A 230686-nucleotide genomic window follows, 5' to 3' on the forward strand; every position below is an offset into this window, starting at 1 on the left:
ACCGGTCAACGACGTTGCCAGGATAATCACCGACAGGCCAATCAAGCCAACCTCTGCCAGGTGCAGGGCGAGGGCAATGACCAGCCATACGCCGATAATCGCCTGAATAATCAGTTTGATTTTATCCTGGCGGGTACGCTGTTGGCGACTCTGATCGTCAAACTGTTGCAGGACTTCCCGCACCTTCTCTGGCAGCGTTTCGCCATAGCCAAACCAGCGTAATTTCTCGACCAGCACACAGGTTAACAGCCCGCAAATCAGCACCGGGACGGTGACCGGCGACATACGCAGGAAGAAGTCACCGAAATGCCAGCCCGCCGCTTTGGCGATGATCAGGTTTTGCGGTTCGCCAACCATCGTCATCACGCCACCTAACGCTGTTCCCACTCCCGCATGCATCATCAGACTGCGCAGAAACCCACGGAACTGCTCCAGCACGGCTTTATTGTGCTGATCGATATGGCTGTCATCGAGCATATTATTGTCTTCCCCACGGGAAGAGGCGACGCGATGATAAATGCCGTAAAAGCCTACCGCGACGCTTATCACCACGGCCACTACGGTCAAGGCATCAAGGAACGCGGATAAGAACGCCGCTGCAACACAGAAGGCCAGCGATAGCAGCATCTTGGAGCGAATGCTGAGCAGCAGTCGGGTAAAGATGAACAGCAGCAGCTGCTTCATAAAATAGATGCCCGCGACCATGAACATCAGCAGTAATAGCACCTCAAGGTTAGCGGCAATCTCTTCACGCACATGCGTCGCGCTGGTCATGCCGATGATAACCGCTTCAATAGCCAATAATCCGCCGGGCAAGAGTGGATAGCATTTAAGCGCCATGGCCAGCGTGAAAATGAATTCAGCAACCAGCAACCAGCCTGCGACGAATGGGTTGATGAAAAATATCAGTGGGTTAACGACTAAAAAGACGAGTAACGCGAGTTTATACCAGTCCGGTGACTGGCCTAAAAAATTGCGCCACATTGCGCGACCCCAGGAGAGCTCCATGGCAATTTCCCTTACCTTTAAAAATGAAATCGTGTTTTTATGTTTGACGGCAAAGCTTAACGGGACGAATGAATGCAGGCAAGCTCTTCACGTGACTGTCGTGCTGACGGGGCGTTGGTGTTGTCCGGAAATGAAGCCTTGATCCACTTTTTCTTCATTGTGTCAGCTATCAGCCAGGTAACCCGTCTGGTATGATAACTGTAACTATGTTTTGCTGTGTAATGGAATTATCACTATGGTCATTAAGGCGCAAAGCCCGGCGGGGTTCGCGGAAGAGTACATCATTGAAAGTATCTGGAATAACCGCTTCCCGCCTGGCACTATTTTGCCCGCTGAACGTGAACTCTCCGAACTCATCGGCGTTACTCGTACCACGTTACGCGAAGTATTACAGCGCCTGGCGCGAGATGGTTGGTTGACCATTCAACACGGCAAACCGACGAAGGTGAATAATTTCTGGGAAACGTCCGGGCTGAATATTCTCGAAACGCTGGCGCGTCTTGATCATGAAAGCGTCCCGCAACTGATCGATAACCTGCTGTCGGTACGTACGAATATCTCGACGATTTTTATTCGCACCGCATTCCGCCAGCACCCGGATAAAGCACAAGACGTTCTGGCAACGGCAAATGAAGTGGCGGACCATGCTGATGCCTTCGCTGATCTGGACTACAACATTTTCCGTGGTCTGGCATTTGCGTCGGGCAACCCAATTTACGGTCTGATCCTCAATGGTATGAAAGGGCTGTATACACGTATTGGCCGCCATTACTTCGCCAACCCGGAAGCCCGTAGTCTGGCACTGAGCTTCTACCGCAAGCTGTCATTACTCTGCGAGCAAGGTGCTCATGATCAGGTGTATGAAACGGTGCGCAGCTACGGTCACGAGAGTGGTGAGATTTGGCATCGTATGCAGAAGAATCTGCCGGGCGATTTAGCCATTCAGAGCCGCTAAGAAAAACCCCTCATCCGAGGGGTTTTGTTTTTTTACAGACCGTTCATTCTCGCGGGGCAACGCTCCAGCAGTTCAACGCTGCCATCCTCATTCTGTTGCTCCAGCAACACATCAAATCCCCACAGCCGATGAACATGTTTCAGTACCTCTTTGCGTCCCTTATCCAGTGGAGCACGGTTGTGCGGAATATAGCGTAAGGTGAGGGAACGATCGCCACGCAGATCCACATTCCAGATCTGAATATTCGGCTCCAGGTTGCTCAGATTATATTGCGACGACAGCCGGTTGCGGATCTCGCGGTATCCCTCCTCGTTGTGAATCGCGGAAATCTCCAGATAGTTATGTCGGTCATCATCCAGCACCGTAAACAAGCGGAAATCACGCATCACTTTGGGGGACAGGAACTGGCTGATAAAGCTCTCGTCTTTAAAATCGCGCATCGCGAAATGCAGCGTCTCCAGCCAGTCCGAACCCGCAATGTCCGGGAACCAGTATTTGTCCTCCTCGGTGGGGGACTGACAAATACGTTTGATGTCCTGGAACATCGCAAAGCCAAGCGCATAAGGGTTAATACCGCTGTACCACGGGCTGTTGTAAGGCGGCTGGAATACCACATTGGTATGGCTATGCAGAAACTCCAGCATAAAGCGCTCGGTGACTTTGCCTTCATCATAAAGGTGGTTGAGGATGGTGTAATGCCAGAAGGTTGCCCAGCCTTCGTTCATGACCTGCGTCTGTTTCTGCGGATAAAAATACTGGCTTACTTTGCGCACGATACGCAGGACCTCACGTTGCCAGGATTCCAGCAGAGGGGCGTTTTTCTCCATGAAATAAAGCAGGTTTTCCTGTGGCTCGGAAGGATAACGCCGCGCTTCGGAAACGGTCTTTTCTTCCTCTTTCTTCGGCAGCGTGCGCCACAACATATTCACCTGACTTTGCAGATACTCCTCGCGGCTTTTCTGCCGCGCTTTCTCTTCCTGCAACGATATTTTTTGCGGGCGTTTATAGCGGTCAACGCCGTAATTCATCAGCGCATGGCAGGAGTCGAGCAGTTTTTCGACTTCATCCACGCCGTAACGCTCTTCGCACTGGGTAATATAGTTTCGCGCGAAGATCAGATAATCGACAATGGAACTGGCATCCGTCCAGCTACGGAAAAGGTAGTTATTTTTGAAGAAGGAGTTATGCCCGTAGCAGGCATGCGCCATCACCAGTGCTTGCATGGTGATGGTGTTCTCTTCCATCAGGTAAGCGATACATGGATTGGAATTGATGACGATTTCATAGGCCAGTCCTTGCTGACCATGCTTATACAAGCGTTCGGTTTCAATAAACTTTTTGCCAAACGACCAGTGAGGATAGTTGATGGGCATCCCGACGCTGGAGTAGGCGTCCATCATCTGCTCGGAGGTGATCACCTCGATTTGATGCGGGTAGGTATCCAGCTTATAGAGTTTCGCCACGCGGTCTATTTCTGCCAGATAGACATCCAGCAGATCAAACGTCCAGTCGGGTCCATCGCTCAAACGTGTGGTGTCCTTGTTCATGGAATCAATCGTAGCCATTCGCGCACCCTCATTGTTGGCGGCACTCTCTGTCTGGAGTACCTCATTTCAAGCATAGAACACAGTGTTAAAAAGCGTGCTCAGGCAGAAAATTTTTCTTTGCGATATCTCGTTAGCGAGGAGTCGAAAAAGAGCATAACCACAAAATTTTATGCTGGATAAAAATAACGGGTAGCAGGAGATACCAAACCAGAGAGTTCCCTACAACCCCCGCTATGTGTGAGATACATCACCATAAAAAAGCCATATGTTGAATAATATTTTCAACTGAGTTATCAAGATGTAATTAGATGATTGTTCTTTTACTGTTAACGGAGTGGCTATGCGAGTTGTCATACTGGGAAGTGGTGTCGTTGGCGTGACCAGCGCCTGGTATTTAAGTCAGGCTGGACACGAAGTCACCGTCATTGATCGTGAACCCGGTCCGGCACTGGAAACCAGTGCGGCGAACGCGGGGCAAATCTCTCCAGGCTATGCAGCACCGTGGGCAGCGCCCGGCGTACCGCTAAAAGCCATTAAGTGGATGTTCCAGCGCCATGCTCCGTTGGCCGTTCGCCTCGACGGAACACAGTTCCAGTTGAAATGGATGTGGCAAATGTTGCGTAACTGCGATACCAGTCACTACATGGAAAACAAAGGGCGCATGGTGCGTCTGGCAGAGTACAGTCGTGACTGTCTGAAAACGCTGCGTGCCACCACTGGTATCGAATATGAAGGTCGTCAGGGCGGAACGTTACAGTTGTTCCGCACCGCTCAACAGTATGAGAATGCCACGCGCGATATCGCCGTTCTGGAAGACGCTGGCGTACCGTATCAACTTCTGGAGGCTAACCGTCTGGCCGAAGTCGAACCGGCACTGGCTGAAGTGACGCACAAGCTGACCGGCGGGCTGCGTTTACCCAATGACGAAACCGGCGACTGCCAGTTGTTTACTCAGCGGCTGGCGAAAATGGCCGAGCTGGCGGGAGTGAAATTCCGCTTTAATACGCCAGTGGATAAGTTGCTGAGCGAAGGCGAGCAGATTTATGGCGTGCAGTGTGGTGATGAAATCATTAAAGCCGACGCTTATGTGATGGCTTTTGGATCTTACTCGACGGCCATGCTGAAAGGGATTGTGGATATCCCGGTTTATCCGCTTAAAGGCTATTCGCTGACGATTCCGGTCGCGCAAGATGACGGGGCGCCCGTTTCCACTATTCTTGATGAAACCTACAAAATTGCGATTACCCGCTTCGACAACCGAATTCGCGTCGGCGGCATGGCCGAAATTGTGGGCTTCAATACGGAGTTATTACAGCCGCGTCGTGAAACGCTGGAGATGGTCGTGCGCGATCTCTTCCCGCGTGGTGGTCACGTGGAACAGGCTACCTTCTGGACCGGGCTGCGTCCGATGACGCCTGACGGTACGCCAGTGGTGGGAAGAACCCGCTTTAAGAATCTCCTGCTGAATACCGGTCACGGCACGCTGGGCTGGACTATGGCCTGTGGCTCAGGCCAGTTACTGAGCGATATTCTTTCTGGACGCACGCCGGCAATACCTTACGAAGACCTGAGCGTGGCGCGTTACAGCCCGGGATTTACCCCATCACGTCCACGGCATTTACATGGCGCACATAACTGATAAGGACGCGAGATGACCCGCCCGATACTGGCCAGCATTGACCTGCAGGCGTTGAAACAAAACTTAGGCATTGCGCGCCAGGCGGCACCCAACGCCCGCGTCTGGTCGGTGGTTAAAGCCAATGCGTACGGACACGGTATAGAACGCGTCTGGAATGCGCTGGGCACCACCGACGGTTTCGCCATGCTTAATCTTGAAGAGGCGATCACCCTGCGTGAGCGGGGATGGAAAGGCCCGATTTTAATGCTGGAGGGCTTTTTCCACGCCGAAGACCTGACCGTCTACGATACCTGGCGTCTGACCACCTGCGTGCACAGCAACTGGCAACTGAAAGCGCTGCAAAACGCGCGTCTGAAAGCGCCGCTCGATGTTTACCTGAAGGTGAACAGCGGCATGAACCGACTGGGTTTTTTACCGGAGCGGGTCTCGACGGTCTGGCAACAGTTGCGGGCGATGCCTAACGTCGGGCAAATGACGTTGATGTCGCATTTTGCCGATGCGGAACACCCGGATGGCATTCAGGAGGCGATGACGCGCATTGAACAGGCTGCGGAAGGGCTGGAGTGTAAACGTTCGTTATCAAATTCAGCCGCGACGCTCTGGCACCCTGAAGCGCATTTTGACTGGGTGCGCCCGGGCATTATTTTGTACGGCGCATCGCCATCGGGACAATGGCGTGATATCGCCAATACGGGGCTAAAACCGGTGATGTCGCTGAACAGCGAGATCATCGGCGTGCAAACGCTGAAAGCCGGTGACCGGGTCGGTTACGGTGGTCGCTATACTGCCCGTGGCGAGCAGCGGATTGGGATTGTGGCGACCGGTTATGCAGACGGTTATCCGCGCCATGCACCCAGCGGCACGCCCGTGCTGGTGGACGGTGTTCGAACCGGTACCGTCGGGACCGTATCAATGGACATGCTGGCCGTTGATCTGACGCCATGCCCGCAGGCCGGCATTGGCACCCCGGTGGAGCTGTGGGGGAAAGAGATTAAAATTGATGATGTGGCTGCAGCAGCCGGAACGGTGGGCTACGAATTAATGTGTTCGCTGGCACTGCGCGTGCCAGTCGTGACGGTGTAACTTTTACCGTATCCTATATCGCCGGGTAAGGCACAGCCGTTACCCGGCAACCCTCGCCGCGTTACTCATCCTCATCTTCGGCAACACGAACCCCGACCTTCAGCACCGCATTATCTTCTTTCTCGGCAACCGTCCAGATCATGCCGGCAAATTCCACCTGGTCGCCCACGACCGGCGCCGCGCCCAGCAATTGCTGAACGATTTCACCCAGCGTCTGCTGCTTATCGCGATATTCGGTGCCATCTTCCAGGCCATAAATCAGTGCGACGTCAGCATATTTGGCGCTGGCTTCGAGAATAAAATCACCGAAGAAACGCTGGTCCAGCGCTACCGGCGGCGACTGGCTGAACAGCTTGCCTAAGGCAGGGAGGTCACGCTCGCGGCCAATGACACAGAGCACGTCGCCTTCACGCAGGCGGGTACTGCCTGACGGGTGAAACAACACATTGTCGCGAAACAGTGCGGCAATACGGGTCTCTTCAGGCATATGCAGGTCACGTAGCGCCGCGCCAACACACCACTTGTCTGCGCTGAGCTGGTAAACAAACTGCTCCCAGGGATTATCAGGATGAATGTCCAGGCCAATACGGGAAACGGGCCAGCCAACAGGCGGCACGACCACTTTGGCTTTTTTCGCTGCCCAGGAAAGCGACGTGCCCTGAAACAGTAACGAGATTAACACCACGAAAAACGCGACGTTAAAGAACAGGCGCGCATTTTCCAGTCCAGCCATCATCGGGAAGACGGCGAGGATAATCGGTACTGCGCCGCGTAATCCCACCCAACTGATAAAAATACGTTCGCGCAGATTGAAGCCCCGGAAGGGTAACAGTCCGGCGAACACCGACAGCGGGCGGGCAAAGAAAATCATCCATGCCGATAAAATCAGCGCCGGTATGGCAATCGGTAGCAGGTCTGACGGTGTAACCAGCAGACCCAACACCAAAAACATGGCGATCTGCGCGAGCCAGGCCAGTCCGTCAAAGTTTTGCAGAATACCAAACCGGTTGCGAATAGGCCGATTCCCCAGCAGGAATCCGCACAGATAGACCGCCAGGATACCGCTGCCTTCAAGGGCGGTGGTCACGGCAAAGACGAGGATCCCGCCGCTTAAGGCCAGCAGCGGATACAGTCCGGCGGGCAGCGAAATCCGATTGATCATTTGTAAAAGCAGATAACCGCCGCCGAGGCCAAGTGCGATACCCAGACCAAACTGCTGAATAATATGCACGGCGAACATCCAGCTTAAACCGGTCTCATGATTCTGGATCATTTCGATAAGCGTGATGGTTAAAAAGACCGCCATCGGATCATTACTACCGGATTCGATCTCCAGCGTCGAGCCAACACGTTCGTTCAGTCCCTTCCCGCCAAGCAGGGAAAAGACCGCGGCGGCGTCAGTGGAACCGACAATCGCGCCAATCAACAACCCTTCGATAAGATCTAAATGAAACAGCCACGCGGCCATCATGCCGGTTAAACCGGACGTAATCAGCACTCCGACGGTTGCCAGCGATAACGCAGGCCCCAGGGCAACGCGAAAGGAGCTGGCCTGCGTGCGCATCCCGCCATCCAGCAGGATAATCGCCAGCGCCAGGTTACTCACCATGTAGGCAAAAGGGTAGTTATCGAAAGGAATTCCCCCGATGCCATCCACGCCCGCTAACATACCAATAGCGAGAAATATCACCAGAATAGGGATACCAAGACGTGATGAGAATGAACTGAGCAAGATACTGCAGGTGACGAGAACGGAACCCAAAATAAAAAGGCTAATAATTGCTGCGGCATCCAACGTTCGGTTACTCCTGAATTACGCTGTTTCGTATTAATAAACCCTAACATAATAACGACAGAAACAGCGTTTTACTTAGCCCTGATAACAGGTTTTTTTACGATTTCAGGACGGGATGGCCTGAGAGGGTGAGCTGAGTGCCATTTTTATCATTTTTCAGTACCGCATTTGCGCCTAAAGGCAGGGTAACGGTGCGTTGTTCATGGCCAAAATCGAGGCCGCTGATCACAGGAATCGCCAGTTTAGCGCGCAAAAATGTGCAGACGGAGTCCAGATCGTATCCGGCATCGTAATCATTCGGTGCACTGCCGCTAAAACTGCCGAGGATAATGGCGTTCTGGCGAGCTAAAATCCCCGCGTGATACAACTGCAGGAGCATACGCTCAACGCGGAATGGATGCTCATTGATGTCTTCCAGCACCAGAATACCGTTATCAATCGCGGGCATCCACGGCGTGCCCATCAGCGAAATAATCATCGCCAGATTCCCTCCCCACAGCGTGCCTTCTGTCGCACATGCCGGGCCTTGTCCCTGCCAGTCGATGGTGAAACGGGCATTGCGCAGCGCCCGCCAGAAATGCTCTTCGGTAAAGTCGTTCAGCGCTTCAGAGCCGAAGTTTGCCGCCAGCATCGGGCCGCTGAAGGTGACAACATTGCCCTGCGCCAGCAAACCGCACTGGATGGCCGTAAAATCGCTGTGTCCGCAGATTAGCAGCGGATTGTGTTGCTGGCGGGTGGCAAGCGCCTGCCAGTGAATATCTTCCAACAAACGGCTCGCACCGTAGCCGCCACGCACGGGCATCACTATGGTATCGGCTGTTTTCAGGTCAACGAGTGAATTGACATCCGCCAGACGCTCGGCTTCTGTTCCAGCAAAACGCTGGTGACGACGCGCTATCACCGTCGAATTTTCGACCTGATGACCCGCCTCGGTCAGCCGCTGGAGGCCGCGTAATGCGGCTTGTTGGTTGATGCAGTAACCCGAAGGGGCAATTAAGTGAAACCGGGACATGGCATTTCCTTGCTACAACTAAAACCAAATGTATATCATGCCGCGTAGGTATGTCGTTGTCACCTCAGCGACAGGTTCCGGCTATAAGGATAGATGACGTGAAATTGAGATGGTTTGCTTTTTTGGTTGTATTACTTGCGGGCTGTAGCTCAAAACAGGATTACAAAAATCCGCCATGGAATGCCGAAGTTCCGGTAAAACGCGCGATGCAATGGATGCCGATCAGTGAAAAAGCCGGTGCGGCCTGGGGCGTCAGCCCACAATTGATCACGGCGATTATCGCGATTGAATCAGGCGGTAACCCGAACGCGGTCAGTAAATCTAATGCGGTTGGGCTGATGCAGTTAAAAGCTTCCACGTCAGGACGGGATGTGTATCGTCGTATGGGATGGAGCGGTGAGCCTTCGACCAGCGAACTGAAAAATCCCGAGCGTAACATCTCAATGGGCGCTGCCTATCTGAGTATTCTGGAAACCGGACCGCTGGCCGGCATTGAAGATCCGCAGGTGATGCAATATGCCCTGGTAGTCTCTTACGCCAACGGCGCTGGTGCGCTTCTGCGGACATTCTCATCCGACAGGAAAAAAGCGATCAGCAAAATCAACGATCTCAGCGCGGATGAGTTCGTCGAACATGTTGCAGATAATCATCCTGCGCCACAGGCTCCGCGCTATATCTGGAAGCTTCAGCAAGCGCTGGATGCCATGTAGTTATCCTGAAATTATTCGCGCACCTTATTCGATTTTTCCCGGGCTTCGCGCTCGAGTGAAAAGATAATCCGCTGTAACTGCCGCTCCACTGCCGGGCTAACGTTGAGAAAACGTAAGCTCAGGCGGGGAGTGGTGATGGTTTCATTTTTCCCGTCGATAACCTTGCGCTCGCTGATTGAGATAAGCTGGGCATCAACGTGGTATACCCCCCATTGCTCCATGTTCAGTTCAATCTGCGAAAAACGCATCCCTTCCGTTAACCCCTCAGGCTTTGGCCCATCCAATAATGCTCCCATTCCACCGAGCGACAAATCGAAGAGGCGAAAACGCAAAAGGCTGTTGTCCGGCATTTTTGCCGAGCAGTGATAGGGCGGATGCAATGGCGCACCGATGCGGAAAAACTCTCTACGCTGGACGAACCACAGCGTAGGCGGGAGCGCTGAGACAAAGGCTGGCAACCGTTGATACTCGCCTTTCTTGAGCTGCGGCAGGGTGAATTCAACTTTGGCTCCCTGCGTTTCGGCGATAATCGAGATCTGGCTAGCTCGCTGCACGGCCTGGTTCTCATATTCCTGACTGCCAAAATCCATGATCAGTTCGTCCGGGTTAACCGCGAGGATCTTGCTGATGAACTGTCCTCCTGCCCATGAAATGCGCAGAGGAACCTGCTGGCTATTCAAGTCCCGGAGTATGCCTAACACCGCTAATGGATTTTGCTTCAGGAACTGCTCATTGTAGTTGCTCACACCTAATGACCCCTGGATGCTGGTTATCGTTGAATTATCGGCATCGCACGACGGAACTTAATACAAATGGATGAAATTTTTTTACCAAACCCAACGAATTAAGTCTGCCGACAAAAAGCACGACGCCCAGGCTTGCCTATACTTATATCTGCTGGCGCAGGAATGTCTTGCGTGTGCGTTCACTGGAAAGAGGGCCTGAAAATGGGAATTATTGCCTGGATTATTTTTGGTCTCATTGCAGGGGTTATTGCCAAACTGATTATGCCGGGACGTGATGGCGGTGGGTTTATCCTGACCTGCATTCTCGGGATTGTCGGGGCCGTCGTCGGTGGATGGCTGGCAACGATGTTTGGTATTGGCGGTGATATCAGCGGATTTAATCTCCACAGTTTCCTGGTGGCTGTCGTCGGCGCGATTCTCGTGCTGGGCATTTTCCGGCTTGTGCGCCGAGATTAACAGAACGGCCCCTACGGGGGCCGTTTACTTCTCTGAATAGCTGGTCGTTAGAACGTATACTCTACTCCCGCCCAGTAATTGCGGCCTTCTTCAATAAATCCTTCGCTATACGCGTAGTGTGTATCAAATACGTTATTCACCGACGCATTAATGCTGAACCCATGGCCGAGGGTGTAGTCCGCGCGTAAATGCGTAATGGCGAAGCCGCCCGCTTTTTGTGAACCATCGGTATTACTGTAGCTGGAGGAACGAGCCTCTTCAGAGAGTGTAATGCTGAGCGGATCCCACGGTTTGAGAGTCATCCAGGCGGTGAGCGTTTGCGTTGGCAGGTCGGTTATCTTGCCGATATCACTGCGTTTGGCATCAGCATGAATGAGGCCGTAACTTAATCCGACATCCAGCATATCAAAGACTTTACCTTTGACGCCCACATCCAGGCCGGTGTAATCCACCTGACCGCTGTTTTGGTTCTGGATAGTATCGGCATCAATATTGTGTGAAAGAATCGCGTCGGTAATGCGGTTGTAATATACGCTGGCTTCGAATCCCCACGCTTTGCTGAATGAACCGTTCCACGTAAGGTCTACGCTGCGGGCGCGTTCAGGTTTTAGCTGTGGATTGACCAGCGCAACCTGGTTATAGGCCGGTTTTGAGGTCGTGTAGCGCTCTTTCAGCGTGGGAAACCGCGTTCTGTCAGAGTAAGACAGCGCTAATGTGTCGGTATTTTCAAAGTGATATTTCGTCATTACCTGCCAGTTAAAGGCTGACTGGTTGTTATCGTCATAATGGGTAATGCTGCCATTTTTCTCGTGCTTCATCCCTTCCAGACTGTCACGCCAGTCGTAGCTTATTCCTGCTACCACATCGACATTGTCTGCTGCCGCCCACTGGTATTCACTGGCCGCAGACCAGGTGCGGTCTTCATAGCGATCGTAAGCCGCGTTTGGCGCGCCTTTTTCGCGATGAACATCATCTTTCCAGTTAACAGCAAAGGAAAGCAGATCGTTCTCGCGCATATCGGCGGAAAGCTGCAACCCTGCACCATCACTGTAATCAGAATAATGACTGTAGCTGCCTTTCTTATTTTTTAAATCAGCAAGGGAGTTGTACATCATCAGTGTATTTTCAAAAGTATCACGGTACAGACGGCTTTTTAGCGTAAAGCGATCGCCCAGATGGGTCGTGCCCTGATAGTAATAACTCTCTTTATCGTATTGCGGCCATTGCCAGTAACGTGATTTCTGGCTGCTGGTTCCGGCGTAGGGCGGATTATCTTTTTCGCCGTCCTGATTAATATACGTCAGGACATATTCATCATCGCCACGCGGGGTAAAACCCAGCTTCACGATGCCACGCTTATCATCGGCAGATGAATTGATCATCTTGCCGTTGCTGCCCGCTACGGGGTTATCCACGCCGTGGGGTAAACCAAGAAAATCTTGTTTCAGTTGACTACCGCTAAGCTGGATATATCCAAGATCGTTGCTGGCACCAAATGAAGCGTGCATATCGTGGGCGTTGTCTTTGCTGCGGCTCCAACCCTGACGATATCCCAGACCCCCTTCAATGGGTTTCATGGGCTTTTTCGTGGTGATATTGATTGCTCCGCCCATCTGGTTTGGACCCTGCAACAGCGAAGAATAACCTTTGGAAACTTCCACAGAAGCGATATCAGAGGTGAGAAAACGGCCTAAATCGAGGTTACCGTCGTAGGGGATATAGATCGGCACGCCGTCGAAAAATACCGGTACCTGACGGCTGTCAAAACCGCGTACTTTCACCTGTTGCTCATTGCGGTTACCCGATTTTTGCAGCACCACGCCGGGGACGACGCTCAGCGCTTGTGCCACATTCTGTTTATCCAGTTGCTGTATTGTTTCCTGGCCGAGAACCGTGGTTGTTGCGGCGGAAGCCGGGCTGGACCAGACGGTCATGGTTTCGCTTTCCTGCCCGGCAAAAGCACTCTGTGTGAAAGCAAGCGACAGCGCCGTGTAAAGACAACTCTTGTTGAAATTCATTATTTTCAGTCCATTTATGAATGTTGAATACCGCGTGCGTCCGGGCTCAGGGTAACTTTGATATCCGCGGGTGGGGCGTAGTAAGGCGCGGAAGTGATAAAGAGTCTGATGCCACAATCGAGGTAACTCGCCAGAGTGGCGAGGGTAATGCCGCCAGTCAGCGCCAGCGTGCAATGGGGGGCCAGAGAAGGTGCCTGACGTGCAATTTCTGCAGCCTGAACGGGGGTAAATTTGTCGAGCTGCAAAACATCAGGCGCGGCGTGTAGCGCAGCCAGCGCTTGCGCAGGCGTATCGGCTTCGACCACAATTTTCTTTTCCGGTGCCTGGCGGCGCAATTGCGTAATGGCCGCCGTCCAGTCGCTTTCATCACTCAGAAAACGGCGATGATTCGCGAACAGCAGTACGGTTTCGGCACATCCTCCGCGGTGGATAATGCCTCCAGCGGCGAGTACCGCTTGCGTGGCCAGCATTCGGGTGCCGGGAATGGCTTTGCGGGTACAGGCTATCTGTGCTTCGGGATAACGGCTGCGGGCAAGGGTCAACATCTTGTCGAGATAGTCTGATACGCCGCAACTCCATTCCAGCACATTCTGTACCGCCTTCCAGCCCTGATGCAGCGCCGCCGCGTTGCCACATGCGCGAACCAGTCGCTGTCCGGTGTTCGCCTGCTCGCCATCCACCAGAAGATCGGTGACGGTCAACCCTAATGAGATGAGCATTTGTCTGGCTACGGCGGTGCCACTGACGCACCCGCCTTTGCGATGATAAAACTCCATGACGCCTGGCTGTGTGCCAATACCCAACGCCCGGGTTGTCAGATCGCCACCCTGAATATCTTCCAACAGCAGTGCGTCGATTTGCGCCTGCGAAAAGTAGATCATCGCAGTGCCTCCCTGGGGACGCTGTCCCACCAGATAAGCGCCCAGTCACGACTGGCAGGGGCAATAGCGCGGGGATCCTGCTGCTGATACCAGTGGTCCAGGCGTTCGATCTCCTCAGCGCTGAGCTCCCCCATGCTCCAGCGTACGTTTTCCAGAAAACGTGACCAGGTGCTGTTGTCCTGCTGACAGTTAGGGCCGCGGATGAAATCCACATGTGCGTGGATGCCCATCTGATACAAGACATTTAACGCATAGATATAGTTGGGCAGTTCAATCACCTCACGCCCCAGGGCGCGCTGAACAGTGGGAGAGACAAAAGAGGAACTGACGAGATGGGTGGTGTAAACCCGCAGTCGTGCCTGATTATTCAGTTTGGTCATCGCCTGGCGCATATCTGCGACCAGCGTTGAACGGGAGGCCACGGCAATGTCGCATTGCGGTAAATCATCCCAGTGCTCTTCCCAGGAACGTTGTACCCATTGCACATAATGGGTTTTCATTTGTCCGGCGCGACGGGCGGCAACGCTCAACATTCCGGGACTGTAGTCCACGCCGTATATCGTCGGTATCTTGTCTGTCAATGCCAGTGAAACAGTGCCAGGGCCGCAGCCCATATCAAACAGTGACTCAACACCTGTGAGGTCGATTTTTTCTACCAGTTGTTGCAGATAACTGTCGGTTAATGAGGCGCAATTTTCTGCCATTTTTTCCGCACGCTTATCCCAGTGTTCTGGTTTTTTCTCGGTTCTGTTCGCCAGAAGCAGCTGCTTGCGGTAAAGGTCAGCAAAATCAATGTCGTCAATGAGCATTGTTATTCCTTAATGTTGAGACCCAAAGAGGTGGTGATGGATTTGTGAGGGCGTCACGCGGTACAGCGTTGCCAGGCGTTCGGCGGTGAGCTGTTGTTCGGGATGCCCTTGTGATACGAGACCATCGGGTTCGACGCGCAACACGCTGTCGGCAATGGCGCGCGCATGCAGTGGGTGGTGAGTGGACATCAGCAAGGCCATGCCGCTTTTTTTCAGCGTCATCAGCGTATCAAGCAGGCGGATCTGATGGCCAAAATCGAGGCTGGATGCCGGTTCATCCAGCAACAGAAGACGTGGCTGCTGTACCAGCGCACGGGCGATCAAGACTAACTGGCGTTCTCCTCCGCTCAGCGTGTTCCAGCGTCTCTCGGCCAGATGGGGAATGTCGAGCAGCGCCAGTTGTTGATGTGCAATTGCTCGTTCTTTGATGCCAGGGACTGCAAATGCCGCCAGTTGCGGGGCAAGTCCCATCATCACCATATCCAGAACGCGGAAAGCAAAAACGCCGTTGTGCGCCTGTGGAACCCAGGCAATAGTACCAGCGCGTTTTCGCTCGCTAAGCGTGTTCACCGCGACACCATCCAGCAAAATGCTGCCCTGGAGCGGTGGAATAACGCCCAGCAGGGTACGCATCAGCGTTGTTTTACCGCTCCCGTTAGCGCCGAGAAGGCAGCAAATTGAGCCCTCAGGCACGTTGAACGAAACATTGCGTAACACGGGGTGTTGGGGGGCGTATCCCAGTGAAGCACGGCGTACGATCAGCAGTGTCATGGACGGCCTCCTCGCAGGAGAAGCAACAAAAAGAAGGGGGCGCCAATAAACGCAGTCAGGATCCCAAGCGGAATTTCCGTGCTACTGAGGGTACGCGCGAGGGTGTCGGTGAGCAGCAGCAAAATAGCGCCAATGCCCATAGAGACGGGGAGTAACTGCTGGTGATTATTACCGGTGAGGAGCCTGCCGATATGCGGTACAACCAGGCCAATCCAGCCAATAATTCCGGCAATGGCGACGGTACAGGCGGTCATGAGCGTGGCGCAAACTATCAGTCCAAGGCGCAGACGAGAAACATTAATGCCCAACGAACGCGCTTCATCATCTGAGAGCGTAAGCAGATTCATTCGCCAGCGGAGCAGTAACAGAGGAACCGAACCCGCCAGGATCAACGGAGCAGAAAACCACAGGTCATGTAACGTAATGGTGGATAAACCACCGAGCAGCCAGAAGGTAATTGAGGGAAGCTGGGTATAGGGGTCAGCCAGCGTTTTGATAAGTGAGATACCCGCGCCACACGCCGTGCCCAACGCAATCCCGACCAGGACCAGCGTTAACACCGGATCGTGGCGGGTGACCCGGCGGGTGATGAGCCAGACGCCCGCCACGACCAGCAAGCCTCCTGCGAATGCATACAACTGAATATACAGGATTGGTAAACCCAGCAGGATGGCCGAACAGGCTCCTAAGCCCGCGCCCGCCGCAACGCCAAGAATATCCGGCGAGACCAGTGGATTACGGAACATACCTTGATAGGTTGTACCTGCTCCCGCCAGCGCCGCACCCAGCAGTAGGGCGGCCAGGATACGCGGCAGACGAATCTGCCAGAAGACGATTTTATCCTGAGCCGTGACGCTATCCTGGCTCATCACAAGGGCAATCACGTGCTGGGTATCCAGACGATATGCCCCAGAAACCGCAGCCACAGTAACGCAAAGCACGGCGGCCACAATCATCAGCATACTGAGGGTGGACGTTTTCATCAGGCCATCACCAGTCTTTGATACTGTGAGTCGATTAGCGTGGTATGCCAGAACAACTGTGAATAGCGTTGCATATCCTGTTTAAAGCGGGCATTCACGTGAGGATCCAGCCAGGCGTGGAGGCGGCGTAGCCCCAGCAAACGGTTGATGCCAGGAGGCGCATCCAGCCAGCCAAACGGCAGGCCGCTGAGGAACAGGATACGTTTGTCGGCAACGGCCTTAACCCCTTGCCAGACAGGATCTTCTTGCAGGTACTGCGCAGTCGTCGCATCCTGCACCAGGATAATATCAGGCTGCCAGCTCAGCAGATTTTCCATTGATACCTGCGTCAATCCTTGTCGTCCGGGGATCTTCGCGACATTGTGTAGCCCCAGGAGCTCTGCGGCTTCGGTATGCAATGAACCTTGTAATCCTGTTTCCAGTCCTCTGGCACCGCGTGCGGCATAAAAACGTCGCTTCGCGGCGGGCGTACGCGAAAAAGTATCGGCTTCTTCAATAAATTGACGGGCAAGCCTGGCTTGCGCGGCGGTACGTGTTTCTGTCCCCAGTGCTTTACCTACGGCATGCAGCTGTTCTGGGGTTTGTCGAAGCTCACCGTTAATCAGCAGCCACGGGATTTGCGTTTGTGCGTTAATTTGCCTTGCCTGAGAAAGCCAGGTTTCATCTGCATTCCCACAGTCAATGACCAGATCGGGTTTCAGCGTTAGCAATGTCTCAAGTGACAGGGTACTGGCGCGACCCGCCAGTCTCCCCAGCTTTGGCAATGTGCGGATATCGTCAACAAAAGGAATAGCTACCTGACGGGAGAAATCGAAGGAGGAAAACCCCACCAGTTTTTCAGGTGCGGCGGCCAGCAGTAACATATCGGCTGGCGCTCCGGCGCTGACAATATGTTGAATCGCATCAGGCTGCGGCAATGTGCCAATGGCAACGGTACGCGGAGGTTGGGCAAAGGCTGGAAGTTGGCGTAATAACAGCGCAGATGCCACGAGCTGGGCAAACATCCGTCTTGTGAGTGGCATGATATTCATCCTGAAAAGGGCTAAATTCGCTATATATTTACATATATAACGAAATAAAACATGTTCAGAATCAATTTCACACCGATGAAAACGCAAGGTAACCCGTAAGTACTATAGGCAATGGAGACAGTGCAAAGCGCAAAGGTGACAAAGAAAAATCCGCGTCGATACGCGGATTTATGGAAGCGGTAATGATGTTAGCGCGAGCATTAAGGGGTCGGCTGAGTCTGCTTTTGGGGTTCAGCAGGCGCTGAGTGGGCGGCAACCGGGCGCGTAGACGGCACGCTGTCACAAGGCTTTTCTTTGGGGCAAATCAGATCGAGCATTTTTAACGTCACGCCGTTGGTCCAGCCAAAACCGTCCTGCAGCGGATACTCACCGCCACCCCCACCGGTGCCTGTGGTGCTCACGTCATACTTCTCAACCAGCTTTTTCTCCCGGTCATACGTGTGCTGAACGTTCGTGAGGAACCGCCAGGTCACGTCCATGGCGACGTTATCCTGACCATAATTTTGCAACCCTTCCGTTGCGACCCACTGGAGTGGCGCCCAGCCATTTGGGGCATCCCACTGTTGGCCGCTTTTGACCGAGGTGGTTGCCAGACCGCCAGGCTGCAGCAGATGCGTCTGGGTTGCTCCTGCAACTTTAGTGGCGCGATCTTTGGCCGCAGCATTGACATACAGCGGGAACAGCGCAGCGGCCGTCAACTGATTACGTACTTTGTGACTCTTCAGGTCATAGTCGGCGTACCAGCCTTCTTTGTCGTTCCACAGCCAGGTTTCGATCCCTTTTTGGCGGGCTCTGGCGAAGCCTTCGTACTGAGTGGCTTTGGCATCGTCGCCTGCGGCTTTACTGGCAAGCGCGATCATTTTTTCCATTTTGTACAGCAGCGCATTGAGATCGACAGGCACAATGCTGGTGGTGCGAAGGGTGCTCAACTGGTTGGGGTTATCCATCCAGCGCGAACTGAAATCCCAGCCAGAGGCTGCGGCTGAGCGCAGGTCACGGTAGATCTCCGTCGCGGGGCGATTTGGGTTACTTTTGGCGGTAGCAATATCTTCAACCCAGGACTCCGGCCTTGGCGTATCGCGGTCATCCCAGTAGCGGTTCAAAATGGTACCGTCGTCGAGTTTGACGACGCGCTTATTCTGTTGACCCGGTTGCAGCACGTCGACACCTTCCATCCAGTAGGTGTACTCTTTGAGCATCTGCGGCAGGTATTTTTTCAGCGCGTCGTTGCCGTCATGCTGCGCCAGCAGTTCGACCATAAAGGCGAAGAACGGCGGTTGAGAACGGCTCAGATAGTAGGTTCGGTTACCGTTCGGAATGTGTCCCCAGGTGTCGATCTCGTAAGCGAAGTTCGCCACCATATCAGAGACCTTATCCCAGTGGTTGCTTTCGGCAAGCCCCAGCATGGTGAAATAGCTGTCCCAGTAATAAATTTCGCGAAAACGTCCACCGGGCACCACATACGGTTCAGGCAGCGGCAGCAACGAGTCCCATTTTTCGGCATCGGTTGTCGAGCGAGTTAACACCGGCCACAGCCCATCAATATGTTCACGCAGCGATTGCCCGGCAGGCGGTACATATTTCTCACCCGCTTTGGGCAGGGTAAAGTTTACGTCCACAAAATGGCGTAAATCGAAACCTGACTGATTTTTCTGCATCCGGTAATCGGCGAGGATCATCAATGGATCGCTGTTAGGCACGGCATCTGCAAACGTCTTCTGATCAGGGAACAGTTTTGCCGTTTGCACATCATTAAACAGAGGGCCAAGCAGAATATCCGGGGGCTGCGGTGTGTTGGCGGGGTATTCTTCAGCGTTGACGGCAAAAGAGGTAAAGGCGAAAAGGGTGCTTGCGAACGTCAGTTTTATTGCAACAGAGAGCAGGCCAGGATGGCGAATTGCTGGCGTTATCATCGGTTAATCTCCTTAGCGGCGTGCCGAAGCTGCGGCATTTACCATGAGAAAACCTTAGTTCAGGATCGGCCGTTGCGCGTGATCGAGACCCCATTTTGCGAACAAACAGACATTTCCGTCGGTCTGGTGGACCCTTGCACACCCTTTGCAACGAAAGGGTGTGCGGGAAAGATTAGCCCGTGCAAACCAACCGGTGCGCAACCCCGTCGAGGGTGAGCGTGTCACCGTTTTGGATGGTGTTGAGCGCCTCGCCTTGCTGGCAAATCCAGCAGATACCCATTTCGCGGGCAATGATGGCGGAATGTGACGCTTCGCTTCCGTGGCGCAGGCAAATCCCTTTGAGGGTTAGCGGATCAAGTTGCAGTACCGTTGACGGATAAATGACATCCGCAACCAGGATGGTCGGGCGTGTAAACGTCGGTATCTGCGCATGTTCTCCCGCCAAATGCCTGAGGGTGCGGGACAGCAAATCGTCAATATCGATATAACGCGCCTGCAAATAAGGGTCGTCGAGTTGCAGATACTGCTGGCTCAGTTCACTCAGAACGCTATGCCATGCATACGCGGCGCTGCACTGCTTTTCACGGATCAACTCGCAGGCCATATCATAGAGTTCAGGATCGTCTAACAGCGTGTGGTGACCTGAGAAGATGGCGGCGATATCGGCGGAATATTTCTCTTCCGCCAGCGCAGTCAAACCGTTCAGATCGTCCAGTGTGTGACGTATCGCGGCCTGTAACCGCTGTTGTTCATCCTGCTCATTTGTGGCTGACAGAGTGGTGATGTGTGGCGAGACAGGGGTATAGCAAAAGGCTTCGCCTGTCGCCTGAGCGGGCGCCTGGCTTGCGTTGTTATCCGTGTGCGGCACTTCTACAGACTCGCCAAAATTCTCTGCGGCAAGCTGTTTGAACGCGGTCAGCGCTTCGTCGGCCTGCTCACCTTTGGCAATTAATCGCAGCGTGTCATTACAGCGCACCTGCAACAAGGCGATTTGATTAAGGCTGTCCGGGACGACGCATTTGCCGTTTTTCTCAAGCAGCATGTCGGCGTTGAAGCCAGACAGGGTGGAGACCAGCTTTGAGGCCGGACGAACGTGTATGCCGTTGTGATTTTTCACCACCACGGCAACCGAACGGGCATCCGCATCGGGTGATAATGACGCGGGTGCGTTTTCCCCCGGGGATGAAGAAGGTAAACCCAGTTGCTCATACTTCGCGTTGAGGGCATTCATGGCATCATTGATGACCCGATCGATATCAGCACCTGCGGCAGCGCTGACTGTCGCCGCCAGCGTACCTTCAACCAGTGGTGCTGCGCACAGGCGGACTTTGGCGGCAATCGCAGGATCGAGCAATTCCAGCGCGGTTTCCGCACTCAGTAACGCACTGCCAATATCCATCATCACCAGCACATGATCCGTATCCGCGACTGACTCAATGGCTTCCATCACCTTAATTGGATCGGTACCAATGGGGTTTTCGGGATCGTCAATGCCTGCGGCAATCGCCAGCTTACAGCCATCGCCCATTAACATCTGTCGGGCTAATACGCCGACACCTTCGCCCAACTGAGCGCTATGAGACACAATAACCAGGTTTACCATTGCCTTATCCTTACTCTCTGGATGCCAGAGCCAGCATTTGCACCATAAACATCACCGATGTTGCGCCGGGATCCTGATGCCCAATACTGCGTTCGCCAAGATAACTGGCGCGACCTTTGCGGGCCTGCATCGTAATGGTGCTTTGCGCGGCAGCTTCCGCTTGCGCACTGGCGGCCTCCAGCGCGGCCTGGACGGTCAGCTTTTGCTCGCAGGACTGGCGTAACGACTCCACAACTGGCACCCAGACATCACACATGGTTTTGTCACCCGGTTCGGCTTTACCACGGCTAATGACCCCTTCAGCGCCATCACGTATCATTTGATAAAGTTCTTCAAGGGTCAGGCTCTGATGCGCCTGGGTGACCTGTGCGGCGCGGATGAAAAAGGTGCCGAACAGCGGGCCGCTGGCTCCCCCGACGCTTGAGAGCAGCACCATCCCGGTATTTTTCAAAATAAAGCCGATATCTTTATCCGCAATGGACGGCAGTTTTTCGACCACTTTGCTGAAGCCACGATGCATATTCAGACCGTGATCGGCATCGCCAATTTCCCGATCCAGACCCGTGAGAAAATCACTCTCAGTGGTGAAGATTTCACCGCAACGGTAGAGCCAGTTAACTATTTGTGTTCTGTTGAGGGACATCATGAATCTCCTTATTTACCCCAATTGAGCGCAGGGGTGTGAACCGGTGCATCCCATAAGTTCAGCGTTTCGTCATCCACTTGTAACAGGGTGATTGAGAAGCCAGCCATATCCAGAGAGGTACAGTAAGAGCCGATCAGATTGCGTTCGATAATGATGCCTGCATCCTGACAGCGGCTCTCAAGGCGGTTATACACGCCAAAGAGTTCGGACAGCGGTGTTGCGCCGAGATTATTGACCAGCGCAATGACGCGGTCCCCGCTTTGTAACGCCCGTTTGGTCTCTTTGCCTTCCTGCCATGCGCCCTGGACGTTATCCCAATGACGTAGCGTGCGGCTGTAGTTGCCGTTTTCCAGCAGGGTGTCAAACATCTCATCCACGGTCTGATCCAGCGAGGAGAAAGCACGGCGATCGATTCCCGGTTCCCCGTGAATCCCCACGCCGAACTCCATTTCATTGTCCTGCAATGTGAAGGAAGGCTGGCCAGCGGCAGGTACGGTGCATGCACTGATGGCGATGCCAATGGAATGCCCCTGATTATTCAGTTTGCGACCGAGTGCCGCACACGCTGCCAGTGAATCTCCGCGTTCTGCGGCCGCGCCAACCAGTTTTTCGATCAACACGGTATTGGCGACACCCCGGCGGCCAGCGGTATACAGACTGTCTTTCACCGCGACATCATCATCCACCACCATGGTGGTGACTTTTATGCCGCTTTCATGCAACAGCTCGGTTGCTGTTTCGAAGTTAAGAATGTCACCAGTGTAGTTTTTGATGATCAGCAGGACGCCTTCACCACCGTCAATTTGCATGGCGCATTCGAACATTTTGTCAGGTGTCGGTGAGGTGAATATCTCACCCGGGCAGGCACCGGAGAGCATGCCCTGACCGATATACCCGCAGTGCATAGGTTCGTGCCCGCTGCCGCCACCGGAAAGCAGGGCGACTTTGCCCATCACCGGCGCATCTGCGCGAGTGACGTACACCGGGTCCTGATGCAGTGCAAGGGAAGGGTAAGCTTTCGCCAGACCGGCGAGTTGTTCATTCAGTACGTCTTCAACACGGTTGATCAATTTTTTCATTTGTTATGCTCCGCAGACAGTCCTGAGATGACTGCAAAAGATCCGGCAGACATCTGATGTAGGGTATCGGTTTGTACAGCGCCACGGCGACCTCTCGCTGCCGATAAGGTTTATTGTGCACGAGGGTAGTCAAAAGAAAATTGACTGAGTGAGCGTTCCAATATGGAACATTCATGGTATGTAATGTTCCATATTGGAACGCTGTGGTGCATTAATCAGCGGAAATGAGAGGTTGGGCAAGATTTTGCGAAGAATGCTGACGTCTGAGGCTGACAACAATAGTTTGGGAAGAGAAATATGGATGCGTTTAGGCGGTGGTTACTTATGCTAGTATTTCGATGTTAATTACAAGGAGTTGTTATGGAACAAGAATCTAAAATAAAAGTCGTAAGAGAAATTTATTTCAGCTTAAATACCTCTCAAAAGATGTATATTAATGTTTTGCTATTTGTTTGCTTGTATAAGTTTTCTCATCTTATTTCTGGCTATAGCGATATAACACGCGGATTTTTCTTTATTACGATAATGTTGTGGGCATTGGCAATATTCCATGATTTTTTGGCGATATATAAGAAAGTTTATGCAACATTGCTGGGAAAAGGTGTGATACTTCTCATGTTTAGCCTGTGTACCGCACTGGCATTTTCTATTTCTGGTCAGGTGATCAATGATGTTATTGGTGTTGAACCTACACGATTTACTAATAGTATAATCATATTATCAATACTCACCATTCCCTTTATTTTTTCGCTTATCATGGGCGTTTTATTTGGGGTATGGTTAGTGGTGTTACCTTTATCGATGTTCTATTACTTCATATTTAATCACGAGATGAAGCGATTTTTACTGCCGGATATGATAGATAATCAAGAAACCATGCGGTTTATGGTTGTAACGCGTTTGGTTCAGTTTATCAGTTTTGCTATTTTTTGCGGATTCATCTATAGCGTGTCTCACCATGCGCTGAATGCTTACTCCGCTTTTATGCGCGATGCGGCGACGAAGATTGTTTTTAATCTGGAAATGTATGAGAAATCACCTTGTACATTAGCGAAGCAAACGCGTGGGGCGCTTATTGATGATGACCATGTATTAGTGGCACGCATTATCGGTAAACAACATTATTTTGAGCTTGAAACATGTAATTACCGCGTAAAAGAGACGGCAAAAAAAGAGGAATAAGAATAAACCACCTGCAGAGCAGGTGGTTTATTGACAAGGCAGATGACGCTCTTACCCCGGATAAATACCGCGGTCTTTACGTGCCAGCAGAATACGCTCACAAGCCACGATATAGGCTGCGGTACGCAGGGAGCAGGATTTCTCTGCCGCTTTCTCCCACACGTGCACCATGGCATCGGTCATGATTTTATCCATGCGATTGTTAATCTCTTCTTCGCTCCAGAAGAAGCTCGCCATGTCCTGAACCCATTCGAAGTAACTGACGGTTACACCACCGGCGTTACAAATAACGTCAGGGACGACGATGATGCCACGGCTTGCCAGCACGTCGTCTGCATCCGGGTACGTCGGGCCGTTTGCGCCTTCGAGAACCAGCTTACAGGTCAGTATTTCTGCACGATGGCGGGTAATTTGGCCTTCGAGCGCGGCAGGGATCAGAATATCCATCTCCAGGCTCCAGAAGGATTCGCTGGCGATGGTTTCTGCACCCGGGAAGCCAGCAATTTGTTTGTGCTCCAGCTGCCAGGCGGTGAGTGCGGCCATGTCGATACCGGTGGAGTTAAACAGCGTCGCGGTATGATCCTGGATCGCCACAACGCGAGCGCCAGCGCTGGCGAACAGGCGAGCGGCTTCACTTCCCACGTTACCAAAACCTTGTACCGCCACGCGAGCGCCTTCAACGGTGATATTGGCACGGCGGGCAACTTCCAGACCGCTGACGAACACACCGCGACCGGTCGCTTTATCACGGCCTAACGAACCGCCGAGGTGGATAGGTTTACCGGTGACCACACTGGTCACGGTGGTGCCGTGGTTCATGGAGTAAGTATCCATCATCCACGCCATGACTTTGCCGTTGGTACCGACATCTGGCGCAGGAATATCTTTCTGTGGCCCGATGATAATGCCGATTTCGCTGGTATAGCGGCGGGTTAAACGCTCCAGTTCACCTTCAGACAGCGAGAACGGATCAACGCGAACGCCACCTTTAGCACCGCCGTACGGCAGGTTCAGTGCTGCGCATTTGACGGTCATCCATGCAGACAGGGCCATCACTTCATTAAGATCAACATCAGGATGATAACGCACACCGCCTTTGCCTGGGCCTCGGGAGAGGTTGTGCTGCACGCGATATCCTTCGAAATGGCGGATACTACCGTCATCCATTTGAACCGGAATATCGACAATCAGGGCGCGTTTTGGGTGACGCAGGGTATCCACCCAATGGGAAAGTTCGCCCAGGTAAGGGGCCACACGCTCGATTTGTTGCAGGTAGGTATTCCAGGCAGATGTGCTGCTATCTGAAGCGTAAGATAACTTATCCATGATAAACCTTAGTTATAAAAGTAATATGTTCTTAATTTAGCCGTGGTATACAGTGAATCTCACCATATACACTTAAATTTAACATTTTTTCAAAGAACTGGCTCGCCGGGAAACGGGTGATTCGGGACGGACTGATATCGAAAATAAAACCGAAATGAATAATTATCTCGTCATTAAGCGTTTATTTGCGCTTTTTGATGGATTGGCGCACTGAATATGCATTTACCCTTAAATTACCTATTTGTCAGATTTATGACACACCTCTAAAAGTAAAAAATATGATAATACTTTGTTCATTATCTTGTTGTTTTTTAGTAATGAGGTGAAGTGTCAGTAGGTGACGGCGATCGTGACGGTGTCGGCGTAGTTATCCGGGGTATAGTTTGCGCTGGGAACGGTGGCATAAACCGAATAAGCCGCGGTGGAACCGGTGCCGGTTCCGGGCACATTATTGAGCGAGGTATTGCCCCATACCGTCCCGGATGGTCCAGGCGTCGAGCTGAGCTGATAAGGGATTTTATCGGTGTTGGATCCCGTACCGCTCATCACCCCGCTGCCCGCCGTATTCCCATTGGATGGCTGAAGCCCGATGGTATAAGGGGTGTTATTGGTGCACGCGACGCCGACGGTGTTCGATGCCGTTGCATTGCGCTGGTTTGCGGTCACCTGGGCAAAATTAATGTTCGTGGCGGAGCTGATACTGCATTGCTTCGTGACCGTTGCGGAGACCGTAAAGGGAAGTCTGGCAGCGACGGTATCGCCGCAGGTAGTCGGTGGAAAGAGGAGTCCGGGATTGAGGGTGACAAACGCAGTTGCCGTGGTATAGCTGTCCTGGTAGGCTCCGGGAACAGCGGCAGTTTGTGGGGTAGTGATTCTGGCGAATACGGTCAGCGTTCCGGTCACTGGCGTCAGGTTCAACAGGTTTAACTGGATCATCGGGAAGGTGGTGCCCGACTGATACTGACTGCCCCATATTTTGCTGTAACCAGCGTCCTGGTAAAGTTGGTAGTTCAGCGTCCTGGCGGGTGTTCCACTTAATGACATATTTCGTGTGGCAATCTGTCCGCTGACGTTTGAGGCGCCAATATTAAAACAGAGGTTGATCCCCGCAAGGGCGTCGCCAAGCTCCTTCGCACAACTGTAGGCAAACGTCATGGATGACGTTGCGCCCGTAGCCGTCAACGGATTTACCGCACCGAAATTGACGGGCTGAACGTTGCTCACCGAACAGGTCACCGCATAGCTTATCACGGGGCAGCCGAGTAAACCGGCGGTGAGTAACAGATATCTTATCCTCACAAAACGCCTCCCGTTCTTATTACTGACACACCAGTGGACCTATCTGGACAATGCCTTTCGCATTGGTCGGGTAGTCAAACTGCACGATGCAGCTACCGTTTTCGGTCTCAACGCGCAGGCGGTTGTGGGGTTCCAGCGTGTCAAACCAGGTCATACCGTCAAAACCGACAATGGATGACTGACCCGAACCGGTGGTGGCATTCGCCATACTGCCTTCCGGGATAGCTTTACCCCGGGAATCAACCAGAATGACCTGCGCCGCGCGTACGGGGGTGATATCAAAACTGACCAGTGTGCCGGAGCGATCCGCAGGGGTTGCATTGGCATCGACGCGCGCGATCCGCATGTTGGCGGGAAGATCCATCGGGTCGATACTGATCTGGTTATTCTGGTAGCTGTTCAGCGAGGTAACCAATAGCAGCCCCTGATCATCGCTGTGCCCGACAAGGTTATTTTGCAGTTTGACCGGAACGTCAGGAATCCCGTTTGTCGATACCACGGCAAAACCATTGTTGATTTCACGGGCTGCGAATACGCCGCCGCCCATGGTGACCAGCGAGCCTGTCGCCCCCGCGTAGCCATAGTGGTTATCAGGCAAGCGGCTAAAGCCGGTGTAGGCTTTCCCGTAACGCCCCAAATACCCTATCTCGGCCTGACCACTTTGTTGCGATGCCTGCTGGCTGGCCGCCACATTCCAGCCCCATCCGCCGTCAGCCGGCGGTGTCTGACTGGCATTGAGCTGGTAGCCGGTTTCATCATTGGTGCGTTGTAGCGTGCTGCTGACGCTGAGGTTGTTGCTAGCGGTGACGGTTACCATCAGATAGAGGCTACGATCGCGTTCATCATCGATATTCTGGTTGAAGCCCGCATTCAGGGAGACTGTATCAGAAATGGATTTGTACCAACTGGCGTTGGCGTAGCGTACTGCGCTTTCGTGGGGATACCGAAACTGCAGATAGCTCAGGCTGATGTTACCGGCGGACGCCATCGAATAGCCAATCACCGTGTTACTGCTGAGCGTCGGTGGCGGTTCACCATAATGGGTTGCGACATCCCGATAATCCCCAATGGTCGCGGTGGTACTGGTGCTGAAATTAAAGGCATCCCCGGACCAGCGGTAACCCACACTGTATAAATAGCCGTTTTTCCCGGCGTCAACGCTGGCGACCAGGGCGGTGGAAAGCGTTCCGCTGCGGCTACCGGGTACCCAGTCGTTGCTGAATCCAGCGTTGATCAACCCATCACTGGTTTCAGCATGCGCACCTGTGGTGAACGTATTGCTCAATCCCCGACGCCAGATGCCGCTGACGACAGGGGCGCTGGCATAATGAAAAGAGTCATAACCATAGTTCTCGCGTACGACACCAAGCTCTGCGGACCAGGATGTCAGTCCCTCCCGTAAGAGCTGTTGATCGTTATAAAACGAGAAATTTTGCACCGTTGTTCTGCCCAGCGCGTCCGTCATCATCACCTGGCCGGTACCCGCGCCGCTGATGTTGGGCATGGTGTTAATCTGAAAACTCCCGGCCGGGACTTCACCGTTGTAGTACTTGACGCCGTTGACATACAGTTCAACGTTTGAGGGCAACGTCGCTGAGCCGAGATAGGCGGGGAGCGGGGTGGTCGGCATATAAGGCTGCAAACCAAAATCGGTGCCTATCTGGATCCCGCCGATGCGGGTAGGCCGCGACCATGTAAGGGCGCTGGTCAGGGTATCGCCAACGGTAACGGCCAGCATATTTTGCGGAAACGAGGCGCGCCATTGGGTATCCAGTCGGTCAAATGTGTTATCCGCATTGGCATCAGTCGAGTATTGCGTAAGCTGGGTGGTACTGAATACCCCGGAACCATTGAAAGCGCGCAACTCGCTAAAAGTATTGAGGCTGCTTTCTTCTCCCTGCTGCGCGTAAATATCATAATTGAGCAACGCGCCGCGCGATGTCGATACGCTCGGCGCGGCTTCTGCAATCGGGTTAAGTTGTGTCGTCGCAAGGTCAAGGGCGCTCAGTGGTGCAGTGAGCGCCAGTGTTTGCTGCTGGACATTGTAGTCAATCGTCAACTGAGCGATATCGCTCAGACTGACGACTCCCCTGGTTTCTGGTGGTAAACGAAAACCTAATTGCCGCAGCGTTTCTGCGCCAGCGTAGAGTTTCTCGCGATCATAACCAAAGTGAACCAGCCCGACTGAATTACCATTTACTGTCACATCGAGATATAAATTAGCGCCCACCAGTGGGGTGGCGTCACTGATAACGCCATTTTTAGTCGGGTTATTATTGAGCGCTTGTGCAGAAACCATACCGGATATTAATGCTCCGTTGAGTAAGCAAAATTTCACCAGAAAGCCGGGCCAGTCAGAGCTCTTGTACAGTTTTTTGACCATTTACTGTTACTTCAACTTTACCGCCATCATGCTTATCACTGGCGGACGGGGATAATATCCACCGCATCGTTGAGCCTGGAAGAACATAGCCTAATAGCCCTGGGGTAATCACTTTTTTAGCACCCTGATGAGTGATAAACGTCGCTGCCGAGAGTTGAGCATGCGCATTACCCTGATTACTGACTTCAAGAAATTTTTTGCCATCCTGTTGTTGCACTTTCCATTGTAATTTCGCCACGCTTTCCGTCTGTGTGGCCGGTTGAATAAATACGGGTACGGAATAATGCAGAATAAACTGGAGCTTATTTTTCTCTAATTTTGCCGGGGGTAATTCATCGATGGATAACCGATAAGCGTCTTCTGTATTGAGAGATGACGGACCGGTGCGAATAACACGAATTAACTGACGCTCACCCGGTGCTAAGGCAAGCATTGGCGGGCTGATGACGAGTCCCTGAGAAGGTGACAACCTGTCACCGTATGCACTCTGACTCCAGCGAAAAACCCGGACCTGGGCATTAAGCACGCTATCACCGGCATTGCTTAACCAGATACCCTCGGCGTTTTGCGTCGCCTGTAGCGTTAACGTTACGGGCGCTATCTGCAACCCGCTTGCGGCGGCGACATTGACGTTCATCGCTATCCCCAGCAGGCATGCGCAGGCACACTGCTGTAAAGGCAGTTTATCGATCATCTGTCTTCCTGAGGTTAATAGTTAACGGTAACCGTTACGACGTCGGCGTAATCGTCAGGTGTGAAGTTGGCGCTCGGCGCAGTAGCGTAAACGGTGAAGTTTTGCCCCTGTCCTGTCCCGATAGAGGCCACTCCATTTCCCACAGACGTTGCGGTTGCGGTATTGCCCCAGACAGGGCCGGTTGCGGACGTTTGATTCAATTGATAAGGCACTTTATCGGTATTCGTCGCTGAATTAGCAACCGAGGACATCGCGCCGCCGCCCGTTGTATTTCCACCGTTGGTTGTGGAAGGTGCCAGACCAATAAAATAAGGCGTAGTTTTAGAGCAGTTAATGGAAATGGTGTTGCTGCCATTGGTATTTGTCGCGGTGGTATTCACTGGCCCAAGCGTAATATTTGAGGCAGAACCCGCAGTAACAGTACAGGCTTTTTGGATAGTCATAAGCACCTGAAATGTGCCATTCGCTGTTGCTGCATTTGCCAATGACGTCATGGAAAACACGGTGCAAAAAAGAATTAAGCGTGTGCTGATGACTGGAGTCATATCCTATACCTCTTTCAAATAACCACATTTTTTGCTTTAAAAAAACAACAATGTGATACAGGAAGCCATGATTAAACCCTAGGATAAGTATTAGTCTTGTGCCAGTTAAGCTAATGAATTTTACTTAGGAAAAAGGTGATGTGGTCTACAAAAAATAATACCCAAGTGTGATTGCAATGTTTCGTTTTAAATACTACTTAAGCCGGTGTTTGGGCGTTTTTTAGTGCGGTCTGAACACCGCTTATCTCACTGATTACCCGTTCATGAAAGGAGGGCGGTGACTTATCCTGAGCTGCGTATGCCCACGAGGACGTCGCGTCATTTCATCTCGCAATACGAATTATTTCGCTCACACGATGTTATTGGCTTTTTATCTGGTAATAGAAATGCATATTAACGAAATATTTTATTACATGTTTTTGGTGATGCTGGGTTTTTCTTTAATTGCATTTTGCCCACGTCTGATTCAGGGTGTTTATAGAACAAAAGGATGTAATTCATTGTGTTTATAGGTTTTTTCATGGTTGTGAATTAAATGTTGTCGCATTAGAACAAATGATGAGGAAATGATAATGAGTGAACGTATAGATGTGGAAAGTATTATAAAGACATTTCTTGAGTGTACGAAAATAAACACCACTTCAGTTCCAGATAATTCAGCACTTCCCAGCAGCCAAAATCAATATAAACTTGCCCAGCAGGTTGCAGGATATTTCGAAAATTATAAGGGCATTAATGTTGTTATCAATGACAATGCCATCACCACTATCACGCTCCCGGCCAATCATGCAGGCCTTCCCTCCATCGTCTTTTTTGCCCACCTCGATACGGCGCCAGACCATGCCGGTGATACGCACGCCGTACGCGTTAAGCATTATGACGGCAAAGCGATTACGCTTGCCGGTACTCAAGAGAGACTGTCGCCAGAGCAGCATCCAGAATTATTAGACTATATCGGGCAGGATCTCATCACGACGGACGGTACCAGCCTGCTGGGTGCGGATGACAAAGCGGCGATTGCAGCGGGCGTCGAAGCGCTGCGCTACCTGGCCACTCACCCTGAGTGTCGTCATGGGGATGTACGCCTGGTGTTGTTGCCTGATGAAGAGATCGGCATACGCGGCGCGAAAGCGCTGGATGTTGCCAGCCTACAGGCGGATTACGGGATTTGTCTGGATTGCTGCGGCGTCGGCGAATATGTGGTGGAAAACTGGTACGCCGGAAGCGCGCGGCTGACCATTAAAGGGGTAACCGCACACCCGATGAGCGCGAAGGGCAAGCTGGTGAATGCGCTATGCCTGGCCACAGATGTTATTGCAGCGCTGCCGGCTAAAGAGCGCCCGGAGCACACTGAAGGACGCGAAGGTTATTATTGGCCCCATAAGCTGACCGGGGATACAGCAAGCGCCACGCTCGATATTGCGATTCGCGATTTTGAAATAACCGGATACCAGGCCAGGAAAGCGACGCTGCTGTCGATTGTCGAACAACTGAAAGCGCAGTGGGGCGACGATAAAGTGAATATCGACATCAGCGATATCTACGACAATGTCAAACCAGGCCTTGATAAAAACCCCGCTATTATCGCCAACGTGCAACAGGCGATGCGTAATCTGAACATTGTAGAGAAACCGCTCATTATGCGCGGTGGCTATGATGGCAGCGTTATTACTCCGAAAGGGTTGCCAACGGTGAATATCTTCACCGGGGCGCATAACTTCCATTCAACGAAAGAATTTTTGCCGGTTGAATCCCTGCGTCTGGCCGGTGAAATGCTGCTGGAAATGGTCGAACTCAGTGCACAAGAGGTTGTCGCGTGAATAAGTGGATCATTGAAATTGTCCTGTATGCCGTATACATGGTGTTCGGCGCGGTATGGGCGACCACCGGCTCCGTCATGCCACAAATTATGGCCGATTTTCATGTGGATGTGTCGCATGCCGCGTTGATGTCCAACGTGATATTGTGGGCCAAGATCGTCGGCTCGGTGTGCACGGCGATTCTTGTTTCCCGCCTCGGAACGCGTAAATCCTATTTGTTAGGTTGTGTGATGATTGGGCTCTCTGTTTTCATCCCGCTGACTCACGACTTTACCGTTTTGCTGATTATCCGTTTCCTTGGCGGCTTAGGCGGCGCAATTTGTCTGGTGTCTCTGGTGCCTACCGTGGCACGTTATTTTGATAATAAAACCAGCGCCACGCTCAACAGCATAAACTGCACCTCCAACATTATCGGCACGATCATAGCTCTGACTCTGGCAGCCTGGCTGTCAACGCTTCTGGGGGGATGGCGCAATTTACTCGCCGCTTACGGTGTCATTACGCTGGTATTGGGCGTGGTCTGGATGCTGTGCTTTAAAGACGAAGAGCGCAATGTGAAAATGGCGGCTCAAATCACGCGGGCGGAAAAATGGCAGGCGTTGAAAGCAGTGATCTTCAGCCGTATTGTCTGGGGAATGATTGCGCAATATGCCGGTGCGATGATCATGATGGTCTTCATGTTTACCTTTTTGCCGCTCTACTACGCCAAATATGCCCATCTCCCGGCGGATTCACATGCCCATTTAAGCGGCACCGTCAACCAGGTGGGCATTATGCTGGGGGCCATTGTCGGACCGATGTGTAAGGCGAAAGGCTACCATTATAAATCCTGGTTATTCGTCACCAGTATCATTATGGCGATCACAACCTTCGCGATGCTGTTCGCTACCAATGATATGGTTATTCTGGTCTGCTCGTTCCTGACAGGATTCGTGTTTGCCACATGGTTTGCCTTCATTTTCTCCATCCCTAAAGAGGGACTGAAAAATGCGACAACGCAAACCGTGACGTATGCGATGTCCACGTTCTGGTTTGTCACCTTTATTATTGTGACGATCAATAGCCAGATAATCGGCTGGTCTATCGACCTGACACATGGCTTCACGGTTGGATTTACCTGGGTGTTTGCGCTGATGGTGATCTCGCCAGTGGTGGCATGGTTAATTTTCCCTAAACGCCAGAAGACTGTATTCAGCCCGGCATGATGCAATACGATTCGTATAAGGGTTAATGTCGTTATCTCCTGAGAAAATGCCGGATTATCTATCCGGCATTTTTTACTGTGAGGGCATGGCGATTATTTGGCTTGCACCACGCTTATTCATTCAGTTAAGCTCAAACGCTTAACATTGAGTTAAAATCATCACCATGAAATCTGCTGATCACTATATTTTAAAATGTGATACACCGATCACGTTTTATCCCAAAAGAAATAAAATTGTCATTGGGAATGATGACTTTCGTTTGGAACCCTTGCAAACACATTTGCTGCTCTATTTTATCGACCATCGGTCGCAGGTCGTTAACACTCAGCAGATTGCTGCTCATGTATGGCAGCGCAGTCATGTTTCAGATAATTTAGTCCGCCAGGTGATCAGCACGCTACGTAGCCAACTTCAGGACAAATCCAGACCTTATAAATTTATACAAACTATCCCGAAGCAAGGGTATTTATTTGAGGCTGAGGTCGAAGAGGTCTGCGAAGCGGACCATCTCGTTTCGGATGACACTCTCACACCGAATGAACAGGTTCAGACCCCGTCATGTGTTCCGAAGGCAAGGGGCGTGAATACTGTCAAGCCTGTTTCTGTGGCGATCTTTTTGCTTATTATTGCCGTCGGGCTGTTTGTTACCGCTGATTATCTTATCAACTGCCCCGAAGATTCTGTTGTCACGCAAGAGAGTATTATCCCTGTCTATATTCATAATATCGAGCCGGACTCAACCCAGGATGAGGTCGCTGCGAAGAATGTCTATAACGCTATCTTTTATGGCATTAACTCCGCGAAGCGATTGACGGGTTATCAGTATTCATATTTATCCTCTGCAACTAAAAAAGTGTTACCGGAATATGGGTTTGAGTTGCGAGGAACAATAAAAAGAGCGGGCGCAGCTTACGCTCTGAATGTGATTGTTAAAAATAAGAAAACATCGCAAAGCATGACCATCAGTCAAACCTTCGATCATGATAGCTTCTTCTCTTCAATGGGGGATGTTGTGCAGAAAATTAACGCGATCATTGCTCCTGCCAGTTCCGATAATGAAACGGCGAACTATCAGGTGGCATCGGTCAAACGTTATGAAGACTGGCATATGATTTCTGAAGGCATATCGCTTTTTTATCATGGCGAGGGAGGAAAGGCGTTTTATGACGTTGCCGTTCAATTGCAGAATATGAAAGCGCAGGGGCGGGAAAATTATCTGGTCAATGCGTTACTGTCGTACTCGGCATCGCTGAAATATTTACAGTCCGGCGGCGAGGATAACCGCAAACAGTCATTGCAACTGGCCTTGCGCGGGTTCGAAATGAGTCCGCGTTGTGATATCGCGAACCTTGCATTAGGTCTGGCGTTGATTCTGAATCAGCGTGCCGATGAAGCCTATCCTTATCTGGCCTATGCAACGGAAAACGCCACCAGTCCAATTGGCTTTTTTCTCCTCAGTGTTGCAGATAATCAGTCAGGGAATCCAAACGATGCGATGCATAACTACAAGCGTTTTATGGAGATCCAAAAAGAGAGCAATGGCCAACTTTATGGGCTTATCAACGATTCTCAAAACATCACCCTCAGGTCACTGAGCGCGCCATAATCACGTGCGGGGGAGAGAGGTACATTGACTACGGTAAATGTGTCTTTGTAGCCAGCAAATTTGTTTGATTTTTGTTTGGATTAATTTCACATTGCCTTGCATCAACGGATTCAGGCCGTTTTATCAGATACTTACCGGGAATTCTATTTTCCTGGAGATGTGATGGTATGTCCGCGCTATTCAAAAAATTTGCTTTTCAAATCATTCCTGTGCAGATCTTTATCTTTATTTTTTGGTTTAAGAATGGCTTTATTGATAAGGTCATGGGGGTTCTTCTTGGTATTATCACCCCGGATACGGCATATGCAGGCGATACATGGGCTGGCTGGAAAGGATATATCGTAGGGACCTGGGATAAGAGCCAGGTCGCACATTATTTCTTAAGCCCGGTATTTGACTATGTGTTCCCGGTGTTGATTATTCTGCAGTGTTTACCCTTTGTGCTGATCATTATTTCTGTATTGAAAGGTGAGTTTCTGGCAAACAAAGAACGCCCATGGTTAATCTACGCCGCGTTTGCTTCGCTCTTTGTGGCGGGGTGTATGGTGTTTACCCAAACATTATCCGGTGCCAGCGATGGTCAATATCTTTGGCAATTTATCGGCTTTAGCATGGTTGCCATTATGTTTATCCGAAATGAGCAAAAAAGATAATCAGTTTCCGCTCAGGGATTTTGATTAAGGCAATATACCAGACAGGCTATCGGTAATAGATAGCCTGTCTGGCGTTTTAAGCTGAATCACCGGATTAGTTAAGTCTGACAGGCATGCCCGAGCGCATCACCAGCGCTTGCTTCAGTGTTTCTTTTTGCACCTGCGGATCATTAACGACCGGTAAAAGCGATGTCGGTATCAATGCGGGTGTTGATGGATTTACCGTTGCATCCTTTTCCGACTCGGATAACTGATGATGCACTTCAATATAACGCGCACCATTTTTTTCGACAGTTGCTTTAACCGGTTGATTCACAAATTCTACGCGTGTGCCGACGGGCACTTCACTGAACAGCGTTTTTAGATCATCTGCACGTAATCGCACGCAGCCATGACTGACGCGTAAACCAATACCAAAATTCGCGTTCGTGCCATGTATTGCAAACTGGTTGCCAATATACATGGCATACAACCCCATTGGATTATCAGGCCCGGCAGGCACTACGGCGGGTAAAATATCTCCCTCAGCGGCAAATTCACTGCGCTCATTTGGGGTTGGCGTCCAGGTGGGACCGACTTTCTTTTGCCGGACAGACGTCACCCAGTTTTCCGGCGTATCGTGGCCAATTTGTCCGATCCCAACCGGGTAAATCTCGACGGTATTCTGGCCTTTGGGATAGTAATAAAGTCGCATTTCAGCGGTATTGATGACAATACCTTCATGCACGGTGTCCGGCAGAATACTCTGCAAAGGAAAGGTTAATACTGTCCCGGGCGTGGGAAGATAAACATCGACGCCGGGATTGGCATCCATCATGTTGCTCATTCCAACATGGTGCTTTGCCGCGAACATTTCCAGAGGCTGCTTACTGCCTGCGGGGATTTGTTCATATTCGGTGGTGCCGACGACTCTGTTGCCTGTCTCTGGAAGGGGGAAGGTAACGGCTGATGCGGTATTTATACCGGTTCCTGCAACGAAAAATAACAGTAATGCCTTAATATTCATATACATTTGATTTGTATGACAAATTACTTAGGGCTTCATTCTACGTATATCTGCCACTCTGATCCATCATTTTTAAATGTAACAAATGACGTCATTTTTGCCGGTTTTCTTTATCTCTGGCAGGGCTGCGGTTGCCTGTAAATGCCTACAGAGTACGCAGTGAAAGGGCGTTTAAAATGCAAATCATCATACAAATAATGCAACTCATGCCCAAATAAGTGCATTTCATTCCGTGATTAGTGCACTTCATTCCGTTTAACTCTTTTCGTCAAAAAGAAAGAATAAGGTAGCGCGTAGAAACCGACTATCGAGGAACGTCCTATGCAGTCTCAACCGCAACAACGTAAATATCCGCCACGTACCCGTTGGCTGACATTTATCGGCACCCTGTTATCCCAATTCGCGCTGGGTTCCGTATATACTTGGTCTTTATTCAATGCACCCTTTGCGGGCAAACTGCATTCCACTATTCCGAACGTAGCGTTTACGTTCGGTATTCTTTGTCTGGGGCTGGCGATAGCCTCTTCCTTCGCCGGGAAACTGCAGGATCGCTTTGGTGTTAAGAGCGTGACGACAGCCTCTGGCGTATTGCTGCTAATTGGTCTCGCGGCGACGGGCTATTCAAGCAATCTGATGTTTTTGTGGGTCACTGGCGGTGTGCTGGTGGGAATTGCTGATGGGGCAGGTTACCTGCTGACACTGACGAACTGTGTTCGCTGGTTCCCTGAAAAACGCGGTCTGATTTCGGCGTTTTCCATCGGCTGCTATGGTTTAGGTTCTCTGGCGTTTAAATTCATCAACATGGATCTGCTGGCATCCTTTAGTCTCCAGTCTGCCATGTTATGGTGGGGGGTTATCGCTTGTGTGATTTGTGTCATCGGGGCGCTGATGATGACCGATGCGCCGCATCAGAACGTGAAAGTGGCCGGCGGGGCGATTCAGAAAGATTACACACTGGGTGAAGCCATGCGCAAACCGCAGTACTGGCTGCTGGCATTGATGTTCACGACGGCGATGATGGGCGGGTTGTATGTGGTCGGTGTGGCGAAAGACATTGCGCAGTCTATCGTTCATCTGGACGCAATGACCGCCGCTAACGCAGTGACCGTCGTGGCTGTGGCGAACCTGTTAGGACGTCTGGTCATGGGGATTATGTCGGATAAAGTCCGTATCATCCGCGTTGTCACCTTCGGACAGATCATCTGCCTGGTGGGTATGGTGCTGCTGAATTTCGTCCATCTGCACGAAATGTCATTCTTCTTTGCGCTGGCTTGTGTGGCGTTTAACTTCGGTGGACACCTGACCACATACCCGTCGCTGGTGGCAGAGTTCTTCGGTTTAAACAATGTGACCAAAAACTATGGTGTGATTTATCTGGGATTCGGCATCGGTTCATTCCTGGGATCGGTCATCGCTTCTCTGTTCGGCGGGTTTCAGGCCACATTTTGGGTTATCTTCATCCTGCTGATTGTCTCCGTGGTGCTTTCGCTGACGATTCGCCGTCCTGCTGCGACTGCGGCACGGAACAATGAATTTGCGCGTTCGCTGTAAGTGATGTGCTTGTCCTGTGTTGACCAAAGGTCTCGTAAGAGGCCTTTTTAATGGAGTGATTTTATGCCGACTTATTTTTGCCGGGTGCCGCGTGACCTTCTCACACATGAGCAGAAATCGCGTGTGGCTAATGCGATTACTGCGCGTCATAGCGAAGCGACGGGAGCACCGACCTTTTTTGTCCAGGTCATCATTGATGAAGACAAAGGCTATGATCGCTATGTTGGCGGTTCTGCTGCCGGTGATCACATCTGGATTAATGGCGATTTGCGGGAAGGGCGCTCCCGTGAGCAGATTGAAAGCCTGATGCTGAATATTGTGCAGGATGTGGCGGATATTTCCGGGATAAGCCGGGAAGATATCTGGATTTACATCAATACGCTGTATTGCGATCACATGGTTGAGTTTGGCAAAGTTCTGCCACTGGCCGGGTGTGAAGCGCAATGGTTCTCCGGGTTGCCAGAGGCGTTAAAAAAACGTCTGCAAGCGCTGGATTCGACACATAAAGAGATGCTCTAAATCCAGACAGCCCGTTTGAATCGAGTGTTGTCGCCCAGGGTCACGAGGGTTATCAAGGTCTTACAGAGTGAAAATCGTAAGACCCTGACAGCTCGTTTGTCGCCCCATCTGTAGGTCAATCATTTCTACTCTCTTGATGTGCTCACTCACCCGCAGGCTGAGCGCAACCGATACCCTTTCCAATTACGTAAATATTCATTTCTACGCAAAAAATAGTCACTCAGATTAATTCCCGTCATGTTAGTATCAGCAATGAAATCAGCGAACTTGTTTTTTATAAAACATAAAATTTCATTAACACTTCAGTTTTAAATATTACGTTTTAAATACATCGCGGGTGCGTTATACGACCTGGTTTCAGATGGTAAGGTTTAATGTTTTAATGCAAACATTAAAATTAAGTCAATTATATTTATTACGCTTTAACATTACATTTTCAATCTACGTCGATCATGTGGCATGGCAAATAACAGAGTAAATGCTGGATGTTAATGACTCGTGAAGGGAGTGCTGACATCTTATGTCAAACAGTGTGAAAACAAACACAGAATCATTCAGTGGTATTACCAGGCTTGAGAGGAAAGTATTTCCGCTATCGCTGTTAAATACCGTGATAATTTTTCTGGTTATTGCTTTTGCCGGTACTTTCTTTACCGTTTATAACTACATCAGCCATGAAACCGATGCCATTCTCGATATCATGATTGATAAATTGATTCATTCCAAAGGACAATCCGTCAAGAATGCCATCAATTATTATGTCAACATTCCGCGCCAGGCTAACTTAATTATTGCCCACGGACTTCAGGAAAGTGGTGAAGCGATACCCTCCCTGTCCCTGGTACAATCGGAATTACAGAACATCGTTGATAATGTGTTTAATGAAAACAATTATCTGAGCTCGGTTGCCTTTGGCAATATACATGGTGACTATGTCGGCATTGCCCGTAAAAAAAACTCGTTGTCTGAAGAGTACCTTACCCTCAAATCACCCGAAACGAATAACGAGTTAACCTTTTTCAACGGTACCACCCTGACGTCCGGGGTTGAGGATGTTTTGTATGGTTATGACATGTCGATCAGGCCATGGTACGCCATCGCCAGTAAAACACGCCGTTCAACATGGACACCGGCATACCGGGATATGAACTCCACGAATGGTGTCAGTATTTCATACAGCTCGCCGACCTATAACAAAAATGGACAATTCACCGGTGTCGTCTCAAGTGACTTGCATCTTACTGAATTAAATACTTTTTTGGATACGGTTAAACCGTTCCCGAACAGTTTGCTGCTGGTTTTAAACAATAATAACCAAATTGTGGCGTCGAACGATGCCAGCCTGACTACCGGTAAATCGCAAGGTCGCCTGGTGGATCAGAAAGGGCTGACGCTGCCGCTGATCTCCTCATCCTCTTCGATGTCCGCACGGGCAGCGGGTGGGCTAATGAATACGGTCGAGAAAAACAGCCTGGCAGAATTTCATCTTAACGGTGAGCGTAATTTTGTCCTGTTCATGCCAATCGGTCAGGAGCTGGAGTTACTCGACTGGAAAGTGGTCATTATTGTGCCTGAAGTGGCGCTAATGCAGGAAATGAGCCACGCCCGTCATCTGGCATTGATCATCTGTCTGGCGATTTTTACCCTCGGATTAGCGTTGATTCTTGTGGTGGTCTCCCGGGTGATTTCACCGCTAAAACTCATTACGCAGAAAGCAGACAAGCTGGTCGATCAGCCCTGGATATTATCTTCAAATAAATGGCGTTTTCCGGAAATCGCCTACCTCGATCTTGCCTTTTTCCGTTTATCCCAGAAGGTGAGCCGGAGTTTCTTCGCCCTTGAGAAGCAAATTAATGAAGATGCCTCAACGGGGCTCATGTCGCGCGCGGGTTTGTTGCAATCACTGCGCCGCGCACCGGACAGACACTATAATCTTCTGGCGGTGGTTTATACCGCCAGCCTGAGTTCCATTACCAACCTGTTAGGTAGTGAATACGCGGAACAGTATCTCAGCGACTTTATCGAAGTCATGAAGAAAAACCTTCCGGCCGGGACATTATTATGCCGTGACTGCGTCGATAAATTTATCATTATTTACCCAGGCCATTTCAGCCAGCAGATATGCGCCTATTACCAGCACCGGCTTGATGTGTTATTTGGCGGAGCGAATACGTACACCACCCATAATGTCAATAAGTATACATTTACCGGTTATGTCGGCATGGTGTATGAGGATATTACGGCTGATACCGTGCACAGCAGTATTATGAATGCCTATATTGCGTTGAAAAAGGCTCAGCAGGATGAGCAGTCGCGGGTCAAGCTTTACGAGCAATATATGCGTGAACAAGAGCTGCGTAATATTCGTCTGCATGAAAGTCTGCGAGATGCGCTTATCAATAATGAGTTTTATCTGGTTATGCAGCCGATTGTGGATCTACAAACCACAGAGAGCGTAGAAGGGGAATGCCTGATTCGCTGGCAATCGCCGCAATGGGGGCATGTCTCACCGGACTGCTTTATTACGCTGGCAGAGGAAACCGGTCTGATGCTGCCTTTAGGCAACTGGATTATTGAGAAGGCATGCGCTGAACTCGCCACCCTGATAAGTCGGGGCGCGTCGCCGGACTTCAAGCTGCACATTAATGTCTCCGCCAACCAGTTGCTCCAGCACAATTTTTCAACCCATTTGCTGAAAACCATCCAGCAACAGGGTCTGGTCAATCAGAACATTTGCATTGAAATTACGGAAACGGTGCTGCTGCGTGAAATTGCCTATATCAATGAAACGCTTTGCTCTTTGCGTCAGAAGGGTATCAGCGTGGCGATTGACGATTTTGGCTCCGGTTTTTCCAGTCTTTCTTATCTGCACAAACTGCCTTTTGATGCCATTAAAATCGATCGCCAGTTTGTCGCTGATGTCCTTAACGATAAGAAGAACGCGTCAATTATCTCCTCGGTCATTACCCTGGCTGAAGGTTTTGGCGTCCCGTTGATTGCCGAAGGGATCGAAACGGAAGAGGTCCGTCAACGCTTGCTGGCGTTAGGCTGCCCGAAAGCGCAGGGCTATCATTTCTGCCGCCCCGCGCCGTTCAATACCTACACATTCAGCGACGGAAAACTGATTTACCGTTAAGTGACTGCTCCGTGCAGGGGATTAGAGTGCGATTTCCGAGAGTCGGTTACGACCACTCTGTTTCGACTGGTACAGGGCGATGTCGGTCATTTTTATCGCGTATTCGAGGGTTGTCCGTTCGCTCATAAAACAGGAGACCCCAAGCGACAGCGTGATATTCGCGGCATAGTCATCAGTGAATAAATCGCACGTATTCAACAGGCAACGACCGCGCTGTACCGCTTCCTGTAAGGTCGAGTCCGGCAGCAGAATGAGGAACTCATCGCCCCCGATACGAAAAATAACATCGCTGCTGCGGGTGCATTTTCGTAAATGCCCGGCCATCCGTTTTAATACGACATCACCAAAATCATGGCCTTTCGTGTCATTGATAAACTTAAAGCGGTCGATATCGATCAGAATGAGTGAAACGATTTTTGCCGAGCCCGCCAGATTCTCATGATAGGGTTTGAGCGCGCGCCGGTTATACAGCCCCGTTAACGGATCGGTCAGCGTTTCCGCATGCAGTTCGCCGATTCTGTCATGCATACTGCCAATACCGGTTTTCATCATTTTACGCAGGCGCTGCGCTTCAAAATAGAAGGCGCGAATGCTATCGATCTGTTGGGTAATGGTCGGTGCGCCCATACGGTCCGCACATTCCGCCAGTTTATTTAACGGGCGAGAGATTTTGCGCGCCGCAATGGCAATGAACACCAGCGTAATGAGCAGTACCGGAATGGTGGTCTTCAGGACTTCCAGCATAACCTGCCGAATGGCCTGGGTGATCGTCTGTCCTGTCGTCAGGGTAATGACGGTCCAGTCTACCGCCGACATTTTGGCAAAACCGACAATCACTCTCTTACCATCGGTCTGATTGACCTCGCTGACACCTTCTGAATGATTGCCGATGGCCGAAAGAATCGTCCCGGCAAGCTTACTGCCAATTTTATCCTCTTCTTCATGATAGAGGATGGTGCCGTCGTTGCTGACCACTACGGTGTTGGTATTGATACGGTGAAAATGGTTGCGCATCATATCGGAGAGCATATTCCTGCTTTTAAGATAGACAGTTCCCGCAACATAGCCCTGGTATTCGCCCGTCGCATTTTTCAGTGGCGCAGTGACCATGACGATAAGATTGCCCATTACAGAATAGAGGGGCTGACTGATATTGGTTTTATCCAGCTGATAATTTTTAACATTGATTTGAGTATTTTTACCTATTGCATTGAGTCGCGTTGGTGCCACGGCGATCACGATATTCTGTCGGTTAACGATACCAACCGAATTAAAAAAGTTATTTTGCTCAAATACCAGTTGTGTCAAGCGTTCCAGTTGTTGTGGCTTATCCATGCCAGCGCTGGCTGCCAGTGCGGTGTGTTCAAGCTCTCTTTTCGCTGAATTGAAAAAACCATCCAGCGTAGAGGCCAGTTTCGATGAATACGCCAGATCATCTTTTTCTGCGAACTCGGTTAATAGCCTTTTTTGCACAAAATAGACTGAAGCTAAGTTATTAAGGAAAGTTATTGCCACGCTGACAATAACCAGCAAAACAATTACAGTCTGCAATTTAATAGTTAATGCTGACTTTATGGAATTATTCTTAATTGTTTTCCACATTGTTAATGAAATTACCCCAGAATCTCGCTAGTGCGAAATTAATTAACTTGGTAGGCGATTATTAGTTTCTCATCATAACAGCAACGGCACGCTTTGTATTGTGTGGTAAGTCTTTTTATCTGTGCTTTTTATTCCCGTGCTGAAGTTATAGTATTTGACTTTTTATCAAAACCCTATTTCATTTTGTTTGTAATTGGCTAAAAATAATGTACTTAAAGCCGCCAAAAGACGCATCAACAGTACAAAATGTCCTGGTTATCAGTTTCTGGAATAATCTGCATGGCAATGAGCGAAAATGTGGCAAATGCTGGCAGAGGACAATGGGGCTTTAGTTGGGCATTGTTGACAAAGAAGGGCCATCACGGGGGGATTACCGTAAGGCCCTGATGCGGCGTGTGATCAATAAGTCATGTGCGTTTTCAGCGGCGATGTTTATCTCATCACCTTTTTCAACCAGCCGAAAGGATGCCCGTGCGATACGGGATACCTCATGACAGGGTGACGGTCAGGTCTCGTTGGGCATATCTCTATGACACTTCGTGTTTTTAGCGATACACATACAACCCACCAGAAACTCCCCGGCTGAACAACACTTGCCAGAGTTGAATATCCCGTGCACGAAAGGCACCGGCGCATGAGGTCAGGTAGTAATTAAACATACGTTTAAACGATACAGTGTAATGATCACTGATCTGTGGCCAGCTGCGATTAAAACGCGTATGCCAGGCCATTAATGTCAGGTCGTAATCTGCGCCAAAGTTATGCCAGTCTTCGATGACAAAATGAGGCTCAGAGGCGGTAGCAATTTGCCTGACTGAAGGCAGACAACCATTGGGGAAGATGTATTTGTTGATCCACGGGTCAACATTATTGTCGCTTTTGTTTGCCCCTATTGTATGGAGCAGGAACATGCCTCCGGGTTTGAGGCAGCGGTCAACGACATTAAAATAGGTCGCATAATTTTTCGGCCCGACGTGCTCAAACATTCCCACGGAAACAATGCGATCAAACTGCGTGTCCAGATCACGGTAGTCCATCAACTCGATGGAGACATCAAGCCCGCGACAACGTGTGCTGGCCATTTTCTGTTGTTCCGCTGAAATGGTAACGCCGGTCACCTGGACATTGTAATTTTTTGCTGCAAATTCGGCTAATCCACCCCAACCACAACCGATATCCAGTAATGTCATGCCTGGCTGAAGTTGTAACTTCTCACACAGCATGCGTAATTTTTCTTGTTGTGCTGAATATAAGTCAGTGGCATTTTTCCAGTAGCCACAGGAATATTGCATATAGGGGTCTAACATTCTGAAAAAGAGATCGTTGCCAATATCGTAATGCTCTTTACCGACAATCCACGCACGCTTACGTGATTGCAGATTAAAAAGTCGCGCACCGGCGATACGTGCTAAGTCGTGCAGGTTTTTAGGGGCTTTTTCATCCAGTTTGGCGAGCAGGATTTTTTCAAATAAAACGTCCAGAGCGTCGCATTCCCACCAGCCTTCCATATAAGATTCACCTAAACCGATGGAACCTTCCTGGAGAATACGCTTATAAAAATCGGTATTTCGTACCTTGATATCCCACGGGCGCGATCCATTAATCCGAATATCTGCCTGGCTGACAAGATCCTCCACGATCCGAAACCAGTTATCTTTTTTGATCGCTGGCAAACGTTCAACTTCAATACTCATACCCAATCCTCAAAAAAATAACGTAATAAGCCATTTCATATTAAACACGATGGCTGAACGGGTGATGTTAATAGTAGTTACTTAGGCGCAACGTTATATTCAGAATATCAACAGGTGATTTTCTGTTTATTCATCAATATTGCGGAGTAAAATCATTTACTGAAGTTATGTGTGAAGTATCGCACCATACCAGGACGGTGTATCATGAACACGTGCCATGTTGTGTCGAACAGGCGTCAATTTAGTGGGGGGCATCATGCCCAAAACCAAAAAAATTCTGCGCAGTTTTAACCCAGAAAGCCTTGCCAAAGGCGGAAAGATGGCGCGACCTGTCTACTTTCGCACCTATATGTTGGCTGAATACGCGTTGTCAGGTTATCACTACCACCCGTTTATCCAGTTTCACTATGCCCGGGAAGGGTGGTTGTATGTTTCCGTCGAGGACCATTCCTACATTATTCCGGCTTGTTATGGGCTTTGGGTCCCGGCTTATACCCCACATCAGATTCAAACCACCAGTGATGTACTGCTGGAGAACCTGGATATTGACCCCGATTATTTCGCATCGATTGGCGGGAAAGCGGAACTGAAGCTGGTCACAGTTTCGGATTTCGCGCGCAGTTTTATCCATCACGCCAGCCAGAACATACCTGAACTGTACGATGTCAGCGGCAGTGACGGCCGTATGATTACCACATTGCTGGATGTATTGAACGCGCTGCCGGTTTCCGGTATTTCAACAACGTGGCCGACATCACCTGCGCTACTGGCGATGTGTAAGCAAATTACCACCACGCTTGACCAACCGCATTTACTGGAAGAGTGGGCAAAACAGGTCGGTATGTCGCCACGCACGTTTTCCCGGCATTTTCTCAAGGAAACCGGCGTTACGTTCGCCAACTGGAAACAGCAGCAGCGTCTGTTGCATTCCATCCAGTTATTGCGTGAATCCCGAAGCGTGACGGAAATTGCCCTGATGCTTGGTTACAGCAGTACCTCCGCCTATTCCTATGCATTTCGCCAGCTGTTTGGCGTTTCTCCCTCCCGGTATGAAGCGGCGCTGTTGCCCCCTGAAGTGGCGTTAGATGATTTCCCTTCTGCAGCCTCGGAAGCGTAAGAGACGATACACTCAGGCTTTCACGCCCAGGCTTCGGCGAGATTCCGTCTGCCGGATGCGTTCACGGATTAATGCCATGACGCGTTCGCAAACGGGCGGTAATTCGCGCTCCGCCAGGCGTAGAATGCCCAGCGTCAGGGTGAGCGCCAGAGCCGGGTTGGTATGCAGTTTCACCACTTTTGCGGTGTTCAGCATGGCGATGTCAGTGGCGGCAAGAATGGCGTTGCTGGAATCCATCAGATGACGCACTACGCGAAAATCGTTGCTCAGGACTGCAAAATGGTCATAGAGACCCGCGTTCAGCCCATAGAGCGTTTCCATATGCTCGACCGCCGCAGGATCAAAATAGCCGGCTGCAATCACCATCGGCCATGTTTTCATCGTGACAAAATCAATATCGCGGGTTTGCGCCAGCGGATGCTGGTGACTGACATACCACCCGAAACCGCAGGTAAAAAGACTTTCGACAACCAGATCCTGTTGATAGCGCGCAATACTTGCATCGCCGACGAAGAAGTCAATTTGTCGATTGCGTAGCAAATTCAGCAGCGGAGCGGAGGTATCCACGCTGACTTTAACCCGCACTTCCGGCAGGTCATGCAGCAGAGTATCCAGCAACGGGCAGAGGATCTCATCCATCAGCGAGGAGCCCATCCCCAACGCAACGCGCCCCGACTCACCGGATTGCATCATCTGTAAAAGACGTTTCCCTTCATTCTCATTCATCAACATCCGTCGGGCGGTCGCCTCCCAGGCCAGCGCATAGGGGGTCGGGCGCAGGCGGCGATCGGTGCGGGTAAACAACGGCACATTCAACTGCTCTTCCAGCGCGCGAATACTGCGTGACAGGGCCGGCTGGCTGAGATGGACCGCTTCTGCCGCGGCACTGAGCGATGTGTTCTCCAGCAGGGCAATAAAGTGCTGTAACTGACGCGTGTTCATTTTGGCCTCACTTGCACACTTTGCATGAAAATCGGCATTAATCTGCATTTCACGAAAAATAAACAAACAATTAACATTTAGCGAATTGTTGTTCAACGGGAAATGATGATGCGAAACGTAAATTCCGTTTTACCCCGGCCTGTGGTGGCCGTGATATGCGACCGGATCCGCTATTTCGAACATCCGGTGCATGCGGCACCGGAGACCTATCTTCGTGCACTGCATGAGGCCGCAGGGGTGATGCCGTTACTGCTGCCTGTCAGCCCTGAGATGCTGGATCTGCCCACGCTGCTTTCGACGGTTGATGGCGTGCTGCTGCCGGGCAGTCCCTCAAATGTGGCGGCGGAGCGTTACTGTGCTGAACCGCTGCCTGCACACACGCTTACGGATGAGTATCGGGATGAAACGGTCTTTTCATTGCTGCCGCAGGTGATTGCCCGCGGGATCCCGCTGTTAGCGATCTGTCGGGGATTTCAGGAACTGAATGTCTTTTTTGGTGGCACCTTGCACCGCGCGGTCCATGAACGCCCCGACGCGCTGGATCATCGGGAAGGGGACCACGATCGTCCACTGACATGTTGGTACGAGGATCGCCATCGCGTTGCGTTGTCAACAGACGGATTGCTGGCCTCGCTGGTTGGCGAGCAACAGGTATCGGTGAATTCGTTACATCACCAGGGCGTGGACCGATTAGGGGCGGGACTCAGAATTGAAGCGCTCGCGCCTGATGGCCTGGTTGAGGCCTTTACCGCCCCGGCGTCATCCGGGCTGGTGTTGGGGCTGCAGTGGCATCCCGAAATGTCACTGGGTCATAGCCCGCTGGCACAGCAGATCTTTTCCCACTTTGGTGATGCCTGTCGGCAACATCAGCAATCCCGCACTTCACTGAATCTTTCCGGAGAAAATGACAATGCGTCGATCCGCGCCATCGCTGTTTAGTCGTAATTATGCTGAAGCCCGACAGGCTTTTCTGGCGGCCGCAGAGGCTCGTGGCTTACCCATTGATAGCTATATTCTTGATCTGCCCGGAAGTGAGGGCGAAACCCTGGCCACGGATGTGGTGCTGGATGGCCTGAAAGATGCGGCTAACCTGATCATTACGATCAGCGGAGTGCATGGCGTCGAAGGGTATCCCGGTTCGGCCATACAGCGTGGATTGCTTGAGATGGGGCCACTGGTAGAAGCCGACACGGCTGTGCTTCATGTCCATGCGATTAACCCATGGGGGTTTTCCTGGTCCCATCGTACAACCCAGGAAAATGTGGATCTTAACCGAAATTTTGTCGATTTTTCAGCACCGTTGCCGGTTAACGACCGCTACAGTGATATTCACAATTTGTTGCTACCCGCCGACTGGCCGCCCTCGATGGAGAGTGAAGATAAACTGCGGGCACTGGCGAAAGCATGGGGTGATAAAGGCTATCAGTGCGCGGTGAGTCTGGGGCAATACCGCTTCCCGGATGGATTGCACTACGGCGGTGAAAAACCGACATGGAGCAATGACACCTTTCGTACCATTCTGCGTCGTTATGCGACGCGCTGTCAGCGTATCGGTTCACTGGATATTCACACCGGGCTGGGTCCCTATGGTTATGGTGAACGCATTTTGGGGTGTGAAGATGAAAGTGCTTCCCTGCAACGGGCTCGCGACTGGTGGGGAGATACCATTACCTCTGTTAATACAGGCAGCTCTACCAGTGTGCCGCTGACCGGACCGATTCAGGCGGCGCTGTTTCGCGAATGCGAGCAGGCTGAACAAACCAATATCTGCCTTGAATATGGCACTTATCCGCAGTTACAGACCGTACTGGCAATGCGCGGCGCCCACTGGCTTACCCGATATGGCAGCGATGACCCGCGGCAATGCGCGGCTATTCGTCAAAGCCTGAAGGATGCGTTCAATCCTCAGGACCCATGGTGGCAGAACGAGATATGGACGCAGGGGAGAGCGCTGTTCCTGCAGGCCGTTGCGGGCATTAATCGTCATTCCTCATAAACCATTGCTGGAGAGTTGCATGAGCCACATTACTGAACATCATGTTACGCAGCCTGTTCACTGGCGGGTGATTGCTGCCGCTGTTGCCGGCAACGTCTTTGAGGTTTATGACTTTGTCATATATGCCTATTTTGCCGTGTATATCGGTCAGGCATTTTTCCCGGTCAGCGGCGATTACGGCAGCCTGTTGGTGGCGACAGCCACCTTTGGGGTGGGATTTTTTACCCGACCGCTGGGGGCGCTGTTTATCGGCAGCTATGCCGACCGGGTAGGGCGCAAGCCTGCGATGATCCTGACGGTGACGCTCATTACCCTGGGAACGCTCGGGATTGCGCTTACCCCCACCTACGCCACCATTGGTATGGCCGCGCCGGTGATTATTGTGTTGTGCCGTTTGATCCAGGGCGTAGCTTTAGGCGGAGAGGTTGGGCCTGCGGCATCGCTGCTGATTGAGTCTGCACCGGCAAACAAGCGTGGTCGTTATGCCTGCTGGCAAATTGCCAGTCAGGGGATTGCGGTTTTCTTCGGCGGTCTGTTCGGGGTGATCATCACATCGTCTTTATCCGCTGAAGATGTGCAAAGCTGGGGATGGCGTTTGCCCTTTATTGTCAGCCTGCTGATGGTGCCGCTGACGATCTATATTCGGCGTCATCTGCCGGAAACGCTGCAGGAAACGGTGAAACAGGAGAAAAATACGCGGCATCACGTGAAGGGCATGTGGCGTGAGCATCGCAGCATACTCATTATTGGGCTGGGGATCATGATGGTCGCGAGTATCGCCTCGCAACTGATTAACTACATGACCTCCTATGCCATCAAGACCTTACATCTGTCGCCAGGTATTGCGCAGACCAGCATTCTGATGGCCGGGCTGATCACTTTTTTCGGTGCGCTGTTCGCCGGACGGTTATGCGACAAATATGGCCGTAAAAAAGTCCTGATATTGCCGGTTCTGGCATTGAGTGTGGCGATTATTCCTCTGTTTTCATGGTTACATGACGCTCCGGATGCCATGCGGTTACTGACGGTGACCTTTTTTATCTCAACGTTGATTACGTTCCCAACGACGGCGGTGCTGGTCATCGTGCCGGAGATGCTTCCCGCCCACTATCGCAGTACGGGCACGTCGCTGATTTATGCGATTGGCTCAGCAATGTTTGGCGGCAGTACCCATTTCATTTTAACGGCGTTGTTGGCCTGGACGAATCATCCGGTGGCGCCGGCATACTATGTGCTGTTTGCGGCGGCAGTGAGTTTGTGCGCGATGTCGGTGTTACCTGAAACTCGCGGTGAAGCGGCCAAATCCCGTGCCCGCCCCGTCGTTGATTGATGTCTTGAATCGCATAACCGCGCAGATGCCGGTTATGCGTATTTCAACCGGTGCCTGAGACTCAACAGGTGGTCATAACGCTATTTCTGCAGCCAGTTAACCCGCACAAGAGGGGGTTGTGTTTTGGTATCCAGACGGCCGTTTATACTGATCATATTATCGGGTTTAACGGTTCTGCCATCAAAGACGGAACGCGGGATCACGGTATCAATACTGCCGGTTTTATCGCGGAACACATATTTATCGTCCCCCCGATCATCAATGAGATTACCCCGTAGAGAGATGGTCGCACCGTCATGCATCGCTTTAGCTTGTTGAGCCGTCATTATTCGCGCATTTTCGGTGCCACGATACCCATCATCCAGAGCGTGAGGTGGTGGTGGTGCGGTATCTTTTTTTAGTCCGCCGCCACTCTCTTCAGCAAAAGCGGCCGGGATTAAAAAACACCATAAGAATGGTGCCACGGATAATTTCATTTTGCCCCCATTGGGTGGTCAGCTTGACTTATTAAGCCTGGTTGCTATTTCTTAATCTGGCAAACAATACATATAAACCCCATTTCGTCAGGAAAATAACTGCGAGTCTTTAACAGACCCGCAGGACACTCTATTAATTAAAAGATGAGTTCATCGTTAACAGTCAGGAATTATCGGACTTACGGCCACCGCCGTGGCTGCTTTGCCCGCCTTTTTTACCCGCTTCAGATGCGCGTTGCGGATCGTTTTTAAAATTCCCACCGCTGTGCTGACCACCTTTACGGCCTGCTTCAGATGCTTTTTCCCGGTCTTCAGCGAAATTACCGGAACCACCACGATGCTCTGCCATATATCACCTCTATATCGGTTATGTCAGTCAGATACAAAATGCGTTTTGTATCTGTCGTTGCTCAGGGCTTAACGTTAGCGGCTATTTGTGTTAAGTCAAATTTAACTCGGTTATATGGAATTGATTCGTTGTGTTTATTTTCAGTACCTTAAATATTAATCCGCTTCGTTTGTTAGATGTATTTGTTGTGCTCAAAGGGGCGCTAACATACTGAGCTATGGGAGAATTAAAAATAGACGGCCTGAACCAGGATTAATCTTGTTATTTATTTTTGAAAGTGCTCCGGGAAGCGGTAAGGGGGATTATTCGGTACGGTATCGTTTATTTTGTTCTACGCTTACTCATTCGTGTGAAACATAATGTGAGGTGATTAAATGGCTGACCTGAAAAGTGAAAAAAAGTCTGGCAATAATACCCATGCAACGCAATTTCCGGCTCCGCCTTTTGCGCACCAAAAACAACCATTTCCGGGGCTTGCCGGAAAAATGCAACCCCGACCCGATCACGGTGAAGAAAGCTATAAGGGAAGCGGCAAGCTTAATGGTCGAAAAGTATTAATTACCGGCGGCGATTCTGGTATTGGCCGTGCGGTGGCAATTGCCTATGCACGCGAAGGCGCTGATGTGGCAATCAATTATCTTCCCGAGGAAGAAGATGACGCCTGTGAGGTGATTGCGCTGATTAAAAAAGCGGGAAGAAAAGCCGCGGCGATTCCCGGAGATATACGGGATGAAGCATTTTGCGAGCAACTGGTGAGTCAGGCGGTGGATGCCCTGGGCGGGCTTGATATTCTGGTCAACAATGCGGGACGCCAGCAATTTTGTGAGTCTATTGAAGCGCTCACGACAGAAGCGTTTGATGCTACCTTCAAGACCAACGTCTACGCGATGTTCTGGATCACCAAAGCGGCTATCCCCCACCTGCCGCAGGGCAGTGTGATCATTAACACCTCCTCGGTGCAGGCTTACGAACCCAGCGAGATCCTGCTGGATTATGCCCAGACCAAAGCGGCGATTGTCGTTTTTACAAAATCGCTGGCGAAGCAACTGGCGCCAAAAGGGATCCGAGTGAACGCCGTTGCACCGGGTCCTTACTGGACAGTACTGCAGTGCTCTGGCGGGCAACCCCAGGAAAAAATTGAGCAGTTTGGCGCTAATGCGCCGCTAGGAAGACCGGGACAGCCTGTCGAGATCGCACTGTTGTACGTCACACTGGCCGCGCCAGAGAACAGCTATTCCTCCGGCCAGGTCTGGTGTTCTGACGGAGGAACCGGGACTTTATAACCTCGCTGAACAGGCAGATCGTTGACATCCTCGTCTGACGAGCAAAACCGAATGGAGCAGGGATTGCTCACCCCGGGAAATTGATTAAGGCGATTCAACAGTCATTTCCTCTGTGACAAGCTCTTCGCGGCAACGTCAGTTCCTGAGCATACGGGTCAGTTTCCTGGTTTCCAACGCACCCGGTCCGCATAGAATGCAGAACCGGTATTCATACATACAATGAATAGTTAAAGCATTGGCGAAGGAGGAAAATGAGTACAAAAGCGATGTGCAAAAATGATTTACGGTGCGAAAAAAACAGGCCTGTTTTTATCCCTCTGCCTGTGGGTTCTGAGCGTAAAAGGCAGTTAAATAATCTGTAACTAACACAAATTATGTGTGTTTATCTCTTGAAGTGAGTAACAAAATATAAGTTAATTACCGAAAATAAATAAGTGCGGTGAATGTATTAAATGATAATTACTCACATGCACTGAATTGTGTGTTCTTGATGAGCGATAAACTAAAGTAACCAGAATACCCCTCGCGCACCGGCACGTAAAAATATTGTGAATGATAAATGCTATTTTTTTTACATATGCTGAATAACGCATAATACAATTTTATTCTACAAGTGAATTTATTTATTAACATATACCACTAAACTGGGTTTCAAATGAAAATTTATATAGATGCTATCCTTGCAATCATGCCGAGGAGGGGCGAATACACATCCAATAATTGTTAGCTTAACGCGAATAAATACAGCCAGTCATATCGCAATACATCTCTTCGATTTGGGATGACGACTGCCAGTGTTTATCACGCGGGTAATAGTTGCACTTCTAATTATTTTGTTGTGATGTTGAATATTTGATGGCGAGAGCCAAACGAATAAACAAGTGTCTGATATTTAATTATTAACGAAGCATCGTGTTTTGATTAACAAATGGCGTGATTTGTTGCGCCCCGACCCGACGGATTCGGGCACAGGAAATATATTTTATTATGAGATTTATCCAATCAACTCTGGCTATTATTATCGTGTCTTCTTTTGCTTCCAGCGTGAGTGCAACAAGCTTTAATGGAATGAGCAAAACGGACAAAGCAAAGGCTCGCAATACCAGTGTTTCGGTTCAGAATACAGCCAGTCGCGCCGCAGCGGCACAGAGTTCTGGTACAGGAGGCGCATCTGCCGCAGTTCAGGCTCGGAATGCAGCCATTACCGCAGACCACAATGCCAAAATAGGCGCTCAGCTGATCAAGGCAAACCTGACCCGTACGCAGCAGCAGATTGACGCAAATAAAGCGGCAAGACTTGCCGCGCAGAGGACAACGAAACGACAGACACCTGTACCTGGGACGGCTCAACCCTCTGACTACCAAAACCCTCACGCGTTTAACCCGCAAGCGGTATCTCAGGTAAATGTACCGGTGGGGACTAGCCTGAAAAATATTACGCTTGCGAAGAGCGCTGCAGCGGCGAAGAAACCGGCGAACAGCATTATCAACATGTCTGTTTCCCGTATTCCTACCAATACGCCCGTTACGGTGACAATCAACGGAAACAGTATCACGACCACTGCCGGTGTATTAGCGAAGATTGACCCCCAGGCCCAGGTAGCGATGCCGGTGATTTCGGTATTTAGCCCGACACCACGAAAAGGGGGGCAAGACCAACGCTCCAGCTCGAATACACACGGCGAGACTGGGAATGGCAGTCAAAATGCGGCTAATTCCCGCTCAGGAGTAGCGCATGGTTTTGGGGGAAACCACGTTGGTGGTGGCAGCGCGCAAAGCGGTTCACGCAGTGTCGGAAAATGGTAAGTCAGAACAGAGCCTGAGCTGACCGTCTTAAGAGTCCGTGTCAGTACATTGCTGAACAAAAAAGATAAATCTGTAGGGCTCTACAAAATAACGTTATGAGATAGCAAGTAATGAAAAAAATTATCCTTTCCACGGTAGCACTCGCCGCCCTGACGCTTAGCGCACATGAGGCTATGGCCGACAGTGTGAATGATCAGGTCGCAACATTTCGGGCAGAGCGTCATTTTATTGACCGTGCTTATATCCGCTGTAATGAGCGAGTGGCAGAGAAATATCGGAGCCAGCTTTATGGCCTTAACGCAGTAAACGGCAACGCACGAAAACCTGTCGAAGCCGCGGCTGATGCAGAACGTGAAGTCTGTAAGGTGAATCATACACGCAAGGCTACAGCCCTTTTTGAGAAGCAGTCACCCGAAGTCCACGCATTCTATAAACAACGTTCTGCTGAGCTGAAAGCAGAAGCCAATAAAATTGACGAAGAGGCCGCACGCTAATGAAAAAACTGATTCTGAGCACCCTGACACTGGCTATCCTGGTAACGGCACCGGCACATGCTATCAACGCGAAATATCGCGCACAGTTGGAGCGTTCTGGCTGTACACAGATAACGGAAGCTGATGGCACATGTGATATCCATAAAACGAAGGCGCAGAATGCGGCAACTGCCAAACCTAAAACTAATGACGCACATGCAGGTCAGATACGCGCAATGGGCGAGGATATGTTAGGCACCAAAGCCGGTGATGCAGCCGCAGTCATGAAAACTCACGGTTTCCAGCAAACAGACCCTGGCATTTGGTATAACCCGAAAACCAATGATGTGATTAAAACTACAATCCGTGATGGCGTGATTAGCACCATCACTATCAACAAGTAACAAGGCTGGCCACCTGCGGGTGGCCAGGTTGTTTTCAGGGGAGCAAAAAAAATCACAGCAGCCTGGCAATTAAGGTATGGGGTGTCTGGAGCATAACATTGCTCAGGACTATTATGGTGACGTTGTGGATGCATTCCTGCGCGCTAATGCCTTGCGCGAGGCGCTTGGCATTACGGATCCCCTGGCGATCTTTGAATAATTGACAGGACACGTTCGCCGCAGGTGGGCACAATGCAAAGTTTAGCGTTTCGCTTGTTTTCTCTTTTTTGCCAGGCGGGTTACTGTATAGTCCTGGCCAGGATTTAGTGACCCCAAAACAGTTTTGTATCAGTAAAAATCATTGAGCTCTGTAACGAGATAAAATAATGGCATTCGATAAAATTAAAGCCGACACTTATCGTAAATTTGGCGTTTTTTCATGGGGTAAACTATTTACTGGTGCACTAACCAGCAGAACATTTCGCATCATTGTACTTATGCGTTTATCGCAATATTGTGCTGCTTCTCGAACACCACTTCGTTTTATGCAATACCCGTTTAAAATATTGCACCGCTGTGCTGCCCACATGGGGTCAATGGACTTTCCATCGAGTACGCAGGTTGGTGCCGGGCTGGCTATCACTCACGGTTGGGGAATAGTGGTTTCTCAGGGTGCCAAAATTGGCCAAAATGTGACTCTGCTTCATGGTGTAACCATCGGCCAACGCGATGAGGTTTCAGACGGTGGAAGTCGCAGGGCTCATTACCCCGTTATTGAAGATGAGGTATGGATTGGTCCAAATGCTGTCATTGTCGGAGGGGTGGTTATCGGTCAAGGAAGTAAAATTGCGGCAGGGGCATTTGTGACCGCAAGTATTCCTCCTTATTCCGTTGTCGTGGGTAATCCAGGCGTTATTGTTAAAACCGGCTGCATTCCAGACGTGATGAATAAAGCGCCGTTTTTGCAGAAAACAGAAATCGAACCGTCTGAAGTCTCTCACATTCGTTAACATCCCCGGGATCATGTCACGCGATCCCAGGGTGTTTATAACCTACAGGAAGGGAAATCAGCGCTGTGTTTTAAACCGCGCTAACAGGTTTTCAACCAGTACAAAGAAGACCGGAACGAAATAAATGGCCAGCACCGTTGCTGCCAGCATCCCGCCGATAACCCCCGTACCCACCGCATTTTGTGCGCCGGAACCAGCACCGTCGCTTATCGCCAGTGGAATAACCCCTAATATGAATGCCAGTGATGTCATCAAGATAGGGCGCAAGCGCATTTGCGCCGCGTCCACTGCAGCTTCCAGCGGTGTTTTTCCTTCTTTTTGCATAATCTCGACAGCAAACTCAACAATCAGAATGGCGTTTTTAGCCGAGAGGCCCATCGTGGTGAGCAGGCCGACCTGAAAATAAACATCATTGCTCAAACCGCGCAGATCGGTGGCCAGCAAAGCGCCAACAACGCCGATGGGCACCACGAGCATTACTGAAAAGGGTATCGACCAGCTTTCATACAATGCCGCCAGGGCAAGAAAGACGACAATAAGCGAAATGGCGTACAGCATGGGAGCCTGGTTTGTAGACAGTGCTTCCTGGTAAGACAAACCGGTCCAGGCGTAACCCACTCCCGCTGGGAGTTTATTCACTAGGGAGGCCATAAATTTCATCGCATCGCCGCTGCTTTTCCCTTCGACCGGTTGTCCCAGAATCTCCATCGCAGGCTGACCATTGTAGCGTTCCAGGCGAGGGGAGCCGTAGGTCCATTCGGTTGATGAGTAAGCGGAAAGCGGTGTCATGGAACCGGAAGCGTTACGCACGTACCAGTGATTGATATTGTCAGGCAACATGCGAAACGGCGTATCGGCCTGTACATACACTTTTTTAACGCGTCCCTGATTAAGGAAATCATTGACATAGCGACTACCAAACGCTGTGGAGATGGTCTGATTGATGTCCGATAATGCGACCCCCATGGCTTCAGCCTTGGTGGCGTTGACATGAATGCGGAACATTGGCGTATCGTCCAACCCATTCGGACGAACCCCGTTAACCTCTCCGGGTGACTGACTGGCCAGCGCCAGAAGTTCGTTCCGGGCCTGCATCATCTTTTCATGTCCAAGGTTGCCGTTATCCAGTAACTCCATATCAAAACCAGAAGCGGTTCCCAGTTCGGCGACTGCGGGTAAGTTGAATGGATAAACGACAGCATTATTGATGGCGCTCAGGGCTCTCATCGCCCGATGAATAATGGCGGTAACCGAGTTTTCTTCCCCAACACGCTCTGACCACGGTTTCAGGCTGATAAAGGCCAGACCGTTATTTTGCCCTTGTCCGCTGAAACCGAATCCACCCACGGTAAAAACAGACGCGACATTTTTCTGTTCTTTCGTCAGATAATAATCCGTAATTTCGCCGAGGACTTTGCTGGTATTCACCATCGTTGAACCCGAAGGTAATTGCGCGGTGGTCATGAAGACGCCCTGATCTTCTTCGGGCAAAAAAGAGGTTGGGGTACGGAGAAACAGCACAATCATCCCCAACCCAATTACGACATAAACGACCATATAACGGCCCGTACAACGCAAGAGTTTACGGGTGCTGTCCGTGTAATGCTGGGTGCATCGCTCCATAAAGTGATTGAAGCGGGTAAACAGAAAATGCGTTTTTGTCTTTTCGCCCTCGGGAACTGCTTTCAACAGCATTGCGCACAGTGCGGGCGTCAGGCTCATCGCCACAAATACCGACAGCAGCATGGAGGAGATCAACGTAATGGAGAACTGACGGAAGATCTCACCCGTCGCGCCGCTCATAAAGGCCATCGGCATAAACACGGCGGATAACACGACGGCAATACCGATCAGCGCTCTCTGGAGCTGACCCATCGCTTTATGCGTCGCCGCTTTAGGCGGTAAGTGTTCTTCGGCAATGATGCGTTCGACATTTTCAACCACCACGATGGCGTCATCGACCAGCAGTCCTATCGCCAGCACCATGCCAAACATCGTCAGCGTATTAATTGAAAAACCCGCGACAGACAGGATTGCAAATGTACCGAGGATAACAACGGGTACGGCGATCGTGGGGATAAGCGTCGCGCGGAAACTTTGCAGAAAAAGATACATGACGAGGAATACCAGGATGATTGCCTCGATCAATGTCTGGAACACACCCTGAATCGATATTTCGATGAAGGGGGTTGTGTCATACGGGTAAACGGTTTTCATGCTGGCAGGAAACCAGGCCGATAATCTGTTCAGCTCTTTTTTGACGGCCCGGGATGTTTCCAGAGCATTTGCACCGGCGGCAAGCTTAATGGCGATCCCGGCCGCAGGTTTGCCGTTATAGCGAGCGACCGTAGCATAATTTTCCGCGCCCAGCTCAATGCGTGCCACATCACGCAACAGAACCTGGGAGCCATCCTGCTGGACTTTGAGAAAAATTTTGCCAAATTCATCGGTGCTTTGCAGGCGCGTCTGGACAATGATCGACGCATTTAATTGCTGGTCGGGCGACTGAGGCATTCCTCCCAGTTGTCCGCCCGATATCTGATTGTTCTGTATCTTGAGCTGGTTAATAACGTCTTGTGGCGTGAGGTTATATTTGTCGAGTTTTTGTGGGTCCAGCCAGATACGCATGGCGTACTGAGAGCCGAATAATTGCACGCTCCCCACCCCGGCAGTACGACTCAGCGGATCTTTAATATTCGACGCAACATAGTCCGCAATATCATATTGGCTCAGGCTGTTATTATCAGAGATAAAGCCGGCGACCATTAAGATATTGCTGCTGGATTTATCAACGCTGATCCCTTGCTGCTGTACCTCCTGTGGCAACGAAGGCATCGCCAGCTGCAGTTTGTTCTGTACCTGAACCTGCGCAATATCGGGTGATGTCCCCGTCTTGAAGGTCAGGATAATCGACGCATTACCTGCAGCATCGCTGGTGGATGACATATACATCAGGCCATCAAGACCATTCATATTCTGTTCAATCACCTGCGTGACGGAGTCTTCAACGGTTTTGGCATCTGCACCTGGGTAGGCTGCGCTGATAGTGATTGTCGGCGGGGCAATTTGTGGATACTGGGCGATCGGCAGGTTCATTATTGCGATACCGCCCGTTAGCATCATGATAATAGCGAGTACCCATGCGAAAACCGGGCGCTCAATAAAAAAGTTGGCCATGAAGAAGGTGTCCTTAATGCCTGAAATATTACTGTTCAGTTACCGTGTCGGGTTTGTTCAGCGCTGAAGTGCGGACCCGGGCTTTGACGCCTGGACGAACTCTTTGTAATCCGGAAACAATGACCCGATCGCCAGGACGTAATCCCGCAGTCACTAACCACTGATTGCCAACAGCCTTCACCGAGTTTATTTCGCGCAGTTGCACCACGTTGTTTTGATCAAGGATTAGCGCGGTGGCTTTTCCCTGTTCGTTATGTGTCACGCCCTCCTGGGGGACCATCAAAACGTTCTGCTGGGTACCTTCATCCAGTAATGCTGTGACATACATCCCCGGTAAAATTTCACTTTCAGGATTGGGAAACACGGCGCGCAGGGTCACGGAGCCGGTGGCTTCATCGACGGCAGGATCGGAAAACTCAAGCGTACCGGTATAGCGGTAGGGTTTGCCGTTTTCGAGCATCAACTCAACCGGAATTTTGCGTGTTCCCTGTTCAAGTTTGCCGCTGGATTTCTCTTCTTTCAGGCGTAAAAAGTCCTGTACTGACTGCGTCAAATCAATATATATGGGGTCCAGTCGCTGAACGGTGACGAGGGCGTTTTGCTGATTGGCGGTGACGAGAGCGCCAACGGTCACTGAGGATTTGCCGCTAATGCCATCAATGGGCGAGGTGACATTGGCGTAATGAAGGTTGATGGTGGCCTGCTCGAGCTCCGCTCTGGCAACGGCGACATTGGCTTCAGCTTCATTAAGCTGCGAACGCGTTGTGTCATAATCCTGGCGGCTGACATAATTGGATTTTAATAAGGCTGACTGACGGTTTGCCATTAAACGCACATTATTGGCCGTTGAGACTGCCTTTGCCAGCGCGCCTTTGGCTGAATCCAGTTTTGCCTGAAGTGGGGCGGGATCAATTTGGTAGAGGGACGCGCCTTTGCTGACTTTATCCCCCTCTGCAAAGTTACGTTTAATAATTATCCCGCCGACCTGAGGTCTTATTTCAGCTATTTCGAACGCAACGGCTCTGCCTGGAAGCTCGCTTTTAATATTCACTGAAGACGGCGCTAAGGTAATAACGCCTACCTCTGGCGTCATGGTTGTCGGTTTTTCTGACGGTTTATTATCGCAGGCGGTGATAATTGCAGTACTAAAAAATAATGGTATCAACAGTAAGCATTTTCTGTTCATAGTAATCCCTGAAGAATTCGTAAGCACAAATGTTCTTTTATTGCATGCAGGGTGGGAGAGTTATCGGTGAATAACAAAAGATGCTCAAACATGAGAAGGGTCATGCCTATTCGTCGCTAAGGTTTAGCGGATAAAATTACAGATAACAGGAATAATGCATGTTAGCCGAAAGATCTCATGAAGCAGGATGACGCAATAAGGTCTATGCGGACGATGATAAGGATGTGTTGCCGATATCCCGGTCCGATATAGCGTTGCGTCATCTTACCACTGGGATTATTTTACGAGTTCCGGCGTGACTTGAGTCACGGCGTTGGTGTAGTAGGGTGCGCCCCACATCGGTTCAGGCCAGAACGCGCCATAGCCGTAATCCCACAGGTTATAGGTGGTATTGACGGACTCTGTTAAGTGCCACACCTGAATGCCTTGTAAATCGACTTTCACAAAGTCGTACGGGACTTTATTGATGAATCCTTGTTCATCGCCTTGAATTGTCCCTAAAATCGTCACGAAATGATTTCTGTAGTTCACCGGGTCCAGAAACCCTTGTTGTCTGGCAAGAATACGCCCTTGATAGCTCGCTTCTATTTGCGGTTTGGCGTAGCTGTTCAGTGGTAGAACGGCAATTTCCAGCAAGGTATCCTTTTTGGTGTTGATCACATTGATGACTTTACCACCAAAACGGGCTTGCTGACCGGTATATAAACCCGGTTGATTATGTACGGAGATAAAGTTTTTTTGTATATCTGGTTGATTATTGCCTTTTATATTTTCAGGAATTGAAGCGCACGATGCCAGAAAAAATGTAATGGCAATAACTATCACACCTTTTGTTTTGTTCATTTCATTGTCCTGCTAAAAAAGAGAAAACTATCATAACCCTTTGCTTTTTGTTGTCATCCAGGGTTTGGATGAATGTCTAAAAGCATTATTATTGTGGCTTATGGTTATAGTCATCTGTCTGGCAGGAAAAGAAGGGGAGTGTATTAATATTGCCTTTTTATAACGGAGATGAAAAATAGCGCAACTTTTATCAGCGTGAGAGAGGAAAAGTGTCATGACATGTTGTGAATAAATGGTTTCTGCTTTATGTATATAAACAGGTTTTGTTTGTTATCAACTGGAATAAGCTTGCGACTTATTTCCGGGGATTTACGGGGGTGTAGTCACGTTTACTCTCAATATTGACGGCATCCTTGCAGTGCTCACTGAGATACATACAAAAAAATCCACGCAATTGCGTGGATTTTATGGTTTTTTGTTATTCTCATGAGATATGTTGGGATCCCATGAGATAACAAATTTTATTAGACGTTGAACAGGAAGTTCATGACATCGCCATCTTTAACGATGTAGTCTTTACCTTCAGCGCGCATCTTACCGGCTTCTTTCGCACCTTGTTCACCCTTATAGGTGATGAAGTCTTCAAACGCGATGGTCTGCGCGCGGATAAAGCCTTTTTCGAAGTCGGTGTGGATTTTACCGGCTGCCTGCGGAGCGGTGGCACCGACAGGAATAGTCCAGGCGCGAACTTCTTTCACGCCAGCGGTGAAGTAGGTCTGCAGGTTCAGCAACTGGTAGCCAGCGCGGATAACGCGGTTCAGTCCCGGCTCTTCCAGACCCAGCTCAGCCATAAACTCATCACGATCGGCATCATCAAGTTCAGCAATATCGGATTCAACAGCGGCACAAACGGCGACCACAACAGAACCTTCGGCTTCGGCGATTTCACGCACTTTATCGAGGTATGGGTTGTTCTCAAAACCATCTTCGTTGACGTTAGCAATATACATCGTTGGCTTGAGCGTCAGGAAGCTCAGGTATTTGATGGCCGCTTTGTCTTCGTCAGTCAGGTTTTTCAGCGCACGCAGCATGCCGGCGTTTTCCAGCTGTGGCAGACATTTTTCCAGCGCAGCCAGTTCTGCTTTAGCATCTTTATCACCGCCCTTGGCTTTCTTCTGCACGCGGTGGATAGCACGCTCACAGGTATCAAGGTCGGAAAGGGCCAGTTCAGTGTTGATAACATCGATATCGTCAGCCGGATCCACTTTGTTATTAACGTGGATAATGTTGTCGTTTTCGAAGCAACGCACCACGTGACCGATAGCTTCGGTTTCACGGATATTGGTCAGGAACTGGTTACCCAGACCTTCACCTTTAGACGCGCCTTTTACCAGGCCCGCGATATCCACGAATTCCATTGTAGTAGGCAGAATACGCTGTGGCTTGACGATTTCCGCCAGCTGATCCAGACGCGGATCGGGCATCGGGACAACACCTGTGTTCGGCTCAATAGTACAGAACGGGAAGTTTGCCGCTTCGATACCCGCTTTTGTGAGCGCGTTGAACAGGGTGGATTTGCCTACGTTTGGCAAACCGACGATACCGCATTTGAATCCCATGTTTAAATCACCTTAATCTTTTGATATTCAACCTGTTACAGAAAACAGATTGTAGAAAAGTAAATAACTCTGCCTATTATACACAGCACGCGAAAAAAATGCCGCACATCGCTGCTTATTGCGCTTTAAAGGTGTGTAACCGGCTCGTTGCTTTGGTCAGGCCATCTTTGAACAAAATCTCGGTACAACGCGCCGCTTCGTCAATGGCTTCATCAATTAACTTCTGTTCTGAAACAGGCGGTTTGCCTAAAACAAAACCGACAACTTTGTTTTTATCGCCGGGATGACCAATTCCGACGCGTAAACGATGAAAGTTTGGGTTATTGCCTAACTTGCTGATGATGTCTTTCAGACCATTGTGTCCGCCGTGACCCCCACCAAGTTTAAATTTGGCGACACCCGGAGGCAGATCCAATTCGTCGTGAGCGACCAAAATTTCATCGGGATTGATACGATAAAAACTGGCCATCGCGCCGACGGCCTTGCCGCTCAGATTCATAAATGTGGTCGGCACCAGCAGGCGGACATCTTCGCCTTCAAGCGTTACTCTGGAGGTATAACCGAAGAATTTCGGCTCTTCACGCAGGGGGGCGCGTAATCTTTCAGCCAGTAAATCGACATACCATGCGCCAGCATTATGTCGTGTTGCCGCATATTCTGCGCCAGGGTTTGCCAGACCGACAATCAATTTAATCGTCACGTGTTTTGTCCTGAGTGTGTCCATAAACGGCGTGTAGTTTACTGTCTGGCGACGCGGTTGACAAAAAACTGCGTGCGTATGATCAAAAACTGAATAATTGCTCTGCTGGACTATTGGAAATTGAGACTGTTCAGTAGCTTATTTGTAAAGTTTTGTTGCATGGGTGTTTGTAATTGTGATCGCTCCCGCACATGCGAAGGGCAGTGTTGTCTATACTTTACACATAAGGATTAGGGGTATTCCCTGTAGCAACCCAAAGTTCCGGAGGTGACACATGAAACGCAAAAACGCTTCGTTACTCGGTAACGTGCTCATGGCTTTAGGGTTGGTGGTGATGGTTGTGGGTGTTGGCTATTCAATTTTAAATCAGCTGCCGCAATTTAACCTGCCACAGTTTTTCGCACATGGTGCTGTGCTCAGTATTTTTGTCGGCGGTATTCTCTGGCTGGCGGGGGCCCGCGTCGGTGGGCATGAGCAAATCAGCGATCGTTACTGGTGGGTGCGACATTACGATAAACGCTGTCGTCGTGGTGGCGATTCATCCCATCGCCATAGCTAAGTAATGGCTCCAGCGGGAGCCATTAAGATGATGAAGAAAGTCCTGGCCTAAAGACCGGGACTTTTTGTTTTTGAGACAGGCAAAAACGGATTATTCAAACAACTGGAGATGCAGTGCTTTTATAGCGCTATCGGCTTCGTCTGCGGGGAGCAGGAAGCAAAGATTATTACGAGATGCGCCATGACAGACCATACGTACTGCATGTTCTTCAAGCCAGGCAAATACATCTTTAACAACGCCAGATGCCTGAGTCAGTTGATTACCCACCAGTGTCACCAGCGCCAGGCCGGTTTCCACTTCAACGTGACAGTGAGAAGAGAGCTCGGTAAACAATGAGGTGGTCAACGTAGGATCTTCACCGGAAGTGGCATGGGTGGAGTCCAGCGCCAGCGCAATGCTGTTTTCTGACGTGGTGACCAGATCGGCGGCAACAGAGTGACGAGCCAACAGGGCAAACATGCGCGCTAAAAACTGACAAGATGGTTGTTCATCCAGGCTATGTAAGCGCAACAGCGTCTGTTTGCGGCGCACCGCAACGGCACGATAACGCGGTGGATTATCCGTCGTGCTGCACACCAGCGTGCCGCCGGCAGCGGTATTTTTGCTGGAGCCGACAAACACCGGAATGTTTTTGCGCATTGCAGGCATCAACGTCGCCGGATGGAGAACCTTGGCACCGTATGCAGCCATATCGCTGGCCTCGGAAAACGAGATGTGGTCGATACGTTTGGCATTGGGCACGACGCGCGGGTCGGTGGTGTAGATCCCGGCAACATCGGTCCAGATATCGACCCGCGCCGCGTGGAGCGCTTCACCGAGTAACGATGCGGTGTAATCACTACCACCACGCCCCAGCGTTGTGGTGTGTCCTGCGCTATCGCGACCGATAAATCCCTGCGTAATCACCAGCGCTTGTTCAATGCGCGGACGCAGGTGAGTTTCCGCCAGCTCAGCCAGCGTGCGGATTTCCGGCTCTGCACAACCGTAAGTCGCGTTGGTGCGGATAACGCTTCGGGCATCAAACCAACTGGCTTCCACGTCCCGTTCACGGAGTACTTCAGTAAACAGTAAAGAGGACATCAACTCGCCGTGGCTGACCAGTTCATCGCTGAGCGCGGTAGACGGCGCAGTTGCCGCCGTTTGCGCCAGGCGACTGATATTTTCAAGGAGATTATCGATTTCCTTGCTGATCACGGAGGGCTGCTTGAGGCAGGAAATAATATTGTGCTGGATAGTACGTAGAGTCTCGATCTTGTCCATACGCTGATGGCTTTCCAGACCTTCAGCAAGTTCAACAAGCAGGTTGGTAACGCCTGCCGAAGCAGAGAGAACAACTAAACGAACATTGGGATCAGCAAGAACAATGCTGGCGCTGCGGTTCATCGCGTCAAAGTCAGCGACGCTGGTGCCGCCAAATTTGGCAACGATGAAATGTGGGTAAATGCGAGTCATAACAATCTCATATCAGGGCGCCATTAATTTATGGCTAGAAAATTTTTCATTCTCGGCATAAGGGAAGGTCGCTTCGCCTTACGAAATGTCCGCCCGCGAACATTTCTGATGACAACCCAGGAGGCACTCCTGTTGTCGATAACGTGTTTCGCCTGTACGCGTTACCGGGTGATGCGCATTAGTTCTTTATTTACAGAGCGTGTAAATAAGCGCGACATAATAAGTGATTTATCTGAAGGGATCGACTTTTTTATTTTAATTATCGATAAGTAAGTTTAAATGTATACATTAACGCTCTGACGCTGACTCTATTAATGGTGAGTTTTCGTAATGAATTCAATAACACCATGAAAAATTTAAGGATTTATGTTTGCTGTCTCCATTGCGGTGAGTTGTAGATTTTTATACTAAAGAGTAACAACTTATGATGGGTTTGCCCCTGAGGAGTTGTTGTTACTTTTTGTATTTTAAGTTAAAAATCAGCGTTAACTCAGGGGCGAAATAAATGATTGAGTCCTTAGCTAAAACAACATATATTAGCCGCGTTTTTTTACAGGCAATCCTTTTAACCATTTATTCAATCAGGCGTTAATCTACACCTGGTTGTAGGAGTGATATGATGACGGATAAAGTCCGTATTGATACTTTGAATGCTAATTCATTACCGCAGAGCAATGAAACTTTTTTAGCAAGACAGGCTGAGTTTGAATCTAATGTCCGCAGCTATCCTCGTAAACTGCCACTGGCTATTGCCAAAGCGCAGGGTGTCTGGATTACCGACGTAGAAAATAATCAATATCTTGATTGCCTGGCAGGTGCCGGAACCCTGGCGCTTGGTCATAATCATCCTGAAATGCTTAAGAGCATTCAAAGTGTCATCACGAGCGGATTACCGTTACATACGCTTGACCTTACTACTCCATTAAAAGATGAATTCTCATCTTATTTGCTTTCTTTACTGCCAGGTCAGGGTAAAGAGTACTGCCTGCAGTTCACCGGCCCGTCCGGCGCGGATGCTGTAGAAGCGGCGCTGAAACTGGCGAAGAAAGTCACCGGGCGCTCCAGTGTGATCAGCTTCTCCGGCGGCTACCACGGGATGACCCATGGCGCGCTGTCCGTGACTGGCAACCTGTCCCCGAAAGAAGCCGTTAGCAACATGATGGCAGAAGTACAGTTTATGCCGTATCCGCACGAGTACCGTTGCCCGCTGGGTATCGGTGGTGAGGCGGGTGTGAAAGCCTTAACGTATTACTTCGAAAACCTGATTAACGACGTTGAAAGCGGCGTACGTAAACCGGCTGCGGTGATCCTGGAAGCGGTGCAGGGTGAGGGCGGCGTGAATCCGGCGCCGATCGAGTGGCTGCAACGCATTCGTAAAGTGACTCAGGAACACGGCATTCTGCTGATCCTTGACGAAGTTCAGGCTGGCTTTGCACGTACCGGCAAACTGTTCGCCTTCGAACATGCGGGTATTGAGCCGGACATCATCGTGATGTCTAAAGCAGTTGGTGGCGGTCTGCCGCTGGCCGTGCTGGGTATTAAGAAACAGTTCGACGCCTGGTCACCGGGTCATCACACCGGTACCTTCCGTGGTAACCAGCTGGCGATGGCGACTGGCCTGACTACGCTGAAAATCCTGAAAGATGACAACATTGCCGACAAAGTTGCCGCCCAGGGCGAGTGGCTGAAAGGCAAACTGGCTGAGCTGCAGAAACGTTACCCGGTTATCGGTCACATTCGTGGTCTGGGTCTGATGATCGGTCTTGAAATCGTTAAACCAAACGAAGCGAAAGATCACATGGGTTGCTACCCGGCGGATGGCGAGCTTTCTGCACTGTTGCAGAAAAAATGCTTTGAATCCGGTCTGATCCTGGAGCGTGGTGGTCGTAACGGTAGCGTGCTGCGTCTGCTGCCTTCTCTGCTGATCACCAATGCTGAGCTGGAAATTTTCCTCGATAAATTTGAGAACGCCCTGTTGGGCGCTGGCGTTAAGCCGGTTTAATCGGAGTTAATGAACGTGTCAGATAACAACCCGATTCTGTCCGGTTCGGCGCAAAGCATCGCAGCCTACCAGGACGCCATCGAGCAGAGCAGCAAAGCTGTCGTTGAATGGTTAAAACAACCTGAGATGTATCAGGGTAAAACCGTTGAGCAGCTGCGCGAGCGCATCAATCTGAACTTCACCGCTGAGGGCCTGGGTAACCAGGCCACTATTGAGCGGGCAGTTGAGTACTTCCTGAAGGACAGCCTGTCTGTGCACCATGCACAATGCGTGGCGCATCTGCACTGCCCGAGCCTGGTGATTAGCCAGGCCGCTGAAGTGCTGATCAACGCCACCAACCAGAGTATGGACTCCTGGGATCAGAGCCCGTCAGCGACCATCGTTGAGATCAAGCTGATCGAATGGCTGCGTGAGCAGGTCGGTTATCAGGCTGGCGATGCGGGCGTATTCACCAGCGGAGGCACTCAGAGCAATCTGATGGGACTGATGCTGGCACGTGACGCTTTCTTTGCACGTCAGGGGCACTCTATCCAGCAGGATGGTTTAACCGGCGATCTGAGCAAAATTAAAGTATTCTGCTCTGAAAGCGCGCACTTTTCTGTTCAGAAAAACATGGCGTTGATGGGACTGGGTTACCGTTCCGTCACCCAGGTTAAGACCGATGTGTTTTCTCGCATGGATGCTGCAGACCTGAAAGCCAAACTGGCGCAGGCGCAAGCCAATGGTGAGCAGGTGATGGCGATTGTCGCCACTGCCGGTACGACCGATGCGGGCGCTATCGATCCGTTAACAGAGATTGCTGCGTTGGCGGCTGAGCACCAGATCTGGATGCATGTGGATGCGGCATGGGGCGGTGCGTTACTGCTATCTGAGAAGTATCGCCACTTCCTCAACGGTCTTGAACTGGCGGATTCTGTCACTCTGGACTTCCACAAGCAGTTCTTCCAGACCATCAGCTGCGGTGCATTCCTGCTGAAAGATGCGCGTCATTATGAACTGATGCGTTATCAGGCGGCGTACCTGAACTCTGATTTCGATGAAGAGCACGGTGTGCCGAACCTGGTATCCAAGTCCCTGCAAACGACGCGTCGTTTTGATGCGCTGAAACTGTGGATGGGTCTCGAAGCGCTGGGTAAAAAACAGTACGCTGAAATCATTGATAACGGTGTCACTCTGGCGCGGCAGGTGGCGGAGTTTGTTTCTGCTCAACCGGATCTGGAACTGGTGATGCAGCCGCAACTGGCAAGCGTACTGTTCCGTTTCCGTCCGCAGAGCGATGACGTTGCGTTTGTTGCACTGTTGAACCAGCGTATCGGTGACGTTCTGCTGGCCTCCGGTGCTGCAAACGTGGGCGTAACAGAAGCGGATGGCGTGACTTGCCTGAAGCTGACACTACTGAACCCAACGGTTTGCCTGAAAGATGTGAAAGTGCTGCTGGAAAGCGTTAAACAGACAGCTGAACAACTGCTGAACGCATAATCACTTTCCGTTGCGCATAAATAAAAATGGCTCCCTTTCGGAGCCATTTTTTTATTGAACAGTTATTGAATATCTGCCAGAGCGGCGGTGCGGTTCGGGAAGAACGTCAAACGACCCGGGATCGGTTGGATACCCGCGCGCGCCATAGTACGTAGCGGCTGGAACTCCAGGTTACTGATGCGTAACTCGCAACCTTCCGGCAGGCGTTTTACAAAACGCTGGAAAGCATCCAGTCCACCGGCATCCAGCACCGGTACGGCGTCCCACTTCAACACCACGATACGTTTGCCTTCAATACGTGATTCAAGATCGGTAAATAATCCTTCTGCCGCCGCAAAGAACAGCGGACCAATCACGCGCAGAACCAGAACATCGTCTGGTACGTCTACGTTTACCGGAGCCAGGCGTGTCATACGCGCAATGCGGCGCATAAACAGCAGGGAGGCGAGTACGATCCCGACACTGATGGCGATAACCATATCGAACAGTACCGTCAGCGACATACACATCAGCATGACGATGATGTCGTCTTTCGGCGCGTGGCGCAGCAGATCCACCACTTTATGGGCTTCACTCATGTTCCACGCCACCATCAACAGCAGCGCGGCCATGGCAGAAAGCGGCAACCAGGAGAGCAGCGGCGCTAACACCAGCAGGGCGAGGATCACCAGAATAGCGTGGATGACCGCTGAAATCGGTGACGTTGCGCCAGCACGTACGTTTGCGGCAGAACGGGCAATGGCGGCTGTTGCAGTAATACCGCCAAAGAACGGCGCAACGATGTTTCCCAGACCCTGACCAATCAGCTCGCTGTTAGCTTTGTGTTTGGTACCGGTCATTCCGTCGAGCACCACGGCGCAGAGCAGGGATTCAATCGCGCCCAGCATCGCCATGGAGAAAGCGGCCGGTAATAGTGCCTGTAATGAACTCCAGCTCAACGTAAAGTTGGAATCCGGCATATTCCACGGTAATACCAGTTGTGGCAGCAGCTGCGGGATGCCGTTGCCCTGAGAGCCGTCAGCCAGAATGTAGTGGAACTGAGAACCAATGGTTGCGACATGCCCCCCCATGACATTCACGATGCCCATCACCGCACAACCGGCCAGCAGCGCAGGAAGGTGGCCCGGCAGACGAACGCCCAGTCGCGGCCAGAAAATGAGGATCCCCAGCGTGACCACACCAATGGCGGCATCGCCGAGATTAATGGTCGGTAATGCCATAAACAGTGCACCGACTTTTTGCAGGTAGTGCTCAGGAACATGGGCCATTTGCAGACCAAGAAAGTCTTTAATCTGCATAGTACCAATGGTGATACCAATACCTGAGGTAAAGCCTAATGTGACTGACACGGGAATATATTCGATCAGGCGGCCAAAACGGGCGAGGCCGAAAAGGATCAGAAATATCCCGGACATCAGCGTGGCAACCAGCAGGCCTGCCAGCCCAAACTGTTGCGACACCGGATACAAGATCACCACGAACGCAGCGGTCGGGCCAGAGACGCTAAAGCGTGAACCCCCGGTCAGGGCAATAACAATCCCGGCTACGGCTGACGTATACAGCCCGTACTGCGGCGCAACGCCACTGCCAATTGCCAGTGCCATCGCCAGCGGAATAGCAATGATCCCAACGGTTATCCCGGCAATCAGGTCACGGGTAAAGCGTGAGGCGGTATATTTTTCTTTCCAACAAGCGTCGATGAGGGCGCGGAAAGGCATCACATGTGAGGAAAATAATTTATTCACAATAATGTTTCATCCATGAGCGCATCATCTGTCAACTAAATGGCAGGTGAAGGAGGCATAAGTCATACAAATAAGTGTTACAGATAAAAAAACCCGCCGCAGCGGGTTTTTGAGCCGGGCTCGATTAATGCTCGAACATGGCAGAGATGGATTCTTCGTTGCTGATACGACGAATCGCTTCGGCCAGCATACCCGACAGGGTCAACGTACGCACGTTCGGCAGTGCTTTGATTTCGTCGGTCAGTGGAATGGTGTCACAGACAACGACTTCATCAATGACCGAGTTGCGCAGGTTGTTCGCCGCATTGCCTGAGAAGATCGGGTGAGTGGCGTAAGCAAATACGCGTTTTGCACCACGTTCTTTCAGCGCTTCTGCTGCTTTGCACAGCGTACCGCCGGTATCGATCATGTCGTCAACCAGCACGCAGTCACGACTTGCTACGTCACCAATGATGTGCATCACCTGAGAAACGTTCGCACGCGGGCGGCGTTTATCGATGATAGCCATATCGGTATCGTTCAGCAGTTTAGCGATAGCACGGGCACGCACAACGCCACCAATATCCGGGGAAACCACAATCGGGTTATCCAGATTCAGTTGCAGCATGTCTTCTAACAGAATTGGGCTACCGAATACGTTGTCAACCGGTACATCAAAGAAGCCCTGGATCTGTTCAGCATGCAGGTCAACGGTGAGGACGCGGTCAACGCCAACGCTGGACAGGAAGTCAGCGACGACTTTTGCGGTAATCGGTACACGAGCGGAACGTACGCGACGATCCTGACGTGCATAGCCGAAGTAAGGGATAACGGCGGTGATACGGCCTGCGGAAGCACGGCGCAGAGCATCGACCATAACGACCAATTCCATCAGGTTGTCGTTAGTAGGGGCACAAGTGGACTGGATGATGAAAATATCACCACCGCGTACATTTTCATTAATTTGTACGCTGACTTCGCCGTCGCTAAAGCGACCTACAGCGGCGTCGCCGAGTGAAGTGTACAGGCGGTTGGCAATACGTTGTGCTAGTTCCGGGGTGGCGTTACCAGCAAAAAGCTTCATATCAGGCACGAGAAGAACCTCAGGCATGCGTCCATTGGTGGAAAGAATCTGCCGAAAACTGTGCGGGCCAGGCAGTATCCTTTCCAGGCGGTGTATTAAAGAGCGCGATGCAACGTCTGGAACAGGGTGACGTTGTCACCGCAACTCAGCTTGCCCGGCTTAAAGCATAGCTCTGTGCAATGGGGAGAGGTTGACACCTTTCGCCACAAAGCCTTCGAGCCATTCCGGGGCTTGCTCAAGCACCTGGCGAGCACGAGACTCAGTGTCAAATTCAGCAAAGACACAAGCCCCTGTACCAGTCAGGCGCGACGGCGCGTATTCTAACAGCCAGGAAAGCGCCGCATCAACCTCGCGAAAACGTTTTCTTGCGATAACCTCGCAATCATTGCCGAATTCACATTTTAGTAACGTTTCTATTGACCTTTTTGGCGTGTTACGGGGGAGTTCGGGATCCTGAAAAATAACCGGTGTTGGAATACTGACACCCGGATGGGCGACCAGATACCATTTTTCCGCCGGATTGACCGGCGTGAGGATTTCACCCACGCCTTCCGCAAAGGCGGCATGTCCGCGCACAAATACCGGTACATCGGCGCCGAGCGTCAGACCTATATCCGCCAGATCATCAATACTCAGTCCGCACTGCCAGAGATGATTCAGCGCCACCAATACCGTCGCGGCATTGGAGGAACCGCCTCCCAGACCACCGCCCATCGGCAGACGTTTCTCAATACTGATGTCAGCACCGCTTCCGGCGGGCAGTTGTCCACGATCGGAGGCTGTTTTCATCAGCAAGCGCGCCGCGCGCACGATCAGGTTATCTTCATGCGCAACGCCATCAACCGCGGTGAGCAGATGAATTTCACCGTCATTACGCAGCGCAATAGTAATATCGTCGCCATAATCGAGAAACTGGAACAGCGTTTGTAATGTGTGATAGCCGTCCGCACGTTGCCCGGTGATATATAAAAACAGATTCAGTTTTGCCGGAGAGGGCCAGTGGGTCATCATTTCACAATCCAGTTATCCATTTTCAGCTTAATACGCTGGTCGCCGTCGGAAAGCTCCATATTTGCGGGCATGGCCGGTTGCGTTTTACTGTCGTACCCGCCGTAAACCACTTTCCAGTTTTTACCGCCCTGACTGTAGTTCACTTCGCTCAGACGGTATTGTTCGTCGAGTTTGTAATCAGTGGCATCGCCTGGCAGGCCCAGGATCCACTGACGCAGGCTGTTTAACGGAATCGGCATTCCGGTCAACTTCCCAATCATCTCTTCGGCGTCGTCAGCGGTATAATGCTTGCCCTTGTTATCGACGAGTTCCACGTTGCCCGGCTGTGCGTTCAGTTCCAGTTCGGTACTGCCCAGCGGGTTTGTCAGCAGCAGACGATAGCGATCCTGGCCGGTTTGCTGCCAGAAAAAGCGAGCATAGACCTTCTGTTGATCGGAAATATACGCAAACGCACCGCGCGTCTGATATTGGTTTAGCGCGCGTACTTCCTGCTGGTGCTGGCGCCACTGCTGGGAGTCAGGGCTTTTACCTGGACCTTTAGGGGCGTTGAGCGTACAGGCGGTAAGAACCAGGGCCGCCAGCGGCAGCAGGCGAATCAGGCGAAAATCAGGCAGGGTCATAATGATGACAAATCCTTGAGATACGTTGCAGTTATAACCCTTAATGCTAGCGCCGACCGGGTACATCGTCTACGTTCACGTTATCTTAATTTAAACCGTAAGCTATTACTCCAAAAGGGGGCTGTCTCTTTTATTGACCGCAGGCATCCTGTATGATGCACCCAGTCTAACCTTATCAACGCTGGTACTATTCCCGCACACATGACCCTTTTAGCGCTTGGTATTAACCATAAAACGGCACCTGTATCGCTGCGAGAACGCGTAACGTTTTCGCCGGACACGCTCGATCAGGCGCTGGACAGCCTGCTTGCGCAGCCAATGGTGCAGGGCGGGGTGGTGTTGTCAACGTGTAACCGCACGGAGTTGTATCTCAGCGTCGAGGAGCAGGACAACCTGCAAGAGGCGCTGATTCGTTGGTTGTGCGAGTACCACAACCTGAACGAAGAGGATCTGCGTAGCAGCCTTTACTGGCACCAGGACAACGACGCCGTCAGCCATCTGATGCGCGTAGCCAGCGGTCTGGATTCGCTGGTGCTGGGCGAGCCCCAAATTCTCGGACAGGTCAAAAAAGCGTTCGCGGATTCGCAAAAAGGTCACCTCAACGCCAGCGCGCTGGAGCGCATGTTCCAGAAATCCTTCTCGGTCGCCAAACGTGTAAGAACTGAAACCGACATCGGCGCGAGCGCGGTGTCCGTTGCATTTGCCGCCTGTACGCTGGCGCGTCAGATTTTTGAATCACTTTCCACGGTCACCGTCTTGCTGGTTGGCGCAGGTGAAACCATCGAACTGGTGGCGCGGCATCTGCGTGAACACAAAGTGAAGAAGATGATCATCGCCAACCGTACGCGTGAGCGCGCACAGGTTCTGGCTGATGAAGTCGGCGCCGAGGTGATTTCACTCAGTGATATCGACGCGCGATTACAGGACGCCGATATTATTATCAGCTCGACGGCCAGCCCACTGCCGATTATCGGTAAAGGGATGGTTGAGCGCGCGCTTAAAAACCGTCGCAATCAGCCTATGCTGTTGGTCGATATCGCCGTACCGCGCGATGTTGAACCGGAAGTCGGCAAACTGTCCAACGCGTATCTGTACAGCGTTGATGACCTGCAAAGCATCATTTCGCATAACCTGGCGCAGCGCAAAGCCGCGGCAGTCGAAGCCGAGACCATTGTTGCGCAGGAAACCAGCGAGTTTATGGCCTGGTTACGCGCCCAAAGCGCGACGGAAACCATCCGCGAGTACCGCAGTCAGTCAGAACAGATTCGTGATGAACTGACCGCTAAAGCGTTGGCTGCTCTGGATCAGGGCGGTGATGCGCAAGCCATTATGCAGGATCTGGCCTGGAAGCTGACGAACCGCCTGATCCATGCACCAACCAAATCACTTCAACAGGCCGCCCGTGACGGGGATAGTGAACGCCTGAATATTCTGCGCGACAGCCTCGGGCTGGAGTAGCAGCACACCAATCTTATTTTTTACAGGGTGCATTTACGCCTATGAAGCCTTCTATCGTTGCCAAACTGGAAGCCCTGCATGAACGCCATGAAGAAGTTCAGGCGCTGCTCGGTGATGCGGGAACCATCGCAGACCAGGAACGCTTTCGTGCGCTGTCGCGCGAGTATGCCCAATTAAGCGATGTCTCTCGCTGTTTTACGGACTGGCAACAGATTCAGGATGATATCGAAACAGCACAGATGATGCTCGACGATCCTGAAATGCGTGAGATGGCGCAGGATGAACTGCGCGAAGCAAAAGAAAAAGGTGAGCAGCTGGAACAGCATCTGCAGGTTCTGCTGCTGCCAAAAGATCCGGATGACGAACGTAACGCGTTCCTGGAAGTTCGCGCGGGAACCGGCGGTGATGAAGCCGCGCTGTTTGCCGGCGATCTGTTCCGTATGTACAGCCGTTACGCTGAATCGCGTCGCTGGCGTGTGGAGATCATAAGCGCCAACGAAGGTGAGCATGGCGGTTATAAAGAGATTATTGCCAAAGTGAGCGGCGATGGCGTGTACGGCCGACTGAAATTTGAGTCCGGTGGCCACCGCGTACAGCGCGTTCCGGCGACGGAATCACAGGGGCGTATTCACACTTCCGCCTGTACGGTCGCGGTCATGCCGGAACTGCCGGAAGCGGAACTGCCGGATATCAACCCGGCCGATCTGCGTATTGATACCTTCCGTTCCTCTGGTGCGGGCGGTCAGCACGTTAACACCACCGACTCGGCAATCCGTATTACCCACTTGCCAACCGGTATTGTGGTGGAGTGTCAGGACGAACGTTCGCAGCATAAAAACAAAGCGAAAGCGATGTCGGTGCTGGGGGCGCGTATTCGTGCCGCCGAAGTGGCAAGACGCCAACAGGCCGAAGCTTCTGAGCGTCGCAACCTGTTGGGCAGCGGCGATCGTAGCGATCGCAACCGTACCTATAACTTCCCGCAGGGTCGTGTAACCGATCATCGCATTAACCTGACGCTTTACCGTCTGGATGAAGCGATGGAGGGCAAGCTGGATATGCTCATTGAGCCAATTGTCCAGGAATATCAGGCCGACCAATTAGCGGCGCTGTCCGAGCAGGATTAATGGACTATCAGCACTGGTTGCGTCAGGCAATAAGCCAATTGCAGAATAGCGAAAGCCCGCGCCGGGATGCCGAGATCATCCTTGAGCATGTTACCGGCAAGGGGCGAACCTTTATTCTGGCATTTGGCGAAACGGAGTTAACCGCAGAGCAGCACGAGCAGCTGGACGCACTGGTGGCACGTCGCCAGTTGGGCGAACCCGTTGCGCACTTAACCGGCGTTCGTGAGTTCTGGTCGCTGCCGTTATTCGTTTCGCCGGCAACGCTGATTCCGCGCCCGGATACCGAATGTCTGGTTGAACAAGCGCTGGCACGCCTGCCTGCTTGTGCGTGCCGCATCCTTGATCTGGGCACCGGAACGGGGGCCATTGCGCTGGCGCTGGCCTCTGAACGCCCGGATTGCGTGGTGACCGCGGTTGATCGCATGCCGGATGCCGTGGCTCTGGCGACCCGCAACACGCAGCATCTGGCCATCAGCAATGTGCGTGTACTGCAAAGCGACTGGTTTAGCGCTCTGCAGGGGCAGCAGTTTGACATGATTGTCAGCAATCCGCCGTATATCGATGAGCAAGACCCGCATCTGGCCCAGGGCGATGTGCGCTTTGAGCCGCTATCGGCGTTGGTGGCGAGCGATCACGGTCTGGCGGATATCGTCCATATCATCGACCAGTCTCGCAACGTACTCACCCCCGGCGGCTATCTGCTACTGGAACATGGCTGGCAGCAGGGTAGCGAAGTGAGAACCGCCTTTTTGCAGGCGGGCTATCTCGACGTTGAAACCTGTCGCGACTATGGCGGCAACGAGCGCATTACGCTCGGACGCTACGCATGATGAATACGTTCAGTGTGCTGTTTAGCATTCATCTTATTAGCATTGCGCTTTCTGTCGGCATGCTGACGCTACGTTTTTGGTGGCGCTATACCGACGCCAGACTGGCATCAGCACGCTGGACGCGGATTGTGCCACCGATTATTGACACCATTTTGTTATTCAGCGGCATGGCGTTGATCGTTAAAACGCACATCCTGCCATTCACTGAACAGGGTACATGGCTGACTGAAAAGCTGTTTGGGGTTATCATTTACATCGTTTTGGGTTTTATTGCGCTCGATTACCGTCGGGCGCGCAGTCAGCAGGCGCGCTTAATCGCTTTCCCGCTGGCGCTGGTGGTGCTGTACATCATCATTAAACTCGCCACCACAAAAATACCGTTACTGGGGTAAGTCATGAGGTCGTTAGCTGATTTCGAATTTAACAAAGCGCCATTGTGCGAAGGAATGATCCTGGCATCGGAGTCTATCCGCCTGGATTTCCCGACACAGTCTGTCTATGACGAGCTTGAGCGTCTGGTCAGCCTGGCGCATGAAGAAATTAGCCAGCTCCTGTCTCAGGATGAGCAACTGGAAAAACTGCTGGCACTTTTTTACGGCGAATGGGGGTTTACGGATACCCGCGGCGTCTACCGTCTTTCTGATGCTCTCTGGCTTGACCAGGTTTTAAAAAACCGTCAGGGCAGCGCGGTGTCGTTAGGGGCAATTTTATTATGGATTGCCAATCGACTGAATCTGCCGTTAGTTCCGGTGATTTTCCCGACGCAGCTTATTCTGCGTATTGAATCACTGGAAGGCGAAATGTGGTTGATCAATCCGTTCAACGGCGAAACGTTAAATGAACACACGCTGGAAGTGTGGCTGAAGGGGAATATCAGCCCGGTTGCCGAACTGTTTAACGAAGACCTGGATGAAGCGGATAATGCGGAAGTGATCCGCAAACTGCTCGACACGTTGAAGTCTTCGCTGATGGAAGAACGACAAATGGAACTGGCACTGCGCGCCAGCGAAGCATTATTGCAGTTTAATCCTGAAGATCCGTATGAAATACGCGACCGTGGATTGATTTACGCGCAACTGGAATGTGAACATGTTGCGTTGACCGATTTAAGTTATTTCGTTGAACAGTGTCCGGAAGACCCGATCAGCGAAATGATCCGTGCGCAGATTAATACTATTTCGCACAAGCAAATTGTATTGCATTAATTAATGACAATTTACCTACCGTTTAAGGCGATCCTATGAAACAAAAAGTGGTTAGCATTGGCGACATCAACGTGGCAAATGACCTGCCGTTCGTGCTGTTTGGCGGAATGAACGTGCTGGAATCCCGCGATCTGGCGATGCGCATTTGTGAGCACTACGTAACGGTGACTCAAAAGCTGGGTATCCCTTACGTGTTCAAAGCCTCCTTTGATAAAGCCAACCGTTCTTCCATCCACTCTTACCGTGGACCGGGCCTTGAAGAAGGGATGAAAATCTTCCAGGAACTGAAGCAAACCTTTGGCGTAAAAGTGATCACCGACGTTCACGAAGCCAGCCAGGCGCAGCCTGTTGCTGACGTGGTGGATGTGATTCAGCTTCCGGCATTCCTTGCTCGCCAGACCGATCTGGTCGAAGCAATGGCAAAAACCGGTGCTGTTATTAACGTGAAAAAACCGCAGTTCGTCAGCCCGGGCCAGATGGGTAATATCGTGGATAAATTCCATGAAGGCGGCAACGACAAGGTTATTCTTTGCGACCGTGGCACCAACTTTGGTTATGACAACCTGGTTGTCGATATGCTGGGCTTTAGCGTGATGAAGAAAGTTTCTGGCAATGCGCCGGTGATTTTTGACGTTACCCATGCGCTGCAGTGCCGTGACCCGTTTGGCGCAGCAAGCGGCGGACGTCGTGCGCAGGTTACCGAACTGGCTCGCGCCGGTATGGCGGTCGGCCTGGCCGGTCTGTTTATTGAAGCGCATCCGGATCCAGCGAATGCAAAATGTGACGGTCCGTCTGCACTGCCGCTGGCGAAACTGGAACAGTTCCTCACGCAGATTAAAGCGATTGACTCCCTGGTGAAAAGCTTCGACGAGCTGGATACTGAGAACTAAGAGCGTGTCGCAGGCCAGAGGGAGACCTCTGGCCTGTTGTTTAAAAGGGTGTTGAGGGCGACCGTCAGGCGCCAAACGCACCATCAATGGTATGCATTGCCCCCGTCACAAACCCTGCCTCAGGGCCTGCAAGCCAGGCAACCATGCCCGCAACTTCTTCGGGTCGGCCGTGTCGTTTTAGTGCCATAAAACTGTGCATCACCTCTTTCAGTGGACCATCCGCCGGGTTGGCGTCGGTATCAATCGGGCCGGGTTGAACCACATTTACCGTAATGCCGCGCGGACCGAAATCACGTGCCAGTCCTCTGGCCAGCCCTTGCAACGCTGATTTGCTCACCGCGTAAGCGGCAAGGCCGGCAAGGGGCATCCGGTCACCATTCACGGATCCAATAATGATAATTCGCCCGCCGTCAGGCATCTGTCGTGCCGCTTCCACAGCCGCGTAGTAGGGGGCGTGGATGTTAATCCGGAACAGGCGATCAACATCGTCAGGATCCTGCTCCAGTGCGTCACCAAACAGAATAATCCCTGCATTAACGACCAGCACATCTAACGGGCCGCTCTCCCGCACCCGGTCGATGACCGCGTTGCGATCGGCGCTATCGGTTTGCGCCGCCTGGGTACCTGTCTCATCAACAAGCGCTTTGGCAGCGTCTGGGGAGCCTGAATACGTAAAGGTCACTGATGCGCCATCGGTGGCAAAACGGCGCACGATCGCCGCGCCAATCCCACGACTGCCGCCAAGTACCAGAACTGACTTGCCGTTAAATGAGGACATGAGAGACTCCTTGGATAATTATGTAGTGATCGATATATAATGTCCGCACTGTTTTCTGTCAATGGATTTGTAATGAGCACTACAGAATGTCCTCGCGCGCCGGGTCGACCACGCAATTTTGATCCAGAGCTGGCCGTTGCCAAAGTACAGCCCTTATTTCACGCACATGGATACGACGCCGTCAGCGTAGCGGATGTTACCGAGGCGTTGTCGATCAAGCCGCCGAGTTTCTATGCTGCCTTCGGGAATAAAATCGGTCTTTATGAGCGTGTACTTGGTCGCTATGTACAAACCGATGCGATCCCTTTTGATGACATTTTGCGTTCCGATAAACCGGTTGCTGAGTGTCTCGCTGCTCTGCTTGAGGAGGCGGCGCGACGCTACGCCGCAGATCCGCACGCGGCAGGGTGTCTGGTTCTGGAGGGAATGCACAGCAACGATCCGCAGGCGCGGAAGGTCGCACGGGATTTCTATTCGCTCGCCGAACATAAAATTCATGATTTCATCGCACAGCGACACCCCAATGAAGCTGACAGACTGACCGATTACGTCAGTACCACGATGCTGGGTCTATCGGGAAAAGCGCGTTGCGGGCACTCGCTTGAACGCCTGCTGGCCAGCGCGCGGATCGCAAGCCTGGGGCTGCGTCACCCGCTTTCCTGATGTTCGCCGCACTCAATAAGAAGGGGAAAGCGGTGAGTTCATGGCTATCCATGCTGCAGGGCGTAAAAGAAAACGGCCCTGAGAAGGGCCGTGGATTTCACCTGAAATAATCATCAGGCAAATATTGTCATCAGATAGGCGATGAAGAGCGCCAGGTGTGCCGCGCCGTTAAGCACGTTGGTGCGTCCGGTGGAGAAGGAGATATGGCACAGAACTAACGATGAAACCATCACAATCATCTCCGGTGCGCCCAGAGCAAACACGAGGTCGTTGCCTGTCGCCCATGCAATCAGCGTCACAACCGGTACCGTCAGTGAAATCGTGGCTAATACCGAGCCGAAGAACAAATTCATCGCCCGCTGCACCTGATTGTTCAGCACTGCTTTTAGTGCGCCCAGACCTTCCGGGGAGAGGATCAGCAGGGCAACCAGGAAACCGGTAAAGGCGACCGGCGCATTCAGTTCGGTTAACAGCGTCTCCAGCGGGCTGGCGTTCATTTTGGTGACCGCGATGACCGCGATCAAATGGATAATCAGCCAGGTTGCGTGCCAAAAGTTACTGTGCGCGGATGGCTTTCCATGATGTGGGTCGTCGTCGTCACCCTCATCTTCATGCTCATAAATGAACAGGCTCTGGTGCGTTTTGGTCTGAATGAGCAGAAATACGCCGTACATCGCCGCGGAAATTAATGCCACCAGCAACGCCTGTGCGGTGGTGAAATTCGCGCCCGGTAATGCCATCGGAAACACCAGCACAATAATGGCCAGCGGAAATAAGGCGATTAAATACTGTTTAATGCCAAACAGGTTCATATATTGGGTGGCAAATTTACGCCCACCTAACAGCAATGAAAAACCGACCAGTCCGCCGGTAACGATCATAATGATGGAATAGAGCGTATCGCGCATCAGCGTAGGCGCGGCATCGCCGGTCGCCATGAGTGCGGAGATTAAGCTGACTTCCAGAATAACTACCGACAGGCTGAGGATCAGCGATCCATAAGGTTCGCCAAGTCGGTGTGCTAATACGTCTGCATGACGGACAACGCTAAATGCGCTGCTTAAAATACCAACAAGGGCAAGCGCATTAATGCCGATGACCACTGGTAGTGACTGACTGCTTCCCCATAAGAACAGGACTACCAGCGCCAAAATCGGGAAGACGAGCGAGGTCTCCTTGTGGCGGGTTTTTACCGCCTCATGTACATGTGTCATTTAAATTACTCTCCATCTCTGCAGGTATTTATAATTATAAAAGTATTAAAGAATGTAAAAAATAACAGAAAACGTGAATTGACAGGTGATTTTTTACGAAATTTTACGGCATCACTTATTTTCATTATCAAGTCGGTGAAAAGAGCGATCTTGTTTATAGAGTATTTAATTAACAGTAAGTTAGATTGCGACAAGATCAATAATAGTTCTCTGTTGGCGTATCGCCATATTGTTAGCCACACTTAAGGTTTAGCCCAAAAAGTGGAGTTCACAATGCCCTATAAATCCAAAAGCGATCTGCCGGAGAGCGTACAGCATGTCCTGCCAGCTCATGCGCAGGATATTTATAAAGAAGCATTCAACAGTGCTTGGGCACAGTATAAAGATAAATCTGACCGTCGCGATGATGCCAGCCGGGAAGAGACCGCGCATAAGGTGGCGTGGGCTGCGGTCAAAAATGATTATCAAAAAGGCGATGATGATAAATGGCATAAAAAGACGTAACAGCATCAATTATAATGTCTTTATTAATTGACCCGGATCGGGCGTTAGCGAATCGTGCTGCGCCGTGTCGTTGTTGCCTTGCAAGCAACCGGTGAATTGCCTATTGTCCTGCTATTGGTTTCAAAATGAGCAGTAAAAAAGCCCGGAAGGCGTCAAAAAAGTTGTCGCAAGGAAGCTGCAGTGGCGGAGGTGTAAGGTGTTAACGCGTGATTTTTTATTGAATGCCGATTGTAAGACGGCATTTGGTGCTATTGAAGAATCACTACTCTGGTCAGCGGAACAACGGGCAGCCTCACTGGCCGCTACGCTCGCTTGCCGACCAGATGATGGACCGGTGTGGATCTTTGGTTATGGATCGTTGATGTGGAACCCGGCCTTAGAGTTTGAAGAGTCCTGTACCGGGACGTTAGTCGGCTGGCACAGGGCATTTTGTCTGCGTCTGACCGCAGGTCGCGGAACGGCGTGTCAGCCTGGACGTATGCTGGCCCTGAAAGAAGGTGGGCGTACGACCGGCGTAGCCTATCGTTTACCCCAGGCGTCGCTGGAGCAGGAACTCTCTTTGCTGTGGAAGCGAGAAATGATCACCGGGTGCTATCTTCCTACCTGGTGTCAACTGGCGCTGGATGATGGACGCACGGTGAATGCGCTGGTCTTTATTATGGATCCACGACATCCGCTCTTTGAGTCTGATACTCGCGCGCAGGTTATCGCGCCGCTCATTGCCGCTGCCAGTGGGCCACTGGGCACCAACGCACAGTATCTGTTCTCGCTGGAACAAGAGCTGATCAAGCTGGGTATGCAGGATGATTGTCTCAACGATCTGGTGGTCACGGTCAAAAGACTGTTGGGAGAGAACCTGCCGGAAGGCGTTATGCGGCCAGGGTTTGCCTGAGAAGTGCCCGATAGCGCGTACGCGTATCGGGCATGTTAACATCAGGCTGCAATATAACTGATTGAGTGCTCCAGCGACTGGCTGTGGCTGTCGATCAGCACATTCCAGACGCCGGTATACGGTACGGTCAACCACGCGTTATCACGATCCTGCACGCTTAAAATATCAGACTGCGTGTCTTTGACGTGATTTTTTTCGCTCATCAGGTGGATATGACAACGCTCAGAACACCGCACAACCACCGTATCGCCACCAAATAACTTTAAACTTGCCTTCACTAATGCCATTTTTTACCCCGTTCTTGAAAACAACGTACTTTCTGTCGAAAGTGCTGCGTGATGTTGTTCACATTTCACTCATTGCATAACACCAAAGGGGGAGTAACGGGATGCTGATTTTGATCAAAAAACGGCATAACGATTAAACAAAAATGACAAAATACCTCAAACGGGTTGAAAGGGCGTGCTAACGTTCAATAAAAGTACGCCCGGGTAAGATTAAATCGGGAAATTTTTGACTCTTTCAGTGTGCTTGCCTGAAATCTGGTCGATCAGAAGGTCAGAACCTTATCAGCCGCCAGCGTCCATTGCGCCAGCTCTACCAGTGTGCCGACTTCCACACCGTCAATTAAAGGTAGTGCGGTGATCCCACGACCATCGGTGCAGGTTTTGCACAGTTTTACCGGAACATGTTGTGCGGTCAGGATCTCCAGCATTTGCTGAATATTGTAACCTTCTGCCGGTTTCTGCCCACGAATCCCCGCGGTCACCGCGTCAGACATCAAAAACAGACGCAGGTCGAGGTCGCCCTCCTGTTCGCGCAGGGCAATAGCCAGACGCAGACTATTAAATAACGATTCGCTTCCATAGGCCGCACCGTTCGCGACGATCACTATTTTTTGCATGTTGACTCCTGTTATCGGGGGATAGGCTCATTGTCGTCATCATGTTACTCCGTGTTGCCGCGGATGGAAAAGAAAGCGGGGCGGAAGAGATACTTTCCAGCCAGGGATAATCCTGAAAAGGGAAAACAGGGCTGCAAAGCGTGCGTGAAAACGTTATGGTTTAAGTTATGTAAGGTGCTGTGAATGATTGATGTAAGAAACCACTGACGATTTGAGCCGTTTTGTTTGTTGTCTGCTATTTCTTCTCCTACTCTTGCCGCAGGCAGGGGGTATTGCCAGTGCGCACACTTCCTTTATCCAACAGGCTGAAAACCCTTTCGACAACAATCATGATGGTCTGCCTGACCTCGGCATGGCGCCGGAGTCGCGTGCCGGAGAAAAGCATCTGGCTGAAATGGCTAAAGCGTTTGGCGAAGCCAGTATGACCGATAACGGCCTGGACACCGGTGAACAGGCGAAGCAATTCGCGTTTGGGCAGGTTCGGGACACGGTAAGCGAACAGGTGAATCAGCAACTTGAATCCTGGCTTTCACCCTGGGGAAATGCCAGCGTCGGGCTACAGCTCGATGATGAAGGCAGTTTGACCGGGAGTCGTGGAAGCTGGTTTGTACCCTGGCAGGATAATCAGCGTTACCTTACCTGGAGCCAGTTGGGGCTGACCCAACAGGATGAGGGGCTGGTCAGCAATGTGGGTATCGGACAACGCTGGGTTCGGGACGGTTGGTTGTTAGGCTACAACACGTTTTATGACAACCTGCTGGATGAAAATCTGCCCCGGGGTGGGTTCGGCGCGGAAGCATGGGGGGAGAATTTGCGTCTGTCCGCCAATTATTATCAACCGTTGTCCGCCTGGCAGGATCGGTCAGCGACGCAGGCGCAGCGAATGGCGCGCGGATACGATCTCACGGCACGAATGCGCGTGCCGTTTTATGCGCATCTCAATACCAGCGTCAGTGTCGAACAATATTTTGGCGAGCAGGTCGATCTGTTTCATTCAGGAACCGGATACCATAACCCGGTGGCGGTAAACCTGGGACTGAGCTATACGCCCGTTCCGTTGATTACGGTGACCGCTCAGCACAAGCAAGGGGAAAGCGGGGTGAGCCAGAATAACCTTGGTTTAACGCTCAACTATCGCTTTGGCGTACCGCTGAAAAAGCAGCTGATGTCCAGTGAGGTGGCCAGCAGTCAGTCATTACGTGGCAGCCGCTATGATGATCCGCAGCGCAATCAGTTACCCACCCTGGAATATCGCCAGCGCAAATCACTTTCCGTCTTTTTGGCAACACCACCCTGGGATCTCAAACCGGGTGAAACGGTTTCGCTGAAGCTACAGGTACGGAGTCGGTATGGTATTCGCCATCTGACGTGGCAAGGTGACATTCAGGCGCTGAGTCTGACGGCGGGGACGAACAACAACAGTGCACAAGGATGGACGATTATTATGCCGAAGTGGAACAGCAGCGAAGGGGCAACCAACCGCTGGCGGCTGTCGGTAGTGGTGGAAGACGGGCAAGGCCAGCGTGTCTCTTCCAATGAGATCACGCTCTCACTGACCGAACCGTTTATTAGCGTGTCGGGAAATGATCCTCATTAAACTGACGTATCAGAAAATGCGTTCCTGATGCACCCATACCGCCGCTTCAACGCGCGATTTGAGCTTCATTTTCTTCAGCATATGTTTCACATGGACTTTAACCGTACTTTCAGTGATGTCCAGACGACGGGCAATCATCTTGTTCGGCAGACCCTGAGCGATCAGCTTCAGAATGTCACGTTCGCGCGGCGTAAGTTGCGTAACATCACGGTCAGACGTGGCACGGTTGGCACGCAGACTGGCTGCCAGAACAGGCGTTAAGGCTTCGCTCAGCACCATTTCACCTGCTGCCGCTTGTTGCAACGCTTTCAGCAGATCTTCCGGCTCCATGTCTTTTAACAGATAACCGTCGGCACCGCGTTTCAGTGCAGTCACCACGTCTTCCTCATGGTTTGACACGCTGAATACGACAATGCGACCAGATAACGATTTCTCACGCAGCTTATCGAGTGTTTCCAGACCGTTCATACCTGGCATGTTCAGATCCAGTAAGATCAGATCAGGATCCAGAGATTCCGCCAACTCGATACCCTGCTCGCCATTGCTGGCTTCGCCGACCACGGTAATATCGGATGCCATGCTGACAAGCTGTTTAACACCGGTTCGCAGCATGGGATGATCGTCGATCAACAGGATGGTTGCCGGTTCCAGATTACTCATGGGTATCTCCTTGGACTTCTGTGAAGTTTGTTTCGGGAATAAAAGTGACAGCAACTTCGGTACCGCCTGTCTCTCGACGGCGTACACGGCAATCGCCGCGCAAGCTTTGCGCACGATCGCGCATAATAATCATGCCGTAATGGTTACTGCGTTCGGCGTTTTCCGGTACGCCGCAGCCGTTATCTTGCACGGTCAGTTTGACCTGTTTGCCATTTTGCACCACCGTGACGGTAACGTCATTGGCACGGGAGTGTTTAAGGGCATTACTCAGGGCCTCACGAGCAATTTGTAACAGGTGAATGGCCTGATGCGAAGGCACCAGACGTGGCGGCAACTGATAATCCAGCTTAACCGCAAAGCCAAAACGGGCGCTGTATTCCTGACAGCTGGCTTCCAGCGCAGGCCGCAAGCCGGGTTCCGTCAACTGCAAACGGAAGGTGGTTAACAGTTCACGCAACTGCGCCCATGAGGCATTCAGCTCGTTACGAATCTGGCTAAGCAGCTCGCGGCTCGTTTCCGGGAGCGCATCGCCTTGCATCTGCAAACAGCTGACCTGCATCTTCATGCATGAGAGCGATTGTGCAATAGAATCATGGAGTTCACGTGCAATGGTGGCACGCTCTTCCATGACAATCAACTGCTGCTGGCGCTCCTGGTGTCTGTCCAGTGCCAGCGTAGCGGTCAGTTGTTCCACCAGAGTGTCCACCAGTTGCTGTTGGTCATGGCTGAGATGACGGCCATAAGGCAAGGTGGCGAGCAGAATTCCGTACTGGGTGTGGGCATCAGTCAGCCGCCATTTCAGCGTGCTTCCTCCCTCAATCGCGGGTAGCGTACCGCGTGGGCACAGATGACACCCTTTTTCATCGCAGCTGAGACTGGACTGGCAGGTGAATTCCTGATGGTTATCTTCATCCTCCAGGTCATAAACCCGCAGCTCAATATCATGCAACTGCGTCAAATTTTGCAGACCGTTGAGCACCGGAGAGAGCCGCTCACACAACGGTACCTGAGAGTGCAGACGCCGATTGGCTTGCCACAGGAACGAGAGGATCTGGTTTTTATGTTCCAGGCCTGCTGTTTTCTCCTGCACCCGTTGTTCCAGCACGGCGTAACTTTCGGCCAGTTCCTCTGACATGTTGTTCAGTGCGGATCCCAGCGCGGCCATCTCATTACGCCCGCTGATATGCGCACGTTGGGTAAAGTCACGCTGACTGACCGCACGCGCCATCGCCAGCAGTTGTTTCCATGGCTGCAGCAGGCGTACGCGTAGCCAGATAATGGTGAAGACCAGCAGTAATGCCATCAATATCGCCATCAGGCGATGCAGCAGAACGACGCGTTCAATACGCAGTTCAGTGGTATGGTCAAAAGCCGTCACCAGCCGATCCAGTCCTGCGACAAAGCGCGAAACATCTGCCGCGACCGCATCGCCATTTTTCGCGTGCGCAAGTCCTGGCGCCAGTTCGGTGTGCCAGTAATCCTGTAATGCTTTTAACTGAGCTTGTTGCCCGTCACGCTGCGCGGCACGCGTTAACTCCGGGCTAAACGCCGTTTTTTCCATCTCATCCAGCAGGGGTTGATCCCGAGCATCCAGCGGCACAGCGGCCAGCAGGCGATAACTCTGCATACGCAGTGAACCTGCTTTGTTGATGGCATGAGCGCTACCCTGAACTCCTTGAACCAGCCAACCGGAGACAGCCATACCGGCCACACCGATAGCGGTGGAGAGCAAAACAATGAGCGCCACCTGGTTGACCAGCGTAAGCGGGGAGAGACAACGTTTAAACATGGTGACTTCTTCCTTCCGGTTTTCGTTGAGCAGAAAACCTTATTGAATGACGATTCAGCCGTAAGCAGTGGCGTTATTCTCGGCGATACACCGGAGTATACCCATACCTCAAATGGGCTACCCCTTAATTGCCGCGGGTAGGGGAGATTCCGGACGCAGGGGAGTAGGGGACGACAGAGGCGTGAAAAACCACATCTTTTTTATCGATGTCAGCTACTCATTAAGGGTGATGACAATTTTTAGGCATCAATAATGACGGCTTTTCCTTTGATTTATATCAACTTACCCCCGGCAGTAAACCCTAATGTTGCAGGCATCGAAACAAGTATCAGAGGTGTCTATGAGTCACTCATCTGCCCCGGAAAGGGCATCTGGAGCTGTAATTACAGAATGGCGGCCGGAAGATCCCGCCTTCTGGCAACAGCGTGGTCAGCGTGTCGCCAGCCGTAACCTGTGGATTTCCGTCCCTTGTCTGCTGCTGGCGTTTTGTGTATGGATGTTATTCAGTGCCGTTGCGGTGAATCTCCCGAAGGTGGGTTTCAACTTCACAACCGAACAGCTGTTTATGCTGACAGCATTACCGTCGGTCTCCGGAGCACTGCTGCGCGTACCTTACTCCTTTATGGTTCCACTATTCGGTGGACGTCGTTGGACGGCCTTCAGCACCGGCATTTTGATCATTCCCTGCGTGTGGTTAGGCTTTGCGGTGCAGGATACCTCCACGCCGTTTAGTACGTTTATTGTGATCTCTTTGCTGTGCGGCTTTGCAGGGGCAAACTTTGCTTCCAGCATGGCAAACATCAGCTTCTTCTTTCCTAAACAGAAGCAGGGTGGCGCGCTGGGTTTGAACGGTGGTCTGGGCAATATGGGCGTCAGCGTGATGCAGCTGGTTGCTCCGCTGGTGGTTTCGCTCTCCATCTTTGCTGCATTTGGTAGCCACGGCGTTGAACAACCGGATGGTACGCAGCTGTATCTGGCCAACGCGGCGTGGATTTGGGTTCCGTTCCTCGCTATTTTCACGCTGGCTGCATGGTTCGGTATGAACGAACTGGCTACCTCAAAAGCGTCACTCAAAGAGCAATTGCCGGTACTGAAACGCGGACATCTGTGGATCATGAGTCTGCTGTATCTGGCGACCTTTGGCTCTTTCATTGGGTTCTCCGCCGGTTTCGCGATGCTGTCAAAAACGCAATTCCCGGATGTGCAGATCCTGCATTATGCCTTCTTTGGTCCGTTGATTGGCGCTCTGGCACGTTCTGCAGGCGGTGCAATCTCTGACCGACTCGGTGGGACGCGCGTGACGCTGGTGAACTTTGTTCTGATGGCCGTTTTCAGCGCCTTGCTGTTCCTGACCTTACCAACAAACGGTGTGGGCGGTAGCTTTATTGCCTTCTTTGCGGTGTTCCTGGCGTTGTTCCTGACGGCCGGTCTGGGGAGTGGTTCAACCTTCCAGATGATCTCCGTTATCTTCCGTAAGCTGACGATGGACAGGGTCAAAGCGGAAGGGGGCTCAGAAGAGAAAGCCATGCGTGAAGCGGCAACCGACACGGCGGCAGCGCTGGGCTTTATCTCAGCCATCGGCGCAATCGGCGGCTTCTTTATTCCGAAAGCATTTGGTACCTCTCTGGCGTTAACCGGTTCACCGGTGGGCGCGATGAAACTCTTTCTGATTTTCTATGTTGCCTGCGTGGTTATCACCTGGGTGGTATACGGACGGCATTCTAAAAAATAAAAAAGTAACTGTTGATTATCCATTGCGCGGTGTTAGACCGCGCTTTTTTTTATCTTACTTTAGTTACAACATACTTAATTGTGAATTCAACGCTCAGGTCTGCCAAAACGGAGCGCGTAATATGCCTGGCAGGGGGCATACCCCTTAATACCCACTTCTAAAGAATTTAACATTTTCATGAGAATCGATTTTTAAAATTCCTTTTTAAATCAATGGATTATTTGTCATTAAAATATCCCACTTAGGAGGTATATAAAAATTAACCTCCCTTTTTCATCCCTGTCTGCCTTGATCGTTATCAATTCCCACGCGCTTTCAGAGCGTTACCTTCGCCACAACGTTAAGCAATGTCGATTTATCAGAGGGCCGACAGGCTCCTACAGGAGACAACCGATGAGTAAATTCCTGGACCGGTTTCGCTACTTCAAGCAGAAGGGTGAAACCTTTGCCGATGGGCACGGCCAGCTTCTCGAAACTAACCGGGACTGGGAGGATGGATACCGCCAGCGTTGGCAGCACGACAAAATTGTGCGTTCAACCCATGGGGTAAACTGCACCGGTTCATGCAGCTGGAAAATCTACGTGAAAAATGGTCTGGTCACCTGGGAAACCCAGCAAACCGACTATCCCCGCACCCGTCCGGATATGCCTAATCACGAACCTCGCGGCTGCCCGCGTGGCGCGAGCTATTCCTGGTATCTCTACAGCGCTAACCGCCTGAAATATCCGCTGATGCGCAAACGTCTGATGAAGATGTGGCGTGAAGCGAAAAAGTTGCACAGCGATCCGGTAGAAGCCTGGGCATCCATCATTGAAGACGCTGACAAAGCAAAAAGCTTCAAACAAGCGCGTGGTCGTGGTGGATTTGTGCGTTCCTCCTGGCAGGAAGTGAATGAACTGATTGCCGCGTCTAACGTATACACCGTCAAAACCTATGGTCCTGACCGCGTCGCGGGCTTCTCTCCGATCCCGGCGATGTCAATGGTCTCCTACGCGTCCGGTGCTCGTTACCTGTCCCTGATCGGGGGAACCTGCCTGAGCTTTTACGACTGGTACTGCGACTTGCCGCCGGCTTCCCCGCAAACCTGGGGTGAACAGACTGACGTGCCTGAGTCTGCTGACTGGTACAACTCCAGCTATATCATCGCCTGGGGCTCTAACGTTCCGCAGACCCGTACGCCAGACGCCCACTTCTTTACTGAAGTCCGCTACAAAGGCACGAAAACCGTAGCGATCACCCCAGACTACGCCGAAATCGCCAAACTGTGCGATCTGTGGCTGGCACCGAAACAGGGTACCGATGCCGCAATGGCGCTGGCGATGGGACACGTAATGCTGCGTGAATTCCATCTCGATAATCCGAGCCAGTACTTCACCGACTACGTGCGCCGTTACACCGATATGCCGATGCTGGTGATGCTGGAAGAGCGCGACGGCTACTATGCGGCAGGTCGTATGCTGCGTGCTGCAGATCTTGTTGATGCGCTGGGTCAGGAAAATAATCCGGAGTGGAAAACCGTCGCCATGAATACAAACGGCGATATGGTTGCACCTAACGGTTCAATCGGTTTCCGCTGGGGCGAAAAAGGCAAGTGGAACCTCGAACAACGCGACGGTACATCAGGCGCAGAAACTGAGTTGCAACTCAGCCTGCTCGGTAGCCAGGATGAGATCGCTGAAGTGGGCTTCCCGTACTTTGGCGGCGAAGGCACCGAACACTTCAATAAAGTCGAACTGGAAAACATCCTGCTGCACAAACTTCCGGTTAAGCGTCTGCAACTGGCGGATGGCTCTACCGCGCTGGTCACCACCGTCTATGACCTGACGCTGGCCAACTACGGCCTGGAACGTGGTCTGAACGATGAAAACTGCGCGACCAGCTACGATGACATGAAAGCATACACCCCGGCCTGGGCCGAGAAGGTGACCGGCGTTTCCCGTGCGAACATCATCCGCATTGCACGTGAATTTGCTGATAACGCGGATAAAACCCACGGCCGTTCGATGATTATTGTCGGTGCCGGTCTGAACCACTGGTATCACCTGGACATGAACTACCGCGGCCTGATCAATATGCTGATCTTCTGCGGTTGTGTGGGGCAGAGCGGTGGTGGTTGGGCACACTATGTCGGCCAGGAAAAACTGCGTCCGCAGACCGGCTGGCAGCCGCTGGCGTTTGCTCTTGACTGGCAGCGCCCGGCACGTCATATGAACAGCACCTCTTACTTCTATAACCACTCCAGTCAGTGGCGTTATGAAACGGTCACTGCGGAAGAGTTGTTGTCACCGCTGGCGGATAAATCCCGCTATACCGGTCATATGATCGACTTTAACGTCCGTGCTGAACGTATGGGCTGGTTACCGTCTGCGCCGCAGTTGGGGACTAACCCGCTGCGTATCGCCGAAGAGGCGGAAAAAGCAGGGATGAATCCGGTGGATTACACCGTGAAATCTCTGAAAGAAGGCTCTATTCGCTTTGCGGCTGAGCAGCCGGAAAACGGTAAAAACCATCCGCGCAACCTGTTCATCTGGCGTTCTAACCTGCTGGGTTCCTCCGGTAAAGGCCATGAGTTCATGCTGAAGTACCTGCTGGGTACTGAGCATGGTATTCAGGGCAAAGATCTCGGTAAACAGGGCGGCGTGAAGCCAGAAGAAGTGGAATGGCAGGACAATGGCCTCGACGGCAAACTGGATCTGGTGGTGACGCTGGACTTCCGTCTGTCGAGCACCTGTCTCTACTCTGACATCGTACTGCCAACCGCGACCTGGTATGAAAAAGACGACATGAATACCTCGGATATGCATCCGTTTATTCATCCGCTGTCTGCTGCAGTTGATCCCGCCTGGGAATCGAAAAGCGATTGGGAAATCTACAAAGGGATCGCGAAGAAATTCTCCGAAGTGTGCGTCGGCCACCTCGGTAAAGAAACCGACGTCGTGACGTTGCCAATCCAGCACGATTCCGCTGCTGAGCTGGCGCAACCGCTGGATGTGAAAGACTGGAAAAAAGGCGAATGTGATCTGATCCCGGGTAAAACCGCGCCGCATATTCTGACGGTTGAGCGTGATTATCCGGCGACTTACGAGCGCTTCACCTCTATCGGCCCGCTGATGGAAAAAATCGGCAACGGCGGTAAAGGTATCGCCTGGAACACCCAGAGCGAAATGGATCTGCTGCGTAAGCTCAATTACACCAAGGCAGAAGGTCCGGCGAAAGGCCAGCCGATGCTGAATACCGCAATTGATGCGGCAGAAATGATCCTGACCCTCGCACCGGAAACCAACGGCCAGGTGGCAGTGAAAGCCTGGGCGGCGCTGAGTGAGTTCACCGGACGCGACCATACGCATCTGGCGCTGAATAAAGAGGACGAGAAGATCCGTTTCCGCGATATTCAGGCGCAGCCGCGCAAAATTATCTCCAGCCCGACCTGGTCTGGTCTTGAAGATGAGCATGTCTCTTACAATGCCGGTTACACCAACGTTCATGAGTTGATCCCATGGCGTACGTTGTCTGGTCGTCAGCAGCTGTATCAGGATCACCAGTGGATGCGTGATTTCGGGGAAAGCCTGCTGGTCTATCGTCCGCCAATCGACACCCGTTCAGTAAAAGAAGTGATGGGGCAGAAATCGAATGGTAACCCGGAAAAAGCGCTCAACTTCCTGACGCCGCACCAGAAGTGGGGTATCCACTCCACCTACAGTGACAACCTGCTGATGCTGACGTTGGGTCGCGGTGGCCCGGTAGTGTGGATGAGCGAAGCGGATGCGAAAGCGTTAGGCATCGCGGACAACGACTGGATTGAAGTCTTCAACACCAACGGTGCGCTGACAGCCCGTGCAATCGTAAGCCAGCGTGTGCCGGAAGGGATGACCATGATGTACCACGCGCAGGAACGTATCGTGAACCTGCCGGGTTCAGAAATCACCAGCCAGCGCGGCGGTATTCATAACTCGGTGACGCGCATTACGCCGAAACCGACGCATATGATCGGTGGCTATGCCCAACTGGCATACGGGTTTAACTACTACGGCACCGTCGGCTCTAACCGCGATGAGTTCGTCGTTGTCCGTAAGATGAAGAATATTGACTGGTTGGATGGCGAAGGTAATGACCAGGTACAGGAGAGCGTAAAATGAAAATTCGTTCACAAGTCGGCATGGTGCTGAATCTGGATAAGTGCATCGGTTGCCACACCTGTTCAGTCACCTGTAAAAACGTCTGGACCAGCCGTGAAGGGGTGGAATACGCGTGGTTTAACAACGTGGAAACCAAACCGGGCCAGGGCTTCCCGACAGACTGGGAAAACCAGGAAAAATATAAAGGCGGCTGGATCCGCAAGATCAATGGCAAAATCCAGCCGCGCATGGGTAACCGTGCGCTGCTGCTGGGTAAAATCTTCGCCAACCCGCATCTGCCGGGGCTTGATGATTATTACGAGCCATTTGATTTTGATTATCAGAACCTGCACACCGCGCCGGAAGGCACTAAAGTGCAGCCGATTGCGCGTCCGCGCTCGCTGATCACCGGCGAGCGTATGGCGAAAATCGAGAAAGGCCCGAACTGGGAAGATGACCTGGGCGGTGAGTTTGAGAAGCTGTCGAAAGACAAAAACTTCGAAAACATGCAGAAGGCGATGTACGGCCAGTTCGAAAATACGTTCATGATGTACCTGCCACGTCTGTGCGAGCACTGCCTGAACCCGGCCTGTGCGGCGACTTGCCCGAGCGGTGCAATCTATAAGCGTGAAGAAGATGGCATTGTGCTGATCGATCAGGACAAATGCCGCGGCTGGCGTATGTGCATCACCGGCTGCCCGTACAAAAAAATCTACTTCAACTGGAAGAGCGGAAAGTCTGAGAAGTGCATCTTCTGTTATCCGCGTATTGAAGCGGGTCAGCCGACCATCTGTTCAGAAACCTGCGTAGGGCGCATTCGTTACCTCGGTGTGTTGTTGTACGACGCCGATGCGATTGAGCGTGCTGCCAGCACTGAGAACGAGAAAGATCTCTATCAGCGTCAACTGGACGTGTTCCTTGATCCAAACGATCCCGCGGTGATTGAGCAGGCGCTGCAAGACGGTATTCCACAGAGCGTGATTGATGCTGCGCAGCAGTCTCCGGTATACAAAATGGCCGTGGACTGGAAGCTGGCGCTGCCGCTGCATCCTGAATATCGCACGCTGCCGATGGTCTGGTATGTGCCGCCGTTGTCACCGATTCAGTCTGCGGCTGACGCGGGGGAAGTGGGTAGCAACGGGATTCTGCCGGACGTGGATAGCCTGCGTATTCCGGTTCAGTATTTGGCTAATCTGCTGACGGCAGGGGACACCCAGCCGGTGCTGCTTGCACTGAAACGTATGCTGGCAATGCGTCATTACAAACGCGCAGAAACCGTTGATGGCAAAGTGGATACTCGTGCGCTGGAAGAAGTCGGTCTGACCGAAGCTCAGGCGCAGGAAATGTACCGCTATCTGGCGATTGCTAACTACGAGGATCGTTTCGTGGTCCCAAGTAGCCACCGTGAGCTGGCACGTGAAGCCTTCCCGGAAAAAAGCGGTTGCGGTTTCACCTTCGGCGATGGTTGCCATGGCTCAGACAGCAAATTCAACCTGTTCAACAGCCGCCGCATCGATGCTATCGATGTGACCAGCAAAACGGAGCCGCACCAATGATTGAACTCGTCATTGTTTCGCGTCTGCTCGAGTACCCGGATGCTGCCTTGTGGCAGCATCAACAGGAACTTTTCGATGCACTCGCGTCATCTGAAAACCTGGACAAAGAGGATGCCCAGACGCTGGGCGTTTTCCTGCGCGATTTAACGGCACAGGACATGCTGGATGTCCAGGCAAGCTACAGCGAACTGTTCGACCGTGGTCGCGCGACCTCGCTGCTGCTGTTTGAACATGTACATGGTGAATCTCGCGATCGCGGTCAGGCCATGGTTGATCTTATGGCGCAGTACGAGCAGCACGGTTTACTGCTCGACAGCCGTGAGCTGCCGGACCATCTGCCGCTGTATCTGGAATACCTGGCGCAGCTACCGAAGAACGAAGCGTTGGGCGGACTGCAGGATATCGCACCGATTCTGGCGCTGCTCAGCGCACGTCTGCAACAGCGTGAAAGTCGCTACGCTGTGCTGTTCGATCTGCTGTTGAAACTGGCGAATACCGCTATCGACAGCAACAAAGTGGCTGAAAAAATTGCGGATGAAGTGCGTGATGACACTCCGCAGGCACTGGATGCGGTCTGGGAGGAGGAGCAGGTTAAATTCTTCGCTGACCAGGGTTGCGGCGAATCTGAAATCTCTGCGCATCAGCGTCGTTTTGCCGGGGCCGTTGCGCCGCAGTATTTGAATATCACCACCGGAGGACAGCACTAATGCACTTCCTGAATATGTTCTTCTTTGATATCTACCCCTACATTGCCGGGGCGGTGTTTTTGATCGGTAGCTGGCTGCGTTATGACTACGGGCAATATACCTGGCGTGCGGCCTCCAGCCAGATGCTGGATCGTAAAGGGATGAACCTGGCGTCAAACCTGTTCCATATCGGGATTCTGGGCATCTTTGCGGGTCACTTCCTGGGGATGCTGACGCCGCACTGGATGTATGAAGCATGGCTGCCGATCGAAGTGAAACAGAAGATGGCAATGTTCGCGGGGGGCGCCAGCGGTGTAATGTGCTTGATTGGCGGCGTGCTGCTGTTGAAGCGTCGTTTGTTCAGCCCTCGAGTCCGTGCTACCACGACGGGGGCGGACATTCTGATCCTCACCCTGCTGGTGGTTCAGTGTGCACTGGGGCTGCTGACCATTCCGTTCTCCGCGCAGCATATGGACGGTAGCGAAATGATGAAACTGGTTGGTTGGGCGCAGTCTGTGGTGACTTTCCACGGTGGTGCATCCGAATACCTGGACGGTGTGGCATTTATTTTCCGTATGCACCTGGTGCTGGGGATGACATTGTTCCTGCTGTTCCCGTTCTCGCGTCTGGTGCACATCTGGAGCGTACCGGTGGAATATCTGACCCGTAAGTACCAGGTGGTGCGTGCGCGTCGCTGAGATACGTTAGCGTTGACGATAAACCCTGCTTCGGCGGGGTTTTTTTATGGCTGCGGCATAGTCTGTATTGTGGGAGGGTGGAACTGTTGTCGATCCGGTATGGGCATGAACATGTTTGACTCGAAGCTTCTCATACTTCCACGCATGGGCAGAATATAGAGTGATGTCGCTGGATTTGGTGTCGGTAGTTTCAGGATAAGATGGTGGTGGGGGAAGGATTACTCAGCGCTACGCGCTTCGCCCTTCGGGTCGTTGCCTGCGGCAACGCTTTCTCGCTACGCTCGAACCGAACCCTGGTCGAAGCTTCTCGTCCTTCCCCGCATGGGCAGAATATAGGGTGATGTCGCTGGATTTGGTGTCGGTAGTTTCAGGAGAAGATGGTGGTGGGGGAAGGATTCGAACCTTCGAAGTCGATGACGGCAGATTTACAGTCTGCTCCCTTTGGCCGCTCGGGAACCCCACCAGGGGTAATTCAAATTTTGAGGTAATGCTTGAGATGATTGTGGGGGAAGGATTATTCGTCGCTTCGCTCCTCACCCTTCGGGCCGTTGCCTGCGGCAACGTTCTCTCGCTTTCGCTCGAGTCGAACCTTAGTCGAAGGTTCTCACCCTTCCCCGATGAGTGCAAACATTAACAATCTCACCGAAGTTACCACATCGCTGTGGTGAATAATGGTGGTGGGGGAAGGATTCGAACCTTCGAAGTCGATGACGGCAGATTTACAGTCTGCTCCCTTTGGCCGCTCGGGAACCCCACCACGGGGCAATGCTTTTACTGGCCTGCTTCCGGTTGGAAGCGGGGCGCATCATATCAAATGATGCGCCGCTGTAAAGCCTTCAATTGATAAAAAAGAACTGGTTGCCTGATTTTCACGCGTAAAGACGTAAAGGTAACCAATTCAATTATCAATTGATTACAGAATAATCGTTCTGTTGCCGTAAACAAAAACGCGCTGAGCCAGAACCTGATACAGGGCACGGCTTAATACATTTTTTTCTACGTCGCGACCTGCACGCATCATATCTTCTGCGGTATAGGTGTGATCCACATGGATTACGTCCTGCATAATGATAGGGCCCTCGTCGAGATTATCGTTGACGTAGTGAGCCGTGGCGCCAATGATTTTAACACCACGCTCATACGCCTGATGGTACGGACGTGCGCCAATAAATGCGGGCAGGAATGAATGGTGAATATTAATGATCTTATTCGGGAAGCGTGAAACAAATGACGGAGTCAGGACACGCATATATTTCGCCAGCACCACATAGTCCGGCTGGTGTGCGTCGATCGCATCGGCCATTTTTTGATCGTGCTCTTCGCGCGTTAATCCTTCGTGGCTGACCAGCTCAAAAGGAATATCGAAGCGTTCAACCAGAGAGCGCAGTGTTTCGTGATTGCCGATAACGGCTGCAATCTCGACATCGAGCCCGCCATAATTGGCTTTCATTAACAGGTCACCCAGACAATGCGCTTCTTTGGTGACGAGAATAACGATGCGGCGACGTCCTGCTGGTGTGAGTTCGCGAATGGAACCTTCTGGTAAGGCGCTATCCAGATCCGTCAGCAACGTGACGTCATTAAAAATACCTTCCAGTTCGGTACGCATAAAAAAGCGCCCGGTACGGTGATCAACAAACTCATTGTTTTGCACGATGTTCAGCTCATGCTTGTAACAAATATTGGTGATCCGTGCGATCAAACCTTTTTGGTCGGGGCAGATAGTGCGAAGAACTTTACGTTGTTGTGAATGCATTGCCGGGGTAATCCTGTTGATAATGTTTGCATCATTGATGCTGTCGGGCATTTTGGTTAGCCGCAGCACTTTTTAAATTTTTTACCTGACCCACAAGGGCAGGGATCGTTTCGTCCTGGTTGAGGGCGCGTTCCGTCAATATAGTACCACTGACCGTTTTCCTTTAAAAAACGAGAACGCTCGATAATGGCGCCTGTTTTGCCCTGCTCAGAAAAACGTGCCACAAAGCTGACATACCCGACATCATCTGAATCTGACGTTGCTTGTTCAAAAACGGTCAGACCGAGCCATTCGGTATGCGCAAATCCTGCGACAATATCATCCCGAAAGGCAGCTGCATTGCAGTCCGGGTGCCAGGTTTTGATCAGGTAATCTGCGTCTTTCATCACAAAAGCACAGTAACGAGAACGCATGAGGTGTGACGGCGTAGGTGCTACTTGCGCACCGGACACATAACGGTAGCAACATAGGCTATACTCGACAGCGCTACCACAGGGACAAAGCTGAGACACAAATTATCTCCCTGGAATAAAAAAACGGCGTAAAAACGCCAGGGTGGCACTATGTTAACTGAGCGGTGGCGATGTTGCTACGTCTGCAATCCAGGGGAAGTCTGTAGGTACAATGAGAAAAATTAAAATAGGGCTGGCGCTAGGTTCCGGCGCAGCGCGAGGCTGGTCGCATATTGGTGTGATAAAAGCCCTTAAACATATGGGCATTGATGTTGATATCGTTGCAGGGTGTTCTATCGGTTCGCTGGTTGGCGCTGCCTATGCCTGCAATAAATTACCCGCTCTTGAACAGTGGGTTTGCTCCTTTAGTTATTGGGACGTTTTACGTCTGATGGATCTCTCGTGGCGTCGTGGAGGATTGCTGCGCGGCGAACGGGTATTCAATCAGTACCGCACTGTTATGCCGGTGGAAGCAATCGAGCAATGTTCACGCCGTTTTGCTACCGTCGCAACCAACCTGAGTACGGGGCGGGAGCTATGGTTTACCGAAGGTGATTTGCACCTTGCTGTCCGCGCCTCCTGCAGTATTCCTGGTTTGATGTCTCCCGTTGCACACAACGGTTACTGGTTGGTGGATGGCGCGGTTGTTAACCCTGTCCCTGTCTCTCTGACGCGTGCGCTGGGAGCCGATATCGTTATTGCGGTTGACCTGCAGCATGACGCTCACCTCATGCAACAAGACCTGCTCTCCTTCAACGTCAGTAATGATACCGAATCGAGCGATGATGAACTTTCATGGCATGCGCGACTGAAAGAGCGTTTGAGCAATATTACGGCCAGGCGCACCGTCACCGCGCCCACGGCGATGGAGATCATGACGACCTCAATACAGGTTCTGGAAAACCGTCTTAAGCGCAACCGAATGGCGGGTGACCCTCCAGATATTCTGATTCAGCCATTTTGCCCACAAATCTCTACGCTGGACTTCCACCGTGCAAGTGCCGCAATTGCAGCCGGGCAGTTAGCCGTCGAGAAGAAAATGGATGAGCTTCTGCCCTTAGTGAAGACCAACATTTAACGCATTTTTTATCAACACTTAAGTAAATTCTGACAGGCGTGAGTAGCAATAGCATGCCACTATTTATTAAAGCCAGTCAGGGGGGAGAATATGACGCAGCCATTGGTCGGAAAACAGATTCTTATTGTTGAAGATGAGCCGGTATTTCGGTCTCTTCTGGACTCATGGTTTTCCTCTTTGGGAGCGACAACGGCGGTAGCTGGCGATGGGCTTGATGCGCTGGAGTTACTGGGTAGCTTCACACCCGATCTGATGATTTGCGATCTGGCTATGCCGAGGATGAACGGCCTCAAACTGGTTGAGTACCTGCGTAATCGTGGCGATCAGACGCCGATTCTGGTTATCTCTGCGACCGAAAATATGTCCGATATTGCCAAAGCACTACGACTGGGCGTGGACGATGTATTATTGAAACCTGTGAAGGACCTAAACCGCCTGCGGGAAACGGTCTTTGCGTGCCTCTATCCCAATATGTTTAATTCCCGAGTTGAAGAAGAAGAGCGGCTGTTTCGTGACTGGGATGCCATGGTTGGTGATCCTGCTGCCGCGGCGAAACTACTGCAGGAGCTTCAACCTCCGGTTCAGCAAATTATTTCTCAATGCCGAATTAACTATCGGCAACTGGTTGCAGCCGACCAGCCGGGGCTGGTGCTGGATATCGCGCCGCTCTCTGACCACGATCTCGCTTTCTATTGTCTCGATGTGACGCGGGCAGGGGACAATGGCGTTCTGGCCGCACTGTTACTCCGGGCGCTATTTAATGGTTTGTTGCAGGAACAGTTAGCTCATCAAAATCAACGCTTGCCAGAGTTAGGCGCATTATTGAAACAGGTCAATCATTTGTTGAGACAGGCCAATTTACCTGGACAGTTTCCACTGCTGGTGGGGTATTACCACAGTGGATTAAAAAATCTGATACTGGTATCCGCGGGGCTGAATGCGACATTAAATACCGGTACCCATAATGTGCAAATCAGTAATGGTGTTCCGCTGGGCACGTTAGGGAATACTTATCTTAATCAGCTAAGCCAACGTTGTGAGTCCTGGCAGTGCCAAATATGGGGGGCAGGTGGTCGCCTGCGGCTGATGCTGTCTGCGGAATGAACAAACGGGAGGGTGGAGAATGAAATTGCTTCACCTCTCTGGCGTTGTGAATGCTACTATCAGCGCCAGATTTATTCGTATTTATCTTAATTATACCGACGCGCGTCCTTTTCAGACCAGAAGCTTGTCGCGGTACTGATATACTCGGATGCGATACAGATTGATGAACACGTTCAATACATGAACAGTCCAGGAGAGTTTTAAATGGCTGCCCTTAATTCAAAAGTCAAAAAGGCCGTTATCCCGGTTGCGGGATTAGGAACCAGGATGTTACCGGCTACGAAAGCAATCCCGAAAGAGATGCTACCGTTGGTTGATAAGCCATTAATTCAGTACGTCGTAAACGAATGTATTGCTGCGGGCATCACTGAAATTGTTCTCGTGACGCACTCGTCTAAAAATTCTATTGAAAACCACTTCGATACCAGCTTTGAACTTGAAGCGATGCTGGAAAAACGTGTAAAACGCCAGCTGCTGGAAGAAGTACAATCTATTTGCCCGCCGCACGTCACTATTATGCAGGTACGTCAGGGGCTGGCAAAAGGCCTGGGCCATGCGGTATTGTGCGCACATCCGGTTGTAGGCGATGAACCTGTTGCGGTCATTCTGCCTGACGTTATTCTTGACGAATATGAATCTGATTTATCCCGCGATAACCTCGCCGAAATGATCCACCGTTTTGATGAAACGGGCAGCAGCCAGATAATGGTAGAGCCTGTTGAAGACGTAACGGCTTACGGCGTTGTGGATTGCAAAGGCGTTGAATTAGCACCGGGCGAAAGCGTACCGATGGTTGGCGTTGTTGAAAAGCCGAAAGCCGATGTTGCACCATCTAATCTTGCTGTTGTTGGTCGTTATGTCCTTAGCGCAGATATCTGGCCACTGCTGGCAAAAACGCCTCCGGGAGCCGGTGACGAAATTCAGCTGACTGATGCCATCGATATGCTGATCGAAAAAGAAACCGTTGAAGCTTATCACATGAAGGGTAAAAGCCATGACTGTGGTAATAAGCTGGGTTATATGCAGGCTTTCGTTGAATACGGTATTCGCCACAATACTCTCGGCGCTGAATTTAAAGCGTGGCTTGAAGACGAGATGGGTATTAAAAAGTAACACAACGGTATTAATCAGAAACGAACGGCGCTTTAATCCAGCGCCGTTTTTTTATACATAATCCTGACAGATACTGCGCGAAGTACAGGTAAAAAAAATCCCGCCAGTGGCGGGATTTTAAGCAAACTAATTCTGAATTATTCCTTGATCAGGAAGTCGTCCAGTTGTTTACCTTGTTCTTCCATTGCTTTTTTGATCACAGCCGGTGTACGACCCTGGCCAGTCCAGGTTTTAGTTTCACCGTTTTCATCAACGTAGCTATATTTAGCCGGACGTGCTGCGCGTTTAGCTTTAGTGCCGGATTTAACAGCAGCCATGCTATTCAGCAGTTCGTTCGGGTCAATACCGTCAGCAATCAGCATTTCACGATATTGTTGCAGTTTACGAGTACGCTCTTCAACTTCAGCGGCAGCAGCGCTTTCTTCTTCGCGACGCTCGCTAACAACAACTTCTAATTTTTCCAGCATTTCTTCAAGCGTTTCCAGAGTGCATTCTCTTGCCTGCGCACGAAGAGTACGGATGTTGTTCAGAATTTTAAGTGCTTCGCTCATTGTAGTAATCTCAAACTTATATTGGGGGTGGTTTGTTGAGCTAATAATAGAGCGATAATTTCAGTTGTGCAATAGCCAGGAATGTAAGGAATTCAAAATTGCACTTTATTTAGTGTCTGTATTAATTCTTCTGGCTTAAATTCTCCATGGAAGTGGGCACAAAAAAGGCTTATTGCGGAGGGGGACTCTCTTCTGTCGAGAGTAAAAATTCAAGATTCAGGTCACATTTTATGATGTTGGAATAGTATCTCTTTGCAGTAATTTCAACCTTTTGTATTAGTTTTGCTTACTGAAATTCGCTATTACGCGGTTGCGGCGGCGGGATTCAATAACAATAAGGGCAGGGTTTCTTTATTGATGCGTGATGATAAGCGGTATTGATGAATTTCTAGCGCACTATTTGTGAAAGAATGTGTATATACCCGCCCGGCTTCAGGCTGTTAGCGCTTTGCTTGCGTACAATCGTGCTGTCAGATACTAAAGTTAGCTACCGGGCGTTCATCCTGTCACTCACATTATATAGGGGCTATGGATGATGTTTGCTCAGTCTTTTATACATGCTGGGTAGCAACGCCACCCCGACATGTTTGTGAATTATGATACAATCCTGCCCATATTTATTTACCCAGGTGAGGGCCTCGGTCAATGGCACAGCTATATTTTTACTATTCTGCAATGAATGCGGGTAAGTCAACTGCATTGCTGCAATCTTCGTACAATTATCAGGAACGTGGGATGCGTGCCGTTGTATATACGGCGGAAATTGACGACCGCTTTGGTGCAGGAAAAGTAAGTTCACGTATAGGACTGTCGTCACCTGCAAAATTGTTTAACCAAAATTCATCATTGTTCGAGGAGATTCGTGCGGAGAATGCCCAGCAAAGAATACATTGTGTGCTGGTGGATGAGTCTCAGTTTTTGACGCGGCAACAGGTTTATGAATTATCCGAGGTTGTCGATCAGCTGGATATTCCGGTGTTGTGCTATGGCTTACGTACCGACTTTCGTGGAGAGTTATTTGGCGGCAGCGAATACCTGCTTGCCTGGTCAGATAAGCTGGTTGAATTAAAGACCATATGTTTCTGTGGCCGTAAAGCCAGCATGGTATTACGTCTTGATCAGGCCGGACGACCTTATAACGAAGGTGAACAGGTGGTTATAGGCGGGAATGAGCGTTATGTATCGGTCTGTCGTAAGCACTATAAAGAGGCGCAGTCCGAAGGCTCTCTGACGGCTATTCAGGAACGTCACAGCCACGATTAATCCCTCCCTTCCCGGATACGCTAATACACGCAGAGTAGGGCGCAGAGCCCTGCTCTGTCGCTTCTTCTGACATCATTCTCGTCTCTTCTCTCTACGGAGTTCTGCAGGGCCATTCATCGGCTCTGGCAGGTCTCGGTGTGTCCTGAGTTTATATAGCTCAAGGCGAAAAAAAACGGCCCCAAAGGGCCGTTTTGTGATGCGAGAACTTATTCGACTGAATTAAGCGGATTTCTTCGCTTTTTTCTCAGCTTTTGGCGCTGCAGCAGTTTCAGTTTTCGCGGCAGTTTCACCTTCGTTATACTCACGTCCGTAGAAGGTATCCAGCAGGATTTGCTTCAGTTCGGAGATCAGTGGGTAACGCGGGTTAGCACCGGTACACTGGTCGTCAAACGCGTCTTCAGACAGTTTGTCAACGTGTGCCAGGAAGTCAGCTTCCTGAACGCCAGCTTCACGGATAGACTTAGGAATACCCAGTTCAGCTTTGATTTCTTCCAGCCATGCCAGCAGTTTCTGGATTTTAGCCGCAGTACGGTCGCCCGGTGCGCTCAGACCCAGATGATCTGCGATTTCAGCGTAGCGACGACGTGCCTGCGGACGGTCGTACTGGCTAAATGCAGTCTGTTTGGTCGGGTTGTCGTTCGCGTTATAACGAATAACGTTGCTGATCAGCAGGGCGTTCGCCAGACCGTGAGGAATGTGGAACTGTGAACCCAGTTTGTGCGCCATTGAGTGACATACACCTAGGAAGGCGTTAGCGAACGCGATACCCGCGATGGTCGCTGCACTGTGAACACGCTCACGCGCTACCGGGTTCTTAGAACCTTCACGGTAGGACGCTGGCAGGTTTTCTTTCAGCAGTTTCAGCGCTTGCAGCGCCTGGCCGTCAGAGAATTCAGATGCCAGTACAGAAACGTAAGCTTCCAGAGCGTGAGTCACCGCATCCAGACCACCGAAAGCACACAGTGACTTCGGCATGTCCATGACCAGGTTAGCATCAACAATCGCCATATCTGGAGTCAGTGCGTAGTCTGCCAGCGGATATTTCTGACCAGTTGCATCGTCGGTAACAACGGCGAACGGAGTGACTTCAGAACCGGTACCGGAAGTCGTGGTGACAGCGATCATTTTCGCTTTCACGCCCATTTTCGGGAACTTGTAGATACGTTTACGGATGTCCATAAAGCGCAGCGCCAGTTCTTCGAAGTGGGTTTCCGGGTGTTCGTACATTACCCACATGATTTTCGCGGCGTCCATCGGGGAACCACCACCCAGTGCGATGATAACGTCTGGTTTGAAGGAGTTAGCCAGCTCAGCACCTTTGCGAACAACGCTCAGAGTCGGGTCAGCTTCAACTTCAAAGAACACTTCAGTTTCAACGCCAGCGGCTTTCAGAACAGAGGTGATCTGGTCAGCATAACCGTTGTTAAACAGGAAGCGGTCGGTCACGATCAGAGCACGTTTGTGACCATCGGTAATCACTTCATCCAGTGCGATTGGCAGTGAGCCACGACGGAAGTAGATAGATTTCGGAAGTTTGTGCCACAACATGTTTTCAGCTCGCTTAGCAACGGTTTTCTTGTTGATCAGGTGCTTAGGACCAACGTTTTCAGAGATGGAGTTACCACCCCAGGAACCACAACCCAGAGTCAGGGAAGGTGCGAGTTTAAAGTTGTACAGGTCACCGATACCACCCTGAGATGCCGGGGTGTTGATCAGGATACGCGCAGTTTTCATCATTTGACCGAAGTAAGCGACGCGCTCTGGCTGGTTGTCCTGGTCGGTGTACAGGCAAGAGGTGTGACCGATACCGCCCATAGCAACCAGTTTTTCAGCTTTCTGCACAGCGTCTTCGAAATCTTTAGCACGATACATTGCCAGAGTCGGAGACAGTTTTTCGTGTGCAAACGGCTCGCTTTCGTCAACCACTTTAACTTCACCAATCAGAATCTTGGTGTTAGTCGGTACGGAGAAGCCTGCCAGTTCAGCGATTTTGTATGCCGGCTGACCGACGATTGCTGCGTTCAGTGCACCATTTTTCAGGATGATATCCTGAACGGCTTTCAGCTCTTTACCTTGCAGCATGTAGCCGCCGTGGCTAGCGAAACGTTCGCGAACGGCGTCATACACGGAATCAACCACAACAACAGACTGCTCAGAAGCACAGATTACGCCGTTATCGAAGGTTTTAGACATCAGTACGGATGCAACAGCACGTTTAATATCAGCCGTTTCGTCGATAACAACTGGAGTGTTACCTGCGCCTACGCCGATTGCTGGTTTACCGGAGCTGTATGCTGCTTTAACCATACCTGGACCACCGGTCGCAAGGATCAGGTTGATGTCCGGGTGATGCATCAGCGCGTTGGACAGTTCAACGGAAGGTTGATCGATCCAGCCAATCAGGTCTTTCGGTGCACCAGCAGCGATAGCAGCTTGCAGAACGATGTCAGCCGCTTTGTTGGTTGCATCTTTAGCACGCGGATGTGGAGAGAAGATGATGGCGTTACGCGTCTTCAGGCTAATCAGTGACTTAAATATAGCAGTTGACGTCGGGTTGGTCGTCGGGACGATACCACAAATAATACCAATCGGTTCAGCGATGGTGATGGTACCGAAAGTGTGGTCTTCAGCTAAGACACCACAGGTTTTTTCATCTTTATACGCGTTATAGATGTATTCAGAAGCAAAGTGGTTTTTGATCACTTTATCTTCAACAATACCCATGCCGGATTCGGCAACAGCCATTTTTGCGAGAGGAATTCGAGCATCTGCGGCAGCCAGAGCGGCGGCGCGGAAGATTTTGTCGACTTGTTCTTGAGTGAAACTGGCATATTCACGCTGGGCTTTTTTTACGCGCTCTACGAGTGCGTTAAGTTCAGCGACATTAGTAACAGCCATAATGCTCTCCTGATAATGTTAAACTTTTTTAGTAAATCATCTGCTCGATACGAGAGTATAGACAGATCGACGAAAATTTGTATAACGTTTTGAAAATCAAACGGTTAATTAACGCCCACTTTACTTTGATTTACTAAAAGAGCTTATACGCTAGCGCCAGTTAACTCTAACGCGTTACTTCCAGGTGGCGTAAGCAAGATTACTCACTTCTGAGTAGTAATTGCGTGATCCAGATCAAATTTACGCAAAGCTGACACCTTTCAGCAGGCCCTTTTAGCGTTTATTGGTAAGTGTTAATAAATTGAGGTGGTGAATAAGGATAACATTAGCATATTTAATACATATTGATAACACCGAGAAAGGGTAGAGAGTTTATACACATATATGCAGATAGAAGGTGAACTATGCTGCCAAAAGGCGTATCTTCAGCGCGGTTTTAATCACTTTTTATGACTCATTTTTATCCGGCTAACGCTTCGGAGCTAACCGTGATCCAAACGCTATTTGATTTTCCTGTTTATTTTAAGTTTTTCATTGGGTTATTTGCATTAGTCAACCCGGTGGGGATCATCCCCGTCTTTATTAGCATGACCAGCTACCAAACGGCTGCGGCGCGCAATAAAACAAACCTTACAGCCAACCTGTCAGTCGCGATCATTTTGTGGACATCATTGTTCCTTGGTGACGGTATTCTGCAACTCTTTGGTATCTCAATCGATTCATTCCGTATTGCCGGCGGTATTCTGGTGGTGACGATTGCGATGTCGATGATCAGCGGAAAACTTGGGGAAGATAAGCAGAACAAACAGGAAAAATCAGAAACTGCCATACGTGAAAGTATTGGTGTTGTTCCGCTGGCATTACCGCTGATGGCGGGGCCAGGGGCGATCAGTTCGACTATCGTCTGGGGAACGCGCTATCACAGTGCGATAAACCTGTTCGGTTTCTTTGTTGCGATTGCGCTGTTTGCCTTATGTTGTTGGGGGCTGTTTCGCATGGCGCCCTGGTTGGTTCGTCTGTTGGGGCAAACCGGTATCAACGTCATTACGCGTATTATGGGGTTATTGCTGATGGCATTAGGTATCGAATTCATTGTTACCGGGATCAAATCCATTTTCCCAGGTCTGCTGACCTAACAAACAGGTTTACCGCACACGGAGCTGGGAACAGCTCCGTTTTTTTTCATTATCAGTAAAACTTCTCACGAAAGTTGAAAATTGTCATTGAAATACGAAAAGCTTCTGAACGTCATATCACATATTATCCGTTGATTTAAAAGATAATTGTTTTTTCATCTGCATGCGCTAACACAGAAGACACTGTTATTTTATTAACATCATACTCTGGGGCTTGCTGAAGGATTATCGAAATGTTATTAGTTATTTCAACGTCGATTTTAGATGAATGTGCTAATTAATAATCAATTGTTAAATTTATGTGCACTTTGACGCAGTGTGGGTATCGGACAGGGTAACCACCGTCGGTGTTGACATAGCTTGTTGATTTTAATGGTTTTAATATAAAAATAGCTCTGTTCTCGCCTCTTCTTTGTGAGATTTTTTTTCGATAAAAGAGAATTGGTTAACAAATTTGCAAAATGTATTGGCGGTTAAGAAACGCATTTGATACTTTCCGGCCAGGTATTTTGCAGAAGATTTCACGCTGATGAGAATCGTTTTCAATTAGCTTCTCTCCGCAGAATAATAGCGTGCTTCCGGCAGGGGAGGTACGTAGAGAATCGACGCAAGGCGGTCATACGAATCGCCAGAATAAATAAAGTCGGTGATAGCAAGCAGTAAACAATAACGACCTGACAGCAGAAAATCTCCGGTGCTGGACAGGAATCCGAACAGGATTAACAGTCTGGTTAAAAAGCCAGCTAATAATAATGAGGGAGTACAAACACAATGACTAACATCACTAAAAAAAGTTTGGTAGCTGCGGGGATCCTAACTGCGCTCGTTGCGGGTAATGTTGCAACGGCGGCTGTTGTACCTGCAGGCGTGCAGCTTGCTGAGAAGCAGACGCTGGTGCGTAATAATGGTTCGGAAGTTCAGTCACTCGATCCGCATAAAATCGAAGGCGTACCAGAATCCAACATTAACCGCGATTTGTTTGAAGGATTATTAATCAGTGACGTTGACGGCAAACCATCGCCTGGCGTCGCTGAAAAATGGGAAAATAAAGATTTTAAAGTCTGGACATTCCATCTGCGTAAAGACGCAAAATGGTCTGACGGCACGCCGGTTACCGCTGAAGATTTCGTTTACAGCTGGCAACGTCTGGCTAATCCGAATACCGCTTCACCGTACGCCAGTTATTTGCAGTACGGTCATATTGTCAATATTGATGATATTATCGCCGGTAAAAAGCCAGTCACCGATCTCGGTGTAAAAGCGATTGATGACCATACTTTTGAAGTTACCCTCAGCGAACCGGTTCCTTATTTCTATAAACTGCTTGTTCACTCCTCCGTTTCCCCGGTACCTAAAGCCGTTGTTGAAAAATTTGGCGATAAATGGACTCAGCCAGCAAACATCGTTTCTAATGGTTCATACAAACTGAAAGACTGGGTTGTCAACGAGCGTATCGTGCTTGAGCGTAATACCAATTACTGGGACAACGCTAAAACCGTGATTAACCAGGTAACCTACCTGCCAATTTCCTCTGAAGTGACTGACGTTAACCGCTATCGCAGTGGTGAAATCGACATGACCTATAACAACATGCCGATTGAGTTATTCCAGAAGCTTAAGAAAGAGATCCCGAACGAAGTTCACGTTGATCCGTATCTGTGTACCTACTATTACGAAATTAATAACCAGAAAGCACCGTTCAACGATGTGCGTGTTCGTACTGCCCTGAAGCTGGCGCTGGATCGTGACATTATCGTCAACAAAGTGAAAAACCAGGGCGATCTGCCGGCATACAGCTTTACGCCTCCGTATACCGATGGCGCGAAACTGGTAGAGCCAGAGTGGTTCAAGTGGTCACAGGAAAAACGTAACGAAGAAGCGAAAAAACTGCTGGCTGAAGCGGGTTATACCGCTGAAAAACCGTTAACCTTCGATTTGCTGTATAACACTTCCGATCTGCATAAAAAGCTGGCTATCGCTGCGGCCTCTATCTGGAAGAAAAACCTGGGCGCAAATGTGAAGCTGGAAAACCAGGAATGGAAAACATTCCTCGATACGCGTCACCAGGGGAATTATGATGTTTCGCGTGCGGGTTGGTGTGCAGATTACAACGAACCGACTTCCTTCCTGAACATGGTGCTGTCAGACAGCTCCAACAACACCGTTCACTATAAGAGCCCTGCATTTGACAAGCTGATTGCAGATACCCTGAAAGTGACCGACGAAGCGCAGCGCAGCGAGCTGTATTCGAAGGCAGAGCAGCAGTTGGATAAAGACTCTGCGATTGTGCCGGTTTATTACTACGTCAACGCCCGTCTGGTGAAACCATGGGTCGGCGGATATTCCGGTAAAGACCCGATGGATAATATCCACGTGAAAGACTTGTATATTATCAAGCATTAATGGCAAGACGTGGGGCAATTCATTTTGCCCCACAGTGTCTTTTTCATCGAACTATAAAACCTCTTTGACAGCACATCTGGTGAAAGAGGTATAAAGGCACACGCCAGAAGGTACGGGCAATGTTAAAATTCATATTACGCCGCTGTCTGGAAGCGATTCCGACGCTGTTTATTCTTATTACAATTTCATTCTTTATGATGCGCCTTGCGCCGGGAAGTCCTTTCACCGGTGAGCGTGCGTTACCGCCAGAGGTTCTGGCGAATATTGAAGCGAAATACCATCTTAATGATCCTATCTCGACGCAGTACTTCAGCTATCTGAAGCAGTTGGCGCACGGTGATTTTGGTCCTTCATTTAAATATAAAGACTACACGGTTAACGACCTGGTTGCCTCCAGCTTTCCCGTTTCTGCGAAACTGGGTGCTGCGGCCTTTCTCCTGGCGGTTGTTATCGGTGTGAGTGCCGGCGTGATTGCCGCGTTGAAGCAAAATACACGCTGGGATTACACGGTAATGGGGGTGGCAATGACCGGGGTGGTGATACCCAGTTTTGTTGTCGCGCCCTTATTGGTCATGATATTTGCAATAACGTTGAAATGGCTACCCGGTGGTGGCTGGAACGGCGGGGCGCTGAAATTTATGATCCTGCCGATGGTGGCATTATCACTCGCGTATATCGCCAGTATCGCCCGTATCACCCGCGGGTCGATGATTGAGGTGCTGCACTCTAACTTTATTCGTACCGCACGTGCGAAAGGGTTGCCGATGCGGCGGATCATTTTCCGCCATGCGCTGAAGCCTGCATTGCTGCCTGTGCTGTCCTATATGGGTCCGGCGTTCGTCGGCATTATTACCGGTTCAATGGTTATTGAAACCATCTATGGATTACCGGGTATTGGGCAGTTGTTCGTCAATGGCGCATTGAACCGTGACTACTCGTTGGTGTTGAGTCTGACCATTCTGGTGGGGACGCTGACCATCGTGTTTAATGCGATTGTCGATGTGCTGTACGCCGTTATCGACCCGAAAATTCGTTACTGATACTGGAGCTCGCTATGATGTTAAGTAAGAAAAACAGCGAGGCACTGGAGAATTTCAGTGAAAAGCTGGAGGTTGAAGGTCGTAGCCTTTGGCAGGATGCTCGTCGACGCTTTATGCATAACCGTGCGGCGGTAGCAAGCCTGGTGGTACTGGTCATCATCGCACTATTTGTGACGCTGGCCCCCATGCTGTCGCAATTTACCTACTTCGATACCGACTGGGGAATGATGTCCAGCGCGCCGGATACGGAATCCGGGCACTATTTCGGTACTGACTCATCCGGGCGTGACCTGCTGGTGCGTGTCGCGATTGGCGGGCGAATTTCGCTGATGGTCGGGATTGCGGCAGCGCTGGTGGCGGTGATTGTCGGGACGCTGTACGGATCGCTGTCGGGTTATCTGGGCGGTAAAATCGACTCGGTGATGATGCGCCTGCTGGAAATTCTTAACTCCTTCCCGTTCATGTTCTTCGTGATTTTGCTGGTGACCTTCTTTGGGCAAAACATCCTGCTGATTTTCGTGGCGATCGGCATGGTTTCCTGGCTGGACATGGCGCGTATCGTACGTGGTCAAACCCTTAGCCTGAAGCGTAAAGAGTTTATCGAAGCAGCACAGGTTGGCGGGGTGTCTACGGTGCGTATCGTTATCCGTCACATTGTGCCAAACGTGCTCGGCGTGGTGGTGGTGTATGCGTCTCTGTTAGTGCCAAGCATGATTCTGTTTGAATCCTTCCTGAGCTTCCTTGGTTTAGGTACCCAGGAGCCGTTAAGCAGTTGGGGCGCGCTATTGAGCGATGGTGCCAACTCGATGGAAGTATCGCCGTGGTTGCTGCTGTTCCCGGCAGGTTTCCTGGTGGTCACTTTGTTCTGTTTTAACTTTATTGGCGATGGCCTGCGTGATGCCCTCGACCCGAAAGACCGTTAAGGAGTGCAGCCATGAGCGTAATTGAAACCTCAACCGCGCCGCTCGCGCAACAACAGGCTAACGCACTGCTGAACGTTAAAGATCTTCGCGTGACCTTTGAAACCCCTGATGGCGATGTCACTGCGGTAAACGATCTGAACTTTTCGCTGCGTGCCGGTGAAACGCTGGGTATTGTGGGTGAATCCGGTTCAGGAAAATCGCAAACTGCGTTTGCCCTGATGGGGCTGCTGGCGGCCAATGGCCGTATCGGTGGATCTGCGACGTTTAACGGACGTGAAATTCTGAATTTACCTGAGCGCGAGCTGAACAAGCTGCGTGCTGAGCAAATTTCGATGATCTTTCAGGACCCCATGACCTCACTAAACCCGTATATGCGGGTTGGAGAGCAGTTAATGGAAGTGCTGATGTTGCATAAAGGCATGAGTAAAGCCGAAGCGTTTGAAGAGTCGGTCAAAATGCTGGACGCAGTCAAAATGCCGGAAGCGCGTAAGCGCATGAAGATGTACCCGCATGAGTTTTCCGGCGGTATGCGTCAGCGTGTCATGATTGCAATGGCGCTACTTTGTCGTCCGAAACTTCTGATCGCCGATGAGCCTACAACCGCACTGGATGTGACGGTTCAGGCGCAAATTATGACGCTGTTGAATGAACTGAAAAGTGAATTCAATACCGCGATTATTATGATTACGCATGATTTGGGTGTGGTCGCCGGGATTTGCGACAAAGTTCTGGTGATGTATGCCGGTCGCACCATGGAATACGGCAGCGCGCGCGATGTCTTTTATAAGCCTGTTCATCCGTATTCTATCGGTTTGCTCAGTGCGGTACCTCGTCTGGATGCCGAAGGCGAAGAGATGCTGACTATCCCGGGTAATCCGCCAAACCTGTTGCGTTTGCCGAAAGGATGTCCGTTCCAGCCTCGTTGCCCGCATGCGATGGAAATCTGTAGCAGTGCTCCGCCACTGGAAGAGTTTAGCCCGGGCCGACTGCGCGCCTGCTTTAAACCGGTGGAGGAACTGTTATGACAGCGGTGACTGAACAACGTAAAGTACTTCTCGAAATCGCTGACCTTAAAGTCCATTTCGATATCAAAGACGGCAAGCAGTGGTTTTGGCAGCCGTCGAAAACCCTGAAAGCGGTTGATGGCGTAACGCTGCGACTGTATGAAGGTGAAACGTTAGGCGTGGTGGGCGAGTCGGGCTGCGGTAAATCGACCTTTGCGCGGGCGATTATCGGTCTGGTGAAAGCCACCGACGGTAAGGTTGCCTGGCTGGGCAAAGATCTGTTGGGAATGAAACCGGATGAATGGCGGGACGTTCGCAGCGATATTCAGATGATTTTCCAGGACCCGCTGGCATCGTTAAACCCGCGTATGACCATCGGTGAAATTATTGCCGAGCCGTTGCGTACCTATCATCCTGGTCTGCCAGGTCAGGAAGTGCGTGACCGTGTGAAGGCGATGATGATGAAAGTGGGGTTGCTGCCAAACCTGATTAACCGCTATCCGCATGAGTTTTCAGGTGGACAGTGCCAGCGTATCGGTATTGCTCGCGCACTGATTCTTGAACCGAAGCTGATCATTTGCGATGAACCGGTTTCCGCACTGGATGTGTCGATCCAGGCGCAGGTGGTTAACCTGTTGCAACAACTACAGCGTGAAATGGGATTATCGTTAATCTTTATTGCGCACGATTTGGCGGTGGTTAAACATATCTCCGATCGCGTGCTGGTGATGTATCTGGGGCATGCGGTGGAGTTGGGGACGTACGATGAGGTGTATCATCATCCTCTGCATCCTTACACCAAAGCCCTGATGTCCGCGGTGCCGATCCCCGATCCTGATCTGGAAAAGAATAAAACAATCCAGTTGCTGGAAGGTGAACTGCCGTCCCCCATTAACCCTCCGTCTGGCTGTGTGTTCCGTACACGCTGTCCGATAGCCGGGCCGGAATGCGCGAAAACGCGGCCGGTTCTTGAGGGAAGTTTCCGACATGCTGTTTCCTGCCTGAAAGTAGACCCGCTATAATCGTGAGGGCTGACATTCGTCAGCCCTTCTTTCTGGTGAGGTTAATGTGTCTGGCTTAGTGTCTTCTGTCCGCCGTACGCTCTATCGTAAATTGTTCGATTTAAACACGCGTTCAGGCCGTCGTTTTGAAGGCATGTGTGCGCTGTTTGCGTTACTTAGCGTCATTGTTATCTTCGTTGAGTCAGGTGTTGGGACGCAATACCATTTTACTTATGATGAGTGGCGCTCTTTTGTCTGGCTCGAGATATTTATTACGCTGGTCTTCACCATCGAATATCTGCTTCGATTGTGTTGTTGGGCTAATCCGGCTAAATACGTTTTTAGCTTTTGGGGGATTATCGATTTAGCCACCATCTTACCGCTGTATGTGATGTGGCTATGGCCAGAAATCAGTCTTAACTATGTTTTTGCCTGGCGCGCGATGCGTGCTATCCGCGTGTTACGTATTCTCAAACTGCTGCGTTTTATGCCCTCGCTGCGCATCTTCTGGAGCGCAATTAAAAGCGCGAAGCATCAGTTGATTCTGTTCTATTCCTTTATCGGCATTCTGATGATTATTTTTGGTACGTTGATGTACCTTATTGAAGGGCCGAACTATGGGTTTTCAACGCTGAATTCGTCGGTCTATTGGGCAATAGTGACCGTCACGACGGTGGGATATGGTGATATCGCTCCGCATACCCCATTGGGGCGTATCGTGGCGTCGGTGCTTATCCTTATCGGTTATTCGGTGATTGCCATCCCGACAGGATTGATTACCACGCACATGAGCAGTGCGTTTCAGCAGCGCCAGAATCAGCGTAAGTGTCCTCAGTGCCAACAGAGTCAGCATGAATACAGTGCGCAATTTTGTAACCGTTGCGGGAGTAAGCTACCGGATTAAATGAAAAAAGCTGCGAAAGCAGCTTTTTTGTTTGATTACTCGCGCCAGAGAATGTGGCAGAGTTTGTGATCTTTTTCGCGACATAACAGCACGCGAGCAAAAATATCGTTAATCTCGCCATCTTCTGTATCGGCCAGACCAATCACTACTTCGGCAAAAAAGTCAGGGTTCAGGTCAAAATCAACGTGTTCCTGCCAGTCTTCAGCAAGGTCAAATAACTCTGCGCCGCCACGTTCCTCAAACTGCAAATTGAACAGAATGATGTCTGCCGGATCGAGGTTGTCCGCAGCCAGTTCGAGAAAAATATCATAAGCCTGCTCAAGCGTTTCATCTTCAGTCAGGCGATTGTTCAAATCCATATCCATAATGACTACCTGTATACCGTCTGGTGAGCACGTTTTACAGCAACGGGCTAAAGAAGTAAAACAGTCGCTCTGCAATCCGCTGCCAGACGGGACGTTTCATCCACTGGCGTGCATCAAGTAAGCGGGAACGCGAAATATAATCGTCCTGCACCGCGGCAAGGTCACCGCCAAATCCGGCATCGTCAATCACCAATGTGATTTCAAAGTTTAACCACAGACTGCGCATGTCCAGGTTAACGGTACCGACCAGGCTCAGTTCGCCATCGACCAGTACGCTTTTAGTGTGTAACAAACCACCTTCGAACTGATAGATTTTGACGCCAGCGGCAAGCAGTTCGGTGAAGAAGGCCCGGCTGGCCCAGCCGACCAGTACAGAATCATTCTTGCGGGGAAGAATAATGCTGACATCCACGCCCCGCTGCGCCGCCGTACAGATGGCATGCAGCAGATCGTCACTGGGGACGAAGTAGGGGGTGGTCATGATTAAATATTCGCGTGCCGAATATGTAGCAGTCAACAGAGCCTGATGAATCAGATCTTCTGGGAACCCCGGACCTGACGCAATCGTATGGATAGTGTGCCCGCTGGCTTGCTCGAAAGGCATGATGTTGACATCAGGCGGCGGCGGTAAAATACGCTTACCGGTCTCAATTTCCCAGTCACAGGAATAGACGATACCCATGGCGGTGGCTACCGGTCCTTCCATTCGCGCCATCAGATCAATCCATTGCCCAACGCCCGCATCCTGTTTGAAGAAACGCGGGTCTACCATGTTCATACTGCCGGTATAGGCAATGTAATTGTCGATCATGATCATTTTACGGTGCTGGCGCAGATCCATTCGACGTAAAAAGACACGCATCAGGTTAACCTTCAGCGCTTCGACGACCTCAATGCCCGCATTACGCATCATGGCAGCCCACGGGCTACGGAAGAATGCCACGCTGCCTGCAGAATCCAGCATCAGGCGACAGTGAATACCTCGCCGTGCGGCCGCCATTAAGGATTCTGCGACCTGATCGGCCATGCCGCCGGGTTGCCAGATGTAAAACACCATCTCAATATTATGTCGCGCCAACTGGATGTCGCGAATAAGCGCCTGCATGACATCATCAGAGCTGGTGAGTAGCTGGAGCTGATTCCCCTTAACGCCAGCAATCCCCTGACGCCGTTCACAAAGCTTAAATAAGGAGGAGGCGACGCTGCTGTTTTCCTGCGCAAAGATATGTTTGCAGGCTTTGAGGTCGTTCAGCCACTTGGCTGTGGATGGCCACATCGCCCTGGCGCGTTCGGCACGGCGCTTGCCAAGATGCAGTTCACCAAAGGACAAATAAGCAATGATCCCTACCAATGGCAGAATATAGATGATCAAAAGCCAGGCCATTGCGGAGGGCACTGCGCGTCGCTTCATCAGAATGCGTAACGTTACGCCAGCAATGAGTACCCAGTATCCCAGAATGACCAGCCAACTCACCACGGTGTAGAAGGTTGTCATAAATTTAAAAATCCTTTTGAAAGCGTATTCTTATGAGTTTACGCATCAGGATTCATCTGGCAAATAAAAACACGGGAAAACCGCTGGTCTGCATTCGGTCTGGCGGTATAATGTTCGCTCTGTAACTGGAAGAGTCGTTAACATGAAGCGTAGTAGAACGGAAGTGGGGCGCTGGCGGATGCTGCGTCAGGCTAGCCGCCGTAAAGCACGTTGGCTTGAAGGACAATCGCGTCGTAACATGCGTATCCATACCATCAGAAAGTGCATTCTCAATCACCAGCGTAATTCGTTGTTGTTTGCGATCCACGGTATCTGAGTCCAAAAGGGCACCGCTGGCGGTGCCCAATGAAGTCTGAATCGTATTTCGCCATATCCCTTTGTTATTTTTCCTTTCAGCCATTTTCTTCAACGCTGTTCACGATTCGTTTATTGTTTACCTGGATAACATTTGTGACAATGTAACGATAATAGCCATATTATTATAAATACTTATTGTTTTTTGCAGCGATTAAATAATGGAGTTAGGATGAAGCGTATCGTGGCACTCATGTTGAGTTTTACATTATCCGGGTGCACAGCAAGTGACTGGATTGAAGCCGCTGGTGGAATTATGCAGGCTACAGATCAAAATCAAAAAGACGCCAGAATAGAGCGTATTAACGCCGCTAACAAAGCTGCTGGTTATTAAATTTCCCCCTAAATATCTCCACTTCATAAGCGACATAAACGGGCGATGAAGTGGTGTTCTTTCTACGTGTTAAATAAAAAATAATTTATTAAATTTAATGTGTTACGTGTAATCTTGTCGTTATGGCATGTCGCCCAAACGAGGGGTTCTTATCAAACCGCACAACACTAACACTGCAAACCTGATAGTCGTACGAAAAGCAGACTACAATATCGTTGAGTTTGAGAGTAATAAAAAGAGATTTTATCTATAAGTCGGCTTTATCCACACCGCTTACATGATTCTGGCTTTAGCTAATCAACGAGTATTAATCTAATGGGGTTATAATAAAGGTGCATCGCTTATTGGGTATGCAAATGCACCTTCGGGATTATTATAAGCGGATAAATAGTCAACCGGCTTATTAATATTAATATGGCTATTTTGCTAAAATACTTTTTTAAAATGTCATTTAGACCATTTCGAAGAATTTCGCATAAAAACGTTCTGTTACGTTGAACCCTTACGCCATCTGCCTTTCAGCCCCTGAGCCATCACTCTTCGAGTACAAGTGTTACATTGCGGGTATCTTTGAGCAACGAGTTTTGTGTACACTTTTGCGTACTCGCAAGCCAGATGTGTACACATTCAATGATTACCGACACAAAGCTCAGGAAGTCCCTGGGCAAGAAACGAGATGATATCGAAACCATTTCAGATTCTCATGGGCTGAATGCAAGGATCAGTCAGGCTGGTAAAGTTTCTTTTTTCTACCGTTACAGATGGGAAGGTAAAGCTGTAAATCTTAATGTCGGTGATTATCCTGCAATGAGTATTGCTCAGGCAAGAGAAAGGCGTCAGCAGTTCAGGACATGGCTTACCGAAGGCTTAGATCCGCGGGAGCAAGTAAAACTGGAAAAGCTCTCGCGTGAAGGTTCTATGACAGTGGCTGAAGCATTCAATTATTGGATCGAAAAACACTGCATCGCGAATCAGCTAACAAGGACTGATTATTATCAGTTGGTATTCAGCAAGCATGTCGATGAACCGATGCGAAACGTGAAAGTCGATAACTCGACAAAAATGCACTGGATAGAAGTCTTTGGCCGGTGCGTTTCTTGCTGGTAGTGAGTGGACGAACCGCAGCTGGGAAACAAAATGGGCTGATCGTGATAGTGAGGAATCTTCGCAGACTGCGAACGCACAGACCGCCGCCCGCATGATTGAACAAGGGCGCATTATTGCCCGTGATGAGGCTGTAAAAAATGCACAAGCGAAAGCCGCTAAATCAGCTGCCACTGCTGCTGGTCTGTCTGCCACTGTTAACCAGCTGCAGCAACAAGCCAAAAAACTTGCCACCCGCCTGGACGCCGCAAAGCACACCGCAGATCTTGCCGCTGCCATCAGAAGCAAAACAACCGACACAACCACCGGAATGCTCGCCAACATGCTCGGAGATATTGCAGCAGAAGCTAAGCGATATGCTGGAATCGCTGACGAACGCTATGCCGCCGGGATGACGTGTGAACGCATTTATGACTTGGTGAGAGAATCCAATAACAATCCGGTGTCCACGCTTTAGCATTACACAAGCTCTTCTCTGAAGGGCTTCGATAATGCTAAATTCCCACACTTATAAATGGGGGATGTATGGAAACAAATACGGCGGAAGTGGTTACTCAAATACCATGGGCAGCGGTGATAACTGGATTAGCAGGATTGGCAGGTGCACTTGGCGGCTCCTTTCTTACGAACCTTTTTGCTGAGAAACGGTGGGATAAGCAAGTTAAAAGTGAGTCAGAAAAAGAGTCCAGAAAGCTAATGCGTGAGAAGAGTGAGCAAACGTTCTTCGCGATGACAAAATGGAGTAAAGAAATTTATTTCTTTTATTCCGCGAGATTAGGTTATTTGCAAGGCAGCATTTCCGAAGAGTTATTGGATAAAGTCATAAGAGAAAAAATTAATACGTCCACTCATGGAGAGGTAGATGTATTAGTAAAACTCTACTTTCCAGACTTCAAAAGCGAGGTTGAAGCAATCTTTGAAAAGCTGGATAAATGTAACAAAACTTTTGGATTATCGGAGTCCGGGAAGCTTACAAAAGCTAATGCGCTGGAAAAGATGATTCCGTTAGTAACAGACGTTGAGAAGTCTATGGAACAGCTTTCAGATAAATTCTGTGAATGGATAACGACTAACATTAGATAACCGCCTCTGGGCGGTCTTTTATTGCCATCACAAAGGGCTTTACAGCAGGCATTCACTGAGTGCCTGCTGTAATGCTACATTATCCTCTGAAATCAGGAGGGTGTATGGGGACTTATGAAGAAGCTGCATTACTTGCCCATCGAATAATTGTTGATAAACATAAAGATCCGGCAGATGCGTGGACTGATGCGATTTTTGCACTGAGTGAAAGTCCTGCTGTAAGAAACAAAGTATGCCTAAAGGTAACGTTCATAGCTTTAGCTGAGAGTGGGTTCTTACAAGGAGTTGATTCCAGGGAACCGACAAGAAAAGTGGGTATTCTTTGGAAAAGAGTCCAAGAGGCTGCACAATATATTCTACTACATCCTGATGCGACTCATGACGAGCTATGTGAATCACTCGGCTATTGGGACAGGCAAGGCTCATTTAAGCTAATTATGACGCTATCTAAGTATGAAGTTCTTCAACAACCAGCGTAATAGTATTGCAGTAAACTTCCATCGAGTGCATGAACTCGTGATTCTAAGGGGAAAAAAAGCCCTGGAGAGAGCCAGGGCAAAGGGTTCTCAGTGGATATTCTCTAAGTTTGTTACTTGGAGTGGCGGTATAAGAACATATGCTGATTTGTATGACAAATGAAATCATGGCATAGCACCCATGCCTTGTATCTATTCGGCTATGGCATGTTCTACAGCTAGGATGTGTTGTCTAAACAGACGAAGAAAGACATCCAAGCACACAATAAAGTGTGGCAGGCGAAATGCCGGAAGTAACAATTCCAACGCTCACCTGCGGGTGGGCTTGATAATGTCGAGGCGAGGACAAAATTATGACAATACCGGGTAGTTGAGCTCCCTGCAGCAGTACGTCAGGGAGCGGTGTCAAAATTAGGTTAGAGCGGTAACCTCAGAATTGAATTCTAAGACTGGTTATTATCAGTAATTCGTGACGCATCGCTTTGAGCAAGCATTTCCTGAGCTTGAGAGCTAAAGCCTTTAAATTTGATGACTCGTTTAGTAATTCTGCGACCGCTACCGTGAGCCCCTAAAGAGAGGCCATCACCTTCTTCCTGTTTTAAACCTACGCCACCCTTGCCAGACGTATCATAGAATTCTTCAATTTCTACTTCTTCAGCAATAAGTATTCTTCTTGCTATTGAAAGTTCTTGCTCAACTTTAGCTTGCTCCTGAAGCACTGAAGATTGAATATTTGCCTTCGTTGCGTCTTCATTCAGTTCTTCAGCAGAAATATCGCTGTTTGTCGCCGAGGAGCTAAAAGCATCCATTGTTTTTCTCACAGCCAATTCAATGAGATATCCCGTCGGATTCCAGATTGGAGAAGTAAGCACTATGACTCCTTTTTTTGCTTAGGTATGTAGTTAAGTTTACGACATGCTGTCCAGATACTTTAGATAAAAGCGAAAACTTATGGCACTCACCGACAAGCAAGAAATGTTCTGTCGCGAGTACCTCATCGATTTAAACGCCACGCAGGCGGCTATTCGGGCGGGGTACAGCGCTAAAACTGCAAACCGTATCGCCGCTCAGAACTTGTCAAAAATTGACATCCAGAACAGGATCGCCGAACTCAAAGCGTGAAGTGGTCAACTAAAACTGGCCACAGCTTTAGAGTTTTTCCAGTATCGGTTTTCCGATTCGTTTGGGGGTAACCCACCGTTATAGTCATGCGGCCTTAGCGAGCTGTAATAACCGACGATATAGTCTGTGATCGCATGAGCAGCTTCGCTAAAGTTTATATAACCTGTCACTGGCACCCACTCGTTTTTCAGACTTCTGAAGAAGCGTTCCATCGGGCTGTTGTCCCAACAGTTTCCACGTCGGCTCATACTCTGCCTGATCCGGCAACGCCACAGTAACTGCCGGAACTGCCTGCTTGTATAGTGGCTACCCTGGTCACTGTGGAACATCACTCCGGCTGGTTTACCGCGAGTTTCCCACGCCATTTCCAGCGCTTTGATGGTCAGCCTGCTGTCTGGTGAGAATGACATTGCCCAGCCCACCGGTTTCCTTGCGAACAGATCGAGAACAACAGCGAGGTAAGCCCAACGCTTGCCTGTCCAGATATACGTCACATCGCCGCACCACACCTGATTAGGCTCTGTCACTGCGAACTGTCGCTCAAGGCGATTCGGGATAACGATGTGTTCATGACCACCGCGTTTATACCGGTGGGTAGGTTGCTGACAACTCACCAGCCCCAGTTCTTTCATGAGCCTGCCGGCAAGCCAGCGTCCCATTCTGAAGCCTCTCAGGGTTGCCATAATCGCTATACTTCTTGCGCCAGCAGAGCCATGGCTGATGTTATGCAGCTCCAGAACCTGACTGCGTAACACCGCTCGCCTGCCGTCTGGCTTTTCGGGGCTTTTTTCCCAGTATTTGTAGCTGCTGCGATGAACCCCGAACACGTGGCAGAGTGTGACCACAGGATACTGCGCTCTGAGTTTCCCGATTAACGAGAACTGTTCAGGGAGTCTGACATCAAGAGCGCGGTTGTAGATTCAATCTGTCAATGCAACACCCCTTTCAATTATCTCTTTCGGTGTTTTGAACTTCAGTGTCTTTCTCGGTCTGTTGTTTAGCTGAGCAGCAACCAGATCTAGTTCATGTTGAGTATATTGGGCAAGACATGTCTTTTTAGGAAAGTACTGCCGAATTAGCCCATTTGTGTTCTCATTTGTTCCCCGCTGCCAAGGACTCTGAGGATCGCAGAAGTAAACTTTAACGCCGGTGCTGACAGTAAATTCTAGATGTCTGGCCAGTTCCATTCCTCTGTCCCATGTCAGTGATTTTCTGAGTTCTGACGGTAAACTCAGGAATTTGTCGGTAAGAGCCTGATTTACTGAGACAGAATCTTTGCCCCTGAGTCTAAGGATGATCGTATAACGTGATTTTCGGTCTACAAGTGTGGCTATATGAGAGTTTTTTGTACCTGAGACTAAATCGCCCTCCCAATGCCCCAGAGAGCGTCTGTTATCGATATTTCGGGAACGTTCGTGAATTGGTGTTCCGTTCACTATGTTAATCGTACCTCTTTCGCCTTTGCGGGTATGACGCCTGCCATGGCGAAGGCTATGCGACCGTCGCAGATGCTGTATATTCAGGTGGTGTAGCGCTTCACGGCTACGAAAGTACAGCGTTTTATAAATTGTCTCAGGTGATATTCGCAGCGTTTTTTGACGTGGTTTTGTTCGCCTTAACCATCCTGATATTTGCTCTGGAGACCATTTCATCTCCAGCTTTTCCAGAACAAGCTTTCGCAATGGTAAATTTTGATCCAGTAAGCACGGTTTTGGCCTTTTCGCCATTCTGTTGGCTCGGTTATTAGCATCAACAGCTTTGTAATAGCGTCTGCCCCGATTACGCTGAACTTCACGTGAGATCGTCGAAGGACTGCGATTCAGCGCAGTAGCTATCGCACGAATGCTCATTTTGGCTGACAAACCAGCTCGTATCTCCTCGCGCTCAGACAGTGTCAGGTGAGCTACAGCCCGCTTACGCTCATGGGGTTTTATGCCGCCAGTATCCCTTAACATAGTGAAGATCGTTCCGGGTTTTGAACCCAGGATATTCGCTATTTCACTGAAGCCTGTTCCGTTCTTCCATAGTTCAAAAACAGAGGCTTTTTCCTCTGCTGTAAATGTTCGTCTCATTCAAAAAACCTCCGCAACCCCATGTTTTCACATAACTGTTGCGTTGACCAATTGAATCTACAGTAGCCTTTTTTAATATGTCGTTTTCCATTTCAATGCGTTGTAGCTTTTTCTTCAGCTCACGTATTTCAATCTGTTCCGGGGTTATAGGGGAGGCTTTAGGTATTTTGCCCTGTCGTTCATCCCGCAACTGCTTTACCCATCGCGTCATGGTAGAAAGACCCACATTCATAGCACTGGCCGCAGCTGCAACGGTGTAGTTCTGATCAAGGACCAGTTGAGCGGATTCGCGTTTAAACTCTGCGCTGAAATTTCTTTTTTTCATTGGGACACCTGTATTGTTCTGAGATGAGCATATCACCTCTGTTCAGGTGGCCAAATTCAGTAAACCACTTCATTACCACGGAACTGGCCGCAGGGGACTTTATTGTTGCCACCGTTGGCGGTGTGCCATATACCCTCCCGGTTAAAACGGTCACCAACAATACAGCCCTGACGCTGGTCAGCAACTTCACCGGACCAACACAATCAGGTTCAGCCTGGTCAGCCGTTCCTCGTTTGGCGCTTAATATGGTTACCGCCGCGCTGGTGGCTCAAAGTGCAGAAGCACTGCGCGGGCTAAACTATGACAAACAGAACTGGCAGCAGGTATTCAGTGGTACGGGAAATATCACGGTAAGGCTGCCTGACCAGTCGGAGTTTAGCGGACCATCATGGAAATATCTGTCCGATAATATGGCGACAAAATCTGGTGGTGCGGTGCCAGTCAACCAGGGCGGGACAGGAGCTACAGATGCGGCCGGGTCACGTAAAAATTTAGGACTTGGTAGCGCAGCCATTCTTGATGCAGGTCCGGATATCGGAAAAGTCATGACCGTAGGGTTTAATTCAGTTGGTATTGGGAGTGTTAATGATGCCGGGGTACCACCTCTTGGCAACTACAATCGGACTGATATACCACGGGGAATATATACTGGAGCTCCGACAGCCCCCGGAGCTCCTGGTTCGAATGGTGGCGCAATTGCATTAATCATGAATGGTTCGTATGGTTTTCAACTTGCAAAACAAAACCTGTATTCAGCGCTGCAGTACAGGGAATGCAGGGCGGGCGCATTTGGTGACTGGTGGACGCTATATTCAAGTGGCAATACGACAAGGGCTTCGGACGGCACATTAAAAGCCGCATCACCCATAGTTAAGCTATTTGCCGACGGTAGCGTGGAAACTAATGAAGAATCGCAAGGCGTAACAGTAACGCGGCAAGCTGTTGGTGAATATCTGATTGAAGGATGCATTGGGCTAAATGCAGATGCTGCGTGGGGCGGCATAGATGGTGGTTTCGATATCCCGACCGACAGGAATAAACAACCTCGTATCTGGCTTGACTACAAAGTAAATGCGGATGGTTCAATTGTGATTAAAACATATCACCGTATGCATGCCTCCGCACCGGAATTTGCCCGGAACAGAATAGGGCACACAGATGCAAACCGGACATTTACTGAAATTGTGGCTGACGGAGAGCCTGTAGACATTCCGGCTGATTCTTTTGTTTCAGTTCGTGTGGAAATGCCGGTGAACAGCATCTGGAATCAGAAACAGAAGGATATACTGGAGGCGATGGAAAAAGCTGAATATGAGCGCCAGCAAGAGACCCAACCGTGAAAATCGATAGTTGCCGCAACCACACCGTATGCAAGAACGGGTTGCGGCTGGCTGGCGAACGTTCGATAGTGCGAGTATTGAATGATTGCCAGTCGTGGCTACAGGGGGGCTGTGGTAAAAATGTATACCCGATCTTCAAAAAAACTTGTTCTAATAGCCCAACTGCTTGGGCTATTAATATTTGTTTTATTTATGCACTTTAAGCAATCATCCGTTAACACGAAATTCAATATTCGTGCTTATATTAATAATGGGTTTTATCTAAAATTGTTTTCTTTGAGGTACATGATAGCCTGATCAGGATGATCACTAAATAAGCCATCTACACCTTCTACTTTGTACATTAGATCATATAAAGCATTAACAGATTCTATATAACTTGGTAGTGCGTCAGATGAAACTGTAAATGGTATAACTTTAAGTCCATTTTTGTGGGCGTACTTGGTTAAATGTGAAACAGTGATTTTGCCATCGCCCTTGTTAATTAGTATTTGAAAATCTGGTGAGATAGCATCAGCGTATTTTGCGATCTCCGCCAATTCTTGGGGGGTAAACGTTAAATTGTCATCATGATTACTCTTCTCGCCATCTTTAATATTTTTTTTAGCATTCAATTTGTTGTAGGCGATAAGTTGTGTTAGTTTAACATTGACACCTGTTTCTGGCCCTATACTAAATTTTATACGTTTCAGCTCATTTGGATCAATACATTGAATGTATATGTTATCTGTTTTAGAAGTGTAACCATATTCTTTTAAAATACTTAGAAGAGATTTGGATATATCCTTACCTTCTTTCATGTGAAATGCTGGGTTCTTTATTTCAATAAATAGTCCTCTATTTTGTTTTGTTGATTTATTGAGCCCTTGGATAAATTCAATTTCATCTTCAAGAGTGTGTAGTCTAAAATTTGAGGTAAATATAGGAAATCTATTCGGGTAGATAGGGGTAGGTTTATTATTAATATTCCTGAAGCGGCTTGTGGCATGCAGTTGCAAGATTTCATCTAGTGTAAAATCTATTGCATAAAATCTACCATCAGGTCGTGATCTGCCTGGGAATTTTATAGCTACATCAGTTACGTCGTCTAGAAAAAGATCATGGAGAATTACTAATCTATTATCCTTTGTTAAAACTACGTCTTGTTCAAGATAGTCTGCTCCTTGGGCGTAAGCAAAAGCTTTAGCTTCAAGGGTATGTTCAGGGAGGTAACCGCTTGCCCCCCGGTGCGCAATAACAACTTTTTGAGAGGGAAATACTGAAAACGAAAGTGTTAAAAGCATTATTAGTGTGGATTTTTTAACAAACATAATCTTTCCTATGAATTAACTTACTCGTAGAATAATGTAAGTAAATGTCAATCTCAACACAAATACGCCACATTTGCAAAGCAAGGTAATACGGCACAACTGTATTCGAATTAGAACGATCAACTTGATAGCGGACTGGTTGTATATCACAAAGATGGCAGCGAAAGTCTTTACTATACTTGTGTTCATTTGTGGATTAATCACGCAGGTTTTATCAAGTTTGCTCCCTGATTCTTTGATCCTACCCACGTAATATGGACACAGGCCTAAGCGAGGTTCTGGTTTTCAAATTGTTCCGGACTGAGGCCGCCACACCAACTGTGCCGTCGCCAGCGATTGTAATCACATTCGATATAATTAAACACCGTTGCCCGCATTATTTCCCGGCTGATAAAGTGTTCTCCATGGATACATTCCACTTTCAGCAAATGAAAGAAGCTTTCCACACAGGCATTATCGTAGCAGCAACCTTTTGCGCTCACGCTTCCACGTAGATTATGCCGCTTCAGTTGCGCCTGATAATCTGCTGAACAGTACTGGCCTCCACGGTCCGTGTGAACGATAACGTTCCGGGGCCTCTTACGCCGCCACAGCGCTATCTGCAGGGCATCGCAGGCCAGTTGCGCCGTCATGCGTGGCGACATTGACCAGCCAATAACGGCACGTGACCACAGATCAATGACCACTGCCAGATACAGCCAGCCTTCATCTGTACGTAAGTACGTGATGTCTCCCGCCCACTTCTGGTTCGGGCCACTGGCGTAAAAATCCTGCTCCAGCAGATTTTCTGACACAGGCAGGCCGTGTGCGCGGTAACTGACCGGGCTGAACTTCCGGGAGGCCTTTGCCCTCAGCCCCTGACGGCGCAGGCTTGCCGCCACGGTTTTTACGTTAAAGTGGTAACCCTGAGCACGCAGTTCATCCGTCAGGCGTGGTGCACCGTAACGCTGTTTTGACCGGGTAAAAGCCGCGAGGACAACGCTGTCGCAGTATTGGCGGAACTGCTGACGCGTGCTTATCCTTGTCCGCCGCTGACACCACGTATACCAGCCGCTGCGGGCCACCCGGAGCACGCGGCACATTGCTTTGATGCTGAACTCAGCCTGAAGTTTTTCAATAAAGACATACTTCATTTCAGGCGCTTCGCGAAGTATGTCGCGGTCTTTTGGAGGATAGCCAGCTCTTCATCCCGTTCTGCCAGCTGGCGTTTGAGACGTGCAATCTCGGTAGACATCTCCAGTTCACGTTCAGAAGACGTCTGCTGATTTTGCTGTTTACTGCGCCAGCTGTAGAGCTGTGATTCATACAGGCTGAGTTCACGGGCTGCGGCAGCAACACCGATGCGTTCAGCAAGCTTCAGGGCTTCACTGCGAAATTCAGGCGAATGCTGTTTACGGGGTTTTTTACTGGTTGATACTGTTTTTGTCATGTGAGTCACCTCTGACTGAGAGTTTACTCACTTAGCCGCGTGTCCACTATTGCTGGGTAAGATCACTTCACATTCCCCACGGTGCGTGATACCGCGTGCCAGATAAATTTATCAGCCGGCACTGAACCGTCGGCTGCTATTTCCTCCGCTTCTTTTCCTCCAACATCCTGCCTCATCCATTCGCGAGCAGCTTCTGGCGACAATACCAGCGGTCGCCTGTCGTGAATATCCACCAGTCCTTTGTCGGCTGCAGACGTCACTATGAGAAAACCTTCAGCTTCATCCCCGCGTTCGAAGGGGATGCTGCCGATCGCTGCCATGAATATCGGATTGCCGTCGGCGCGATGAATGAAGTAGGGTTGCTTCTTATCTCCTTCCTTTTTCCATTCAAACCATCCGTCAGCAAAGCAGATTGCGCGGCCATGTTGCCACAGAGACTTAAACATTCTGCTGGTGGCCGCCGTTTCAACGCGGGCGTTAATGAGAGGCGGCTTATCCCACCAACCTGGAGCGTAACCCCATAGCACGGGATCAAGATGCAACTGCTCATCTCGTTCGCTCAACAGTAGAACTTTTGTGCCTGGCGCAACGTTGAATCGACCGATCGGTTCCGGGTCATAGGGGATATCACGGTCAGTTTCGTTAGCGAGAAGGGCGAGATAGTCTTCACGCGTCATTGACTGTGAAAAGCGTCCGCACATAGAAACCTCCAGCCAGATGTCAGACTGAAAGTATAAGTCGTAGCGAAAAAAAAGGGGGCGCTTAGATTAATGTGTACTTAAATGCGCCCTTTATTATTGATTGTGTTGACTGTCTTTCGTTATTGCTTTGAATTTAAATAATATTTAATTTATTCAAAACACTTTTTTAAACGGCTTTACTGAAACGTGCGCATAAACGCCAGCGGCCACATAAGGGTCGGCTTCAGCCCATGCCTGTGCGGCTTCTAATGATTCAAATTCAGCAATGACTGTCGAACCGGTAAAGCCCGCAACGCCTGGATCGTTACTGTCTACTGCAGGCATGGGGCCAGCAGTGAGCAATCGTCCTTCATCATGGAGCAGTTGCAGGCGTGCCAGATGGGCCGGACGCACGGAAAGGCGTTTTTCGAGAGAGTCTGCGATATCTTGAGCATAAATAACGTACAGCACGGGAAAAGCTCCTTGAACGGTAAAAGTCGTTAATTACGTTATTGGAAAGGTCTGGTAACTGCAACGTAAAGATAGCCAATTTGTTAAGACCACATGATAAAGAGGGTTTATTTGCATGAAATTGCGTTTTAAATGCCGCTTACCGTGTCGGTCTTGTTGAATATGATTGCTATTTGCATTTAAAATCAGGGCCTGGTTTTTTAACTGATACGATTATGACTTCAATGACCCTTGATTTACCTCGTCGCTTTCCCTGGCCGACGTTACTTTCTGTCGGCATTCACGGTGCTGTAGTGGCGGGTCTGCTGTATACCTCGGTACATCAGGTTATTGAACTGCCTGCGCCAGCGCAGCCGATCTCTATCACGATGGTCGCGCCTGCTGACCTCGAACCCCCTCAGGCAGTTCAGCCGCCACCAGAACCTGTCGTCGAGCCTGAACCGGAACCTGAGCCGATACCGGAGCCGCCAAAAGAGGCGCCTGTGGTCATTGAGAAACCGAAGCCCAAGCCAAAACCGAAGCCGAAACCGGTGAAAAAGGTCGAAGAACAACCGAAACGTGACGTTAAACCGGCTGAGCCACGTCCGGCCTCGCCATTCGAGAATATTGCGCCAGCGCGTCCTGCGACCAGCACCACTGCAGCGACAACCAGTAAACCTGCAGTCAGCGTACCGGCAGGCCCACGTGCGTTGAGCCGTAACCAGCCACAGTATCCGGCGCGTGCGCAGGCTCTGCGTATTGAAGGTCGTGTAAAAGTTAAGTTTGATGTGACGTCAGATGGGCGAGTTGAGAATGTCGAAGTACTTTCCGCGCAGCCTGCCAATATGTTTGAGCGTGAAGTGAAGAATGCGATGCGTCGGTGGCGTTATGAAGCCGGAAAACCCGGTTCTGGCCTGGTGGTGAACATCGTCTTCCGCCTGAACGGGGCGACACAAATCGAATAAGCGTGATAAACAAGAAAGCCTCCATTTGGAGGCTTTCTTGTTTTATGGCTGAGCTGGTATCGGACGGGGTTTTCCGTCTTTATCAACCGCAACATAAATGAATAATGCTTCGGTGGCTTTATAGCGCTGACCAATAGGCTCTGACGCCACTTTCTTTACCCACACTTCAATATTAATACTGATCGAGGTTGTGCCGCGTTTCACACAACGCGCGTAGCAGCAGACGACATCACCCACGGCGACAGGGCGTAAAAAGCTCATACCTTCCACACGCACCGTTACCACTCGACCGTGTGCGATCTCTTTGGCCTGAATAGCGCCACCAATATCCATCTGTGACATCAGCCAGCCGCCAAAAATATCGCCGTTAGCATTGGTATCGGCAGGCATGGCCAGAGTGCGTAAAACCAGTTCACCCTGGGGGGTGTTATTCGTTGTTGTCATTGTAGAACCGACTGTAGAGAAAGATTACAGGCGCGATGCTACTATGATTTGCGGGCTGAGAACAGAGGGGAGGCGGTGTGTGGAGCGGATGCAGACCGTACTCGTCGGTAACGAGGGAAGTTACCGGATAATAATTCGCCAGATCCACAGACGCAGATCTGGCGAACGCGTATTACGATTTATCTTCCTGCGGCAGATGGCGGTAAATATAGACTCCGCTCAGCAGGGTGAAGAATAACGTCAGCGCGGTTAACCCGAATACTTTGAAATTAACCCAAATGTTTTGCGGCAGCCAAAACGCGATGTAGATATTCGCCAGCCCACACAGAATGAAAAACACAGCCCAAGCCAGATTAAGCTTCGACCATACCGGCTGCGGTAGCGTTAACTCTTTACCTAACATGCGCTGGATCAGCGGCTTTTTCATCACCCACTGGCTTACCAACAGGGCGCCGGCAAACAGTCCATAAATAACCGTTACCTTCCACTTAATGAATTCGTCGTTGTGGAAGAAAATGGTCAGGCCGCCAAATACGGCAACCAGCACAAAGGTGATCAACGCCATCTTCTCGACTTTGCGATAGCGAACCCAGCTGTAAATTAAAACCACGGCCGTCGCGACGATAAGCGCCGACGTTGCTGCGTAGATGTCATAGAGCTTATAAAAAGCGAAAAAGACAACCAGCGGTAAAAAATCAAGAAACTGCTTCATTCTTCGATTCCATCATCAAAAAGCATCGGATTTCAGGGCCGGATGCATTCAGGGTTTATTGGCGAATCAACATGTACAGGCGAAACAAGTAGATCAGCAACACGGCAGAAATCATATTGCTCAACGTATTCGCCAATACCGCGCCGACGTTCGGCGTAAGTACTGCAAAGTTTGGTGCAAACAGCAACAGCACTGTTTTTGCCAGCAACCAACCGATCACGGCGGGTGCAACCAGTCGCATATTAGACCATGCCAGACGCATGCTGTTGCGCATGGCCGCAAATACGCCCATTTTGTCCTGAACCATCATGACGGGGGCCAGTGCGAGCAGGATCGCCAGCAGAATGCCCGGTACAACGACCAGCATAATACCGACTTGAACCAACAGGGTAGTCAGAAAAATCAGAATAAACAATTTGGGTAATACGGGGGCACTGGCACCAATGGCGCGTAATGCGCTGACCCGATGACCGGCTGAAATCAACTGAATCATCAGGATCACCCCTCCTGCGAGGATTGCATTCCCAATCAGTCCAGAAAACGTCGATGCTGCGGATGCGCGTAACAGGATTTGCTGCTGTTCCGGCGTCATGTTTTGTACCAGATCAAACAGTCCCACGCTGTTGGTTAATTGATCCCCTTCACTGAGCTGCGCAATTTGTGCGTCGCTGGGAGAAAAGGCATGCCCTAACACCACTGTGATAAACGCACACAATAACGATACCAGCAAGATGGTAATAAATTGATTACGGAAAAAGTTTCCCGTGTCACGGTAAACGGACTTCGCCGTGATAGACATGCACTCTCCTTGAGTTTTGCAGGTGTTCATTTGCGGGCAATTGTACCCTGGATAACTCTACAGTGGCAGCATCGCGAGATGTATTGAAAAGCATATCTTTGTAAAGAGATCGTCATCTTCGACGGATAAGCCAGGCCTTTTTTCTTTGCGCTGACCCGGTGATTTGGCGTTGCGTTGTCACGCTTTTTAATAATGAAAATGAATACTTATAGTAAAAATATACAGAATTTGATTTAAAACATATTAACCAGGATTTCTAATGCACGTTCTAAATTGATGTGGATCAGTAAATGTTAATTTTTCGTTCCTAAAGTGAGCATTGATCGCGCACTTATTACTCCGATGTAGGTATATTCTTCACGTTTTTATAACCATAACGATGGAGCGGATATGAAAAAATTAACAGTGGCAGCATTGGCATTAAGTACTCTTCTCTCTGGGAGCGTGTATGCGCATGAGGCGGGAGAATTCTTTATTCGTGCAGGTTCTGCGACGGTCAGACCGACGGAAGGCGCGGGTGGGACGTTAGGCAGTTTGGGTGGATTTAACGTCAGTAACAATACACAGCTTGGTCTGACATTCACCTATATGGCAACCGACAATATTGGTATTGAGTTATTAGGCGCAACACCGTTTCGCCACAAAATAGGCACTGCGCCGACAGGTGATGTGGCGACCGTTCACCATTTGCCGCCAACGTTAATGGCGCAGTGGTATTTCGGTGATTCCAGCAGCAAACTGCGCCCTTATGTTGGGGTGGGTGTTAACTACACGACATTCTTCGATGAAGATTTTAACAGTAATGGGAAGGATCAAGGGTTATCCGACCTGAGCCTGAAAGATTCCTGGGGTGCGGCAGGCCAGGTAGGTATGGATTACCTGATTAACCGTGACTGGTTAATTAACATGTCAGTGTGGTACATGGATATCGACACTACCGCGAGCTACAAACTGGCCGGCGCGCAGCAGCATGACAGCGTACGCCTCGATCCGTGGGTATTTATGTTCTCTGCGGGTTATCGCTTCTAATCTCTTCAGCAAAACCTCAGCAACATTTTCTGCAAAACTGGTCATCAAATGGCCAGTTTTTTTTATTTTCTGCCTGTATAACTGTCGTTACTCACGATGACTTTGCGGCTATATCCCGGAAAACCTGCGTGACCATCCCCGCCTTGATCTGTCCTTAATAAAATACTACTGTATATAAATACAGTTATCATAAAGGCAGATCATCATGTTGTTTTTCCAGCCTACGCAACGCCGGGAAATTGAAACCATCCCGCTCTTCAGTGACCGGGTTCCCTGCGGTTTTCCCTCGCCAGCTCAGGACTATGTTGAGAAACGAATCGACCTGAATGAGTTATTAATCCGGCATCCCTGTGCAACGTATTTTGTAAAATCGTCTGGCGATTCCATGATTGGCGCAGGGATAAGCGATGGCGATCTGTTGGTTGTCGACAGTTCCAGAAAAGCCGTCCATGGGGATATTGTGATTGCTGCCGTTGACGGCGAATTCACGGTTAAACGTCTGCAGCTCCACCCGACGGTAATGCTGAAACCGGAGAACAGGGCCTGTTCGCCCATCATGCTGAGTTCTGAGGACACACTGGATATATTTGGTGTGGTGACATTTATCGTAAAAGCGACGACCTGATTATGTTTGCACTGGTTGATGTGAACTCGTTTTATGCCAGCTGTGAATTGATATTCCGTCCCGACCTGAAGGGAAGGCCGGTTGTTGTGCTTTCAAACAACGATGGCTGCGTCATCTCCCGAAACGATGAGGCTAAAGCCGTCGGGGTTAAGATGGGCGCACCGTATTTTAAACAAAAGGATGTGTTTCGCCGCTACAGTGTGGTGTGTTTCAGCAGTAACTATGAGCTCTACGCGGACATGAGTCACCGGGTGATGACGACGCTGGAAGCATTGTCTCCCCGCGTGGAGATGTACAGCATTGATGAGGCATTCTGCGACCTGACAGGTGTAAGAAATTGCCGTGATCTGACCGACTTTGGCAGGGAAATTCGAGAAACGCTACGACAACGTACTCATCTGCTGGTGGGAGTGGGTATTGCACAGACCAAAACGCTGGCAAAACTGGCTAATCATGCGGCAAAAAAATGGCCCCAGCAGACGGGCGGTGTGGTGAATTTATCGAATATTGAGCGCCAGCGTAAACTCATGGCGGCATTTCCGGTTGAAGAGGTCTGGGGGGTGGGACGCCGTCTCAGCAAAAAGCTGGAGGCTATGGGAATCAATACTGTATTGGATCTGGCGGATACTGATATCCGTTTTATCCGCAAGCACTTCAATGTGGTACTCGAAAGAACGGTGCGTGAATTGCGTGGTGAACCTTGTCTGGCGCTGGAAGAGTTCGCACCTGACAAACAGGAGATTCTCTGCTCCCGCTCGTTTGGGGAAAGAATTACCCGGTATGAGGATATGCGGCAGGCCATCTGCAGTTATGCGTCAAGGGCAGCGGAAAGACTGCGCGTAGAGCATCAGTATTGCCGGTTCATACTGGCTTTTGTCAAAACATCTCCGTTTGTACCCAATGAACCGTATTACGGTAACAGTGCGTCGGTGAAGTTGCTCACGCCAACTCAGGACAGCCGGGATATCATTGCTGCGGCAACCCGAAGCCTGGACGCCATCTGGAAAGAGGGGCATCGCTATCAGAAAGCGGGCGTCATGTTGGGTGATTTTTTCAGTCAGGGTGTGGCTCAGCTCAATCTGTTTGATGATAATGCACCGCGTCCGGGCAGTGAGAAGCTGATGGATGTGCTGGATCGTCTGAATGCTAAAGATGGCAGGGGAACGCTGTATTTCGCCGGGCAGGGCATCCAGCAGCCGTGGCAGATGAAGCGTGAAATGCTCTCCCCACGCTACACCACCCGATACACCGATCTGCTTCGAGTCCGTTAAGGGCGAGAGAAAAGTCCGGTGAATCATAACCAGACAGCTACGCTTATAGAGGTATCCAATATCGGGAGGGGTTATGCTAACTCATTCTGAAGCAAAACGATGGGCCAGCGTCATGCTTAAAGCCGCATTATGTGATGGCATGAAACACGAAGAAATTTCCCGGCAAGTGCATCTTGTGTGTGATCATCATGGAAAGGAGTGCCTTGAAGCGCTCATAGAGGAAATTCTGGTCGAGGCGGGTCGAATAGGGCCTAAACATAGCGACGGACAACTGAGACAGCATTGAGTCTGTGCAGGGGGAACAGAGCAAGAGGAAATCGACGCGGTATTAACAGAGCTCCCACTCTGGCCCCTGAATTTTCACCTCCCCAATGCCTTGCATAACGGGGGAATGTGAACGTATCAGCGGATGCCGCGCCGCTCACGGTGATCGTCTTCGCCTCTTTTATGTTCTGTTCTTCCCATCCTGCCTTTTCACTCCTTGAGGTAATGCTACGCTTTAAGCAAACCGGCATTGAGGGCATTGACGATGGAGTTGACCCGCCAGCTATTGCAACAAAAAATTTCACATCTGGAAGCATCCACTGGCGATGATACGGCAGAATTTGCCCTGTGCGTTTCGCGTGCTTTGCTGGATTACATGAGCAAGATGGAAACACTGGAGAAAACCATCGCCACGCCGATTAGATTACCTTTCTGTAATGCCAGCCCGGTTTGTGAAATCGAAGCGGGTTACGCCGCAGGCGTTAACGACTGCCGGGAGGCAATCCGTCGGACGGGTTATCCCCTCGATGGTGATGACTAGCGCATTCATTTGTTAACAAAAAGTATTCTTTTTTTGAATAATTCTGTAACTTTAGCGATCGGGAGAGCGTGTGGTTTCAACGTATTATCACGAACAGAATAATGGGTGTTTTTTATAAGCGTTTAGGGCTGTTATGCAACAATGTAAGCGGGTAATGGGTTTGGCAATACGGTTAACTATCAGGGTGGACTCGTGAAGATTGTGCAGGATAAGCTCAGAAACAGGCAGGCGCTGCTGGTCTCGGGTCTGATTACTCTGATATTTACCTCGTTGTTCCTGTTTATCATTTACGAACAGCGGATGGCGACGGCAAACGAAGGGATTAACCGCCTGCAATCTCGCATGATGGACATTTTTAATGATAATGAACTTCTTTCCGATGCCATAGGTGAACGATACCACCACATCAGAAATGCCGGGCAATGTGGTGACATGTCGCAATTTGTTCCACGAAATGCGGAAGAATGGGGGATCAATGCCGATCGGGCCCGGATTCATTCGGCATCAGGAACCATTATCGCGAAACAAACCAGTCTCAAAGCGCTGTGTATGTACGCGGCGGCGGAGTTTATTCGAGGTCGGGTTAATGAACTGAATCCGGGCACCTTCGATGCGCACCGTTACATCATTGCCAAAGATGCTGATTATTTTTACTGGTTTATGCCTGCGGATGCGCGCAACTTTAATTTTTCTGATTCTGAGATGGCGAAGGATATATCCAGTTTTTTCTATCCACCGGTCGATTTTTATACCCGTCTGCTGCAAAAAAATGTCAAAAACAAAGCCCTCAGCTCAACGAATTTCTATGTTGATAAAATTACCGGAGAGAAGGCGTTTAGCGTAGTGAGTTATATCTACGATCTCTCGGGTAAAGAGGTCACAGACCATATCGTGGCGTATCTGGTCTATGATCATGCGAAACCAGAGCTTATAGAAGCGCTGGCAAACGCGTTTGAATATCAGATCCCACCGGGGCTTAACGTGGCGTTGGTGAACTTACTCGACCAGGAGAGCCTCTGCTTATCGGGGAAGTGTGATGGCGCCAAATACGCGGTCAGATATTTGTCAGAAAAGTATGCGCTGCATTATTCGATCTCACTGAGCCGTTTCATGGTGCGTGATACGCATGCCGGAATTGTTATTCTGCTGGCTCCCTTCTTCTTTATTATCATCAGCTTTTCGTTAAAGACATGGCTAAATGAGAGTGACCTCAAGGTGTATATCGACTCCCTGACCGGTTGTTTTAATCGCAAAATCCTCGACATTATCAGGCGGCGGGATTTATCACACTGCTCGGTCGTATTGCTGGATTGCAATAAATTTAAGGCCGTTAACGATACCTGGGGGCATGCCGCGGGCGATCGTGCCCTGCAAACTATTGCCAACCGAATGCTGTCTAACACCCGAACCAGTCACGATATTGTGATCCGCACCGGTGGGGACGAGTTTATGATCCTGCTGTTTCGCTCTCAGGCGAGTGACGCGGTTGCCATTGCTGAGCGGATTAGCGGGCAGGTTAATAACCACGTATTTGTGGTGGAGGGGCATACGGTGCCACTGTCAGTGTCATGGGGGATTGCAGAGGTGAAGGGCGAACTGGATACCGCAATCCAGAATGCGGATAACGAAATGTATAAAATGAAGCAGGCAAAAGGATAACCACCGCCAGAAGCGCTCTGGCGGTGGTTACAGATTACTGACGGGTAGCGGCTTTCATCGCGCTGACAAAGGTTTTCAGCTCCGACAGCATTTGCTCGGGGGCCGCAACGTTTTTCTCAATGATTTTGACAATTGCCGAGCCGGAAATTGCTCCGGCAGCGCCGGCCTCGAGTGCGCCCGTGACCTGTTCCGGCGCGGAGATGCCGAAGCCCTGTAAAGCAGGCGGTGCATTGTACTCTTTCAGTTTTTCCACCAGATGATGCAGCGGTAGCGCCGCACGGTTTTCTGCACCGGTGACGCCAGCACGTGACAGCAGATAGGTATAACCTCGACCATTGGCGGCAATCTGGCGCAACAGTTCGTCGTCGGCATTTGGCGGACAGATGAAAATAGGCGCAATGTTGTGACGCAATGCGGCCGCTCTGAACGGGGCGGACTCCTCAACCGGCACATCAGCCACTAATACAGAATCGACACCCACTTTTTCACACTGCGCGTAGAATTCGTCAATGCCCTTGTTGAACACCAGGTTGGCGTACATCAGCAGTCCAATAGGGATGGTGGGGTGTTTCTGGCGGATCAGCGCCAGCATTTCAAAACATTGTGACGGTGTCACGCCTGCGGCAAACGCACGTAAGGTCGCTTCCTGAATCGTCGGGCCGTCAGCCAGCGGGTCAGAGAACGGAATACCAAGCTCAAGCGCGTCAGCACCGGCCTCGATCAGCGTATCAATAATGTTCAGTGACTGCTCAACAGAAGGATCGCCGAGGGTGACGAAAGGGACAAAAGCGCCTTCCTTGCGGTCATTCAACTGGGTAAACAGGCTTGCATAACGTTCCATCAGATTTCCCCTCGCGCTTTCAGAATATCGTGTACGGTGAAAATGTCTTTGTCGCCGCGACCGGAGAGATTGACCACCAGTAACTGCTCTTTTTCCGGATCTTCACGCATCATTTTCAACGCGTGCGCCAGGGCATGAGATGACTCCAGCGCCGGGATAATTCCCTCATGGAGACAGAGTGTTTTAAAGGCTTCCAGCGCTTCATCATCGGTGATTGAGACATAGTCCGCGCGGCCAATACTGTTCAGGTAAGCATGCTGCGGCCCGACTGACGGGAAATCCAGCCCTGCAGAAACGGAATACGATTCTTCAATCTGCCCCTCTGCGGTTTGCATCATGGGGGATTTCATGCCGAAGTAAATGCCGACGCGACCATGCTTCAACGGCGCGCCGTGTTCACCGGATTCAATGCCGTGGCCTCCCGGCTCAACACCAATCAGTCCGACGCTGGTGTCGTTAATAAAATCAGCAAACATACCGATCGCGTTAGAACCTCCACCGACGCAGGCGATAACGGCATCCGGCAGGCGACCCTCTTTTTCCAGGATCTGCGCTTTAGTTTCTTCGCCGATCATACGCTGGAATTCGCGCACAATGGTGGGGTATGGATGCGGGCCGGCCGCCGTACCGAGCATATAGTGCGCGGTATCGTAGCTGCCAGACCAGTCACGCAGCGCTTCGTTGCAGGCATCTTTCAGCGTGGCGGAGCCGCTGTGTACCGGGATCACTTCGGCTCCCATCAGACGCATACGGAAAACGTTGGGTGACTGGCGTTCAACGTCTTTTGCACCCATATAAATGCGGCACTTCAGACCCAGCAGGGCGCTGGCAAGCGCTGACGCAACGCCGTGCTGTCCTGCACCGGTTTCAGCGATGATTTCTGTTTTCCCCATGCGTTTTGCCAGTAACGCCTGGCCCAGCACCTGGTTGGTTTTGTGCGCGCCGCCGTGCAGCAGATCTTCACGCTTGAGATACAGCGTGGTGTTGGTGCCAGCAGTAATGTTCTGGCATTTCGTCAGCGCAGTCGGGCGACCCGCATAGTTTTTCAGCAGATCGGTAAATTGCGCCTGAAACTCGGGATCTTTCTGCGCACTGACGAAGGCTTCTTCCAGTTGACGCAGCGCAGGCATCAGAATCTGTGGCACATACATGCCGCCAAATTCACCAAAATAGGGGTTGAGTAATGTTGTCATGTCCTTTTCCTTAATATGCGCGCAGTGTTTGAAAGACCGAAGCCAGAAGACGTGCATCTTTAATGCCCGGCTGCGACTCTACGCCAGAATTGAAATCGAGACCGGCACAGCCGGTTTTTGCCGCCTCAACGCAGTTATCTGCACCGAGTCCGCCAGCCAGTAGAACGTTATCCAGCACTTGTCCACCCAAAAGTGACCAGTCAAAACGTTGACCGCTACCGCCCAGGCCGTTGTCGAAAACGTATTTATCGATATGTTGATAATCACGAGCCGGCAGCGATTCGCCAACGCTCAACGCTTTCCAGATTTGCACCTGTTCCGGCAACGCAGCACGCAGCGTATCGACATAGTGCTGATCTTCGCTACCGTGAAGTTGCACCGCCGTCAGCGCCAGATTTTTAGCCGTGGCGCACACCGCATCGATTGCACTGTCACGAAACACGCCGATATACTGTAGCGGAGCGCCAGAGATGACTTCACGAGCTTGTTCAATACTGACGACGCGCGCAGACGTGGGGACAAAGATTAATCCGCCATAGATTGCGCCAGCTTCGTGTGCCGCTTTTGCATCTTGTGCGCGAGTCAGGCCGCACACTTTATTCTCGCCGAGCAGAACGCGACGTACTGCGGCATGCAGGTCGTCATGGGACATCAGCGCAGAGCCAATCAAAAAGCCATTGGCGAAGTGGCTAAGTTCACGGACCTGACCGTAGGTATTGATCCCGGATTCACTGATAACGGTCACGCCATGGCCCAGTCGCGGCGCCAGCTGGCGAGTGCGGTTCAGATCAATCGACAAGTCACGCAAATCACGGTTGTTGATGCCAACGACTTTTGCGCCAAGCGCGATCGCGCGTTCCAATTCCTCTTCGTTACTGACCTCGGTCAGTACGCCCATTTTCAGGCTATGCGCAACGGCAGAGAGCTGGCGATATTGTTCATCGTCTAATACCGACAGCATTAACAAACAGGCGTCGGCCTGGTAATAACGCGCCAGGTAAATCTGGTAAGGATCGATAATAAAGTCCTTACACAGAATCGGCTGTGGCGCGATGCGGCTCACGATAGGCAGGAAATCAAAGCTGCCCTGAAAATATTTTTCGTCGGTGAGCACGGAAATCGCGGAAGCATAATGTTTATAGACCCCTGCAATGTGCGCCGGATCGAAGTCATCGCGGATCACCCCTTTTGACGGGGAGGCTTTTTTACACTCCAGGATAAACGCGGTACGCGCACCCTGCAGGGCATCGTAGAAATGACGCGTGCTTGGCTGAACGTCATTCTGAAAGCTGGCCAGCGGTTGTTGCTGCTTGCGGGCTTCTACCCAAATCGCCTTGTCTGCGACAATTTTCGCTAAAACGGTTTGCATCATTTACCCTCTTGCTGCCAGTGCAGTGACACGGTCATAGGCCGCACCGCTGCGCAGTACATTAATCACAGTTTGCGCATTGGCTTTTAAATCTTCTTCACCGTGCAGACGCATTAACATGGCGACATTCGCGGCCACAGCAGCCTCGTGAGCGGCTTCACCTTTACCTTGTAGCAAGCGGCTGAGAATGTCACGGTTTTCTTCTGGCGTGCCGCCCGCCAGCTGTTCCTGGTGGTATGGCGTCAGGCCAAAGTCTTCTGCCGTCAACTGATAGCTCTTGATTTCACCGTCATGCAGCTCTGCCACAATGGTGGGCGCATGCAGCGAAACTTCATCCATTCCACCGCTGTGTACGACGGCGGCACGCTGGTACCCCAGCACGCGTAGCGTCTCGGCAATCGGCAATACCAGTTCCGGGCTGTAGACGCCGATGAGCGCCAACGGCGGATGCGCCGGGTTAATCAGCGGCCCAAGCACGTTAAACAGGGTGCGGGTTTTTAGCTGCTGGCGAACCGGCATCGCGTGACGAAAACCGGTGTGGTATTTCGGCGCAAACAGGAAGCAAACGCCCAGTTCATCAAGCGCCAGTCTGGATTTATCGGCATTCATATCCAGATTGATACCAAAGGCCGCCAACAGATCCGAAGAGCCCGATTTACTGGACACGCTGCGGTTGCCGTGTTTTGCCACTTTTAACCCACAGGCGGCGGCGACGAATGCGCTGGCCGTGGAAATATTGATACTATTGCTGCCGTCACCACCGGTGCCCACAATATCGGCGAACAGGTAGTCCGGGCGCGGGAACGGCGCGGCATTTTCCAGTAAAGCGGTAGCGGCACCGGCAATCTCATTCGGATGCTCGCCACGCACTTTCATACTCACCAGCGCGGCGGCCAGTTGTTCCGGCTTCAGTTCACCGCGTACCACCGCGGAGAACAACTGGTGACTCTCCTGCTGCGAGAGCGTTTGAGCCTGGTACAGTTTCTCCAGAATGGGCTGCAGGGTGTTGGTTTGCTCGAGTTTCTGTTGCGCCCAGGCCAGCGTTTGCTCCAGTAAACGCGCGCCCTGGGTGGTGAGAATTGACTCAGGGTGGAACTGGAAACCGCACACGCGGTCGGTGTCATGACGTACCGCCATCACCATGCCGTTAAAGTGGGCGTTAATGGTCAGCCCGGCCGGGACATTGCTGCCGACCAGTGAATGATAGCGCGCTACCGGCAGCGGATTTGCCAGACCGGCAAACATCGCCTGACCATCGTGTTCAATGCTGGAGGCTTTGCCGTGCAGGATTTCACCTGCCTGACCCACATAACCGCCATAGGCTTCAACAATCGCCTGGTGTCCAAGACAGATCCCAATGATGGGCAGTTTGCCGCGCAGACGGGTTAACAATTCCGGCATGCAGCCCGCTTCGCTCGGCGCACCGGGGCCAGGGGAGAGCATCAGTACTGGGTTTTTCATCGTCGCTAAGCGGTCAATTAACGTCTGTGCCGGAAGATGATTACGGTAAATGACGACGTTGTGACCGTTAGTCCGCAGCTGATCTGCCAGGTTATAGGTGAAAGAGTCGATGTTATCGAGCAGCAGAATGTCAGCCATTAGAAAGTCTCCTGTGCATGGTGCGCGGTAGCGATAGCACGCAGAACCGCACGTGCTTTATTACGGGTTTCATCGGCTTCAGACTGCGGAACAGAATCCAGCACAATCCCGGCACCAGCCTGCACGGTGGCAATACCGTCTTCCACCAGCGCGGAGCGGATCACAATGCAGGTGTCCAGATCGCCATGGGCGGTGAAGTAGCCTACTGCGCCGCCATAACTGCCACGGCGACGACCTTCAGCTTCTGCTATAAGCTGCATCGCACGCACTTTTGGCGCACCGCTCAGCGTGCCCATGTTCATGCAGGCGCGGTAAGCATGCAGTACGTCCAGATCGTTACGCAGTTCACCCACGACGCGGGAAACCAGGTGCATAACAAAGGAGTAGCGATCTACTTTGGTCAGGTCAGCAACGTAGCGACTGCCCGGCGTACAGATACGCGCCAGGTCGTTACGTGCCAGGTCAACCAACATCAGATGCTCAGACAGCTCTTTGTGATCGGTGCGCATTTCCAGTTCGATGCGGCTGTCGAGGTCACGATCCAGTGATCCGTCAGCACGACGACCACGCGGGCGGGTTCCGGCAATGGGGTAGATTTCAATCTGGCGGCTGGTGGCATCGTATTTCAGCGAACTTTCAGGGGACGCGCCGAACAGCGTGAAATCGTCATCCTGCATGAAAAACATGTACGGGCTGGGGTTGCTCTTCTTCAGCACGTAATAAGCCGCCAGCGGTGACGGGCAGGGAAGCGAAAAACGACGGGAAGGCACAACCTGAAAAATTTCACCGGCGCGAATGGCTTTTTGCAACCCACGGACAACGTGACCAAACTCTTCATCGCTCTGATTGCACTCGCAGCGCATATCCGGTACGTCAGTGACCGGCAGCGGCGGCGCAGGTTCGGTTAACTGTTGGGTCAGTTGCGCCAGACGCGCGTTCAGACGCTGTTTTTCGTCTGCGCTGGGCGTAAATACGCTGGCCTGGATACGGGTACTTTTTTTCTGATGGTCGATGACCATCAGCGTTTCTGCCAGATAAAAGCAGTAGTCAGGACAACGGTTACCCGCTTCAAGCTGGGGTAAATCCTCAAACCCGGCGACCAAATCGTAGGAGAACAACCCGCCAAAGAACATGGCTTCACGCTCTTGTGCCGGTACGTTGACCAGGTCCTGCAATAAACGGAACGCGTCAAACACGGACAGTGAACATAAGCGGGCATCTTCATCCAGCAGCGGGCTGACGGCAGGGAAACGCAGCTGACGGACGTTCGGTTGTTTCTCGTTCTCAACGCCTGCGGGAAGGACTGCGTCCAGCAGAGGTAGCAATGACGCACCGTTAGCCGATAACGCCTTAATTGTGACGGTGTCACCCAGTGCAGTAATGCGCAATGCGCTATCAACCAGCAGCAGGCTTTTCAGATCATCTTTGCTGTCGATATCGGCGGACTCCAGCAACAACGTTGCCGGGCGGGCGCCACAAACCTGGTGGAACAGCGCTGTCGGATTCTCACGATAGGCGGCATCGCAGGCCAGCAGTTCAAGTGTCGGTTTTTGTGTTTGCATCGTTATTCTCATTAATTTTGTTCAAAAAAAAGCCCGCTCATTTGGCGGGCCGGGTATCTGGTTGCATATTGCAGACGTAAGACACTGCCCGAAATCAGGAAGTGCGCCACCAACCGTGCAGTACAAATGTTGCTTTCATCTCAGATACCTTCTTCATGTGAACTTGCGTACTAGTTAACTAGTTCGGTGGAATAAAGTCAACACCTGATTTCAGTAAATTTGTCGAAACCGCTATGATGGGCGTGATACGACATTTATTGAAACGGGAGCCGCCTTGAGCGACACGAATTACGCAGTCATTTACGACCTGCACAGTCATACAACGGCGTCCGATGGACGATTGACGCCAGAAGCGTTGGTACACCGTGCGGTAGAGATGCGAGTCGGTACATTGGCGATCACCGATCATGACACCACGGCAGGCATTGCGGCGGCAAGAGAAGAAATTTCACGTTCGGGGTTGGCGCTAAACCTGATCTCTGGCGTTGAAATTTCAACGGTCTGGGAAAATCACGAGATCCATATTGTGGGTCTGAACATTGATATCGAACACCCATTAATGCGCGAATTTCTGGCAGAACAAACGGAACGTCGTCAGCAGCGTGCCCGGTTGATAGCTGAACGACTGGACAAAGCGCATATCCCGGGGGCGTGGGAAGGGGCTTTACGTCTGGCTGACGGCGGTGCCGTCACGCGTGGTCATTTTGCGCGCTTTCTGGTTGAAAGCGGAAAAGCCACCACGATAGCGGATGTCTTTAAAAAATACCTTGCCCGTGGGAAAACCGGTTACGTTCCGCCGCAGTGGTGTACAATAGAACAAGCTATTGATGTCATTCATCATTCTGGCGGTAAGGCGGTGCTGGCTCATCCTGGTCGGTACGATCTTAGCGCTAAGTGGCTGAAAAGACTGGTTGCACATTTTGCCGAACATCACGGCGACGCGATGGAAGTGGCGCAGTGTCAGCAGTCTCCCAATGAACGCACCCATCTGGCAACGCTTGCGCGTCAGCATCAGTTATGGGCATCACAAGGGTCTGATTTTCATCAGCCGTGCCCGTGGATTGAATTGGGTCGCAAACTCTGGTTGCCCGCAGGCGTTGAAGGCGTCTGGCAGCTTTGGGAACAGCCCGAGACTACAGAGAGGAAAGTATGAGCCAGTTTTTTTATATTCATCCTGATAACCCGCAGCAACGGCTAATCAATCAGGCCGTTGAAATTGTGCGTAAAGGTGGGGTGATCGTGTATCCAACCGACTCCGGCTATGCGCTTGGCTGCAAAATTGAAGATAAAGGCGCGATGGAGCGCATTTGTCGTATTCGTCATCTGCCGGATGGTCACAACTTTACGCTGATGTGCCGCGATCTTTCCGAGCTGTCTACCTATTCCTTCGTCGATAACGTTGCCTTTCGTTTAATTAAGAACAACACGCCGGGGAACTACACGTTCATCCTGAAAGGGACGAAAGAAGTGCCGCGCCGACTGCTGCAGGAAAAACGGAAAACCATCGGCCTGCGTGTACCGTCGAACCCGATTGCGCTGGCGTTGCTGGAGGCACTGGGCGAGCCAATGCTCTCCACCTCGCTGATGCTGCCTGGCAGTGAGTTTACCGAGTCCGACCCGGAAGAGATCAAAGATCGTCTGGAGAAGCAGGTTGATTTGATTATCCACGGCGGTTATCTCGGCCAGCAGCCGACTACGGTTATCGATTTGACCGATGATTCTCCGGTGGTCTTGCGTGAAGGCGTTGGCGACGTTAAACCTTTCTTATAAGGGCGCAACTCGTTATACTACGCGGCCTTAAAATGGCGCTGACTGGCGCCGTTGATTCTCCTGTTCGACGCCTGTGAAGGCGACACCTAAAGGAAGCTCTATGAGCGAAAAGTTACAAAAAGTGCTGGCACGCGCTGGCCACGGTTCTCGCCGTGAAATTGAATCGATTATTGCAGCAGGTCGCGTGAGCGTTGACGGCAAAATTGCCACGCTCGGCGATCGCGTTGACGTTACGCCGGGTCTGAAAATCCGTATCGACGGCCATCTGATTTCGGTAAAAGAATCTGCAGAGCAAATCTGTCGCGTTCTGGCGTATTACAAGCCGGAAGGTGAATTATGTACCCGTAACGACCCGGAAGGTCGTCCAACCGTCTTTGACCGCCTGCCAAAACTGCGTGATGCGCGCTGGATTGCTGTGGGGCGTCTGGACGTGAATACCTGTGGTTTACTGTTATTCACCACGGATGGCGAACTGGCAAACCGTCTGATGCACCCGAGCCGTGAAGTTGAACGTGAATATGCGGTACGCGTGTTTGGTCAGGTTGATGAAGCGAAATTGCGCGATCTGAGCCGCGGTGTTCAACTGGAAGATGGCCCGGCTGCGTTTAAAACGATCAAGTTCAGCGGTGGTGAAGGGATTAACCAGTGGTATAACGTCACGCTGACAGAAGGGCGCAATCGTGAAGTGCGTCGTTTATGGGAAGCGGTTGGCGTACAGGTTAGTCGCCTGATCCGTGTTCGCTACGGTGATATCCCGTTGCCGAAAGGCCTGCCACGTGGCGGCTGGACGGAACTTGACCTTGCGCAGACCAACTACCTGCGTGAACTGGTCGGGCTGCAGCCGGAAACGACATCGAAAGTGGCTGTTGAGAAAGACAGACGTCGTATGAAAGCGAATCAGATCCGTCGTGCGGTGAAACGTCATGCTCAGGTAGGCGGTAGCCGTCGTCCTGGCGGCCGTAATAACAACGGTTAATCTTGTTTGCAGGCCTGATAAGCGTAACGCTATCAGGCCATTGCGCGGTGCCTTATGGCGCCGCAGCGCCATCTCCCGGCTTTTTATCAGTAATCAATGCCCATCTGCGCTTTCACGCCTGCTTCAAAGGCATGCTTGACCGGACGCAGTTCACTGACCGTATCCGCTAATTCCAGAATATCGCGATGACATCCGCGGCCGGTAATAATGACCGTCTGATGCTCCGGGCGGGCGTTTAACGTGTTGATGACTTCTTCGAGTGGCAGATAGTCATACGCCACCATATACGTCAGTTCATCCAGCACCACCATATCCAGCGCTGCGTCGGCCAGCATCCGCTTTCCATGTTCCCAGACGGCCAGACAGGCTGCCGTATCTGCTTCACGGTTTTGCGTCTCCCAGGTAAACCCGGTCGCCATTACCTGAAACTCCACACCATGGGGTTCCAGTAGATTTCGCTCGCCATTTGGCCAGGTGCCTTTAATAAATTGCACTACACCCACTTTTTTACCGTGACCGACGGCGCGTGTCGCTGTGCCGAACGCAGCGGTGGTTTTCCCCTTACCATTACCGGTAAAGACGATGATAATGCCACGCTCGTCCTTTGCCGCGGCAACGCGTGCGTCAACCCGGTCTTTTACACGCTGCTGGCGCTGTTGATAGCGTTCTTCACTCATGAGGCAATTCCTGGTTTGCGGCCCGGTTGGGCATCGAAGGTCATACCGGTTTTCCGGCGACTGTCATCGCCCATCAGCCACAGATAAAGCGGCATAATGTCGGCGGGCGTTTTTAATTTCTGCGGATCTTCTGTCGGGAATGCGTTGGCACGCATACTGGTACGTGTACCGCCCGGGTTGATACAGTTTACGCGCAGATGACGGTTCTGATACTCATCTGCCAGTACCTGCATCATCCCCTCGGTCGCAAATTTTGAGGCCGCATAGGCGCCCCAATTGGCCCGACCCTGGCGGCCCACGCTGGAGGAGGTGAAGACCAGCGAGCCGGAATCAGACTTAAGTAGTAAAGGAAGCAGCGCCTGGGTCAACATAAAGGTGGCATTCACATTAACCTGCATCACGTCCTGCCAGACCTGCGGGTTTTGCTCACTCATGGGACCGATATCACCCAGCAATCCGGCATTATGCAGAACGCCATCCAGACGCGGGTAATGGGCGTCGATACGCTGCGCCAGGTGGTGGCATTCTTCAGAGGTGCAGGTGAGCAGATCCAGCGTAAACCACTGTGGCTGTGTACCCCTTTCATCGTTGATGGTCCGGGCAACCTGACGAAGTTTCTCTTCATTACGACCCAGCAGAATCACGGTTGCGCCGTAGCGCGCATAGGTAAGTGCGGCTTCACGTCCGATGCCATCACTGGCACCGGTGACCAGAATAATACGATCCTGCAACAGGTCTTGTTTAGGTTGGTAATGCACGGCTACTCCTCGGTAACGCTCTGACCATTCCGTTCGCGATAACTTTCGGCTTTATGCCTTAAAGCCTGCTCTTTTTCAATCAGCCAAAGGTAATAACACCGCAAAATGAACGCTTTGTCATGCTTTTTGCTGATTCTATTCCAGAATGGATCAAGCAAGACGGGCACACACGCCTGTTGTACACTGAGCGAAAGTAGCGTTGTTTAACCAAGGTGGGTCTCGTGGAATTGTTGTCTGAATATGGGTTGTTTTTGGCAAAAATTGTCACTGTGGTGGTCGCGATTGCGGTCATTGTCATGCTGATTGTGAATGCGACTCAACGCAAGCGTCAGCGCGGGGAGTTACGGGTCATTAATCTCAGTGACCAATATAAAGAAATGAAGGAAGACCTGTCGATAGCCCTGCTGGATGGACATCAACAAAAGCTGTGGCATAAAGCACAGAAAAAAAAGCACAAGCAGGAAGCGAAGGCTGCCAAAGCAAAAGCGAAGCTGGGAGAAAGTGCATCATCGGATAAGCCTCGCGTCTGGGTGCTTGATTTTAAAGGCAGTATGGATGCCCATGAGGTCAGCGCATTACGTGAAGAGGTGACTGCCGTTCTGGCGGTCGTCAAACCGCAGGATCAGGTTGTTGTGCGTCTGGAAAGCCCTGGCGGCGTGGTGCATGGTTATGGACTGGCGGCATCGCAATTGCAGCGTTTGCGCGATAAGCAAATCCCGTTGACGGTTACTGTGGACAAAGTCGCCGCGAGTGGTGGATATATGATGGCCTGTGTGGCAGATAAAATTGTCTCCGCACCGTTTGCTATTGTTGGCTCGATCGGCGTGGTTGCCCAGATCCCCAACTTTAACCGTTTCCTGAAAGACAAACATATTGATATCGAACTGCACACCGCCGGACAGTACAAACGTACGCTGACGTTACTCGGAGAGAACACCGAAGAAGGCCGGCAGAAGTTCCGTGAAGATCTGAACGAAACCCATCATCTGTTTAAAGATTTTGTTCATCGCATGCGTCCGACGCTGGACATAGAACAGGTTGCTACCGGTGAACACTGGTTCGGCCAACAGGCGCTGGAAAATGGCCTGGTCGATGAGATCAATACCAGCGATGAAGTGATTCTGGGACTGATGGAAGGGCGTGAAGTACTTAACGTACGCTATATGCAGCGCAAAAAACTGATGGACCGATTCACTGGCAGTGCGGCTGAAAGCGCCGATCGCTTACTGCTGCGCTGGTGGCAAAGAGGGCAAAAGCCGCTGATGTAATCCATTGCGCGGCAAAGGATAAGACAAAAACGCGAGGCCTGAGCCTCGCGTTTTGTTTTTAATCGATCAGGTGATACTTCTCAGAGAGTACATGCGCTAAATGTTTAAACATATTAAACACCGCAGTACTTTTGGGCGTCGGCAGCCCTTGTTCGTCTAAAAAGTAATCTCCGCTGAAAACCAGCACGCCATTTCGCTGCGTAACGCCGGTGGCGACAATCCCCGCCAGCGTGTCCTCATGCTCACGAATGATTTTGTTGGCTTCAATCAGCAGTGTTTCGCGATCGATGGGTTGAGTGTCTTTATGCATTATTTACTCCTTAAACAAGGACATTAGTCTACGCTGAGCCCGGCTTATGGGCAAATATTCCCTGATAAAAACGAAGGTCTTACGACAGCGTTGCCACTGGCGAGATTTGTTTTTGCATGCTAATAAAGTTGCGTAACGCATTTTATCAGGTACAGTGTGACGCTTTCGTCAATCTGGCAACAGATTTGCTTGACATTCGACCAACACTCCGTCGTGCCATAGCATTTGCGTGCAGAAAAGCCTGTTAACTCAGCGACATGAGAGTTACAGTACGAGCGCGCAATCCGTTTAAGGTGTTGATATCCACCGACACAGAGACCCAATCGATGTCTCGTCGCCAGTGGAAGGTGAACAACGTGCGACGCATTCCTGGAAGAATCAAATTAGGTAAAGGTGAATATGGGTAAAGCTCTTGTCATCGTTGAGTCCCCGGCAAAAGCCAAAACGATCAACAAGTATCTGGGTAGTGACTACGTGGTGAAATCCAGCGTCGGTCATATCCGTGATTTGCCGACCAGTGGCTCAGCAACTAAAAAGAGCGCCGACTCAACCTCCACCAAAACGGCTAAAAAGCCCAAAAAGGATGAACGTGGCGCTCTCGTCAACCGTATGGGGGTTGACCCGTGGCACAACTGGGACGCGCGTTATGAAGTGCTGCCCGGTAAAGAGAAGGTTGTCTCTGAACTGAAACAGTTGGCTGAAAAAGCCGACCACATCTATCTCGCAACTGACCTTGACCGCGAAGGGGAAGCCATTGCATGGCACCTGCGGGAAGTGATCGGGGGCGATGACACCCGCTACAGTCGCGTGGTGTTTAACGAAATTACTAAAAACGCGATTCGCCAGGCGTTTGAAAAGCCAGGCGAGCTGAATATCGACCGCGTTAATGCGCAACAGGCGCGCCGCTTTATGGACCGCGTAGTGGGCTATATGGTGTCCCCGCTGTTGTGGAAAAAAATTGCGCGTGGTCTTTCTGCGGGGCGTGTACAGTCGGTTGCTGTGCGTCTGGTCGTTGAGCGTGAGCGTGAAATCAAGGCATTCGTGCCTGAAGAGTTCTGGGAAGTTAATGCCAGCACCACGACGCCATCCGGTGATGCGTTGCCGCTGGAAGTGACGCATCAGAACGATAAACCGTTCCGTCCGGTCAACCGCGAACAAACGCTTGCCGCAGTAAGCTTGTTGGAGAAAGCGCGTTATAGCGTGCTGGAACGTGAAGATAAGCCCACCAGTAGCAAACCGGGTGCGCCGTTCATCACTTCCACGCTGCAACAGGCTGCCAGCACGCGTCTGGGCTTCGGTGTGAAGAAAACCATGATGATGGCGCAGCGCTTGTATGAAGCGGGCTACATCACCTATATGCGTACTGACTCAACGAATCTGAGCCAGGATGCGGTTTCGATGGTTCGTGATTACATCAGCGATAATTTTGGCAAAAAATACTTGCCGGAAAACGCAAACCAGTACGCCAGCAAAGAGAACTCACAGGAAGCGCACGAAGCCATCCGTCCTTCAGATGTCTCCGTTCAGGCAGAATCACTGAAAGATATGGAAGCTGATGCGCAAAAACTGTATCAGCTGATCTGGCGTCAGTTTGTGGCCTGCCAGATGACCCCGGCTAAATATGACTCCACCACGCTGACCGTGGGTGCAGGTGAGTTCCGCCTGAAAGCGCGTGGTCGTATTCTGCGCTTTGATGGTTGGACGAAAGTGATGCCAGCCCTGCGTAAGGGCGATGAAGATCGTATTTTACCGGTTGTGGATAAAGGTGATGCACTGACGTTAGTCGAACTGACGCCTGCACAGCACTTTACCAAGCCGCCGGCGCGTTTCAGTGAAGCCTCGCTGGTAAAAGAGCTTGAAAAACGTGGGATTGGTCGTCCGTCCACGTATGCATCGATCATTTCTACGATTCAGGATCGTGGCTATGTCCGTGTTGAGAACCGTCGTTTCTACGCTGAAAAAATGGGCGAGATCGTCACCGATCGTCTGGAAGAAAACTTCCGCGAATTGATGAATTACGATTTCACCGCGCAGATGGAAAACAGTCTCGACCAGGTGGCGAATCACGAAGCCGAGTGGAAAGGCGTACTCGACAACTTCTTCAGTGATTTTACTCAGCAACTGGATAAAGCCGAGAAAGATCCTGAAGAGGGCGGCATGCGTCCGAACCAGATGGTGCTGACCAGCATCGATTGCCCGACATGCGGTCGTAAGATGGGTATTCGTACTGCCAGTACCGGCGTTTTCCTGGGATGTTCCGGTTATGCGCTTTCACCGAAAGAGCGCTGCAAAACCACCATTAATCTGGTGCCGGAAAACGAAGTGCTGAACGTGCTGGAAGGCGACGATGCGGAAACCAACGCGTTGCGTGCTAAGCGTCGCTGCCAGAAGTGTGGCACGGCGATGGACAGCTACCTCATCGATCCTAAACGTAAACTGCATGTCTGTGGTAACAACCCGACCTGCGATGGTTACGAAATCGAAGAGGGCGAGTTCCGCATCAAAGGTTACGATGGTCCTATCGTAGAGTGTGAGAAATGTGGTTCAGAAATGCACCTGAAAATGGGGCGTTTCGGTAAGTACATGGCTTGTACGAACGACGAGTGTAAAAACACCCGTAAGATCCTGCGTAACGGTGAAGTCGCGCCGCCGAAAGAAGATCCGGTTCCGTTACCGGAGCTGCCATGCGAGAAATCGGATGCGTATTTTGTGTTACGTGATGGCGCAGCAGGTATCTTCCTGGCCGCTAACACGTTCCCGAAATCACGTGAGACCCGTGCGCCGTTAGTGGAAGAGTTATATCGCTTCCGCGATCGTCTGCCGGAAAAACTGCGTTACCTGGCTGACGCACCGCAGACCGATCCCGATGGCAATAAATCAATGGTTCGCTTTAGCCGTAAAACTAAGCAGCAGTATGTTGCTGCGGAGAAAGACGGTAAAGCGACCGGATGGTCTGCCTTTTTCGTGGATGGTAAATGGGTAGAAGGTAAGAAATAACAGCCTGTCAGCTGTATTTCACCTGAAAGGGTCGCGCAAGCGGCCCTTTTTTATTGTCGGGCTATTATTTTTTGTCATCTCTATACAGCTCAGATTTAAATGATATAGTGGTTATAGTTAACAGGGTTTTTATTATTAAATCGTATTAGCAGCGCGTGAGAGCCTGCGCATTAAACGATGATCTGATGGCGCTAATCTGGATGGTTTAACATGAAATTACAGCAGCTTCGCTATATTGTTGAGGTGGTTAATCACAACCTTAATGTCTCCTCAACGGCCGAAGGGCTTTATACCTCTCAGCCTGGTATCAGTAAGCAAGTTCGTATGCTGGAAGATGAGCTTGGCATCCAGATTTTTGCCCGTAGTGGTAAGCACCTGACGCAGGTGACTCCGGCAGGGCAGGAAGTCATCCGTATCGCGCGTGAAGTTTTGTCTAAAGTGGATGCCATTAAGTCTGTTGCCGGTGAACATACCTGGCCGGATAAAGGCTCGTTATACATTGCCACAACGCACACCCAGGCACGTTATGCATTGCCAAATGTGATTAAAGGTTTTATTGAACGCTATCCTCGGGTGTCTTTACATATGCATCAGGGGTCGCCGACGCAAATTGCCGAAGCCGTTTCTAAAGGAAATGCGGATTTCGCCATTGCTACTGAAGCACTGCATCTGTACGACGATCTGGTCATGTTGCCGTGCTACCACTGGAATCGTTCGATCGTCGTCACGCCGGATCATCCGCTGGCGGGCAAATCCTCCGTGTCGATTGAAGAGCTGGCACAATACCCCCTTGTGACCTACACCTTTGGTTTTACCGGCCGTTCAGAACTGGATACGGCATTTAACCGGGCGGGTCTGGAGCCACGAATTGTCTTTACCGCGACCGATGCGGATGTGATCAAAACCTATGTCAGACTGGGGCTGGGCGTGGGCGTGATTGCCAGCATGGCTGTCGATCCGATTTCTGACCCGGACCTGGTGCGTGTCGATGCGCATGATATCTTCAGCCATAGCACCACCAAAATCGGTTTCCGTCGTAGCACCTTCTTACGCAGTTACATGTATGATTTTATTCAACGTTTTGCGCCGCATTTGACACGTGATGTGGTTGATACGGCGGTCGCGTTACGCTCTAACGATGACATTGAAGCAATGTTTAAAGACATTAAATTGCCAGAGAAATAATAACGAAGATTATCTCGCCAGTATTGCTACAGATATAGCGGTACTGGTGGGTGAGTCTGAATTTATTATCATTTCCCATAGCGGCCATTAACCGCAGATTATTTATGGGAATATTCGCTAAAGTAGTTTTAAATTAACGGACCCGCCAAAAAACCTTTCAAATATTGATATTCGATCAAACAATTGCGTTATTTATAAGTCCAGGTCAGAAAATTATCTGGCTTTTTTCCACGGCTTTAATTAGGATTCCTCTTATCTGGTGATTAATTGTACCGATTGTTTGGTGCCTAAATGATAAGTGATTTCGATAGTATGAGGTTAGCGATGCCTTCAGGAAACCCGCCGCCACGCCGGGATCCCGCGTTGAAACGTAAAGCCTGGTTCACCGTTTTTCTCGGCTCAGCAGTATTCTGGATTGTGGTTGCGCTCGTGATTTGGCAAGTGTGGGGGTAAACCATGACCGCACAAGAACAACACGCTTCCTCTGAGCCTGCTCAATGCAACAAAGAACAAGAACATGAGAAGGCGACGACCACGGAATGCGGGGAAGATATTCCTGCTTCGTGGCAGTTGTCACCGCAACAGCGGGCATTCATTGATTTATTCGCAGAGGATGACCCGCAAGAATAATCTCCACGTTTTTGATCATTATTATTTGCAGCAAGAATGAAATCCAGTATCGCGTATTACGTCATCCTCGCTGACGTCGTACAGGGTTAATGACTGTGTTAAACCCGCCATTCAGATTCTCCCTCACTATGCGTTGCTTCATGATTTTATCGCTCTCCCTTTTATCAATTTGAGTTGTTATCAAAGCGTTACATTTTGTTTGTGTTATCTTTAATACTAACCCTGAGGAGAGTCCGGGGATCCAACCCTGTCATTTAAGGAGGAGCTATGTCGTCGATACTACGAGAAGCCAGTAAGGACACATTGCAGGTTAAAGATAAAACCTACCGCTACTACAGTTTGCCTCTGGCTGCAAAATCACTGGGTGATATCACCCGCTTACCCAAATCATTAAAAGTCCTGTTGGAAAACCTGCTGCGCTGGCAGGACGGTGACTCTGTAACCGAAGATGATATCCATTCTCTGGCCAAATGGCTAAACGACGCCCATGCCGATCGTGAGATTGCTTATCGTCCCGCCCGTGTACTGATGCAGGACTTTACCGGCGTACCGGCGGTGGTCGATCTGGCAGCCATGCGCGAAGCCGTCAAGCGCCTGGGAGGGGACACGGCAAAAGTGAACCCGCTTTCCCCCGTTGATCTGGTGATTGACCACTCGGTGACGGTGGATCGCTTCGGTGATGATGATGCTTTCGAAGAGAACGTCCGGCTGGAAATGGAGCGTAACCATGAACGCTATGTGTTTCTGAAATGGGGACAACAGGCGTTCAGCCGTTTTAGTGTCGTCCCGCCGGGGACGGGGATCTGTCATCAGGTTAATCTCGAATATCTTGGGAAAGCGGTATGGAGTGAATTGCAGGATGGCGAGTGGGTGGCGTATCCGGACACACTGGTCGGCACGGATTCGCATACCACGATGATCAACGGCCTTGGCGTGCTGGGCTGGGGGGTTGGGGGGATTGAAGCCGAAGCGGCCATGCTCGGCCAGCCGGTTTCGATGCTGATCCCTGACGTTGTGGGTTTCAAACTTGTTGGAAAACTGCGTGAAGGGATCACCGCCACCGATCTGGTATTGACAGTGACCCAGATGCTGCGTAAGCACGGCGTGGTCGGAAAATTTGTTGAATTTTATGGCGATGGTCTGGATACCTTACCGTTGGCCGATCGGGCGACCATTGCGAACATGGCGCCAGAGTATGGCGCAACCTGTGGCTTCTTCCCGATTGATGGCGTGACCCTCGAATACATGCGACTGAGCGGACGCAGCGAAGAGCAGGTTGAGCTGGTGGGCGCCTACGCTAAAGCGCAAGGGATGTGGCGCAACCCGGGTGATGAACCTGTCTTTACCAGCTCGCTGGTGCTGGATATGGCCGATGTGGAAGCCAGCCTGGCCGGACCGAAGCGTCCGCAGGATCGGGTCGCGTTAGGCGATGTTCCGAAAGCCTTTGCCGCAAGTAATGAGCTTGAGGTCAATAGCTCGCACAAAGACCGACAGCCCGTGGATTATGTTCTGAACGGTCATCAATATCAGCTACCGGATGGCGCGGTGGTCATTGCGGCGATCACCTCCTGTACAAACACCTCAAACCCGAGCGTATTGATGGCGGCGGGCCTGCTGGCGAAAAAAGCGGTCACTCTTGGCCTCAAACGCCAGCCCTGGGTGAAAGCCTCGCTGGCGCCTGGTTCAAAAGTGGTTTCTGATTATCTGGCGCAAGCGAGACTCACACCGTATCTCGATGAACTGGGATTCAATCTTGTCGGCTATGGCTGTACAACCTGTATTGGTAACTCTGGCCCGTTACCTGACCCCATTGAAACGGCAATTAAAAAAGGGGATCTGACGGTCGGGGCGGTACTTTCCGGTAACCGTAACTTCGAGGGGCGTATTCATCCGTTAGTCAAAACAAACTGGCTGGCATCGCCGCCGCTGGTGGTCGCTTACGCGCTGGCGGGAAATATGAATGTAAACCTGACCAAAGATCCGCTGGGCCATGACAGAAAAGGCGATCCCGTTTACCTGAAAGATATCTGGCCTTCAGCCCGCGAGATTGCTCGTGCCGTTGAACAGGTCTCTACCGCAATGTTCCATAAAGAGTATGCCGAAGTGTTTGAAGGCACACCGGAATGGAAAGCCATCAATGTTGATCGCGCAGACACCTACGGCTGGCAGTCTGACTCGACCTATATTCGTTTGTCGCCGTTCTTCGACGGAATGCAGGCTACACCGGACCCGGTACAGGATATTCATGGGGCGCGGATTCTGGCGATGCTGGGCGACTCTGTGACAACAGACCATATTTCACCGGCGGGCAGCATTAAGCCAGATAGCCCGGCAGGACGCTATCTTCAGGGCCACGGAGTTGAACGTAAGGATTTTAACTCCTACGGGTCGCGTCGCGGAAACCACGAAGTGATGATGCGCGGCACATTTGCCAATATTCGCATTCGCAATGAGATGGTGCCGGGTATTGAAGGCGGGATGACTCGCCATTTACCGGGAACGGAAGTGATGGCTATCTACGACGCCGCTATGCGCTACCAGCAAGAGCAGGTTCCGCTCGCGGTGATTGCCGGCAAAGAGTACGGTTCTGGCTCCAGCCGTGACTGGGCCGCGAAAGGCCCGCGTTTGTTGGGGATTCGTGTGGTTATCGCGGAATCCTTTGAGCGAATTCACCGTTCCAACCTGATTGGGATGGGGATACTGCCGCTGGAGTTCCCACAAGCCGTCACGCGCAAAACGCTTGGTTTAACCGGTGAGGAAGTGATTGATATTACGGATTTGCAAAACATTAAACCGGGAGCCGTTATTCCGGTGAATATGGTGCGTGCAGATGGACGTAAAGAGGTGATTTTGTGCCGCTGCAGAATTGATACCGCAACGGAGTTAACCTACTACCAAAACGACGGCATCTTGCACTATGTTATTCGTAATATGCTGAGTTAAATGTGAAAAAAGCCTGCATCAGCAGGCTTTTTATCGCGGATGCGTAGGCATCACTCGCTCAGGAGATGGCCCATCTTGGCGGCTTTGGTATCCAGATAATGGGCATTATTCGGGTTACGACCAACAATCAGCGGGACACGTTCAACGATATTGATACCGGCTTCTGTCAGAATTTCCACTTTCTTCGGGTTATTGGTCAACAGACGCACTTCGTCTACACCCAACAGCTTAAACATATCCGCACACAGGGTGAAGTCACGTTCGTCTGCGGCAAACCCTAACTGATGGTTGGCTTCGACAGTATCATAGCCTTGATCCTGCAACGCATAGGCGCGAATCTTGTTAAGCAGACCGATGTTGCGTCCTTCCTGGCGATGATAGAGCAGAATGCCGCGTCCTTCTTCAGCAATATGCGCGAGCGCCGCTTCCAGCTGGAAACCGCAATCACAACGCAGGCTGAACAGCGCGTCGCCGGTCAGACATTCGGAATGGACGCGTGCCAGAACCGGTGTTTGGCCTGATATATCGCCAAAGACCAGCGCGACATGATCGTGTCCGGTTGCCAGTTCTTCAAATCCCACCATCAGGAAATCACCCCAGGGGGTTGGCAGTTTGGCTTCTGCCACACGTTTAAGCTGCATGTAATTCTCCAGATTATGCTGGCACTCGTCGTGCCGTCGCCTGTTGGCTTCTGTATTGCACTATTTTGCCATAAGGCAGCGGTGTTCACCTAATTGCGACAACGCATTCGCTTTTTGAATGGCACAAAATTGTCAATTTTCCCGACCTGAACATTTTTCAGTTATGATTGTGAGACTTATCGACGAAAGGAGAGGCAATGCTGTCTATTGCAAAGCGCACCGCAGTGGGTGCCGCACTGTTGTTGGTCATGCCCATGGTTGTATGGGTATCCGGCTGGAGCTGGCAACCCGGACACAATGTCTGGTGGCTAAAAACCTTATACTGGATAACCGAAACGGTGACCCAGCCCTGGGGGATCATTACGCATGTTGCGCTTTGTGCGTGGTTTCTGTGGTGTCTGCGATTTCGTCTGAAAGCGGCATTGATGCTGTTTGCGATCCTTGCGGGCGCAATATTACTCGGCCAGGGTGTGAAATCGTGGGTTAAAGAGAGGGTGCAAGAGCCGCGGCCCTTTGTTATCTGGCTGGAAAAAACGCACCATATTCCTGTCGATGAGTTCTACACTTTAAAACGTAAAGAACGCGGGCACCTGGTCAAAGAACAATTGGCCGGGCAGCAGGATATTCCCACTTTTTTACGTAAGCACTGGCAAAAAGAAACGGGGTTTGCATTTCCCTCCGGGCATACGATGTTTGCCGCAAGTTGGGCATTGCTTGCCGTGGGATTGCTATGGCCGCGCAGGCGTACGCTGACGATTGTCTTCCTGCTCATCTGGGCAACGGGTGTGATGGGGAGTCGCTTACTTCTGGGCATGCACTGGCCACGCGATTTGGTCGTCGCGACATTGATCTCCTGGCTGCTGGTCACGCTGGCAACATGGCTTGCACAGCGGGTATGCGGGCCATTGACACCGCCACCACAAGAGAAGCAAGAAATCGCACAGCGTGAGCAAGAAAGCTGACTACGATTGATTTTTTGAATTTTGCCCTTAAATCATAACGGCTATGGCGCTTTTCCGTTTCGCACTCGTCGTGAAAATGGTAATTTAAAAGGCTTAACGCGGTAAGTTGTACACGATTTATTCGCTCCAACCACATAACGGGAAGTAATGTGAAATATTTACTCATTTTCTTACTGGTGTTGGCGATTTTTGTTATTTCGGTGACATTAGGTGCGCAAAACGATCAACAGGTCACGTTTAACTACCTGCTGGCTCAGGGTGAGTATCGCATCTCAACTCTGCTTGCCGTGTTGTTTGCCGCAGGCTTTGCGATTGGCTGGTTGATTTGTGGACTGTTCTGGCTGAAGGTTCGCGTGTCTCTTGCGCGTGCTGAACGTAAAATCAAACGACTGGAAAACCAGCTTGCACCTGCGACCGACGTTGCGGTAACTGCCGATTCGTCGGTTGTGAAGGAATAATTATTTATGCTGGAGTTGTTGTTTCTGCTTTTACCTGTAGCCGCTGCCTATGGGTGGTATATGGGTCGCAGAAGTGCGCAACAAACAAAACAGGATGAAGCTAACCGTTTGTCACGCGACTACGTCGCCGGGGTAAACTTCCTCCTGAGCAACCAACAAGATAAAGCGGTGGATCTGTTCCTCGATATGTTGAAAGAGGATACCGGCACCGTTGAGGCTCACCTCACCCTCGGAAACCTGTTCCGCTCGCGCGGTGAAGTCGATCGCGCTATTCGTATCCATCAAACGCTGATGGAAAGTGCATCTCTGACCTATGAACAACGTTTGCTGGCAGTTCAGCAACTGGGCCGTGACTATATGGCCGCAGGGCTGTACGACCGTGCGGAAGACATGTTCAATCAGCTGACTGATGAAACAGACTTTCGCGTGGGGGCGTTGCAGCAATTATTGCAAATCTATCAGGCGACCAGCGAGTGGCAGAAAGCCATCGATGTCGCTGAGCGTCTGGTTAAACTCGGTAAAGATAAGCAGCGCATTGAGATCGCGCATTTTTACTGTGAACTGGCCTTACAGCAAATGGGCAACGACGATATGGATCGCGCCATGACGTTGTTGAAAAAAGGCGCGGCCGCCGATAAAAACAGTGCGCGCGTTTCCATCATGATGGGGCGCGTGTATATGGTGAAAGGGGAGTATGCGAAGGCTGTCGAAAGCCTGCAGCGTGTGATCTCCCAGGACAAAGAACTGGTCAGCGAAACGCTGGAGATGCTGCAGAGTTGCTATCAGCATCTGGGCAAAAATGACGAGTGGGCAGAGTTTTTGCGTCGCGCGGTCGAGGAAAATACCGGTGCTGCTGCTGAGTTGATGCTGGCAGATATCCTGGAAGCGCGCGAAGGAAATGAGACTGCACAGGTCTATATTACCCGCCAGTTGCAGCGTCATCCAACGATGCGTGTTTTCCATAAATTAATGGATTATCACCTCAATGAAGCAGAAGAAGGGCGTGCAAAAGAGAGCCTGATGGTTCTGCGTGATATGGTTGGGGAGCAGGTACGCAGTAAGCCGCGCTACCGTTGCCAGAAATGTGGATTTACCGCCTATACGTTGTACTGGCATTGTCCGTCTTGCCGTTCATGGTCAACCATTAAACCGATCCGCGGCCTCGACGGCCTGTAATTTAAAAAAACGCCCACTTTAGTTACAACATACTTAGTAAGTTTTCATCCCTCCACGGTCCAACTCCGCTGCCACATCGCCTGGCAGAAATGTAATCGCGCCTGTTAATTTTCTATTACCACAGGTAGAATGCACGCCGTTTACCCATTTTGCGCCGCTTACGGTGCCCATCATCAAGAAGGTCTGGTCATGACGTTTACTGCTTCATCTTCTTCCCGTGCTGTTACTGATTCTCCTGTCGTTGTCGCGCTGGATTACCATAATCGTGATAAAGCATTAGCTTTTGTTGACAGAATTGATCCCCGTGATTGCCGTTTGAAAGTGGGCAAAGAGATGTTCACGCTTTTTGGACCTCAGTTAGTTCGCGATCTGCAACAGCGTGGCTTCGACGTCTTTCTGGATTTAAAATTTCATGATATTCCCAACACCACGGCGCATGCTGTTGCAGCGGCAGCAGACCTTGGCGTATGGATGGTAAACGTCCATGCCTCCGGTGGGGCACGTATGATGACAGCCGCGCGTGAAGCATTAGTGCCGTTTGGCAAAGATGCGCCGCTGCTTATTGCCGTGACCGTTCTGACCAGCATGGAAGCCAGCGATCTTGCCGATCTCGGCGTGACGTTGTCACCTGCAGAGCATGCTGAAAGACTGGCGCGCTTAACCCAACAGTGCGGACTGGACGGCGTGGTATGTTCAGCTCAGGAAGCCGTGCGGTTCAAACAAGAGCTTGGTCAGGCGTTTAAGCTGGTCACGCCAGGGATTCGCCCTGAAGGCAGCGCAGCAGGTGATCAGCGCCGTATCATGACACCAGAGCAGGCATTGGCCGCAGGGGTGGATTACATGGTGATTGGCCGCCCGGTCACGCAGTCGGAAGACCCGGCGCAGACGCTGAAGATGATTAATGCCTCACTGAAACGAGGTGCGTAAATGAACGATACCCATTCCCGCCTGGTTTACTCAACGGAGACCGGACGTATTGATGAACCCAAGGTTGCGCCAGAACGCCCGAAAGGGGACGGCATTGTCCGTATTCAGCGTCAGACCAGCGGTCGAAAAGGTAAGGGCGTCTGTCTGATTACCGGTATTGATCAGGACGATGCTGAACTGACTAAACTGGCGGCGGAACTGAAGAAAAAATGCGGTTGCGGTGGCGCGGTGAAAGATGGCGTGATTGAAATACAGGGTGATAAACGTGACCTGATTAAATCACTGCTGGAAGCCAAAGGCATGAAAGTTAAACTGGCTGGCGGCTAATAGAAAAGCCACGGAATATCTCCGTGGCTTTATATCGATCTATTTATAAACAATAAGTTATAAAATTTGTCTCAGTGTATAGACTTAGTACTGCCTGAATAAGAAACGTATTATTATATCGAGCCGGTCAACCGTAGATTATTTACCTACCTGGTGACCGATGATACCACCGACTGCAGCACCACCCAGTGTTCCCAGTGTGCTACCGTCGGTCAGGACTGCACCACCTATCGCACCCGCACCTGCGCCGATTGCCGTGTTACGGTCTTGTTTAGACCAGTTGGAACAGGCGCTCAGAGACATTGCCAGAGTAATTGCCATAATGGCAGCGGTCATTTTTTTGCTCGTTACTAACATAATACTTTCTCCTGAATTATTGATTCACGGAATCCAGTTCCCTTTAATGATAGCGTTAAATGTGGATCACCAAAGATATATCCGTGAAACGTGTAGCGAAGGTCGTTACAATCTCTATTCTGCAGATGACAGTTCGCTTCTGTTATATCGCTAACATTAATTTTACGATTTTATCCTGTTAACAACAGGTAAAAAGTCTTAATTGGGCTGTCGGATAAGTCTCAGAGAGAAGATGATTTGCCGGATGGCAAATCATCTGGTGAAATATTATGCGTGGGTATCAATGATATTGACGGTCAGCCCGGAATGCTCAAGCTGCATCTGAACGCTGGCGCTGAGTTTGGCATCCGTCACGACGCGGCTGAAGCGATCTAACGGGCCGAGCGTATAAGGATGAATCGCCTCAAATTTTGAGCTATCCGTAAGCACTATAACCTCGGCGCCTTTTTCCAGCACCGCATTCACCACGTCTGAGCGCATCATGTCGCGTCCGGTAAACCCGGTGTCAGCCTGCCAGCCATCGATGCCAATAAATGCCTTACTAAAGTGCACCTGTTGAATAAACTGGCGAGTTAACGGACCGACCATACTTTCGCTTTTTTTCTGGTAGATCCCGCCGAGCAGAATGACCTCACACGGAGTTTCTTTAAGCAGATGCGCGATGTAGCTGCTGACCGTAATGATGGTGACATCTTTTTGTTCTGCCAGCGTCCTGGCAAGAAGCGCGTTGCTACTGCCGTTTTCAATAAATACAGATTCACCTGGATTCACCAGCGAAGCCGCGAATTCAGCCAGCTCACGTTTTAACGTGAAATTGGTCATCATGCGCGTTTCTACATCATCACTGTTCAATGACACTGCGAATCCGTGGGCACGGCGTAAATAACTCTGTTTTTCCAGCGTGTTCAGATCCTGTCGAATCGTCACTTCTGAAACGCCAGTGATTTTCGCCAGCTCAGCCACACTCATCTGGCCTTTATCGGTCACCATCTGCAAAATAGATTGTTGTCGGGAATTCATAGTATTAATTTTTATAGCGATATCGTATCGGAAATTAAACGGAGGCTGCGTTATCTGATGTCAGAGGATAGCAGCCACATAAAGAGAATGATGTCTTCAGATCTCCCACGGAGCCTTCTGCTTTTTTGACAGAGACTCTGTATCTTCTTTGACTGTGTTTAACAGTTCAGCCTTCAGAATTTCAAGGTTATGGATGGCTGAGTGGTAATCGCCTGCAACGAGGATATCCAGCACGGTATCAATGCGTTCGGCCAAACGTTGTGCGTCGATGTCAGACATGGTCGTCATCCTGATGTCAAAAGAGTTTGAATTTCATGATGCAGAAATTCATGCCAAAAGAGAAGGGAAAAATAGTATTAACCTGAGCGAATGGAGAATATTATATATTGTGTGATTACATACAGATATGATTGTCACGCAGTGTCCATTTTTCGCTATTCAATACGTTTGCTCTTTCTGCATTATCGCGATTTTTTATTCAGGTGTCGCTTATACCAGCGTTCAAATGCGGCGGCAGGCATCGGCTTGGCGAACAAAAATCCCTGACGCTCATTAACACCATTTTTGGTCAGAAAAGCATCCTCTTTCGCGCTTTCAACACCCTCAGCAATCACCTGCAGGTTGAGCGCCTGTGCGACGGCCACAATGGCTCGTACCAGCGACTGTGAAATAGATTGTTTGTGAATATCCCTGACGAAGGCCTGATCGAGTTTTATGGCATCGAGCGGGAAGCGGGCAAGTTGCGAAAGCGATGAATATCCTGTACCAAAATCATCTAAATGGATCTGTGCGCCTAGCTGACTAAATTGTTGAATAACGGACAACGCAAGTTGTTCATTTTCAATCAAACTGCTTTCTGTTAATTCGACATCGATGGGGCAATACTCAAAATTCAGGTCATGCAGAACCTGCTTCAGATCGGTAAAAAGCGTCTGGTCGGCCAGCTGACGCGCAGAAACGTTCACCGCCACGCGCAGGTTTATCCCTTTATCACGCCATTTCGCCACCTGGCGTACAACTTCCAGAATGACCCAACGACCCAGAGGAACGATAAGCCCGGACTCTTCGGCGTAAGAAATAAACTCCATTGGCGGGATTAACCCGCGCTCCGGGGACTGCCAGCGAACCAGCGCTTCCAGGCTACGTACTTCGCCGCGCCAGGTTATTTTGGGTTGGTAGTGGATCAATAATTGATCGTTTTCCAGCGCTTTACGCAGGTTGGTATCCAGCCAAAGATATTCGAAGACCCGCTGATTCATTTCTGGCGAGAAGACACAAAACTGTCCGCGTCCGCCTTCTTTCGCGGTATACATCGCCGTATCCGCATTGCGAATCACGCTTTCGCTGTCATTTCCATGCTGCGGCGCGAGGGAAATACCGATAGAACAGCCGGTATACACTTCAATCAGGCCAATGCGAAAGGGGAGACGCAGGCGAGTCAGAATACGCGAGGCGGTGGCCTCAAGCGCGCTTCGGGAGGTTTGCGTGGCAAGGACAATAAACTCATCCCCTCCGAAACGGGCCAGCAACTGATCATCTTCAAGGCAACTGAGGATCGCCAGTGAGACGCTTTGTAGCAGCTGATCGCCAAACATGTGACCATAGGCATCGTTGACCTTTTTGAAGTTATCCAGGTCGAGATAGACAATTCCAACCTGTGAATCTTCCGCATTCTCAATCGCTTCGCTAATCAGTTCATGAATGGCGTTACGGTTAGGTAATCCGGTAATCGAGTCGGTATTCGCCAGCACGCGCAGACGCTCCTGGGCGCGCCGCTCTTCAGTGATATCCGTTCCTGAACAGATCAGGAAAATTTCGTTCTTACCGCTGCCGTTATGCACAAATTTATTGCGAAACAAAAACAGGCGTTGCCCCTTACAGGTATTTACCCATCGCTCGACCTCATAGGAGTTACCTTCGCGAAAGAAAATATCAATGTTGCGTCTTGAGGCTGCGGCTTCGCGACGGCTCATAAACAGCGTAAACACGCTTTGGCCGATCACTTCGCGTTCTTTCAGACCGGTATATTCTTCGCACAATCGATTAAATCGCTGAATGTTACCCATGCGATCAAGGATGACGATAACGGAATTGGCTTCAGAGACAACCTGTTCGGCAAACGATAAGCCGTGTGCCAGATCGCGTGCAACGGAAGGGGTATCATCCCAGGCGGATGCGCTTCCACCCCATTCTCGTTTATTAATTTTTCGTCCGACCAGATGCACGGGAATGTCATCATCATCGATGGGAAGGGTCATGAGCAAACTTGAGGTAATAACCGTCATCTCCCGAATACGATCGGCCTGCTCAGGAGATAATTCGATGGTTTGTTTTGCGTCAGCGGCTTCGTCAACAGAGAAATGCAGGGTGTTGCAATCCTCTGACAGACGCCAGTATGGGTTGTGCGTACCCGTGTAACTATACAACGTTACCCGTTCCTGAACGTCTTTCATGATGTGAACTATCCCGTTTAAAGCGCATAGAGCCTCAAAAGTAAGGGTAGCCATGATTCATACAGGGTGATTATGGCTGAACATATTGTTTTATTTATATATTTATGTGTAATCCAGATTCGGGAAAAAGCAAAGCCAGAGAACTGAAAATCGTAAAAAATAAATCCAGATGAATGAAGTGTAGTGTGTGGCGGAGTTGTCGAGGGGAAAAAGAAAACGGCCTTCCTCTAAAGAAAGGCCGTCGAGCCTGAATCAGTTACATGGCTGGGCGTGCGATAACGCTGCGGGTTTCCATGCGAACTTCGGCGATGGTGACATCAATCACGTCGGTGACTTTGTAGGCCACTTCACCTTTGATCTGCACGGTGCCGTTTTCCTGGCTACATACCAGTTCATCACGCACTGCATGCAGGAATGGCGCGGGAATAAATGCAACAGCACCATTATCGACCAAACGAACGCGCATGCCGCCGCGGCTGATATCAATGATTTCGGCTGCAAAACGGGTATCGGTACCGGTTTTGTCATTCAGGAAACGTGCATACAGCCAGTCACCCACATCACGCTCAGCCATGCGGTTCAGACGACGGCGTTCTGCCATCTGCACGGTGATATCGTCCTGTGGACGGGCGATCGTTTCACCTTTGATCACCGCTTTCAGCAGGCGGTGGTTGATCATATCGCCATACTTACGGATAGGAGAGGTCCAGGTCGCGTAAGCCTCCAGACCCAACCCAAAGTGCGGACCCGGTTCGGTGCTGATCTCAGCATACGACTGGAAGCGGCGAATACGGCTATCGAGGAAACCAGAAGGCTGCGCATCCAGTTCACGACGTAGCTTGCAGAAGCCATCCAGCGTCAATACCTCTTCAGCATCAACGTGCATACCATGGGTTTTCAGCAGCGTAGCCAGCGCTTCCGCATTGGCCGGGTCGAATCCCATGTGTACGTTATAAATACCGAAGCCCAGTTTGTCGCGAAGCACGCGTGCCGCGCAAATGTTCGCCGCAATCATCGACTCTTCGACGATACGGTTGGCAATACGGCGCGGCTCGGCCACGATATCCAGCACTTCACCTTTTTCACCCAGTACAAACCGATAATCCGGCCTGTCTTTAAAGACCAGTGCGTGGTTGTGACGCCACTCACCGCGGCTCAGGCAGATGCGCTGCAGCAGACGGATCTGCCCGGCGATGGCGTCGTTCTCAGGCTGCCATTCGCCCGTACCATCCAGCCAGTCAGAGACATTGTCGTATGCAAGCTTAGCTTTGGATTCGATGGTCGCCGCGAAGAAAGTGATGTTGTCTTCAATTGTTCCATCAGCCGCAATGACCATGCGGCAGGCCAGCACCGGACGCACTTCGTTAGCGCGCAGAGAGCACAGATCATCAGACAGTTCGCGCGGTAACATCGGGATATTGAACCCCGGCAGATAGTTGGTAAACGCGCGAATTTTAGCGGTGTTATCCAGCTTGCTGCCTTCCGCAATCCAGGCGGTAGGATCGGCAATCGCGACAGTCAGCTGTAATTTGCCGTCTGCCAGTTCTTCGGCATACAGCGCATCATCCATATCTTCAGTGCTGGCACTGTCGATAGTGACGAAATTGAGTGCGGTTAAGTCCTGACGCTCCAGACCTTCATCCAGCATTTCAGTGGCAACGCCGTTTGGTGCTTCTTTTTCGAGGTTATGGCGCGCCAGTGTTACCCACCATGGGACGAAGTGATCGTCAGCAAACGTGATGTATTGCGTCAATTCGGCGTAGAAGGTGCGGTCGCCTTTCAGCGGATGGCGTCGCATTTCTGCCACTACCCAGTCACCTTCTTTAAATTCATGTTCCACACCGCGCGCGGCACGGCAGGGAATGGCATCTTTCAGTAACGGATGATCCGGTACCACGGAAAGACGATCGTTCTTGCCCTGAACTTTACCCACGAAACGCGTCAGAAACGGCTCAACCAGTTCTTCCGGCTCGGCAGACTCGCGATCTTTTTCTGTATGGATAACCGCGATAATGCGGTCGCCATGCATCACTTTCTTCATCTGCGGCGGTGGAATGAAATAGCTTTTTTGTGCATCGACTTCCAGGAAGCCAAAGCCTTTTTCCGTGGCTTTTACCACCCCTTCAGCACGTGGCGTTTGGGAATGTAGTTGCTGTTTAAGCTGCGCTAGCAGCGGGTTGTCCTGAAGCATAATTGTCTATTTTCGTGGCTAAAAGAGCGGCTGACAGTTTTACGCGATTCTGCCAGTTGCAGCAAGCGCTCTTTCAGTTAATGGATCGGTTAATGAGTCTCGCCGAGCGCAATTTTTAAGCGATTCAACCATCCGCACAATCCGCTCCAGGCCAGTAGGTTAATGACCTGCTCTGAAGAGAGACTCTGGTCGCGTAACGGGGTGAACAGTGCGGCGCTAAAACGATCGGGCGCCCTGGTGAGCCATTGTACCGCCTGCAGGGTAACGCGCTCAACCGGATGTCGTTGTTCCCAGCGCTGTATCTCACGTTCTTCTTTGCGAAGTATGGCAACGATATCCGCCATATCGTGCGCAGCCAGCGCCTGTTCATTAAAGCAGGCTACGCTGCCGTTAATGCGTGCAGTCAACAAGGCGGCGAGTGAGTATGTCTTTGATTGCGCGTCGCTGTGCAGACTGCTGGCAAGCAATGACAAGAGTAAATCCAGCACTGCGGGTGAATGTGCCAGCAATGGCCGCAGAGCACGCAGTTCGAGCGGGGAATGGCTGTCTAATGGTTCATCGTTGGCATGCCCGGTTTCGTGCGGGAAAGGTGCCGCATACCATTTTGCGTCGGTATTACGAAACGGTGGTGCGTGCGCGTACTGCTGCACGTCCAGACCGGGTATCCGACGAACCGGGTGGTCAAAATACGCCTGAAAAATAGCGACGGCACGGGACTGAAAACCCACAAAACCGATGATCTGATTTATCAGGACGATGTCGCTGGTGGTGAGTCCGACCTCATCCAGGTGCTGGCGATCGCGCGCATTGATCACGGCGGGCGAGCTGGCGAGTTGGCGAGCATACTGGGTAATTTGCGCCAACCGGCGATTACTCTCCCGTGAAGAGTCTGGACCCGGTAGCGGCGCCAAACGCGCTGCATAGTGATTAGATAATCGTTGGACGCCATAAACCTGGGCGACCGTTAAGGCGGTACTCAGGCGTTCATAGCCGCTGAACGTATGCAGTGGGCTTAGTGCAACATGTGCGGGAAAAAGAAGGTGAGCAAGTTTACGTGCAGGTTCTAACCAGGACTGAAAGGGCACAAGCGCAACGTCAGGGATCGCCAAATCCAGCAGAAAGATGTCCTCGACGTTTGCTGCCTCTGGCACCAGCGGCAGAACATCTTGTGGATACGTACTGGACTGCGTTTCATGATACCAGTGGCTTTTGCCTTCAATTCGGCGTTGTTCCATGGGCGTTCCTTGGTCTAAAAAGTGGCGACCCGGATACGTCGTCATATCTGTACGCCGGATCGTTTGCGCTGCAATATCCTGACGTAAGCAGAGGGGGGGATAAAAGATTGTTACGTGATAATAAATATCCGAAAAGTATATATGGCAGGGGGCGTAAGGCGATAAGACGGAAAATGATGGGCGACAGAGTGCCGCCCATGATGAGGTCTGAAAGATTATTTCAGTTCCAGTTCGTTCATTGCCGCGATGCTGAAACCACCGTCAACGTGAACGACTTCACCAGAGATACCCGCAGACAGATCGGAACACAGGAATGCCGCTGAGTTGCCCACATCTTCAATGGTAACAGTACGGCGAATCGGCGTAACCGCTTCGCAATGCGCCAGCATTTTACGGAAATCTTTAATACCGGAAGCCGCCAGAGTACGGATGGGACCGGCAGAGATCGCGTTCACACGCACACCTTCAGGACCCATTGCGTTAGCCATATAGCGGACGTTGGCTTCCAGAGAGGCTTTTGCCAGACCCATTACGTTGTAGTTCGGGATAGCGCGCTCTGCGCCCAGGTAGGACAACGTCAGCAGTGCAGAACCTGGATTCAGCATCGAACGGCACGCTTTTGCCATTGCCACGAAACTGTAGGCACTGATGTCATGCGCGATCCTGAAGCCTTCTCGGGTGACTGCATTCACATAGTCGCCATCCAGTTGATCCGCGGGTGCGAAACCGATTGAGTGTACGAAACCGTCGAATTTCGGCCAGGTTTTGCCTAGCTCAGTGAACAGGGTGTCGATGCTGTCGTCTTCCGCCACGTCGCATTGCAGTACGATGCTGGAACCCAGTTGAGCTGCAAATTCTTCCACGCGGCCTTTCAGTTTGTCGTTCTGGTAGGTGAATGCCAGTTCAGCCCCTTCGCGGTGCATCGCCTGAGCAATACCCCATGCAATGGATAATTTACTGGCAAGACCGGTTACCAGAATGCGCTTACCGGAAAGAAAACCCATAGATTTAATCCTTACAGTCATTACTTATTTTTTAGCAATCAATGAGTTATGATTGCAATTTCAAGGTCACTCGAAATTGGACTGAAAGTCTATTCCGCTCTCTGCTTCTTGCGTCACGATCTTTCACTGCTATTCACCGTAAGGTTACCGGCGGTAAAAGCGCATTTCAGGGATCAAAGAATCACTATCAGTATTCAGTGGCCTGTCATTATTTATTGCACGTGAGGAGTATACCACCCACGCCAGGTTCTGCCTCATCCAACCAGAGTCAGGTAATACACGCTCTCAGAGGCGTATAAAAGCGTGATGATACCGCTAGTCGATGTTTATAAACATATCAATGTAAGAAGATTCTTAAAACAAAAAATATCTCCATATTCAGATTGTTATGATATATTGTTTTTATCGATCAATATCTATACATTGATCGATATTATTGATTGATTGTGTTTAGAGGTGCATTATCAGTAAGTTATGATCAATTGGAGTGGTCTTATGCACTATCATTTCATCGCGGAACCGATGAGAGACTCAATGAACATGTTGCTGGGGATCGAGATGGTTACCCGGTTTTCTTCAGATACGGTTCATCCGTTACATTCAGATTTCATCGTGAGTGCATGGAATGGCGAACAAAAACGAAAATTCATGCTTGAACAATTGCAATTCGTTGCGGATAAACGAGAGTGGTTCGAGAAAAATACGCTTTTCTGTACGATAAAACTCATTGATGAAATGGCGCTTCTGGCGATCGGCGATCCTGAAATTAAATCGGTCTTATATTCGATGCCCTTTATTGCGCTGGAACTTTCTGAACGCTTCCTGTCAAATACGGCTTGCCTGAATAACCTGCTGATTAATTCTCTTCGCGAGGGGCCGAATGCCTTGTGGCTGGGCGATCTTGGCTCTGGGTGTCTCAGCGCAGGCCCGTTAGTGAGTGGCCATTTTGGTGTTGTGAAAATGGATCGCGGCTTTTTTATGTCGCAGGTAGAAAAACCGATGTTCCCGGTACTTATCAAAAATATCCGGGAATATTGTGATCGCGTGGTGATTGAAGGACTGGAAGATACCCGACTCATCGACGACGCGTTCAATGCTGGTATTTGGGCGATTCAGGGCGGTATTTTTTCTGCTGTCACGTTTGATGAAGTTGATACGCTGATACCGGCAGAAATCCTGCACTAACGGCAAATTAGCCCTCCAGACGAGGAGGGCGCTCTTCTGTTAACGGTCTTTTCGCCATGCATCCGCGGTGAGCGCTTCACCGAAGTGCCCGGCTATCAGACGGCGGGTAAGCTCATGAAGCGGGGAGGCGAGCACGTCAGCTGTACTGCCGCGTTCAACCACTTCGCCCTGATGCATCACCAGCACCTGATCGCTGATGTGTTTCATCATTCCGATATGCTGGGTGACATAAATATAGGAAATGCCTTGTTTTTCCTGCAGTTCCAGCATCAGATTGATCAGCTGCGAGCGCATCGACATATCCAGCGATGCCAGCGCTTCGTCCGCGATGATCACTTTAGGTCGCAGAATCAACGCACGGGCAAGCCCCAGACGCTGCTTTTGTCCCGGTGCCAGCATATGCGGGTAATAGCTGACATGATCGGGAAGCAGCCCAACCATGCGCATGGTTTCAATAATCTGCTTACGGCGCTGTTCTGGCTCCAGGTCGGTATTCAGTCGCAGCGGAAAATCAAGGATCTGCGAGATACGCTGACGCGGGTTAAGCGACGTTGACGGGTCCTGGAAAATCATGCGAATACGCTGGCTACGAAATGAATAATCGCCATATTTTAGCGGATGGTCGTCAATCAGCAGCTCGCCGCTGGTGGGTTCAACCATCCCCGCCAGCATTTTCGCTAACGTCGATTTCCCTGAACCGTTCTCGCCAATGATGGCGAGGGTTTGTCGCTCACGCAGTGTAAAGCTCAGGGGCTTTACGGCCTCAACGGTCTGGCGGCGGAACAAGCCCGTGCGGTAGCGAAAGGTTTTGCTCAGATTACGGACTTCGAGCAGTGTCTCTACCATCTCACTCTCTCTCCATGTTCAGCGGGAAATGACAGGCGTAGAGATGATTCTTGGCTCCGGTCAGTCGTGGGGTTTCAATACACTCGCGCTGCGCATAAGGACAGCGTGGCCCGAGGCGGCAACCGATGGGTAATTGTTCTAACAACGGAATGGCTCCCGGCATGGTATTAAGGCGGCTTTTGTGTGGCATTGGACTGCCAAAATCAGGAATGGCGCGGATCAACGCTTGCGTATAAGGGTGATGCGGGATCGTCACCAGATCTTTGCTGGGGGCGGTTTCCACCGTTTGTCCGCAGTACATCACGTTAATTTTGTCCGCCCACTGACTGAGCATTTGCAGGTCATGGCTAATCAGCAAAATGGTGGTGTTGCTGTTTTGATTCAGCCGGGTCAGCAGGCGAAAAATTTGCGCCTGCGTTGTTGGCTCCATGGCGTTGGTCGGCTCATCCGCAATCAACAAACGCGGTTGATTAGCCAGTGCGATGGCAATCATCACTTTCTGGCACTCGCCATCTGTCAGCTCATACGGGAAACTACGCATCGCGTCTTTATGATCTTTTATCCCGACGCGGTGCAGTAGCTCAATGGCACGGCGTTTGCGCCAGCCAATGCGTTGCCACCAGCGCCCCTTGTAGGTCCAGGCCGGGATATTTTGCATCAGTTGCCGCCCGATACGTTCGGACGGGTCAAGACATGATTGCGGCTCCTGGAAGATCATGGAAACGTTATGGCCCACCAGTTTGCGCCGTTCACGGGCGGAAAGGCGCAGCAGATCGATATCGTCAAAGCGCATGCGATCTGCGGTGACACGCCAGTTATCTTTGGCAACACCACAAATCGCTTTAGCGATCAGACTTTTACCGGAACCTGATTCACCCACCAGCCCGCGAATTTCGCCTTCATTCAGCGTCATGCTGACGCGGTCAACCGCCTTTACCCAATCGTCGCCGGTCCTGAACTCAATCGTCAGGTTGCGGATATCCAGTAATGGCATTATTCCACCCCCGCAATGATCGCACGGCGCACGCCGTCACCGAGCAAGTTAACCAGCAATACACTGATCATAATCGCCGCACCCGGCAGCATGACCGTCCACGGCGCGACATAAATCAGCTCCAGCGCGTCGCCGAGCATGGCTCCCCATTCTGGCGACGGTAACTGCGCGCCAAGATCCAGAAAGCCCAGCGCCGCAATATCCAGAATCGCCATCGATAATGCGCGCGTAATTTCCGTAATCAGCCCGGCCGTAATATTGGGCAGAATGGCGAACCACAGAATATTGAGCGTAGTTGCGCCGTCCAGTCGGGCGGCGATGACATACTCTTTTTCCAGCTCGTCATGCACCATGCTATAGACGGACCGCACCATACGCGGCAACAGCGCCAGCCAGACAGCAAACATCGCGTGAGTCAGGTGAGGGCCAGCAAACGCCACCACAATAATCGCCAACAGCAGCGAAGGAATAGAGAGCAGGGTGTCGAGAATATGGTTCAGTACGGCAGAACGTAAACCGTGCGTTGCCCCGGCGACAACACCCAATACCAGACCACACAGCGTGGCCGCGAGAGTCACGACAAACGCGCCTCCTACGGTAGGCGCGGCACCGCTGAGCAGACGGCTTAATACATCACGACCCAGGTCGTCGGTACCGAGGAAAAAGGAGACCTCGCCGTAACGCGACCAGGAGGGTGGCAGTAACTGATAACCTAAAAATTGCTGATCGATGCCATAAGGGGCGAACCAGCTACCAAAAACACACAGGATCAGCAATCCTGCGCAGCCATACAGGCCAACCATCGCAGAAGCGTCACTGTAAAAATTGCGCCAGGCAGTGCGCAGCGTGCCGGGCGGGCGCTTTTCGCTGTACACACTATCGTAAGGCATACCATTCCTTATGTTTCAGAGGGTTAGCCATAGCACCCAAAATATCAGAGATAACGTTAACAATAATAACCAGTGAACCAATCACCATAACGCCGGCAGAAATTGCGGCGTAGTCCTGCTGGCGAATCGCATTGATCAGCCAACGACCAAGTCCTGGCCAGCTAAAGACCATTTCGGTGATCATCGCCAGCGTCAGCATGGTGGAAAACTGCAGGCCAAGACGAGGGATCACCGGCGGGAGGGCGTTGTGCAACACGTGACGGCGCAGAATAGTTAAACGTGACAGACCCCGTGTGGCTGCCGCTTTTACGTAATTCTGATCGAAAACCTCGATAGTGCTGATACGCATCAGGCGGATGACCTCTGTGGTCGGCGCAACGGAGAGTGTCAACACAGGGAGAACCATATGTCGTATTGCGCTTACCAGCATTTCATCGCGCCAGGGCGAATCGGAGAGCCATGCGTCAATAATGGCAAAACCGGTGACCGGTTTCACTTCATAGAGCAGATCGAAACGACCAGAAACCGGTAGCCAGCCGAGCGTCAACGAAAAAAGTAAGGTGAGCAGCAGCGCCAGCCAAAAAACCGGAATGGAAAAGCCCATCAGCGCCAGCGCACTGATGCACCGATCTGGCCATTTGTTCCGCGTGATCCCCGCCAGCATGCCGATGGGGATCCCCACCATCAGGGCAAAGCCAAAGGCGAGAATGCACAGCTCCATCGTCGCCGGGAACACCTCTTTCAGCTGTTCTGAGATCAATTGCCCGTTAATGCTGGAAACACCAAAATCCCAGTGAATTAAGCCATTGAACCAAAATACCCAGGCGTTCCACAGGGATGCGCCTTGCAAAGGCGCATGAGGCGTGAAGTAGCTCAGACTGAACCCAATAAAGGTCAGAAAGAACAGGGTAACCAGGAGCAATAAAACACGACGCAGGGTGAAGATAATCATGGTTTTTTCACCTCATCTTTCTTTTCCCTGGAAACCCCGGCAAAGGAAGCGTTACCGAACGGGCTGAGAACCAGCCCTTTGATGTCATAGCGATAAGCCTGCAGGCGCAGCGAAGAGGCCAGCGGCAGGATCGGTAACTCTTGCGCCAGAATATTTTGGGCTTCGTCATAGGCATCAATGCGCGAAGAAAGCTGCTGCGAAGACAGGGCTTTTCGCAGAATGCTGTCAAACTCCGGGTCGCACCAGTGCGCAAAGTTGGTTTGCGAGTCAATCGCGGCGCAACTGAGCAGTGGACGGAAAAAACTGTCAGGATCGTTACTGTCTGTCGCCCAGCCGGACAACGTCAGATCATGGTTCATGTCCATTAACCGCGCCTCCTGAAAACGACCTTCAACCGGGACGATGACCACTTTTACGCCAACCTGCGCCATATCTGCCTGGATCAGTTCTGCGGTTTTCAGTGGGCTTGGGTTCCAGGCCTGTGAACTGGTTGGTACCCAGAGCTTTAACGTTAAGTTCTCCAGCCCCAGCGCTTTTAACTGTTCGCGTGATTTTGCCGGGTTGTATTCTGTAATTTTAGCTTCGTTGTCATAGGCCCACGAGGCGCGCGGTAAAATAGATGCCGCCGTTTCTGCCGTACCGTAGTAGATAGACTGCATCAGACGCTGATTGTTGATTGACAGCGCAAGCGCATGGCGCACGGCAGGGTTGTTCAGCGGAGGTTTATTGGTATTGAACGCCAGGTAGGCAATGTTCATACCCGGGCGTAGCGTCAGGCGCAGACGGGGATCGTCACGCAAAATACTGAGCTGACTGGCTGCAGGCCAGGCCAGAACGTCGCACTCACCGGTGAGCAGTTTCGATAAACGACCGGTTCCGCCAGAGCCGAGATCCACAACCACCTGCGGCATGAGAGGTTTACCGCGCCAGAAATTGTCGTGACGCTGTAGTCGGATATATTGTCCCGCGCGATTTTCCGAAAGCTGGAATGGACCGGTGCCGACCGGTTGCCTGTCGAGCAACTCCTGGCGATCCTCTTTTGCCAGATTCGCGGCATACTCTGCTGACATCACGGAAGCATAGTGTGTGGCCAGGTGCCACAGGAAGGAGGCATCAGGCTGGGTCAGACGAAATTCAACGGTGTTGTTGTCCAGCTTACGGACGCTTTGTACGTTATCGGCGAACTGGAGGCTGTCGAAGTAGGGGAAACTGCCGCCATTAACGTTATGCCACGGATGTTGACGGTCAAAGATGCGCTCGAAGGTGAACACGACGTCGTCTGCATTCAGTTTACGCGTTGGGGTAAACCAGGCGGTCTTTTGAAAGGGCACGTCGCGGCGCAAGTGAAAACGGTAGGTTGCACCGTTATCCAGCACCTCCCAGCTTTCGGCCAGTTCAGGCACCAGTCGATAGGTGTAAGGATCGACATCAAGCAGCCGGTCATAGAGCTGGGCAGCCAGTGTATCGACAATCAGACCACTGCTCGCTTTTTGCGGGTTGAACGTATTGACCTGCCCGCTCACGCAATAGACAAACCCGCTGTCGCGAATATCCGCGTGCGTGGTCTGTTCCGGCGCAGCAACTGCCTGACCACACAGAAATCCAGCCATCACGATCAGAGATGATAAAACCAAGCGCATAATTTTTAAGAGATTATGTATAAAGAAGCTATCTTACTAATATTTAATGACATTCGCCATTACCGTTTGTGTTTGGGGACATCATGGGGGCTGTAGAGTTGGTCACCGCGCAGTGAACTTCGCGAGTTGGTCAACATTCATACGCACTAGCCACGTTGAATATACCTCATAAACTATCTTAGCATTTTCATGACCTGTCTGACGCGCAATAAACGATTGATTCGCCCCGTTAGAGGGTAACCCTGGTGTGTAACGTGTCATGTATGTACAGTAAATATCCAAAACAGGGCGTTGGATTGGGAATGCACAACGATTAATAGGGGGGGTTTTTATGCAGTCAAAACAGGTGAGTTTTATTTTTTGTTATGTCTGAGATGACATCTTGTTCACCCGAAGGGTAATTTGTAAACTCAGTACGATTAATATGTCATGGTGCAGATTGGCTGCGTTGTTACACTATCCTGGAATCCGGTCGATTATGGTTAATAAGTCGTCCCGTCCTGCCTCACCCGCCCCTAAAGCATTTCGCCATGATATCAATGGACTGCGAGCATGGGCAGTATTGGCGGTCGTATTTTATCACTTTGGCATACCCGGATTCAGCGGCGGTTTTGTTGGCGTTGATGTGTTTTTTGTCATATCTGGTTTTTTGATGACGGCCATCATCGTTAATGGACTGGAACGCGATAATTTCTCATTGTGGGGATTTTATCTGGCGCGAGCCAGACGAATTATTCCGGCCTTAATAGTGCTATGTGCCATATTGCTCATTATTGGCTGGTTATGGTTGCCCACAGCAGATTATCGCGTTCTGTCGATCAACGTGGTAACCGCACTTACTTTTATTTCCAATCTGAAGTTCTGGCGCGAGGCCGGTTATTTCGATATCGCTTCTCGCGAAAATTGGTTGCTGCACACCTGGTCACTCTCACTGGAGTGGCAATTTTATATTTTGTTGCCTGTGGGCTGCCTGTTTATTTGGCGTTGGTTTGGCTGTCGGGGCCTTAAGTTTGTGCTGCTCGCCGCAGGTCTGTTGTCACTCGCGCTTTCTATTTACGCCAGCCCTCGGTTCCCTGGCAGCGCATTTTATTTATTGCCCACGCGGGTTTGGGAATTGTTAGCCGGAGGATCAGTATGGTGGCTAACGCGTCGGCATTCCATGCCACAACTTCCTGCGCGTGCGGTAGAGTGTGTCGGTTTTCTATTAATTGCATTGTCGGTCACTTTACTTGATGCAACCCGGCCATGGCCCGGGGCTTATGCCATGGTGCCGGTGCTGGGTGCTATGCTCGTTCTGGCGGCTAATCGTCAACAATCTATTTTTACATCAACCATTCTCACCCGTCAGATAGGGGCCAACTCTTACTCTATTTATCTTTGGCATTGGCCGTTGGTGGTACTGCTAAGCTATGCCGATAAACAGGACAATCCCGCGTGGATTGTGGGCGGAATAGTGGGCAGTGTACTGTTGGGAAAAGTCTCTTTATTACTCGTGGAAACACCGGCGCGTAGGCAACTTGCGCGAGTCTCTATGGGTAAGCAGATCGGGGTGTTAGGGCTGGTCGTGTTAAGCGTTGGATTGATGGCCGTGGGAGCACGCTATCAACAGGTTGAAGGTCGCATTGACCCGGCGATTGAATTAGCGATGATCCCGAAGCTTGATTATGCTTCCCGATTCGAAAAGTGTTTGCTGGTACCGGGAAAAGGGAGTGAATCGCCGATGTGTAGCCATGGCAAAGGTGAGGTAACGGCAATTCTATTAGGTGATAGCCATGCGAGTATGCTGGTTTCTGCTGTCGCTGATGTTGCTCCCGGTTCTGTGATTGAGTTGACCTATGCGAGTTGCCCGACGGTATTAGGTATGAAACGTCGGGAAGATAGTCATGATGACTGTAAGCTTTTTAATGATAGCGCTATTAATTTGCTTAATAACGAATACAAAAATAATCAGGTCATTATTGCAAACAGAAGCAGTCTGGCTATCCTGGGGCAAAATGAAAAGGACGCCTTTTTCAATATCCCGATGGGATTCTTTGATACTCCGTACGAACATCCAAACCCGGCGTTAAATAAACAGTTTACTCAGCAACTGATCAAAACCATGTGCTCAATTGAGAACCGCGAGAGGGTATTTTTGGTGCGTCCAATCCCTGAAATGGCGACTGATGTTCCCAATACCATGGCCAGAGCACTGATGTTTGGCAAACCTCCCCACAAAATATCTATTTCACTGACAGAGTATCGCCAGCGCCAACAAGTCATTTGGGCGGCACAGGATGAGGCTGCGCTACGTTGTGGCGTCAAGATTCTCGATCCTCTCCCTTATCTTTGCCACGACGGACGCTGTTGGGCAGAGGCAGAGGGACGCCCGCTTTACGCAGATAGTAATCATCTGAGTGAGTTCGGGAGTTCGCTGTTGAAGCCGATGTTCCGGCAAGCATTTAAGCCAGCGTCAGACACTGAGGCGACACAAGCGCCTCAACGTTGACGGATATGATCCAATGAATTGTTGTCAGGAACGCTAAAGCTGATGCTTTTTAAGTAATGCGCGGAGCTGATGGTAGGTGAGTCCGAGTAATTCAGCCGCTTTTTTCTGGTTAAATTTTGCCTGTTGCAAACTGGATTGCAGAAATTCTTTTTCCTGACGCTGCTGAAACTCACGTAAATCCAGCGGTAATGATGGCCGTATTTCGCTGTCGTCCTGGGGCTGCGGTGAAGTGATATTTCGTTGAAAAGGGTCAATCACAATGTCATCCAACGGGTAGTCACTGGTGCCATGTCGGTAGACTGAACGCTCAACGACGTTTTTCAGTTCTCGAATATTACCCGGCCAGCGGTAGTGCAGCAGAGTGTCTCTGGCGTGCGTGGTAAATCCTGGAAATAACGGTAAGCCCATCTCCCGGCACATCTGGATGGCAAACTGCTCGGCCATTAACATGATATCGCTTTGCCGCTCACGTAAAGGAGGCAGTTGCACCACATCAAACGCCAGTCTGTCGAGAAGATCCGCGCGGAAAGTACCTTCACTCACCATCTTTGGCAAATCGGCATTCGTTGCACAGACCAGACGTACATTGACTTGCAGCGGCTGACTACCGCCGACACGTTCCAGTTCCCCATACTCAATGACACGCAGGAGTTTTTCTTGTACCAGCATCGGGGCGGTCGCCAGTTCATCGAGGAACAGTGTCCCGCCATCGGCGCGCTCAAAGCGGCCCGGATGGCGTTTTTGTGCGCCGGTAAACGCGCCCGCTTCGTGGCCAAACAGTTCAGAGTCGAGCAGGTTTTCATTGAGTGCAGCACAGTTCAGTGAAATAAACGGCCCTTGCCAGCGAGAGGAGAGGTAGTGTAAGCGGTTGGCGATTAATTCCTTGCCCGTCCCCCGTTCGCCGATAACCAGTACCGGTTTATCCAGCGGGGCCAGCCGGGAAACCTGTTCCAGCACCTCAATAAAACTATTGGCTTCGCCAAGAAGATTGTCTTTGTATCCGGCCATGATGAAATTCACCACTTGTTAGTGTTATTCACCAATTTAACCTAATTTTGTCGTCAGGTAAAATTTACCATTTGATGGATAATCAATGAGTTAAAAAGTTGGCACGCAATCTGCATTACCTCAGCAGCAGGGCATTGCCCACTATCAGAACAGTCAGTGAGGATTACATTATGGGTATTTTTTCTCGTTTTGCCGACATCGTGAACGCCAACATTAATGCGTTGCTGGAAAAGGCTGAAGATCCGCAGAAACTGGTGCGGTTAATGATCCAGGAAATGGAAGACACGTTGGTCGAGGTTCGCTCAAATTCGGCGCGTGCGTTGGCGGAAAAGAAACAGTTATCCCGTCGTATTGAACAGGCCACCGCACAACAGGCTGAGTGGCAGGAAAAAGCGGAGCTGGCGCTGCGTAAAGAGAAAGAAGATTTGGCGCGTTCTGCCTTAATTGAAAAGCAGAAACTGACCGATCTGATCACCTCTCTGGAGCATGAAGTGACGCTGGTGGACGATACGCTGACGCGGATGAAAAAAGAGATCGGTGAGCTGGAAAATAAACTCAGCGAAACCCGTGCGCGTCAGCAGGCGCTGGCGCTGCGTCATCAGGCGGCGAGTTCTTCCCGCGATGTGCGTCGTCAACTGGACAGCGGTAAGCTGGATGAAGCGATGGCACGTTTTGAATCTTTTGAGCGTCGTATTGATCAGATGGAAGCAGAAGCTGAAAGCCACAACTTCGGTAAGCAAAAATCGCTGGATCAGCAATTTGCTGACCTGAAAGCAGATGATGAAATCAGTGAGCAATTGGCGCAGTTGAAAGCCAAAATGCAGCAAGACAAGCAATAATAATACCTGGCGACGCCCGAACGCGTCGCCGCTCATCACCTGTAAGGAGTACTCATGAGCGCGCTATTTCTGGCCATACCGTTAACCATCTTTGTGCTGTTTGTTTTACCGATCTGGTTATGGCTGCATTACAGCAACCGTTCCAGTCGCGGCGAGTTGTCGCAAAACGAACAGCAACGCCTGGTGGAACTGAACAATAACGCGCAGCGTATGCGTGAGCGTATTCAGGCGCTGGAAGACATCCTTGATGCTGAGCATCCGAACTGGAGGGATCGCTAATGGGAGGCGTTAATCTGAACAAAAAGTTATGGCGTATCCCGCAGCAGGGCATGGTTCGTGGGGTCTGTGCGGGTATCGCACAGTATCTGGACGTTCCGGTAAAACTGGTGCGGATTCTGGTCGTATTGTCGATCTTCTTCGGCTTGGCCTTTTTTACGTTAGTGGCTTACATCGTACTGACGTTTGTACTGGACCCGATGCCGGATAATTATGCGTCTGGTGAGCAACAGCCTTCCAGCGGTGAACTGTTGGATGCTGTGGATCGTGAACTGGCCGCGAGTGAAACGCGTTTGCGGGAAATGGAGCGTTATGTGACGTCAGATACCTTCACATTGCGCAGCCGCTTTCGTCAATTGTGAGGATTGAGATGAATAATCGCTGGCAACGTGCCGGGCAAAGGGTGACGCCGGGCTTTAAAATAGCAGGTAAGCTGGTTCTCCTTACTGCGCTTCGCTACGGTCCGGCGGGTGTCGCGGGGTGGGCGGTAAAATCCGTCGCCCGACGCCCTCTGAAAATGGTGCTGGCATTGGTGCTTGAGCCGTTGTTGAGTCGTGCCGCGGCAAAACTGTCTAAGCGCTATTCGAGCAAACAATCCTGATCGTCAATACAGCATAATCAAGCAACAATTCATCAACATCCCCACTATTAATTTGCGGCAGCTCACAAATACGATTTTTTGGCTGCCAAAATTCTTTTATACCCCCCTCCAGACCGCCTCGTCTGATTGACAGCTTATTTTCTGCAGAGTAGTCTCTTGCGTCATGGGACCGCTACCACGAGAAATTAAGGTGAACCAAGAAATCCAAAAATGCCTGAGTGAAGTCTATGGAGATACATTTACTCCGAACCACTATGAGGCGTTAATTAAACGTTTAGAAAAATCTAAAGAATTAATTAATAAAGTCCGTAAAGCGCATTGGGATGAGAGCGATGTCGTGCTCATTACTTACGCTGATCAATTTCACGGAGCAGATCAAAAGCCACTTCCTGTGTTTAATCACTTTTATAATGAATGGCTTAAGTCAACCTTTTCTCACGTCCATCTTTTACCCTTTTATCCGTGGTCATCGGATGATGGTTTTTCAGTAATCGATTACCATCAGGTTGCCGAAGAAACAGGGGACTGGAATGATATTAAACAATTAGGCCAATCCAGTCGACTGATGTTTGATTTCGTTTGTAATCATATGTCAGCTAAAAGCGAGTGGTTTAATAATTATTTACAACAGGTAGAGGGCTACGACAATTTCTTTATTGCAATGGACCCCAATACGGATCTGAGCAATGTTACTCGTCCTCGTGCATTACCTTTATTGACGCCGTTTACAGTGAAAGATAATACGGTGCGTCATTTGTGGACGACGTTTAGTGAAGACCAGATTGATCTCAACTATGAAAATCCGGTTGTGCTGTTGGCCATGGTCGATGTGCTGTTGAGCTACCTTGAACAGGGTGCAGACTATGTGCGCCTTGATGCTGTGGGTTTTATGTGGAAAGAGCCCGGCACGTCCTGCATCCATCTGGAAAAAACACACCAGCTTATCAAACTGTTCCGCGCGATTGCTGACTGTGCTGCGCCAGGCACCGCCATCATTACTGAAACGAACGTCCCGCATAAAGACAACATTTCCTACTTCGGAAATGGGCAGGATGAGGCGCACATGGTGTACCAGTTCTCGCTGCCGCCACTGGTTCTGCATGCGGTACAACGTCAGGATACAACGGCATTGTGTCAGTGGGCGCAATCACTGGAACTGCCATCCGACGACACCACCTGGTTTAATTTCCTTGCCTCGCATGACGGCATTGGACTTAACCCATTACGTGGTCTGTTACCAGAAGAAGAAATCATGAAACTGGTGACGGAATTACAACAGGAAGGCGCACTGGTTAACTGGAAAAATAACCCTGATGGTAGTCGCAGTCCGTATGAAATTAACGTGACCTATATGGATGCGCTCACGCCGGGCAATAGCAGCGATGCTGAGCGGTTTGCCCGTTTTATCCTTGCTCACGCTATTTTATTGAGTTTCCCGGGTGTACCTGCGGTGTACATTCAAAGCATTCTGGGCTCCCGTAATGATTACAAAGGTGTGGAAACGCTGGGATACAATCGAGCCATCAACCGTAAGAAATATCAGGTAGAGCAAATAGAAGCTGAATTGTCAGATGAGAACAGCTTACGCCATGCTATTTATCATGAGTTATCCAGGTTGATCGTTATTCGACGGAATAATAAAGCATTCCATCCAGATAGTGATTTTGAAATTAGCAGTATCACGCCAACCGTTATGCAAATTAAACGCACTGCGAAAACGGGCGAAGAAATTACCGGGTTATTTAATGTCAGCGCTCATGATCAAACCGTCCATATTGATATGGAAAATGGATTTGATCTGATTAGCGAAATTAATATTCCGCGTGGGGAATTAACGCTGCACGCCTGGCAGGTTATGTGGGTTAAAATATAATAAGGAATATTTCATGCTTAAAGCAAAAATTGTGCTGATGTCAGCACTGGTATCCTGCGCCCTGATATCAGGATGTAAGGATGATAAAAAATCCTCTGTCGCGATTGAATTTATGCACTCTTCTGTTGAACAGGAGCGGCAGGCGGTTATTGCGAAACTGATTGAGCGTTTTGAAAAAGAAAACCCAGGCATCACGGTTAAGCAGGTTCCTGTCGAAGAAGATGCTTATAACACCAAAGTGATTACCCTCGCGCGCAGCGGTTCGTTGCCTGAAGTGATTGAGACCAGCCATGACTACGCCAAGGTGATGGATAAAGAGTCACTCATCGATCGTAAAGCGGTGGAGAAGGTGATCAACGGTGTCGGCGAAAGCGCATTTTATGACGGTGTGCTGCGTATCGTACGTACTGAAGACGGGACTGCATGGACTGGCGTTCCGGTTAGCGCCTGGATTGGCGGGATCTGGTATCGCAAAGATGTGCTGGCAAAAGCCGGTCTGGAAGAACCGAAAAACTGGCAGCAACTGCTGGACGTGGCGCAGAAGCTAAACGATCCCGCGAATAAGAAATTTGGTATCGCACTGCCGACCGCTGAAAGCGTATTGACCGAACAGGCCTTCTCTCAGTTTGCTCTGTCCAATAAGGCTAACGTGTTTGATGCGCAAGGCAAGATCACGCTCGATACCTCTGAAATGACCCAGGCGCTGCAGTATTACCGTTCGCTGGCAATGAATACGATGCCGGGCTCTAACGACATCATGGAAGTTAAAGATGCGTTCATGAACGGCACTGCGCCGATGGCGATTTACTCCACCTATATTCTGCCTGCGGTGATTAAAGAGGGTGACCCGAAAAACGTTGGCTTTGTAGTCCCAACAGAAAAAACATCCGCTGTTTACGGCATGCTGACGTCACTCACTATCACGGCGGGTCAGAAAACCGAAGAGACAGAAGCGGCAGAAAAATTTGTCACCTTTATGGAGCAGGCCGACAACATTGCTGACTGGGTAATGATGTCCCCGGGTGCGGCTTTGCCGGTCAATAAAGCGGTGGTGAACACGGCGACCTGGAAAGAAAACCCGGTGATTAAAGCGTTGGGTGAATTACCGGATCAACTGATTGCCGAGCTGCCCAATATTCAGGTGTTTGGTGCCGTCGGCGATAAAAACTTTACCCGTATGGGCGATGTGACGGGCTCCGGTGTCGTGAGCACCCTGGTACATAACGTCACGGTAGGAAAAGCCGACCTTTCAACGACGATCAAGGCAAGCCAGACAAAGCTGGATGACCTCGTTGAACAGCGCTAAAGGGGAAAGAGAAAGTCGTGATGAATAAGTTATTTTCAGGTCGATCGGATATGCCATTTGCCATGCTGCTGCTGGCACCCAGTTTGCTTTTGCTGGGCGGTTTAGTGGCATGGCCGATGATATCAAACATCGAAATCAGCTTTATGCGTTTGCCGCTCAATCCGAACATTGAATCTACGTTTGTCGGTCTGAGCAACTATATCCGTATCTTATCCGACCCCAGTTTCTGGCACTCACTGTGGATGACGGTCTGGTATACCGCGCTGGTCGTGGCGGGAAGTACGGTGTTAGGGCTGGGTGTGGCGATGTTCTTTAACCGCGAATTTCGCCTGCGTAAAACGGCGCGCTCGCTGGTGATCCTCTCCTACGTAACGCCTTCTATTTCGCTGGTGTTTGCCTGGAAGTACATGTTCAACAACGGCTACGGCATAGTGAACTACCTCGGCGTGGATCTGCTGCATCTCTACGATCAGGCGCCGTTGTGGTTCGACAATCCGGGCAGTAGCTTCGCGCTGGTCGTGTTGTTCGCCATCTGGCGTTACTTCCCGTATGCCTTTATCTCGTTTCTGGCCATTTTGCAGACGATTGATAAATCCCTGTACGAAGCGGCAGAAATGGATGGCGCTAACGCCTGGCAACGGTTTCGAATCGTCACGCTGCCCGCGATTATGCCGGTGCTGGCGACCGTCGTCACGCTGCGTACTATCTGGATGTTCTATATGTTCGCCGACGTTTATCTGCTGACAACGAAAGTCGATATTCTCGGGGTGTACCTCTATAAAACGGCCTTTGCATTTAACGACTTAGGTAAAGCGGCAGCCATTTCCGTTGTCCTCTTCGTCATTATTTTCGCTGTTATCCTGCTGACCAGAAAACGGGTGAACCTCAATGGCAACAAATAAGCGCACACTTGGCCGCATTGGCTTTTACTGTGGACTCGCCGTCTTTTTGGTTATCACGCTATTTCCGTTCTTTGTGATGCTGATGACCTCGTTTAAAAGCGCGAAAGAGGCGATTTCACTGCATCCGACGCTGTTACCGCAGCAATGGACGCTGGAACATTACATCGACATCTTTAACCCGATGATCTTCCCGTTCGTTGATTACTTCCGTAATAGCCTGGTGGTGTCGGTCTCCGCATCTGTAGTGGCCGTCTTTCTTGGGATACTCGGCGCTTATGCCTTGTCGCGCCTGCGTTTTAAAGGACGGATGACCATCAACGCCAGCTTTTACACGGTGTACATGTTCTCCGGGATCCTGCTGGTGGTGCCGTTATTCAAAATCATTACGGCACTCGGGATCTATGACACCGAAATGGCACTGATTATCACCATGGTGACTCAGACGCTGCCGACGGCCGTGTTCATGCTGAAAAGCTACTTCGACACGATCCCGGATGAGATCGAAGAGGCGGCAATGATGGATGGCTTAAATCGTCTGCAGATCATCTTCCGCATTACCGTTCCGTTGGCGATGTCCGGTCTGGTTTCGGTGTTTGTTTACTGCTTTATGGTGGCATGGAACGACTATCTGTTTGCATCGATTTTCCTTTCCAGCGCCAGCAATTTCACCTTACCGGTCGGTCTGAACGCGCTGTTCAGTACGCCTGACTATATCTGGGGACGCATGATGGCCGCGTCGTTAGTGACAGCATTGCCGGTCGTCATTATGTACGCGCTTTCCGAACGTTTTATTAAGAGTGGTTTGACCGCAGGCGGCGTGAAGGGCTAAGCGGCCAGTTTAATTAAGGAGTTGTAAATGAAAAAGTTAGTTGCCACAGAACCGCGTGTCGCGGCACTGGTGGAATATGAAGATCGCGCGGTTGCAGCCAACGAAGTGAAAATCCGCGTCCGCTTTGGCGCACCAAAACATGGTACTGAAGTGGTCGATTTCCGCGCAGCCAGCCCGTTTATTGATGAAGATTTCAACGCCGAATGGCAGATGTTTATGCCGCGCCCGGAAGGCGCGCCGCGTGGAATCGAATTCGGCAAATTCCAGCTTGGCAATATGATCGTCGGTGATGTGATTGAATGCGGCAGCGATGTGACGGATTACGCTGTGGGCGATTCTGTCTGCGGTTACGGCCCGCTGTCTGAAACGGTCATCATCAACGCGGTTAACAACTACAAGCTGCGCAAAATGCCTGAAGGCAGTTCCTGGAAAAACGCGGTTTGCTACGACCCGGCTCAGTTCGCCATGAGCGGCGTGCGTGATGCCAATGTGCGCGTGGGTGATTTTGTAGTCATCGTGGGCTTAGGCGCGATTGGTCAGATTGCGGTGCAACTGGCGAAGAAAGCGGGGGCGTCGATTGTTATTGGCGTTGACCCGATCGCCCATCGCTGCGATATCGCGCTGCGTCATGGCGCAGATTTCTGCCTCAACCCGTTTGGCACCGATGTGGGTAAAGAGATCAAAGCGCTAACCGGTAAGCAGGGCGCTGATGTCATTATTGAAACCAGCGGCTATGCGGATGCCTTGCAATCGGCGTTACGCGGTCTGGCCTACGGCGGCACCATTTCTTACGTCGCCTTCGCTAAACCTTTTGCGGAAGGTTTTAACCTCGGCCGTGAAGCGCATTTCAACAATGCCAAAATTGTCTTCTCCCGTGCCTGCAGTGAACCGAATCCAGACTATCCGCGCTGGAGCCGTAAGCGTATTGAAGAGACCTGCTGGGAACTGCTGATGAACGGTTACCTGAACTGTGAAGAGCTTATCGACCCGGTAGTCACGTTCGCGAGCAGCCCGGAAAGCTATATGGAGTATGTCGATCGCCATCCGGAAAAGAGCATCAAAATGGGCGTGACGTTTTAACTAAGGAATACAGAACATGAAAATCGGAACACAGAATCAGGCTTTTTTCCCGGAAAATATTCTTGAGAAATTTCGCTATATCAAAGAGATGGGTTTTGACGGCTTCGAGATTGACGGCAAGCTACTTGTCAATAACCTGGAAGAAGTGAAAGCGGCAATCAAAGAAACGGGTCTGCCAGTAACCACCGCTTGCGGGGGATATGACGGCTGGATTGGCGATTTTATCGAAGAGCGCCGTCTGAACGGATTGCAGCAGATTACCCGTATTCTGGAAGCGCTGGCCGAAGTGGGCGGCAAAGGGATCATCGTACCTGCGGCATGGGGCATGTTTACCTTCCGTCTTCCACCAATGACCGCGCCGCGCAGCCTGGCGGGCGACCGCAAAGCTGTAAGCGAGTCATTGATTTATCTTGATAAAGTTGCCGAGCGCACGGGGACCGTGGTCTATCTGGAGCCGCTCAATCGCTATCAGGATCATATGATCAACACCCTGGCTGATGCTCGCCGCTATATCGAGGAAAACAACCTTCAGCATGTGCAGATCATCGGTGATTTCTACCACATGAATATCGAAGAAGATGATATCGCGCAGGCGTTGCATGATAACCGGGATCTGCTGGGTCACGTCCACATTGCGGATAACCATCGCTACCAGCCAGGAAGTGGTTCGCTGAATTTTGCCGCGTTGTTTGATCAGTTGCGTGAGGATAATTACCAGGGATACGTGGTGTACGAAGGACGGGTACGGGCAGAGAACCTGCCGGAAGCTTACCGTCAGTCGCTGGCCTGGCTGCGTACCTGCTAAGAGGATTTCCGTGAAAAGTGCAATGACAAGCTCTTCGCTGCGCGTCGCCATTATTGGCGCCGGGCAGGTAGCGGATAAAGTTCACGCTTCGTACTACTGCACTCGCGAGGATCTGGAACTGGTGGCTGTCTGTGACAGCCGCCTGTCTCAGGCTCAGGCGATGGCAGAAAAATACGGCATGACCGAGGTTTGGGACGACGTTGCGGCGATGCTGAGTGCGGTAAAACCGGATATCGTCAGCGTCTGCTCGCCCAACCGCTTCCATTACGAACACACAATGCAGGCGCTGAAAGCAGGCTGCCATGTGATGTGCGAAAAGCCACCGGCGATGACACCTGATGAAGCGCTGGAGATGTGTAAAACCGCGCGTCGGATGGGAAAAGTGCTGGCTTATGATTTTCATCATCGTTTCGCGCTGGATACACAAATTCTGCGTGAGCAGGTGATGGCAGGCGTACTGGGTGAAATCTATGTCACCAATGCCCGTGCGCTTCGCCGCTGTGGCGTACCTGGCTGGGGCGTTTTTACCAATAAGGCACTGCAGGGCGGTGGACCGTTAATTGATATCGGCATTCATATGCTTGATGCCGCAATGTATGTGCTGGGGTTCCCGGCGGTAAAGCGCGTCAATGCACACAGTTTTCAGAAAATTGGCACACATAAGAACAACGGCCAGTTTGGTGAATGGGATCCGACGACCTATACGGTTGAAGATTCTCTGTTCGGTACGATTGAGTTTCATAACGGCGGTATCCTGCGCCTGGAAACATCCTTTGCGCTTAACATCCCTGAACAATCCGTGATGAACGTGAATTTTTGCGGTGATAAAGCAGGGGCAACGTTGTTTCCGGCTCAGATTTACACTGACAACAAGGGTGAGCTTGAGATGCTGCTGCAGCGCGATAAGGCTGATGATAACCGCCATTATCGCAGTATGGAGGCATTTGTTAATCACGTTAAAGGTGACCCTGTCACTATTGCTGACGCCGAACAGGGCGTCGTACTTCAACAATTGGTGGCGGCACTTTACGAGTCGGCAGAAACAGGAATGTGTGTGGAATTATGATTAAACCAGTAATGCTAACCGAACCGACTTTTAGCCCACACAGTCTGAATAAATACGCGTCACTCATGACCCTCGGCAACGGGTATATGGGGATTCGCGCCAGCCACGAAGAGGCCTATACCTTACAGACTCGTGGTATGTACCTTGCCGGGCTTTATCACCGGGCGGGAAAAGGCGAAATTAATGAACTGGTTAATCTGCCAGATATCGTCGGCGTGGAGATCACGCTGAATGGCGAAATTTTCTCGCTGACCAGCGGTGCCATTGAGCACTGGCAACGTGAACTGGATTTTGCCAGCGGTGAATTACGTCGTACGTTGACCTGGCGAGCCCCAGGCGGTGCGCGTTTCACCATTGAGAGTCGGCGCTTTGCTTCTGCGCAAAAACTGCCGCTGTTTGCCATGGAAGTGACCATTACGCCACTGGATGCTGATGCCAGCATTGTCATTTCCACCGGGATTGATGCCACCATGACCAACCACGGTCGCCAGCATCTGGATGAGACCCAGGTGCGGGTATTTGGCCAGCATTTGCTGCAAGGCATTTACACCACTCAGGACAATCGCAGCGATATTGCGATCTCTTCATATTGCGGCGTAGACGGTGACGCACAGCGTTGCTTTACCGCAAAAGAGCGTCGTCTGCTGCAACATAATAGTGTTCAGGCAAAGGCCGGGCAGCGAGTCACGCTGACGAAAATGAGTTGGATCGACTGGACAACGGAGCTCCACACCTCCTATGAGACCTGGGGACGCCAGTCACTGCGCCACCTTGAGGCTTGCGTGCAGCAGGGCTATGACGCACTGCTGGCTGAGTCCACGGCCAACTGGCAAGAGTGGTGGCAGGGGCGCCGTGTACAGGTAAGCAGTTCTGACGAGGCCGATCAGCGTGCGTTGGATTTCGCCCTTTATCATCTGCGGGTGATGACACCTGAGCACGACGAGCGCAGCAGTATCGCGGCAAAAGGGTTAACGGGAGAAGGGTACAAAGGTCACATTTTCTGGGATACCGAAGTTTTCCTGTTACCGTTTCATTTGTTCACGGAGCCGAAGACCGCCAGAAGTTTACTTCGCTACCGCTGGCATAATTTGCCGGGCGCGCGCGAAAAAGCCCGCCGCAACGGCTGGCAGGGCGCGCTATTCCCGTGGGAGAGCGCACGTAGTGGTGAAGAGGAAACGCCTGAGTTTGCGGCGATCAACATCCGCACCGGGCTGCGTCAGAAAGTGGCCTCCGCGCAGGCTGAACATCACCTGGTGGCGGATATCGCCTGGGCGGTGATCAATTACTGGCACGCTACCGGTGATATGCAATTTATGTCCCGCGAAGGCATGGCGCTGCTGCTGGAAACAGCAAAGTTCTGGATCAGTCGGGCGGTCATGGTAAACAAACGCCTAGAAATCCACGATGTTATTGGCCCGGATGAATATACCGAGCACGTTAATAACAATGCGTTTACCAACTATATGGCCGGGTACAACGTGGAGCAGGCGCTGCATTTTGCCCGCCAACTGGGCTGCAGTGATGAAACGTTTATTCATCGCGCCGAGCATTTTTTACAACATCTCTGGCGACCGGAAGTACAGCAGGACGGTGTTTTGCCTCAGGATGATACGTTCCTGAGCAAGCCGGCGATCGACCTGTCGAAATACAAAGTTAAAGCGGGTAAGCAGACCATTCTGCTGGATTACTCTCGTGCAGAAGTCAACGAGATGCAAATTCTCAAGCAGGCTGATGTGGTGATGCTGACTTACATGCTACCGGAGCAATTTAGCCCGCAGACGTGCCTCGCGAACCTGCGTTTCTATGAGCCACGAACCATCCATGACTCCTCGCTGAGTAAAGCGATCCACGGCATTGTCGCCGCGCGTTGTGGGGATTCAGCACAGGGCTACCGTTTCTGGCGCGAAGGGGCGCAGATCGATCTCGGGGATGATCCGCACAGCTGTGATGATGGTATTCATGCCGCGGCGACGGGCGCTATCTGGCTGGGTGCCATTCAGGGATTTGCGGGCGTCAGTGTACGCCACGGTGAGTTGCATCTGGATCCGGCATTACCTGAACACTGGCAGACGCTGACGTTTCCGCTGCGATGGCAGGGCATTGACCTGCAGATCACCCTCAATGCGACCGAAATCCATATTACCAGTACGGCGCAGATTAACCTCTGGGTTAATGGCACAAACGTCTGTGTACAGGGGGCGTCTGTTGTCCGTTACGGCAGCTTTATGACATCTAAAATTGGGACCGCTACCACAGAAAGGGGCGATGAATGAACAGCAAACCGCAGGCCATCATTTTTGATTTAGATGGGGTGATCACCGATACCGCGCATCTGCATTTTCTGGCCTGGCAACAGATTGCCAATGAAATAGGGATTGTGATTGATGAACAATTCAATGACAGCCTGAAAGGGATTAGCCGCGGGGAATCGCTGCAACGTATTTTGCAACATGGCGGCAAAGCAGGGGAATTCGGTGCCGAGGCGTGTGCGCAATTGGCCGAGCAAAAAAACCGACTGTATGTCCACTCTTTGCGTCAATTGACGGCCGATTCGGTATTACCCGGGATCCGCGAACTGCTGGTCACCTTGCGTGAAGAACATATTCCGGTGGGGCTGGCTTCCGTGTCGCTCAATGCGCCAGCCATTTTGCAGGCGCTCGATATTCGTGCTTATTTTGATTTTTGTGCGGATGCGGCGCTGATCAGCCGCTCAAAACCGGATCCGGAGATTTTTCTGGCTGCCTGTGCCGGTCTTGGTGTTGACCCGCAACATTGTATTGGCATAGAAGATGCGCAGGCGGGCATTGATGCTATCAATGCTTGCGGCATGCTTTCCGTTGGTATTGGCGCAGGGCTGAACGGGGCCAATCTGCAACTTCCTTCAACCGAATTTCTGACGTGGCCGTGCTTATCGGCTTTCTGGCAAAACGACAAGTAAAGGATTCAACATGGCACAGCTTTCGTTGCAACATATTCAAAAAATCTACGATAACCAGGTGCATGTCGTTAAAGACTTTAATCTGGAAATTGAAGACAAAGAGTTCATCGTTTTTGTAGGCCCATCCGGCTGCGGTAAATCCACTACGCTGCGTATGATCGCCGGTCTGGAAGAGATCAGCGGCGGCGACCTGCTGATTGACGGCAAGCGGATGAACGATGTGCCCGCGAAATCGCGCAACATTGCGATGGTTTTTCAGAACTACGCGTTGTATCCGCACATGACCGTCTACGACAACATGGCGTTTGGCCTGAAAATGCAGAAGATTGAACCTGCTGTTATCGAAGAGCGGGTGAACTGGGCGGCGCAAATTCTCGGTCTTCGCGAGTACCTGAAGCGTAAACCGGGGGCGCTGTCAGGCGGACAGCGCCAGCGTGTGGCGCTTGGCCGTGCGATCGTGCGTGAAGCCGGGGTCTTCCTGATGGATGAACCCTTATCCAACCTCGATGCCAAATTGCGTGTTCAGATGCGAGCAGAAATCAGTAAGCTGCATCAGAAACTCAATACCACCATGATATATGTGACGCATGATCAAACTGAAGCGATGACAATGGCAACGCGCATTGTGATTATGAAGGATGGCATTATTCAACAGGTTGGCGCACCGAAAACAGTTTATAACCATCCGGCGAATATGTTTGTGGCCGGATTTATTGGTTCACCAGCGATGAATTTTATTCGCGGCGCGATTGACGGTGATAAGTTTGTTACAGAAACGCTGAAATTAACGATTCCACAAGATAAGTTAAATGTATTAAAAGCACAGGGCTATGAACATCACGCGGTAACACTGGGTATTCGCCCTGAGGATATTCATCCGCAGTCTTGTAATGAAAATAGTGTACCTGCAAAAATTAGCGTAGCGGAATTAACCGGCGCTGAATTTATGCTTTATACCATTGTTGGGGGGCATGAGTTGGTGGTCCGTGCCGGGGCAATGAATGATTATCACGCAGGAGAAAATATCACCATTCATTTTGATATGGCGAAATGCCATTTCTTTGATGCTGAAACCGAAGTTGCTATTCAATAATTATTCCGGGGGATAACCATCCCCCAGGTTTGGTGCGTTTTGAGAGTATTTTAACAAGGAATAAAAATGAAAACCCTACTGTCCTCTACTGCGCTAATGATGTGCGCAGGAATGGCCTGCGCGCAGGCCGCTGAAAATAAAGACTGGAATTTTAATATTGGAGCCATGTATGAAGTAGAAAACGTGGAAGGCTATGGCGAAGATATGGATGGACTGGCCGAACCGTCTGTTTATTTCAATGCTTCCAATGGCCCGTGGAAAATCTCCATCGCATATTATCAGGAAGGGCCGGTTGATTACAGCGAAGGTAAACGTGGTACCTGGTTTGACCGTCCTGAACTGGAAGTTCGCTATCAGTTTCTTGAAAGTGATGATGTTAATTTCGGTTTAACAGGTGGTTTTCGTAATTACGGCTATCACTATGTGAATGAAGAAGGTAAAGACACCGCGAATATGCAGCGCTGGAAAGTGCAACCGGACTGGGACGTTAAACTTACCGACGATTTGCGTTTTAGTGGCTGGCTGGCGATGTTCCAGTTCGTTAATGATTTAAGTACCACCGGTTATGCAGACAGTCGCGTCGAAACTGAAACCGGTTTGAATTATACCTTTAACGAAACGGTGGGCTTAACGGTAAATTACTATCTTGAGCGTGGTTTTAATATCGATAAATCACGTAATAATGGTGAGTTTTCCACGCAGGAAATCCGTGCTTATTTACCGCTGTCATTTGGCAATACCACCTTGACGCCATACACCCGTCTCGGTCTCGACCGCTGGTCTAACTGGGACTGGCAGGATGATACGGAACGCGAAGGTCATGACTTCAACCGTCTGGGCTTGCTGTACGCGTACGATTTCCAGAATGGAATATCGATGTCGCTGGAATATGCCTATGAATGGGAAAACCATGACGAAGGTGAGAGTGACCGGTTCCATTACGCAGGCATTGGCGTTAACTACGCATTCTAAAACGCGCTGGGGCATGATCATGCCCCAGTTTTTACACCAGAGATTCAGCCAGCGATATTTGGGTTTTTACGGTAATATCCTGAAGTCCTTTTTCTCCCGCAATCAGACTGAAGAGCAAATTACAACTTTGCTCCCCCAGTTGCTGCGTGGGAACATCAATTCCCCCCGGAACCGGTGTCAGCATAAAAGACAATAATTCATTACTGTAGCCAACAATGGCAAGTTGTTGCGGAATGTTAATATCTTTTTCGGCTGCAACACGATATAAGCTCATTAATTTTAAGCTGTCGGTGGCAAATACTGCATCGGGTAAAGGCTGTTGACTGAGTAATTTTCGCGAGGCGAGTAGCGCTGTTTCATGGGTATATCCACCATCAACTATCCATTCGTCGCGTATTTCAATGTTATGTGCTTGCAGGCTGGCTTTATAACCATTTACACGGTCAATAGAAACATGCACATCAAGCGGCGCATGCAAGCAGGCGATATTGTGATGACCGCTGTCGATGAGCGCGTTTGTCAGCGTTATGCTGTCGCGGAGATTATCCGTATCGACTGAATAGACGTTCGAGTAGTCACCTTCAACTTTACCAATGACCACCACGGGAACGTTGTATTTATTCAACCGCGCAAAAAAAGATTCATCCGCAGGCGAACTCAGCATAATAATGCCTTTGATCAATTTTTGCTTAATTTTACTTTCACATTTCTGAAGATCATCTTCAGTGCTTCGTGATGTCTGTAATATGACATCAAATCCCACTTCCTCGGCTTTTGCAGTAATCGCATGCAAAACTTCTGAGAAAAATGGATTACCTGCCGTGGTTTTTGCTGAACGGGTTGAGATCACCATTATTGCATCAAACCCGGAGGAGGTAAGTGCACGAGCCAGTTTATTCGGTTGATACTCTAACTCATCAATTGCACGCAGGACTTTTTCTCGCGCTTCTGGCGAGATGTTGGTTTGCTTATTAAGCACGCGCGATACCGTGGATTTTGATACACCCGCGACTCGCGCAATATCATAAATGGTAGGAGACATCGATCCCAAGCTCCGTCCGAGAGTCAATGGGGCACATATTATGGAGTTAAGTGGCGAATGACAACAATATCGGAATGCTGACAAGAAAATTAAAGCGCTTTGTGAACGAGCACATTGTCAGGGGAACAATCTGCTCAGTTCGCACCTATGATGATAATGTGATCGCAATATTTTCTTAAGATCTGACGTATAGTCTTTCTTCAATTCAGCAACCAGCCAGGATGAAAATATGTTGAAAAAAGGGGTATTAGCTTTAGCGTTGGTCATCGGCATGCCGGTTTTTGCGGCCGAGCATTGGATAGATGTCCGTGTTCCTGATCAATACCAGCAGGAGCATGTCCAGGGCGCCGTCAACATTCCTTTGAAGGATCTCAAAGCGAAAATCGCAGCTGAAGTGCCTGATAAAACAGACACGGTGAAGCTGTACTGCAACTCAGGACGGCAATCAGGACAGGCGAAAGATATGCTGACGGAGATGGGCTACACGCAGGTGACAAACGAAGGTGGCATCAAAAGTATCAATCTTCCGAAAGTAGAAAATAAATAATCCGCCCGGTTCCTTCTGTCACAGGCGGCATACATGATGTCGCCTGATACACCTCAGGTAGTTGATAAATAAGAATTGCCCCCTATCTTTACTTCCTGTTTGTTATAATTTCTTCGGTTCCTTCAGCATAACGGGATGGCGATGAAGCGACTTAAAAATGAACTCAATTCGCTGGTGAATCGCGGTGTGGACCGGCATCTGCGTCTGGCTGTCACCGGGCTTAGCCGCAGCGGTAAGACGGCGTTTATCACCGCGATGGTGAACCAGTTACTTAATATTCATGCGGGGGCACGTTTGCCGCTGCTCAGTGCGGTGCGAGAAGAGCGTTTGCTCGGCGTTAAACGGGTTCCACAGCGCGATTTTGGCATTCCACGCTTTACCTATGATGAAGGGCTGGCGCAGTTGTATGGCTCTCCACCGACCTGGCCTACGCCAACGCGGGGGGTGAGTGAAATTCGCCTGGCGCTGCGTTACAAATCCAATGACTCACTGCTGCGTCACTTTAAAGATACCTCCACGCTGTATCTGGAAATCGTGGATTATCCGGGCGAGTGGTTGCTTGACCTTCCTATGCTGGCGCAGGATTACCTGAGCTGGTCGCGGCAAATGACCGGATTGCTGCAGGGGCAACGGGCGGAATGGTCAGAGAAATGGCGGCAGTTAAGCCAGGGATTAGACCCATTAGCGCCTGCGGATGAAAATCGTCTGGCGGAGATTGCCGCCGCCTGGACGGATTATCTGCACCAGTGTAAGCAACAGGGGCTCCACTTTATTCAGCCTGGACGTTTTGTCCTGCCGGGCGATATGGCAGGCGCACCCGCGCTGCAATTCTTCCCGTGGCCTGATGTTGATGCGTATGGCGAATCTAAACTGGCGCAAGCGGATAAACACACCAACGCCGGGATGCTACGCGACAGGTTTAATTATTACTGTGAAAAAGTGGTGAAGGGATTTTATAAGAATCACTTCCTGCGCTTTGACCGCCAGATTGTGCTGGTCGATTGTCTGCAACCGCTCAATAGCGGGCCACAGGCCTTTAACGATATGCGACTGGCATTAACGCAACTGATGCAAAGTTTCCATTATGGCCAACGCACACTGTTTCGCCGGCTTTTCTCGCCGGTTATCGACAAGCTGTTGTTTGCCGCCACCAAGGCCGATCACGTCACGATCGATCAGCACGCCAATATGGTGTCATTGCTGCAACAACTGATTCAGGACGCGTGGCAGAACGCCGCGTTTGAAGGCATCAGTATGGATTGCCTGGGCCTGGCATCGGTGCAGGCAACCACCAGCGGCCTGATTGATGTAAAAGGGGAGAAGATCCCGGCACTGCGTGGGAATCGCCTGAGTGACGGCGCGCCGCTGACCGTGTATCCCGGCGAAGTCCCCGCGCGTTTACCTGGACAGGCATTTTGGGATAGCCAGGGTTTTCAGTTTGAAGCGTTTCGCCCGCAGGTCATGGATGTGGATAAACCGTTACCCCATATTCGTCTGGACGCCGCGCTGGAGTTTTTAATAGGAGATAAATTGCGATGAGCGAGCCGTTAAAACCGCGTATCGATTTCTCAGGGCCGCTGGAGGTGGAAAAGAATCCGCCATTTAAAGCGCAACAGATGTTTAACGAAACCCAGGCGCAGACGTTTTCTCCGGCGGCAGTGGATGAACCACTGGAAGACGAAGGGCAGGCGGAGGCCGTCATTGATGCTGCTTTGCGTCCCAAACGCAGCCTGTGGCGCAAAATGGTGATGGGCGGGCTGGCGCTGTTTGGTGTCAGCGTCGTTGCTCAGGGCGTACAGTGGACAATGAATGCCTGGCAGACTCAGGACTGGGTCGCGCTGGGAGGCTGCGCAGCAGGGGCGCTGATTATCGGCGCGGGTGTGGGGTCGGTGGCGACCGAATGGCGCCGCCTGTGGCGTTTACGCCAGCGAGCGCATGAGCGCGACGAAGCGCGAGATTTACTGCATAGCCACGGTAACGGAAAAGGGCGTGCCTTTTGTGAAAAGCTGGCGCAGCAGGCGGGAATCGATCAGTCTCATCCGGCACTACAGCGCTGGTATGCCTCAATTCACGAAACACAAAACGATCGGGAAGTGGTGAGTCTGTATGCCCACCTGGTGCAACCGGTGCTGGATGCGCAGGCACGACGCGAAATCAGCCGTTCAGCGGCGGAATCTACGTTGATGATTGCCGTCAGTCCACTGGCGCTGGTGGATATGGCGTTTATCGCCTGGCGAAATTTGCGTTTGATTAACCGCATTGCGACGCTGTATGGCATTGAACTGGGGTATTACAGTCGCTTACGTTTGTTTCGTCTGGTGCTGTTGAATATCGCCTTTGCCGGAGCCAGTGAGCTGGTTCGGGAAGTGGGTATGGACTGGATGTCGCAGGATCTGGCGGCCAGATTATCCACCCGCGCCGCGCAAGGCATTGGCGCGGGGCTGTTAACAGCGCGCCTGGGTATTAAAGCGATGGAGTTATGTCGTCCGCTCCCCTGGATAGACAATGATAAACCCCGACTTGGCGATTTCCGCCGTCAGCTGATTGGCCAGGTTAAAGAGACCTTACAAAAGAACGCATCTCCGCGCGAAAGTTAAGCAAAATTGGGCGTTGATCGTATAACTTTACGGCGCAGCGCCCAATTTTCCAGCGTGCTGTCAATATTTGTTGACAGAGTCCTTCCTGCTAACGAAATACTGGCTTATCATCTAACACATGATCCCTTGTTTAGGTGAAGGTTCCCATGCGTCTGGAAGTCTTTTGTGAAGACCGACTTGGTCTGACTCGCGAACTACTCGATTTACTGGTGCTTCGAAGCATTGATTTACGCGGTATCGAGATTGATCCCATCGGGCGAATTTACCTTAATTTTGCGGAACTGGAGTTCACCAACTTCAGCAGCCTGATGGCTGAAATCCGCCGTATATCAGGGGTTACGGATGTGCGAACCGTACCCTGGATGCCTTCTGAACGCGAGCATCTGGCGCTTAGCGCACTGCTCGAAGCGCTGCCTGAACCCGTCCTCTCATTGGACATGAAAAGCAAAGTGGAGATGGCGAACCCCGCGAGTTGCCAGCTCTTTGCCCACTCTCAGGAGCGCATGCGCAACCACACGGCCGCGCAGTTGATCAATGGATTTAACTTTCAGCGATGGCTGGAAAGTAACCCGCAGGATTCCCATAGCGAACACGTCGTCATTAACGGACAAAATTTCCTGATGGAGATTACGCCGGTCCATTTGCAGGGCGAAGACAACGAACAGATGCTGACCGGTGCGGTGGTGATGCTGCGCTCCACCATCCGTATGGGACGTCAGCTGCAAAACATGACCACACAGGATCTGAGCGCATTTAGTCAGATTATCGCCGTCAGCGCCAAAATGAAGCACGTCGTCGAACAGGCGCGTAAGTTAGCGATGCTGAGTGCGCCGCTGCTGATTACCGGTAATACCGGGACGGGTAAAGATCTCTTTGCACATGCCTGCCACCTTGCGAGCCCACGTGCGGCGAAACCGTATCTGGCGCTGAACTGCGCGTCGATTCCTGAAGATGCCGTTGAGAGCGAGCTATTCGGTCATGCGCCGGAAGGTAAAAAAGGCTTTTTCGAGCAGGCCAATGGCGGCTCGGTACTGTTGGATGAGATTGGCGAAATGTCGCCGCGCATGCAGACGAAATTGCTGCGTTTTCTGAATGACGGAACCTTCCGTCGCGTTGGCGAAGATCACGAGGTTCACGTGGATGTGCGCGTGATTTGCGCGACGCAGAAGAACCTGGTCGAGCTGGTGCAGAAAGGACTTTTCCGTGAAGATCTCTATTACCGGCTGAATGTGTTAACCCTGAACCTGCCGCCGCTGCGCGATTGTCCGCAAGACATTATGCCGCTTACCGAGCTGTTTGTGGCGCGGTTCGCTGACGAACAGGGCGTGCCACGGCCGAAACTTTCTGCCGATCTCAGCACTGTGCTAACCCGCTACGGTTGGCCGGGCAACGTACGCCAGCTGAAAAATGCTATCTACCGGGCGCTAACCCAACTGGAAGGGTATGAACTGCGTCCGCAGGATATTCTGTTGCCGGATTATGATGCGGCGACGGTCGCGGTTGGAGAAGAGGTCATGGAAGGGTCGCTGGATGAAATTACCAGCCGATTTGAACGTTCTGTGTTGACGCAGCTGTATCTGAATTATCCCAGCACGCGCAAACTGGCCAAACGGTTGGGCGTTTCACATACCGCGATAGCCAATAAATTGCGTGAGTATGGTCTGAGCCAACAGAAAAAAAGCGAAGAGTAGCAAGATAAATGAGAATGCCTCCATCCGGAGGCATTCTTGTCTTTAACGCGAATCAGGCTTTCAGTACGTTCAGCGCTGCAGCGTAGTCTGGCTCGTTGGTAATTTCATTAACCAGCTCGCTGTGAATGATGTTGTCATTTTCATCAATAACGACCACGGCACGCGCAGCCAGGCCTTTCAGTGGGCCTTCAGCGATTTCAACGCCGTAGTTTTTCAGGAATTCAGCGTTGCGCAGGGTGGACAGCGTGATAACGTTGCTCAGACCTTCCGCGCCGCAGAAACGAGAGTGGGCGAATGGCAGGTCGGCGGAAATGCACAGTACGACGGTGTTGTCGATTTCTGTCGCCAGTTGGTTAAACTTACGTACCGATGCCGCACAGACGCCGGTATCGATGCTTGGGAAAATATTCAGCACTTTGCGCTTGCCTGCGAACTGGCCCAGCGTAACGTCAGACAGGTCTTTAGCCACAAGGGTAAAAGCCTGAGCTTTGCTTCCAGCCTGAGGAATAGAGCCGGCGACTGCAACCGGGTTGCCCTGGAAATGAACGGTTTGTGACATGGTTATCTTCCTGTTTACATATAGTTAACGTCGGGGCTAGTTTATGCCATCAACAGTTAACACAGCAAACGCTATTTGCGGATATCCGCTTCCGGGACTGCATAAAGGAAAACAAATGAGATCAGTTAAGGTATATGAGGAAGCCTGGCCGTTACACACGCCTTTTGTGATTGCCCGTGGGAGCCGAACGGAAGCGCACGTTGTGGTGGTTGAACTCGAGGAGAACGGCGTGAAGGGGGTGGGAGAATGTACGCCTTATCCGCGCTATGGTGAAAGTGACGCGTCGGTTCTGGCACAAATCATGAGCATTACCCCGCAACTGGAACGCGGACTGACGCGCGAGGAATTACAAAAGCTGTTACCTGCAGGCGCGGCGCGTAATGCCGTTGACTGTGCGTTGTGGGATTTGAGTGCCCGGCAACAGCAACAAACGCTGGCAGAGCTTATCGGTACTGAACTCGACTCGACAATAACCACGGCGCAAACGGTGGTGATCGGTACACCGGAGCAGATGGCCGCGAGTGCACTGGCATTGTGGCAGAACGGGGCGACATTGCTGAAAGTTAAACTGGATGCGCATTTGATCAGCGAACGAATGGTCGCTATCCGTTCCGCTGTCCCCGAAGCCACGCTCATTGTCGATGCCAATGAATCCTGGCGTGCTGAAGGTCTGGCCGCCCGTTGTCAGCTACTGGCCGACTTAGGCGTTGCGATGCTGGAGCAACCGCTGCCGGCGCAGGATGATGCAGCCCTGGAGAATTTTGTTCACCCGTTGCCCATCTGTGCCGATGAGAGTTGCCATACCCGCAGTAGCCTGAAAGCGCTGCGCGGGCGATATGAAATGGTGAATATCAAGCTGGATAAAACAGGCGGGCTGACGGAAGCACTGGCGCTGGCGACAGAAGCCCGTGAACAGGGCTTTGCTCTGATGCTGGGATGCATGCTGTGTACATCCCGGGCTATCAGTGCGGCATTACCGCTGACGCCGCAGGTGAGTTTTGCCGACCTGGATGGTCCAACCTGGCTGGCGAATGACGCGCAGCCAGCCCTGCATTTTACGACCGGACTGCTCCATCTCTAGGGTGCCAGCGCAGGAGATTGGCCATCGCTAACAGGTATTTTTCGCTGGCTTCATCCGACGAGATCGGCGGAAACTCAGCGGTGATGCAGTGTAAGTTCAGGTCTGCGCACCAGCTCCCAAAAGAGCCGGGTGTTTCATAACCCACGCTGGTCACCAGAGGTAATTCGAACGACTGCGCCAGCCATTCACCTAATTCACTGTGTCTGGGATCCTCAATACAGGCCAAAGGGTCGTGAAAAGAAACCACCCAGGCGGGATGAATACGGTGAATAAGCTGGCACAACGCCTGGGTTTCTGGCTCGGAACCCGGGTGTTCGCCCGTCAGTAAAACCACATCGCGTTCTTCGGCGCTGCTGTTCCAGCGGTATACCGTTTCGCCCGCCTTCCAGTTTGCAGCCGGAAAATTACGGTTAAGATCAATGCCGTTCGCATTCGCACGTAGGCCAAGCTGGCAGCCGTCAGGGTTCACCGCCAGCACCACATGGTGGCGACGCAGGGAAGGGTTAAGCGTACGTAATGCGCAGGATAGTGTGACCACGGATGCGTTTTCGTCCCCGTGAGTGCCTGCCAGGATGAGCCCGCTTTCGCGATCGGCCGCCGGTGCGGGAAACCAGATTAACGGTGCGCCCAGCAGTGAACGTCCATAATGTTCAGTTCCAGGGGGAAATGCGCCGCGTTCGGCACGGGGACGGGTAACGGTCATAGTCTTCTCAGAAAGCATAGATTGTTACTCGCAGTGTTGTGCAAAATGTATGGATAATCAAATCGTTTTCACACACTTATCTTTTCAGGTGTAATATCACTTTCTTGTCGGAAGTTAATTGCATTTCCTGCTGGCGATACAAATAATTACACATTCACTTAATGGCCGGATCTGAGGGTATTTTATGAGGCATTCTGTTTCAGTAACCTGTTGTGCGCTGTTGGTTAGCAGCATTTCTTTATCGCATGCTGCGGATGTTCCCAGCGGAACGGTACTGGCAGAGAAGCAAGAACTGGTGCGTCATATCAAAGACGAACCGGCGTCGCTGGATCCGGCAAAGGCCGTCGGACTGCCTGAAATTCAGGTTATCCGCGATCTCTTCGAAGGACTGGTCAATCAGAATGAGAAGGGTGAAATCATTCCGGGCGTAGCCACACAGTGGAAAAGTAACGATAACCGTGTCTGGACCTTTACGCTGCGCAATAATGCAAAATGGGCTGATGGGTCGCCGGTGACGGCGCAGGATTTTGTCTACAGCTGGCAGCGCCTGGTCGATCCGAAAACACTTTCCCCCTTTGCCTGGTTTGCTGCGCTCGCAGGAATCAATAATGCCCAGGCGATCATCGACGGCAAAGCCACGCCTGATAAGTTGGGTGTCAGCGCGGTCGATGCGCATACGCTGAAAATCCAGCTGGATAAACCGTTACCCTGGTTTGCGAATCTGACGGCGAATTTTGCGTTTTATCCGGTACAAAAAGCCAATGTTGAGAGCGGTAAAGAGTGGACTAAACCGGGCAACCTGATCGGTAACGGCGCCTATGTGTTGAAAGATCGTGTGGTTAACGAAAAACTGGAAGTCGTGCCAAATACGCATTATTGGGACAACGCGAAAACAGTAATACAAAAAGTGACGTTCCTGCCTATTAACCAGGAATCAGCCGCGACGAAACGCTACCTTGCTGGCGATATTGATATCACGGAATCTTTCCCTAAAAACATGTATCAGAAACTGTTGAAGGATATTCCGGGTCAGGTTTATACGCCGCCGCAACTTGGCACTTACTATTACGCGTTTAATACCCAGAAAGGACCGACGGCAGACTCGCGTGTACGACTGGCGCTGAGCATGACAATCGATCGTCGCCTGATGGCTGAAAAAGTGTTGGGTACGGGTGAAAAACCGGCCTGGCATTTTACGCCAGATGTGACGGCGGGCTTTACACCGGAACCCTCTCCGTTTGAGCACATGAGTCAGGAAGAGCTTAATGCTCAGGCGAAAACGCTGCTCCGCGCCGCAGGTTATGGTCCGCAGAAACCACTGAAACTGACGCTGCTCTATAATACCTCAGAGAATCACCAGAAAATTGCTATTGCCGTTGCGTCTATGTGGAAGAAAAACCTTGGTGTTGATGTGAAGTTGCAAAATCAGGAATGGAAAACCTATATCGACAGCCGTAATACCGGTAATTTCGATGTGATCCGCGCTTCCTGGGTGGGGGATTACAATGAACCGTCTACGTTCCTGTCGTTATTAACATCGACCCATACAGGCAATATTTCCCGGTTTAATAACCCTGCTTATGACAAAGTGTTGACTCAGGCCACCATGGAGAATACTGAAAAAGCACGTAATGCAGATTACAACGCGGCAGAAAAAATTCTGATGGAGCAGGCTCCTATCGCGCCGATATATCAGTACACCAATGGACGTTTAATTAAGCCATGGCTGAAAGGGTACCCGATTATGAACCCTGAAGATGTGGCGTATAGTCGTACTATGTATATTGTGAAGCACTAACACGTCTTAACGCTGGTGCGGATTTTCGCGCCAGCGTCTTCTGTTATTCCTCCGGGGGTTGATGCTCCCGGCAAATCAACATCGCATCATCCTCACTCAATGGCTCTTTTGTCAGATTACAAAATCCCTGGCCATTTATTTTTTGATGAAACCGGCAACTGTGGCAGAGACCAAAACCTGGCACATTGTGGGTTCTTTGGATTTCTCTTAGCAATTCGAACAGCAACGTTTTAAGCGTGTTCGCCCGTTCACCCATTGCTGACTCACCTGCCACCAAAAATGTGGGAGGAAGCAGGGCATCCAGCAGCGAATTGGCCGATTCCGTTAACTGTAGATGGACGCTGCGTTTGTCGCGGGCATCTTGAGTTCGTACAACCAAACCTTTTGTTTCCAGCAGTTTGAGCGATTGTGACACGGTTCCTTTGGTGAGCCCGAGATAGTCCGTCACGCCGAGCGGTGTATTGGAATAGCGGTTACAACGCGCGAGATACATTAACGCGCTGAGCTGAACCGGCTGAAGATCCGCCAGTAAGGGATGTTGGCGAAACCACATTCTCGTCAGGCTGGAAAGTCTGTCCAGTACATCGAAAAGTGACATGTCGTGCATAAAGAAATCCTCCTCGACATATAGTATCGATTAAAAACTACATTGACAAAGCTTAAAACTGACGTACTATGAATTATAGTATCGAATCGATACTATAATTCAAAAAGGAGATATACCATGACAACTGCCCGTTTTTATCATGCCGGCTGCCCGGTCTGTGTTTCCGCAGAAGAGGCATTGCTGCAATACCTGTCACCCGAAGTGAAAATCGACGTTATTCACCTTGGAGAGCAACCCGATCGAGTGACAGAGGCTGAACTGGCTGGAGTGAAGTCTGTTCCGGCGCTCGTGATTGATGGCAATGTATTGCATATCAACTTTGGTGCATCGATTGATGCGCTGAAATAAGCATTGCGTTCGGGAAGTCGCCTCGGCTATTTCCCGAACCTGTGAGTGATGGAGGGGAGATGAAATGAGTTACACAGATAAGTATTTTCCCATCGATTGCGATCTGCATGATTATCTGGAGATCGCTTGTCTGTACCGTTACATGCTGCGAATTGAGCTTGTCGATAGCACTTGTTTTGATGCCAAAGCATTGACGACGTGCAGCACCGAGGACAAAGCAGAATATCTGGTCGTTCAAAAAGGCGATAATCAACAGAAAATCCGCCTGGATTACCTGTCAGCCATCACTGTATTGACAGCAGGGGCGACATTTAACACAGTGATCTTTAATAGGGACATGTAACGACACGGCATTAAACGGTGTAAATACGAATATCGTGCGCCTCAAAGGCGGTTCCATACTCTTTGCTGATATTCTCCTCTACGACGATGACATCAATATTGTTGCTTTCGGTGACGATGTAGCGAGCAACTGCCGGAATTTTGTCTGCCGTCAGTGCGACGATGGTTTCGTTACACTGCTTAATGACGGCTTTTTTGAACTCACAATCGGCGTAATCAAACCCTGTCAGTCCTGACTCGGGCGCCATCGCACATCCCCCAATAAATCCCTGGTCAAAGAGAATGCCCTGCAATTGAGATATCGCTGAAGTGCCCACGCAGCCACCTGACGAGCGCTGCACCTGACCGCCGAGAATGATGACGTCGAACAGCGGCTTTTTTAGCAGAACCGCAGCAATTTCAGGGGAATTTGTGACAACGGTGAGCGCCAGTTCTGCGGGCAAGGCTTCCGCCATCGCCAGATTGGTGCTACCAGAATCGATGAATATACAGCTCCCGGATTTTACCAGCCGGGCACATCGTTGCGCGATACTGCTCTTTTTCGCCTTATTAATATTCTTGCGAACGGCGATGTCTTCCGAGACGGGCAACGAAATAACGGCGCCACCATAAACCTTTTTGCATACCCCATCTTTACTCAGTTCATGTAAATCTCGCCGGATTGTATGCTCTGAAACCCCCAGACGGCTGGCAAGTTCAGAACAGATTACTCTGCCGTTCTCCTGAAGGATCTGATAAATCAGCGCTTGTCGCTGTTCCGGGAATGCAGCGTAATCGAGCATAAGAACTCCTGGTAAAATAAAGATCGAGCAATACCACTCATAATCGTGCATTATGAGTGGGACTGTCAACGCCCCGCGATGGTGGGGCTGATTATTATCATAAACGCGTGGAGGTTCGTTATGAAAGTTGCCCATGTGGCGTTGTGGACGCAGGATCTCGAGCGGCAGGCTCATTTCTGGGTGACGTTTTTTGGTGCAGAGATTAACGAAAAATACTGCAGTAAAACGAATCCAGGCTTTGAGTCTTACTTCGTCAACGTTGGGGACGGTATCGCGATTGAATTAATGACCAAACCAGGGCTGACACAGAGTACACCGGATAATAACACCACCGGTTGGGTACACCTGGCTATTGCTGTTGGCGGCGCGGAGAAGGTTGATGAAATAGCGGGACGCGCACAAGAGCAGGGCATCTTAGTTTCAGTCCCACGTACTACTGGAGATGGATATTACGAAGCGGTCATACGCGATCCTGACGGTAATTTAATTGAGATTGTCGCGTGATTTTCGCTCGAACCGGTGAAAACTCACCACCCTGAATGGTGAGCAAATAAGACGCGAAATCTCGCGTCTTATTTTCTTTAGCGGTTAGCAGGTTGGGTTGCGGTGTCTTCCATATACAACGTCTGGCTGGGGAAGGCAAAGTCAGCGCCATGCGACTGGACGATAGCAATAATCTTTAAATAGACATCTTGCTGTACCGCAAGCCACTCCTGCCACACGGTGGTTTTGGTAAAACAATAGACCATGATATTCAGTGAGGAATCTGCAAAGGCGTTAAAATAGACCAGCAGGGTCTGCTTCTGGTCGATACCGGGATGAGCTTGCAACATCTGCCTGACCGATTCGACAACAGCGCCTATTTTATCAGCATCTTCATAACGTAACCCGATCACCGTTTTTATACGGCGGTTACTCATCCGGCCTGGGTTTTCAACACTAATGGATGAAAATATCGAGTTCGGCACATACAGTGGCCGATGATCAAAGGTATTTATTTTGGTCATTCTCCAGCCAATTTCGGTGACTGTACCTTCGATATTTCTATCCGGGGAACGGATCCAGTCGCCTATACTGAACGGTCTGTCGAAATAAAGCATAATGCCAGAGAAGAAATTGCTCAGGATATCTTTCCCGGCCATACCAACAGCAATACCACCGATACCACCAAACGTGAGCAGACCGGATAAGCTCATACCAAAATGTTCGCCGTACAGTAAAACGATGGCGACAACGATAGTGATCTTAATAATCCGCGACAGGATCCGGGCACTGGTGATATCTCTGCCTTTGTTGATCTGGGTTCTTTCAAACTGGTTGATAAGCAGAAAGAGTTTGATAGTCAGGATCAACGCAATCAACGAGGTGCAGAGAAAATCCACAACACTCGGGGAGATAAATTTTAGCTTGTAGCTTTCGATAACGTTATTGGTGATGCTACCTAATGTGCCAATGATAATGGCATAGACAAAAAATTGTGCCGCATGGAATATAAATCCTTTTTTGCCGTTGGCGTAGCGATGAAACCAGACGCTCATCAGAACTAATGCGGCGCAGCAACTGAGAATGACTGTCAGATTAAACGCATTATTGATAAAAAGTTCAGCAATCATGATTCTCCCTGGCGACTCCGTGTTAGCAAAATATGATCTGAGATTGCCACTTCAGATATTTTACCCAGTTCAGGCGGTCAGGTCATTAATCAAAAGGAGAGAGAAATAAGACAATCAGCGTTATTTTCCGGCGAATAATGCTAACGTCAACCTCGCAGAGAGTTTTATGTAGCAGACAGTGAGCTTATGTCATGGTATTGTTGCTGCAAAGTAACAGGTTTTTCATCTGCAAACGAAAAGGACGATACTATGATCATGGCTAAGCTGAAGACAGCGAAGGGAAAAAAATTTCTGTTGTGCCTGCTCGGCGTGTTTATCATCGCCGCATCGGTGGTCACGCGAGCCACCATTGGCGGGGTAATCGAGCAGTATGACATTCCGCTTTCCGACTGGACAGCCTCCATGTATGCCATTCAATCTGCAATGATTTGCGTCTACAGCATGGTGTTTACCATTCTGCTGGCGATCCCGCTTGGGATCTATTTCCTTGGGGGAGAGGAGAAGCACTAAGCGTTATTCATGCCGGATGACATCGCCACCCGGCATGTTTTCTACTGCGCGGTTAATCGTCTTCTTCGTCGTCCAGTTCGACCGGAGACTGGTACTGATCGGGTTTAATCACCAGCAAGTCACAGCGCAGATGGTCGATGACCTGTTCTGCGGTATTCCCAAGAAATGCAGCTGAAATCCCGGTGCGTCCAACGGTCCCCAGGACCACAATACCTGCCTGCAAATGCTCCGCTAAATCAGGAATAACCTCTTCAGGCAGCCCTTTTTCAACGTGGGTGACGTTCTCATCAATACTGAATTTCTGACGCAGCGCCTTCATGGCCAGCAGGTGTTGCCCGCGGATCGCATCGTTATAAACGCTGGGGTCAAATTCAGGAAGTTCAATCGCGATGTTGATGGGGGTTACTGGGTAAGCGCCTACCAGATGCACTTCAGTATGGTTAACCTGATCGGCGAGCTGGAGCGTTTCTTTGACCAGTTTTTCGTTCAGGGCGTTGTGATACGCTTCTTCACTGGCGAGGTTCACCGCAACCAGCGCTTTACCGCCTTCTGGCCAGGGTTGATCTTTGACCATCCAGACCGGGCATGGACATTTACGTAACAAATGCCAGTCAGTCGGGGTGAAGATAACGGCTTCCAGACGATCATGTTGGTGCGCCATCTTGAGGACCAGGTCATGCTTAGCACTGATAACTTCCTGGATAATGGCTTCAAAAGGACGGTTGTGCCAGACCACTTTTATATCTACAGGAATACCTGCTTCGATATAGTATTTCGCTTGTTCACGTATCCACGCAGTTCTCTGACTGATAACCCCCTGACGCATTGCCGTACGCTCATCTGGCGACAGCAGGGTAGTCATTTCGTAGGAAAAATCGTAGATCGGCAAAAAGGCTTTAATTGTGCCACCAATCCGTTGATGCAAATAAACAGCTCGCCGTAATGCTGGTTGATCATCCTGGTTCGGATCGATGACTACCAGCATGTTTTGATACATAGCCATACAGGGTCTCCTTACAACTGTCACCGCAGTTTGTAATTAAAAGAGTAACCCAATAATGGGGATTGAAACAGGGGAGAACCTCTTACCAGATCAATAAATCAGGAAAATCTATAGTTTTTATTGGCATCCCGCTAAAACTAAACGATTTTTCTCAGTATTTGTGCCCCTTTTGGGCGTTCTGGGAGCAACGCTGTCGGTATACGGTTATTGAGTATACTGATCTGATCCTGGCTCATATCACCAATCCATTTTGAATAGACTTCGTAAACCCTACGCGCATTTTCGTGTCCAATCTGACTGCCGATATTAAGTTTTAAAGCCAGCGGTCTTAGTATGGCTGAAAAACTCTAAAAATAGGTGCTGGGGTAATCAGGGTGCTGAGAATCCATTTGCTACTACTATTTCTGCCTTAGTCAGTACCCGTCCTACAGAATAGTTTGATTCTCTTCAAACTTTTAATTATCACATAGACCTTCTGATTACCGTCTTATCGGAGGATATCGCAGGGTGTGATGTCCAAAATTGTGACCCATCCCTCCCAAACCCCGTATTTCTTCCTGGCTGAGCCCAATTTTCTGATACTTCGCTGCCTGCAAATTGGTTTTTTTCTCACCGCTTAATGGTACTAACCTGCGCTTATACAGATACAAAGGGCACTTGTTATGACAAATGAAATTATTGCTAAAGCGAATATCGAGCTGCAAATCAGGGCGCTGGACTGGCGGCACTCCATACAACTTGCCGGGGATTTGCTGACTAAAAATGGTTACACAACAAATGATTACACTTTAGAAATGATCCTCGCGGTGGAGGATCTTGGTCCTTATATCGTGGTCGCGCCAGGTATCGCGCTGGCACATTCCCGACCGGCGACCAGTGTCATTAAAACCGGTCTAAGCCTTATTACACTCGCGGAACCCGTTCCTTTCGGCAGCGAAGAGAACGATCCTGTGGATATCGTTTTCGGCCTTTGCGCCACCGACAACGCCAGCCACATCCTGATTATCTCCCGCCTGGTTGAATACCTTGATGATGAAGTAAACCTCGAATTTTTAAGATGCTGTACCGACGTCTATGACGTCTGGCGCGCGATTAATCGTATTGACCAAGGAGTTTGAAAATGAAAATTGTCTGCGTATGCGGTATGGGCCTGGGTTCCAGCGTGATTGCCAAAATGAACATTGAGCAGGTGCTGAAGAAAATGGATATCTCTGCCACTGTCGATACCTGTGATTTGGGCAGCGTGCGCAGCGTGCATGCTGATTTGTATGTCACCACCCGTGAGTTGGCCGCGAATATGCCTGCCGAAGTGCAAAGTAAAACTATTGTGCTGACCAACTTTGTTCGCAAAGTTGAAATCGAAAGCAGCATCGGCGATTACCTCAAAAAACATGTCTAACAGACCGCCCTGGGGGGAACCACAATGAAAGAGATTGTCGGTTTTATTATTTTCCAACTGCTCGATAAAGCCCCGGTGTTTCTCGGGCTTATCGCAATGATTGGTTTGATTCTTCAGGGGAAGAAAACCAGCGAAGTGATTGATGGGACGGTGAAAACCATCATCGGCCTGCTGGTCATCACAGTGGGTTCAGGCACATTGCTAAAATCACTGACGCCAGTGATGGAAAACTAAACAGTACGCTCGGTATTCAGGGAGTACTGCCTGCAAATGAGGCGGCTTTTGGTGTTGCGATGCTGCATTTTGCCAATGATGTGACGATGACATTTATTCTCGGGTTCCTGCTGCATTTGTTATTTGTCTGGTTGATTCCGTTCAAGCTCTACAAAAACGTCTATTTAACGGTGCACATCCAACTCTTCCTGGCGACTTTTATGGTGCTTTCGTTACCCGGCGTATTGGGATTATCGGGCTTTCCGCTGATCTTAACCGGTGCCGTACTCTGCGCGCTGTACTGGACAATCACTCCGGCGATTACCCGCTCATTAGCACACCACTTTGTTGGCGATGATCTGACACTGGGTCATCACCAACAGGTCGGCGCGTGGGTGGCGAGCCGCATTGCGAAGGTGTGCGGAAATCCGGACCAGGATGCAGAAGAGATGAAATTGCCTGGTTTTCTGGCGATTTTCCGCGATAACACCATTTCGCTCTCGTTTCTGATGCCGCTTATTTTCCTGGGCATTGGACTGGCAGTGGGCGCTGATGGAGTTAGTCAACTGAGCGGTAAAACTCATTGGGTCGTTTGGCTGATCATGGAAGGACTGACCTTTACTGCCGGAGTCGTGATCCTGCTTATCGGTGTACGCATGTTTATTGGTTCGATTGTCCCCGCGTTTAAAGGCATATCGGATCGTTTGCTACCGAACGCTGTTCCCGCATTGGATTGTCCCGCGCTGTACCCTTACTCACCGACAGGCGCGATGCTGGGTTTTATCGCTTCGGTGGCCGGGGCGCTGGTGGTGATGGGAGCAACGATTGCCTTTAATAGCCCAATTATTGTGTTTCCAAGTCCGATCATCATGTTCTTTGACGGCTGCACCATGGGAGTGTTTGGTAACAAATACGGTGGTTACAAGGGAGCTCTGGCAGCCGGTTTTGTCACCAGTCTTCTTGCGCACGCGGGCATCATTTTGCTCTACCCGCTGATGGGCTCTCTGTTCGGTACTGGCCTGATGTTCTCCAATATCGATTTCACCCTCGTCTGGCTACCGCTGTTGTATCTGCTGAAGTTTGTTGGCACCGCGTTTGGCCTGGTGCTGTAACTGTTGTGGAGGTCGTAATGAAAATTCAACTGGCGCTCGATTTACTCGACCGCGATCAGGCACTGGATGTTGTGCGCGCCGCGGGCCCGTATGTCGATATCATTGAAGTAGGAACCTCACTGCTCAAGCTGTGCGGTATTCAGATTGCCACAGATATTCGGGCCATTTGCCCAGACAAACCATTGTTCATTGATATGAAAATTATCGATGGGCCAATGCGTGAAGCCACATTAATGGTCAGGTGTAAACCGGAAAGCTATTCAATGTTGGCAGTCTCCAGCGATACGGCTGTTAAAAAAGTGTTGGCCATTGCCAAAGAAAACAATGCAGAAGTGGTTTTCGATCTGCAATCTGTGCCAAATCCGGTACAGCGAGCCAAAGAGCTCAAAGCGTTAGGCGCCACGCATTTGTGCGTACACAAAAATTCAGACTGTGGTGACAATCCTGAAGAAGCCTTCCGTGAATATCTTGATATCCGTGAAGAAACCGGTCTGCCTGTCTCTTTGGCGGGTGGAATCAGCCTTAACACGCTCCCTGTAATTAAAAAACAACTCAACCCATCAGTGGCTATTGTGGGCGGTGCAATTTTGAATGCAGCCGATTGTCGGGAAGCGGCGATCGCTTTTCAGCGAATTGCCCGTATTAATGAAATATAAGGAGACCACTATGAGTCAACTTAATGAAATTACTCGCGAATCCTGGGCGAAGGCTACGTTCCCGGAGTGGGGGACCTGGCTGAATGATGAAATTAGCGCTGAGACAGTGGCGCCCAACTCCGTCACGATGTGGTGGTTGGGCTGCGTGGGGATGTGGGTAAAAACACCGGGTAACGCTAACATTTGCATCGACTTCTGGTGTGGTACAGGTAAGCGCAAAAAGAACCTGCCTGATATGAAGTCGAGCCACCAGATGGCTCGTATGAGTGGCGCTCGTGTTGCACAGCCAAACTTGCGTAGTACCCCATTTGTGCTCGATCCATTCTCGATAAAAGATGTTGATGCCGTGCTCTCGACGCACTATCACGCAGACCATATCGATATTCATGTTGCCGCCGCCGTGCTGAAGAATTGCGCACCTGATGTTCCGTTCATCGGCCCGCAGGCGTGTGCGGATCTCTGGATGCAGTGGGGGGTACCGGCTGAGCGTTGTAGAGTCGTGAAGCCTGGTGACACGATCAGCATTAAAGATATGGAGATAGTGGTACTGGAGTCTTCGGACCGCACTATCCTTATCACCGAACCACCAAAACCACTGGCAGACGAAGGCGCTGCTATCCCGGATATGGATCTGCGCTCGGTGAATTACCTGCTGAAAACGCCAGGCGGCAACATCTATCATTCTGGTGATTCCCACTATTCCAACATGTACGCTCAACATGGTAAGCAGCATCATATTGATGTCGCGCTGGGCTCATTCGGTGAAAATCCTATCGGCATTACGGACAAAATGACCTCTGTCGATATCCTGCGAATGGGAGAAGCACTGCGTGCCGATGTGATGATCCCTTTCCACCATGATATCTGGTGTAACATGCTGGCGGACACTAATGAAATTCTGACGTTGTTTGAGATGCGTCGTCACCGTCTGCAATACCAGTTTGTCCCTTTTATCTGGCAACCCGGCGGAAAATTTACCTACCCGCAGGATCGAAACCGTCGTGTCTATCAGCATCCACGCGGCTTCCCGGATATTTTTGAAGCGGAAACGGATTTACCTTTCCCTTCGTTCCTGTAGGCTGCTTATAGTGAGGACTGGCACCCAAGGTGCCAGTTTTTTCAGGAGGAAGCATGCAGCTTGATCACCTGGCCGTTGAGATCCTGAAAAGGGTTGCTACAGAACCTGGCATACCCCTGAAAGCGCTATGCGAGCGTATTGGCCTGTTGCCGCGCAATTTTTATTACCGACGAACGCGGATTGATGACTGGCTCGCTGCAGAGGGTTTCTCACCTTTACGTTGTGATGCGCATTATGGCGTGAGGCTGAACGAAGCGGATGTAGCAAAAGTTGTAGCGAAACTCAGCAGCCTCCAGACCCGGCATTACAAACTAAGAGCTGAGGAGCGACACGACAATCTTCTACTTCATCTTGCCTGTCGAATAAAACCTGCCTTTACGCAACACCTCAGCGAATTGAATAGCGTCAGTCGTAATACCACTCTCGATGATCTCGGGATAGTAAAACGCTATCTCCAACAGCAGCAGCTGAGTTTATTGGTTGATAAGAAGCAGGGATACCACATTGCCGGTTGCGATTTGGCTTTACGTCTGGTGGTTCAACATATGCTTCAGCGAACATTGAAATATGCCGATCATCAGGCTGAAAACCGAATTATGCAGACGATGTTTCACTATTTTCAGGCAGTTGGGCTGGAGGCGAATGAAGTACATAGAAGCATCGAACAGGAATTGTCGCGGGTGGAGAAGCATATTGATTGTGTTTTCTCCGATAAAGACAAGCGCTTACTGCATTACATTATTATGTTCAGTATTCTTGATACTCACAAAGGACATACTCCGCAATTTACGCCAGTACAAACCCGCTACCTGCGAACGCAGGCGGATTGCCAGGCCGCTGCCAGCCTGAATGCTGCCTTGTCACAGAGACTGGTGATGCAGGAAGTCTCAGGCAATACCTTATTCTATTCACTTCTGCTTTCCACCAGTAAAAAAGTAACGCCACATAAGGTTTTAGTCGGAGAAGATGTTCACCTGATGGCATCTGTGAAACAGTTGATCCTGCAGTTTCAGGCTTTGTCCGGCACCTATCTTCAGGATACTGAGCAACTCGAATCCTGTCTTTTTCAGCATCTGGGACCTGCGATCCAGCGTTGTTTATTCAACATGCGCAGCGAAAATGTTTTGAGGGAAGAGATAGTCCAGCGTTACCCACTGCTTTTCCGTTTTTGTAGACGCATTATCGTCAGGATTGAACAGGAGTATCAGATCGCTTTTTGTGATGACGAATTGAGCTATATCGTCATTAGTTTTGCTGCATGGATGGACAGAAGACCTGAGACGGCAGAACAACACATTTTGCTGGTTACTGAAGGTGGGCTTTCTTCCACGTCGATTCTTGAAAATCAGATCCGAAATCTGACAGTACTACCTGTGAATATTGAACGCATCTCCGCCAGCCAGTTGTTACAGCAAGGTGTGGGGCAGCACATCCGTCTGGTGGTCAGTACCACAGCATTAAGTTGCCCAATTCCTCCTAAGGTAGGATTTATTCAGACTCAGCATATGATGAGTGAAAGTGAGAAGCAGCAATTACGGTTGATGCTGGAGCGTAATATTGATGCTACTGAGATCAATGCGCTAGTGGAGTCTCTTGTGGTTTGCGTGGGTAGGCAGGCTCCACACTTAATGGCGTCCCTTCATCATGAGTTTCGCCAGATAATTAGTCAGTTCATAAAAAAGCAAAACCCGACATTGCTCTCTTCTTCACAAACTGACCAGCGACTATGCTTTGTAAACTTCACATCCAGTCAATTGCCGTGGCCCCAACTTATTCGTAAAGCAGCGCAACCGCTAAGGGAGAGAAAAATCATTGATGCGCAATACGTGCGTAATATCGTCAGGCAAATTGAGCAACAGGGTATCACTACATATCTAACACCGGATATCTTGCTGCTGCATGACGTGCCTCCCGTTGGCTTGACCGAAGGCGCATTATCGCTGCTGAAGCTTAAATATCCGCTTCATTTTGAACTACCTGAAATGACCATTACACCAAAGATGATCGTGATTCTTGTGCCAACGGCGTCGCTGACTCATATTCCTTTGTTAGAGGCATTAAATACGTTGATCAGTGATGATCCAATGTTAGAGCGCCTATTGAGTGCTAACTCACTTCTGGAAGTTGAGCGTTGTGTTCACGACAGCGGTATCTTTTAAACCCAGTGATTTTAAAGACGTCAGTTCTTTATTACGTGGGTGGGTAATAAAGCAATCCCCAGAAAGTTAAATGATGTAGATGTCAGGGGCGTAATATAACGTTCTGTTCCCAATGTTGCGTTCATTGTAAATCAGAAATCAAAAATATAAGGCGTTAATTACTGAGGGTGACAGGGCAATACACTGCGAAATGAAATATTCCGCAGTGTGATTTTTTATTTATGCACTAGAGAAACTAAGTTAACTTTCATTGCTTTTGTTATTGATTATTCTCCAGATAACACCAGATCAGATGAGGTGTATTCTCTTGAATTCCCATCGAAATCAGAGAAAGGAATAAAGTAAATGTCAGAAGGCAAGCTGGCGTTGGCTAAAGCATTGTCAACCATATGGTCCCCTCCATTGCTTAAATAAATATCCGGGTTGGTTGTGCCTGCATCACTAAACTGAATACTATCGAGAACAGGTGCATAACTGAAAAGTTGCACAGCCGCAATAGTATCATTTAATGTTGGTTCGCCTGCAGGCATAAATACGTATTGCATTGCTAATGTGCAAATTCCGGTGGTCGCGTCGAGGCTAAAAGTGTCAACAAGACAATCGATATAATAAAATGCGGATGGAATAGTAATTCTTGTATCATTCAGCAATGGAACCATCACGAATTGATACTGACTAAAAGATTGGTTCATTCCAGTTTCCAGAATTTTAGCTTTTGTCAGGCCACCGGTGGCTCGGCCAAAGTAAAATTGAAAGAAACTTTCATATGAATAATTCGGGTACTGGTTAATAACATCATTCAGTACTACAGAAGGGTCTTTAAACTGTGTTGTAACTTTAATAACGGGAGCGACTTCCATAACAGGATAGGAAATAGACGCCGATACAAAGGTTGAATCGAGCGCTGCAAGGTGAAGCATATTTGACATGTTTTCTGCATTCATATTATGTACCTTAAAGTGAAATTGATAATATCAACACTATGTTGATGTTTATACTCTATCTCTTAGACACAATGTGAACTGACTAAATAGAAACAATAACCTGCATATTATTTGGTCAGTTAATGGTGGTGTCGAATTAATCGCAAAGAGGCGGCAGAAGTTAGATTGCCTGATTTTTGGCAGCTAACAGATAAAACTATCCATCCGACAGAAACAGAAACAAGACTGAAAAAGGAAAGGGGGCTCACGCTGAGCGGTTCAAGAAGTGTGTTGCGTCCATCGATTGAACTCATAGTCCAACGCAGTCAAACTGAAATGCTGTCTGGTCTACTACGAGTAAAAATATGGATTTATCATGACAGATTCAATACCTCCTGTATTGGAGAATCGGTATACTCGTATACATATTTATGCTGGCGCATTAGCATACACATCCAGCTGACTGTAAAACTGCTGATCCAGTTTCATTTCCAGTATCGAACGAATCTCAAACGCCAGATTTTTATAAAAACCCGAAAGCTCATCATTCTTGCACAACAATACAATTTTACGACGCTCTTTGCGTTTTTTGATCTGAATGATCTTTAGCGAGTCAGAAAAGGCAGGAATAGTAGTAATAAACAGCGGTGTCGTTAACGTCCACCCGTAACCGCAGGTTACTAGTTTTAAAATTTCATCAGCATTGTCCATTTCAAACTGAATGGCAGGAGATAAATTTTGCCATTTCAGCCAGTTGAGCGTTTGGATTCCCGTTGGCGTATTTTGTGTATAAGCAATGTAGTTCCGCTGCTTACATAATTCTTCCAGTTCTGTTTCCGGCCATGCTTTGGGGCAAATACAGAGAAATTCTTCCTCAATCAACGGATACATTCTAACATTGGGCGGCATTTCAGTATGTAACATCGTTACCGCCAGATTAATATCACCCTTATTAAGCGCAGAGAATAATCCCGATGCTGTGCCAGTTATCTGAAAGATATGTTTCACCTGTGGTTGAAGGAGCTTAAGGATATCCAGGCCAACTGTTTTGCTAATTGAATCTACAAAACCGATTTTCAGACTTGAAATATTCCCGTCGCCGATCGCATTAATATGTTCTTGCAGGTAGACACCGCTATCAATCATTTTTTTCCCGAGCGGGTAGAGTGCTTGACCGGCTATTGTCATCTGGATTGGTCGCTGTGAACGGTTGATCAGAGCAGTATTTAATCCGAGTTCCAGGTTTGCAACCTGCTGCGAAATTGATGACTGAGTTACGTTGAGCTTCCTGGCTGCAGCTGTAAATGAGCCCGTGTCTATTACGGCCAGAAATGCCTGTAATTGCTTAAAATCGAAGTTAATATCGTTCATTTACACCCCTGAGTATTACTGTTTTTAATAGTATCTATCTAACTTTTAAATGGTGTTTTTTCTTTGAGCTACTTCAAACTATCTGTCATAACGGCAAATTAATGTATAGGTAACCTTAATACACAAGAGAAACAGTTATGCGTGAAGAGAAGGACTTATTAGGAACTTTAATGGTGCCAGAAGAAGCTTACTACGGTATTCAAACACAACGTGCGGTGCTGAATTTCTCCGTGTCGGGCAAAACAGCAGGAGAAATCCCTCACTTTTTATGGTCTATCGCCGCCATCAAGCAAGCGGCAGCACAAGCGAACAGACAAATTGGTGCGCTCGATCACCATAAGGCGTCGGTCATTGTTACAGCATTGAAGGAGGTAATGGCCGGCGATTATGATGCCCATTTCCCTATTGATGTTTTTCAGGGAGGAGGCGGTACTTCAACCAATATGAACATGAATGAAGTGGTCGCTAACCGTGCTAATGAGCTAATCACTGGTAAACGCGGATATGATGAGATTCACCCGAATACCCACGTTAATATGGGACAATCTACGAATGACGTCATCCCTGCGGCGATGAAAATGACCAGCCGCATGAATATCAATCAACTGTTGGTTCAATTAGAAAAACTTGAAGCAGTGCTATCAGAAAAAAGTTGCCTGTTTGCTGACAAGGTGAAGTTGGGGAGAACCTGCTTACAAGATGCCGTGCCGATGACATTTGGCCAGCAATTTGGCGCTTATTGTACGCAGGTCAGCAGACTTAGAGCAAAAATGGTGGAAGTAAGCGAAGAAGCATTGTTTTTACCGCTGGGCGCGACAGCAATAGGTACCGGTTTGTCCACTCACGAAGGATATATCCCGGCAGTTTATCAGTGGCTGGAAAGTATTACTGGGGATAAATATACACCAGAATCGGATTTCTTTGACGGTCTCCAGCATGGTGATTTTTATATTGAATTTTCCTCTCAGCTTAAAAAAATCGCTGCATTTCTATCAAAAATGGCTACCGATTTTCGTATTCAGGGTTCAGGACCAAGAGCAGGCTTTAATGAAATTATTGTTCCTGCTGTTCAACCAGGTTCTTCAATTATGCCCGGGAAAATTAATCCAGTGATGCCTGAACTGATAAATCAAATTGCGTATCAGGTGATTGGCAATGACCTCACTGTGACGATGGCGGTTGAGGGCGGTGAACTTGATCTGAACGTGTGGGAACCGGTGTTGTTGAAAGCGCTCTTTGAATCGTGCTCGTTATTAAGTAACGGGATACCGCTATTTATTGATAAATGCCTGAAGGATATCGCGATCAACGAAGAGGTGAGCGCTCGTTATGCAGAGGAAAGTACGGCGCTTGCGACCATCATCGCAACACTATTTGGCTATGAGGTTGGATCCAGAATTGCCAAAACAGCATTTCAGCAGCAGATCAGTGTAAAGCAGGTCGTGTTAGCGGAAAAGCTGCTAACGCCAGAGCAGGCAGCTTATTTGCTTGATCCGATGAATATGACTGACCCACAAAAAAGTACAGCAGTGATTAAACGCTATCAAAAAGAAATGAATATTTCGTAGTTAGCTGATTCAATAAATGTATAGGTAAATCATTGAAACAGGAGAAAACCTTCTGCCAGATCAATAAATTGGGAAAATTTAGCGATTTGACAGAAGGATAACTGAGATGCTTGCAGAAAGATTACGCAACGTTGCGTGTGTGACCGGCAAGAACCGCCAGCGCGTCGCTATTCTCGATAGTGATATATTTGCCTTTCACTGCCAGCATGCCACTTTTCTGGAATCGACCCAGCAGGCGGCTAATGGTTTCGACCGTCAGGCCGAGGTAGTTACCGATATCACCACGGGTCATCGTCAGACGGAATTCGCGTGGTGAGAAACCACGTTGTGCGAAGCGACGGGACAGATTGTAGATAAAGGCGGCTAAACGCTCTTCTGCATTTTTCTTTGACAGTAACAGGATCATATCCTGATCGCCTTTGATCTCACCGCTCATCAGACGCATCATCTGCTGACGCAGGTTAGGCATCTTACCAGACAGGTCATCCAGCGTTTCGAACGGGATTTCACATACCATTGAGGTTTCAAGCGCCTGGGCAAAGCTTGGATGATGGCCGCTGCCGATGGCATCAAAACCCACTAAATCACCTGCCAGATGAAAACCGGTGATTTGCTCATCGCCTTGCTCGGTAATGGTATAGCTTTTAATCGTTCCGGAGCGGATAGCATAGAGTGATTTAAGCTCATCACCTGCTTTAAAGAGCGTCTGCCCTTTTTGGATAGGCTTTTTGCGCTCGATGATATTGTCGAGCTGGTCAAGCTCATGCTCGTTAAGTGTGAACGGGATGCAAAGCTGGCTGATGCTGCAATCCTGGCAATGGATAGCACAACCGCCAGACTGAATGCGCCGTATAATTCGCTTTTCCGGGATCATAGGTCTGCTCAAGCCGTAATTGATATTTGTCAATTTTAACATCTTTTTGGTGAGCACGTAAGCCTGAGCGACTCCCAATAGAGAATAATTCAGGCATAAGCCGGTTGAATGTTTGTATCTGTTTGATTAACCACAGTTTATCTGCGGTTGTTTTATATGAAAGTGTGATGAATAAGGCATTAATTGCCTGGAGACTAGAGTAGCAAATAGCCTTCGTGGCGTAATAACCACTCTTTTCGCTGCACGCCTCCGGCATATCCTGTCATCGTGCCGTTGCGTCCTATGACTCGATGACACGGCACCACGATGCTGACCGGGTTAGCGCCATTTGCGGCTCCGACAGCTCTGGCTGCGCCTGGGCGTCCCAACTGTTCCGCCAGTTGACCATAATGCATAACCTGTCCGCAGGGGATGGTGCGTAGCGCTTGCCAAACTTCACGCTGGAAAGGCGTTCCTGCTGTTGCCGTTTCAAGTGAATCAATAATGCTGAGATTTCCCGCGAAATATTCAGACAGTTTATCACTCAGCCCGCCGGGGTTTTTGGCGGTGGTTCGCTGAAACCCCTCAGCACGGTAATGGATATCCAGCAGTTGCTCCATGCGATCGCGGTGCTGGTCCCATTCGACGGCACGCAGGCGAAATTGCTCATCGCAAATAACCCAAAGCGGCCCCAGTGGTGTTGCAATCGTGTCTTCAAGTAAATTCAGCATCCGTTTCTCTCATTACTGGCGGGGTAATACCCGGGCTAATCAGCGAATTGACACAATATCACGCCACGGATATGCACAGCTATACCCCCTAAGATCCACCTGATATCCTGCGAGTTATTGGAAATTACCGTAAACCGTTGTCGGTATAATAGTGCGCGGTTATGATAATGGTCGTCGTAAAAATGCTGGAGGATGAAACATGAGCCCTGATGACGCATCGCTATTTCTTGACGCAATGGGAGATGTTGAACCTCTGAAGGGGGCCGCCAATGTTCACTGGCAGCCTGTGCGTAACCTTCGCGCGCCGACGCGGATCGATACGCTGCAGCTGGATAATCCTCTTTCGACGGGATTTCTTGATATCGTGCCGTTGAGTGTACCGTTAGCGTTTCGCCGCGACGGCTTGCAGCATGGCGTTATCGACAAATTACGTAGCGGAAAATATCCCCAGCAGGCAAGCCTCAATCTTTTGCGCCAGCCCGTTGAAACCTGCCGCCAGATGCTGTTTAGCTTTATCCTCCAGGCGCAGGAGGATAATTTACGTAATGTATTGGTGATCCACGGTAAGGGACGCGATGATCATTCCCATGCCAACATTGTACGCAGCTATGTGGCGCGTTGGCTGACAGAACTCGATGACGTACAGGCATATTGTACGGCGCTGCCGCACCATGGCGGCAGCGGGGCATGTTATGTGGCGCTTCGTAAAACGGCACTGGCAAAACAAGATAACTGGGAACGCCATGCGAAGCGTAGCCGCTAATGGGCTACTCAGGCTGCCAGTACGCGGTTTCTGCCTTCATTTTTCGCTTTGTACAACGCTTCGTCCACGCGTTTGAATAACTCATCAATGCTTTCATTCGGTGCGTGACGCGCCACGCCGATGCTCACGGTAAAGCGGGGAAGACCTGGGATTGTTACCCTCGCTACCGTCGCGCGGATCGCTTCTGCCAGGCTCAGGGCGACATCCAGTGAGGTTCGTGGCAATAGCAGCACAAATTCTTCGCCTCCCCAGCGAAAAACCAGATCGTCTTTTCGCGCGCAGGATTCCAGCGTCCGCGCCAGCGCACACAGCACCTCATCACCTTTTAAATGTCCGAAGAGATCGTTGATGCTTTTAAAACGATCGGTGTCGATCAGCAGTAAACAGTAATCCTGCGTCAACGACAGCATGTGCGTCTGTTCCGGCTCGGTAATCTGATAAAAATGTCGGCGGTTCAGCAGTCCGGTGAGGACATCATGCAAGGCCGCCCGTTCCAGTTCCTGCTCAAGACGCTTTTGTTCGGTAATATCGTGAATAATGCACAACATCAGTTTATTACCGTAAATCTCGAGCGGACCGGCATACGTTTGTACGTGGCGGGTAGTGCCATCGGCAAGTTTGTGGACAAAATGTAAGGGCTTATGGCCGCCTGGCAGATGCGCGATTTTGTGCATCACCGGTAATATCTGACGGCCAAGGGTGTTTATTTCCCAGGTGTGCTTTTGGCACATGACGTCATGGCTGTAACCATAGAAGGTAAGGGCGCTCAGGTTTGCATCGACGATCAGCCCATCACGCGACGGATCGATAAGCAACATAGGCGCTGAGTTTGTCAGGAAAAAACGGGCGTAGAATCCCTGTTTTTTACGCTGATAGGTGGCTGAACGACTCGCTTTTAGCCCCTGTGCGCCTGGGGTTTCAATGCCTTCGAAAACGATTATCTCCCCTATGTCGGGGAGAGACTTTATAGACAACCGGCAGGCCAGCGCGATTTCCTCACTCTTTCTGTAAACCGTGAGAATCTCCACAATATCATGGTGGTTTCGCAAATCGCTGAGATACATAGGCAAATCATTTTGGGCATGGGTTGAGAATTTCCCCTTTCTGAGGTGGGGAAAACCCAGATCCTGCATGACTTCCTGCGCAACGGTATTGGCGAAAATGAGTTCTTCGGTATAGGGCGAAACGATCCAAACCGGAATGGTTAATAAATCCAGCGAATGCAGTTCGTTTATGCTCATCGATAATCCCGTTATCTTCATATGCTGTGTGCCAGTGATTGGCGAATAATTTTTAATTATTCAGTCTCACAATGTTATTGAGTGCCGGTGAGACAAGGGTTGCACGATTGGTTTTGCTTTAACGGTATTTTCTATTGGTATCAACTCATGAATTCTGTGTGCAGGTAGTGGTCTCGCAAAAAGGAAACCTTGTAGTACGCCGCACCCCATTTGAGTCAGCAGGGTTTCTTGCTCCTGGGTCTCTATTCCTTCAGCAACCACACACATATTCATCGCGTGGGCTATGTCGATAATAGTAGACACAATTTTTGTGTTTTTGCTGTTCTCGCTAATATCTTTAACAAATATTCTGTCAATTTTTAATTCGCGTGCCGGAAGCGATTTCAACATCAATATATTTGAATAACCGGTGCCGAAATCATCAATAGAAATGGTGATCCCCAGCGCCGAAAACGCATTCAATACTTCTGCGCTGCGTTTTAAATTTTTTAACGCCGTGCTTTCAGTCAGTTCCAGCGTTAATTGTGTCGGTGAAAGTTGATACAGCGTCAGGGCGTTGCTGACAATGTCGACGATATCATGCTGTTCAAACTGCGTAGGGGAAAGATTAATCGCCAGCGTCCATTCTGTATGCCCCTGCAATTTCCATTGATTCAACTGACAACACGCCTGTTGAAGTGCCCAGGTACCAACCGGGATAATAAGCCCCGTTTCTTCCAGCGCCGGCAGAAACTCAGCGGGTAGCAGTATTCCGCGTTCGGGGTGATGCCAGCGTAACAGCGCTTCAAAACCGGTCAGTGTGTGCTCCCCGGCGGTATATTTGGGCTGGTACCACAATTCAAATTGATTGCGCTCAAGCGCTTGCGACAGTTCCTGTAGGAACGTTGGTGGCGTATCCGCAATGGCTTCCATTTCAGGTGTATAAACGGCCCAACCGTTCCTGCCGGCCTGTTTCACATGGTACATCGCCATATCGGCCTTCACTTTGAGTTCATGCAGCGTGGTACCGTGTTCGGGGTAAATACTGCTTCCTGCGCTCAACGAGACCCGAATCGTGCGTTCAAATAACGTAAAGGGTTCTTTGATAACATTGGCGATACGCGTCAGCAGTGGGGAGATAGCTTCGCTGTTACAGTCCGGGATCAGAAGAATAAATTCATCACCGCCGAGCCTGGCGAGCGTCATTGTGTCATCAAGGCAGGTATAGATCCGCTGTGTACTGGCGATGAGCAGTTGATCGCCAATGTGATGGCCCCAGGTATCATTGACGACTTTGAAGCGATCCAGATCGATAAATACCAGTGCAAAGTGGCGTTGATGAAGTTTGGAATGCTGCAGACAGGCCTGTAAGCAGGCATCAATCTGTGCGCGGTTAGCTAGGCCGGTCAATGAATCAAAGTGAGCCTGATGCTCAAGCTGACTGTTCAACTGGTGCAAATTATCAGCCAGTCGGGATGTTCGCAGTTGAGAATCAACCATCGAAATCACCAACATGATCCCCAGAATAACCAGAGTTATGGCGGAAACCCAGATGGAGAGTTCCAGCGCACTTATTCCCTCATGATGCGTGTGGCCTACGTGCGTAAAGGTTGCCGCCCCCATTCCGGTGTAATGCATTGAGGCGATTGCCAGCGCCATAATGAATGCGGCAATAAGGCGATTAATTAATACGCGTCGGGTGTTTTGGCGCAAATGAAAGGCCAGCCACAAGCCGACGCCAGACGCGCCGACGGCAATGATCACTGAAAGGAGAATGAGGGAGAAATCCCAGGTGATAGCCGCATGTTCAATAATGGCCGCCATGCCAACGTAGTGCATCGCCACCACGCCGGTGCTCAAGAGTCCGGTCGCGACGATAAGTCGTTTGTTTGATAACGTTTTACCGGCGATAGCGATACTGATGGCCAGTGTTGCACTCACCAGGGCGATAAAAAAAGAAAATGCGGTGAGTGGGAAATGATAATTTATCGGCATGCTCATTTTCATGGCCAACATACCGATAAAGTGCATCGACCATATTCCCATCCCCAGCGTCGCGCCACCCGATAGCCGCCAAAAGGTCGATTCTCGTCTGCTGGAGATCGCCACTTTACCCGCACTATCGAGAGCAATAAAAGAGGCGATGAAAGCAACAACAAAGGAAATCCCAATCAATACAGGGTCCCACGAAACATCCAGCATCTTACTACCCACTGAAAAAAAGCCGTGATGATAAATTTAGCAGGTTTTGTCCAGTTAACCTGGTAAAACCTGGAACGTTCTTATTTTTTTCTCTGCAGTATTAGAACGGCAGGTCTCACACTGTGAATAGCGAATATTTGCTTATGTATGTATTAATTATATTTACTGATTGGTAAGTGCGTATGGCAGACTCTGCGTGACAATACGTTGGCTTTCCCCCTGTTTCTTGTGCCTGTCAGAATATAATTCTGCATTAGTGTAAATTTAGCGTTTGAAGGTGTGCTTTAAGTGAAAAGGTCGCATGCTCTCATTGAATGTTCGGATTTTGTTTTGGCCTCATGGCATTCTGCTTCGCAAGTGCTATAAAAATAAATACCCCGCATTCTTCCTTGGTGAGCTGGATAATATGTTAAATAACATTAGCGTCAGGACATTTATTATTTTATTTTTGGTGTTTACTCTCTTTGTTATTAATGTGGTTGAAGTCATGTTGTCTGCCGGCCTTGATGTTATTATTTACGCAGATGTTGTAAGTGTTATTTCTATTTTGTGTTTATGGTGGTACATGACCAAATATCTGGTGGTGCCGATTAACACCGTAAAAAAGAGTATTGAAGAGGTCACATCAGGAAATCTGGCGATAAGTATTCCAGAATTTGGAAATAACTGTGCGGGGCGGCTCATTCCGGGTATTAATAGCTTATCCAATAATATTTCAGCACTGGTCAATGAGATAAGAACGTCTTCGCAGACGGCGATGGCGCTCTCCGAACAGCTGGCGGAGCGTAGCGCCGAGCTTTCCGTTAAAACAGAACAGCAGTCAGGCGCATTGACGCAGACAGCCGCTAACATGGAAGAAATTGCGGTCAGCACACGTAATAACGCCGATAACACGCAAATGGCCAGCACTCAGGCCAATATTGCATCGCAGTCTGCTCGTCAGGGCGGTGAACTAATGATAAAGGTCGCGGCAAATATGCGCTCGATCACCGAATGCGCGGAGCAGATGACAGAAATCATTACGCTGATAGACGGCATTGCATTCCAGACAAATATTCTGGCATTGAATGCCGCAGTGGAGGCGGCAAGGGCAGGCGAGCACGGTAAAGGTTTTTCTGTGGTGGCGGGTGAAGTGAGAATACTTGCGCATCGCAGCGCTGAGGCGGCAAAGAACATTAAACGACTGATTGATGAAACCCACCACAATGTCCAACAAGGGGCGGGTATTGTGCGTGAAGCAGAAAAAAATATGCAGGATATTGTGGATGGCGCCGGGCAATTAAATCAGTTAATGGGAGAAATACGCAGCACAACGCAGGAGCAGGAAAAAGGGATCACCCGGATTACTCAGGCGCTGGCTGAACTGGAAAACGTGACCCAAAGTAATGCTGTCATGGTTGATGAACTCTCCGACTCGTCGGGCGTTCTGAAAAGTCAGGTGAACGATCTCCAGTCCCGAACACATAAATTTCGCTTAAGTAATACCTCGTCGAATGAATTGTTTGGGAGAGCGCGTGTAAGTTCAGGTATATCAGCCCGCGATAAATACGGCCATTCTTTCTAATCCTGGTGTCTGAAACGCCGAGATCGTCGGCGTTTCGCCTACGCAAACACTTTTCTGAATCATTTCAGCAGTATGGGACAATGAGATATTGCTTAACATATACTGAAGGCTAGACTAACGATAAAGCTGAGTGTACGTGGAGGCGATGTGGAAGCCATTAAGGGATCGGAAGTTAATGTGCCGGATGCCGTGTTTGCCTGGGTGCTGGATGGTCACGGTGGAGTAAAACCGCTCGATAACAATGATGTTATCGACAGTCAGCATCCTTGTTGGCTGCATCTTAATTATACACACCCTGATAGTGCGCAATGGCTGGCGACAACACCTTTACTGCCCAACAATGTGCGGGATGCGCTGGCGGGTGAAAGCACACGTCCACGCGTCAGTCGGTTAGGGGAAGGGACGTTGATCACGTTGCGCTGCATTAATGGCAGCACCGATGAACGTCCTGATCAACTGGTCGCGATGCGTTTATACATGGATGAACGTCTGATTGTCTCAACGCGACAGCGCAAAGTGCTCGCGCTGGATGATGTGGTCAGCGATCTGCAGGAAGGGACGGGGCCGTCTGACTGCGGCAGTTGGCTGGTGGATGTGTGCGATGCGTTGACCGATCATGCCAGCGAGTTTATCGAGCAACTGCACGACAAAATTATCGATTTGGAAGATAACCTACTCGATCAGCAGATCCCACCGCGCGGGTTTCTGGCATTGCTGCGCAAGCAATTGATTGTCATGCGTCGCTATATGGCGCCTCAGCGCGATGTCTACTCGCGTCTGGCGAGTGAGCGGTTGTCGTGGATGACCGACGACCATCGACGTCGGATGCAGGATATTGCCGACAGACTGGGCCGGGGCCTGGATGAGATAGACGCCTGTATTGCCCGGACCGGGATTATGGCGGACGAAATTGCACAGGTGATGCAGGAATCTCTGGCACGCAGAACTTATACCATGTCATTGATGGCAATGGTCTTCCTGCCCAGCACATTTTTAACCGGATTATTCGGCGTTAACCTCGGCGGCATTCCCGGTGGCGGGTGGCAGTTTGGTTTCTCGCTGTTTTGTATTCTGTTAGTTGTCCTGATTGGTGGTGTTACTTTATGGTTGCATCGTAGTAAATGGTTGTAACAACAACATTTTTTAGGGACTTTCATGCGTGAAAACGCCCAATATTTTGAGCGAAGTCAATAAACCAACTACCTATTCGGGGCAATATCTCTCTCGCAGGTGAATGCAACGTCAAGCGATGGGCGTTGCGCTCCATATTGTCTTACTTCCTTTTTTGAATTACTGCATAGCACAATTGATTCGTACGACGCCGACTTAGATTAGTCGGCTTTTTTTTGCCTGCAGAAAATCAGCGTCTACCCTAAAAGGGTCAACCTGAATGACTGGAGGGTATATGACCTGTCTTATCGCGCTGTTGCAGCTGCTAGCGCTGCACTCTGATTCAATACCAACCGACCCGGTTCCCGTTCCCGATCCGATTCCTCGTCCGCAACCGATGCCAGACCCGCCGCCAGATGAAGAACCGATTAAATTGTCGCATCGTGAGCGGAGATCTGCGAGGATACGCGCCTGCTGAATATGAGTTTCTACCGCGAGATTAAATTGTGACCGCTTTTTCAACCCTGAATGTTTTACCTGCCGCCCAACTCGAGAATCTGAATGAGCTGGGTTATCTTGAAATGACGCCTGTCCAGGCCGCCGCGCTACCGGCTATTCTGGCCGGGAAGGACGTTCGCGTGCAGGCAAAAACCGGCAGTGGTAAAACGGCCGCGTTTGGTCTTGGACTTTTACAGCACATTGATGCCGCGCTGTTTCAGACGCAGTCACTGGTACTGTGCCCGACACGCGAGCTCGCTGATCAGGTCGCGGGTGAACTGCGTCGCTTAGCGCGGTTTCTGCCAAATACCAAGATCTTAACGTTGTGCGGTGGGCAGCCGTTCGGCGCGCAGCGGGATTCTCTTCAGCATGCGCCGCACATCATCGTCGCTACGCCGGGCCGCTTACTTGACCATCTGCAAAAAGGCACCGTATCGCTGGATGCCCTGAATACGCTGGTGATGGATGAAGCCGATCGTATGCTGGATATGGGCTTTAGTGATGCGATTGATGAGGTGATCCGTTTTGCACCTGCGTCACGTCAGACGTTGCTGTTTTCAGCGACCTGGCCAGAAGCGATTGCCGCGATCAGTGGCCGGGTACAACAAAATCCGTTAACAATCGAGATCGACACGGTTGATGCGCTTCCGGCGATTGAGCAGCAGTTTTTTGAAACCTCCACGCAGGGCAAAATTGCGCTGCTGCAAAAGTTACTCAGCCAGCATCAACCTGCATCTTGCGTTGTTTTCTGTAATACCAAAAAAGATTGTCAGTCTGTTTGCGATGCGCTGAATGCGGCGGGGCAAAGCGCACTCTCTTTGCATGGCGATCTTGAACAGCGCGATCGTGACCAGACGCTGGTGCGTTTCGCTAACGGTAGCGCTCGTGTACTGGTTGCAACGGATGTTGCCGCTCGTGGCCTTGATATTAAGTCCCTCGAGCTGGTGGTTAACTATGAGCTGGCGTGGGACCCGGAAGTCCATGTACACCGTAT

212 protein-coding genes, 2 tRNA genes, 2 other RNA genes, 4 pseudogenes and 1 other annotated feature (2 of these 221 cut by a window edge) are annotated in these 230686 nt (G+C 50.5%); of the genes and pseudogenes, 120 read left to right on the forward strand and 100 right to left on the reverse strand.

Features of this window, described 5'->3' with window-relative positions; translation table 11 throughout:
• Window positions 1–1008, reverse strand: the 5' portion of a protein-coding gene (nhaB, locus tag N7268_RS19890; RefSeq protein WP_260864166.1) for a Na(+)/H(+) antiporter NhaB. It extends 537 nt beyond the left edge of the window; the window shows 1008 of its 1545 coding nt (coding positions 1–1008); the start codon lies at window positions 1006–1008; its stop codon lies off the left edge, out of view.
• A gap of 235 nt (window positions 1009–1243) precedes the next feature.
• Here nhaB and fadR point away from each other — a divergent pair, with 235 nt between their 5' ends.
• A complete protein-coding gene (gene fadR / locus N7268_RS19895) occupies window positions 1244–1963 on the forward strand; it encodes a fatty acid metabolism transcriptional regulator FadR (protein ID WP_260864167.1) in 720 nt (239 codons plus the stop codon).
• 32 nt (window positions 1964–1995) lie between these two features.
• Here the strand turns inward: fadR and N7268_RS19900 are convergent, their stop codons facing one another.
• The gene (locus tag N7268_RS19900; protein ID WP_260864168.1) at window positions 1996–3528 is read right to left on the reverse strand and encodes a SpoVR family protein; all 1533 of its coding nucleotides are present in this window, start codon (window positions 3526–3528) and stop codon (window positions 1996–1998) included.
• Between the two features lie 322 nt (window positions 3529–3850).
• On the opposite strand from N7268_RS19900, the gene N7268_RS19905 reads away from it, so the two are divergent.
• On the forward strand, window positions 3851–5149 hold the full coding sequence (locus N7268_RS19905) for a D-amino acid dehydrogenase (RefSeq protein ID WP_260864169.1): 1299 nt from the start codon (window positions 3851–3853) through the stop codon (window positions 5147–5149).
• Window positions 5150–5161: 12 nt separating this feature from the next.
• Window positions 5162–6232, forward strand: a complete 1071-nt coding sequence (dadX, locus tag N7268_RS19910; RefSeq protein ID WP_260864170.1) for a catabolic alanine racemase DadX — start codon at window positions 5162–5164, stop codon at window positions 6230–6232.
• 61 nt (window positions 6233–6293) lie between these two features.
• Here the strand turns inward: dadX and N7268_RS19915 are convergent, their stop codons facing one another.
• Window positions 6294–8027 (reverse strand): potassium/proton antiporter, encoded by a 1734-nt coding sequence (locus N7268_RS19915; protein ID WP_260864171.1) that lies wholly within the window; start codon window positions 8025–8027, stop codon window positions 6294–6296.
• Between the two features lie 97 nt (window positions 8028–8124).
• Window positions 8125–9039, reverse strand: coding sequence for a muramoyltetrapeptide carboxypeptidase (gene ldcA / locus N7268_RS19920; RefSeq protein WP_260864172.1), 915 nt, complete (start codon window positions 9037–9039; stop codon window positions 8125–8127).
• Window positions 9040–9137: 98 nt separating this feature from the next.
• On the opposite strand from ldcA, the gene emtA reads away from it, so the two are divergent.
• Window positions 9138–9749, forward strand: coding sequence for a membrane-bound lytic murein transglycosylase EmtA (emtA, locus tag N7268_RS19925; RefSeq protein WP_198903961.1), 612 nt, complete (start codon window positions 9138–9140; stop codon window positions 9747–9749).
• Window positions 9750–9760: 11 nt separating this feature from the next.
• On the opposite strand, the gene N7268_RS19930 is transcribed toward emtA, so the two are convergent.
• Window positions 9761–10495 (reverse strand): flagellar brake protein, encoded by a 735-nt coding sequence (locus N7268_RS19930; protein ID WP_260864173.1) that lies wholly within the window; start codon window positions 10493–10495, stop codon window positions 9761–9763.
• Window positions 10496–10696: 201 nt separating this feature from the next.
• On the opposite strand from N7268_RS19930, the gene N7268_RS19935 reads away from it, so the two are divergent.
• Complete coding sequence (locus N7268_RS19935) at window positions 10697–10951, forward strand: GlsB/YeaQ/YmgE family stress response membrane protein (RefSeq protein ID WP_174360505.1); 255 nt, start codon at window positions 10697–10699, stop codon at window positions 10949–10951.
• Window positions 10952–10998: 47 nt separating this feature from the next.
• Here N7268_RS19935 and N7268_RS19940 read toward each other — a convergent pair whose 3' ends face one another.
• From N7268_RS19940 to dhaK, 10 genes are all read right to left on the reverse strand, one after another.
• Window positions 10999–12969 (reverse strand): TonB-dependent receptor plug domain-containing protein, encoded by a 1971-nt coding sequence (locus N7268_RS19940; protein WP_260864174.1) that lies wholly within the window; start codon window positions 12967–12969, stop codon window positions 10999–11001.
• A gap of 14 nt (window positions 12970–12983) precedes the next feature.
• Window positions 12984–13850 carry a ModD protein gene (modD, locus tag N7268_RS19945; protein ID WP_260864175.1) on the reverse strand — a complete coding sequence of 289 codons (867 nt, stop codon included), beginning with the start codon at window positions 13848–13850 and terminating at the stop codon, window positions 12984–12986.
• Window positions 13847–14659: a class I SAM-dependent methyltransferase gene (locus tag N7268_RS19950; protein ID WP_260864176.1), complete on the reverse strand. Its 813-nt coding sequence runs from the start codon at window positions 14657–14659 to the stop codon at window positions 13847–13849. Before N7268_RS19950 ends, modD begins: the two co-directional genes overlap by 4 nt.
• Window positions 14660–14668: 9 nt before the next feature.
• The gene (locus N7268_RS19955; protein WP_260864177.1) at window positions 14669–15430 is read right to left on the reverse strand and encodes an ABC transporter ATP-binding protein; all 762 of its coding nucleotides are present in this window, start codon (window positions 15428–15430) and stop codon (window positions 14669–14671) included.
• On the reverse strand, window positions 15427–16392 hold the full coding sequence (locus tag N7268_RS19960; protein WP_409929223.1) for a FecCD family ABC transporter permease: 966 nt from the start codon (window positions 16390–16392) through the stop codon (window positions 15427–15429). The genes N7268_RS19955 and N7268_RS19960 overlap by 4 nt, the downstream gene beginning before the upstream one ends.
• A gap of 20 nt (window positions 16393–16412) precedes the next feature.
• Window positions 16413–17435 carry an ABC transporter substrate-binding protein gene (locus N7268_RS19965; RefSeq protein WP_260864179.1) on the reverse strand — a complete coding sequence of 341 codons (1023 nt, stop codon included), beginning with the start codon at window positions 17433–17435 and terminating at the stop codon, window positions 16413–16415.
• Between the two features lie 209 nt (window positions 17436–17644).
• Window positions 17645–19357 carry an alpha,alpha-trehalase gene (locus N7268_RS19970; protein WP_260864180.1) on the reverse strand — a complete coding sequence of 571 codons (1713 nt, stop codon included), beginning with the start codon at window positions 19355–19357 and terminating at the stop codon, window positions 17645–17647.
• Window positions 19358–19529: 172 nt separating this feature from the next.
• Window positions 19530–20960: a dihydroxyacetone kinase phosphoryl donor subunit DhaM gene (gene dhaM / locus N7268_RS19975; RefSeq protein WP_260864181.1), complete on the reverse strand. Its 1431-nt coding sequence runs from the start codon at window positions 20958–20960 to the stop codon at window positions 19530–19532.
• 10 nt (window positions 20961–20970) lie between these two features.
• Window positions 20971–21603, reverse strand: coding sequence for a dihydroxyacetone kinase subunit DhaL (gene dhaL / locus N7268_RS19980; protein WP_260864182.1), 633 nt, complete (start codon window positions 21601–21603; stop codon window positions 20971–20973).
• 11 nt (window positions 21604–21614) lie between these two features.
• The gene (gene dhaK, locus N7268_RS19985; RefSeq protein WP_260864183.1) at window positions 21615–22685 is read right to left on the reverse strand and encodes a dihydroxyacetone kinase subunit DhaK; all 1071 of its coding nucleotides are present in this window, start codon (window positions 22683–22685) and stop codon (window positions 21615–21617) included.
• Between the two features lie 360 nt (window positions 22686–23045).
• Between dhaK and N7268_RS19990 the strand changes: the two genes are divergently transcribed.
• The gene (locus N7268_RS19990) at window positions 23046–23867 is read left to right on the forward strand and encodes a hypothetical protein (protein ID WP_260864184.1); all 822 of its coding nucleotides are present in this window, start codon (window positions 23046–23048) and stop codon (window positions 23865–23867) included.
• Window positions 23868–23918: 51 nt separating this feature from the next.
• Here N7268_RS19990 and N7268_RS19995 read toward each other — a convergent pair whose 3' ends face one another.
• The 5 genes from N7268_RS19995 to N7268_RS20015 all read right to left on the reverse strand — a co-directional run bounded on the left by N7268_RS19995 (window position 23919) and on the right by N7268_RS20015 (window position 30114).
• A complete protein-coding gene (locus N7268_RS19995) occupies window positions 23919–25193 on the reverse strand; it encodes a Glu/Leu/Phe/Val family dehydrogenase (RefSeq protein ID WP_260864185.1) in 1275 nt (424 codons plus the stop codon).
• A 330-nt stretch (window positions 25194–25523) separates the two neighbouring features.
• Window positions 25524–26492 (reverse strand): spore coat protein U domain-containing protein, encoded by a 969-nt coding sequence (locus N7268_RS20000; protein WP_260864186.1) that lies wholly within the window; start codon window positions 26490–26492, stop codon window positions 25524–25526.
• Between the two features lie 19 nt (window positions 26493–26511).
• Window positions 26512–28791, reverse strand: coding sequence for a fimbria/pilus outer membrane usher protein (locus tag N7268_RS20005; protein ID WP_260864702.1), 2280 nt, complete (start codon window positions 28789–28791; stop codon window positions 26512–26514).
• A gap of 55 nt (window positions 28792–28846) precedes the next feature.
• Window positions 28847–29569, reverse strand: coding sequence for a molecular chaperone (locus N7268_RS20010; RefSeq protein WP_260864187.1), 723 nt, complete (start codon window positions 29567–29569; stop codon window positions 28847–28849).
• Window positions 29570–29583: 14 nt separating this feature from the next.
• On the reverse strand, window positions 29584–30114 hold the full coding sequence (locus N7268_RS20015) for a spore coat U domain-containing protein (RefSeq protein ID WP_260864188.1): 531 nt from the start codon (window positions 30112–30114) through the stop codon (window positions 29584–29586).
• Between the two features lie 572 nt (window positions 30115–30686).
• On the opposite strand from N7268_RS20015, the gene pepT reads away from it, so the two are divergent.
• The 4 genes from pepT to N7268_RS20035 all read left to right on the forward strand — a co-directional run bounded on the left by pepT (window position 30687) and on the right by N7268_RS20035 (window position 35398).
• Window positions 30687–31934, forward strand: a complete 1248-nt coding sequence (gene pepT, locus N7268_RS20020; RefSeq protein ID WP_260864189.1) for a peptidase T — start codon at window positions 30687–30689, stop codon at window positions 31932–31934.
• On the forward strand, window positions 31931–33139 hold the full coding sequence (locus N7268_RS20025; RefSeq protein ID WP_260864190.1) for an MFS transporter: 1209 nt from the start codon (window positions 31931–31933) through the stop codon (window positions 33137–33139). The genes pepT and N7268_RS20025 overlap by 4 nt, the downstream gene beginning before the upstream one ends.
• Window positions 33140–33302: 163 nt before the next feature.
• On the forward strand, window positions 33303–34745 hold the full coding sequence (locus N7268_RS20030; protein WP_260864191.1) for a transcriptional regulator: 1443 nt from the start codon (window positions 33303–33305) through the stop codon (window positions 34743–34745).
• 167 nt (window positions 34746–34912) lie between these two features.
• Window positions 34913–35398 (forward strand): hypothetical protein, encoded by a 486-nt coding sequence (locus N7268_RS20035; RefSeq protein WP_260864192.1) that lies wholly within the window; start codon window positions 34913–34915, stop codon window positions 35396–35398.
• 94 nt (window positions 35399–35492) lie between these two features.
• Here the strand turns inward: N7268_RS20035 and N7268_RS20040 are convergent, their stop codons facing one another.
• The gene (locus N7268_RS20040; RefSeq protein WP_409929209.1) at window positions 35493–36404 is read right to left on the reverse strand and encodes a L,D-transpeptidase family protein; all 912 of its coding nucleotides are present in this window, start codon (window positions 36402–36404) and stop codon (window positions 35493–35495) included.
• 321 nt (window positions 36405–36725) lie between these two features.
• Between N7268_RS20040 and N7268_RS20045 the strand changes: the two genes are divergently transcribed.
• From N7268_RS20045 to N7268_RS20055, 3 genes are all read left to right on the forward strand, one after another.
• Window positions 36726–37955, forward strand: a complete 1230-nt coding sequence (locus tag N7268_RS20045; RefSeq protein WP_260864194.1) for an MFS transporter — start codon at window positions 36726–36728, stop codon at window positions 37953–37955.
• A gap of 63 nt (window positions 37956–38018) precedes the next feature.
• A complete protein-coding gene (locus N7268_RS20050) occupies window positions 38019–38474 on the forward strand; it encodes a tautomerase family protein (RefSeq protein WP_260864195.1) in 456 nt (151 codons plus the stop codon).
• Between the two features lie 610 nt (window positions 38475–39084).
• Entirely contained in the window at window positions 39085–41610 is a 2526-nt protein-coding gene (locus tag N7268_RS20055; RefSeq protein WP_260864196.1) for an EAL domain-containing protein, read from the forward strand.
• 21 nt (window positions 41611–41631) lie between these two features.
• Here the strand turns inward: N7268_RS20055 and N7268_RS20060 are convergent, their stop codons facing one another.
• Entirely contained in the window at window positions 41632–43083 is a 1452-nt protein-coding gene (locus N7268_RS20060; RefSeq protein WP_260864197.1) for a sensor domain-containing diguanylate cyclase, read from the reverse strand.
• A 674-nt stretch (window positions 43084–43757) separates the two neighbouring features.
• A complete protein-coding gene (cfa, locus tag N7268_RS20065; protein WP_260864198.1) occupies window positions 43758–44906 on the reverse strand; it encodes a cyclopropane fatty acyl phospholipid synthase in 1149 nt (382 codons plus the stop codon).
• Between the two features lie 256 nt (window positions 44907–45162).
• Here cfa and N7268_RS20070 point away from each other — a divergent pair, with 256 nt between their 5' ends.
• Window positions 45163–46023 carry a helix-turn-helix transcriptional regulator gene (locus tag N7268_RS20070; RefSeq protein ID WP_260864199.1) on the forward strand — a complete coding sequence of 287 codons (861 nt, stop codon included), beginning with the start codon at window positions 45163–45165 and terminating at the stop codon, window positions 46021–46023.
• 12 nt (window positions 46024–46035) lie between these two features.
• Here the strand turns inward: N7268_RS20070 and N7268_RS20075 are convergent, their stop codons facing one another.
• Window positions 46036–46965, reverse strand: coding sequence for a LysR family transcriptional regulator (locus N7268_RS20075; RefSeq protein WP_260864200.1), 930 nt, complete (start codon window positions 46963–46965; stop codon window positions 46036–46038).
• A 108-nt stretch (window positions 46966–47073) separates the two neighbouring features.
• On the opposite strand from N7268_RS20075, the gene N7268_RS20080 reads away from it, so the two are divergent.
• The 3 genes from N7268_RS20080 to N7268_RS20090 are packed head-to-tail and all read left to right on the forward strand — an operon-like array spanning window position 47074 to window position 50291.
• Window positions 47074–47904 (forward strand): gamma-glutamyl-gamma-aminobutyrate hydrolase family protein, encoded by an 831-nt coding sequence (locus N7268_RS20080; RefSeq protein ID WP_260864201.1) that lies wholly within the window; start codon window positions 47074–47076, stop codon window positions 47902–47904.
• Complete coding sequence (locus tag N7268_RS20085) at window positions 47876–48961, forward strand: M14 family metallopeptidase (protein WP_260864202.1); 1086 nt, start codon at window positions 47876–47878, stop codon at window positions 48959–48961. Before N7268_RS20080 ends, N7268_RS20085 begins: the two co-directional genes overlap by 29 nt.
• A 19-nt stretch (window positions 48962–48980) precedes the next feature.
• Window positions 48981–50291 (forward strand): MFS transporter, encoded by a 1311-nt coding sequence (locus tag N7268_RS20090; protein ID WP_260864203.1) that lies wholly within the window; start codon window positions 48981–48983, stop codon window positions 50289–50291.
• Between the two features lie 80 nt (window positions 50292–50371).
• Here the strand turns inward: N7268_RS20090 and N7268_RS20095 are convergent, their stop codons facing one another.
• Window positions 50372–50767 (reverse strand): YdeI family stress tolerance OB fold protein, encoded by a 396-nt coding sequence (locus N7268_RS20095; RefSeq protein ID WP_260864204.1) that lies wholly within the window; start codon window positions 50765–50767, stop codon window positions 50372–50374.
• 163 nt (window positions 50768–50930) lie between these two features.
• Window positions 50931–51116: a general stress protein gene (locus tag N7268_RS20100; RefSeq protein ID WP_006684659.1), complete on the reverse strand. Its 186-nt coding sequence runs from the start codon at window positions 51114–51116 to the stop codon at window positions 50931–50933.
• Between the two features lie 374 nt (window positions 51117–51490).
• Between N7268_RS20100 and N7268_RS20105 the strand changes: the two genes are divergently transcribed.
• The 6 genes from N7268_RS20105 (at window position 51491) to N7268_RS20130 (ending at window position 56071) form a co-directional block, all read left to right on the forward strand.
• Window positions 51491–52399 carry an SDR family oxidoreductase gene (locus tag N7268_RS20105; protein ID WP_260864205.1) on the forward strand — a complete coding sequence of 303 codons (909 nt, stop codon included), beginning with the start codon at window positions 51491–51493 and terminating at the stop codon, window positions 52397–52399.
• Window positions 52400–53386: 987 nt separating this feature from the next.
• Window positions 53387–54205: a hypothetical protein gene (locus N7268_RS20110; protein ID WP_260864206.1), complete on the forward strand. Its 819-nt coding sequence runs from the start codon at window positions 53387–53389 to the stop codon at window positions 54203–54205.
• A gap of 110 nt (window positions 54206–54315) precedes the next feature.
• Window positions 54316–54699, forward strand: coding sequence for a hypothetical protein (locus N7268_RS20115; RefSeq protein ID WP_260864207.1), 384 nt, complete (start codon window positions 54316–54318; stop codon window positions 54697–54699).
• Entirely contained in the window at window positions 54699–55082 is a 384-nt protein-coding gene (locus tag N7268_RS20120) for a hypothetical protein (protein ID WP_260864208.1), read from the forward strand. Before N7268_RS20115 ends, N7268_RS20120 begins: the two co-directional genes overlap by 1 nt.
• 76 nt (window positions 55083–55158) lie before the next feature.
• Window positions 55159–55281 carry a hypothetical protein gene (locus tag N7268_RS20125; protein ID WP_260864209.1) on the forward strand — a complete coding sequence of 41 codons (123 nt, stop codon included), beginning with the start codon at window positions 55159–55161 and terminating at the stop codon, window positions 55279–55281.
• Window positions 55282–55447: 166 nt separating this feature from the next.
• On the forward strand, window positions 55448–56071 hold the full coding sequence (locus N7268_RS20130) for a serine acetyltransferase (RefSeq protein WP_260864210.1): 624 nt from the start codon (window positions 55448–55450) through the stop codon (window positions 56069–56071).
• A 57-nt stretch (window positions 56072–56128) separates the two neighbouring features.
• Here N7268_RS20130 and N7268_RS20135 read toward each other — a convergent pair whose 3' ends face one another.
• The 5 genes from N7268_RS20135 to pth all read right to left on the reverse strand — a co-directional run bounded on the left by N7268_RS20135 (window position 56129) and on the right by pth (window position 63536).
• A complete protein-coding gene (locus tag N7268_RS20135) occupies window positions 56129–59248 on the reverse strand; it encodes an efflux RND transporter permease subunit (RefSeq protein WP_260864211.1) in 3120 nt (1039 codons plus the stop codon).
• A 28-nt stretch (window positions 59249–59276) separates the two neighbouring features.
• A complete protein-coding gene (locus N7268_RS20140; RefSeq protein ID WP_260864212.1) occupies window positions 59277–60434 on the reverse strand; it encodes an efflux RND transporter periplasmic adaptor subunit in 1158 nt (385 codons plus the stop codon).
• Between the two features lie 276 nt (window positions 60435–60710).
• The gene (locus N7268_RS20145) at window positions 60711–61277 is read right to left on the reverse strand and encodes a Slp family lipoprotein (protein ID WP_260864213.1); all 567 of its coding nucleotides are present in this window, start codon (window positions 61275–61277) and stop codon (window positions 60711–60713) included.
• 464 nt (window positions 61278–61741) lie between these two features.
• Entirely contained in the window at window positions 61742–62836 is a 1095-nt protein-coding gene (gene ychF / locus N7268_RS20150; RefSeq protein ID WP_198903985.1) for a redox-regulated ATPase YchF, read from the reverse strand.
• Between the two features lie 115 nt (window positions 62837–62951).
• Window positions 62952–63536, reverse strand: a complete 585-nt coding sequence (pth, locus tag N7268_RS20155; protein ID WP_047415432.1) for an aminoacyl-tRNA hydrolase — start codon at window positions 63534–63536, stop codon at window positions 62952–62954.
• A 274-nt stretch (window positions 63537–63810) separates the two neighbouring features.
• Here pth and ychH point away from each other — a divergent pair, with 274 nt between their 5' ends.
• On the forward strand, window positions 63811–64095 hold the full coding sequence (gene ychH, locus N7268_RS20160) for a stress-induced protein YchH (RefSeq protein ID WP_198903986.1): 285 nt from the start codon (window positions 63811–63813) through the stop codon (window positions 64093–64095).
• Between the two features lie 90 nt (window positions 64096–64185).
• Here ychH and lysC read toward each other — a convergent pair whose 3' ends face one another.
• Entirely contained in the window at window positions 64186–65547 is a 1362-nt protein-coding gene (gene lysC / locus N7268_RS20165; RefSeq protein WP_260864214.1) for a lysine-sensitive aspartokinase 3, read from the reverse strand.
• A 616-nt stretch (window positions 65548–66163) separates the two neighbouring features.
• On the opposite strand from lysC, the gene N7268_RS20170 reads away from it, so the two are divergent.
• Both N7268_RS20170 and N7268_RS20175 read left to right on the forward strand, forming a co-directional pair.
• Window positions 66164–67549, forward strand: coding sequence for a diaminobutyrate--2-oxoglutarate transaminase (locus tag N7268_RS20170; protein WP_260864215.1), 1386 nt, complete (start codon window positions 66164–66166; stop codon window positions 67547–67549).
• A gap of 9 nt (window positions 67550–67558) precedes the next feature.
• Window positions 67559–69028, forward strand: a complete 1470-nt coding sequence (locus tag N7268_RS20175) for a pyridoxal phosphate-dependent decarboxylase family protein (protein ID WP_260864216.1) — start codon at window positions 67559–67561, stop codon at window positions 69026–69028.
• Between the two features lie 62 nt (window positions 69029–69090).
• On the opposite strand, the gene dauA is transcribed toward N7268_RS20175, so the two are convergent.
• From dauA to lolB, 4 genes are all read right to left on the reverse strand, one after another.
• A complete protein-coding gene (gene dauA, locus N7268_RS20180) occupies window positions 69091–70773 on the reverse strand; it encodes a C4-dicarboxylic acid transporter DauA (protein ID WP_198903990.1) in 1683 nt (560 codons plus the stop codon).
• 124 nt (window positions 70774–70897) lie between these two features.
• Window positions 70898–71845: a ribose-phosphate diphosphokinase gene (gene prs / locus N7268_RS20185; protein ID WP_260864217.1), complete on the reverse strand. Its 948-nt coding sequence runs from the start codon at window positions 71843–71845 to the stop codon at window positions 70898–70900.
• A 150-nt stretch (window positions 71846–71995) separates the two neighbouring features.
• Window positions 71996–72847 carry a 4-(cytidine 5'-diphospho)-2-C-methyl-D-erythritol kinase gene (gene ispE, locus N7268_RS20190; RefSeq protein ID WP_260864218.1) on the reverse strand — a complete coding sequence of 284 codons (852 nt, stop codon included), beginning with the start codon at window positions 72845–72847 and terminating at the stop codon, window positions 71996–71998.
• Window positions 72844–73467 carry a lipoprotein insertase outer membrane protein LolB gene (gene lolB, locus N7268_RS20195; protein WP_260864219.1) on the reverse strand — a complete coding sequence of 208 codons (624 nt, stop codon included), beginning with the start codon at window positions 73465–73467 and terminating at the stop codon, window positions 72844–72846. The genes ispE and lolB overlap by 4 nt, the downstream gene beginning before the upstream one ends.
• Before the next feature lie 201 nt (window positions 73468–73668).
• Here lolB and hemA point away from each other — a divergent pair, with 201 nt between their 5' ends.
• The 6 genes from hemA to kdsA are packed head-to-tail and all read left to right on the forward strand — an operon-like array spanning window position 73669 to window position 78974.
• Window positions 73669–74925 carry a glutamyl-tRNA reductase gene (gene hemA / locus N7268_RS20200; protein ID WP_198903993.1) on the forward strand — a complete coding sequence of 419 codons (1257 nt, stop codon included), beginning with the start codon at window positions 73669–73671 and terminating at the stop codon, window positions 74923–74925.
• A 41-nt stretch (window positions 74926–74966) separates the two neighbouring features.
• On the forward strand, window positions 74967–76049 hold the full coding sequence (prfA, locus tag N7268_RS20205) for a peptide chain release factor 1 (protein ID WP_260864220.1): 1083 nt from the start codon (window positions 74967–74969) through the stop codon (window positions 76047–76049).
• Window positions 76049–76879: a peptide chain release factor N(5)-glutamine methyltransferase gene (prmC, locus tag N7268_RS20210; protein ID WP_260864221.1), complete on the forward strand. Its 831-nt coding sequence runs from the start codon at window positions 76049–76051 to the stop codon at window positions 76877–76879. The genes prfA and prmC overlap by 1 nt, the downstream gene beginning before the upstream one ends.
• A complete protein-coding gene (sirB2, locus tag N7268_RS20215; RefSeq protein WP_260864703.1) occupies window positions 76879–77271 on the forward strand; it encodes an invasion regulator SirB2 in 393 nt (130 codons plus the stop codon). The genes prmC and sirB2 overlap by 1 nt, the downstream gene beginning before the upstream one ends.
• A 3-nt stretch (window positions 77272–77274) precedes the next feature.
• The gene (gene sirB1 / locus N7268_RS20220; protein WP_260864222.1) at window positions 77275–78084 is read left to right on the forward strand and encodes an invasion regulator SirB1; all 810 of its coding nucleotides are present in this window, start codon (window positions 77275–77277) and stop codon (window positions 78082–78084) included.
• A gap of 35 nt (window positions 78085–78119) precedes the next feature.
• Complete coding sequence (kdsA, locus tag N7268_RS20225) at window positions 78120–78974, forward strand: 3-deoxy-8-phosphooctulonate synthase (RefSeq protein WP_260864223.1); 855 nt, start codon at window positions 78120–78122, stop codon at window positions 78972–78974.
• Window positions 78975–79038: 64 nt separating this feature from the next.
• Here the strand turns inward: kdsA and bdcA are convergent, their stop codons facing one another.
• Window positions 79039–79752 carry an SDR family oxidoreductase gene (gene bdcA / locus N7268_RS20230; protein ID WP_260864224.1) on the reverse strand — a complete coding sequence of 238 codons (714 nt, stop codon included), beginning with the start codon at window positions 79750–79752 and terminating at the stop codon, window positions 79039–79041.
• A gap of 72 nt (window positions 79753–79824) precedes the next feature.
• Between bdcA and N7268_RS20235 the strand changes: the two genes are divergently transcribed.
• Entirely contained in the window at window positions 79825–80415 is a 591-nt protein-coding gene (locus tag N7268_RS20235; protein WP_260864225.1) for a TetR/AcrR family transcriptional regulator, read from the forward strand.
• A 113-nt stretch (window positions 80416–80528) separates the two neighbouring features.
• Here N7268_RS20235 and chaA read toward each other — a convergent pair whose 3' ends face one another.
• Window positions 80529–81629 carry a sodium-potassium/proton antiporter ChaA gene (gene chaA, locus N7268_RS20240; RefSeq protein WP_198903998.1) on the reverse strand — a complete coding sequence of 367 codons (1101 nt, stop codon included), beginning with the start codon at window positions 81627–81629 and terminating at the stop codon, window positions 80529–80531.
• A gap of 273 nt (window positions 81630–81902) precedes the next feature.
• Here chaA and chaB point away from each other — a divergent pair, with 273 nt between their 5' ends.
• Together chaB and N7268_RS20250 are read left to right on the forward strand one after the other, a co-directional pair.
• Window positions 81903–82133: a putative cation transport regulator ChaB gene (gene chaB / locus N7268_RS20245; protein WP_260864226.1), complete on the forward strand. Its 231-nt coding sequence runs from the start codon at window positions 81903–81905 to the stop codon at window positions 82131–82133.
• Between the two features lie 196 nt (window positions 82134–82329).
• Window positions 82330–83025, forward strand: coding sequence for a gamma-glutamylcyclotransferase (locus tag N7268_RS20250; protein ID WP_260864227.1), 696 nt, complete (start codon window positions 82330–82332; stop codon window positions 83023–83025).
• A gap of 41 nt (window positions 83026–83066) precedes the next feature.
• Here the strand turns inward: N7268_RS20250 and N7268_RS20255 are convergent, their stop codons facing one another.
• Together N7268_RS20255 and N7268_RS20260 are read right to left on the reverse strand one after the other, a co-directional pair.
• Window positions 83067–83312 (reverse strand): DUF1883 domain-containing protein, encoded by a 246-nt coding sequence (locus N7268_RS20255; protein ID WP_003833405.1) that lies wholly within the window; start codon window positions 83310–83312, stop codon window positions 83067–83069.
• A 263-nt stretch (window positions 83313–83575) separates the two neighbouring features.
• A complete protein-coding gene (locus tag N7268_RS20260) occupies window positions 83576–83929 on the reverse strand; it encodes a DsrE/DsrF/TusD sulfur relay family protein (protein ID WP_198904002.1) in 354 nt (117 codons plus the stop codon).
• Between the two features lie 211 nt (window positions 83930–84140).
• Here N7268_RS20260 and N7268_RS20265 point away from each other — a divergent pair, with 211 nt between their 5' ends.
• On the forward strand, window positions 84141–85526 hold the full coding sequence (locus N7268_RS20265; RefSeq protein ID WP_260864228.1) for a YchO/YchP family invasin: 1386 nt from the start codon (window positions 84141–84143) through the stop codon (window positions 85524–85526).
• A gap of 9 nt (window positions 85527–85535) precedes the next feature.
• Here N7268_RS20265 and narL read toward each other — a convergent pair whose 3' ends face one another.
• Together narL and narX are read right to left on the reverse strand one after the other, a co-directional pair.
• The gene (narL, locus tag N7268_RS20270; RefSeq protein ID WP_061068018.1) at window positions 85536–86186 is read right to left on the reverse strand and encodes a two-component system response regulator NarL; all 651 of its coding nucleotides are present in this window, start codon (window positions 86184–86186) and stop codon (window positions 85536–85538) included.
• Window positions 86179–87975: a nitrate/nitrite two-component system sensor histidine kinase NarX gene (gene narX, locus N7268_RS20275; RefSeq protein ID WP_260864229.1), complete on the reverse strand. Its 1797-nt coding sequence runs from the start codon at window positions 87973–87975 to the stop codon at window positions 86179–86181. The genes narL and narX overlap by 8 nt, the downstream gene beginning before the upstream one ends.
• Before the next feature lie 340 nt (window positions 87976–88315).
• Between narX and N7268_RS20280 the strand changes: the two genes are divergently transcribed.
• The 5 genes from N7268_RS20280 to narI all read left to right on the forward strand — a co-directional run bounded on the left by N7268_RS20280 (window position 88316) and on the right by narI (window position 96763).
• Complete coding sequence (locus N7268_RS20280) at window positions 88316–89707, forward strand: NarK family nitrate/nitrite MFS transporter (RefSeq protein ID WP_260864230.1); 1392 nt, start codon at window positions 88316–88318, stop codon at window positions 89705–89707.
• Between the two features lie 393 nt (window positions 89708–90100).
• Complete coding sequence (locus N7268_RS20285) at window positions 90101–93844, forward strand: nitrate reductase subunit alpha (protein ID WP_260864231.1); 3744 nt, start codon at window positions 90101–90103, stop codon at window positions 93842–93844.
• Window positions 93841–95379 (forward strand): nitrate reductase subunit beta, encoded by a 1539-nt coding sequence (gene narH / locus N7268_RS20290; RefSeq protein ID WP_260864232.1) that lies wholly within the window; start codon window positions 93841–93843, stop codon window positions 95377–95379. Before N7268_RS20285 ends, narH begins: the two co-directional genes overlap by 4 nt.
• On the forward strand, window positions 95376–96086 hold the full coding sequence (gene narJ, locus N7268_RS20295) for a nitrate reductase molybdenum cofactor assembly chaperone (protein WP_198904009.1): 711 nt from the start codon (window positions 95376–95378) through the stop codon (window positions 96084–96086). Before narH ends, narJ begins: the two co-directional genes overlap by 4 nt.
• Window positions 96086–96763: a respiratory nitrate reductase subunit gamma gene (gene narI, locus N7268_RS20300; RefSeq protein ID WP_198904010.1), complete on the forward strand. Its 678-nt coding sequence runs from the start codon at window positions 96086–96088 to the stop codon at window positions 96761–96763. Before narJ ends, narI begins: the two co-directional genes overlap by 1 nt.
• Window positions 96764–96964: 201 nt before the next feature.
• On the opposite strand, the gene N7268_RS20305 is transcribed toward narI, so the two are convergent.
• From N7268_RS20305 to N7268_RS20330, 6 genes are all read right to left on the reverse strand, one after another.
• A non-coding RNA gene (locus tag N7268_RS20305) (RtT sRNA) lies at window positions 96965–97095 on the reverse strand.
• A 46-nt stretch (window positions 97096–97141) separates the two neighbouring features.
• Window positions 97142–97226, reverse strand: a tRNA-Tyr gene (locus tag N7268_RS20310).
• Between the two features lie 34 nt (window positions 97227–97260).
• Window positions 97261–97392, reverse strand: a non-coding RNA gene (locus N7268_RS20315) — RtT sRNA.
• Between the two features lie 43 nt (window positions 97393–97435).
• A tRNA-Tyr gene (locus tag N7268_RS20320) sits at window positions 97436–97520 on the reverse strand.
• Between the two features lie 156 nt (window positions 97521–97676).
• Window positions 97677–98519, reverse strand: coding sequence for a formyltetrahydrofolate deformylase (purU, locus tag N7268_RS20325; protein ID WP_198904011.1), 843 nt, complete (start codon window positions 98517–98519; stop codon window positions 97677–97679).
• 56 nt (window positions 98520–98575) lie between these two features.
• The gene (locus N7268_RS20330) at window positions 98576–99031 is read right to left on the reverse strand and encodes a YchJ family protein (protein WP_198904012.1); all 456 of its coding nucleotides are present in this window, start codon (window positions 99029–99031) and stop codon (window positions 98576–98578) included.
• Between the two features lie 112 nt (window positions 99032–99143).
• On the opposite strand from N7268_RS20330, the gene rssA reads away from it, so the two are divergent.
• From rssA to galU, 3 genes are all read left to right on the forward strand, one after another.
• Entirely contained in the window at window positions 99144–100049 is a 906-nt protein-coding gene (gene rssA, locus N7268_RS20335) for a patatin-like phospholipase RssA (RefSeq protein ID WP_198904013.1), read from the forward strand.
• Between the two features lie 90 nt (window positions 100050–100139).
• Window positions 100140–101153 (forward strand): two-component system response regulator RssB, encoded by a 1014-nt coding sequence (rssB, locus tag N7268_RS20340; RefSeq protein WP_198904014.1) that lies wholly within the window; start codon window positions 100140–100142, stop codon window positions 101151–101153.
• Between the two features lie 204 nt (window positions 101154–101357).
• Complete coding sequence (gene galU, locus N7268_RS20345) at window positions 101358–102266, forward strand: UTP--glucose-1-phosphate uridylyltransferase GalU (protein ID WP_198904015.1); 909 nt, start codon at window positions 101358–101360, stop codon at window positions 102264–102266.
• 137 nt (window positions 102267–102403) lie between these two features.
• Here the strand turns inward: galU and hns are convergent, their stop codons facing one another.
• The gene (gene hns / locus N7268_RS20350) at window positions 102404–102817 is read right to left on the reverse strand and encodes a histone-like nucleoid-structuring protein H-NS (protein ID WP_003020723.1); all 414 of its coding nucleotides are present in this window, start codon (window positions 102815–102817) and stop codon (window positions 102404–102406) included.
• Between the two features lie 645 nt (window positions 102818–103462).
• Between hns and tdk the strand changes: the two genes are divergently transcribed.
• Window positions 103463–104080, forward strand: coding sequence for a thymidine kinase (gene tdk / locus N7268_RS20355; protein WP_005126397.1), 618 nt, complete (start codon window positions 103463–103465; stop codon window positions 104078–104080).
• 219 nt (window positions 104081–104299) lie between these two features.
• Here tdk and adhE read toward each other — a convergent pair whose 3' ends face one another.
• Complete coding sequence (gene adhE, locus N7268_RS20360; RefSeq protein WP_198904016.1) at window positions 104300–106978, reverse strand: bifunctional acetaldehyde-CoA/alcohol dehydrogenase; 2679 nt, start codon at window positions 106976–106978, stop codon at window positions 104300–104302.
• 488 nt (window positions 106979–107466) lie between these two features.
• On the opposite strand from adhE, the gene ychE reads away from it, so the two are divergent.
• The 7 genes from ychE to N7268_RS20395 all read left to right on the forward strand — a co-directional run bounded on the left by ychE (window position 107467) and on the right by N7268_RS20395 (window position 115389).
• Window positions 107467–108114 carry a YchE family NAAT transporter gene (ychE, locus tag N7268_RS20365; RefSeq protein WP_198904017.1) on the forward strand — a complete coding sequence of 216 codons (648 nt, stop codon included), beginning with the start codon at window positions 107467–107469 and terminating at the stop codon, window positions 108112–108114.
• A gap of 771 nt (window positions 108115–108885) precedes the next feature.
• Window positions 108886–110517, forward strand: a complete 1632-nt coding sequence (gene oppA, locus N7268_RS20370) for an oligopeptide ABC transporter substrate-binding protein OppA (RefSeq protein WP_198904018.1) — start codon at window positions 108886–108888, stop codon at window positions 110515–110517.
• 119 nt (window positions 110518–110636) lie between these two features.
• On the forward strand, window positions 110637–111557 hold the full coding sequence (gene oppB, locus N7268_RS20375; RefSeq protein ID WP_260864233.1) for an oligopeptide ABC transporter permease OppB: 921 nt from the start codon (window positions 110637–110639) through the stop codon (window positions 111555–111557).
• Between the two features lie 14 nt (window positions 111558–111571).
• Entirely contained in the window at window positions 111572–112480 is a 909-nt protein-coding gene (gene oppC, locus N7268_RS20380; RefSeq protein WP_115601916.1) for an oligopeptide ABC transporter permease OppC, read from the forward strand.
• Between the two features lie 11 nt (window positions 112481–112491).
• Complete coding sequence (gene oppD, locus N7268_RS20385) at window positions 112492–113505, forward strand: murein tripeptide/oligopeptide ABC transporter ATP-binding protein OppD (RefSeq protein WP_260864234.1); 1014 nt, start codon at window positions 112492–112494, stop codon at window positions 113503–113505.
• Window positions 113502–114506, forward strand: coding sequence for a murein tripeptide/oligopeptide ABC transporter ATP-binding protein OppF (gene oppF, locus N7268_RS20390; RefSeq protein ID WP_260864235.1), 1005 nt, complete (start codon window positions 113502–113504; stop codon window positions 114504–114506). The genes oppD and oppF overlap by 4 nt, the downstream gene beginning before the upstream one ends.
• 46 nt (window positions 114507–114552) lie before the next feature.
• Window positions 114553–115389, forward strand: coding sequence for an ion transporter (locus N7268_RS20395; RefSeq protein WP_260864236.1), 837 nt, complete (start codon window positions 114553–114555; stop codon window positions 115387–115389).
• Between the two features lie 35 nt (window positions 115390–115424).
• Here N7268_RS20395 and N7268_RS20400 read toward each other — a convergent pair whose 3' ends face one another.
• Together N7268_RS20400 and cls are read right to left on the reverse strand one after the other, a co-directional pair.
• The gene (locus N7268_RS20400) at window positions 115425–115754 is read right to left on the reverse strand and encodes an HI1450 family dsDNA-mimic protein (RefSeq protein ID WP_260864237.1); all 330 of its coding nucleotides are present in this window, start codon (window positions 115752–115754) and stop codon (window positions 115425–115427) included.
• A 34-nt stretch (window positions 115755–115788) separates the two neighbouring features.
• A complete protein-coding gene (gene cls, locus N7268_RS20405) occupies window positions 115789–117249 on the reverse strand; it encodes a cardiolipin synthase (RefSeq protein WP_260864238.1) in 1461 nt (486 codons plus the stop codon).
• 142 nt (window positions 117250–117391) lie between these two features.
• On the opposite strand from cls, the gene N7268_RS20410 reads away from it, so the two are divergent.
• The 6 genes from N7268_RS20410 (at window position 117392) to N7268_RS20435 (ending at window position 120603) form a co-directional block, all read left to right on the forward strand.
• A complete protein-coding gene (locus N7268_RS20410) occupies window positions 117392–117565 on the forward strand; it encodes a YciY family protein (protein ID WP_006684291.1) in 174 nt (57 codons plus the stop codon).
• Window positions 117566–117775: 210 nt separating this feature from the next.
• Complete coding sequence (locus N7268_RS20415; protein ID WP_260864239.1) at window positions 117776–117937, forward strand: hypothetical protein; 162 nt, start codon at window positions 117776–117778, stop codon at window positions 117935–117937.
• 630 nt (window positions 117938–118567) lie between these two features.
• Window positions 118568–119044, forward strand: a complete 477-nt coding sequence (locus N7268_RS20420) for an Arm DNA-binding domain-containing protein (protein WP_260864240.1) — start codon at window positions 118568–118570, stop codon at window positions 119042–119044.
• Complete coding sequence (locus N7268_RS20425) at window positions 119019–119498, forward strand: DUF2514 domain-containing protein (RefSeq protein ID WP_260864241.1); 480 nt, start codon at window positions 119019–119021, stop codon at window positions 119496–119498. The genes N7268_RS20420 and N7268_RS20425 overlap by 26 nt, the downstream gene beginning before the upstream one ends.
• Before the next feature lie 68 nt (window positions 119499–119566).
• A complete protein-coding gene (locus tag N7268_RS20430; RefSeq protein ID WP_260864242.1) occupies window positions 119567–120124 on the forward strand; it encodes a hypothetical protein in 558 nt (185 codons plus the stop codon).
• Window positions 120125–120228: 104 nt separating this feature from the next.
• Window positions 120229–120603 carry a DUF6979 family protein gene (locus N7268_RS20435; RefSeq protein ID WP_260864243.1) on the forward strand — a complete coding sequence of 125 codons (375 nt, stop codon included), beginning with the start codon at window positions 120229–120231 and terminating at the stop codon, window positions 120601–120603.
• A 440-nt stretch (window positions 120604–121043) separates the two neighbouring features.
• Here N7268_RS20435 and N7268_RS20440 read toward each other — a convergent pair whose 3' ends face one another.
• The gene (locus tag N7268_RS20440; RefSeq protein WP_260864244.1) at window positions 121044–121472 is read right to left on the reverse strand and encodes a hypothetical protein; all 429 of its coding nucleotides are present in this window, start codon (window positions 121470–121472) and stop codon (window positions 121044–121046) included.
• Window positions 121473–121551: 79 nt separating this feature from the next.
• On the opposite strand from N7268_RS20440, the pseudogene N7268_RS20445 reads away from it, so the two are divergent.
• Window positions 121552–121719 (forward strand): annotated as a pseudogene (locus tag N7268_RS20445) (terminase small subunit); the annotation flags it as partial.
• Window positions 121720–121727: 8 nt separating this feature from the next.
• On the opposite strand, the pseudogene N7268_RS20450 reads toward N7268_RS20445, so the two are convergent.
• The 3 genes and pseudogenes from N7268_RS20450 to N7268_RS20460 form a co-directional block, all read right to left on the reverse strand.
• Window positions 121728–122633 (reverse strand): annotated as a pseudogene (locus N7268_RS20450) (IS3 family transposase); the annotation flags it as partial.
• 9 nt (window positions 122634–122642) lie between these two features.
• The gene (locus N7268_RS20455) at window positions 122643–123794 is read right to left on the reverse strand and encodes an IS30-like element IS30 family transposase (RefSeq protein ID WP_001254932.1); all 1152 of its coding nucleotides are present in this window, start codon (window positions 123792–123794) and stop codon (window positions 122643–122645) included.
• Between the two features lie 67 nt (window positions 123795–123861).
• A pseudogene (locus N7268_RS20460) lies at window positions 123862–124119 on the reverse strand (transposase); the annotation flags it as partial.
• A 23-nt stretch (window positions 124120–124142) separates the two neighbouring features.
• Here N7268_RS20460 and N7268_RS20465 point away from each other — a divergent pair.
• Entirely contained in the window at window positions 124143–125459 is a 1317-nt protein-coding gene (locus tag N7268_RS20465; protein ID WP_260864245.1) for a phage tail protein, read from the forward strand.
• 257 nt (window positions 125460–125716) lie between these two features.
• On the opposite strand, the gene glpQ is transcribed toward N7268_RS20465, so the two are convergent.
• The 4 genes from glpQ to N7268_RS20485 form a co-directional block, all read right to left on the reverse strand.
• A complete protein-coding gene (gene glpQ / locus N7268_RS20470; protein WP_260864246.1) occupies window positions 125717–126769 on the reverse strand; it encodes a glycerophosphodiester phosphodiesterase in 1053 nt (350 codons plus the stop codon).
• A 266-nt stretch (window positions 126770–127035) separates the two neighbouring features.
• Window positions 127036–128198, reverse strand: a protein-coding gene (locus tag N7268_RS20475) for an IS3 family transposase (RefSeq protein ID WP_260864247.1) whose coding sequence is annotated in 2 segments (ribosomal slippage) — window positions 127036–127931 and window positions 127931–128198 — 1164 coding nt in all. Because the reading frame shifts where the segments join, the coding sequence is not laid out codon by codon here.
• A 62-nt stretch (window positions 128199–128260) separates the two neighbouring features.
• Window positions 128261–128899 (reverse strand): SOS response-associated peptidase, encoded by a 639-nt coding sequence (locus N7268_RS20480; RefSeq protein WP_260864248.1) that lies wholly within the window; start codon window positions 128897–128899, stop codon window positions 128261–128263.
• 153 nt (window positions 128900–129052) lie between these two features.
• Window positions 129053–129349: a YciI family protein gene (locus tag N7268_RS20485; protein WP_198904025.1), complete on the reverse strand. Its 297-nt coding sequence runs from the start codon at window positions 129347–129349 to the stop codon at window positions 129053–129055.
• Between the two features lie 215 nt (window positions 129350–129564).
• On the opposite strand from N7268_RS20485, the gene tonB reads away from it, so the two are divergent.
• Window positions 129565–130293, forward strand: a complete 729-nt coding sequence (gene tonB, locus N7268_RS20490; protein WP_260864249.1) for a TonB system transport protein TonB — start codon at window positions 129565–129567, stop codon at window positions 130291–130293.
• Between the two features lie 42 nt (window positions 130294–130335).
• Here tonB and yciA read toward each other — a convergent pair whose 3' ends face one another.
• The 4 genes and pseudogenes from yciA to N7268_RS20510 all read right to left on the reverse strand — a co-directional run.
• Window positions 130336–130737, reverse strand: coding sequence for an acyl-CoA thioester hydrolase YciA (gene yciA, locus N7268_RS20495; RefSeq protein WP_198904026.1), 402 nt, complete (start codon window positions 130735–130737; stop codon window positions 130336–130338).
• A gap of 172 nt (window positions 130738–130909) precedes the next feature.
• The gene (locus N7268_RS20500; protein WP_003020667.1) at window positions 130910–131449 is read right to left on the reverse strand and encodes a septation protein A; all 540 of its coding nucleotides are present in this window, start codon (window positions 131447–131449) and stop codon (window positions 130910–130912) included.
• 55 nt (window positions 131450–131504) lie between these two features.
• Window positions 131505–132248: a YciC family protein gene (locus N7268_RS20505; protein ID WP_260864250.1), complete on the reverse strand. Its 744-nt coding sequence runs from the start codon at window positions 132246–132248 to the stop codon at window positions 131505–131507.
• A 28-nt stretch (window positions 132249–132276) separates the two neighbouring features.
• Window positions 132277–132354, reverse strand: a pseudogene (locus N7268_RS20510) (YkgJ family cysteine cluster protein); the annotation flags it as partial.
• 284 nt (window positions 132355–132638) lie between these two features.
• On the opposite strand from N7268_RS20510, the gene ompW reads away from it, so the two are divergent.
• The 5 genes from ompW to N7268_RS20535 all read left to right on the forward strand — a co-directional run bounded on the left by ompW (window position 132639) and on the right by N7268_RS20535 (window position 137637).
• On the forward strand, window positions 132639–133277 hold the full coding sequence (gene ompW, locus N7268_RS20515; protein ID WP_260864251.1) for an outer membrane protein OmpW: 639 nt from the start codon (window positions 132639–132641) through the stop codon (window positions 133275–133277).
• A 205-nt stretch (window positions 133278–133482) separates the two neighbouring features.
• Window positions 133483–133902 carry a translesion error-prone DNA polymerase V autoproteolytic subunit gene (locus tag N7268_RS20520; protein ID WP_260864252.1) on the forward strand — a complete coding sequence of 140 codons (420 nt, stop codon included), beginning with the start codon at window positions 133483–133485 and terminating at the stop codon, window positions 133900–133902.
• Window positions 133903–133904: 2 nt separating this feature from the next.
• Window positions 133905–135173, forward strand: coding sequence for a Y-family DNA polymerase (locus N7268_RS20525; protein WP_260864253.1), 1269 nt, complete (start codon window positions 133905–133907; stop codon window positions 135171–135173).
• A 529-nt stretch (window positions 135174–135702) separates the two neighbouring features.
• A complete protein-coding gene (locus N7268_RS20530) occupies window positions 135703–135978 on the forward strand; it encodes a hypothetical protein (protein WP_260864254.1) in 276 nt (91 codons plus the stop codon).
• 192 nt (window positions 135979–136170) lie between these two features.
• The gene (locus N7268_RS20535) at window positions 136171–137637 is read left to right on the forward strand and encodes a GGDEF domain-containing protein (protein ID WP_260864255.1); all 1467 of its coding nucleotides are present in this window, start codon (window positions 136171–136173) and stop codon (window positions 137635–137637) included.
• Between the two features lie 34 nt (window positions 137638–137671).
• Here the strand turns inward: N7268_RS20535 and trpA are convergent, their stop codons facing one another.
• The 6 genes from trpA to trpL all read right to left on the reverse strand — a co-directional run bounded on the left by trpA (window position 137672) and on the right by trpL (window position 144340).
• On the reverse strand, window positions 137672–138478 hold the full coding sequence (gene trpA, locus N7268_RS20540; RefSeq protein ID WP_260864256.1) for a tryptophan synthase subunit alpha: 807 nt from the start codon (window positions 138476–138478) through the stop codon (window positions 137672–137674).
• On the reverse strand, window positions 138478–139671 hold the full coding sequence (trpB, locus tag N7268_RS20545) for a tryptophan synthase subunit beta (RefSeq protein ID WP_260864257.1): 1194 nt from the start codon (window positions 139669–139671) through the stop codon (window positions 138478–138480). The genes trpA and trpB overlap by 1 nt, the downstream gene beginning before the upstream one ends.
• A 10-nt stretch (window positions 139672–139681) precedes the next feature.
• The gene (gene trpCF / locus N7268_RS20550) at window positions 139682–141040 is read right to left on the reverse strand and encodes a bifunctional indole-3-glycerol-phosphate synthase TrpC/phosphoribosylanthranilate isomerase TrpF (RefSeq protein WP_260864258.1); all 1359 of its coding nucleotides are present in this window, start codon (window positions 141038–141040) and stop codon (window positions 139682–139684) included.
• A gap of 3 nt (window positions 141041–141043) precedes the next feature.
• Complete coding sequence (trpD, locus tag N7268_RS20555) at window positions 141044–142639, reverse strand: bifunctional anthranilate synthase glutamate amidotransferase component TrpG/anthranilate phosphoribosyltransferase TrpD (RefSeq protein ID WP_198904036.1); 1596 nt, start codon at window positions 142637–142639, stop codon at window positions 141044–141046.
• Window positions 142639–144201: an anthranilate synthase component I gene (gene trpE, locus N7268_RS20560; RefSeq protein ID WP_198904037.1), complete on the reverse strand. Its 1563-nt coding sequence runs from the start codon at window positions 144199–144201 to the stop codon at window positions 142639–142641. The genes trpD and trpE overlap by 1 nt, the downstream gene beginning before the upstream one ends.
• Window positions 144202–144224: 23 nt before the next feature.
• Window positions 144225–144319 (reverse strand) — a sequence feature (Trp leader region).
• Complete coding sequence (gene trpL, locus N7268_RS20565) at window positions 144296–144340, reverse strand: trp operon leader peptide (protein ID WP_012905981.1); 45 nt, start codon at window positions 144338–144340, stop codon at window positions 144296–144298. It overlaps the preceding feature by 24 nt.
• Window positions 144341–144475: 135 nt before the next feature.
• Between trpL and rnm the strand changes: the two genes are divergently transcribed.
• The 3 genes from rnm to rluB all read left to right on the forward strand — a co-directional run bounded on the left by rnm (window position 144476) and on the right by rluB (window position 146947).
• Entirely contained in the window at window positions 144476–145354 is an 879-nt protein-coding gene (gene rnm / locus N7268_RS20570; RefSeq protein ID WP_260864259.1) for an RNase RNM, read from the forward strand.
• On the forward strand, window positions 145351–145971 hold the full coding sequence (locus N7268_RS20575; RefSeq protein ID WP_096756817.1) for an L-threonylcarbamoyladenylate synthase: 621 nt from the start codon (window positions 145351–145353) through the stop codon (window positions 145969–145971). The genes rnm and N7268_RS20575 overlap by 4 nt, the downstream gene beginning before the upstream one ends.
• A 100-nt stretch (window positions 145972–146071) precedes the next feature.
• The gene (gene rluB / locus N7268_RS20580; RefSeq protein WP_260864260.1) at window positions 146072–146947 is read left to right on the forward strand and encodes a 23S rRNA pseudouridine(2605) synthase RluB; all 876 of its coding nucleotides are present in this window, start codon (window positions 146072–146074) and stop codon (window positions 146945–146947) included.
• A gap of 86 nt (window positions 146948–147033) precedes the next feature.
• On the opposite strand, the gene cobO is transcribed toward rluB, so the two are convergent.
• Complete coding sequence (gene cobO, locus N7268_RS20585) at window positions 147034–147624, reverse strand: cob(I)yrinic acid a,c-diamide adenosyltransferase (protein WP_260864261.1); 591 nt, start codon at window positions 147622–147624, stop codon at window positions 147034–147036.
• A complete protein-coding gene (locus N7268_RS20590) occupies window positions 147621–148382 on the reverse strand; it encodes a YciK family oxidoreductase (RefSeq protein ID WP_260864262.1) in 762 nt (253 codons plus the stop codon). Before N7268_RS20590 ends, cobO begins: the two co-directional genes overlap by 4 nt.
• A 221-nt stretch (window positions 148383–148603) precedes the next feature.
• On the opposite strand from N7268_RS20590, the gene sohB reads away from it, so the two are divergent.
• On the forward strand, window positions 148604–149650 hold the full coding sequence (gene sohB / locus N7268_RS20595; RefSeq protein ID WP_260864263.1) for a protease SohB: 1047 nt from the start codon (window positions 148604–148606) through the stop codon (window positions 149648–149650).
• 58 nt (window positions 149651–149708) lie between these two features.
• On the opposite strand, the gene N7268_RS20600 is transcribed toward sohB, so the two are convergent.
• Window positions 149709–149960 (reverse strand): YciN family protein, encoded by a 252-nt coding sequence (locus N7268_RS20600; protein WP_003020616.1) that lies wholly within the window; start codon window positions 149958–149960, stop codon window positions 149709–149711.
• 399 nt (window positions 149961–150359) lie between these two features.
• On the opposite strand from N7268_RS20600, the gene topA reads away from it, so the two are divergent.
• From topA to acnA, 5 genes are all read left to right on the forward strand, one after another.
• Entirely contained in the window at window positions 150360–152957 is a 2598-nt protein-coding gene (gene topA / locus N7268_RS20605) for a type I DNA topoisomerase (protein WP_260864264.1), read from the forward strand.
• Between the two features lie 210 nt (window positions 152958–153167).
• The gene (gene cysB / locus N7268_RS20610; protein WP_137379020.1) at window positions 153168–154142 is read left to right on the forward strand and encodes an HTH-type transcriptional regulator CysB; all 975 of its coding nucleotides are present in this window, start codon (window positions 153168–153170) and stop codon (window positions 154140–154142) included.
• A gap of 312 nt (window positions 154143–154454) precedes the next feature.
• On the forward strand, window positions 154455–154595 hold the full coding sequence (locus N7268_RS20615) for a YmiA family putative membrane protein (RefSeq protein ID WP_260864704.1): 141 nt from the start codon (window positions 154455–154457) through the stop codon (window positions 154593–154595).
• A 3-nt stretch (window positions 154596–154598) separates the two neighbouring features.
• Window positions 154599–154772: a hypothetical protein gene (locus N7268_RS20620; protein WP_260864265.1), complete on the forward strand. Its 174-nt coding sequence runs from the start codon at window positions 154599–154601 to the stop codon at window positions 154770–154772.
• Between the two features lie 267 nt (window positions 154773–155039).
• Window positions 155040–157715: an aconitate hydratase AcnA gene (acnA, locus tag N7268_RS20625; RefSeq protein WP_260864266.1), complete on the forward strand. Its 2676-nt coding sequence runs from the start codon at window positions 155040–155042 to the stop codon at window positions 157713–157715.
• Between the two features lie 50 nt (window positions 157716–157765).
• Here the strand turns inward: acnA and ribA are convergent, their stop codons facing one another.
• Window positions 157766–158356 carry a GTP cyclohydrolase II gene (ribA, locus tag N7268_RS20630; RefSeq protein ID WP_198904047.1) on the reverse strand — a complete coding sequence of 197 codons (591 nt, stop codon included), beginning with the start codon at window positions 158354–158356 and terminating at the stop codon, window positions 157766–157768.
• A 197-nt stretch (window positions 158357–158553) separates the two neighbouring features.
• On the opposite strand from ribA, the gene pgpB reads away from it, so the two are divergent.
• The 5 genes from pgpB (at window position 158554) to yciH (ending at window position 162206) form a co-directional block, all read left to right on the forward strand.
• On the forward strand, window positions 158554–159318 hold the full coding sequence (gene pgpB, locus N7268_RS20635) for a phosphatidylglycerophosphatase B (RefSeq protein WP_260864267.1): 765 nt from the start codon (window positions 158554–158556) through the stop codon (window positions 159316–159318).
• 149 nt (window positions 159319–159467) lie between these two features.
• Window positions 159468–159776 (forward strand): LapA family protein, encoded by a 309-nt coding sequence (locus N7268_RS20640; protein ID WP_005126452.1) that lies wholly within the window; start codon window positions 159468–159470, stop codon window positions 159774–159776.
• A gap of 6 nt (window positions 159777–159782) precedes the next feature.
• The gene (lapB, locus tag N7268_RS20645) at window positions 159783–160952 is read left to right on the forward strand and encodes a lipopolysaccharide assembly protein LapB (RefSeq protein ID WP_260864268.1); all 1170 of its coding nucleotides are present in this window, start codon (window positions 159783–159785) and stop codon (window positions 160950–160952) included.
• A gap of 189 nt (window positions 160953–161141) precedes the next feature.
• A complete protein-coding gene (gene pyrF / locus N7268_RS20650) occupies window positions 161142–161879 on the forward strand; it encodes an orotidine-5'-phosphate decarboxylase (RefSeq protein ID WP_198904050.1) in 738 nt (245 codons plus the stop codon).
• On the forward strand, window positions 161880–162206 hold the full coding sequence (yciH, locus tag N7268_RS20655) for a stress response translation initiation inhibitor YciH (RefSeq protein WP_198904051.1): 327 nt from the start codon (window positions 161880–161882) through the stop codon (window positions 162204–162206). It begins immediately after the preceding gene.
• A gap of 138 nt (window positions 162207–162344) precedes the next feature.
• Here yciH and osmB read toward each other — a convergent pair whose 3' ends face one another.
• The 7 genes from osmB to fabI form a co-directional block, all read right to left on the reverse strand.
• Window positions 162345–162563, reverse strand: a complete 219-nt coding sequence (gene osmB, locus N7268_RS20660) for an osmotically-inducible lipoprotein OsmB (RefSeq protein ID WP_198904052.1) — start codon at window positions 162561–162563, stop codon at window positions 162345–162347.
• Between the two features lie 267 nt (window positions 162564–162830).
• Entirely contained in the window at window positions 162831–163583 is a 753-nt protein-coding gene (locus N7268_RS20665; protein ID WP_260864269.1) for a DNA-binding transcriptional regulator YciT, read from the reverse strand.
• A 96-nt stretch (window positions 163584–163679) separates the two neighbouring features.
• Window positions 163680–163862 carry a hypothetical protein gene (locus tag N7268_RS20670; protein WP_409929210.1) on the reverse strand — a complete coding sequence of 61 codons (183 nt, stop codon included), beginning with the start codon at window positions 163860–163862 and terminating at the stop codon, window positions 163680–163682.
• A gap of 182 nt (window positions 163863–164044) precedes the next feature.
• Window positions 164045–166036: a cyclic di-GMP phosphodiesterase gene (pdeR, locus tag N7268_RS20675; RefSeq protein ID WP_260864271.1), complete on the reverse strand. Its 1992-nt coding sequence runs from the start codon at window positions 166034–166036 to the stop codon at window positions 164045–164047.
• A gap of 256 nt (window positions 166037–166292) precedes the next feature.
• Window positions 166293–168227, reverse strand: coding sequence for an exoribonuclease II (locus N7268_RS20680; protein WP_260864272.1), 1935 nt, complete (start codon window positions 168225–168227; stop codon window positions 166293–166295).
• An 89-nt stretch (window positions 168228–168316) separates the two neighbouring features.
• Window positions 168317–169462: a carboxymuconolactone decarboxylase family protein gene (locus tag N7268_RS20685; protein ID WP_260864273.1), complete on the reverse strand. Its 1146-nt coding sequence runs from the start codon at window positions 169460–169462 to the stop codon at window positions 168317–168319.
• Between the two features lie 215 nt (window positions 169463–169677).
• A complete protein-coding gene (fabI, locus tag N7268_RS20690; RefSeq protein ID WP_260864274.1) occupies window positions 169678–170466 on the reverse strand; it encodes an enoyl-ACP reductase FabI in 789 nt (262 codons plus the stop codon).
• Between the two features lie 495 nt (window positions 170467–170961).
• Between fabI and N7268_RS20695 the strand changes: the two genes are divergently transcribed.
• Window positions 170962–171651 (forward strand): EAL domain-containing protein, encoded by a 690-nt coding sequence (locus tag N7268_RS20695; protein ID WP_260864275.1) that lies wholly within the window; start codon window positions 170962–170964, stop codon window positions 171649–171651.
• Window positions 171652–171690: 39 nt separating this feature from the next.
• Here N7268_RS20695 and sapF read toward each other — a convergent pair whose 3' ends face one another.
• From sapF to sapA, 5 genes are read right to left on the reverse strand one after another with little or no spacing between them, the layout of a single operon-like run.
• Entirely contained in the window at window positions 171691–172497 is an 807-nt protein-coding gene (gene sapF / locus N7268_RS20700; RefSeq protein ID WP_198904059.1) for a peptide ABC transporter ATP-binding protein SapF, read from the reverse strand.
• 1 nt (window position 172498) lies between these two features.
• Window positions 172499–173491: a peptide ABC transporter ATP-binding protein SapD gene (gene sapD, locus N7268_RS20705; RefSeq protein ID WP_260864276.1), complete on the reverse strand. Its 993-nt coding sequence runs from the start codon at window positions 173489–173491 to the stop codon at window positions 172499–172501.
• Window positions 173491–174381 (reverse strand): peptide ABC transporter permease SapC, encoded by an 891-nt coding sequence (gene sapC / locus N7268_RS20710; RefSeq protein ID WP_260864277.1) that lies wholly within the window; start codon window positions 174379–174381, stop codon window positions 173491–173493. Before sapC ends, sapD begins: the two co-directional genes overlap by 1 nt.
• Window positions 174368–175333 (reverse strand): putrescine export ABC transporter permease SapB, encoded by a 966-nt coding sequence (gene sapB, locus N7268_RS20715; protein ID WP_198904062.1) that lies wholly within the window; start codon window positions 175331–175333, stop codon window positions 174368–174370. Before sapB ends, sapC begins: the two co-directional genes overlap by 14 nt.
• On the reverse strand, window positions 175330–176973 hold the full coding sequence (gene sapA / locus N7268_RS20720) for an ABC transporter substrate-binding protein SapA (protein ID WP_260864278.1): 1644 nt from the start codon (window positions 176971–176973) through the stop codon (window positions 175330–175332). Before sapA ends, sapB begins: the two co-directional genes overlap by 4 nt.
• A 478-nt stretch (window positions 176974–177451) precedes the next feature.
• On the opposite strand from sapA, the gene N7268_RS20725 reads away from it, so the two are divergent.
• The gene (locus tag N7268_RS20725; RefSeq protein WP_260864279.1) at window positions 177452–179461 is read left to right on the forward strand and encodes an acyltransferase family protein; all 2010 of its coding nucleotides are present in this window, start codon (window positions 177452–177454) and stop codon (window positions 179459–179461) included.
• A gap of 33 nt (window positions 179462–179494) precedes the next feature.
• On the opposite strand, the gene pspF is transcribed toward N7268_RS20725, so the two are convergent.
• On the reverse strand, window positions 179495–180484 hold the full coding sequence (gene pspF / locus N7268_RS20730) for a phage shock protein operon transcriptional activator (protein ID WP_260864280.1): 990 nt from the start codon (window positions 180482–180484) through the stop codon (window positions 179495–179497).
• Between the two features lie 155 nt (window positions 180485–180639).
• Here pspF and pspA point away from each other — a divergent pair, with 155 nt between their 5' ends.
• The 15 genes from pspA to N7268_RS20805 all read left to right on the forward strand — a co-directional run bounded on the left by pspA (window position 180640) and on the right by N7268_RS20805 (window position 195049).
• Entirely contained in the window at window positions 180640–181308 is a 669-nt protein-coding gene (pspA, locus tag N7268_RS20735) for a phage shock protein PspA (RefSeq protein WP_198904065.1), read from the forward strand.
• A gap of 54 nt (window positions 181309–181362) precedes the next feature.
• Window positions 181363–181587: an envelope stress response membrane protein PspB gene (gene pspB / locus N7268_RS20740; RefSeq protein WP_198904066.1), complete on the forward strand. Its 225-nt coding sequence runs from the start codon at window positions 181363–181365 to the stop codon at window positions 181585–181587.
• Window positions 181587–181946 (forward strand): envelope stress response membrane protein PspC, encoded by a 360-nt coding sequence (pspC, locus tag N7268_RS20745; RefSeq protein ID WP_198904067.1) that lies wholly within the window; start codon window positions 181587–181589, stop codon window positions 181944–181946. Before pspB ends, pspC begins: the two co-directional genes overlap by 1 nt.
• Before the next feature lie 8 nt (window positions 181947–181954).
• Complete coding sequence (gene pspD, locus N7268_RS20750) at window positions 181955–182185, forward strand: phage shock protein PspD (RefSeq protein ID WP_260864281.1); 231 nt, start codon at window positions 181955–181957, stop codon at window positions 182183–182185.
• Window positions 182186–182348: 163 nt separating this feature from the next.
• Window positions 182349–184058, forward strand: a complete 1710-nt coding sequence (locus tag N7268_RS20755) for a sugar phosphorylase (protein WP_313958436.1) — start codon at window positions 182349–182351, stop codon at window positions 184056–184058.
• Between the two features lie 13 nt (window positions 184059–184071).
• Complete coding sequence (locus tag N7268_RS20760; protein WP_260864283.1) at window positions 184072–185364, forward strand: ABC transporter substrate-binding protein; 1293 nt, start codon at window positions 184072–184074, stop codon at window positions 185362–185364.
• Between the two features lie 20 nt (window positions 185365–185384).
• The gene (locus tag N7268_RS20765; protein WP_198904071.1) at window positions 185385–186266 is read left to right on the forward strand and encodes a carbohydrate ABC transporter permease; all 882 of its coding nucleotides are present in this window, start codon (window positions 185385–185387) and stop codon (window positions 186264–186266) included.
• Window positions 186253–187095 carry a carbohydrate ABC transporter permease gene (locus N7268_RS20770; protein WP_198904072.1) on the forward strand — a complete coding sequence of 281 codons (843 nt, stop codon included), beginning with the start codon at window positions 186253–186255 and terminating at the stop codon, window positions 187093–187095. Before N7268_RS20765 ends, N7268_RS20770 begins: the two co-directional genes overlap by 14 nt.
• Before the next feature lie 27 nt (window positions 187096–187122).
• Entirely contained in the window at window positions 187123–188175 is a 1053-nt protein-coding gene (locus tag N7268_RS20775; protein ID WP_260864284.1) for a zinc-dependent alcohol dehydrogenase, read from the forward strand.
• 16 nt (window positions 188176–188191) lie between these two features.
• On the forward strand, window positions 188192–188980 hold the full coding sequence (locus N7268_RS20780; protein ID WP_198904074.1) for a sugar phosphate isomerase/epimerase family protein: 789 nt from the start codon (window positions 188192–188194) through the stop codon (window positions 188978–188980).
• Window positions 188981–188990: 10 nt separating this feature from the next.
• Window positions 188991–190046, forward strand: coding sequence for a Gfo/Idh/MocA family protein (locus N7268_RS20785; RefSeq protein WP_260864285.1), 1056 nt, complete (start codon window positions 188991–188993; stop codon window positions 190044–190046).
• Window positions 190043–192319: a glycoside hydrolase family 65 protein gene (locus tag N7268_RS20790; RefSeq protein ID WP_260864286.1), complete on the forward strand. Its 2277-nt coding sequence runs from the start codon at window positions 190043–190045 to the stop codon at window positions 192317–192319. The genes N7268_RS20785 and N7268_RS20790 overlap by 4 nt, the downstream gene beginning before the upstream one ends.
• Complete coding sequence (gene pgmB / locus N7268_RS20795) at window positions 192316–192984, forward strand: beta-phosphoglucomutase (RefSeq protein ID WP_198904077.1); 669 nt, start codon at window positions 192316–192318, stop codon at window positions 192982–192984. The genes N7268_RS20790 and pgmB overlap by 4 nt, the downstream gene beginning before the upstream one ends.
• A 10-nt stretch (window positions 192985–192994) precedes the next feature.
• The gene (locus N7268_RS20800) at window positions 192995–194077 is read left to right on the forward strand and encodes an ABC transporter ATP-binding protein (RefSeq protein WP_260864287.1); all 1083 of its coding nucleotides are present in this window, start codon (window positions 192995–192997) and stop codon (window positions 194075–194077) included.
• 66 nt (window positions 194078–194143) lie between these two features.
• Window positions 194144–195049, forward strand: coding sequence for an OmpG family monomeric porin (locus N7268_RS20805; RefSeq protein ID WP_198904079.1), 906 nt, complete (start codon window positions 194144–194146; stop codon window positions 195047–195049).
• Window positions 195050–195080: 31 nt separating this feature from the next.
• On the opposite strand, the gene N7268_RS20810 is transcribed toward N7268_RS20805, so the two are convergent.
• Window positions 195081–196091, reverse strand: coding sequence for a LacI family DNA-binding transcriptional regulator (locus N7268_RS20810; RefSeq protein ID WP_260864288.1), 1011 nt, complete (start codon window positions 196089–196091; stop codon window positions 195081–195083).
• Between the two features lie 229 nt (window positions 196092–196320).
• On the opposite strand from N7268_RS20810, the gene pspE reads away from it, so the two are divergent.
• From pspE to tyrR, 4 genes are all read left to right on the forward strand, one after another.
• The gene (pspE, locus tag N7268_RS20815; RefSeq protein ID WP_260864289.1) at window positions 196321–196638 is read left to right on the forward strand and encodes a thiosulfate sulfurtransferase PspE; all 318 of its coding nucleotides are present in this window, start codon (window positions 196321–196323) and stop codon (window positions 196636–196638) included.
• Between the two features lie 141 nt (window positions 196639–196779).
• The gene (locus N7268_RS20820; RefSeq protein ID WP_260864290.1) at window positions 196780–198177 is read left to right on the forward strand and encodes a YcjX family protein; all 1398 of its coding nucleotides are present in this window, start codon (window positions 196780–196782) and stop codon (window positions 198175–198177) included.
• On the forward strand, window positions 198174–199235 hold the full coding sequence (locus tag N7268_RS20825; protein WP_260864291.1) for a YcjF family protein: 1062 nt from the start codon (window positions 198174–198176) through the stop codon (window positions 199233–199235). The genes N7268_RS20820 and N7268_RS20825 overlap by 4 nt, the downstream gene beginning before the upstream one ends.
• Window positions 199236–199381: 146 nt before the next feature.
• Window positions 199382–200926: a transcriptional regulator TyrR gene (tyrR, locus tag N7268_RS20830; RefSeq protein WP_260864292.1), complete on the forward strand. Its 1545-nt coding sequence runs from the start codon at window positions 199382–199384 to the stop codon at window positions 200924–200926.
• A 52-nt stretch (window positions 200927–200978) separates the two neighbouring features.
• On the opposite strand, the gene tpx is transcribed toward tyrR, so the two are convergent.
• On the reverse strand, window positions 200979–201485 hold the full coding sequence (gene tpx, locus N7268_RS20835; RefSeq protein WP_260864293.1) for a thiol peroxidase: 507 nt from the start codon (window positions 201483–201485) through the stop codon (window positions 200979–200981).
• 115 nt (window positions 201486–201600) lie between these two features.
• On the opposite strand from tpx, the gene ycjG reads away from it, so the two are divergent.
• Window positions 201601–202566 carry an L-Ala-D/L-Glu epimerase gene (ycjG, locus tag N7268_RS20840; RefSeq protein ID WP_260864294.1) on the forward strand — a complete coding sequence of 322 codons (966 nt, stop codon included), beginning with the start codon at window positions 201601–201603 and terminating at the stop codon, window positions 202564–202566.
• Here the strand turns inward: ycjG and mpaA are convergent.
• On the reverse strand, window positions 202541–203269 hold the full coding sequence (mpaA, locus tag N7268_RS20845; RefSeq protein ID WP_260864295.1) for a murein tripeptide amidase MpaA: 729 nt from the start codon (window positions 203267–203269) through the stop codon (window positions 202541–202543). The two genes, ycjG and mpaA, sit on opposite strands and share 26 nt — an antisense overlap.
• A gap of 184 nt (window positions 203270–203453) precedes the next feature.
• Between mpaA and mppA the strand changes: the two genes are divergently transcribed.
• Window positions 203454–205067 (forward strand): murein tripeptide ABC transporter substrate-binding protein MppA, encoded by a 1614-nt coding sequence (mppA, locus tag N7268_RS20850; RefSeq protein ID WP_260864296.1) that lies wholly within the window; start codon window positions 203454–203456, stop codon window positions 205065–205067.
• A gap of 43 nt (window positions 205068–205110) precedes the next feature.
• On the opposite strand, the gene N7268_RS20855 is transcribed toward mppA, so the two are convergent.
• Entirely contained in the window at window positions 205111–205674 is a 564-nt protein-coding gene (locus tag N7268_RS20855) for a MarR family winged helix-turn-helix transcriptional regulator (protein ID WP_198904089.1), read from the reverse strand.
• 117 nt (window positions 205675–205791) lie between these two features.
• On the opposite strand from N7268_RS20855, the gene N7268_RS20860 reads away from it, so the two are divergent.
• Both N7268_RS20860 and N7268_RS20865 read left to right on the forward strand, forming a co-directional pair.
• A complete protein-coding gene (locus tag N7268_RS20860; RefSeq protein WP_198904090.1) occupies window positions 205792–206022 on the forward strand; it encodes a glutaredoxin domain-containing protein in 231 nt (76 codons plus the stop codon).
• Between the two features lie 64 nt (window positions 206023–206086).
• A complete protein-coding gene (locus N7268_RS20865; RefSeq protein WP_260864297.1) occupies window positions 206087–206365 on the forward strand; it encodes a Rho-binding antiterminator in 279 nt (92 codons plus the stop codon).
• Window positions 206366–206375: 10 nt separating this feature from the next.
• Here the strand turns inward: N7268_RS20865 and N7268_RS20870 are convergent, their stop codons facing one another.
• Entirely contained in the window at window positions 206376–207146 is a 771-nt protein-coding gene (locus N7268_RS20870) for a DeoR/GlpR family DNA-binding transcription regulator (RefSeq protein WP_260864298.1), read from the reverse strand.
• A 120-nt stretch (window positions 207147–207266) separates the two neighbouring features.
• Here N7268_RS20870 and N7268_RS20875 point away from each other — a divergent pair, with 120 nt between their 5' ends.
• On the forward strand, window positions 207267–207650 hold the full coding sequence (locus N7268_RS20875; protein WP_260864299.1) for a VOC family protein: 384 nt from the start codon (window positions 207267–207269) through the stop codon (window positions 207648–207650).
• Window positions 207651–207727: 77 nt separating this feature from the next.
• Here N7268_RS20875 and N7268_RS20880 read toward each other — a convergent pair whose 3' ends face one another.
• Window positions 207728–208759, reverse strand: coding sequence for a mechanosensitive ion channel family protein (locus N7268_RS20880; RefSeq protein WP_260864300.1), 1032 nt, complete (start codon window positions 208757–208759; stop codon window positions 207728–207730).
• 249 nt (window positions 208760–209008) lie between these two features.
• Between N7268_RS20880 and N7268_RS20885 the strand changes: the two genes are divergently transcribed.
• On the forward strand, window positions 209009–209269 hold the full coding sequence (locus N7268_RS20885) for a DUF2534 family protein (protein WP_260864301.1): 261 nt from the start codon (window positions 209009–209011) through the stop codon (window positions 209267–209269).
• 52 nt (window positions 209270–209321) lie between these two features.
• On the opposite strand, the gene uspE is transcribed toward N7268_RS20885, so the two are convergent.
• Entirely contained in the window at window positions 209322–210272 is a 951-nt protein-coding gene (gene uspE, locus N7268_RS20890) for a universal stress protein UspE (protein WP_260864302.1), read from the reverse strand.
• Between the two features lie 662 nt (window positions 210273–210934).
• On the opposite strand from uspE, the gene N7268_RS20900 reads away from it, so the two are divergent.
• The 7 genes from N7268_RS20900 to N7268_RS20930 are packed head-to-tail and all read left to right on the forward strand — an operon-like array spanning window position 210935 to window position 216889.
• Window positions 210935–211390: a PTS sugar transporter subunit IIA gene (locus N7268_RS20900; RefSeq protein WP_260864303.1), complete on the forward strand. Its 456-nt coding sequence runs from the start codon at window positions 210935–210937 to the stop codon at window positions 211388–211390.
• Between the two features lie 2 nt (window positions 211391–211392).
• Complete coding sequence (locus N7268_RS20905) at window positions 211393–211671, forward strand: PTS sugar transporter subunit IIB (RefSeq protein WP_260864304.1); 279 nt, start codon at window positions 211393–211395, stop codon at window positions 211669–211671.
• A gap of 24 nt (window positions 211672–211695) precedes the next feature.
• Window positions 211696–211905 carry a PTS transporter subunit IIC gene (locus N7268_RS20910; RefSeq protein WP_260864305.1) on the forward strand — a complete coding sequence of 70 codons (210 nt, stop codon included), beginning with the start codon at window positions 211696–211698 and terminating at the stop codon, window positions 211903–211905.
• Between the two features lie 26 nt (window positions 211906–211931).
• Window positions 211932–212996, forward strand: a complete 1065-nt coding sequence (locus tag N7268_RS20915; RefSeq protein WP_260864705.1) for a PTS transporter subunit IIC — start codon at window positions 211932–211934, stop codon at window positions 212994–212996.
• Window positions 212997–213013: 17 nt separating this feature from the next.
• Window positions 213014–213652 (forward strand): orotidine 5'-phosphate decarboxylase / HUMPS family protein, encoded by a 639-nt coding sequence (locus N7268_RS20920; RefSeq protein WP_260864306.1) that lies wholly within the window; start codon window positions 213014–213016, stop codon window positions 213650–213652.
• Window positions 213653–213662: 10 nt separating this feature from the next.
• Entirely contained in the window at window positions 213663–214730 is a 1068-nt protein-coding gene (ulaG, locus tag N7268_RS20925; protein ID WP_260864307.1) for an L-ascorbate 6-phosphate lactonase, read from the forward strand.
• A gap of 53 nt (window positions 214731–214783) precedes the next feature.
• On the forward strand, window positions 214784–216889 hold the full coding sequence (locus N7268_RS20930) for a PRD domain-containing protein (protein WP_260864308.1): 2106 nt from the start codon (window positions 214784–214786) through the stop codon (window positions 216887–216889).
• A 266-nt stretch (window positions 216890–217155) separates the two neighbouring features.
• Here N7268_RS20930 and N7268_RS20935 read toward each other — a convergent pair whose 3' ends face one another.
• Together N7268_RS20935 and N7268_RS20940 are read right to left on the reverse strand one after the other, a co-directional pair.
• On the reverse strand, window positions 217156–217833 hold the full coding sequence (locus N7268_RS20935) for a hypothetical protein (RefSeq protein WP_260864309.1): 678 nt from the start codon (window positions 217831–217833) through the stop codon (window positions 217156–217158).
• Between the two features lie 408 nt (window positions 217834–218241).
• On the reverse strand, window positions 218242–219183 hold the full coding sequence (locus tag N7268_RS20940; protein WP_260864310.1) for a LysR family transcriptional regulator: 942 nt from the start codon (window positions 219181–219183) through the stop codon (window positions 218242–218244).
• Window positions 219184–219320: 137 nt separating this feature from the next.
• Here N7268_RS20940 and N7268_RS20945 point away from each other — a divergent pair, with 137 nt between their 5' ends.
• Window positions 219321–220751: an aspartate ammonia-lyase gene (locus tag N7268_RS20945; RefSeq protein ID WP_260864311.1), complete on the forward strand. Its 1431-nt coding sequence runs from the start codon at window positions 219321–219323 to the stop codon at window positions 220749–220751.
• Between the two features lie 121 nt (window positions 220752–220872).
• Here the strand turns inward: N7268_RS20945 and fnr are convergent, their stop codons facing one another.
• Window positions 220873–221625 carry a fumarate/nitrate reduction transcriptional regulator Fnr gene (gene fnr, locus N7268_RS20950; protein ID WP_003020397.1) on the reverse strand — a complete coding sequence of 251 codons (753 nt, stop codon included), beginning with the start codon at window positions 221623–221625 and terminating at the stop codon, window positions 220873–220875.
• A gap of 194 nt (window positions 221626–221819) precedes the next feature.
• Window positions 221820–222335, reverse strand: coding sequence for a methylated-DNA--[protein]-cysteine S-methyltransferase (gene ogt, locus N7268_RS20955; protein ID WP_260864312.1), 516 nt, complete (start codon window positions 222333–222335; stop codon window positions 221820–221822).
• A gap of 199 nt (window positions 222336–222534) precedes the next feature.
• Here ogt and smrA point away from each other — a divergent pair, with 199 nt between their 5' ends.
• A complete protein-coding gene (smrA, locus tag N7268_RS20960; protein WP_260864313.1) occupies window positions 222535–223098 on the forward strand; it encodes a DNA endonuclease SmrA in 564 nt (187 codons plus the stop codon).
• 8 nt (window positions 223099–223106) lie between these two features.
• Here the strand turns inward: smrA and N7268_RS20965 are convergent, their stop codons facing one another.
• Window positions 223107–224339, reverse strand: coding sequence for a GGDEF domain-containing protein (locus N7268_RS20965; protein WP_260864314.1), 1233 nt, complete (start codon window positions 224337–224339; stop codon window positions 223107–223109).
• A gap of 66 nt (window positions 224340–224405) precedes the next feature.
• Window positions 224406–226520 carry a putative bifunctional diguanylate cyclase/phosphodiesterase gene (locus N7268_RS20970; protein WP_260864315.1) on the reverse strand — a complete coding sequence of 705 codons (2115 nt, stop codon included), beginning with the start codon at window positions 226518–226520 and terminating at the stop codon, window positions 224406–224408.
• A 406-nt stretch (window positions 226521–226926) separates the two neighbouring features.
• Here N7268_RS20970 and N7268_RS20975 point away from each other — a divergent pair, with 406 nt between their 5' ends.
• The 4 genes from N7268_RS20975 to dbpA form a co-directional block, all read left to right on the forward strand.
• Entirely contained in the window at window positions 226927–228084 is a 1158-nt protein-coding gene (locus N7268_RS20975; RefSeq protein WP_260864316.1) for a methyl-accepting chemotaxis protein, read from the forward strand.
• Between the two features lie 147 nt (window positions 228085–228231).
• On the forward strand, window positions 228232–229215 hold the full coding sequence (zntB, locus tag N7268_RS20980; protein ID WP_198904101.1) for a zinc transporter ZntB: 984 nt from the start codon (window positions 228232–228234) through the stop codon (window positions 229213–229215).
• A gap of 274 nt (window positions 229216–229489) precedes the next feature.
• Window positions 229490–229672, forward strand: a complete 183-nt coding sequence (locus N7268_RS20985) for a hypothetical protein (protein ID WP_260864317.1) — start codon at window positions 229490–229492, stop codon at window positions 229670–229672.
• Between the two features lie 28 nt (window positions 229673–229700).
• Window positions 229701–230686 carry the 5' portion of an ATP-dependent RNA helicase DbpA gene (gene dbpA / locus N7268_RS20990; RefSeq protein ID WP_260864318.1) on the forward strand. The gene runs 388 nt beyond the window's last position, so 986 of the gene's 1374 nt are visible here — the first part of the coding sequence; its start codon is at window positions 229701–229703; its stop codon lies off the right edge, out of view.

This window comes from Citrobacter sp. Marseille-Q6884, from assembly GCF_945906775.1.
In the GTDB taxonomy this organism is placed as follows: domain Bacteria; phylum Pseudomonadota; class Gammaproteobacteria; order Enterobacterales; family Enterobacteriaceae; genus Citrobacter.

Excerpts from the sequence above, each read along its gene's own strand:
- N7268_RS19900 (WP_260864168.1), bottom strand. The coding sequence starts at position 3,528 with ATGGCTACGATTGATTCCATGAACAAGGACACCACACGTTTGAGCGAT.
- tyrR (WP_260864292.1), top strand. The coding sequence starts at position 199,382 with ATGCGTCTGGAAGTCTTTTGTGAAGACCGACTTGGTCTGACTCGCGAA.
- sirB1 (WP_260864222.1), top strand. The coding sequence starts at position 77,275 with ATGAGGTCGTTAGCTGATTTCGAATTTAACAAAGCGCCATTGTGCGAA.
- pspA (WP_198904065.1), top strand. The coding sequence starts at position 180,640 with ATGGGTATTTTTTCTCGTTTTGCCGACATCGTGAACGCCAACATTAAT.
- hemA (WP_198903993.1), top strand. The coding sequence starts at position 73,669 with ATGACCCTTTTAGCGCTTGGTATTAACCATAAAACGGCACCTGTATCG.
- N7268_RS20235 (WP_260864225.1), top strand. The coding sequence starts at position 79,825 with ATGAGCACTACAGAATGTCCTCGCGCGCCGGGTCGACCACGCAATTTT.
- N7268_RS20860 (WP_198904090.1), top strand. The coding sequence starts at position 205,792 with ATGACAACTGCCCGTTTTTATCATGCCGGCTGCCCGGTCTGTGTTTCC.
- N7268_RS20810 (WP_260864288.1), bottom strand. The coding sequence starts at position 196,091 with ATGTCTCCTACCATTTATGATATTGCGCGAGTCGCGGGTGTATCAAAA.
- pspC (WP_198904067.1), top strand. The coding sequence starts at position 181,587 with ATGGGAGGCGTTAATCTGAACAAAAAGTTATGGCGTATCCCGCAGCAG.
- N7268_RS19960 (WP_409929223.1), bottom strand. The coding sequence starts at position 16,392 with ATGCTGATGATTGTGGCCGCCGTGCTTTGCGTTACTGTGGCTGCGGTT.
- hns (WP_003020723.1), bottom strand. The coding sequence starts at position 102,817 with ATGAGCGAAGCACTTAAAATTCTGAACAACATCCGTACTCTTCGTGCG.
- N7268_RS20855 (WP_198904089.1), bottom strand. The coding sequence starts at position 205,674 with ATGCACGACATGTCACTTTTCGATGTACTGGACAGACTTTCCAGCCTG.
- N7268_RS19940 (WP_260864174.1), bottom strand. The coding sequence starts at position 12,969 with ATGAATTTCAACAAGAGTTGTCTTTACACGGCGCTGTCGCTTGCTTTC.
- N7268_RS20035 (WP_260864192.1), top strand. The coding sequence starts at position 34,913 with ATGTCCGCGCTATTCAAAAAATTTGCTTTTCAAATCATTCCTGTGCAG.
- pdeR (WP_260864271.1), bottom strand. The coding sequence starts at position 166,036 with ATGAAAGACGTTCAGGAACGGGTAACGTTGTATAGTTACACGGGTACG.
- N7268_RS20930 (WP_260864308.1), top strand. The coding sequence starts at position 214,784 with ATGCAGCTTGATCACCTGGCCGTTGAGATCCTGAAAAGGGTTGCTACA.
- sapD (WP_260864276.1), bottom strand. The coding sequence starts at position 173,491 with ATGCCATTACTGGATATCCGCAACCTGACGATTGAGTTCAGGACCGGC.
- N7268_RS19905 (WP_260864169.1), top strand. The coding sequence starts at position 3,851 with ATGCGAGTTGTCATACTGGGAAGTGGTGTCGTTGGCGTGACCAGCGCC.
- acnA (WP_260864266.1), top strand. The coding sequence starts at position 155,040 with ATGTCGTCGATACTACGAGAAGCCAGTAAGGACACATTGCAGGTTAAA.
- prmC (WP_260864221.1), top strand. The coding sequence starts at position 76,049 with ATGGACTATCAGCACTGGTTGCGTCAGGCAATAAGCCAATTGCAGAAT.
- N7268_RS20175 (WP_260864216.1), top strand. The coding sequence starts at position 67,559 with ATGAACGTGTCAGATAACAACCCGATTCTGTCCGGTTCGGCGCAAAGC.
- uspE (WP_260864302.1), bottom strand. The coding sequence starts at position 210,272 with ATGGCTATGTATCAAAACATGCTGGTAGTCATCGATCCGAACCAGGAT.
- narX (WP_260864229.1), bottom strand. The coding sequence starts at position 87,975 with ATGTTTAAACGTTGTCTCTCCCCGCTTACGCTGGTCAACCAGGTGGCG.
- N7268_RS20945 (WP_260864311.1), top strand. The coding sequence starts at position 219,321 with ATGCGTGAAGAGAAGGACTTATTAGGAACTTTAATGGTGCCAGAAGAA.
- N7268_RS20800 (WP_260864287.1), top strand. The coding sequence starts at position 192,995 with ATGGCACAGCTTTCGTTGCAACATATTCAAAAAATCTACGATAACCAG.
- N7268_RS20050 (WP_260864195.1), top strand. The coding sequence starts at position 38,019 with ATGCCGACTTATTTTTGCCGGGTGCCGCGTGACCTTCTCACACATGAG.
- N7268_RS19935 (WP_174360505.1), top strand. The coding sequence starts at position 10,697 with ATGGGAATTATTGCCTGGATTATTTTTGGTCTCATTGCAGGGGTTATT.
- trpD (WP_198904036.1), bottom strand. The coding sequence starts at position 142,639 with ATGGCTGACATTCTGCTGCTCGATAACATCGACTCTTTCACCTATAAC.
- narH (WP_260864232.1), top strand. The coding sequence starts at position 93,841 with ATGAAAATTCGTTCACAAGTCGGCATGGTGCTGAATCTGGATAAGTGC.
- sapF (WP_198904059.1), bottom strand. The coding sequence starts at position 172,497 with ATGGTAGAGACACTGCTCGAAGTCCGTAATCTGAGCAAAACCTTTCGC.
- N7268_RS20115 (WP_260864207.1), top strand. The coding sequence starts at position 54,316 with ATGAAAAAAATTATCCTTTCCACGGTAGCACTCGCCGCCCTGACGCTT.
- N7268_RS19965 (WP_260864179.1), bottom strand. The coding sequence starts at position 17,435 with ATGCCACTCACAAGACGGATGTTTGCCCAGCTCGTGGCATCTGCGCTG.
- tdk (WP_005126397.1), top strand. The coding sequence starts at position 103,463 with ATGGCACAGCTATATTTTTACTATTCTGCAATGAATGCGGGTAAGTCA.
- N7268_RS20110 (WP_260864206.1), top strand. The coding sequence starts at position 53,387 with ATGAGATTTATCCAATCAACTCTGGCTATTATTATCGTGTCTTCTTTT.
- mppA (WP_260864296.1), top strand. The coding sequence starts at position 203,454 with ATGAGGCATTCTGTTTCAGTAACCTGTTGTGCGCTGTTGGTTAGCAGC.
- N7268_RS20775 (WP_260864284.1), top strand. The coding sequence starts at position 187,123 with ATGAAAAAGTTAGTTGCCACAGAACCGCGTGTCGCGGCACTGGTGGAA.
- tonB (WP_260864249.1), top strand. The coding sequence starts at position 129,565 with ATGACTTCAATGACCCTTGATTTACCTCGTCGCTTTCCCTGGCCGACG.
- N7268_RS20790 (WP_260864286.1), top strand. The coding sequence starts at position 190,043 with ATGATTAAACCAGTAATGCTAACCGAACCGACTTTTAGCCCACACAGT.
- N7268_RS20005 (WP_260864702.1), bottom strand. The coding sequence starts at position 28,791 with ATGGTTTCTGCACAAGCGCTCAATAATAACCCGACTAAAAATGGCGTT.
- N7268_RS20010 (WP_260864187.1), bottom strand. The coding sequence starts at position 29,569 with ATGATCGATAAACTGCCTTTACAGCAGTGTGCCTGCGCATGCCTGCTG.
- N7268_RS20870 (WP_260864298.1), bottom strand. The coding sequence starts at position 207,146 with ATGCTCGATTACGCTGCATTCCCGGAACAGCGACAAGCGCTGATTTAT.
- N7268_RS20125 (WP_260864209.1), top strand. The coding sequence starts at position 55,159 with ATGGGGTGTCTGGAGCATAACATTGCTCAGGACTATTATGGTGACGTT.
- N7268_RS20455 (WP_001254932.1), bottom strand. The coding sequence starts at position 123,794 with ATGAGACGAACATTTACAGCAGAGGAAAAAGCCTCTGTTTTTGAACTA.
- pspD (WP_260864281.1), top strand. The coding sequence starts at position 181,955 with ATGAATAATCGCTGGCAACGTGCCGGGCAAAGGGTGACGCCGGGCTTT.
- N7268_RS20615 (WP_260864704.1), top strand. The coding sequence starts at position 154,455 with ATGAGGTTAGCGATGCCTTCAGGAAACCCGCCGCCACGCCGGGATCCC.
- N7268_RS20940 (WP_260864310.1), bottom strand. The coding sequence starts at position 219,183 with ATGAACGATATTAACTTCGATTTTAAGCAATTACAGGCATTTCTGGCC.
- trpB (WP_260864257.1), bottom strand. The coding sequence starts at position 139,671 with ATGACAACATTACTCAACCCCTATTTTGGTGAATTTGGCGGCATGTAT.
- N7268_RS19990 (WP_260864184.1), top strand. The coding sequence starts at position 23,046 with ATGGAACAAGAATCTAAAATAAAAGTCGTAAGAGAAATTTATTTCAGC.
- pepT (WP_260864189.1), top strand. The coding sequence starts at position 30,687 with ATGAGTGAACGTATAGATGTGGAAAGTATTATAAAGACATTTCTTGAG.
- N7268_RS20875 (WP_260864299.1), top strand. The coding sequence starts at position 207,267 with ATGAAAGTTGCCCATGTGGCGTTGTGGACGCAGGATCTCGAGCGGCAG.
- N7268_RS20665 (WP_260864269.1), bottom strand. The coding sequence starts at position 163,583 with ATGAATTCCCGACAACAATCTATTTTGCAGATGGTGACCGATAAAGGC.
- N7268_RS20465 (WP_260864245.1), top strand. The coding sequence starts at position 124,143 with ATGAGCATATCACCTCTGTTCAGGTGGCCAAATTCAGTAAACCACTTC.
- N7268_RS20120 (WP_260864208.1), top strand. The coding sequence starts at position 54,699 with ATGAAAAAACTGATTCTGAGCACCCTGACACTGGCTATCCTGGTAACG.
- N7268_RS20095 (WP_260864204.1), bottom strand. The coding sequence starts at position 50,767 with ATGAAATTATCCGTGGCACCATTCTTATGGTGTTTTTTAATCCCGGCC.
- mpaA (WP_260864295.1), bottom strand. The coding sequence starts at position 203,269 with ATGACCGTTACCCGTCCCCGTGCCGAACGCGGCGCATTTCCCCCTGGA.
- N7268_RS20045 (WP_260864194.1), top strand. The coding sequence starts at position 36,726 with ATGCAGTCTCAACCGCAACAACGTAAATATCCGCCACGTACCCGTTGG.
- N7268_RS19970 (WP_260864180.1), bottom strand. The coding sequence starts at position 19,357 with ATGATAACGCCAGCAATTCGCCATCCTGGCCTGCTCTCTGTTGCAATA.
- N7268_RS20015 (WP_260864188.1), bottom strand. The coding sequence starts at position 30,114 with ATGACTCCAGTCATCAGCACACGCTTAATTCTTTTTTGCACCGTGTTT.
- N7268_RS20920 (WP_260864306.1), top strand. The coding sequence starts at position 213,014 with ATGAAAATTCAACTGGCGCTCGATTTACTCGACCGCGATCAGGCACTG.
- yciA (WP_198904026.1), bottom strand. The coding sequence starts at position 130,737 with ATGACAACAACGAATAACACCCCCCAGGGTGAACTGGTTTTACGCACT.
- smrA (WP_260864313.1), top strand. The coding sequence starts at position 222,535 with ATGAGCCCTGATGACGCATCGCTATTTCTTGACGCAATGGGAGATGTT.
- pgmB (WP_198904077.1), top strand. The coding sequence starts at position 192,316 with ATGAACAGCAAACCGCAGGCCATCATTTTTGATTTAGATGGGGTGATC.
- N7268_RS19995 (WP_260864185.1), bottom strand. The coding sequence starts at position 25,193 with ATGGATAAGTTATCTTACGCTTCAGATAGCAGCACATCTGCCTGGAAT.
- dhaM (WP_260864181.1), bottom strand. The coding sequence starts at position 20,960 with ATGGTAAACCTGGTTATTGTGTCTCATAGCGCTCAGTTGGGCGAAGGT.
- N7268_RS20090 (WP_260864203.1), top strand. The coding sequence starts at position 48,981 with ATGAGCCACATTACTGAACATCATGTTACGCAGCCTGTTCACTGGCGG.
- N7268_RS20130 (WP_260864210.1), top strand. The coding sequence starts at position 55,448 with ATGGCATTCGATAAAATTAAAGCCGACACTTATCGTAAATTTGGCGTT.
- pspE (WP_260864289.1), top strand. The coding sequence starts at position 196,321 with ATGTTGAAAAAAGGGGTATTAGCTTTAGCGTTGGTCATCGGCATGCCG.
- N7268_RS20255 (WP_003833405.1), bottom strand. The coding sequence starts at position 83,312 with ATGGCATTAGTGAAGGCAAGTTTAAAGTTATTTGGTGGCGATACGGTG.
- osmB (WP_198904052.1), bottom strand. The coding sequence starts at position 162,563 with ATGTTAGTAACGAGCAAAAAAATGACCGCTGCCATTATGGCAATTACT.
- trpA (WP_260864256.1), bottom strand. The coding sequence starts at position 138,478 with ATGGAACGTTATGCAAGCCTGTTTACCCAGTTGAATGACCGCAAGGAA.
- N7268_RS20935 (WP_260864309.1), bottom strand. The coding sequence starts at position 217,833 with ATGAATGCAGAAAACATGTCAAATATGCTTCACCTTGCAGCGCTCGAT.
- cls (WP_260864238.1), bottom strand. The coding sequence starts at position 117,249 with ATGACAACCTTCTACACCGTGGTGAGTTGGCTGGTCATTCTGGGATAC.
- N7268_RS20525 (WP_260864253.1), top strand. The coding sequence starts at position 133,905 with ATGTTTGCACTGGTTGATGTGAACTCGTTTTATGCCAGCTGTGAATTG.
- oppF (WP_260864235.1), top strand. The coding sequence starts at position 113,502 with ATGACAGCGGTGACTGAACAACGTAAAGTACTTCTCGAAATCGCTGAC.
- ogt (WP_260864312.1), bottom strand. The coding sequence starts at position 222,335 with ATGCTGAATTTACTTGAAGACACGATTGCAACACCACTGGGGCCGCTT.
- bdcA (WP_260864224.1), bottom strand. The coding sequence starts at position 79,752 with ATGTCCTCATTTAACGGCAAGTCAGTTCTGGTACTTGGCGGCAGTCGT.
- dhaL (WP_260864182.1), bottom strand. The coding sequence starts at position 21,603 with ATGTCCCTCAACAGAACACAAATAGTTAACTGGCTCTACCGTTGCGGT.
- N7268_RS20285 (WP_260864231.1), top strand. The coding sequence starts at position 90,101 with ATGAGTAAATTCCTGGACCGGTTTCGCTACTTCAAGCAGAAGGGTGAA.
- rssA (WP_198904013.1), top strand. The coding sequence starts at position 99,144 with ATGAGAAAAATTAAAATAGGGCTGGCGCTAGGTTCCGGCGCAGCGCGA.
- N7268_RS20280 (WP_260864230.1), top strand. The coding sequence starts at position 88,316 with ATGAGTCACTCATCTGCCCCGGAAAGGGCATCTGGAGCTGTAATTACA.
- ycjG (WP_260864294.1), top strand. The coding sequence starts at position 201,601 with ATGAGATCAGTTAAGGTATATGAGGAAGCCTGGCCGTTACACACGCCT.
- oppC (WP_115601916.1), top strand. The coding sequence starts at position 111,572 with ATGATGTTAAGTAAGAAAAACAGCGAGGCACTGGAGAATTTCAGTGAA.
- N7268_RS20755 (WP_313958436.1), top strand. The coding sequence starts at position 182,349 with ATGGGACCGCTACCACGAGAAATTAAGGTGAACCAAGAAATCCAAAAA.
- dhaK (WP_260864183.1), bottom strand. The coding sequence starts at position 22,685 with ATGAAAAAATTGATCAACCGTGTTGAAGACGTACTGAATGAACAACTC.
- fabI (WP_260864274.1), bottom strand. The coding sequence starts at position 170,466 with ATGGGTTTTCTTTCCGGTAAGCGCATTCTGGTAACCGGTCTTGCCAGT.
- sapA (WP_260864278.1), bottom strand. The coding sequence starts at position 176,973 with ATGCGCTTGGTTTTATCATCTCTGATCGTGATGGCTGGATTTCTGTGT.
- N7268_RS20600 (WP_003020616.1), bottom strand. The coding sequence starts at position 149,960 with ATGCATAAAGACACTCAACCCATCGATCGCGAAACACTGCTGATTGAA.
- pyrF (WP_198904050.1), top strand. The coding sequence starts at position 161,142 with ATGACGTTTACTGCTTCATCTTCTTCCCGTGCTGTTACTGATTCTCCT.
- N7268_RS20530 (WP_260864254.1), top strand. The coding sequence starts at position 135,703 with ATGGAGTTGACCCGCCAGCTATTGCAACAAAAAATTTCACATCTGGAA.
- N7268_RS20725 (WP_260864279.1), top strand. The coding sequence starts at position 177,452 with ATGGTTAATAAGTCGTCCCGTCCTGCCTCACCCGCCCCTAAAGCATTT.
- modD (WP_260864175.1), bottom strand. The coding sequence starts at position 13,850 with ATGATCTACTTTTCGCAGGCGCAAATCGACGCACTGCTGTTGGAAGAT.
- N7268_RS20085 (WP_260864202.1), top strand. The coding sequence starts at position 47,876 with ATGCGTCGATCCGCGCCATCGCTGTTTAGTCGTAATTATGCTGAAGCC.
- pgpB (WP_260864267.1), top strand. The coding sequence starts at position 158,554 with ATGCTGTCTATTGCAAAGCGCACCGCAGTGGGTGCCGCACTGTTGTTG.
- N7268_RS20770 (WP_198904072.1), top strand. The coding sequence starts at position 186,253 with ATGGCAACAAATAAGCGCACACTTGGCCGCATTGGCTTTTACTGTGGA.
- lolB (WP_260864219.1), bottom strand. The coding sequence starts at position 73,467 with ATGACCCTGCCTGATTTTCGCCTGATTCGCCTGCTGCCGCTGGCGGCC.
- ompW (WP_260864251.1), top strand. The coding sequence starts at position 132,639 with ATGAAAAAATTAACAGTGGCAGCATTGGCATTAAGTACTCTTCTCTCT.
- N7268_RS20410 (WP_006684291.1), top strand. The coding sequence starts at position 117,392 with ATGAAGCGTAGTAGAACGGAAGTGGGGCGCTGGCGGATGCTGCGTCAG.
- N7268_RS20905 (WP_260864304.1), top strand. The coding sequence starts at position 211,393 with ATGAAAATTGTCTGCGTATGCGGTATGGGCCTGGGTTCCAGCGTGATT.
- chaB (WP_260864226.1), top strand. The coding sequence starts at position 81,903 with ATGCCCTATAAATCCAAAAGCGATCTGCCGGAGAGCGTACAGCATGTC.
- N7268_RS20260 (WP_198904002.1), bottom strand. The coding sequence starts at position 83,929 with ATGCAAAAAATAGTGATCGTCGCGAACGGTGCGGCCTATGGAAGCGAA.
- ychF (WP_198903985.1), bottom strand. The coding sequence starts at position 62,836 with ATGGGATTCAAATGCGGTATCGTCGGTTTGCCAAACGTAGGCAAATCC.
- N7268_RS20820 (WP_260864290.1), top strand. The coding sequence starts at position 196,780 with ATGAAGCGACTTAAAAATGAACTCAATTCGCTGGTGAATCGCGGTGTG.
- oppA (WP_198904018.1), top strand. The coding sequence starts at position 108,886 with ATGACTAACATCACTAAAAAAAGTTTGGTAGCTGCGGGGATCCTAACT.
- lysC (WP_260864214.1), bottom strand. The coding sequence starts at position 65,547 with ATGACTCGCATTTACCCACATTTCATCGTTGCCAAATTTGGCGGCACC.
- fnr (WP_003020397.1), bottom strand. The coding sequence starts at position 221,625 with ATGATCCCGGAAAAGCGAATTATACGGCGCATTCAGTCTGGCGGTTGT.
- N7268_RS20030 (WP_260864191.1), top strand. The coding sequence starts at position 33,303 with ATGAAATCTGCTGATCACTATATTTTAAAATGTGATACACCGATCACG.
- N7268_RS20170 (WP_260864215.1), top strand. The coding sequence starts at position 66,164 with ATGATGACGGATAAAGTCCGTATTGATACTTTGAATGCTAATTCATTA.
- N7268_RS20140 (WP_260864212.1), bottom strand. The coding sequence starts at position 60,434 with ATGAACAGAAAATGCTTACTGTTGATACCATTATTTTTTAGTACTGCA.
- N7268_RS20880 (WP_260864300.1), bottom strand. The coding sequence starts at position 208,759 with ATGATTGCTGAACTTTTTATCAATAATGCGTTTAATCTGACAGTCATT.
- kdsA (WP_260864223.1), top strand. The coding sequence starts at position 78,120 with ATGAAACAAAAAGTGGTTAGCATTGGCGACATCAACGTGGCAAATGAC.
- N7268_RS20105 (WP_260864205.1), top strand. The coding sequence starts at position 51,491 with ATGGCTGACCTGAAAAGTGAAAAAAAGTCTGGCAATAATACCCATGCA.
- N7268_RS19955 (WP_260864177.1), bottom strand. The coding sequence starts at position 15,430 with ATGACACTGCTGATCGTACGCCGTGCTTCACTGGGATACGCCCCCCAA.
- rssB (WP_198904014.1), top strand. The coding sequence starts at position 100,140 with ATGACGCAGCCATTGGTCGGAAAACAGATTCTTATTGTTGAAGATGAG.
- N7268_RS20070 (WP_260864199.1), top strand. The coding sequence starts at position 45,163 with ATGCCCAAAACCAAAAAAATTCTGCGCAGTTTTAACCCAGAAAGCCTT.
- pspB (WP_198904066.1), top strand. The coding sequence starts at position 181,363 with ATGAGCGCGCTATTTCTGGCCATACCGTTAACCATCTTTGTGCTGTTT.
- ychH (WP_198903986.1), top strand. The coding sequence starts at position 63,811 with ATGAAACGCAAAAACGCTTCGTTACTCGGTAACGTGCTCATGGCTTTA.
- ribA (WP_198904047.1), bottom strand. The coding sequence starts at position 158,356 with ATGCAGCTTAAACGTGTGGCAGAAGCCAAACTGCCAACCCCCTGGGGT.
- N7268_RS20040 (WP_409929209.1), bottom strand. The coding sequence starts at position 36,404 with ATGAATATTAAGGCATTACTGTTATTTTTCGTTGCAGGAACCGGTATA.
- N7268_RS20975 (WP_260864316.1), top strand. The coding sequence starts at position 226,927 with ATGTTAAATAACATTAGCGTCAGGACATTTATTATTTTATTTTTGGTG.
- sapB (WP_198904062.1), bottom strand. The coding sequence starts at position 175,333 with ATGATTATCTTCACCCTGCGTCGTGTTTTATTGCTCCTGGTTACCCTG.
- purU (WP_198904011.1), bottom strand. The coding sequence starts at position 98,519 with ATGCATTCACAACAACGTAAAGTTCTTCGCACTATCTGCCCCGACCAA.
- cobO (WP_260864261.1), bottom strand. The coding sequence starts at position 147,624 with ATGAGTGAAGAACGCTATCAACAGCGCCAGCAGCGTGTAAAAGACCGG.
- fadR (WP_260864167.1), top strand. The coding sequence starts at position 1,244 with ATGGTCATTAAGGCGCAAAGCCCGGCGGGGTTCGCGGAAGAGTACATC.
- N7268_RS20680 (WP_260864272.1), bottom strand. The coding sequence starts at position 168,227 with ATGCTTCAGGACAACCCGCTGCTAGCGCAGCTTAAACAGCAACTACAT.
- N7268_RS20965 (WP_260864314.1), bottom strand. The coding sequence starts at position 224,339 with ATGAGCATAAACGAACTGCATTCGCTGGATTTATTAACCATTCCGGTT.
- oppB (WP_260864233.1), top strand. The coding sequence starts at position 110,637 with ATGTTAAAATTCATATTACGCCGCTGTCTGGAAGCGATTCCGACGCTG.
- narJ (WP_198904009.1), top strand. The coding sequence starts at position 95,376 with ATGATTGAACTCGTCATTGTTTCGCGTCTGCTCGAGTACCCGGATGCT.
- N7268_RS20910 (WP_260864305.1), top strand. The coding sequence starts at position 211,696 with ATGAAAGAGATTGTCGGTTTTATTATTTTCCAACTGCTCGATAAAGCC.
- N7268_RS20420 (WP_260864240.1), top strand. The coding sequence starts at position 118,568 with ATGATTACCGACACAAAGCTCAGGAAGTCCCTGGGCAAGAAACGAGAT.
- trpCF (WP_260864258.1), bottom strand. The coding sequence starts at position 141,040 with ATGCAAACCGTTTTAGCGAAAATTGTCGCAGACAAGGCGATTTGGGTA.
- glpQ (WP_260864246.1), bottom strand. The coding sequence starts at position 126,769 with ATGTTTGTTAAAAAATCCACACTAATAATGCTTTTAACACTTTCGTTT.
- N7268_RS20415 (WP_260864239.1), top strand. The coding sequence starts at position 117,776 with ATGAAGCGTATCGTGGCACTCATGTTGAGTTTTACATTATCCGGGTGC.
- chaA (WP_198903998.1), bottom strand. The coding sequence starts at position 81,629 with ATGACACATGTACATGAGGCGGTAAAAACCCGCCACAAGGAGACCTCG.
- N7268_RS20900 (WP_260864303.1), top strand. The coding sequence starts at position 210,935 with ATGACAAATGAAATTATTGCTAAAGCGAATATCGAGCTGCAAATCAGG.
- N7268_RS20685 (WP_260864273.1), bottom strand. The coding sequence starts at position 169,462 with ATGGAACAACGCCGAATTGAAGGCAAAAGCCACTGGTATCATGAAACG.
- sapC (WP_260864277.1), bottom strand. The coding sequence starts at position 174,381 with ATGCCTTACGATAGTGTGTACAGCGAAAAGCGCCCGCCCGGCACGCTG.
- N7268_RS20825 (WP_260864291.1), top strand. The coding sequence starts at position 198,174 with ATGAGCGAGCCGTTAAAACCGCGTATCGATTTCTCAGGGCCGCTGGAG.
- N7268_RS20135 (WP_260864211.1), bottom strand. The coding sequence starts at position 59,248 with ATGGCCAACTTTTTTATTGAGCGCCCGGTTTTCGCATGGGTACTCGCT.
- N7268_RS20075 (WP_260864200.1), bottom strand. The coding sequence starts at position 46,965 with ATGAACACGCGTCAGTTACAGCACTTTATTGCCCTGCTGGAGAACACA.
- N7268_RS20695 (WP_260864275.1), top strand. The coding sequence starts at position 170,962 with ATGCACTATCATTTCATCGCGGAACCGATGAGAGACTCAATGAACATG.
- tpx (WP_260864293.1), bottom strand. The coding sequence starts at position 201,485 with ATGTCACAAACCGTTCATTTCCAGGGCAACCCGGTTGCAGTCGCCGGC.
- N7268_RS20885 (WP_260864301.1), top strand. The coding sequence starts at position 209,009 with ATGATCATGGCTAAGCTGAAGACAGCGAAGGGAAAAAAATTTCTGTTG.
- N7268_RS20080 (WP_260864201.1), top strand. The coding sequence starts at position 47,074 with ATGCGAAACGTAAATTCCGTTTTACCCCGGCCTGTGGTGGCCGTGATA.
- N7268_RS20760 (WP_260864283.1), top strand. The coding sequence starts at position 184,072 with ATGCTTAAAGCAAAAATTGTGCTGATGTCAGCACTGGTATCCTGCGCC.
- N7268_RS20805 (WP_198904079.1), top strand. The coding sequence starts at position 194,144 with ATGAAAACCCTACTGTCCTCTACTGCGCTAATGATGTGCGCAGGAATG.
- N7268_RS20145 (WP_260864213.1), bottom strand. The coding sequence starts at position 61,277 with ATGAACAAAACAAAAGGTGTGATAGTTATTGCCATTACATTTTTTCTG.
- cfa (WP_260864198.1), bottom strand. The coding sequence starts at position 44,906 with ATGAGTATTGAAGTTGAACGTTTGCCAGCGATCAAAAAAGATAACTGG.
- N7268_RS20500 (WP_003020667.1), bottom strand. The coding sequence starts at position 131,449 with ATGAAGCAGTTTCTTGATTTTTTACCGCTGGTTGTCTTTTTCGCTTTT.
- N7268_RS20505 (WP_260864250.1), bottom strand. The coding sequence starts at position 132,248 with ATGTCTATCACGGCGAAGTCCGTTTACCGTGACACGGGAAACTTTTTC.
- narL (WP_061068018.1), bottom strand. The coding sequence starts at position 86,186 with ATGAGTAATCTGGAACCGGCAACCATCCTGTTGATCGACGATCATCCC.
- oppD (WP_260864234.1), top strand. The coding sequence starts at position 112,492 with ATGAGCGTAATTGAAACCTCAACCGCGCCGCTCGCGCAACAACAGGCT.
- N7268_RS20765 (WP_198904071.1), top strand. The coding sequence starts at position 185,385 with ATGAATAAGTTATTTTCAGGTCGATCGGATATGCCATTTGCCATGCTG.
- ldcA (WP_260864172.1), bottom strand. The coding sequence starts at position 9,039 with ATGTCCCGGTTTCACTTAATTGCCCCTTCGGGTTACTGCATCAACCAA.
- N7268_RS20400 (WP_260864237.1), bottom strand. The coding sequence starts at position 115,754 with ATGGATATGGATTTGAACAATCGCCTGACTGAAGATGAAACGCTTGAG.
- N7268_RS20575 (WP_096756817.1), top strand. The coding sequence starts at position 145,351 with ATGAGCCAGTTTTTTTATATTCATCCTGATAACCCGCAGCAACGGCTA.
- rluB (WP_260864260.1), top strand. The coding sequence starts at position 146,072 with ATGAGCGAAAAGTTACAAAAAGTGCTGGCACGCGCTGGCCACGGTTCT.
- galU (WP_198904015.1), top strand. The coding sequence starts at position 101,358 with ATGGCTGCCCTTAATTCAAAAGTCAAAAAGGCCGTTATCCCGGTTGCG.
- N7268_RS20100 (WP_006684659.1), bottom strand. The coding sequence starts at position 51,116 with ATGGCAGAGCATCGTGGTGGTTCCGGTAATTTCGCTGAAGACCGGGAA.
- ulaG (WP_260864307.1), top strand. The coding sequence starts at position 213,663 with ATGAGTCAACTTAATGAAATTACTCGCGAATCCTGGGCGAAGGCTACG.
- N7268_RS20985 (WP_260864317.1), top strand. The coding sequence starts at position 229,490 with ATGACCTGTCTTATCGCGCTGTTGCAGCTGCTAGCGCTGCACTCTGAT.
- N7268_RS19950 (WP_260864176.1), bottom strand. The coding sequence starts at position 14,659 with ATGCTCATTGACGACATTGATTTTGCTGACCTTTACCGCAAGCAGCTG.
- N7268_RS20520 (WP_260864252.1), top strand. The coding sequence starts at position 133,483 with ATGTTGTTTTTCCAGCCTACGCAACGCCGGGAAATTGAAACCATCCCG.
- dadX (WP_260864170.1), top strand. The coding sequence starts at position 5,162 with ATGACCCGCCCGATACTGGCCAGCATTGACCTGCAGGCGTTGAAACAA.
- N7268_RS20480 (WP_260864248.1), bottom strand. The coding sequence starts at position 128,899 with ATGTGCGGACGCTTTTCACAGTCAATGACGCGTGAAGACTATCTCGCC.
- N7268_RS20620 (WP_260864265.1), top strand. The coding sequence starts at position 154,599 with ATGACCGCACAAGAACAACACGCTTCCTCTGAGCCTGCTCAATGCAAC.
- narI (WP_198904010.1), top strand. The coding sequence starts at position 96,086 with ATGCACTTCCTGAATATGTTCTTCTTTGATATCTACCCCTACATTGCC.
- adhE (WP_198904016.1), bottom strand. The coding sequence starts at position 106,978 with ATGGCTGTTACTAATGTCGCTGAACTTAACGCACTCGTAGAGCGCGTA.
- prfA (WP_260864220.1), top strand. The coding sequence starts at position 74,967 with ATGAAGCCTTCTATCGTTGCCAAACTGGAAGCCCTGCATGAACGCCAT.
- N7268_RS20430 (WP_260864242.1), top strand. The coding sequence starts at position 119,567 with ATGGAAACAAATACGGCGGAAGTGGTTACTCAAATACCATGGGCAGCG.
- N7268_RS20865 (WP_260864297.1), top strand. The coding sequence starts at position 206,087 with ATGAGTTACACAGATAAGTATTTTCCCATCGATTGCGATCTGCATGAT.
- N7268_RS20435 (WP_260864243.1), top strand. The coding sequence starts at position 120,229 with ATGGGGACTTATGAAGAAGCTGCATTACTTGCCCATCGAATAATTGTT.
- cysB (WP_137379020.1), top strand. The coding sequence starts at position 153,168 with ATGAAATTACAGCAGCTTCGCTATATTGTTGAGGTGGTTAATCACAAC.
- ispE (WP_260864218.1), bottom strand. The coding sequence starts at position 72,847 with ATGATGACCCACTGGCCCTCTCCGGCAAAACTGAATCTGTTTTTATAT.
- topA (WP_260864264.1), top strand. The coding sequence starts at position 150,360 with ATGGGTAAAGCTCTTGTCATCGTTGAGTCCCCGGCAAAAGCCAAAACG.
- trpE (WP_198904037.1), bottom strand. The coding sequence starts at position 144,201 with ATGCAAACACAAAAACCGACACTTGAACTGCTGGCCTGCGATGCCGCC.
- yciH (WP_198904051.1), top strand. The coding sequence starts at position 161,880 with ATGAACGATACCCATTCCCGCCTGGTTTACTCAACGGAGACCGGACGT.
- sirB2 (WP_260864703.1), top strand. The coding sequence starts at position 76,879 with ATGAATACGTTCAGTGTGCTGTTTAGCATTCATCTTATTAGCATTGCG.
- N7268_RS20780 (WP_198904074.1), top strand. The coding sequence starts at position 188,192 with ATGAAAATCGGAACACAGAATCAGGCTTTTTTCCCGGAAAATATTCTT.
- lapB (WP_260864268.1), top strand. The coding sequence starts at position 159,783 with ATGCTGGAGTTGTTGTTTCTGCTTTTACCTGTAGCCGCTGCCTATGGG.
- N7268_RS20670 (WP_409929210.1), bottom strand. The coding sequence starts at position 163,862 with ATGTCTGACATCGACGCACAACGTTTGGCCGAACGCATTGATACCGTG.
- N7268_RS20970 (WP_260864315.1), bottom strand. The coding sequence starts at position 226,520 with ATGCTGGATGTTTCGTGGGACCCTGTATTGATTGGGATTTCCTTTGTT.